We start from the raw sequence: 230,686 nt of genomic DNA, 5'->3' as shown, positions 1-230,686 counted from the left end.
ACCTTCGAGCCGGGTCACCCTTGGCGCGGCAAGCCGAGTTTCGAAATCAAGTATGATCTGAAGGCAGCGCAAGCGCTGATGAAGGAAGCAGGTTACGGCCCCACCAAGAAGCTCGAAGTGAAGACGCAGACCTCGGCATCCGGCTCCGGCCAGATGCTGCCGCTGCCGATGAACGAATATCTGCAGCAGGCGCTGGCGGAGTGCTATTTCGACGTCAAGCTCGACGTCATCGAATGGAACACGCTGTTCACCAACTGGCGCCGTGGCGTCAAGGATCCGACCGCCAACGGTTCCAACGCAACGAACGTTACCTATGCAGCGATGGACCCGTTCTTCGCACTGGTTCGCTTCCTGCAGTCGTCGATGGCGCCGCCGGTCTCGAACAACTGGGGCTTCATCAACAATCCGAAGTTCGATGAACTCGTGACCAAGGCACGCACCACCTTCGATGCGACGGCCCGTGACGCGGCGCTGGCCGAACTTCACGCGGCTTCGGTCGACGACGCAGCCTTCCTCTACGTGGCCCATGACGTCGGTCCGCGTGCGCTGAGCCCGAAGATCAAGGGCTTCGTGCAGCCGAAGAGCTGGTTCGTCGACTTCTCGCCGGTGTCGATCACGCAGTAAAGGCTTTCTTCCCCTCTCCCCCGGCCGAAGCGTAGCTTCGGCTGGCGGGAGAGGGTGGATCAATCGCGCGAAGCGAGATTGAGCCGGGAGAGGGGGCGCCAAGTGCACGGCCCTCTCCCGCCTTCGCTTCGCCATAGCCGATGCGACGCATCGGCGTCTGTTTAGGAACGGCGGCCAAAGGCCGCCTATGCACCCTCTCCCGCTGTGCGCGGCCTTGCCGCGCTGGGGGAGAGGGGAAGAAAAATCAAGGGTGCACCCAGTGTTCGTCTACATCGCGCGACGTGTCGTCTACGTCATCCCCATCGTCGCCAGCGTCGCGCTGGTGTGTTTTCTGCTGGTGCACATCACGCCTGGTGATCCGCTCGTCGCAGTATTGCCCGCCGATGCCTCGCAGGAACTGGCTCAACAGTTGCGCGTCGCTTATGGCTTCGACAAGCCGTTGCCGGTCCAGTTTGGTCTCTGGGTGTGGCGCGCGCTGCATGGAGATCTTGGCAGCTCCATCGCCACCGGACGTCCCGTTCTGTCGGAAGTGATGAAGGCTGTCGGCAACACCGTGACGCTGGCCATCGCGGCTGCCGCCATCGGCTTCACGCTCGGTCTGTTCTTCGGCCTGATCGCCGGCTATTTCCGCGATACCTGGGTCGACAAGGTCGCGACCTCGATCGCCATCGCCGGCGTATCCGTGCCGCATTACTGGCTCGGCATGGTGATGGTCATCATCTTCTCGGTGCAGCTCAACTGGCTGCCCGCTGTTGGCGCCGGCCCGGGCGGCTCCGGCGCTTGGGCCTGGGACTGGGAGCACATCAAGTATCTCGTGCTGCCGGCGATCACGACCTCGGTCATTCCGATGGGCATCGTAACGCGCACCGTGCGCGCGCTGACCGGCGATATCCTGTCGCAGGATTTCGTCGAGGCGCTGCGTGCCAAGGGCCTGCAGGAAACCAAGGTGTTCCGTCACGTCATCAAGAACGCTGCGCCGACGGCGCTGGCGGTGATGGGCCTCCAGCTCGGCTATATGCTCGGCGGCTCGATCCTGATCGAGACGGTGTTCTCATGGCCCGGTTCGGGGCTGCTCCTGAACTCCGCGATCTTCCAGCGCGACCTGCCGCTGCTGCAGGGCACGATCCTGGTGTTGGCGCTGTTCTTCGTCTTCCTCAATCTTCTGGTCGATATCGCGCAGGCGTCGATCGATCCGCGTATCAAGCGAAGCTGACCATGCTGGATATCCTCTCATGACCGTGATGACAGACACCGCATTGCAGGCGGCGCCTGCCACCAAGGCCCGCGGCTATTGGGCCACGGTGGGCCGACGTATCGTGCGCGACAAGGTCAGCATGGCCTGCGCATTCATTCTGCTGCTGATCTTCCTGGCGGCGATCTTTGCGCCCTATCTGCATCTCGCAGATCCCTATCAGGGCTCGATGATCCGTCGCCTGCGCGCGATCGGTACGCCCAACTATCCGCTCGGCACCGACGAACTCGGTCGTGACATGCTGGCGCGCCTGATCTATGGCGGCCGTCTGTCGCTGCTGATCGGCATCCTGCCGGTGATCCTGGCCTTCATCATCGGGACGGGCCTTGGCGTCGTGGCCGGCTATGTCGGCGGCAAGCTCAACACTGCGATCATGCGCACTGTCGACGTGTTCTACGCATTCCCGTCGGTGCTGCTGGCCATCGCGATCTCCGGCGCGCTGGGCGCCGGCATCGTCAATTCGATTGTCTCGCTGACGATCGTCTTCGTGCCGCAGATCACGCGCGTCGCCGAGAGTGTCACTACGGGCGTACGCAACATGGACTATGTGGAAGCCGCGCGTGCTTCTGGCGCGAACGCCTTCACTATCATGCGGGTCCACATGCTGGGCAACGTGCTGGGTTCGATCTTCGTCTACGCGACCGGCCTGATCTCGGTGTCGATGATCCTCGCCGCGGGCCTGTCGTTCCTCGGCCTCGGCACCAAGCCGCCGGAGCCGGAATGGGGCCTGATGCTGAACACGCTGCGTACCGCGATCTATGTCAATCCCTGGGTGGCAGCCTTGCCTGGCGTGATGATTTTCGCGGTGTCGATCTGTTTCAATCTGCTGAGCGACGGCATGCGCAGCGCCATGGATATCCGGAACTGACGGCATGAACGATATTGTAGAACCGATCGACAAGCTGGAGCCGCTGAAAGACATCGGTGGTGTTGCACAGCCGCTGCTGCAGGTGGTGAGCCTGACCAAGCACTTCCCGGTGCGTGGCGGGCTGTTTGCGCCCAGCAAGACTGTGCGCGCGGTGGACGACGTGTCGTTCGCTATCTCGAAGGGCGAGACCGTTGGCATCGTCGGCGAGTCCGGTTGCGGCAAGTCGACGACGGCGCGGTTGCTGATGCATCTGATGCCGCGCAATTCCGGCGACATCATCTATGACGGCCGCACTGTCGGGCGCGAACTCTCGCTGCGTGAATTGCGTCGTGGCATGCAGATGGTGTTTCAGGACAGCTATGCCTCGCTCAATCCGCGCCTGACCATCGAAGAGTCGATCGCCTTCGGCCCGAAAGTGCACGGCATGGCCGACAAGGCCGCGCGCAGCCTCGCCCGCGAGTTACTTGGAAAGGTCGGTCTGCGGCCTGAAACCTTCGCCAACCGTTACCCGCATGAAGTCTCCGGCGGTCAGCGTCAGCGCGTCAACATCGCGCGTGCGCTGGCGCTGTCGCCGCGTCTCGTCATTCTGGATGAAGCCGTTTCGGCACTCGACAAGTCCGTCGAGGCGCAGGTGCTCAACCTGCTGGTCGATTTGAAGCGCGAGTTCGGCCTGACATATCTCTTTATCAGCCACGATCTCAACGTCGTGCGCTACATCTCCGACCGCGTGCTGGTGATGTATCTCGGCGAGGTCGTCGAACTCGGTCCGGTGGACGAGGTCTGGGATGGGCCGGCGCATCCCTATACGCGCGCGCTGCTTGCCGCGATGCCGTCGTCCGATCCCGGCAAGCGCACCGAGACGCCGCCGATCACTGGAGATCCGCCGAACCCGATCGATCCGCCGTCCGGTTGCCGCTTCCACACGCGTTGTCCCTTTGCGGAGGCGATGTGCGGCGAGGCGACGCCGAAACTGACTGAAATCACTGTGACCGGTCATCAGGCTGCCTGCTACATGGCGATCCCGGGTTCAGGCCACAGCAAAGCACCTGCCGCGGGAGCGCACTGACATGACCAAACCGACTGCCAGGCAGATCAAGGCGCTGACCGAAGTCAGCGGCCTTCCTGCATCCGACGAGGTTGCCGAGCGCATCGCCAATTCGATCGGTCCGGCTTTCGAAGGCTTCGCTGCTGTAGCGGGCACGCTGCCGTTTGATCTTGAGCCCGCGACCTTCCTCGCCGTTCAGAATACGAAGGCTGCCAAATGAGCGTCACCGAACCCGCATTGCTGTCGCTGACGGAAGTCGCCGACGCTATCGCCACGAAGAAGATTTCGTCGCGCGAAGCCACGCAATCCTGTCTCGACCGCGCTGTGAAATCGCAGCCGAACCTCAACGCCTATATGTCGATCGAGGCCGATAGCGCGTTGGCAGCAGCCGATGCGGCCGATACCTCGCTTGCCAAGGGGCAGAGCCGCGGAGTGCTCCACGGCGTGCCGCTGGCGCATAAGGACATGTATTACGACGAAGGACACGTCGTGACCTGCGGCTCGCATATCCGCCGCGACTGGGTTGCGACCACGACGGCGACGTCGCTGCAGCGTCTGAAAGATGCCGGCACGGTGCGGCTGGGTTCATTGCAGATGGTCGAATTCGCTTACGGCCCGCTCGGCCACAACGTGCATTACGGTGCCGTGCATAACCCGTGGCATGTCGATCACGTCACCGGCGGTTCATCGTCGGGTTCGGGCTCGGCCGTCGCCGCGCGTCTCACATTTGCGGCGCTAGGCTCCGACACCGGCGGATCGATCCGTCTGCCGGCGCATTTCTGCGGTGTTTCCGGTTTGAAGACGACGGTGGGGCTGGTCAGCCGCGCTGGGGCGATGCCGCTGTCGCAATCGCTCGATACGGTCGGCCCGCTGGCGCGTACCGTCGAGGATTGCGCGCTGCTGACAGGCCTGATGGCCGGTGCCGATCCGCTCGATCCAACGACGAGCACGCGCCCTGTGCCGGACTATATGGCGGCGACGCGTGCATCCGCCAAAGGTATGACCGTCGGCATTCCCAAGGCGTTCTATGTCGATGATCTCGACGCCGATACCGCGGCCATTCTGCAGAACACCATCGCGGCGCTGAAGGACGAGGGCATCAAGATCGTCGAGGTCGATCTGCCCAATCAGGGGCAGCTCACGGCAGCCTGCCAGTTTGTGCTCGCGACGGAAGCTGCGGCGATGCACAAGCGCTGGATGATCGAGCGTCCGCAGGATTACGGCGCGCAGGTGCTGATGAGGTTGCAGAACGGTCTGGCGATCACCGGCGTCTCCTATATCGAGGCGCTGCGCTGGCGCGGTCCGGCACTTGCTGCCTATTTGGCCGCGGTGACCGGTACTGACGCCGTCCTCGCACCAGTCTCGCCCGGGGCAGCACCGACCATTGCCGAGACCGACGTCGGCAACAGCTCAGGCGCCGAAGCCATGATCCAGCGGCTGACGCGCTTCACACGTCCGATCAACTATCTCGGTTTGCCCGGTCTCTCGATTCCGGCCGGTTTTACCAAGTCGAAGTTGCCGGTCGGCATGCAACTGATCGGCCGACCGTTCGATGAAACGACGCTGCTAACCGTTGGTGCCGCCTTCCAGCGCGCCACGGACTTCCACAAACAGTGTCCGGAGCTTGCATGAGCAATCTTGTCGACGTTCGCAATCTCAACGTCCGGTTCGGCGGCGAACGCACCGTCTATGCGGTGAACGATCTCAATCTCACCCTCGGCGAGGGCGAGGTGCTCGGTCTGCTCGGCGAGTCCGGTTCGGGCAAGAGTGTGACCTTGCGCGCGCTGATGCGGCTGCTGCCGAAGAAACGCACGCAGATCACCGGCACAGTGAATGTGCTCGGGAAGGATGTGCTGGCGCTCGACGATGACGAGCTTTCGGCATTTCGCGGCCAGACGGTGTCGATGATCTTCCAGGAGCCGGCGTTGGCGCTGGACCCCGTCTATACGATCGGTCAGCAGATTGCCGAAAGCGTGATGCGTCATGAGGGCAAGACCCAGGCCGAAGGCGTGAAGCGTGCCCTCGAAATGCTTGAGGTCGTACGCATTCCATCGGCCAAGCGTCGCCTCGATGCCTATCCGCACGAGATGTCCGGCGGCATGCGGCAGCGTGCGATGATCGCGCTGGCATTGGCTTGTAAGCCAAAGATCCTGCTCGCTGACGAGCCGACCACCGCGCTCGATGCCACCGTGCAGATCCAGATCCTGTTGCTGCTGCGCGAGCTGCAGCGCGAATTCGGCATGTCGATCATCTTCGTCACGCACGATATCGGCGTGGCCATCGAAATCTGCGACCGTGTCGCGGTGATGTATGCCGGCCAGATCGTCGAACAGGGCACGCTGAGCCAGATCGTGCGCTCGGCCGTGCATCCCTATCCGCAGGGGCTGTTGGCTTCCACCGTGCACGGCGCCAAGCGCGGGGCGCGGCTGGAGACCATTCCAGGTACGCCGCCGTCGCTGGATAAGCCGCCGGTGAATTGCTCCTTCGCGCCGCGCTGCAAATTCGCCCAGCCGCGTTGCATGGAAGCACCGCCGCCGAATGTCGAACTCGCGGATAACCGCGTGGTGCGGTGTATTCTGGCGGAAGCAGTGCCGGCGTAGCGACGCTCCCCTTCACCTCTCCCCACCGGGGAGAGGTCGGCGCGTAGCGCCGGGTGAGGGGGGCTTTCACTGTAGATTGAGTTTGCCCCCTCACCCCGAAACCTGCGCTGCGCTCCGGTTTCGAGCTCTCCCCGGTGGGGAGAGGTGATCGGCGCGTCGTTGCGCTCGGCATGACGACGCGATCTATCCCGCCAGATTCTTCAGCAGGAATGTCAGTGCCGTCTGCGCGAAATTGTGCATGTTGCCGGAGCGGTCGCTGCTGCCCGTCTCTAGCGTCATGACCTCGTTTCGCGGGCCGGCAACGGCCATGCAGCTATGGCCGGCGGCGTCGCCATAGCGATTGCCGGAGGGGCCGGTTGCGCCGGTCTCCGACAGGCCCCAGTCGCATCCGAGCCGCTCGCGGATCTGCGTCGCCAGCAGTTGTGCGTAGGGCTCGGAAGACGAGCGCATGCCCGGTACCTGAAATGCATCATCGGAAATGTCCATCAGCACGCGCCGCGCATCCCGCGTATAGATCACGCCGCCGCCGATGAAATAGGCGGAGGCGCCGGGCACCGCGAGCAGTGCAGCGGAAATCAAACCGCCGGTGGAGGATTCAGCTATGCCGATGGTCTGCTTGCGTGCGATCAGCTCAATGGCGATCTTCTCGGCGAGGGGAATGAGATCTCTCATGACTTCTTCCCCCAAGATTTAGACCAAGGCCTGATCCACGGCTTCTTCGCCATTGATCCATAGACAGCGCGAATGAAATTCTTGCTGGCGGTTTCGTTCGGCGCCCACTTGGCGTCGAGATCGGCGAATGGCTTGGCTGCCAGGACCTCGTCCTCGGTCTTGCCCTCCTTGATCAGTGTGGCCATGCGATCTCGCGCTGTGACCAGCATGGTGCGATAGTCAACCAGCGCAGCCTTGTTGGCGAGCGGACCGTGGCCGGGAACGATCTTGGTGTTGTCGTTCGCCAGTTTCAGACAGGCGTCGGTTGCCGCGATCATGCCCTTGATATTACCGCCGTTGAGAAGATCGATATTGGGATAGCGACCATTCGTGAATGTATCGCCGGTCGCAATGACATTGGCGCTCTTGAAATAGACATAGGTATCGCCGTCGGTATGCGCATTGTCGGGATGACGCAGTTCGGCGATGCGGCCGCGCAGGCTGAGCTTGAGCTGATGCGTGTAGGTGTTGGTCGGCAGCGCCGCCTTCGGCGCCGGCGGATTTTGTGCGCCGGTCAGGAAATTCGTGGTGCCTTTTTTAAGGCGGGTTCTGACCTTGACGTTGGCGACGATGGTCGCGCCTTCATTGGCAAAGGCCTCGTTGCCGCCGGTATGGTCGCCGTGGAAATGCGTGTTGACGAGATACTTGACCGGCTGGGGTGTCACCGCGGCTATGGCCGCCTTGATCTTGTCATGCAGCGGGGCAAACTGGCTGTCGACGAGGATGGCGCCTGATTTGGCCGTGGCCAGCGTCATGTTGCCGCCCTGGCCTTCGAGCATGTAGACGCCATCACCGAGGTCCGTGGTCTTGATCTCGACCTTTGAGAAGTCGGGCGGGGGCGATGCTGCCGGCGGTGTGGACGCCTGCTGCGCGAGCGCGGGCGCCAGCGCCAGAAGGGTGAAGACCGCAGCCAGTGTCGTCCGATTCATTTGCAAGCTCCATTCCGAAACAGGCCAGACTCCTAGCATGTTTCGGATGACGATCTGCTCGCGAACACGTGATGTCGGCAAATGCGGATCAGCGGCCAGGACGGTCACGTTCCGGCGGGACCTGCGAGCGTAGCCACTCGCGAAAGGCCTTCAGCTTCCGCGAGTCGGAAGAGGCTTCGGGGGACACCAGATAGAAACCGGCGTCGGCGGGGAGGCTGATGTTGAACGGCACCACCAGCCGGCCCTTGGCGAGGTCGCCCTCCACATAGGTGGTGCGGCCGATTGCGACGCCGAGGCCATCAATGGCGGCCTGAAGCGTCATGAAGATCATGTCGAACGTCAGGTCCGGTTGCTTCGAAATATCGGCCGGCAGTCCGGCAGCGGTGAGCCAGAGCCGCCAGTCATCGTCGTAGCCGCCGCTCGAATGCAGCAGCGTATGGCCGGCAAGGTCCTGCGGCTGTCGCAGCGCCTTCTTGCCGGTCAGGAGCGCGGGGCTGCAAACCGGAAACAGATGATCGGCGGTGAGCCAGTCAGCGCGCAAGCCCGGCCATTGGCCGCGGCCGTAGCGGATCGCAGCATCGACGTCACCGTCTTTGAAATCGACCATGCTGGTCGACGTCGTGATGCGCACATCGATATCGGGATGGGCCTTCTGGAACATCGAGATGCGCGGCAGGAGCCATTTCGATGCCATCGACGCCAGCGTGCTCACGGTCAGCACGTGGTCGTTATCGCGGCGCTTGAGCCGGTCCGTGGCAAGACGCAGATCGTTGAAGGCCGCGCGTACGCCTGGCAGATAGTCGTGTCCTTGCGGGGTGAGTGCGAGTGCGCGGTTCTGCCGAATGAACAGTTTGAGACCAAGTTCTTCTTCCAGCCGCTTGATCTGATGACTGATCGCCGTCTGCGTGACGTTCAGCTCGCTTGCCGCATTGGTGAAGCTCAGATGGCGTGCGGCGGCTTCGAAGGCGCGCAATCCGTTGAGTGACGGCAACCGGGTGCTCATCCGCGCTCTCTCCCTGGCGCTTCACTGCTCTTCCCATCCATGAATTTGTGTCATGTGACGCGGTGCACAATGTCGTTTGTGGAATGTGAGAATGAAGCTGATATTTCCGGCGTAAATTTAGCTTCAGGAGAGCAAAATGTCTACTTGCACCCATGAATCGATGACAAATCATCATCCTTCGCTCAGCCTGGCGACAATCACCGAGACGTTCCAAACCTGGCGCGAGCGTGCAAAGCAGCGGCGTGAACTGGCGCAGTGGAGCGAGCGCGACATCCATGATGCGGGTTTCTCGGTGAACGACGTGATGGCCGAGGCCAGCAAGCCATTCTGGCAGGCGTAACGCCTGAGAGGCGCTAGGGAGCGATTCCAATGAAACATCTCAACCTCGATGATCTCGGCCAGTATTCCGACGTGCTGTTGCTGCGTAGCGGAACAGCCGTCACGGTGCGTTTTGTCGAGGTTGCAGATGCCGAAGCGTTGCAGGGCTATTTTCGCGGCCTGTCGACGCGTTCGCGCTACAATCGCTTCATGGGTGCCGCCAGCGAATTGCCGGCCGGACAGCTCGAGAAGTTCATTCATGTCGGCGAAGCTGACAGCTTTTCGGTCGTTGCGACGATCTTGCGCGATGGTGCGGAGACGATTGTCGGTGAAGCCCGCTATGCGTTCGATGAACTGACATCCCGTTTCGAGATGGGACTGTCTGTTGCCGACTCCATGCAAGGGCAGGGTATCGGTGCGGCGCTCCTGTCCAATCTGGAGTGTCGCGCTGCGGCGCTAGGCTCCGATTTTCTGTTTGGCGACACATTGCGCTCCAATGAGGCGATGCTCGCGCTAGCCCACAAGGCCGGCTTCACGTTCGCGCCGACGCCAGGCGACTGGAAGCAGATGCGGTTCGAGAAGCAGATCGGTGCGTCGCCGGCCCGAACGTCCTGCGCAACCTGGCGCCTTGCAGCGCAGTGGTTGCAGCCAACACTTGCCTGAGTGCGACGAGATTAGTCACGCTAAGGCAAGAGCGACGCGACGAAGCAATCCAATTCCCTCTTTAGCTCCGGATTGCTTCGTCGCGAATGCTCGTCCCGAAGACGGCGAATTATGCTGTCTATTTTGTAAAGTCGGTTGACGTAGCGACCTCACGCCACGCAGCCAGTTCTTTCTCAACAAAAGCGTGCTTGCTCTCGATCCGCGCAACCGTGTCGCTGCCGAGCGGCAACCGGACCGGAGGATTCTTGGCAGCCGCGAGCCGCATGAAGGCTTTTGCCAGCTTGCTGGGGTCGCCGGGTTGCGCATGATTGGCGTCGGCGGCATGGCCGCGGGTCTTGCCGACAGTTGCGTGATAGTCGCCGATCTCCAGTGCGGTCCGTACCAGCGAATTGTCGTCCAGAAAGTCGGTACGGAAGAAGCCGGGTTCGACCACGGTCACATGGATGCCGAGCGGGGCGACCTCGGCGGCTAATGCCTCGCTGATGCCCTCCACGGCGAATTTGGTCGAACCATAGACGCCCCAGCCGGGGAAGCCGGCATATCCGCCGACGGATGAAATGTTCATGATGTGACCCGAGCCCTGCCGGCGCATATGCGGCAGCACGGCACGGGTGACGCCGAGCAGGCCGAACACGTTAGTGGCATAGAGACGTTCGACTTCCTTGGCGCTGGCTTCCTCGATTGCGCCGAGCAGGCCATAGCCGGCATTGTTGACCAGCACATCGATGCGGCCGAATTTTTTGACGGCTTCACCCGCAGCTTCATGGGCCTCGGTCTCGCTGGTCACATCGAGCCGTGTCGCCAGCAGGCGCTCATGGGTGCCGAGGCGTGCGGTGACGGCGTTGGGGTCGCGAGCCGTTGCAACGACGGCATCGCCCTGGGCCAAAGCTTCTGCCGCGATGAGGGCGCCGAAACCGCGGGATGCTCCTGTGATGAACCAGACACGCATGATGGTCTCCCTTTCGTAATGGCCCTGCGTCAGTGCCGGGCCGATGGGAGGAAACTAGCGGCTCGCCAGAACTGAAATAATCCTCTATTTATTCCATGTGTTCATGAGCTGGATTCAACAATGAGCCTGATTGGCCCGGCCGACCTAGCTACCTTTCTGGCGATTGCCCGGCATCGCAGTTTTCGCAATGCCGCCGTCGAACTTGGCGTATCTGCTTCGGCATTGAGCCACGCCTTGCGCGGCATCGAGGAGCGGCTCGATATCCGGCTGGTTAATCGTACCACCCGCAGTGTCGCGCTGACCGAGGCCGGGGAGCGGCTGTTTGCGCGCGTCAGTCCGGCGTTTCAGGACGTCAACGATGCGCTGGAGGACCTCAATCATTTCCGGGGCAAGCCGGCTGGCACATTGCGCTTCAACGCGGCCCGGCAATCCGCTCAGCTCGTACTGCTGCCGATCGTCACGCGATTCCTGAAGGCCTATCCCGAGATCAATGTCGAGATTTCCGTCAATGATGGTCTGGTCGATATGGTCTCTGCCGGCTTCGATGCAGGTATTCGCTTCGGCGAAACCGTCGCGGCGGACATGATCGCCGTGTCGATCGGCCCACGGCAGCGGTCGGCCGTCGTGGCGTCGCCCGGCTTCTTCGAGCAACACAAGCCACCGCAGACGCCGCACGAGCTGAAGGATCTGCCCTGCATACGCTATCGCTTCTGGGGCGGCGCACTCTATCGCTGGGAGTTCGAGCGCGGCGGCATCGAGGTCGAGATCGACGTCGCGGGTGCGCTCACCTTGAACGATCAGGACCTGATGGTGGACGCAGCGCTGGACGGAGCCGGACTGGCTTACGTGTTCGAAGGGCAGGTCGAGGAGTTGATCGCCAGGCGAAAGCTTGTGCGAGTCCTCGCTGACTGGTGCCCGGCCTATCCCGGGTTCTTCATGTATTATCCCAGCCGCCGCCAATTGCCCGCGGCATTGCGGGCGTTTGTCGATTTCGCCAAAGCGCCCGCTCCTGCAAAATCGAAAACCTAGATGTGGCTCAGCTGCCCTTGAAGTTCGGCTTGCGCTTCTCGATGAAGGCCCGCACCGCTTCACGATGATCCGCCGTCATGGTGCCGCGGATCAGGCGCTCGGCCTCGTGATCTCGTGCGGTGGCGAAATCGAAGGCCAGGGCCTCGTCGAGATTGTCCTTCATGTAGCGCAGCGCCAGCGTTGGGCCCTGCGCCATGTCGCGGGCGAGCGCGAAAGCGGTATCGCGCAGTTCGGCATCCGGCACCACGCGATTGAACAGGCCGATGCGTTCTGCACGGTCGGCTTCGACCTTCTCAGCGGTGAACATCAATTCGCGCGCGCGGGCCGTCCCGATGAGACGCGTCAGCAGCCAGGCGATGCCATAGTCGCCGCTGAGACCGACGCGCAGATAGCCTGTCGAGACAAATGCCGATTGTGCAGCGATGCGGATATCGCAGGCCATCGCGATGGCAAGGCCGGCGCCTGCAGCGGGTCCAGGCAGGGCGGCAATCGTTGGCTTGCGTACGGCGACCAGCGCACCGGTCAGCAGGCGCTGGCGTTCCTGCAAATCGGCAACGCGTTCGTCGAACGACATCTCCAGCACCGCCTGCTTGCGATGCGCGCCCATACCCTTCACGTCGCCGCCGGAACAAAAGGCGGCGCCGGCGCCGGTGATCAGTAGCGCGCCGACGTCAGGGTTCTCGCCGCAGACGCGGATCATCGTGCGCAATGCGGGCGTGAGATGATCCGACAGCGAGTTGCGCGCCTCTGGACGGTTCAAGGTGATGACGGCCACGCGTTCACGAATCTCGCACAACAGCTCGCTGGTGCCAGTATCGACCTTGACGGCTTCAGTCATATGTCTCGCCCCGCTCTCGCGTCAGAATTTCTCAACCCATGGCCTGATTTCGAGCTCTGAACTCCAGGCGCTGCGTGGCTGCTGTAGCACGTTCCAGTAATTTGCGGCGATGGCATCGGGGTCGAGCATTGAATCCGGTCGATCGGCAGGCTCGACGCGCACGGAGCTGCGAATGCCGCCATCAATGACAAAGTGGGCGATGTGAATGCCCTGCGGCGCGAATTCGCGTGCGAGGGATTGCGCCATGCCGCGCAACGCGAACTTGCCCATGGCGAAGGGCGCCGATTGCGCGAAGCCTTTGATACTCGCGGAGGCGCCAGTGAACAGGATGGCGCCGTGCTTGTTAGGCAGCATGCGCTGTAATGCCTGTTGTGCGACCAGAAATCCGCCGAAGGCGCTGACGGCGATGGCTTGTGCAACGTCGGGAGGGGCGAGCTCAATGAAAGGCCCGCGGGCGCGTTGGCTCGCATTGTAGACCACGATATCGGGTGCGCCGATCTGGCCTTCGACATCCCTGAACAGCTTTGCGACATCATCAGCTTGGGTCGCATCGCAGGCAAATGCCTTGGCTCCCGTCTCCTTGCACAAGGCATCGAGCTTGCCGGGATTGCGGGCGGCAAGTGCGACACGGATGCCCTGTTTGGACAGCAATCGTGCCAGCGATGCGCTGATGCCCTCACCGACGCCGACAATCAGAGCGGTTTCGTAGTGCGGAATTTCCATGGATCAAATCTCCGGTTGGGGCACTTTATTCGTTGGCGCGGCAGGCGCATGATGAAGATGGAAACGCAACTGCCAAACACAAGAGGCCGTCATGAACGCCCATGCCCAGATTTCCGCGAATCTGATCGCGCCCGATACGTCCGGTATGAATTTCTACCGGGCCGATCCGGCGCTGACCGATCTGTTGCGGATTCATTTGCCCGAGGATCTGTTCAACCATATCGAACCGCATCTCGATCGTCTGGGTGCTCTCGTCGGTGGTCCGCTCGACGAAGCCGGGCGCATGGCTGACCGACATGGGCCCGTACTGCATCAGCGCGACAAGTTCGGTCAGGACGTGCAGTGGGTCGAATATCACCCGGCTTATCGCGAGTTGGAAAACGCCGCTTTCGGCACCTTCGGCATTCATGCGCTGTCGCATCGCAAGGGAATCATGGGCTGGCCATCGACCTATCCGGTGACCGCGAAACATGCCTTCACATTCCTGTTCAATCAGGCCGAGTTCGGCATGGGGTGTCCCATCAATGTCACCGATGGAGCGGCCAAGTTGCTGTCGAACTACGGCGATGACGCGCTGAAAGCGAAATATCTCGATGGGTTGACGCAGACGGACATGAGCAAGCTGACCCAGGGCGGCCAGTTCATGACGGAAAAGGAAGGCGGCTCCGATGTCGGCAAGCTGACGACATCGGCGGTGCAGGAGGGCGACCACTGGCGTCTCACTGGCGAGAAGTGGTTCTGCTCCAATGCTGATGCGAAAGTCGTGATGCTGCTGGCGCGGCCGGAGGGCGCTGTTGGTGGAACCAAAGGCGTCGGCCTGTTCCTGATGCCGCGTTATCTCGATGACGGTAGTCAGAACCACTATCGGATCGTGCGGTTGAAAGACAAACTCGGTACGCGCTCGATGGCGTCAGGTGAGATCAAGCTCGAGGGCGCCATTGCTTATGCCGTTGGCAAGCTCGATCGCGGTTTCGTGCAGATGGCCGAGATGGTGAATTCGTCGCGTTTGTCGAACGGCGTGAAGTCGACCTCGCTGATGCGCCGCGCCTGGCACGATGCCATGGCAGTCGCGCGTGGCCGCGTGGTGTTCGGGCAGCGCATCATCGATATGCCTTTGGCGCGTCGGCAACTGATGAAGATCATGCTGGCGACCGAACAGGCGCTGTCGATGAGCTTTCTCACCGCGGATGCGCTGGATCGCGCTGAAGCCGGCAGTCAGGATGCTGCAGCGCTGCTGCGTATCCTGACGCCCACGCTGAAATTCCGTGCCACCCGCGATGCGCGAAAGGTCTGTGGCGACGCCATGGAGATGCGTGGTGGCGTCGGCTATATCGAGGAATTCGCCACGGCGCGGCTGCTGCGCGACGCGCATCTCGGCTCGATCTGGGAGGGCACAGGCAATATCGTCGCGCTGGATGCGCTGACGCGTGCGGTAGGCCGGCATGGCGCGGAAGCGGCGCTCGCGGCGGATCTGCATGCGCGGCTCGATGACTCTCCAGGCGTGCCGCAGGCATGGCGCGACCGGCTGCGCGGCCTCGCCGACCGCGCGATCGGCTTTGCACGTGAAGTCGCTGCACGTTCGGACAACGAAGGCGATGCCCGCCGCGCGACGAGTTCGCTGTATCATGTGGCCAGTGCCGTGGCGCTCATATGGGAAGCGCACCGCATTCATGCCCGGCGCGGCGATGCGCGGCGTTTGCTGTTGTCGCGCCTCGTTATCGATCATCGCCTGATGGCGCCCGATCCGTTCGCGCTGGTGGAAACCGAGGCGCAGAAGCAGATCGTTGCGCATCTGCTCGGCGAACGCGATGTCAGTATGGAGGAGGCCGGCCGGTTGATGCTGGCCTGACCTGATCGCAGGGACTAGGGGCGTGGATCGTTGTCTTTCAGGAATTGAAGTAACAATCGGCTGACCTCGTCCGGCTGTTCCTGCTGCACCCAATGGCCCGCGCCGTCGATCAGGTGAACCGCGCGCATGTCCGTGCAGGCGCTCTTCTGCATGGCCTCGATGGCGCCGGGACGCTGATAGATGCCCCAGTCCTGCTTGCCCGAGATGAAAGCTGAGGGCACGTCGATGGTGCGGCCGGCAAAGGTCTCGTAATCGGGATTGAACGCGCCCGTCGTGTTACAGCGATACCACTGCAATCCGCCCTGGAATCCGGTGCGCGCGTATTCGCCGGCATAAAAGGCCAATTCGTTGTCCGGCAGCCATTTGCAGGATGCAATCTGTTTCGGCGTCGGCATCTCTGCGGCGACGGTCTCGGCCATGGTCTGGTCGCGGTCCATCACATAATAAGTCGGGAGCTTCGCTAGCTCACTCGCGGTCCAGCCCTGTAATGGAGTGGGCGCATTGCCTGGCCAGTCCGCACTCTTGTGATGATAATAGGCGCGCAGGAAATCATGCACGCCTTGTGGCGCGTGCTGCATGTGGGTGTTGGCATCGCGTGTCGCGTAGTACCACTGATAGTGGACGCGCGGTCGCGGCAATGCAGCGAGCTCGCGATGCACGGGATCTTCGGCCTTTGGCGGTGCCGGCTGATCGGCGGTGCCGAACGGCAGCGACGGAGGCCCGGCGAAGGGCGCGCTCATCAGTACGACGGATCGAAAGACATCCGGTCGCACCAGCGCGCACCATGCTGCGACCGAGCTGCCATAGTCATGTCCGACGACCGCATCGACATGGCGATAGCCGAAGGCGGCGACCAGCCCGACCGCATCGCGCACGAGGTTGAGCAGATTGAACGGACGCAGATCGCCGTCATAGTCTGCGCTCCAGCCGGTGGTGCGGCCATAGCCGCGCTGATCGGGCGCAATCACGTGATAGCCGGCAGCGGCGAGCTGCGGCATCACCTTGCGCCAGCTGAATGCCAGTTCGGGAAAGCCGTGCACCAGCAGGATGCAGGGCCGGCCTTTGGTCTCAAACCCGGCCTCCAGCACATGGACGCGCAGACCGTTGATGCCCTCGACGAAGCGCGAGCGAATTCCAGTTGGCAGAATGTTGGGATCGATGGGTGTCACGTCGCCTCCATGCTGCACTTGCACGGCAGCGTGCGCGCACTCCAACGCAAGCAACGCGAAAAGACAACTAGCGTTTGAAGCGGGCCACCAATTCGATATGCGGCGTATGGCGGAACTGGTCCACAGGCGTGACGCTGTCGATCTTGTAACCGCCATCGATCAGGATTTTGGCGTCGCGCGCGAACGTCTGGACGTTGCACGACACGGCAACGATGACGGGAATCTTGCTGGCCGCAAGCCGTTCGACCTGCGCCTGCGCGCCCTGACGCGGTGGATCGAACACAACGGCGTCGAAATCGCGCAGTTCCTGCGGCACCAGCGGACGGCGAAACAGGTCGCGCATCTCCGCTTTGATTGGCTTCAGGCCTTTCGTGTCCTTGATCGCTTGCTGCAGTGACATGATCGCGCTGCTGTCGCTGTCGAGCGCGGTGACCTTGGATTTGGCAGCCAACCTGAGCGCGAAGGGACCGATGCCGCAGAACAGATCGGCAATGTTTTTCGCACCCTTGCAGAGCTGCAGCACCAGCGCCGCCAGGGCCTCTTCGCCGGCCGCGGTGGCCTGCAGAAACGAGCCGGGTGGCAATGTGACCTGCGCGCTGCCCATCGTCACAACAGGCGGTACGCGCATCAGCACGAGTTCGCCATGCCGCGTGAGGCGCGCCAGTTTGTGCGCTTCGGCGATGCGCGAGAGTGATGTGATGATGGCCGTCGGTAGCGGGCCGGTGCCGCGGACGTCGATATCGAGACCGTTGCTTGCGGCCGTCACCTGAATGTCGAGCGGCTTGCTGACGGGCTTCAGCACCTCGGCGAGCGCACGTGCCGCATCGAGCGCGCCATCCAGTGCTGGATCAAGAATCGGGCACGCGTCGATGGCGATGATGGCGTGGCTCGCCGATGCGGCAAAGCCGGTGCGCAGCTCGCCATCGCTACCGCGGCGGGCATGCAGCGTGACGCGGCGACGGCCCGCGCCATGGGCGTCGATGATTGGGCCGACCGGGCAGGTGATCTTCGCTTGTGCCAGTGTGTCGATGACGATCTGACGCTTCCAGGCCTGATAGGGATCGGGTTGCCAGTGCTGGATCGCGCAGCCGCCGCAGCGTGTGAAATAGGTGCAGAACGGGTCGATGCGCTCCGGGCTTGCGGAGTCGACCCGCAGCAAGCGCCGGCGTTCGGGATGGCCCTCGTCCTGTTCCGTCTCGACGATCTCCTGAGCCAGCGTATAGGGCACGAACAGCGGCGCTCCGCCTGTGAGGCTGACGCCATCGCCACGCTGGCCGACATGATCGATGGTCAGGCGTTCAGCCACGCCGTGCACCCATGAAAAACTCGATATTGCCGTCGCCGCCGGTAATCGACGACGGGAAGACCTCGATGTCGGTGCAGCCAAGTGTCCTGGCAAAATCCGTGATGTCGTCGCAGATAGCCTGATGCACGGCGGCGTTCTTGATGATGCCGCGCTTGGATTGCTTCCGGTCGGCCTCGAATTGCGGCTTGATCAGCGCGAGCAGGCTCATCGGCGCTGCAGCGAGCGAGAGCGCGACAGGCAGTACCGCCTTCAGCGAAATGAAACTGACATCGATCACAACGACGTCCGGACGGGCCGGAAGGCGCTTGTTCTCGAAGGCGCGAATGTCGGTCTCTTCCATCGAGATGATTTTCGGATGGCCGTGCAGCGATGGATGTAGCTGGCTATGCCCGACATCGATGGAAAACACCATGCTGGCGCCGTTGGCGAGCAGCACTTCCGTGAAGCCGCCGGTTGATGCGCCGACGTCGAGACAGACGTGGTCCTCGATCTCGATCGGATAATGTTCGAGTGCGCCAGCCAGCTTGACGCCGCCGCGCGACACCCAGGGATGCGCCGGCTCAGCCTCGATCGCGGCATCGAGCGGCAGCGGCTCGGAGACTTTGGCAACGGCCTTGCCATTGGCCTTCACAAGACCGGCTTCAATGGCGGCTTGTGCACGTGCGCGACTTTCAAAAATGCCGCGTTCGACGAGAAGCGTATCGGCGCGTTTACGCGGCGCAGTCGCGGTGTTCAGAGATTTCGTCATGGTCAGTACGATGCAGCAAGTTTCAAACAGGCCTCGAAGCTCGTCAGATTCTGCCAGAGATCTTCGGGTGCTTCGCGGGGAAAGATCATGGGCGCGCCGTAGAGATCGAGCGCATGAATCATCATCAGATTGTCGGCGAGGCCGAAGTTTTCAACGGTGTTTCCGTTGGTATCGACGAGGTGGCCGTTATGATCGGTAACCTCTGTCATGCGGCGCACACGATCGAGATAGAGCGTTGGATCGTTGCAATAGCCGAAGCAGAGCTTGCCGTGGCCGGCCATATAGCCGAGCTCGAACACCGTGCCGGCATCGGCGCTGGGACCACGAAACGGCGTAAGATTGGCGATGATGATATCGCAATGATTCATCATCGTTTCGTTGCCGTGGAAGATCTGGCGCGAGGCATCGCTGGCGCTGACGTCGATGGCGTTATCGAGCGGGAAGAATCCACGTGCGCCGTAGCGCTTGCAGAGCGCGACCTTCTGCCGGCCGATCTCGGCGGCATTGGGCAGAAACACATCGGGGCCTGCGAGATAGATATTCATGTAGTCCCCGTCTCATGGTGAGCCGCGCCGACATTGACGAGCCAATTCAGACGAGAACGAGGCAATCCGGCGGTTCCTGCCGAATTGCCTCGTCGTATTCTCTTCGCAATTGCAAACGCGGTGTCGCGTTTAACGACAGATCAGGCGAGTTTGACGGTCTCGGCCTTGAAGTCCTTGCCGAGGGTCTCGAACACCTTCTTGACGATGCCCTTGGAGTCCAGACCCGCCTGGGCATACATCGCGGCTGGCGTGTCGTGATCCTGGAAGATGTCGGGCAGGACCAGGGAGCGCATGCGCAGGCCGCCGTCGAGCATGCCGTGCTCTGCCAGCGTGTGCATGACATGCGAGCCGAAGCCACCGATCGAACCTTCCTCGACGGTGAGCAGGATCTCGTGCTCGCGCGCGAGCTTGAGCAGCAATTCGATGTCGAGCGGCTTCATGAAACGTGCATCGGCGATCGTTGCCGAGAGGCCGTGTGCCGCCAGCTCATCAGCGGCCTTCTCGCATTCGGCGAGACGGGTGCCGAACGAGAACAGCGCGACCTGCTTGCCCTGACGGATGATGCGGCCCTTACCGATCTCGAGTGGGATACCGACCTCAGGCATTTCGACACCGCGGCCTTCGCCGCGCGGATAGCGCAGGGCGCTGGGCTGGTCGTTGATGGCGACCTGGGTGGCAACCATGTGCACCAGTTCGGCCTCATCCGATGCCGCCATGATCACCATGTTCGGCAGACAGCCGAGATAGGCGTTGTCGAATGAGCCCGCATGGGTCGCACCATCCGCGCCGACCAGTCCGGCACGATCAATCGCGAAACGCACAGGCAGGTTCTGGATCGCCACGTCGTGGACGATCTGGTCGTAGCCGCGCTGCAGGAAGGTCGAGTAGATGGCGCAGAACGGCTTGTAGCCTTCGGTGGCGAGACCGGCGGCGAAGGTCACCGCGTGCTGTTCCGCGATACCGACGTCGAAGGTGCGGGCCGGGAAGGCCTTGTTGAAGATGTCGACGCCGGTACCCGACGGCATGGCCGCGGTGATGGCGACGATCTTGTCGTCCTTCTCGGCTTCCTTGACGAGGCTCTGGCCGAACACGTTCTGATAGGCCGGGGCGTTCGGTTTGGCCTTCGACTGGGTGCCGGTGGCAACGTCGAATTTGACGACCGCATGATATTTGTCGGCGGCGGCTTCGGCCGGACCGTAACCCTTGCCCTTCTGGGTCACGACGTGAAGCAGGATCGGGCCGGTCTCCATGTCGCGCACGTTCTGCAGCACGGGCAGCAGGTGATCGAGGTTGTGGCCGTCGATCGGGCCGACATAATAGAAGCCGAGTTCTTCGAACAGGGTGCCGCCATTGACCATGAAGCCGCGCGAATATTCTTCAACGCGTTCGGCACGATCGGCAATCAGCTTCGGCAGATGTTTGCCGAGCTGCTTGGCTGCGTCGCGCAGCCCGCGATAGGTCTTGCCCGAATACATGCGCGACAAATAGGCCGACATGGCGCCGACCGGCGGGGCGATCGACATGTCGTTGTCATTGAGGATGACAATCAGGCGGGAATTCATCGCGCCGGCATTGTTCATGGCTTCATAAGCCATGCCTGCCGACATCGAACCGTCACCGATCACGGCGATAACGTTATTCTTTCCACCCGAGAGGTCGCGCGCGACGGCCATGCCGAGACCGGCCGAGATGGAGGTCGAGGAATGCGCGGCGCCGAACGGATCGTATTCGCTCTCGGTACGCTTGGTGAAGCCCGACAGGCCACCGGCGGTACGGAGCGTGCGGATACGGTCACGGCGACCCGTGAGGATCTTGTGCGGATAAGCCTGATGGCCGACGTCCCAGATGATGCGGTCGCGCGGCGTATCGAAGACGTAGTGGAGGGCGGTGGTCAGTTCGACAACGCCAAGACCGGCGCCGAAGTGACCGCCGGTGGTGGACACCGCATCGATGGTTTCCTGACGAAGCTCGTCGGCAACCTGACGAACCCGCTCGATCTTCAGCTTCCGGAGATCTTCCGGAGTCTTGATGGTATCGAGCAACGGTGTCTTACTAAAATCGGTCACGGCACTATTCCAATTTTACATGTCCGGGACTGCGTCTGGCTTCGGGGCTGTCGCGTTTCCGCGCGCCCACCGGACAACCGCAGCCTCCAGAACCGGGAAGCCTGTTTCGAGGCCTTATAATGGGCTTCGATTTTTCAGTGTGATATCTAGCATGCTTGGCAACGACTTCATCTGCTCATTTTTGCCAGATGAATGAAGCGCTTATCTACGTTAACGGCCGGCGTTTCAGCCTGCTCGTCAGCGCATAGTCCTAGTCCCTTTACACCAAAGCGATGGCCAAAGCCAACCGCCGCGCCTGCGGGGGAGGCAGCACAATGGCGCTATGGACATTCGCGCAGGCTGCCTAGCCGATGCGCCGGGCGACCGGTTCCGTTTCATGGGAACCCGTTTGAGCGAGGCTTTTCGCGCCCAAATCCAGCTTTTTCCATGCATTTTCGCGGGTTGCGGGATCGCCCTCGACCAGCGCCAAAGTTGTGGCCGGCTGGTTGACACGTTCCCGAAGTGGCACGGGGCCGCAGACGATCATGAAGAAATCGTAGGCATGTGGCCGCTCATTGGCCATGACGAACTGGAAGTGCACCCGGAAGAATTTCCAGCGGAACCGGTTGTAATGTTCCGGGCGGATGATTTCGCGGAACCGGACCGGGACGATAGTGGGATTCCGCCGCGCCGCGCCAGCGTCGATCCCGTGACCGGCGATGGGATCGAACGGAAAGAAATTCATCACGTCCTTGCGGGACTGGCAGTCGATCCAGTCGATCGAAGGCTCCACGGCCAGCAGCCGCAAATTGTCGCGAAAACCTTGCGCGACCTTATGGAAGCCGACGATCGGCATATTGCCGCCGAGCGTCAGCAGCACGACGCGGGGACCATGGTTGCCGAGTTCCGGATCGAGCTTCAGGGCACGGGCGAGGATTTCGGAGCCGAGGAAAGATCCGGAGCTGTGGCCGACAAGGACGATTTCCTGCGCTTTGGTAGACTTGGCGACCTGGACCAGATGCTGCGCGAAGCGGTCGATCCGGGCGTCCCAGTCCGGCCGGTTGCCGTGGGAGAACTGCCAAGTGAAGATCGTATCGGCCATCAGATAGAGCAGATAGGTGTGCTTTTCGGAGTATTTCAGCAGTGTGCCGAGCACGGCCACGAACACTGCCGCAGCACCGCAGCCCACCAGAAATCCGTGTATTCCAAGCGCGTGCAGCCCCAGCGCGAACAGCCAGGCGATGCCCGCCGACCAGATCGCTCCGTTGAGCAGCAGGAAGTGGGGCCAGCTGATGAAGGTGGCGAAGCGCCAATGCGCCTTCCAGAACCGGCCCATCGTGCCGGAGAAGACGAGGCCCCAATAGATCGCGATGGCGTGGATCAGCGTGCGCCAGATCGGCACGGCCAGATCGCGCTGGATCATGTCTTCCCAGCGCAGGAAATCGTAATCGGTCGTGGTCTGCCAGCCGTCGCCGGAGGTTTCGATGCGCCAGGAGGCGGATTCATGCGCGAATTCGCCGTCCGTATGGCCTTTCGGCCGGCTGACAGAGGTGGTCAGCCCATAAAGGCGGCCGAACTTGCGCAGTTCGGTTCGAAACATGCGGTAATACTGCGAGAGGCCCCGCGGATCGTATCCCTGCACATAGATGACATGACGGTGCTGGACGCGCACGCTGGTTCCCCGGACTGACGGCGGACTATAAACAGGCCGCGCCATGCGCCAAGCGCTAATTCGGCTGCGGGGTGGTGCGAGGTCTCAGCCCGGCGCGATTTCCTACTGGACGTCCAGCGGTTCGGTGCCGACCGCCTTGCCAGTCGAATCCGTGGTGATCTTGTCCACGCGCGCCTCGGCCTGACGCAACAGCTCGTCGCAGCGCCGCTTCAGCGCCTCGCCGCGCTCATAGATGGCGACCGACTCTTCCAGCGGCACCTTGCCGTCTTCGAGGCGCTTCACGATCGATTCCAGTTCTTCGATCGCGGTTTCAAACGTCAGTTTCTTGACGTCAGCGTGGTTGTTCTCGGCCATTCGGTTTCCCGTGTGCGCATTTTGGAAGCGCAGAGTCAAAGATATGTTTGAGGGCGTATTGTGGCGGGTAGGTTTTGCGACCTGCGCGCCTTTCAGCGCGATGCCCCCATCAGCGCAGAGACATGGGCCGCCGCCGATTCTTTCAAGCCCTGCAGATCATAACCACCCTCGAGTACCGAGACAATGCGGCCACCGGCGGTGCTGTCGGCGAGATCCATCAGCTTGCGCGTCACCCAGCCGAAATCCTCGGCGTCGAGATTGAGCGACGCGAGCGGATCGCGGCGATGCGCATCGAAGCCGGCGGAGATGATCAGCAGTTCCGGTGCGAATTTCTGCAGTTGCGGCAGGATGAGATTGTCGAAGGCGGAGCGGAATTTCACACTGCCGTCGCCATCATGCAGCGGTGCATTGACGACGGTGTCGTGCTCGCCGCGCTCCTGGGATGCACCGGTACCGGGGAACAACGGCATCTGATGTGTCGAGCAATACATCACCGTGGGGTCGGCCCAGAAAATGTCCTGCGTGCCATTGCCATGATGGACGTCGAAATCCACGATGGCCGCGCGGGCAATGCCGTAGGTGCGCTGCGCATACCGCGCTGCAATCGCGGCCTGATCGAAGAAGCAGAAGCCCATCGGCTTGTTGTGCTCGGCGTGATGGCCGGGCGGGCGGGTCGCGACGAAGGCATTGGTGTGCTCGCCTTTCATGACCGCGTCGGTCGCAGCCACGGCGCCGCCGACACCCCGCATCACGGCTTCCCAGGTGCCGGGGGACATCGACGTGTCGCCGTCGAGATAGACGAGCCCGCTGCTCGGGGCGACATGACGCAATTCGTCGATGTAATGATTGTCGTGGCACAGACTGACCACGTTGAGATCGCCTTCCGGCGCGTCACCTCGTACCAGCGCATTGAAGCGGTCTTCGCTGAGCGCCTGCGCCACCGCGCGCATACGGTCGGGACGCTCGGGATGGCCGGGCGGTGTGAGGTGATCGAGCGATGCCGGATGGCTCAGAAGAAGTGTCGTCATGCAAATGATCCGCAAGCACGGGGGCGCTGGTATGATGGGACGATAACCTAGCTGGTCGGGTCGGGTTCCGATAGGGGGACGCCTGCGAAACTCGGGCATTGCTGCGTCTGGCGGAAGCATCCCGGCGCTGAAGGTCGTTGGGATCGCGTCAACCGCCGCGGAAGAAGCTACCAATCAAATTCGCCGATCGCTTTCTTCACGGCCGATTCACAGCGTTTCATCGATACTTCATGACCGTGCGGAATTGAAACGGGCATTAAGCGGCGGCTGCTATCAATATGGGAAGCGGCATTCTGCGGAGGCGGTTCGCGTATCAAGATGGTTCGAACTCCGCGGTTGCGCTCGCGTCTGTGCCGGGTTCGTGAGCGATGAGCGAGATGAGACATCCAAGGGGCGTGCCCCATCTCCTGCGTTCGGTCTGGCCGTTCGTCGCTATCGTCTTGCTGCAGGCGTTTCTCGCTGGCACCAGCATCAATATCCTGTCGTCTGTTCGTGCCTATGTCACCGGCGAGAGCCTGTGGTCGAAGGGGCAGATGGAGGCGGTGCATTCGCTCAGCCTCTATGCCGAGACGGGGGACGACAAATACTATCAGCGTTATCAGGCGAGCATTGCCGTGCCGCTCGGGGATCTCATCGCGCGTCGCGCGCTCGAACAGCCGGTGCCGGATCTGCAGGCCGCCCATGACGGATTCCTGCAAGGCGGCAACGATGCCGCCGACATCCCCGGCATGATCTCGCTGTTTCGCAATTTCAGCGAGGTCGTCTATCTCGCCCGCGCCATCGAGAGCTGGCGCGCGACCGATCCCGTGATCCGGCAATTGGTGGAGACGGCCGACGCCATCCATGCAAGCGTCAGCGAAGGCAAGATCGGCTCGACGCGACTCGCGACCCTGAAGGCGCAGATCGATCAGATCAATGAACAGACAACGCCGCTTGCCGTCGCATTTTCACAGCATCTTGGCATCGGTTCGCGCGCCATTCAAAGCATTCTGCTCATTGCCAATGTGCTGACCGCGGCGTTGTTGATCCTGCTTGGCATCTGGCGCACCCGCAATCTCCTGATCCAGCGCCAGCGTTTCGAGACGGCTCTGAAGAGCGAGAAGGAGCGCGCGCAGATCACGCTGTCCTCGATCGGCGAGGCCGTCATCAGCACCGATGCCAGCGGCTGTGTGGAGTATATGAACCCGACCGCCGAACGTCTGGTTGCAAGGCCCGCCTGCGACGCGCAGGGCCAGCAGCTCGCATCGCTGTTTCGCCTGGTCGACCGCGAAAGCGGCAGCGATGGCGAAGCGCTGATCTCGAAGGTCATGGCTGGCGAAACGGTCAATGTCGGCATGCATCCGCAATTGCTGATCCGCGACGATGCGAGTGCGGTCGCCGTGTCGCTGGTGGCAACGCCGCTACGGCGCGAGTCCGAGCTGGACGGAGCCGTCCTCGTCCTGCGCGACATGACGCAGGAGCAGGAATATATCTCCCGTCTCGCCCATCAGGCGTCGCATGATGCGCTCACGGGATTGGCCAACCGCCGTGAATTCGAACGTCGCATCGAGGAAGCGCTGCCCCGTATCGATATCGACTCGCGGCCACATGCGCTGATGTTCCTTGATCTCGATCAGTTCAAGATCGTCAACGACACCTGTGGCCATGCCGCCGGCGATCATTTGCTGCGGCAGGTCTCCGGCATGCTGCTGAAGTACTTGCGTACGGACGATCTGCTTGCGCGTCTTGGCGGCGATGAATTCGCCGTGCTGCTGGAACGCTGCGAGCCGGATCGCGCGGCTGCGACCGCCGAACGATTGCGACAGACGATCGAAGAGTTGAACTTCGTCTGGAACGGGCGCAGCTTCAATATCACCGTCAGTATCGGCCTTGTCTGTATCGCGCAGCCCGAGGTGACGCTGGAGGAAGCCCTGCGCGCAGCCGATGTGGCCTGCTACATGGCCAAGGAGAAAGGCCGCAATCGCGTTCAGCTGCATCAGGCCAGCGATTCCGAATTGCTGCAGCGGTTCGGCGAGATGACCTGGGTCCAGCGCATTCACGAGGCGCTCGAACAGGATCGCTTCCGTCTCTATGCCCAGAAGATCATTCCGCTCGGCGAACGCGACGATGGCAGCCTCCATGTCGAACTGCTGTTGCGGCTGCGCGACGAGGCCGGGCAACTGGTGGCGCCCGGCCATTTCATTCCCGCGGCCGAACGCTATGGGTTGATGACGCTGATCGATCGCTGGGTGGTCAGGAATGCCTTTGCCATTCTCGCCGCGCGATTGACCGAATGTGCCACTCCGGTCTCGACCTGCGCCATCAACCTGTCTGGTGCGACATTCAAGGATGATAGTTTTCTGGACTATGTCCGTGAGCAATTCCGGATCTATCGGATACCGCCGACCATCATCTGTTTCGAGATCACCGAGACCAGCGCCATCGCCAATCTCGCCGCCGCCAACAATTTCATTCAGGCGCTGCAGGAGATCGGTTGCCGGTTCTCGCTGGACGATTTCGGTAGCGGCATGTCGTCTTTCGCCTATCTCAAGCACCTGCCCGTGGACTATCTCAAGATCGATGGCTCCTTCGTCAAGGACATGCTCACCGATCCGATCGACCGTGCCATGGTCGAGATGATCAGCCATATCGGCAAGATGATGGGCAAGCGCACAGTGGCCGAATTCGTGGAGAGCGACGAGATTATCGCAACGCTTGGCGAGATCGGTGTCGATTACGCGCAGGGCTATGCGGTAGGCAGGCCGGAGCCGTTCGATATCTATGGCGAGATCGACCGGAGGAACGTGGCGTAGAAGGGGAAGGTCGCCTGCGCTCACCCCATCCTGCACTCAACTCCATCAGTCGTCATGGCCGGGCTTGTCCCGGCCATCCACGTCTTTCGCCGCGGCCAAGACGTGGATACCCGGCATGCGCCGGGCATGACGGCGTTTAATTTCAGCGTGCGCGCGTCACGTTAGTTTAGATCAAACTGTCAAACAGCCACTGTCCTCCAGATATGCGTCATCGCCCCCCCATTATTTGCGGCGCGGGGGCGCCGTCGTGTTGCGCATTCCCGCCCCCTTGCGAGAGGGCGTGCGGAACGCCGGGTGCCCGTTGCACCCTTGGTGCCTGATGCGAATGCGGTCTTCCGCAATGTAGAGTGCATCAGGACTTTCGGAGGCGCCGAGCAAGTGCCCGACGTTCCGCCTGCGGTGTTTTTTCAGCCTGCTTGCGCGTTGCCATGGCGAACGATCCGATCACCAAAATTAGTGTCCCAGGGCGGAGGGACAGGGTGCCTCAAGCGAGTAAGCCGGACGCGTTTCGATTTGGTCGTCGGTCACACTGTCCAGGGCTGTTTCGATCTCAAGACCGGCCGTGTCCTTGCCAGTGGCAGTGCTGGCGCAGATCCGTCCTGCCCGAAGACAGACGTCACCCATGAACCGCGTAACGCCGCATCTCCGGCGTCCACCGCACCCTGCCCCGCGAACGTGACGATCGCGATCGCCCCTCTCGGTGGGGCAGGACGGAGGGGATAATAATCCTTAAGGGTATATTGTCAATGGTGGATAGGAAAAAATGTTTGAGGCATTCTCAACTGTCGTCCCCGCGCAGGCGGGGACCCATACACGCCGGAGAGTAACTCTGCCGCTTCAATTACGCTGACCGTGGTTATGGGTCCCCGCCCCGCGCACGCCTTCGGCGTGCTAGGCGGGGACGACGTGGAGAGGTCAGCGCGGCCCACATTGTCGTTCCCCTAATCCACCCGCGCAATTCGCCCCAGCGGCATCGGCGACACTGGGCTGTTGGCTTTCATGTAAGCGTTCAGCGCGTCGACGTCGTAGACGCCGACCAGCGGCTCCTTGCCTTCCTTCAGCACCGTGAAGCCATCGCCGCCGACGGCGAGAAAGCCGTTTACGGTGACGCGATAGTTGGCCGCGAGATCAATCACCTTGCCGTCCAGCATCATGCGCCCGGGTGGAACGCGCTGGCCTGCTGCTGCAGTGCTGTCCCAGGCGTAGCTGAAGCCCTTCGACACCTGCAGGATGCGCGGCCGGCTCGGTGTGTTCCATTGCTGCTCGAGCATCGCCTTGATCTGCGCACCTGTGAGCGTCAGCGTCACAAGCTGGTTGCGGAACGGCTGCGCCGCGAAGACGTCGCCATAGGTGACGGTGCCGTCCGACGATTTCACGATATCAGCACGGATGCCGCCGGGATTGGTGAAAGCGATCACGGCGCCGCCGAGAGCGCTCGCAGATGTCGCCGCGAGATGCGCATTGGCGATGATATTGCCCAGCGGGCTTTCGCCGGTCGTCATATCGGGCATGCGCGACAGTGTTGCGGTGATCGATCCCGCAGGGCGGCTGGCGATCGGCGCGGCCACCTTGTCATAGGCGGCAAGCAAGGCCGTCTGGGCGGGATCGGCGGGATAGGTCGCGGTGCGCACGATAACGTTGTCGGCTTTCGCGCTGATGACGTCGCGCGTCGTGCGATCGAGCTTGAGGTCGATGGTGGTGACCAGCGTGCCGTATTTGTCACCCGACGTGACGAGGCGCCCGTCGATCTGGCAGGTATAGGCGCGGTGGGTGTGGCCGCTGACCACGACGTCGACGGCTCTGTCGAATTTTTTGACGATGTCGACGATCGGTCCGGAGATGCCCGGACATTCGTTATAGTCGCCGGTGGGGAAGCCGCCTTCATGGATCAGCACCACGATGGCCTCGACACCTTTGGCCTTCAGTTCGGGCACCAGCGCGTTGACGGTGTCTGCCTCGTCCCGGAATTCCAGACCGGCAATGCCCGGCGGCGCGACGAGACCCGGCGTACCTTTCAACGTCAGGCCGATGAAGGCGACGGGAATGCCGTCGAATGTCTTGATCTGATAGGGCGGCAGTAGCGGCTGGCCGGTCTTGGTGTCGATGGTCGAGGCGGCGAGATAATTGAACGTCGCGCCGGCAAAGGGATGCGGGCCCTGGCAGCCATCGACGGGATGGCAGCCGCCGTTCTGCATGCGCAGCAGCTCCTCGCGACCTTCGTCGAATTCGTGATTGCCGACCGAGGCGATCTCAAGGCCCATCATCGACAGCGCCTCGATGGTCGGCTCGTCGTGAAACAGCGCGGAGAGAAACGGGCTGGCGCCGATCAGGTCGCCTGTAGCCACGAACACGCTGTTCGTCTTGCCGGCGCGGAGCTGCTTCACCAGCGTCGCCATATGTTCGGCGCCGCCGGCGGGGACGGTGATCTTCTTCGTCCTGTCGGCGGGATCGTCGATGCTGATGCCGCCGGGGGCAGGGCGCAGATTGCCGTGGAAGTCGTTGATGGCAAGGACGGTGACGTCGACGGGGGAGGGTGAGGTCTGGGCGTGGGCGGTTGCGCCACACGCAAGTGAGATCAGGAGAGCGAGAGATGCGATGCGCGCAGTCTTAACCTCTCCCCGTCCTTTACGGGGAGAGGTCGACCGGCGAAGCGCAGCGAAGCCGGTCGGGTGAGGGGCGGGGCACGATGTCAGCAAAGCGGAAGGTCTCTCAGGTCGGATATTCGCAGCTTTGGTTGCGATGGATAGCTATTAGTGACGCCGTCGTTTGACGCGAAAGCGACACGAGGCGTCACGATTGCGTTGACGACGGTGCCATGCCCCTCACCCGCCGCTAAGACGCGGCGACCTCTCCCCGTAAAGGACGGGGAGAGGTTAGATCACCCCTTCTTGCGCGCGAAGAACGCCTTGAACGCCGCAATCGCCTCCTGCGACTTCATGCGTTCGCCGAACAGATGGCTTTCCTGATCGATGCGGCGGGTAAGGTCCTCGGGCGGCAGCTTCAGCAGCTTGCGCGAGATGGCCACGGCTTCGGCGGGCAGGGCGCAAATCTCGCGCGCCACCTTGCGCGCCTCGACTTCGGTATGGCCGGGCGCAACGATTTCATTGACGAAGCCGGCAGCCTTGCCGTCCTCCGCATCCATGGCGCGGCCCATCACCAGCGCCGCGAAGGCGCGCTGATGGCCCATGGTGCGCGGAAACAGCAGGCTGGATGCACCTTCCGGCACGAGGCCTAGATGGATGAAGGGCGTTCTGAAACTCGCCGTGGTCGAGGCCAGCACATAGTCGCAGTGAAACAGCATGGTGGTGCCGATTCCGATGGCGACGCCGTCCACCGCGGCGATGAGCGGCTTGGTGTTCTGCGCTAACGAATACAGAAATTTGACGGCGTTCGATGCCCTGGGCGCTTCAGCCTTTGCGGCGCTGTCCTTGAGGAAATCCTCGAGGTCGTTGCCGGCGGTGAAGGCGCCGGAACCGCCGGTGATGATCATGCAGCGGATCGCCGGATTGTTCTGCGCGGTGTCGATCGCGTCCGACATGGCGCGATACATGTCCTGCGTGATCGCGTTTTTCTTTTCCGGCCGGCGCAGCGTGATCACGCGCGTGGCGTCTTCGTCGGTCACGATGAGATGTTCAGTCATGTCTTTTCCCTGCAGCACCCCGCAAAAGCACGGCTGGCGCGTTTCCCCTGCCGGATATTACATCAATCCGCTGCGGCCGATATGGTGGGCGACGGTTTATGCCAGCAAAACGGCATCGGCCGACATCACGGATTCACTGGAGTCCATCACGGTGCGTTCAAGCGAGCCCGCCTGCACCGCAACATTCTCGGCGAAGAACCGCGCCAGCGTGACATAACGCGTCGCATCGCTGCCGCCGTCGATGTCGCGCGCTGCAAGCGCCTCGTTGGCCAGCATGCAGCCGCCGAGCGCCGAGCCGAACAGCCGCAGATAGGGCGTGGCGCCGGAGAGTGCGTCGTTCGGCGCCGAGGCCAGCTTCTCCAGCAGCCACTTGCTCGAACGCTCCAGCGAGCCGAGCGCGTCGCGGAGTTTTGCGCCGGTGGTGCCGAAACCGGGATCGTTGGAGGCCTCGACGCGCGACACGATGCCGCTGAGTTCATCGAGCAGCGCCCAGACGGATTCGCCGCCTGACGCCGCGAGTTTTCGCGTGACGAGATCGATCGACTGGATACCGTTGGTGCCTTCATAGATCGCGGTGATGCGCGCATCGCGATAATGCTGCGCGGCGCCGGTTTCCTCGATGAAGCCCATACCGCCATGGATCTGCACGCCGAGCGAGGTTACTTCATTGCCGATATCCGTCGAGAAGGCCTTGGCGATCGGCGTCAGCAGGGCGCCGCGCGCGGCGGCTTCGGTGCGCACCTTGGCATCGGGCGAGCGCGCGGCGACGTCGAGCGCCACGGCGGTGGCGTAGCAGATGGTGCGCGCCGCGGCGGTGAGCGAGCGCATCTGCATCAGCATGCGCTTGACGTCGGGATGCACGATGATCGGATCCATGCCGGCGGTCTTGCTGCCGATGCTGCGGCCTTGTTTACGCTCCTGCGCGAAGGCCAGCGCCTGCTGATAGGCGCGGTCGGCAATGCCGACGCCTTCGAGGCCGACGCCGAGCCGGGCCTGGTTCATCATCGTGAACATGCACAGCATGCCGCGATTTTCCTCGCCGATGAGGTAGCCGACTGCGCCGCCCTTGTCGCCCATGGTCATGGTGCAGGTGGGGGAGGCATGCATGCCGAGCTTGTGCTCGACGCCCGATGCATGGATGTCGTTGCGCTCACCGAGCGATCCGTCGGCATTGACCAGGAATTTCGGAATCAGGAACAGCGAGATACCCTTGGTGCCGGCGGGCGCATCGGGCAATCGCGCAAGCACGAAATGCACGATGTTGTCGGTCATGTCGTGATCGCCATAGGTGATGAAGATCTTGGTGCCGGAGATGCGATAGCTGCCGTCGGCCTGGCGCTCGGCGCGCGAGCGCAGCGCGCCCACATCGGAGCCGGCCTGCGGCTCGGTGAGCTGCATGGTGCCGGTCCATTCGCCGGTGACCAGCTTTTCCAGATAGATCTTTTTCAGTTCGTCGCTGCCATGGGCGTCGAGCGCCTCGATGGCCGACAGCGTCAGCAGCGGGCAAAGGCCGAAGGCGATGTTCGACGCGCTCCAGATCTCGGTGCAGGCGGCATTGACGGCCAGCGGCAGGCCCTGGCCGCCGAAGGCCTCGGGACCGGAGACGCCGTTCCAGCCGGCGGCGGTCCAGCGCTGATAGGCATCGGGCCAGCCGGGAGCGGTGGTGACCTTGTTGTCGGCAAGCTTGATGCCGTTCTTGTCGCCCACGGTATTGAGCGGCGCCAGAACGTCGCTGGCAAAGCGGCCGGCCTCTTCGAGCACGGCAGCGGTCATATCGGCGTCGAAATCGCCATAATGCCCGGCTTTCAGGGCCGCCTGCAGGCCGGCGCCGTGATTCAGGGCCAGCAGCATGTCGTTGATCGGTGCTCGGTAGGTCATGGCATCTTGCTCCCGGAAATTCTTTCAGCTTTCCGCCGTCTTCCCACGAAACGGGCGGCCCCTCAACACGCCAAAGGGCGCATCCGGGGCGGGCTGTGGCTGGGGCGAGAGCGCTGTTCGCTCCTGTCCTCGTGCCAATTCCTTGCAAGCGGGGAATTTTACAGGGAATTCTCCTGTTTCAGACTCCGGCAACAGTGTTGAAACGGGTGTTTCCCGGTGGGAGGCGAAGCGCCGCCCGCCGGCTCTGCCGGACAATCGACCGGTTCGTCCTGCGTTCGGCGCGCGTTGGCGCCAATTTACAGCGCGATCCGCTCAATCGCGCCATGCGCCCTCGAACACATGAGCGCATGAGGGTGTATGGTTCCGCCGCTGCATCGATGTCGCGCAGCACTGCCGGACTCACTTTCCTCCGGGCGCGTAGCAGGGGTGTTGCAGGCGGCCGGCTTCGGTCCGGCCGCCTCATGGATCATTTCGTCGTGTAGCCGCCGTTGACGAGGATGGTCTGGCCGGTCATCCACCAGCCCTCCGAGACAAGGAAGCGAATGAACGGGACGACATCTTCGATGTCGGTCAGCCCGGTCCTGGAGAAGGTCGACAGCGCTGCTGCGGTCTTGTGATAGGCGACCGCATCCGCACCTTCGGCCGGATAGAAGAAGGGTGTGTCCATCGGGCCGGGACCGATCGCCGTCACTGAGATGCCGCGTTCGCCGAACTCCTTGGAGGCCGCGCGGGTGAAGTGCTCGACCGGGGCCTTGGTGCCGGCATAGGCCGCATAGAACGGCGTGTAGGCGCCGAGCAACGAGGTGACGAGCGTGCAAATCTTGCCGTTGTCGCTGACATGCTTGCCGGCCTCCTTGAGGAAGAAGAAAGCGGACTTTGAGTTGACGGCGCTCATCTCGTCATACTCGGCCTCGTTGATCTCAATCATCGGCTTCTTCAACACCTTGCCAACCGTATTGATGGCGATATCGATACCACCTGTCGCCGCCTTGACCTCGGCGAACAGCCTCTCGACCGCGCCTGCCGTGGTCAGATCGGCCTGGAAGGCAAAGCCTTTCCCGCCGGCGGCCTCGATCGCAGCGACCGTCTCGTTTGCTGCTGCCTTGGTTGCGCTCGTGTTGTAGTGGACCGCCACCGCCCGTGCGCCTTGTTCCGCGAGGTCGCGAGCCAGGAGCCCGCCAAGGTTTTTCGCGCCGCCGGCGATGAGAGCGGTTTTCCCTTTGATGCTGTGGTCGGTCATGGCGTCAGCCTCCTATCGCGAAGCCGCTCCATACGGCTGCTTTGCGATGCGGAGGCTATCGTCTAGAATATCTCGATAAAGCCGGTTATTCTGACATCACTTGTTAGATATGGCGAACAATCGATAGAGTTTGCACCGTTGGACCGTATCGATCTCTTCCGCACCTTCGTCCGTGTCGTCGAATGCGCAAGCTTTACCCGTGCGGCCGATACGCTTGGGCTTCCGCGCTCGTCGGTATCGGCCGCCGTGATCGACCTCGAAGCAAGGGTTGGCGCCCGCCTTCTGCATCGCACGACCCGACAGGTCTCGCCGACTCAGGATGGCGCGGCCTTTTATGAGCGTTGCCTGCGGCTGATCGCCGATGTCGAGGAGACGGAGGGCCTCTTCCGGCAAACCTCGGTCGGGCTCAGCGGGAGGCTCCGTATCGACGTGCCGGGCCGGATCGGCCGGTTGATCATCGTGCCCGCTTTGCCGGAGTTTCTCGCCCGGCACCCTCAACTCGATATCGATCTGCGGGTCACCGATCGGGCGGTCAACCTGATCGAGGAGAGCGTCGACTGCGTGCTGCGTGTCGGTGCGCTTGGCGACTCGGGTTTGATTGCCCGCAAGATCGGCGACCTCGCGCTGATCAACGTCGCCAGTCCCGGCTATCTCGTTGCGCATGGCACGCCTGGTACCCCAGACGATCTGGGCGTACATCTCGCCGTCAACTATGCTTCGCCGTCGACAGGTCGTGTCGAGGAATGGGAATGGATCGAACGCGATGAGATACGCACAATTCCCATGCGCAGCCGGGTTACCGTCAATAGCGCCGAAGCTTATATCGCCTGCTGCCTTGCCAGCCTCGGCCTGATCCAGATCCCGGCCTACGATGTGAAGCGCCATCTCGATGCGGGCGAACTCATCGAGGTGATGCCCCATCATCGCGCCGCGCCGATGCCGATGGCACTGCTCTATCCGCACCGTCAGCATCTCTCCCGGAGGCTTCAGGTCTTCGCCGACTGGCTGGATGAACTGTTGAAACGCGAAATGATGTGATGGCGATTGGGCGGGGCGTGTGCCGGATCACGTGACATATTGTCGATACGAGGCATTCATGCTGACGCGGATCAAAAGCTGGGCACGACAGATCAAGACGGACACGCATGCCGTCTATCTCGCCGCGCGCGATCCGCGGGTGCCATGGTTTGCGAAAGTTCTCGCGATCGCTGTCGCCGCCTATGCGCTGTCGCCAATCGATCTCATTCCGGACTTCGTGCCGGTCCTTGGCTATCTCGACGACCTGATCATCGTGCCGCTGGGTATCTGGCTCGTGGTGGCGCTGGTCCCAAGCGAGGTGATGGCCGAGTACCGGATCAAGGCGCGGGAAGCTGCAGAACGCCCGACCAGCAGGTCGGGCATGATCGCCATCATCATACTGTGGCTCGCGAGCGCACTTCTGATCGGCTGGCTCGGCTATCGCTACTGGACGCGGGCCTGATCGCCCGCATCCGTCAGAACCTGACTTTCACACCCGCATAGAAAGCACGCGGCCGCGCCGGGCTGACCGAACGTGCGTCTGTGAACTGAGCGCCGCCATTGGCAAAATTCGGCACCGAGTCGGTCTCGAAGAAAGTCCCGTAGGTCGAATAGCGTCGGTCGAGAATGTTGTCGACGCGGGCGAAGACCTGCACGGACTTGTCGATCTGATACGACGCATGGGCATTGAACACGGTATAGGCTTCGAGTTTCGGCGCCTGGTTGGAATCGTCACCGACGAAATACTGGCTGCTGACGAACAGCGCATCGGCCCCGACCTTGAAAGCGTCAGTCACCGCATAGTCGAACCCGGCCTTGACGCGATGACGCGGGATCGCCGGGATCTGGTTGCCGGGCAGGATCTGGACGTTGCCGTCGTCATCCTTGAACGGGCTGTTCGATCCGATGGCGAGCGCATCAAGGAAACGCGCATCGACGAAGGCATAGCTGGCATAGAGCTGCAGGGTCGGCGCGCGCAGCGTGACTTCCGCTTCGATGCCCTGCCGGCGCGTCGAGCCAACATTCTGGAAATAGCCGTAGCCTTGCAGCACCGGGCTCGGGATCGCGAGAATGTCGTCGTTGTTGGTGGCGCGGAACGCGCCGAGCTTCCAGCCCAGCGTGCCGGCATTCAGCTCCTTGGTGCCACGCAGACCGGCTTCGATCGTATGCGAAACCACCTGCTTGAGCGGCGGATCGGAGATCAGGAAGGCGCCGACGATGCAGGGATTGGCGGGATCGGCGCAGCCGAGTTCGAGCGGGGTCGGCGCGCGGTTGGCTTCCGAATAGCCGGCATAGGCGGTCAGCTCAGGCGTGATCTTGTAGGTGCCACCGATGATCGGATTGAAACGATTGAAAGTGTGGTCACCGTTGAGCGCGGTGCCGATCTGATCCTCGAGCACGATCTGCGCCGTGTTGAAGCGACCGCCGCCGGTGATCGAAAAGGCATTGGTCACATCGAACGTGTCGAGCGCGTAAATGCCGCCATAGCGATTGGTGGTGCGCAACGACACCGGGCCGATCGCGATCGGGTCGCCGGACTGACCGAGGGAAATCCCGCTGCCGGTGACGACGTAATCCGGGCCGATCGTGCCGAGTTCGGCGCTGGCCGTGAACTGGCTGACGCTGGACGAATAGCTGGCGCCGACGACAAAGCGGTTGTCATGGCCGAAGAGCTGATCGGTATTGGTGGCCTGCAGGGAGCCGCCCACCGTGGTCGAACGCGTCGAGGTGCGATCATTCTCGCCAAGAACCGCGCCGGGCGCGAAGGGATTGGCAATTTGCGCGCCGTTGAGGCCGTTGGCCGGCGTGTCGTCATCGCCGAAACACAAGAGGGTCGGATCTTCACAGGGCTGGGTGCCGGTCGGATTGCCATCCTGGGTCTTGTTCCGGAAGAAGCGAAGATGCGCCGCCGCCTCCACCGTCCAGGTCGGCGTCGCCTCGACCTTTCCAGTGAAATTGAGATAGCCGACGCGGTTGTTCGCGGTCTGCGGCGTCGTATAGGTCGCGCCGTAATTCTGCTGCAGCAGTTCGACGGGAACGGTCGCCGACGCCCCAAACTTGTTGTTGGCGACGCCCATATTGAGGTGAAGCTCGCTGCTGTCGCTGCGATAGCCGACATCGCCGTAAAAGCGTCGGACGTCCGATGTCGCGAAGTTGCGGAAGCCCTTTTCATGCAGGCCTTCGAGCGCGCCATAGACGGCGAATCCCTCGACCTGCTTGCCCCATTGCGCCGAGCCCTGGATGCGGCCGAACGAGCCGCCCATCGTGCTGAGCTCGGCTCCCTGATAGTTGAAGCCGTCCTTCATCTGGATGTTGACCGCGCCGCCGAGCGCGTTGAGGCCGAAGGCAGGATTGTTGGTGACCACGCTGACAGAGCGGATCGCCGCGGTCGGGATCAGGTCCCAATTGACGGTGTCGCCGAAGGCTTCGTTGATGCGCACGCCATTCTGATACACCGCGAGCCCCTGCGGCGTACCAGCCACCGGCGAGGCCACGAAACCGCGAAATTGCAGATCGGGCTGGAAGGGATTGCCCGCGACTTCGTTGATCAGAATGCCTGGCACTTGCTGCTGCAGCGCATCCGTGACGTTCAGGGAATTGGCGCGTTCGATCGCGCGGGCATCGACATAATTGATACTTGCCGTGACCTTGTCGACGTCGATGCCGGACCGCGATGTCGGCGTGGTCGGATAGACGTAGACCGTACGGGGCCGCTCGGTGGTGACCCGCTGGGTCGTCTGACGCCGGGGGGCGCGTTTGCTGGCGACGGCAGGGGCGGACACCACCACCGGCGGCAGCACTTGCGGTTCTCCAGGAGGACTTTGCGCAAAAACCGTTTCGGAAACCGGTAGAAGACCCGTCGACAGCGAAGCAACGACCAGCACTCTTACGCGCATCTGTTCCACCCCATTCCCATTCCGCGTCGGCGCTCTGATGGCACCGTCCGGTAGCGTGATACTAGCGAGTGAGGAGGACTGCGCTATCTGCAAAGTGTCGAAATCCGGTTCAGTTATTTTCCCGATAAAGTCGGGACAAATTCCCGATCTCGCGTCACAGGCGCATTTGGCAGTGAATCAGTCACGGGAATGATAGCTTCGACAGTCACGCCGTCCACATCAGATCTGACTATGAGCGTCCCGCCGAGGGCCCAGACCCGCTCTCTCATGCCAATGAGGCCAAAGCCGCCATTGTGATCGGGATCGAGGCCGAGGCCATTGTCGCGCACGCGGACCAGTACGTTGTCACGCTCAGGCGTCGCCGCCGTTCCCGTCACCGGTTCGATGACCACGCTCACGGCAGAGGCGTGCGCGTGGCGGAACACATTGGTGAGTGCCTCCTGAACCACACGATAGGCGGTCAGTTCGGCGACTTCGCCAAGGGGAGCAAGCGCTGGCGATACCCGGCTCTCGATCACGACTTCCGGATGGGATTCGCGCCAGAGACGCAGCAAGACCGCGATAGCACCGGACAGGCCGAGATCCGTCAGCCCGACCGGCCGCAACCGCTCGAGAATGCGGCGATTGAACTGCTGCAAGACATCGACCTGCGCCAGAATGGCAGTGCCATGCCGCGACAAGGCGCCTGTGCCCGATGGATCGTGATCGGCGAGACGCATGACTGCGCCTGCATGGGCGCGCAGGGCAAAGAGATATGGCCCGAACTCATCATGCAGTTCGCGTGCGATATCCTTGCGCTCTATGTCCTGCAGCGAGACGGCCCGTTGGGCCAGACGCCGCCGGTCTTCCAGCACATCGCCCAATGTGGCAGCGAGATGATTGAGCCGGATGCAGAGTGCAGCGAGTTCCGGTGCGCCCGCGGGAGTGACGCGCGCCTGATAGTTTCCCGCTTCGATATCGACCATGGCCTGCGACAATGCGTCGAGCGGCGCCAGCGCCCGCCTGACCACCAGACTCGTGACGACGAACAGTACCATTGCAACGATCAGGCTGACTGCGAGCTGGGTGATGATGCCGTCCCATATCTCCCGCATCTCGTCATCGGGATGGGACGTGATCAGCAGCGTCTGCTGTTTGTCGCCAACCATCACCGACACTGACTCCGATATCCGTTCGGGATGGATCAAGGACACGAACCACGATGGCGGAGAACCTGCACCGTCGCTCCGGTCATGCCCGTCACTCTTCGGGGACGGCATGTTTCCATCGCCTTGCCTGACAATGCTGACATGTCGCAATCGATTCAGATCGGCGACAATTTTATCAAGCCGCGCATTTGGATCCGGCGCTTCGTTCAGACTGGTTCCGATACTTTCGATGACTTCACGTGTCAGCCGGATGACGCTCTGGTCCTCGGCCTGCACGCGCGGGCCAGCTTCCAGCGCGAGCCGCACGACATTGGCGACCAGGCCAAGAGCGAGCACGAGCGCCACCAGAAGATTGATCCGCGCGCGCAGCGAAAGATTCTGCCACATGACCATGCTTTCACTCGCATCTCGCCTGCATGCCGCGACTATGAACTTGACAGCGAAATTCGACGGCGATCATATCGGATCGAGGCGACCTTCGATTGTCAATCATGTCACTCCGAAGGCGTATGATTGCTGTACCGCTGATGCAGCGCAGCAATCGAGGAGCAGGCCTGGACCTGCTGACAGAGTTTACGGGGTTGACCCATGCGCGTCCTGATCGTCGATGATCACCCCATCGTCACATCGGGCTGCCGCGCGGTGTTCGCGGACGATCCGGAGATCGAACTGCTGGAAGCGTCCGATGCGGCCAGTGGCGAGCAGGTTTTCCTGACCGGAGACCCCGATATCTGCATCATCGATATCAATCTGCCGACAGTTTCCGGATATGAACTGGCGCGGCGCATCCTGCTGCGCGACGACACGATGCGCATCATCATGTTCAGCATGAATGATGATCCGATCTTTGCAGCCCGCGCGATCGAGAGTGGCGCCAAGGGCTATGTCTCCAAGACCGGCGACCCGCACGATCTGCTGGAGGCCGTCTATGAGGTTGCGCGCGGCGGCGTGTATCTCCCGCCGGCGATGGCGCGAAGCCTTGCTTTTGCCGGGCCTGCGCTGACGCAAAGTCCGCTGTCGAAGCTGAACTCGCGCGAGATGGAGATCCTGCGACTGCTCGGTGCCGGCAAGAGCCTCGCCGAGATTGCGTGGATGGTTCACGCCTCCTACAAGACGGTGGCCAATACATCGTCACTCATGCGGCAAAAGCTCGGAGTCCGCAGCTCGGTCGAACTCGTGCGCTTCGCCATCGAGCGCGGCATCGCCTGACCGGGCGTCCCTGACCAGACATCACCCGTCTCGGCGGTGTCGCATCGCTGCCGCATCCAACCTGTAGAGTCATGACCATGCAGACAGTTTCACTTAATCGATCATATGGCGGCACACAGGGTGTCTACAAACACGCCAGTCGTGCGACCGGAACTGACATGACATTCTCGGTCTATGTGCCGCCGCATCAGGACGGCGCCAGGCTGCCTGTGGTCTGGTATCTCTCGGGCCTCACCTGCACCCATGCTAATGTCACGGAAAAAGGCGAGTTTCGCGCCGCATGCGCCGAACTGGGGCTGATCTTCATTGCACCAGACACCAGCCCGCGCGGTGCCGATGTTCCCGGTGACGCCAACAATGCCTATGACTTCGGCCTGGGTGCCGGCTTCTATGTCGATGCCACCCAGCAGCCCTATGCGCGCAACTATCGCATGTGGAGTTATGTGACCGAGGAGCTGCCGCAGCTCGTGGCCGACCAATTCCCCATCGATAGCAGTCGTCAGTCGATTCTCGGCCATTCCATGGGCGGGCATGGTGCGCTGACCATTGCGCTCCGTCATCCCGATCGCTACCGCGCGGCCAGCGCTTTCGCTCCGATCGTGGCGCCGTCGCTGGTGCCATGGGGGATCAAGGCGCTGGGCGGCTATCTCGGCGACGACAAAGCGGCATGGCGAAAACACGATGCGGTTGCCCTGATCGAGGACGGGGCGCGATTCCCCGAATTGCTGGTCGATCAGGGCGAGGCCGACAATTTTCTGACCGAACAATTGCGGCCTGAACTGCTGCAGAACGCCTGCAAAAAGGCAGGCATTGCGCTGACGCTGCGCCGCCAGCCGGGCTACGATCACAGCTACTATTTCATCTCGACCTTCATGTCCGATCATCTGCGCTGGCACGCGGCGCGGCTCAAAAAGTGAGTTTCGGCTCGCACTACTGCGGCTGCGGGGCACCGTAATTCGGCGCGAGCAGGCGGTTGCGCACCAGATAGCTCATCGCCCGCGACCAGCTTTCATCGGTGTTGCCGCGCAGGTCTGCGCTCATGGTGGCGACCAGCCGTCCGGTGTGAACATTTCGCAGGGTGATGTTCATATTGAGAATGAGGTTCGAGACCTTCTGTACGAGCCCCGTAATGACGAGGTCGGCGCCGATCTGCTGTGCGAGTTGGACGTCGCAGCCGCCGCATGCCTGCAGGTTCCGGCCTTGCGCCGCAACATTGAGGGACGACATATCCAGCAGCTCGAAACGGCCGGATTGCTTCATCTCCTCGCGAAGCTGGTCGGCAGCATGGAGCAGTCTTGCCTGCTCGTCACTGCGGCGTCCCTTCATCTCGCCTTCGAGGCTCGTATCCAGCCAGTCGAAATTGAACACCGCCACTTTGGGCGCTGCGGCGTGAGCCGTCGCCGTCATCATCAGTAACAGCACGGTGATCGATAGTGCTCTCATCGCGGACCTCGCATCATTAAAATGCAACGCGCCGGCAGAATCCGAGGTTGCAAGCTACGATAATTGGTTCATGTTTCAAGCCACGAGACCCTTCACCGGCGCCAAGCCGGGAAGGAGTAGCCGGAGGGAACATGATACGGTGGTTGATCGGCGCGATCAGTCTCTGCGCCGTGACGTCGTCTGCGTTCGCGGCCGAACCGCTGACGATCAGCATCGGCTATCTCGGTCAGGCCGGCATCAAGGCAACTCTGTCGCTGGTCGAATTGCCATCCGAGAATGATGGCATTGCCGGCGCGCGGCTCGCCATCGAGGACAACAACACAACCGGCAGGTTTCTGAAGCAGCAGTTCGGACTGGACGAGGTCCGTGTAAAGGACGGTGACGATGTCGCCGGAGCCGCGCGCACGCTCGCTGGCCGCAATAGTTTCATCATTGCCGACCTGCCGCCTGATGCATTGCTGCAGGCGGCCGATGCGGTGCGTGACCGCGGCGGCGTGCTGTTCAATGTGGGGGCTGCCGACGACCGGCTGCGCGAGGCGGATTGCCGTGCCAATGTGATCCATATTGCGCCGACGCGGTCGATGCTGGCGGATGCACTGGCGCAGTATCTGGTGTGGAAGCAGTGGAAACGCTGGTTTCTCGTGGTCGGCTCGCATGACGGTGATCGGCTCGAAGCCGACGCCTATCGCCGAGCGGCCGCGCGGTTCGGCGCAAAGATCGTGCAGGAACGCGTCTTCGAGGACACTGGCGGCGCGCGGCGCACCGATAGCGGCGTCACATTGATCCAGCGCCAGATCCCGGTCTTCACGCAACAGGCACCGGCCTATGACGTCCTGATCGCCGCGGACGAGAGCGAAGTCTTCGCCTCCTATTTGCCGTATCGCACCTGGGATCCGCGACCGGTCGCGGGATCGGCGGGGCTGGTGCCAACCAGTTGGCATGCGGCACAGGATCAATGGGGCGCCGTGCAGATCCAGAACCGCTTCACCAAACTGAACGCACGCCGCATGACAGCGCGCGACATGCAGGCCTGGCTCGCGACCCGCATGATCGGCGAAGCCGCGTCCCGAACGAATTCGGGCGATGGCAAGGCCATGCTGGCTTTTCTGAAGTCGCCCGATTTCTCCATCGCCGGCTTCAAGGGGCAACGGCTCACGATCCGCGACTGGAACCTGCAGCTGCGCCAGCCGATCCTGCTGGTGGACGGGCGCATGGTGGTTTCGGTCTCGCCGCAGGACGGCTTCCTGCATCAGGTCTCGGAGCTCGACACGCTCGGTATAGATCGTCCGGAAAGCAAATGCAGGCTGCAATGATGATGAACAGATCGAAGATGCTGTGTCGTGTCTGGCTGTGTGGAGCGGCGATGTGGCTTGCAGCAGCGGCGCCTGCATCGGCCTTTCTCGCTTATATTTCGAACGAGAAGAGCAACACCGTCTCGGTGATCGACACCGACAGCTGGACCGTCACCGCGACCATCAAGGTCGGTCAGCGTCCGCGCGGTATCGAACTGACGCGCGATGGCAAATCTGTCCTTGTCGCGGTCGGCGACGACGACACCATCCAGATCATCGACGTCGCCAGCCAGAAGGTGGTCGATTCGCTGCCATCCGGTCCGGACCCCGAGCTTTTCACCCAGGATGCCGCCGGCAAGGTTCTCTATGTCGCCAACGAGAACGACAACACGGTGACCGTGATCGATCTCGAAAAGCGCGTGCGCATTGGCGACGTGCAGGTCGGTGTCGAACCCGAAGGCATGGCGATCAGCCCTGACGGCAAGATCCTGATCAACACGTCGGAAACCACCAATATGGCGCATTTCATTGACACCGCGACGCGCGAGATCGTGGCCAATGTCCTGGTCGACGCGCGCCCGCGCTTTGCCGAATTCAAGCGCGACGGTTCGGAATTGTGGGTGTCCTCGGAGATCGGCGGCACCGTGTCCGTGATCGACCCCGCCAAACAGGTCGTGACCGACAAGATCGAATTCAATATTCCCGGTCTGCGGCGCGAAGCCATTCAGCCGGTCGGCATCGGCATGACCCGGGATGCCAAAATCGCTTTCATCGCGCTTGGCCCTGCCAACCGGATCGCGATCGTCGATGCGGCGACCCACAAAGTGATCAAGTATCTGCTGGTGGGCCAGCGGGTCTGGCACATGGCGTTTACTCCTGATGAGAAATATCTACTGGTCACCAATGGCGTCTCCAACGACGTCTCGGTCATCGACGTCGCGGCACAGAAAGTCATCAAGACCATTCAGGTTGGCGAATTGCCCTGGGGCGTCGCCATGGCACGGCCATGACCACGATCGATACATCGCGCCCTGAACAGATCGCGCATGACGCGCCGGAGCCAATGGACGTGCCGGCCGTCACGCCCGCTCTGTCGGTCGCAGGCATCAGCCATTGTTATGGTCGTCGGCAAGCGCTGTCGGATGTCTCCTTCAATGTCGCGCCGGCAAGTTTCACGGCGCTGCTTGGTCTGAATGGCGCGGGCAAGAGCACGCTGATTGCATTGATTACCCGGCTGTTCGGCATTCAGGCTGGACGGATCAGCGTCTTCGGCCACGACATCAGCGACAGGCCGGGTGACGCGTTGCAGTTGCTGGGTGTCGTATTTCAGCCGCGTACGCTCGATCTCGATCTCTCCGTGATGCAGAACCTGCTCTATCATGCCGCGCTGCAGGGCATTGCACGACGCGAGGCCCGCCTGCGCGGCGAAGAGGTGATCGCGCGCATCGGCCTTGCCGATCGCGTCAACAGCCGCGTGCGCGATCTGTCCGGCGGACAGATGCGACGCCTCGAAATCGCCCGCGCATTGCTGCACCGGCCGCGGCTGCTGTTGCTGGATGAAGCCACCGTTGGTCTCGACGTGCAGGCGCGTGCCGATATTCTTGCGCATGTCCGGACGCTGGTCGCGGAACAAGGCATCGGCGTGCTGTGGGCAACACATCTGTTTGACGAGATCACCGCCGGTGACGATCTCGTCGTGCTGCATGGAGGCCATGTGCTCGCACGCGGTTCGGTGACGCAGATCCTCAGCGAAACGGGCGCTTCGAATTTAGACATGGCTTTCCGGAGCATCACCGAGGCAGCCGACCGGGGCGGGAGGTCATCGTGAGTACGACATTTCTCACGGATGAGCGTCGCAAGCTGGGCTTTGGCAACTATGTCACCTGCCTCAACGGCATCCTGTGGCGGGAGGCGCTGCGCTTCCTGCATCAGCGCGAACGTTTCGTCTCCGCGCTGGTGCGTCCGCTGGTCTGGCTGTTTATTTTCGCCGCCGGCTTTCGGCAGGTGCTGGGTATCTCGATCATCCCGCCTTACGAGACCTATATTCTCTATGAGGTCTATATCGCGCCTGGTCTGATCGCGATGATCCAGCTGTTCAATGGCATGCAGTCATCGCTGTCGATGGTCTATGACCGCGAGATGGGGAATATGCGCACGCTTCTGGTCAGCCCGCTGCCGCGCTGGTTTCTGCTGGTGTGCAAACTGCTGGCTGGGACGGTCGTCTCCCTGCTGCAGGTCTATGCATTTCTCCTGATCGCGTGGTTCTGGGACATCGCTCCGCCGCTCATCGGCTATCTCACGGTTCTGCCGGCACTGATCCTGTCCGGATTGATGCTGGGATCGCTGGGCATGCTGATCTCGTCGCGCATCAAGCAACTGGAGAATTTTGCGGGGGTCATGAACTTCGTGATCTTCCCGATGTTCTTTGCGTCGTCCGCGCTCTATCCTTTGTGGCGCGTGCAGGAGGGCAGCCCGATGCTCTATTATCTCTGCCTGTTTAATCCCTTCACCCATGCGGTCGAACTGATCCGCTTCGCGCTCTATGACAAGGTCAACTGGGTTTCCCTTGCCGTTGTCGCGGGCTGCACCGCCGTCTTCATGATCGGTGCAATCATTGCTTACGATCCCGGCCGCGGCTTTGCCCGCCGGGCACCAGCCGGGGGCGAGACATGAACGGACGGATCGGCGTCGTCACAGCACTGCTGTTGATCTGGTCGGGCGCGGCGCAGGCCGCCGATCCGCGCTATCCCGACTGGCCGTGCGTTCAGGCCAAGGTGCCGGAAATCTCGCTGGCTGCCGTCTGGGCCGGGCCGCCGATCGACGATGTGGCCAGCGCCTGGAAGGACGACGCGCAGGTCAGCGCGCTTGTCGAACGTCTGGCGACACGGCGTGTGCCCCTCGAGGAAGCGCAGAAGGCGGTTACCGACTTTCTCACGCAATCGCCGGACAAGACCAGGGCAGGAAAACTGATTTTCGCCGGGCTGTTCGACAGTCTGAATGCGCAGCGGGCGACGGTGCTGGCGGGTCTCGAACGCGTCACGCGTAAACAGCGCGAAGCGGCCGATCGCGTCCGCGCCGACACGGTCACGCTGCAGACCCTGCAGAACGCGTCGCCGCCCGATCAGGCGAAGATCGATGAACTCAACAACAAGCTGCTATGGGAAGCCCGCATCTTCGACGACCGCCGCCGCGTCGTCACTTTCGTCTGCGAGGTGCCGACGCTGATCGACCAGCGGCTGTTCGCGCTCAGCCGCACCATCCAGCAGGAGATGGAATAATATCGCGAGCCAGGGCGGGTACCTATAAACCCGGCGGCGTCATGTGACTGGTGACTACGTCCGCTTTGCTCTCATAGCGACCAAGTTCGTGCGGCAGCGTAGTATGTCGCGATGGGCCAACATCGGACATTGCTGTTCATCATAGTTATTGAACTTGTATCCACCTCAACGTTTCCTGCACAACCTGCTCGCCGAATGGTCCCGCAAACTCATGAGCAACGCTTTCCTTCAGTGACTCATGCAAAGCGAAGCCATGGTCCAACCTCGGAAGCAGCTGCCAGGTTCCCTTGCCCGGGTGACGGGCGTTTACGATGGCGGCAATATATTCGTGGTCCAGCGGAAGTGTCCGGATGTCAAATTCCCCGATCAGAGCGAGCACAGGAATATCCAGCGACGCCCAGACTCGCGCGACATTTTGGTCGTTTAGCTCGCGAAAGTGTTGCAACGACCTCAGATCAAGGAGGTGTTCTTCATCCCGGGGAAACAGCCTCTTCGCGATAGCCGTGAGCTCGGGATGCCTGGCGGTAGCCTCGCGCACGGAACTCTTTTCCACCAGAAGGTAGTGGAGAAGCTGGGCGATCAGGCGTTGCCCGTCCTCGAGGTCCGCCAGGTCGGGTTGCGATCTGAGTCGCCGATTGCGTCGCCAATTTTCGACGAAGTACTCCGCGTAAGGTCGGACCACTGTGCCATACACCACGATGCCCTTGACCGGCTCCGCCGCCGCTACCAGCGGGGCGACCCAACCGCCAGCGCTATGTCCAAAAAGAAAGACATTCTCGCTATCCACGAAACCGTAAGCCTTGAGTTTTCGCAATGCGCTCGTGAAGAGAGAGACTTCGTCGCGAAAACCAACGTCGCGACACGGCGTGCCGGTGCTGTCGCCGACTCCACTCTTTTCGCTCCGCATGACAACAAAACCCGCTCGGGTCAGCTGGTAAATGAGTTCGCGGGTGAGATTTGGTTCAGGCAGCGGCCAATCGACCGAAGAGCAGTCAAACCCTTGCAGAAACAGGATTGCTGGCAGCTTGCGCGTATTGCCGTTTGGTATTGTCACAAGGCTTCGCAATGTGGCGCCGGGCGCGTCAACGGCGTCGTAGAGGACTTGAATGTCTCCTGGCTGCTCCCGAGGCCAATCACCCAGGGTCACCTCGATATCGATCTCCTTCTGACCTCGCTGCACGCGGCAGATGAGGCGATCCCCGGATTTGAAGGATCTCATTCCGGCCAGGAACGCGGCAACAGACTCGACGGGGGAGCCGTTGAGAGCAAGCAGAGTGTCCCCAACCGTTAGTTCGGATCGCGCGGCAGAGCTGCCGGGAGCAATCTTGGCGATCCGGACGTGGTTTCCCGGCGCAGGTTCGGCGGTCACTCCGAGAAACGGGCGTCGAGGCAAGAAGTCCGAAGAGAGCGACGCCTTCGCGGCGGCTGCCGAGGGGGAACACAGAGAAAGAACGACGAAAAAGCAGCCCGCTATAATCGCAGAGACAATGATCAGCCCTCGGCGGCCCATGGCGCTTCCTCCAAAAGATTTCTCTCTGGCAGTGCTGGTGGACACTATGCCCGTGAGGATGGATTGAAACCTCGGGCGCAGCAAGTCCTTGACTATCCTCATGTCCGCTTTGGGACATGTTCGACGGTTTCAGTGGAGATTGTCGGCTGGCTGATATCCGCTTCTACCCCGTAAGCCAATGATCTAGCCTTCGTTCAACTCGCTTCAATCAGGTTACGGCTACGACTTAATGAGGCCACGCTCTAGTTCGCCGGCGGCCGCGGTTCAGGCTGCGCATCCACCAGCGGCAGATCCTCCCACTCCCAGCCATCGGTGCCTTCCGAATACCAGATGACATTACTGTAGCCATAGGACAGCGCGCGCTTCGCTGCATTCCAGGACATCCAGCAATTGGCCTGACAGTAGATCACCAGAAGCGCGGCACGGTTGCCGGCCGATGCGCGCGCGAGGCCGTCCTGCAGATAGGTCTCGGTTTCGGCGGCAAGCCTGCCATAGCCCGTGTCGGGCAGCCACAGGCTGCCCGGAATGTTGCGCCGGGGCTTGTCGCGCCAGACTGTCTCCGGTGGCAAATTGGCCGGCTTCGGCGGACGCGGCATGACATCTATGAAAGCGCCGCGCTTGTCGCGCCAGATTGCCTCGGCCTCTTTTGTTGCAATGACCTGCGCGCCTTTCAGCGTTGCCGGCACCGGCGCGCGATAATTGTCGGTGCGATAGTCATCGGGCTCGGGCACGGCGTCCTGGGCCCGGGCCGATGTGACCATCACCAGTGCCATCGCGAGAAGGATGGCGTAACGCATGGTCATGGCGATTTCGCCGCTGCCTCCGGCCCGATCGGACGATTGTTCTCATCGAGAAGGGGAACACCGAAATCGAGCAGGACCTTGTTGATGGCCGGCTGGTTTTCCTGAATCAGCCGGTTGAGCTGCCGCTTCCAGTTCTGATCCGCGGAGCGCACGCCCATGCCGATGCGATAGACGAGGCGCGGCCCGGTGGTTTCCTTGACCAGCGGCGTGACATGAAGCGGAGGATTGGCGTTCTTGGCATAGAAGCCCGCCATCGGCCCCCACAGGATCGCAGCGTCGATATCGCCAGATGTGAGGTCCTTGATCATGGCCTGTGCCGATGAGTCGACGCGGGTATCGATCACCAGCGGATAGGGCTTCGCATTCACCATCAGGCCGTTGACCGCCATATTGGTGGCCGGCGGCGTCCCCGCCACGATGCCGATATGCTTGCTCTTCAACCTCGCGTCATCCAGCGTCGTAACGTCATCGAGACCGGCGCCGGTCTTCGACACCAGCGCATAGGCTGTCCGGTAATAGGGATTGGTCCCCTGGACGAGGTCGTCGCCCTGCGGGAAGCCCATGATGACATCGCAACGATGCGCGCCGAGAGTCATGCGAACGAAACCCGTCGCCTGCGGGAAATAGACGTAATCGAGCTTCTTGTGCAGTTTGTCCGCGAACAGCTCGGCGAGCTTGTTCTCCAGACCCTCGCCCTTCTCATTCGAGAACGGCATGTTACGCGGATCGGCGCAAACACGCAGCAGCTGCGGATCGACCAGTTCGATCGAAAGATCGTCGGTCGCAGCAGTCTGGGCAAATGCGCTGCATGTGCCCTCGAGCAACAGCGCACTCGCAAAGAGCGACGCCAGCAGCGCGCGATATGTTCCGGATCGTTCCGTTCTGTAGTGCATGCGCGACCTGCCGTTCACATTTGATGGGCGAGACGACAAAAAACTAGGCCTCCCGGTTTAAGCGTGCAAGATGCAAAGGGGCGCTTCCGATGTTGCGCCGCACTTTGCGGGTGATTGCAGGGGCGCTGCTTTCCCCGGGGCGACATGGAGATGCAAATGACATCTCGCTTTGCGATACATGCAGCGCTCATCATGCTGGCACTGCTCGCATCTGCTCACGCGCAACAGCAGACTTTGGCGATCAGCGAAATCGCACCAGGCGTCTTCATGCATCAGGGACGCATTGCCTTGATGTCGTCGGACAATGATGGCGCCATCGCCAATATCGGTGTCGTGATCGGGGATCGGGCGGTCGCCGTGATCGACACCGGCGGCAGCGTGCGGGAAGGGCGGCAATTGCTGGCCGCCATTCGGGCACATACGGACAAGCCCATCCGTTATGTGATCAACACCCATGGCCATCCCGACCATGTGTTCGGCAATGCCGCCTTTGTGGCCGAGGGAACCGAATTCATCGGTCACGCCAGGCTGCCGCAGGCACTGGCGACGCGCGGGCAGTATTATCTCGACGCATTCAGGCGCAGCATGGGCGACGCGCTGATCGATGAGGTCCGTATCGTACCGCCAACCCGGCTCGTCGATGGAGAGCTCATCCTCGACCTCGGCGGGCGCACACTTGTCGTGAAAGCCTGGCCTACCGCCCATAGCGATAGCGATGTCACGGTCTTCGATACGGCGACGAAGACATTGTTTGCTGGAGATCTGGTCTTTCTCCGCCATATTCCCGTGCTCGACGGCAGTATTCAGGCTTGGCTCAAGCTGCTGGACGATCTCGCGGTGCTGCCGGCCGAGCGAGTCGTTCCCGGCCATGGTCCGGTGAGCGATTGGCCGCAGGCCCTCGCTGGCGAACGCCGGTATCTCGAAACACTGGCGTCCGGTATCCGCAAGGATGTCGTCGACGGCAAACCGATCGCGGTCGCCACGCAACATGCGGCAGAAACCGAACGCGGCAAATGGGAGCTTTTTGACGACTATAACGCCCGCAACGCAACTGCAGCATACTCACAATTTGAATGGGAATGACGGCCGGTTGGGGTAGTATCAGACACGTCGCTTCTTCCCTTGCGAGGCCGTACCATGCCGGAATTTGCAATCCGCAGCGTCTGTGCCGCCATCCTGCTGAGCGCCGTGCTCAGTCCGCATTCCGTTTTCGCGGCCGCTCCGGAACCTTACGATCCATGGCCGGGACTGGTGCAGGATATTTTCGACAGTCGGCCGATGGACGACGGCAGCAACCTGATTGCTCTCGAGATGCCGACGCGCGCAGAGGATGCGGCCATCGTGCCGGTGACGTTGCGCCTCAAGCCGGCGTCGGACGCAAGTTCGCGGGTGGTGACGATTACGCTGGTAATCGACCAGAACCCGGCGCCCATGGCCGCGAAGTTCAAGCTCGGGACCGACGCAAATGTCTCGGAGATTTCAACGCGTGTCCGGATCAACAATTACACCAACGTCCATGCAGTGGCTGAGACCAGTGATGGCAAGCTCCATATGGTGCAAACCTATGTGAAGGCGTCCGGTGGCTGCTCTGCGCCAGCGGCGAAGAATGCCGAAGAGGCGAAAAACCGGTTGGGCCAGATGCGCTACAGGGAGTTTGCCGGATCGCAAAACGAGGAAAAAAGCGGTACGCGCGAGGCCCAGGTCATGATCGGCCACCCCAATAATTCCGGCCTGCAGATGGATCAGGTCACGCAACTCTATATTCCGGCCCTCTATGTCGACCGGCTCCAGCTATGGCAGGACGACAGCCCGGTCCTGTCGGTGGAGGGCGGCATCTCGATCTCGGAAGACCCGAATATTCGATTCACTTATGTCTCGAATGGCGCAAAGACGTTCCGCGCCGAGGCCAAGGACACCGATGGCCATCAATTCAGGCATGAGTGGAAGGTCAATGGCTCCGGCATGTAACGCGGAGCGTCATGCAGACGATAGCCGCTAGAAGCAGCGCACCTCAGCCTCGGCCTGGGCGCGCCTGACGTCATTGATGGCGCTGGTGGCCTGCTCCGAGGTTCGGAACTGGGCGCTCAGATTGCCGCGCACCTGCGACATGCTCAGCGCCGTTTCCGCCGTGATATAGCGGGTATAGGGCACCAGCGACGCCACGACATCGATCGAGCACGAACATTGCTCGATCGATTGCCGGGTCTCGCCATTCGCCTTCATGCAGCCGAAGACATATTCGGCGCGCGCGGAGGTCGGATAGTCATTGATCTCCGCTGCCCTTGCTGACCCTGACAAGACGGCGATGATTGCAAATGGGGCGAGATATCTTGTCATTCGATCGGGTCCCACGAGAGTCTCGCAAAGCTGGCGAAGACGACCGGCAAACTATACTAGTAAAACGAACCGGCTCAACAAGCCGAACAGACAGGGAGGGGACATGTCACGCACGTCTATATCGACGGGTGTCATACTGTTGCTCATCGCAAGCCATGCTCACGCCCAAGGCAAAGCCGGGAAGGGCATCCGGCTCTGGAACCTGACGACATCGACCATTACCGGGTTCCAGCTCTCCCCGGCCGGAAAGCAGCAATGGAGCGCCAATCTGACGCTGGCGGACAAGGACAAGGAAGTCGATCACGACGAGCGGCTGCGCATCACGGGGATAGAGCCCGGCACTTACGACGCCAAGGTCAGCTATGCCGAGGCGCGCCAGTGCATGGTCAGGAATATCGAGATCAAGGCTGACGCCGTATTCTCGATTGCGGACAAGGACCTGCAGGACTGCAACAAATAGGCTTGGTCGCTTTGGCTAGCCGGCCTTTGTTCCCTGCGCCGCGTCAGCCTTGTCATGGCCATGGGGATATTCGCAGCGCCACTTCACCGCGGTCCATTTCGGATGTTCGCCGATCCACTGGGCGATGTATGGGGGCGCTGCCATGGCGCATTGATGCAGCGAGAAGTCCGCCGTGAACGACAGGTTTCGTTCTTCGCAGGTGTTCGGTGACATGACTGCGCAGACTGTCAGGACCAGATTGATCATATTCATGTCGGACATCCCTGATCGTTCACCGGACGATAACATCTCAGCTACGCGCCCGTCAGCGCGAAGTTTCGGCTAGCATTTTTCTTCATTGGAGCATGATCTCTCGACAAACGAACTCGTTTGTCGGCGAAAACCGGCATCCACTTTTCGGGATCATGCTCTAAAAATTGACCCCGTACACCAGACGGGCCTGGTGACGTTCAAAGTTGACCAGATCCAGCGTCGATCCTGGCACTTCCGAGCGGCCCCATAATTGCGTGCTCCAGCTCGCCGTCAGCCGCGATCGGTCCGAAAGCTGGAAATAGGCGGTTGGCCCGACGAACAGCGCCTGACCGGCCAGTTCGCCAAGGCCGATCCCTTCATAGCGGCGCATATAGCGCGCCTCGCCTCCGAGAAGGATGCCGGGGCGCAATTGCATCATGACGCCGAGCGCTGCTCCGATGCTCGCCTCGCGTTCCTGCGTTCCGGTATCGACATAGCGCGTCCATTCCGGCTGATAGATCAGATTGATCGCTGCAATAGCATCGGGGAAGATTTCGCGATCGAAGGCCAGCGTCAGCCCTGTGCCGTAGCTCCTGACCCGCGCTGCGCTCGTTTCGTCGATCCCATTGAACTGCGCATCGATCGCGAGCGTCATGCCGACGGGGGCGGTCTCGCGATCGAGAAACCTGTAGCGAAAGTCCACCGATGCGCCCTGCCAGCCGAGCGCGCGCTGATCGGCAAAGCCGGGGACACCAGCGATCCGATGGGCCGAGAAACTGCTTCCGATCTCGATGCGGATGTCCCTGGCGGGAACGAATTCCAGTTCAAATTCCTGCTCGCCCGCGCGATAGCGACCGCCGGATTTCCCGAACCGCCCGGTCGTCTCGCTCTGGAATTCACGCTCGCCTACCCGGCCGATGTCGCTGCCGATCATGAAACCGAAAATATGCTCGGTATCGATGTCGCCTGCCTGTGCGCGCGGCACGGCCAGCATGCTGAGTGCAAGAGCCGCCGCGTAGACTATCCTGACGCCGCGCTGCACCTGCATCCAGTCCTGTCATCGAAGAGAGACGTATATATAGAGATAACGCACGGTGCGAGGCTAGTCGAAATTGGCCCAGCCGCGAAGACGTCCTGCGATTGACTTGAACATCGGATCAGGATCGGTTGCTATACCCCACGCGGCGCGCCGTTCGTGCCAATAGTCAGGGAAGGATACGTCTATGGCGAGACTCCTGGTCCTCTACAAAACACCGAAGAAGCCCGCAGCCTTCGACAAATACTATCAATCCGTACATATCCCGCTGGCGAAGAAGATTCCGGGGCTGAAGCACTATGGTGTCAGCACAGGGACCGTCTCAACACCAACAGGAGGCAGTGACATTCATCTGGTCGCCGCGCTGGATTTCGAAACGGTTGCGGCACTCAAGCTTGGTCTTGCCTCGCCGGAAGGGCAGGCCGCAGCGGGCGATCTCGCGAATTTTGCAGATGGTGGCGCAGATCTCCTGATCTTCGACACGAAGGACGCCTGACCGCGGCGCCTGACTGCCACAACGCGCGTTCAGCGGCCTCTGCCCGGCTCACAAACCGTAGTCTGTGAGCCGGGAGAGATCGATCAAGACGATCAATCTGTCACTTACGGGCCGCGCAGGCGTACATGTTGATTTCCATGCCGACCTGCACTTCCACGATCTTCGGAGTTTTCCAACTCATCCTGGTCTCCTCAGAGTTTGCGCGATGATTGCGCCGCCAGACGATAAGCAGTGAGGCGACGTCTTTCAACTTAACTCCTCAGGTTGCGGCGCGAAATGTGAGCGGCAACCGAAGTGCGACTACACTTCCTCGGTGAGGGCCGGCCGCTGATGGCCGTGATGCGCTCTGTGAATCGCGGACGGAGCCACGCCAAAATATTTCCGGAACACGCGACTGAAGTGCGAGGAACTCGAGAAGCCCCAGGAAAACGCGACGTCCGTGATCGTCTTTCCGTTCTGCGCTTCCAGTTCCTGTCGGCAATTCTGCAGCCGCGCCTGCCAGATATAATCGCTGACAGTTATTCCGCGGTCGCTGAATAGCATATGCAGATAACGTTTGGTGCAATGCAACGCAGCCGAAATCTGATCGATGCTGAGCTCGGGGTCGCGCAAATGTTCCCGAATGAAACCCTGCGCGCGCACATACATGGCTTCCGGCCCGACGCGATCGAGCGTCATGTCGACTTCGCGCAGCGGCAACAGCAGCAAATCAATCAGTGAATCCGCGACACCGATGGCACTGTTGGGCGATAGCCTGCTCGCTTCGTGGAAGGCGGCCTGGACAAAATCATGCGCGATGCGCCCGGTGCCGGCGCGGGCCGACAGCTTGCAGGCGGCCAGATTTCCCGCGCCGAGGCCGCGCTCATGCAGCAACTCCTTGGGCACGATGACGACGTCATGGCGTGTAAAGGCCGGGCTGACGATGGTATGCGGGCACGACACGTCATAGACGAGGCAATCGCCGGGCCCGATATCGATCCGCCGGCTGTCCTGTTCAAAATGCGAGACGCCATAAGTTTGAAACACAATCTTCACATATGGATGATCGCTTTGCCGAATTCGCGGGGCAGCGTGGCCGATTCGATGCTGACTCGCCTCGATGTGGCACAGTTTCAGCCGCGAAACCGATGTGCAATTGATCAGCCCATCAAATGTGGATGCTTCCAGCGGATCAATATCAAATCGCCCGCACAGATCGGTCAGGGCATCTGACCAGACCTGGATCTGCCTTGTCGGCGTCAATCCGGATGTGCTGAGAGAACTAAGCGTATCGGACATGAACAATTCACCGATCAAAGACCATCACGTAACAATAGGTCGCGCGACGGAACTATACTTACAGAACGAAGCACATATCGAACGAAACGCCTAAGGAATAACGTGCGTCACAATATGTAAAGGCACAGCCCGCAGCTCGTGAATCGTAGTCAGAGTAACTCACTTCTCCTTGTCGATCCTCTGACTCGATACCAGCCCCGTCAAGTGAAACATCACCTTTTAGCTCGCAGTGCGGCGATCTGTGTGCAGTGCGAAAAGGCGCTGGCTTTCCAGATACCGCTCAGCTTTCTCGTCCCAGAACGAGAAAATTATCTTGCACAGGTTCTCTGTCGAGCAAGCCTGTTTCGCTCTTGGGCAAGTATGTGTCAGCGGATCTTGCTACTTACAGACACCAAAATGAAGCTGGGCCGCTCGACGAGACCCGGCATTATGTCTGGGAGGACATCACGATGCGAAAGGTGTTGCTTGCGACCTGTCTTGGCACAATGGCGGCATCTGCCGCGAGCGTTGCCATCGCCAATGATGAACTGACAAAGATGGCGCAGAACCCGAAAGACTGGGTGATGCCAGCGGGCGACTACGCCAATACGCGCTATTCGAAGCTGAACCAGATCAATGCCGGCAATGTCGGAAAAATGCAGGTGGCTTGGACTTTCTCCACCGGTGTTCTGCGCGGCCACGAAGGCGGTCCGCTGATCATCGGCAACATGATGTATGTGCATACGCCGTTCCCGAACAAGGTCTATGCAATGGACCTGTCACAGGACAACAAGATCGTCTGGAAGTATGAACCGAAGCAGGATCCGAACGTCATTCCGGTGATGTGCTGCGACACCGTCAATCGCGGCGTTGCCTATGCGGACGGCAAAATCTTCCTGCATCAGGCCGACACCACGCTGGTCGCGCTCGATGCCAAGACCGGCAAGGAAATCTGGACGGTGAAGAACGGCGACGCCACCAAGGGCGCTACCGGCACGTCAGCTCCTCTCGTCGTCAAGGACAAGGTTCTGATCGGCATTTCCGGCGGCGAATTCGGCGTTCAGTGCCACATGACCGCCTATGACCTGAAGACGGGCAAGCTGGCATGGCGCGCCTATTCGGAAGGCCCGGACGATCAGATCATGGTCGACCCCGAGAAGACCATGGCGCTAGGCAAGCCGGTCGGCAAGGATTCCAGCATCAAGACCTGGCAAGGCGACCAATGGAAGATCGGTGGCGGCTGCACCTGGGGCTGGACCTCCTACGATCCTGAATTGAATCTCGTTTATTACGGCTCGGGCAATCCTTCGACCTGGAATCCGAAGCAGCGGCCAGGCGACAACAAGTGGTCGATGACCATCTTCGCGCGCGATGCCGACACGGGCATGGCCAAGTGGGTCTACCAGATGACGCCGCATGACGAGTGGGACTATGACGGCGTCAACGAAATGATCCTCAGCGATCAGCAGGTCAACGGCCAGAACCGCAAACTTCTGACGCATTTTGATCGCAACGGCCTCGCTTACACCATGGATCGCGTCAGCGGCGAATTGCTGGTGGCAGAGAAATACGATCCGAAGGTGAACTGGACGACCGGTGTCGACATGAACAAGTCGTCGCCGACCTATGGTCGCCCGAAAGTGGTCGATCAGTACTCCACCGAGAAGCAGGGCGAAGACGTCAACACCAAGGGCGTCTGTCCGGCGGCACTCGGTACGAAGGACCAGCAGCCGGCGGCATATTCGCCGGATACCCAGCTGTTCTATGTGCCGACCAACCATGTCTGCATGGACTATGAGCCGTTCAAGGTGAACTACACTGCCGGTCAGCCTTATGTGGGCGCAACGCTGTCGATGTACCCACCTCCGGGCGAAACCCATATGGGCAACTTCATTGCCTGGGACAACAAGACCGGCAAGATCGTCTGGTCGAACAAGGAGCAGTTCTCGGTCTGGTCAGGCGCTCTCGCCACTGCCGGCGGCGTCGTGTTCTACGGGACGCTGGAAGGCTATCTGAAGGCGGTCGATGCCAAGACGGGTAAGGAACTCTACAAGTTCAAGACTCCGTCCGGCATCATCGGCAACGTCACCACCTACGAAAATAATGGCCGGCAGTATATCGCTGTCCTGTCAGGCGTCGGCGGCTGGGCCGGCATCGGTCTCGCAGCGGGTCTGACGGATCCGACTGCCGGTCTCGGTGCCGTCGGTGGCTACGCGGCCCTGACCAACTATACCGCACTCGGCGGCGCGCTGACGGTCTTTGCACTCCCACAGTGAACTGACGCATCAGTCACCGGCGCATGGCTTCGTTCATGCGCCGGTCTTTTCTGAAATCGCATGTCGAGGACAAGCTCTTGCGTCACATCTGGTCTGTTATTGCCGCGATTGTTGTCGTGGCCTCTGGGAATACGAGCTTCGCCGAGAATGCCGGCGATCCGAAAGCCGTTAAATCCGAAGACGGCAAGTATCTGGACAAGGAGGGCAATCCGACCTTCAACGTTTCCGCCGATGGCACCATCGACTGGTACACATATTCCGGTTACCGGCGCTATCACTCGGAATGCCACGTTTGTCATGGCCCCGATGGGATGGGATCGACCTACGCACCGGCACTGAAGGACTCGCTGAAAACGATGAGCTATGGCGACTTCCTCGGCGTTGTCGCCAGCGGCCGCAAGAATGTCAGCACCTCGCAGGAAAGCGTCATGCCGGCCTTTGGCGATAACACCAATGTCGCCTGCTACATGGATGATCTCTACGTCTATCTGCGTGCGCGCGCCAATGATGCAGTCGGCCGCGTCCGTCCGGGCAAGCGCGAGGAAAAGCCCGCAGCCTATACCGAAGCCGAGAGCGCCTGCATGGGCAAACCGAACTGATGCGGATCACGAGCGAGCCGCTGACCTGCAATCCCGAATGACGCTGGCTCGGACGGCACAGGACTGGATGACGCAAGATCAAATGACCGAGGGAGTTGAGAATGAAGACCCGCGCCGCAGTCGCCTTCGAAGCAAAGAAGCCGCTTGAAATCGTCGAAGTCGATCTCGAAGGGCCGAAGGCTGGCGAAGTCCTGGTCGAGATCAAGGCGACCGGCATTTGCCACACCGATGCCTATACGCTCGATGGTTTCGACAGCGAAGGCATCTTTCCGTCCATCCTTGGCCATGAGGGCGCAGGTATCGTGCGTGAGGTCGGTCCCGGCGTCACTTCGGTCAAGCCCGGCGACCACGTCATTCCGCTCTACACGCCGGAATGCCGGCAATGCAAAAGCTGCCTGAGCCAGAAGACCAATCTCTGCACGGCGATTCGCGCCACCCAGGGCAAGGGCGTGATGCCCGATGGCACGTCGCGCTTCAGCTATAAGGGCAAGCCGATCTACCACTATATGGGCTGCTCGACCTTTTCGAACTTCACAGTGCTGCCGGAGATCGCGGTGGCGAAGATCCGCGACGACGCGCCGTTCGACAAGAGCTGCTATATCGGCTGCGGTGTCACCACCGGCGTCGGTGCGGTGGTCAATACGGCGAAGGTCACGCCGGGCTCCAATGTCGTCGTGTTCGGCCTCGGTGGCATCGGCCTCAACGTCATTCAGGGCGCACGGATGGTCGGAGCCGACAGGATCGTCGGCGTCGACATCAATGACGACAAGGAAGAATGGGGCCGCCGCTTCGGCATGACCCATTTCGTCAATCCGAAGAAGGTCGATGGCGACATTGTTCAGCATCTCGTGGGGCTGACCGATGGCGGCGCCGATTACACCTTCGACTGCACCGGCAACACCACGGTCATGCGACAGGCGCTCGAAGCCTGCCATCGCGGCTGGGGCGTTTCCGTTGTCATTGGCGTCGCGGAGTCCGGGAAAGAGATCGCGACCCGGCCATTTCAGCTTGTCACAGGTCGCGTCTGGAAGGGCACGGCCTTTGGCGGCGCGCGCGGTCGTACCGACGTGCCCAAGATCGTCGACTGGTACATGAACGGAAAGATCGAGATCGATCCGATGATCACGCATGTGCTCAAGCTGGACGAGATCAACAAGGGATTCGATCTGATGCACGAAGGAAAATCGATCCGATCGGTGGTCGTGTTCTGAATGCAGGCCGCAACACCAGAGTGCCAATACAATTATGCTTCACACAAGTGACGCATCATAGCAGGAGGATAGACTGATGACTGTTCATATCCACCCGTCCGTCGACGGCGGCGTCAAACAAGGTTCCGGTCATTTTGCCGGCGGAACGCTCGTCTGCAAATGCAGCGACAAGCCGGTCAAGGTCGCCGTCAAAGGCGACGTCGCTCATAATCACGCCTGCGGCTGCACCAAGTGCTGGAAGCCAGATGGGGCAACCTTTGCCGTGATCGCAGTGGTCCCGCGCGAAAATGTCACCGTGCTGCAGAACGGCGACAAGCTGCGCATCGTCGATCAGGCCGCAACCATCCAGCGCCATGCCTGCACCGGATGCGGGACCCACATGTTTGGCCGTATCGAGAACAAGGGACATGCGTTTTACGGCCTCGACTTTATTCATCCCGAATTGTTCGAGGAATCCGGCTCGGCCGCACCGGGCTTCGCCGCCTTCGTCTCGTCGGTGATTGAATCCGGCGTGAAGCCGAGCGATATGGCCGGAATACGGGCGCGCCTCAAGGAACTCGGGCTCGAGCCCTATGATTGCCTTTCGCCCGCGCTGATGGATGTCCTCGCCAATCACGTGGCTACGGCCAAAGCGGCCTGAGTCAACGCAAGCACATAAGCATCCGCCGGTGGGGACTTGTCGCCACCGGCGTTGCTATCGGGAGATTTGCTCCTGCAAGGAGCTTCGATTTAGCGGTTCACCCGAACAATCGCATTCGGCCTCGCTCCGATCGGTCCGCTGCGTATCGCCACAACAGCATTGACCGCGCGAAGATAGCCCACAGCACTCGTTATGCCCTTCGCTTTCGTGGGGGCATAGCGGGCGGACATCCGTCCGGTCTGAATATCACGTCCAAGCCCGGCTCACGCCTGAACGAAAGTCAGCAGTCGTTGTCGGCGGTCTTGCCCGGTGCAGTCGTTGCTCCCCCGGCCTGCTGCGCCGCAGTGGGCTGTCCCTGCATCTGCTTCTGAGCATCTTCGGACGACGCTGGCGTATTGCCGGCCTGCTGGTTCATGGCGCTTGTCGGTGGGTGCTGGCCAGTGTTGGAACTTGCGCTGCCGACCGTAGTGCCGGTGTTTCCCGGCGTCGGGCCGGAGCCCGCGTCCCGCATTTCTGCCGATTTTCCGGTGGTGCATGGCCCCGCATACGCCGCGCCGCTAAGCCCCAGCGCGATGGCGCACGCGAGAATCAGTTGAGCCGTCTTCATCTGCCTCTCCTTGGGTAACGCAAGCAAGCTACGCATCTGCGTGCATGCGGTGCTGCCAATAAAATCACCGGGAGACGCTTAGGTTCCGAGCGACGGCGGTAAAGCAGCTCCTCCACGTATTTTACGACGTGATCCCTGTCCGTAGATGCTCACCTCCTTTTCAGAGGAACGCTTTCAACAATCGCAGGTTTCCCCGTTCGTCATGAGGAGAGGCCGATGTCCGAATATTCAGAAGAGCAGATCCGGAAGTATGCCCATCAACTCTGGGGGAGGGAGGGTAAGCCCGAAGGCAAGGCTGAGGATTTCTGGCATCGGGCCAAGCGTGAATTGGAAAAACCGAATCCGGACGATCCGAAACCGATGCATGAGCAGGTGCAGGTAACGTGTCCAGCCGGCTGATCTGATGGCGCCAAAATGCAGTACCGGGCCGAGTATCACATTGATGCAGAGCCGGTGCAGCAGGGGCTACTTCGAGAACAGTCCGATGGGGTTGTTAGCGGCACCGCCCCGAGCTGTCTCAAGTGCATTGCTCAGCTCATGAAGCTCATAGGGTTTGCGCAGCAGCGAAAATTCCGAACCGGACTTCCGTGAGGCATCGCTATAGCCCGACGCGAGAACCACGGGGATGTGTGGGTGACTCTGTTTGAGCTGGCGAGCGAGGCCAAGACCATCCATTTTTCCCGGCATCACAATATCACTGAATACGATGTCGATGCCGTTGTGCTCCACCTCGCGCAAGGCGGAATCTGCGTCCGCGACCCACTTCACGCGGTATCCCAGCTCCTCCAGAAGGAGGGTGCTGGAGGTTGCAACATCGGGATTGTCTTCAACAAGAAGGACAGTGCCGGCGCCTTCGGCCAGGACCTCTGCTTCATGCACCCCAGCATGGCCTTCGCCGCGCGGAAGGCGAATGACGATTTCGGTGCCGGCGCCGAGGCGGCTCTTGATCGCGACATTGCCGCCGGCCTGATTGGCAAAGCCATGAACTTGCGAGAGCCCCAATCCCGTTCCCTTGCCGACAGGTTTTGTCGTGAAGAACGGGTCAAATACCCGCGCAATGACATCGTCGGGAATACCAGTGCCGGTATCGATCACCTTGATGTTCACATATTCGCCTCTGTCATCTCCGTCAGCGACACAGAAGTTCTCGGCCGCGATCGTCAAGGTGCCGCCGTCGGGCATGGCATCACGCGCGTTTATACCGAGATTGATGAGTGCGGTCTCAAGTTCGGTTTGATCCGCAAACACCGGCCAGAGGCCGGCGGGAACAGAGATTTCGAGCTGTATCGATCTCCCCAGAACGGTTGTCAAAACCTCGCTTACAGCGCGCACTGTCTCTTCAACGTCAAGCAATACCGGATCGACCTGTTGGCGACGCGCAAATGTCAGCAGCTGGCGCGTAAGTGCTGCGCCGCGACGAACGCTCGCCTCGATCGCTTCTGCTGCCTGGACCACGCGAGGATTGATGGCGTGGCGCTTGATGAGCCGGGTGTTGCCGGTCACCGCCATAAGCAAGTTGTTAAAGTCATGGGCAACTCCGCCGGTCAGCTGTCCGAGCGCATCCATCTTCTGCGATTCCGCCAGTTGCTTTTGCATGCGTTCAAGCTGTTGCGCCGCCTGACGTCGTTCTGTGATGTCGCGCGTGATCTTGGCAAAGCCGATCAATTCGCCTGCGTCGTTGCGAACGGGATCAATGACCACGCTCGCCCAGAAAAACGTGCCATCCTTACGAACGCGTAAGCCCTCCTCCTCGTAACGGCCCTTCTCACGCGCAATCTCCAACGCACGCGCGGGCTTTCCCGCGTCACGGTCGCCGGGTGTGTAAAAGCGCGAAAAGTGCTGGCCGATAATTTCGTCGGGAAGATAGCCCTTGATCCGCTGGCCGCCCAGGTTCCAGCTGGTGACCCGTCCGTCCGGATCAAGCATGTACAGAGCGTAGTCTGTGACATTCTCCACCAGCAGCCGAAAGTGATTTTCGCTTTCGCTTAATGCGGAGCGTGCCTGCATCCGCTCAGTGATGTCGCGTGTGATTTTCGCGAAGCCGACAAGCACATCATTCTCATAGATGGCATCAATGACGACAGAAGCGAAAAATCGCGTGCCGTCTTTGCGCATCCGCCAACCTTCCGCTTCGAAACGCTTATTCCGACGCGCGGCCTCTAATGCGGCGGCAGGAAGCCCGGCCTCGCGGTCTTCCGGGGGATAGAAAATAGAAAAGTGCTGGCCTACGATTTCATCCGCGCCATATCCTTTGATCGTCTCGGCGCCCGCATTCCAGTTCGATACGATGCCGTTCAGGTCCAGCAGATAGATGGCGTAATCCGTTACGCCCTGTACGAGGAGCCGAAACGCACGCTCACTTTCGAAGAGGTTGCGCTCGGCGTTATTATTCTCGGTCATCAGTCACGTCCCTCGAAGCTCAATTAACGCGCGCCTGGGCTCTCGGATCAACCCTTACAAATGTCGCCGACGGATCGCTCCGCTCCGCGGCCAGGTCTTCATGATCTTCAGTAACGCCTAAACCGTCCACGCACTCGAATATTCGCAGGGGATTGCCCGCGAGGAGATGTTCGCATCCACGTCAGCGGTCCGAAGAAAAGGCAGCCCGGAGATCAAGCACACGGACGGCGGCTTTCATCTCCCGTGTGCCCGCCAGCGAAATGCCGTGAAGCCTGGCCATTCTGGCTACCGATGTGGTTCGGCGATTCAGGGCGGCGGCAGCCCGAACAATCGACGCGCCCTCAAGGGAGAGTTGTCTTAGCCGAGCAATGTCGTTCTCTGTCCAGCTTCGACTGGTGGAATGGGGCATGCACTTACCTTTCAGGAGGCCGTAGACGGCCCAAATGTGAAGGCTGGCGCGGACCTCGTTGTCGCTGGCTTGCTTGAGCAGCCGATCCCGCTCCACGCCGGCGGGCATTCGCGCCGCCCGGGCGCGTAGCCTGATCAACCAGGATCTGCCGGAGATTGCTGTCTCTGAAAAAGTGACGCGGTTTCATACACGCCTCTCTTCCATTGGAGGGCGGGAGCGCGAATGGCGTTCTCATCACCGATAAAAGCCACGAGCCACGCGGTGATGACAATCAATGATCTGGGTTCGCATTGGTTCCATCCGGGGGGCGCCGTGGCGAGGCGTCGTCAAAACCGTTCATGCTGAAAAGCAGATACCGGCGCGCGGGGTGTTTGGCGGACAATCTCCCGAAACGCGAATTTCTGTACAGTTCGATGCGGAAGAGCGGTGAACAGGTGAGCGAAAAGCGGTCGGCGTCAAATGACGTGGTGCGCGTCGTTCCAGTTGCGGGGGTCGTCGCGTTTTGCTGTCTCGACGTGGATATACGTGCAGATCCTGCACAGGTAGACTCTCACCTCGATCCCGTCGTCGTATTGGCAGGATCGATCCAGCGACATCTGGAAACGGCATCTCAGGCAATGGGTCTTGTCTGCCATCTGCGCTTACTGAAATACGGGTGGACGCTTTTCGACGAACGCCCTGACGGCTTCACGGTGCTCCTCGGTCTGCGTAGAGCGGACCATCCGCTCGGCCTCCTTGTCCAAAGATGCGGCGAAGCCGAGCTGTTGCACCTCGTCCAGGTTATCTTTCATGGCGCTGTAGGCTTCCACGGGTCCATTGGCCAATCTCAACGCGATCGTGAATGCCTCTTCGGCAAGCCTGTCGGCCGGTACGATCCGATTGAATAATCCTATAGCTTCGCAGCGTTGCGCATCGACTCTGTCGGACAACAACATCAGCTCTCTTGCGCGGGCGGCTCCCACGGTACGCGTGAGCAGCCAGGCGACGCCGTAGTCGCCGCTCAGTCCGATCCTGGCATAGGCCGTACTGACGAATGCCTGCTCCGCCGCGATACGGATATCGCAGGCCAATGCGAGCGAGAGGCCTGCGCCTGCAGCCGCACCGGGAAGGGCTGCGATTGTCGGCTTCCGCATCTCGAACAGCGCGCCGGTCAAAGTGCGCTGACGTTCGATCAGACGTGTGACCTTCTGGCCAAAGGTGAGTTCGCCTGCGCTGCTGCGATCGCCCATGCCTTTCACATCGCCGCCTGCGCAGAAGGCCTCGCCGGCGCCGGTGATCAGCACTGCACGTACGCCATTGTTGGTCGCGCAGGTTGCGATCATCCGGCGCAGCGCGGGCGTGAGTTTGTCCGACAGTGCATTGCGGGCCGCCGGGCGATTGAGCGTGATCACGGCGACCCGACGGTCGATATGACAAAGCAATTCGTCCGTTCCCGTCTCGACCGTCACCGGCGTCACAATCGTCATGAGGCGTCTCCCTGTCGTGCACTGTTTGAAAATTGACAGTTCTAAATTGGAACTATAGTCTTCGCGCAAGAGGCTGCAAGGCAGGATCTTCTCCGCTTGAGCCGATTATCAAAGACGGTCAGCTGAATGACCGTCGGGAGGAAACAGATGCGCGGTCTGTCCGCGAAGTCCGAAGGACTTCCGACGGAGCGATGCTGTGCCCGATCGCGCGGAAGCAGCATCCTCATTGCGAGCCGCCCAGGCGCTGCGGCTGCCGAACGCGTTGCGCATCGACGCGCAGGGGAGACAGTCGCATGGGCAGTGTAGCCGGGAACGGCGAATTCATCAGGATCGTCGGCGGTCGCGTGCTGTCCAACACTGTCGTCCGCACGCCGGTGATCCGGATTGAAAGCTTCCGCAGGGACGTATCGAAGCGGGTTCAATGGCACTTCAAGCAACCGGAACTGGCGCTCTTCTTCTATAGGAGGGGCGCGCGGAAGCTGCGTGGCAAGATGGATGGCCGATCGTTCGACCAGCAGCTCGCCGGCAACCTGGCCGTTTATCCGGCTGGCCTGGAGATCGATGGCGAATTCACCGTCACATCGGCCAGGTCGGAATATACGGTCGTGTTCTTCGACCAGACGTTCATATCGGACCGACTTCCATGCTTTTCTGCAGCGCCGAGATTAGGTTTTGACAATCCCGCAATCACTTTCGGACTGGAAGAACTATGCGGCGAGCCGCATCATGACGACGTCTATGCGATGATGGCAGAGGGGTGGGCAATCCAGACACTTGCCTTTCTGCAGAGGATGAGCGGCACTGACGCACCGCTTGGCAACCGGGGCGGCCTCACCCAACGCAATCTCAAAAGGATCTCCGAGTTCGTCGAGGAAAACATCGGACGGTCGATCGGATTGACGGAAATGGCTTCGCTGGTCGGATTGAGTACTCGACATTTCATTCGGGCGTTCTCCGAAAGTACCGGCGATACTCCGCATCAATACGTCATCGGGCGGCGCATCGAGAGAGCCAAGTGCCTCCTTGTCAGCGAGAAGTATTCGCTGACGGAAATCGGACTGGCGGTCGGCTTCAGCCATTCGCAGCATTTCACGACGAAGTTCAAGAAACATACAGGGGTTTGTCCCTCGCACTTCCGTGCTGCGACGCGAGGATAACAGCGCAGGGAAGACGATGTCGCTTTCACGTTGATCCGGCACTTTCTGGCAAGTCACTCCGTCAGCTCTCCTCTAACACATCCGCTCAAAGGCGCGCCTTGCGCCGAAAGCAGCGGGAATGGAGCGCATGCCGGGACCTCTTTCGGGAGTTCGAGTACTCGATCTGACCAGCGTCGTATCGGGTCCATTTGCAACGATGTTCCTGGCGGACCAAGGCGCCGAGGTCATCAAGATCGAGCCGCTTGGCGGCGACATTACGCGCCGCAGTCGGGCTGCGATCGACAAGGCCGGGCAATTCTCGGCACTCTTTATCTCGTCGAACCGCGGCAAGCGCTCCATTTCACTTGATATGAAGAGCGAAGCCGGTGTGCAGATCGTCAGGAAGCTTGTCGCCGAATCCGATGTTCTCGTTCAGAACTTCCGTCCGGGCACGATGGAGCGTCTTGGGCTCGGGGCTGACGAGCTCCGGAACCAGTATCCGCGCCTCATCTATGTATCGATCAGTGGCGTCGGTGAAACCGGACCTTACGCGAAGAAGCGCGTCTACGATCCGATCGTGCAGGGGTTGTCGGGCTTCGCGGACATCCAGTCGCAAGCCGGCACCAACCGGCCCCAGATGATCCGGACGATCGTCGCCGACAAGACGACGGCCGTACTCACCGCGCAGGCGGTCTCCTCCGCGCTATATGCGCGTGAGAAAACCGGGCGCGGCGACCACATTCGCGTTGCGATGCTCGACGCCATGCTGTCATTTCTGTGGCCCGAAGGCATGATGCAACACACTGTTGTCGGTGCGGAAGCCACGTCCCCGGACCCGAACGATCGCCCCGACCTCATCTTCAAGACCAAAGACGGCTACATAACCGCCGGTACGATCTCGGATTCCGAGTGGCAAGGCTTTTGTCGGGCGACCGACGACCCTGAGCTCGTCAAGGACGAGAGGTTTGCGACGCCGGCGGGGCGATCGGTCAATGCCACCGCGCGCATCAACAAGATGCAGGAATACATCGCCAATCGGACCACGGTCGAATGGCTGGCCAGGCTGGACGCGGAGGACGTTCCGTGCGCGCCGGTGCTGCGGCGAAGCGAAATCGTTGCAAACGAGCAGGTCGTCGCGCGGGGGATCATCGAAGAGCTGGACCAGCCGTCAGTTGGCCGCGTACGTCAGCCGAAACCCGCGGCCCGGTTCGAAGAGCGTCCGGCGACCATAACAGGACCGGCGCCCCGCATCGGCGAACATAGTCGGGAGATCCTGCGTGATCTCGGATTCGACGATGAAGCGATCACCGCGATGAACGTGTCGAAGGTCGTTCGAATTGAAGGCGAGGGACGTTAACATGACCGATAAGAAACAGGTGGCGCTCCTGGTGGGGGCGGGAGACGCGATTGGTGCGGCTGTGGCGCGACGATTTGCGCAAGGAGGATACACAGTCTGCATTGCGCGTCGTGAAGCCGAAAAGTCGGCGGCCCTGGTCGACGAACTGCGCGCGCAAGGCCACGATGTCCACGCAAAGTCAACCGACGCCCGGAACGAGGAGGAGGTCCAGCGACTGTTCCGGACGGTCGAGGAAGAGATCGGCCCGATCGCGGTGTGTCTGTTCAATGCCGGATCCAATGTGCAGAAGCCGCTGCTGGAGACGACGGAGAAGCTTTTCTTCAAGGCCTGGGAATTGGCCTGCTGCGCGGGCTTTCTGGTCGGACGCGAAGCGGCGAGGTACATGGTCCCGCGCGGCGCCGGCACGATGCTGTTCACCGGCGCGACCGCCAGTGTTCGTGGCGGCAGCGGGTTCGCCGCCTTCTCGGCGGCCAAATTCGGTCTCCGGGCTGTTGCGCAGTCCATGGCGCGCGAGCTTGGGCCGAAGAATATCCACGTCGTGCACCTGCTGATCGATGCGGGTGTCGACAGCGAGGCGATCCATGAGCGGATGCGTATGCGGGGTCTGGATCCTGCGGCCCGCCAACCCGACAGTCTTACGACGACCGCGTCGATCGCGGAGGCGTACTGGTTCGCGCACGCGCAGAAGCGGGATGGATGGACGCATGAGCTGGATCTTCGGCCGGCTGCGGAGAAATGGTGATGAGCCCGGAACTCGTATTGTGGGGCGTTGGTACCAGCCGCACCATCCGGCCTCATTGGGCGCTTCACGAATTGAAGTTGCCTTACACCCGAAAGCCGATCCTTCCGCGGACCGGGGAAACCGAGACGCCGGAATATACGGCGCTCAATCCACGGCAAAAGGTGCCGCTTCTCCAGGACCGCGACCTCATCATCGGAGAGAGTGCCGCGATCATCGCCTATCTGGCGAGAACCTACCCTGACCAGACCGTATCTCTGGTCCCTCAAGATCAGGACGCCTATGCGAAGTGGCTCGAATGGTGCTTCTTCATCGTGACGGAGCTCGACTCGACGAGCCTGTATGTGATGAGGCGACACGGTAACATCAAAGGGCTGTCTCATATCTATGGTGACGCGCCGGAAGTCGTCGCGCAGGCTGCGGAATACTTCAGAAAGCAACTGAAACATGTCGACGCCGCTCTGTCGGACGGGCGCCACTACCTCCTGGGCGATCAATTCACGACGGCAGACATCCTGCTGACAACCTGTCTCACTTGGGCGATCGACTATCAGGTGCCGATCTGCGACAGCACGGCGCCGTATCTCGACCGTGTCCTGCAGAGGCCAGCCTATCAGGAAGCTTCAGCAGCGAATAAGCCGGGCTCGTAATCAAAGCCGGGTCCGCGCGCAGCGGCGGTCGTACATCGGGGCTCGCCGGTCCGCGATCGTTGCCGGCCGTTACATGTGACCAGGCTCACGCCAATCAAAAATCGATAACGAGCATGCAGGGGAGGACAACCAGAATGACTCTATCTCGCCGATCTTTGCTGGGCGCAGCGGCGTCCGCCGTTGCCTTTCCGTCCATAGCGCGCTCGGCGAGCGACGCATGGCCGCAGCGTCCGATCAAGATCGTCGTTGGATTTGCTCCTGGCGGACAGACCGACGTCTATGCCCGATTGTACGGCGAATTCATCGGGAGCCAGACCGGTGTGCCGGTTGTCGTCGAAAACAAGACGGGAGCACTTGGTTCGATCGCCGGGGCCGAAGTGAAGCGCGCAGCCCCGGACGGATACACGATCCTCTTCAATACGTCCGGAGCGATGACGGTGAACCGCGTTCTGGTCAAGGATCTAACTTACGATACGGACAGGGACTTCCAGCTGGTTTCGGCGATGCCGACGGGCGGATTACCGCTCATCGTAAGCAAGAAATTGGGCGTGTCCGATCTCGATGGTTTCCTGCGCCACGCACGCGCAACGGGACGGGTCACCCTGGGAACCTTCGGCGTTGGCTCGCCTGCGCATCTCACGATCCTCGCGCTCAACAGACAGTATGGTTTGAACATCGAGCCCATTCACTACCGCGGCGAGGCGCCCATGTTTACGGACGTCGTGGCGCAGACTGTAGACGGCGGTGTCGGAACGATCGTCGGTGCACAGCCCGTTCTGCAGTCCGGGAGCGGTCAGGTGATTGCTGTCCCGCGGAAGCGATTGACGACCTTTCCCGACGTCAAGACGTTTGCCGAGCAAGGGGCAGAGTCTCCGCTCTTCGGTCTGATGACCTATCAATGCTGCGCGGTGCCGGTTGGTACGCCGACGGCGATCGTCGAACGCCTGTCGGACCTCATCATGCGGGCGGCGCAGACCGAGAAGGTCAAAACGATGTTCCAGACGTTTGGAATCGATGAAGGACCAATGCCGATAGCAGCAACGCGCGAATTATATACGCGCGAGGCGCCAGTCTGGATCGAGCTTGCAAGGCAAGCGATTGCGGATCGGAAGACGTAAGGCTGCATTGCTCTGGCCGACGTTTCAGGGGGCGGGGGCGTAACGCAAATTAGCCGCGCCCGGCGAACGGATTTTGCGATTGACAGTTCTATAAAAGAACGCACTAATCAGGATCAACGAATATAGCGATCGAGTGATCGCACGCCGCTCAGGCGCGGTCGAAAACGGGAGAATCATGCGGCGTTGAGGTTCGACGGCGTTAGCTGTCGCGTCTTCGCTGAAGACACCATCAGGCATCACAGCCCAATCCGGCCGGCTTCCCGTGAGCCGAGCACGCGCTGACGAGGAAAATCGTCACTCATGAATATGAAAAAGGTGAGCGAAAGAGCTTGCCGTATTGGAGGGAGCGAATAATGGCGAGCAAGGTGTTTGTGGGGCTTTCGTTTGCGGCGGCGGTCTTCGGCATGCAGGCGCAGGCCGAGACTGTCGGAGTAACCGATACCGAAATCAAAATTGGAGCAACCTTCCCATATAGTGGTCCGGCATCGCCGCTGAGCAACACGGGCAAGGGGCTCATTGCTTACGTCAACTCAATCAACGATCGCGGTGGCATTGGCGGCAAGAAGATCAATCTGATCACTTATGATGATGCGTATAGCCCGCCGAAAACGGTTGAGCAGACACGCAAGCTGGTTGAAAGTGACGAAGTTGCCTTCATGTTTAGTCCGCTGGGTACTCCGGGAATCGCGGCCACCATCAAATACGTGAACTTGAAGAAAGTCCCCCACTTGTTTGTGGTGAGCGGTGTCAACAAGTTCACGAACTTCAAAGAATTCCCGATGACGACGACCGGCCTGCCGAGCTACGACACCGAGGGCAAGATTTACGCGAAATATATCACGAAGACGCTGCCGGATGCGAAGATCGCGCTACTTTACCAGAATGACGATTTGGGGAAGGACTTCCTCGCCGCGTTTAAGGAATACTTGAAGGACAGCTTTGACAAGAAAGTCGTGGCGTCCGCCTACGAACTGAGCGAGCCGACCGTCGATACGCATGTCGTGAATCTGAAAGCATCGGGCGCTGGAGCATTCCTTGTTGCCGGCACACCGAAATTCGCTGCGCAGGCTATCAAGAAAGCGTTCGACATTGGCTGGAAGCCGCTGTTCCTGATCAATTATGTTTCAAGCTCGGTCGCTTCAACAATCGTGCCGGCGGGGCCCGAAAAGGCAATCGGCATTGTAGCGGCGACCATCGCAAAGGATCCAAGCGACAAGAAGTGGGTGGATGATGCCGGCATCCAATGGTACAAGTCTCACTTCGCGAAATATCTGCCCGGTGCCGACATCGGTGATGCGAATTATGTGTTTGGAACGGAGCAGGGCCAGATCCTGGAGCAGATTCTGAAACAGTGCGCTGGCGATTATTCCCGCGAGAATATTGTAAAGCAGGCGCGCAATATTCGAGGTCTATCCCTGCCGACCTTGATGCCGGGAATTACCATCAATACCGGACCACAGAACAGCATGGCATATACCCAGCTTCAGTTGCAGCGCTGGAGTGGAACTTCCTGGGAGCAGTTCGGTGGTCTTCTTGATGCGACTTCGGAATGATGAGGTCGTCGCCAGGTCCGCGCCGATTTCGATGCGGACCTGGTATCTTACGCGCGGCTGACCTTGGTCGTGCGAGCTTTTGAAATGTTGGCCTTGGGGGCAACAGCCTCGCGGGCGCCGGGGCCCGGATGGACGTGGACCTCCTTGGCAAACACTGGCTCGCCGCATTCCGAGCAGATCATGAGCGGATCGAAGTGCTTGCCGCATAACTTGTGCTCGTGAAGCATCGGCCGGCCGCGGGAGTCGACCATGTGCACATTGCCCCAATGAACGACCGACATGATGATCGGATAGAGGTCCAGTCCCTTTTGCGTCAGGATGTACTCGTATCGCTTGGGTGAATCCATGTAGGGAATACGCCGGAGCACGCCAAAGCGTACGAGTTTCTTGAGCCTGTCGGCCAGAAGGTGTCGTGTAATTCCTAGCGAAGTCTGGAAGGCGTCAAACCGGCGCTTGCGCAGGAAGCATTCGCGCAAAATCATCAAGGTCCAGCGGTCGCCAATCACCGCGACAGTGCGGGCCAGCGAGCACGGCTCCTCCTCAAGTGCATCCCATTTCATTCAGCGTCTCCGGACCCGGGTATTCGTCACATTCTATTTTGGTACGTACCTCAAAACAATACGCATCTCCGGATTCCGGTTCCGAGGCCTGCTTTTGCGTTGACAGTTCTAAAATAGAACTTTAGCGTCCACGTCGCGGCGGAGGTTTGATCCCGCCCGCCAAGATTAAAGAGGAGGCGCCGTTGACCGATCGACCACAGCCGGAATTCCATTTCGATTTCGGCAGCCCGAACGCCTATCTCGCGGAAGCTGCCCTTTCGGGAATTGAGCAGCGCACCGGCGTCAAATTTGAATATATCCCGGTGCTGCTGGGCGGGATCTACAAGGCCACCGGCAACATGTCGCCGGCCGAGTCGTTGCGCGGGATCAAGAACAAACCTGAATATCAGAGGCTCGAGTCCGAGCGCTTCATCCGGCGGCACGGCATTACGAAGTTCAGGAATAATCCGTTCTTCCCGGTCAACACGCTCATGCTCATGCGCGGTGCTGTCGCGGCAAAGTTCGAAGGTCTGTTCGATCCGTATTTCAGGGCTGCCTATCACCACATGTGGGAAGAGCCGAAGAAGATGGACGATCCGGCGGTATTCGTGGCGGCTTTCAAGGAGTCGGGCATCGACATCGACAGGCTGATCGCCCGCGCCCAGCAGGACGACGTCAAGCAGAAGCTGATCAAGGACACGAATGACGCGGTGGCCCGCGGATCGTTCGGGTCGCCGACCTTCTTCGTCGGTAACGAGATGTTCTTTGGCAAGGACAGTCTCAGGGATGTGGAAGAGGCGATCGTAGAGCAGGCGTCTGTCCTGAAAACGAGGACGGCCTAGGTTACCCGACCATACGATCCAGAGGCTGCGATGAAGCAGCTCGTTTTCCGGGAGGACGAAGATGTTGAAGACGGTGGAAGCCGATCAGGCAACGCGCATACTGTCCGCGCTGCCACGCCGCATAGATCAGGTCATCGACCGCCATGCTGTCGAAACGCCCGATCGGATCGCGCTGATCGACGATGAAGGCAGCATGACCTATGGTCAGTTGCATGAGGCCGTCGCGGATATTGCCCGTGATCTCACCAAGCTCGGCATCAGGCCCGGCGACCGGCTGATGATCGTCAGCGAGAACAGCATTCCGCTCGCAGGTCTTCTGCTCGCGGCAAGTCGCCTCGATGTCTGGGCGATCGTCGTCAATCCGCGGCTGTCCGCTCGTGAGCTGGATCAGATCAGGGATCACAGCGGCGCGCGCCGTGTGTTTCTGACGGCCGGTGTGTCCAGGGAAGCGGCGGGCCATGCCGCGCGGTATGAAGCCCAAACGCATCAGATCGGTCCGCTACCGGAGGTGGCCGTTACCGCTCTCAACGAGGCTACGTCACCCGAGCCAGTGGAGGACAGCCCGAAAGATCAGGTGGCTGTTCTCATTTATACGTCGGGCACGACCGGCACGCCCAAAGGCGTGATGCTGACGCACGAGAATCTGCTCTTCAGCGCCAAGACCACGGCCGAGATCCGCCGCATGACGCCATCTGACAAGCAGTACATTGTCCTCCCGATCTCGCACATCGTCGGCATTTCGTTGCTGGTGATGACCTTGATGACGGGCGCGCCCGTCCGGTTGGCGAGCAAGTATGATCCGGCCGCGCTGGCCAAGGCGATCTCGGACGAAGGCATTACGATCCTGAATGGCGTGCCGGCGACCTATCAGCGATTGCTGGAATACAAATCGATTACCGGCTTGAGCAAACTTGATCGGGGCTCTCTGCGTCTTATTGCGGTCGCAGGCGCGCCGCTCGACCTGGATTTGAAGTCGCGCGTGGAGCGCGAACTCGGGCTCTCGCTGTTGAACGGCTATGGCATCACCGAATGCTCACCCGGATTGTCCGGCGTGCGGATCGATGCGCCGCGCGACGATCAGGCGGTTGGTCCGCTGCTGCCGGGTGTCGAGGCGAAGATTTTGGGCCTCGACGGATCGCTCAAGACTGCCGGCGAGGTCGGGGAGCTTCATGTCCGCGGGCGGAATGTGATGCGCGGCTATTATCGGGCGCCGGATCTGACTGCGAAGGCGATCGATCCGGACGGCTGGTTCAACACTGGCGATCTGGCACGCTTCGAGGGGGATTGTCTCTTCATCGTCGGCCGTACCAAGGAAATGATCATCCGCTCGGGTTTCAACGTCTATCCCGCCGAGATCGAGGCGGTGTTGAGTACGCATGCCTCGGTCGTGCAGTGCGCGGTCGTGGGGCGTCCGGTGGACGGTAACGAGGAGGTCGTTGCCTTTGTGCAGCTTCTTCAGGGGACCGAGACAACGGTCTCCGATCTGATGGCGCATGTCAGTCCTCAGCTCACATCCTACAAGCGCCCGTCGGAGATCATCGTGCTGCCGGCACTGCCGGCCACATCCACGGGCAAGATTCTGAAGCACAAGCTGGCGGAATCGCTGCGCAGCTAAGCAGATTGCGGCGGCATTCGTCGCCGCATACTCGCATCCGGGAGAACTCAGTTGAAAAAACGCAATGCAACGGTAGCCGTCGTTGGCGCAGGTGACTTCATCGGCGGCGAGATCGCCAAGAAATTCGCTGCGGAAGGTTTCACGGTCTTCGTGGGGCGCCGCCAGGGCGAAAAGCTCGAGCCGCTGATCAAGGAGATCGAGGCTGCGGGGGGCACCGTGTTTGGGCGTGCTCTCGATGCGCGCAAGGAAGAGGAGATGGTGAAATTCATCGCCGACGCCGACGCCCATGCGCCGCTGGAGATCTGTGTTTTCAACATCGGTGCCAACGTCAACTTCCCGATCGTCGAGACGACGGAACGCGTGTTTCGCAAGGTCTGGGAGATGGCGTGTTACTCCGGATTCCTGGCCGGCCGCGAGGCGGCGCGGGCGATGCTCGCGCACGGAAAGGGCAATATCTTCTTCACGGGCGCGACGGCAAGTCTGCGGGGCGGCAACGGCTTTGCTGCCTTCGCCAGCGCGAAGTTCGGTCTGCGCGCCGTCGCCCAGTCGATGGCGCGGGAGCTCGGCCCCAAGAACATCCATGTCGCACATCTCGTCATCGACTCCAGCGTCGATACGGAATGGGTGCGGCAGCTGATCACCAGTCGCGAAGGGCCTCAGGCAATGGAAAACCTCGATCCGAACCGTTTGATGCGGCCGGCTGCTGTCGCCGAGGCTTACTGGGCACTTTACCAGCAGCCGCGTGACGCATGGACGTTCGAGCACGAGATCCGCCCATTCGGCGAGAAGTGGTAGGCATCGCCATGGAGCTCAAGCTCTCCAGCGAAGATGCCGCCTTTCGCGATGAGGTCCGGTCGTTCATCGCGGAAAACTACCCGCAGGAAATGCGGGTTCTCAACCCGGAGACGGATCTGAGCAAGGAGCAATCGCTGCTTTGGCATCGGATCCTTCACAGGAAGGGATGGATTGCTCCGCTATGGCCGAAGGAATATGGCGGCCCGGGCTGGTCACTCACGCAGCGCTTTATATGGGAGCAGGAAACGTCGCGGGCGGGAACCTTGCCGCCTCTCGCCTTCAGCGTGACCATGGTCGGGCCGGTGATCTACACATTCGGCACTGATGCCCAGAAGCAGAGGTTCCTGCCGCGGATATTGTCGGGCGAGGACTGGTGGTGCCAGGGATATTCAGAGCCGGGATCGGGATCTGATCTTGCTTCGGTACGCACCAAGGCCGTGCGCGACGGCGATCACTACATCGTCAATGGTCACAAGACCTGGACGACCCTCGCGCAGCATGCCGACTGGATCTTCTGCCTTGTCCGCACTGATCCGGCGGCAAAGCCGCAGGCCGGAATCTCGTTCCTGCTGATCGACATGAAAACGCCGGGTGTGACGGTTCGGCCGATCATCACGATCGACGGCTCGCACGAGGTCAACGATGTTTTCCTCGAAAATGTCCGCGTCCCCGTCGGGAATCTGATCGGCGAGGAAAACAAGGGGTGGACCTATGCCAAATTCCTGCTCGGCAACGAGCGGACCAGCATGGCTGGCATCGGTCGCTCGACGCGGTATCTTCGCCGCTTGAAGGATATCGTCAGAACCGAAGTGCCGGAGGATGATCCCGCATCGGGTGAGTTCGAGCGGGATATCGCGCGGGTTGAACTCGACATTCTGGCGCTCGAGGCGACTGAATTGCGGGTCGTTGCGCAAATGGCGCGCGGGATTGATCCCGGTGCGGCGGCTTCCCTGTTCAAGATCAGGGGCACCGAGATCTTTCAGCGCATTACCGATCTCACCCATCGTGCGATGGGATATGACGGCCTGGCGCTGCGCGAGCCGGCCGGCGGCGATAACATATTCATGCCGGGTCCCGCTTATGGACATACCGCAACCGAGAAGTATCTGAATTCCCGCAAGTTGAGCATCTACGGCGGTTCAAACGAAATCCAGCGCAACATCATCGCAAAGGCGGTGCTCGGTCTCTGAGCCGGGCCACAGGGAGCACGCGTTCATGGACATCCAGTTGACCGAAGAGCAGGAGCTCCTGCGCAACAGCGTTCAGAGGCTTCTCAAGGACGAATACAGCTTCGACATTCGACGCGACATCGTTGCCAGTAACGAAGGATGGAGCCGCGATCACTGGAGGAAGTTCGCTGACCTTGGTCTTCTTGCGGCGCCTTTTTCCGAGGAGTTCGGTGGCTTCGGTGATGGCCCGCTGGCAACGATGATTGTCATGCAGGAGTTCGGCCGCAGTCTCGTCGTCGAGCCATTCATGGAGACGGTCGTGCTGGCTGGCGGCTTGATTGAGGCCGAAGGGTCTGACGCGCAGCGTCACGCATATCTACCAATCATCGCTGGCGGTGGTGAGATCTGGGCGCTGGCATGGGCTGAGCAGGGCTCTCGCTACGACCTCGGCAATGTGTCCACGAGCGCCCGCAGGCGTGGGGACGATTTCATCTTATCGGGTACAAAGACGGCGGTCATTGGCGCGCCATGGGCAGACAAGTTAATCGTCTCCGCGCGTATGAGCGGCGACCGCCGCGATCACGACGGTGTCAGCCTCTTCATTGTCGACCGCCAGTCGGCTGGGCTGCATTTGCAAAGCTTCAAGACGGTCGATGGCCGTCGGGCGGCGGAGATAACGCTGAAGGATGTTTGCGTGCCGGCCAGCGGTCTTCTTGGCGCCGAAGGACAAGGCACCGCAATTCTGGAGCGATGTCGTGACCGCGCCATCGGGGCGCTATGCGCAGAGGCCGTCGGCGCGATGACCGAACTCAATGCATCGACGCTCGACTACAGCAAGACGCGTAAACAGTTCGGCGTCGCACTCGGAACATTCCAGGTTCTGCAGCATCGCATGGTCGACATGTTCGTCGCTCTTCAGGAGGCGCTCTCGCTGACGCAGCATCTCGTGCTCAGCCTGAGCGATGGCGAGACCGGCGTCTCGAAGCTGGCATCCGGCGCAAAAGCGAAGGTCGGTTATGCAGCGCGCTTCGTCGGCGAACAGGCCATCCAGTTGCACGGCGGCATGGGCATGAGTGACGAACTCAATGTGGGCCATTATTTCAAGCGGATCGGCGCCATCGATATCCTGTTCGGAGATCCCGCATTCCACCTCATGCGCTTCGCTCGCACGTCGTGGAACCTCACTCGGAAGGAGCCTGAAGGGCGCCTTTCAAAGCCGAAGTCTTGACGACGACAATCCAGACGCTCTCAAGCGCAGCGAACGCCGTGTTACATCGGCGTAAGTTTGCGAGTTCCTCATCGAAAATCAGTTAACTGAAACAGCACAAGCCGGAGACGATCATGAGAACTGCCATCACCGACCTGTTCGGCATCGAGCATCCGATCATCCAGGGTGGTATGCATTATGTGGGATTCGCCGAACTGGCTGCCGCGGTCTCGAATGCCGGCGGCCTCGGCATCATCACCGGACTGACGCAGCGCACTCCCGAGAATCTCGCGAAGGAAATTGCGCGCTGCCACGACATGACCGACAAGCCGTTCGGCGTGAATCTCACTTTCTTGCCGACTTTCGATGCGCCGCCCTATCCGGAATACATCGCGGCCATCAAGGAAGGTGGGATCAAGGCCGTTGAAACCGCCGGCCGAAGCCCGGAGCAATATATGCCGGCTCTGAAAGAAGCAGGGATCAAGGTCATCCACAAATGCACCTCCGTCCGCCATTCTCTCAAGGCGGAGAAAATCGGCTGTGACGCCGTGAGCGTCGATGGTTTCGAATGCGGCGGTCATCCCGGCGAAGACGATATGCCCAACATGATCCTGCTGCCGCGTGCTGCGGAGGAGTTGAAGATCCCGTTCGTTGCGTCAGGTGGCATGGCGGATGCGCGCAGTCTCGTCGCAGCTCTTGCGATGGGCGCCGCGGGCATGAACATGGGAACGCGGTTTGTCGCGACCAAGGAAGCTCCGGTCCATCAGAACGTCAAGGATGCGATCGTGAAGGCGTCGGAGCTCGATACGCGGCTTGTGATGCGCTCGCTGAAAAACACGGAGCGCGTCCTCAACAATGCCGGTGTCGAGCGGTTGATCGCTACGGAACGTGAGAAAGGTGATTCGTTGGTCATCGGCGACATCATCAATGAAGTCGCGGGCGTCTATCCGAAGGTCATGGTGAATGGTGAGATGGACGCCGGTGCCTGGAGCTGCGGCATGGTGGCCGGACTCATCAATGATATCCCGACCGTCAAGGAGTTGATCGACCGCATCATGGCGGATGCGGAGAAGATCATTCGCCAGCGCCTGACCGGATTTCTCGATGCATCGTCAGGGAAGCCGCTGCGTGCCGCAGCCCAGGGAATGGTGGTCGCCTAACCAATATCTTGAGGTCGTAGTCACCAAACGCTGTTAAATGGCACAACCGGGGCGCACCTGACGGGCAGGGCGCCTTTTGCGGCGTGAATGGCCGCTTTGTGCCGAAGATAACGGCGGCGTTTCCGAAACCCTGCGAAAAATCTGGTAGAACCTGAGGCAATACTTCTATGCTGCGCCGCGAGATATGGTTTCCAAGCAGGTGCAATGGTGAGCCGAGAGATATTCTTCGGACCGTTCCGCTTTGACGCAGCTACCCGTACACTATGGGACGGAGGCGTCCCGGTTCGGCTTGGCGCTCGCGCGTTAGCCATTCTGCAAGTCCTCCTTGAAGCGCCCGGCGCAACCGTCAGTCGGAGCGCCTTGATCAAGAGCGCATGGCCAGGCTTGCACGTTGATCAAAGTAATTTGCGGGTCCAGATCTCAGGGCTGAGAAAAGCTCTGCGTGATTACGGCGCCGCAATTCAAGCTGATCCATCTCAGGGCTATCGTTTCGACGCCAATGCTGTGAAAGAGCCGGTCATCCGTCGCTCTGAAAACCAGCCCCGGTTCGGCATTCCTGGAATTGTTGTCAAGCCAATCGGGCGTGAGGCGGCAGCGGATGGGATTCATGAGCTTCTCAATAGTCGGCGACTTGTGACGATCCTTGGATCGGGTGGCATCGGGAAGACAACGATTGCATTGCAGGTCGCGAACGACCGGGCCGCAAACTACGCCGATGGCGCCTACTTTGTCGATCTTGGTCGAGTATCCTCAATTGACCTTGTCTACACCGCATTGGCGAATGCGATCGGGTTGAGAGTAACGGACTGGCCGGGCATCGAACAAATCGTGTTAGCGCTCCGCGACAGGCGAATGCTTCTGATCCTGGACTGTTGTGAGCATGTGCTGGGTCCGGTGGCCAGACTCGTTGCCAGCTTCCTCGCTAAAACGGCGTATGTGGATATTCTCATTACGACGCGAGAGCCGCTGCAGCTTGATGATGAAGCCATCTGGCGACTCGCCCCCCTTACAGTTCCCCCGAAGGCTGCCGAAGCGCATACGGATAACGTCAAGACCTATTCGTCAGTCCAACTATTCTTGAAGTGCCTGCATCAGCGGGCGGCGAAGCTGCATTTCGATGATCGCCAAGCTGCTGCTGTCGCGGAGATTTGCCGGCGCCTCGATGGGATCCCACTGGCAATTGAAATTGCCGCTTCGATTGCCGCTGTGCTTGGCTTCGAGGAAACATTACGCAGCCTGAACGAAAAATCGTCAGTGATCAATGTCGACCGAAGAAGCACTGTTCCCCGTCAACGGTCGTTGTTCTCGACGATTGACTGGAGCTATAATCTTCTGTCCGAGGCAGAACAATCCGCTCTGCGACACATCGCTTGCTTTGCTGGGACCTTCTCGCTTGACGCCGGTATCGCCGTGGCAAGCAGCGACCAACTCTGCGCGTCCGCTGCGCGCGACGCCATTATTGGACTGTCTCACCGCTCACTTCTCTCCTCCGACCCGGACTCGATACACGCGGAGTATCGTCTGCTGGATACGACGAGAGCATATGTAGCTCAGTTGTATTTCCCTAGCAGAGACATGGCGCAAAGACGCCACGCGGAATACTTCCTCCGACTGCTCGACGGCATCGACTGGGACCTTTACGACGAGACATCTGAGAATACCAAAATGCTGGGATACCTGGACGAGGTCCGGGTGGCTCTTGACTGGGCGTTTTCGTCAGATCCTGAACTCGGCGTAAAACTTGTTATCGCAGCGGAGCGGCTTTGGCTTGCGCTCACCTCGCTGGTTCAAGGGGTCCCTTATCTAACCAAGGCGTTTCATCTCGTCGATGATAGTTCAGCGTTTGATGCCGCCGTGCGGCCGCGCTTGCTGGTGTCACTTGCATCCGCGCAGGTATACCTGCCGGGATTCGAGGGAGCGAGCTTGTATGAGCGTGCCTGGCACGCGGCGCAAGCCGCAGAAGATGACTTCCTGGAGCTACGGGCCCTCTACGGTATTATCCAGAATATGCTTCTCACTCGCCGCCAGGCGACACGTCATCTCGATGCCTTTGCCAAGGCGGCGGAGCGATCCAATGCTCCTGATGTGCACTATCTTCTTCAACGAATAACCGCATTCAACGATTTTGAAACCTCTGCCATACGATCGGCCCATGAGAGGTTCGAGATGTTCCTGCAGGACTGCCCGTCGATTTCTAGAAGCGCCTACTTGTATTTCGGAGGAATCGACTCGTTCATCTCCTGCAAAATCGGGTTGGCGCTTGCCAAACACTATATGGGGTATTGCGAACAGGCATTGTCGCTTGCGAACACAGCGGTTGATGAGGCCGAGGCAAAAGGACATCTGACAACCACCTATTTTGCTCTTGCTCAAGGTGCAACATGGGTCAACATATCCTCGGGGGAATTTCACCGTGCACGCAGCTGCCTGCAAAAATTGGAGGAAGTGTCGCGGCACTACCGGCCCTGGCATGCGGTTGCCGAGGCATTTCGAGCACTTCTTCTCAGATATGCTGACGGGGACGCTGAATCCTCCGAACGCATCCTGACTTCCTGTTTGGCAGATGAGTTTATAATTAAGACCGGTTCTCTTCATCCAATCTTGTGGATCGAACTCGCGGACGCGCGACGAATTGTTGGCGATCTGGACGGTGCAGAATCTGCCCTCATGACGGCAATGAGCCAGTGCCTGGGTCCGTCCGATGTTCGTCTCATCGGTAAGCACCACCCAATCCTCGCCAAGGTGCTCATTGCTCGTAACCGGCCCGGGGATGTGGATACGGCACGCGAACTGTTCAGACAAGCAATCGGGCTAAGCAAGTTGCACGATTTCTATCTCTATGAGTGCGAAGCTGCTGTCGGCCTCGCCGAGCTTGAGTTGAACATGAGACGACCGTGGGCGGCTCGCAATGCACTTATCGATCTCCTGTCGAATTTACAGGACAGATCACGCGTGCCGTTTCTCTCTCGCGCTCAATCTATCCTCGCCGGGATTAACGTGCCCTGATGCTCGCGAACTGCGACCACTCGGAGAAACGGATGCTCAAGAGCTTCCAGATCATCCACGGTTAGGCCTACAGTCTCAAACAAAGCGGAGAAGGCGGTACTCCGGCGGGCTGATCTCATGATTCACGATCAAGAAGGACTTGTTGGCGAGCGCGACAACCGCCTCGCGAACGATGGACGCATCTCTGACGTCATCAGCCGCGGCCGCAACCGCATCATCGAGGGTGAAAGCACCTGCAAAAAGCGCCAAATGACGTAGCACCGCTCGTTCGTTGACTGGAAGGAGATTGCTGCTCCAGTGTAAAGTTGAGGACAGAGAATGCTGTATAGGGTTGGTGGCTTGGCGATCGGACTCCAAAACGGACAAACGTTGATCCAGATTGCGGAGGATCTCGCCAATGTCGAGGGTGCCGACCATGGAGGCCGTCATTTCGATGGCTAATGGAATTCCGTCCAGACGTCGGCAGACCTCGACGACGGCCGATGCGGTGTCGTCGTCGAACCTAAAGTCGTCCGAAACTTCGGTCGCGATTCTTATAAAGAGCTGAACTGCAGAGTATCGTGCAGCATTCACCGCGGTATTACTCGGAGAGGGCGGCGGCACGTCGAGCGGTTCGAGCTGCCAGACGAATTCAGCTCCAACTCTCAAGGTCTCTCGGGACGTTGCCAGGATCCAGACTTCATTGGAGAAGCTCAGAACCTGCTCGACCAGCAACGCTACCGCATCGATAGAGTGTTCGCAGGAGTCAATGACCAGTAGTAGGCGTCTATCCTGCAGCGCGACCTTTATTTGCTCAAGGGCAGGCGCCTCCCGGGCGGAAAGGTCGAGCGCGCGCGCCAGGGCTTCGCAAATCTGATCGCCGCGCGCAATCCTGTTAAGATCGACGAAGCAGGTTTCATCCGCAAATGTATCGGCTAGTCGACGTGCAATCGCGAGCGCGACCGTTGTCTTTCCGATGCCGCCAGGGCCAAGGATCGTTACCAGACGGCATTCTTTGAGAAGGCTAACTATATCCGAAACCACATCGTCGCGACCAACAGGCTCGGTGAGAAGCCCTGGCGCCAAGAAGCATCGCTGCTGGGTGCTGCGATACGGATCATTCGGCACCGTTTCTCCGAGAAAGCGATAGCCCAACGAAGATTCGGTCCTGATCAATCCCTCGCAGCCGCGCAGTGCTTTTCGCAAAGTGGAAATTTGTACTTTGAGATTTGCGTCGTCTACACGGCCATCAGGCCACACCCGCTCTAGCAGTTCACGTTTCCCTACAAGACGTCCGGGGGTCTCGGTGAGCACGCTCAGAATTGCCAGCGCCCGGGCTCCAACTTGTAATAAGATATCCCCTTCCCACAACATTCGCCGATCTCGATCGAACCGGTATGGTCCGAATGAAATTCTCACGTCGGGCCTATGTGCAGGACGCTGGTCGGTGTTTTTACCGCTCGTTGAGCTCGTTGGAGCGATTGATCGAGACGCCACCTTCACCGGGATAACCCGGTTTGCATCAGAGGCGAAGCGCCGGAGGGGGCGCTCTGCAGATTTGGCTTATCAGCCAGTGCCTCTGAACGACGACATCGCATAGTTCGACCAATCCATGGATCAAAATCGGCAAGAGCTATTCGAGCAAGACTTTAACCAGGAGTCTACACGCCGAAGGGCTAAAGTGCACGGGCCCCGACTACAACAGACATTTCGCCGCAGCACTGCCCCGGGTGAAATTTCCCGCGGACAGTGAGCGGCGGTTTGGCTATCTGCAAGCTGCGGATTATTTCTCGGCGATTTCGGCTATTTTTTGGGCATACTGTGGATCGCCATGCGCATCACCTCGACGCCACCTTCGGCAAGCTCTGGAAGCTTGGCGAACCAGTCCTGCACATAGGGCATGGCGTTATGTGCGTCGAAATCGGCTTGACTGGCAAAAATCTCGTAAAAGATGAAATGCCCCGGTTTGGTGCGATCTTCCTGGAGAAAATAGACCAGGTTCTTGGGATCGGCGCGAACCAGGTCGATGAGAGGCAAGGTAGCTGCCCGCAGAGCATCTTCCTTTCCAGGCTTGGCTCGCACCTGGGCGACTACTGAATAGGCGCCTTCGCGAATATCCTGGTAGCGCACATGTGGGGCCTGCTGAGCGACTGCCGCCGACGCCGGAAGGGACAGCGGCAGGGCCAACAGCGCCGTGGCGAGCGAATTGCGACGGATCGTTTGCATCATGGGTGCCTTCACATCGTTGTCACGAACATCTGGCCAGTGCGACAAGCGGCCGTTCATCCGCCGGATCTTGTCCATCAGCGTGTGATAGTCTGCTGCCGTTTCGCCAAGGCTTGGGCAAAACGTTGCTTGACGGGACCCAGCGCTTTTACAAATTCGAGCTGCTCGCCTTCCGGACCCTTGCAATAGATCAGTTCCCAGCCGTCCGACGGCGCCTCGGTGACCCGGTTCGTGTTGGCGCTGCGGGGAGCTGCCTTGCGGTCTGCCTCGGTCATGACCCGGACGGTGCGGTTCGCTCTCACCTGCGTCATGCCCCGGCGCGCGGATTCTGCCTCGAGGTCGGCGATGAACTTGTTGAAGTCGACGTCGTCGCGAACATAGAAGCAGATGTGCATCATACGCGGAAAAGCGGGGCTCATGTGCTGCACTGGCTCAGCAAAGCTCCTGGAGCTACCCATGGGCTGATCCGCGTCTCGATACTGGAGTAACTCGATCACCACATTGTCGAACTGGATGAAGCGAACATCGAGCCGCTGCGCTCCACCGCGCAGGTCGGGAACACCGATCGTCCGGGGATTGACCCCGCGTGCGTTCGCCTCGATTTCCTGGTCGGCCAGCAGCGTGTTCTGCACCCCATCGCCCTGGAAGTCGCCATGGCGGAAAACTTCGGTACCGCCCAGCACCTCGGTGTAGAACTGATAGGCCCGCTCCATATTCTGGACGGTCAGCCCGAAATGCTGAACGCCCTGGAGCCGCGCGCCGAGCGGTGCCTCGTTGCGCTCGGCCGCGGACATTCCGCCGGTGTCCGGTGCAGCGGCCGGTGCGGCCGTCGGTGTGCCGCCGATCGCCAGCCCTGCGATCATGGCTACGCCGGCTGTTCGAAGCGCGGCCCGGCGGCCTATTTCAGGGGCGTTCTGTGGTTCATCTGTCATTTCTGTCTCCTTGGTCGTTCGGTTGAATTTGCCTGCCCATCCAGCATTGGGAACGACGCCCGACTAGAATGAACTTGCTGCGATTTCGGGCAGCTCAATCGACCCCGATAAGAGGGGCCGCGGGGCTGACGAGGCCAGCCGAACGGAGTTCGCGCCAGAAATCGGCGGGTATGGATTCCTCGAGCGCGGCGCGATCCTCTGCGATACGGCTCGGACGGCTCGCACCCGGAATGACGGCCGCAACTACCGGATTTGCGAGCGCAAACTGCAGGCCTGCGGCCTTCATGCTGACGCCATAGCGGTCGGCAATCGCCTTGATCCGCGCTACCTTGTCGATGATCTCCGGAGGCGCCGGTGCATACTCGAAGTTCGGACCGCCGACGAGCGCTCCGGAGCTGTAGGGGCCGCCGACAACGATGGCGAGCTCATGCTCGGCGACCATCGGCATCACCCGCTGGAGCGCACGGGCATGGTCGAGAAGTGTGTAACGGCCCGCGAGCAGGAAGCCGTCGGGGCGCGGATCGTCGAGCGCAAGCAGGAGTTCAATGGGTTCGATCCGGTTGACACCAAGTCCCCAAGCCTTGATCACGCCCTCGTCGCGTAGCTGGTCAAGCGCCTTGAATGCGCCCTTGCGCGCACTTTCGAACACCGCCAGCCACTCGTCGCCATAAAAATCCTGCGCGACGTCGTGCACGAAGGCGATATCGATGCGGTCGGTGCCCAGCCGCCTCAGGCTGTCCTCGATAGAGCGCAACGTCGCATCTTTCGAATAGTCGTTGACGATCTTGTTCGGGCGCCCATGTTTGAACACGTCGCCTTTCTCGCCGAGATCACGGGCATCGACATCCTCGATCTCATCTAGGATCACGCGTCCGACTTTGGTGCTGATGACATAATCGCCACGCGGCCTGCCAGCGAGGGCGGCGCCCATACGGATCTCCGCGAGCCCCGCGCCGTAGAACGGTGCGTTGTCGAAGTACCGAATGCCGTCGTCCCACGCTGCATTCACCGTCGCGAGCGCTTCCTGCTCCGGGATGTCGCGAAACATGTTCCCGAGTGGCGCCGCACCGAAACCCAGCTTGCCGGGCAGTATGTCCTTGAGTGCCATATGGCATGTCCTCTGTTTCGGGCTGACCAGGTCATCCGTCGAGGGATAACCGTGAGAACATCGACCTCGGCCATCGACGCTCTGCCGCGTCAACTTCAGTCAGAAGCGGATGTGTCTGCGCTCTTTATGAACGCTGCGACCTCGCGCGGATGCGACAGCATCACAGCGTGGCTGCTTTTCAGCTCAGCCACTTTCGCGCCCGAGCGCCGGGCCATATTGCGTTGCGCGGTCGGGGGGATCATATGATCCTCACTTGTCACCATGTAGTAAGTCGGCTTCGCCTTCCAGGCCACACGACCGACTTTGGTCTGCACCGCCTGCAATCCCCACGGGAGTTGCGCAGCACTCATGAAGCGGGTTGTGGCGGCATCAACATCGGCCGCAAATGACGAGGGGAATTTATCGGCCTCGACGAAGAGGTAATTCCCTTCAGCGACGATCGGAGCCTTGTGTTCGCCGGCTGGCGCAGGCGCTTCTGCGAGTGTACTCACCGACTCCCCGGCCTCGGGAGCAAATGCCGCGAGATAGACGAGGCTTCGGACCTTTGGATTGTCGCCTGCTTCGGTGATGACCATTCCTCCGTATGAGTGCCCGACGAGAACAACCGGGTGCCGGGCCTTGGCGATCACACGTTCGGTTTCGGCGACATCGTCGCGAAGCGAGATCGTTGGCTGCTGGACGACGAGTACCTCATAGCCGGCACTTGAAAGTATGTCGTAGGTGCTCTTCCAGCCCGACCCGTCGACGAAGGCGCCATGGACAAGGACAATGGAAACGGTTCTCTCGGCCGAGGCCGCAGGGACGACTTGAGCGGCGACGATCGATATTGCGGCAAGCGCGGAGATAATCGGCTTCATAACAGGCTCCACTCCTCGATGGGCGGCAATTTCTGTTCGATGAGCGCCATCACTAGATCACGCGTACATTCCGGTATTTCCGATTCCTGCGCGATGAGGGTCGAATCCTGCTCATCCCGGGCGAAGTCACCCTGCTTGCGATGTGCAATCAGGCCGTGTGATCAAGCTCTTGCTTTGCCTGCCTTTTACTTCTTTTAACCGCTCCACCCCTCGACTTGGCAGTAAGCTTATCCAGCAACTTCGGATGGATCGGCACAGCGCTCCGGTGCGGCGCGCTGTGAGATTTTTCCGTGGCCGACAGTGTTCATGATTCCAGTCGCACACAGGGACGGGGATCAGTGCTCGCTTGCGATACGGGGCCGGGACTCGCTGCAGCTAAGGGGAGTCACAATGACGCTCGTCACGCATGGAGATCAAAAATATAAGAACAGCGAGAAGCTCGCGGAGACCGCGGATTGGCCAGCACTGAGCATCGAACATCGAAGGTTCGAGGCGGGGCGGCAGGCTACGCCCGTTCCGATTTGCACGGAGATCATGATGCTGCTGTCAGGCGGCGGAATGGTCTATCGGGCCGGCAACGGCGAAGTTCAGAAGAGCCTTGCCCGGCCGGGAATGAGCTATCTCGTACCCGCGGGAACGCAGGAGAGTCATCTCGAGCTTTCGGACCGGATGGAATGTCTTCACCTCTATCTCCCTCCGACGCTGCTGGACGAAGGTACCCTCGCAGGTTTTGATGTGGATCCCGCAGAGGTGCAGATCGCCTATGCCCACGGTCTGGCGGACCAGGTGCTCTTCCACATCTGCTCGCCGCTTCGTGACCTGCTTCATCGTCCTCGCCAACCGACCGACGCGCTGTTCGTGGAGGGCATCCAGATCGCGCTCGCAGCGCATCTTCTGGGGCACTATACGATTGACCGCTGGCGTCCGCCCGAAAAGTCACCGTCGCTCGATCCGCGAAGGCTCCAGCGCGTGTTGGACTATATCGACGCTTCCCTTAATCGCGAGATCAGGCTCGAGGAACTCGCGGCCCAGGCCTGCCTCAGCCCGTTTCATTTCTCCCGCCTTTTTCGCGAAGCAACCGGATTGTCACCGCACCGCTATGTGATCGATCGCCGCGTCCAGGCCGCACGGCAAGAACTGGCGCGCAGAAACCTATCCCTGGCGGAAATTGCCCTGGAACTCGGCTTCGGCTCTCAAGCCAATTTCACGCGGGTGTTTCGAAAGGCCGCGAGACTTACTCCGGGGCAGTATCGCGAGTTGTGCTGTGGCCAGATCGACGTGAAGGCTGATCGTGACGGTAAGCATTCCGCAGGGATTGCACATGATCCCGCAGGATTCGGAAATACTGCTTAGCTCCCGTGAGGCAGTGCTGGTGCGCCAGTCAAATCCGCCAGGGACATATCGACATGATCGAACTCACGGTCAACGGGATTAAGCGGCAGGTCGACGTCGTTCCCGAGATGCCTTTGCTTTGGGTATTGCGCGACGAGCTCGGTATCACAAGTCCCAAATACGGCTGCGGGGTTGCGCAATGTGGCGCCTGCACCGTCCAGATCAATGGAAAGGCTGTCCGATCCTGTCAGTCACATATAGGCGAGGTCGCGGGTAAGTCGGTCGTCACGATCGAAGGGGTGGGCAACAGGGATGACCATCCGGTCCTGCAGGCCTGGATCGAACATCAGGTTCCGCAATGCGGCTACTGCCAGACTGGCCAGATCATGCAGGCCATCTCGCTTCTCGAATTGATCCCCCGGCCGACAGACGAGGACATCAACGAGGTCATGTCCGGCAATCTCTGCCGTTGCGGAACCTATCCGCGCATTCGCGCTGCGATCCATACGGCTGCTGCAAAAAAGACGGCGGGGAAGTGAGATGGGCCATATGCAGAGACTTTCCCGTCGGGCTTTCGTTTTCGGCTCCGCAGCCGTGGCTGGCGGCATCGCTTTCGGCTCCTATGACAATGCCGCACAGGCCGCCGCGACCGCCAATGGCAATCCTTTGGCCGCCGGCCTTGGACCCAGCTCCGTGAGCTTCAATCCGTGGGTGGAGATCAGCCCGGAAAAAATCACGCTCATCGCACAACACGCTGATATCGGCCAAGGCGTCGGCTCCGTGCAGCCGATCATGATTGCCGAAGAGATGGACCTCGATCCCGGCCAATTCGAAATTCGGTTCGCGGGGCCAAGTCCCGCTTATTTCAATACCGGGTTCGCAGATGAGCTGGCCCCGTTCCTGGCGGCGGATCAAAGCCCAGCCGCTGAAGCGGCACGTGCCGCGGCGCTCGAAAGCCTCAGGACGTCAGGCCTGCAGATGACAGGCGGGTCAAGTACAATTCCCGACACCTACGAAAAGTTGCGTGTTGCCGGCGCGGTCGCACGCGAAACGCTCAAAGCCGCGGCGGCCAAGCGTTCAGGCATCCCTGTTGCCGACATCCGCACCCAATCCGGCCATGTGATCCTGCCAGACGGAAGGAAAATTCCCTACGTTGAACTCGCCGCGGAAGCCGCAAAAATTCCGCCCGTGCTCGATGCGAAGCCGCGCGACCCCTCAAAATGGCGAATGCTGGGCAAGCCGATGATGCGCCTCGACGTTCGCTCGAAGGTCATGGGCGAGTTGAAGTTCGGCATCGATCTGAAGATCGATGGCATGCTGTACGCTGCCGTCAAGCTGAATCCCAACAAGGGTCAGCCACTGAAATCATATGACGCGAGCAAGGCCCGGTCGATGCCGGGGGTCAAAAAGATCCTCGAAATAAAAAATGGCGTCGCGGTGATCGCGACAAACAGCTGGTACGCGATGAAGGCGGTCGACACGATCGATTGCGCGTGGGCACCTTCGATATATCCTGCAGAGCAAGCCGACCATTGGAAGGTTCTGGAGGCGTCATTCAAGCCGGAATTCCTCGGCATGGAGTGGCGGAAAATCGGCGATGTCGAGACCGGGTTGAAGGGCGGAACGCTGGTCCAGGCAGAGTATCGCGCGCCTTATGTCGCCCATCAACCGCTTGAGCCTCTCAATGGGATCGCGGTTGTCTCTGACGCAGGGATGGAGATTTGGGTCGGCCATCAGAGTCCTCAGGCCGTGCAGTCCATCGCGGCGACATCGATCGGCCTCAAGCCGGAACAAGTTATCTTCCACAATCAATGGACAGGCGGAAGTTTCGGGCACCGCCTTGAATTCGAGAACGTCCGTGTCCTGGCCGAGATTGCAAATCAGATGCGCGGAACGCCGATCAAGCTCGTGTTCTCGCGCGAAGAGGATTTTCTCCAGGATATTCCACGACAGATTTCGATCGCCCGACACAGAGGGAGCGTCGACAAAGGGAAGATCGTCGCGGCCGACCTGCAACTGGCAGCGACCGCTCCGTTCAAGGGGCTGCTCGAGCGTATGGGCGCGCCGTCGAAGGACCCCGATCCCCAATTGGCGGCCGGCATGTGGAATGTCTATTACGACATTCCACATTTCAGGGCCACGAGCTTTGAGGCGCAGGGACTATCGCCGTGCACCACATGGCGGTCGGTGGGAGCCTCTACAGCCGGCTTCTTCACCGAAAGCTTCATCGACGAACTGATCCATGCGGCCGGCCTCGATCCATTGAAGGCGCGCATCGAAATGTGCGCCGTGCCGACCTACCGTAAGGTTCTTGAAACGGTCGCAGAGATGTCGAATTGGAAGGGACCACTCGGTAACGGCAAGGGGCGTGGCGTCGCGTTCGTCGAGTCGTTCGGGACCCCAACGGCTGAAGTCGTCGAAGTAAGCATGACTGACAGAGGCATCAGGATCGACAAGGTCTGGGTTGCGGTCGATGTCGGCAAGGTTGTCGATCCCGTCAATTTCGAGAACCAGGTACAGGGCGGAGTCGTCTGGGGACTCGGCCACGCCATCAACTGCGAACTCACTTACGCAAAGGGCGGGGCGCAGCAGACGAACTACAATCACCACGAAGCCATGCGGATTTACCAATGTCCGGTGATCGAAGTTCGCGGGCTCGAGAATGATCCCAAAGTAAGAGGGGTCGGAGAGCCGCCTGTTCCTCCTGCCGCCCCCGCGCTCGCCAATGCGATATTCGCGGCGACCGGAAAGCGGATCCGCGAAATGCCCTTCGACAAGTTCATTGATTTCGTGTGAGGGCGATACATGAAGACATCTCTGATTGCGGTCGTCTTTGCGGTCTCAGTAATTTCGGCCTTCACGGGAATTGTCGCGGCCAAGGACGAGGCTGCCAAGGACGTGTTGCCGCCTGGCAGCGTGAGTCGCACCGAGGGGCTGGAGGCGTGGAAGCGGATTGAGGCCGTGGTGACGCATCCGCGTTGCGCCAACTGCCATGTCGATGCCAAGGCGATTCCGATATGGACGCCGGCAGGCGAAAGCAAACCCCGCGTGCATGGGATGAATATCCATGGCGGAGAGAGCCGCATCGGGACTGAGAAACTCGCCTGCTCGACCTGTCACATGACCTCCACCCAGCCGAATGAGCCGGCACCCTCGCCACCGCGCGCCGGCATCGACTGGCAGCTTGCCCCGGTGGCCTTCATCTGGTTCGGCAAGAGCGGCGCCGAGATTTGTGCGCAACTGAAAGATCCCAAACGCAATGGTGGCCGCGACGCCGCTGGCCTCGTTGGACACCTGCGGCACGACGCATCGTTAAACGGCTTTATCCCTCGCGGGTGGGCACCCGGAGCAGGCCGCTCGATCCCTCCGGGAACGTTCGAGGATCACGTCAAAGACATGGCCCTGTGGGGAGCTGCCGGGCAACCGTGTCCGAACTGACGGCTTCCGCCAAAGCGCGAGCAGCTACCAGGTTGATGCATGCCGCCAAGTCCTGGGCCCGTCTTGGGCCAGGATTATCCACGAAAGGAAGAGCGTTATGGCAATCGGTACGATCGTTCTTGTCCATGGGGCCTTTGCGGACGGCTCCTGCTGGGCGAAGGTTATCCCTCTGCTCACGAAGCGAGGCCTGAAAGCTATCGCAGTTCAAAATCCTCTTAGTTCGCTGGCCGACGATGTTACGGCCACACATCGGGTTGTAAACATGCAGGACGGTCCGGTTCTCATGGTTGGACATTCCTGGGGTGGGGCCGTCATCACCGAGGCCGGCAACCATCCGCAGGTTAAAGGCCTTGTTTATGTCGCTGCCGGCGCGCCGGACAGCGGGCAGTCATTCGATGATTGGTGGAAGTCGTATCCGCCAGCGCCTGGCGCTTCCGAAATCAAACCCTATGGTGAAGGCTACGTCGCCTTAACCCTCAAGGGTGTTCGCAAGCACTTCGTGCAGGACATCCCCGCGGATGAAGCCGACATCGTCTTCGCCACGCAAGGGCCGCTGGCAGTAAAATGCTTCGGCGACAAGATTACCGAGGCAGCTTGGCGTTCCAGGCCATCATGGTATGTCGTCGCAGCTCACGATGAAACCATTCCTCCCGACGTTGAGCGCGATTCTGCGAAGCGGATGGGTGCCAAGACTCTGGTGCTTGAAAGCTCGCATGTGCCGATGCTTTCTCAGCCCGATGCGATCGCGGAGTTTATCGCCGGCGCGGCGGCTTCTCTGCAGGGTTGACGTACATCGGGGCGCGCGCTGGGCAGCACCTACCGGCGGTGGGGATAATTAACCGCCAAAAGCAACTCGAGTTCCGCGATGAACATCCTGACCTTGGGAAGCACAAGTCGCGCGGTGGGATAGACAGCCCAGATTGTATGATCATCTGTTTCGGCGTCTTGTAGTTCGATGCGTAAAAGCCTGCCGTCCAGAAGATCCTCACGAACGTTCCAGTGAGACAGAAGCGTGATGCCTGCGCCGTGGACGCAGGCATCGTGAAGAGCGTCGGCACTGCTTGCCGAGAAGCGCGCGTTGATAGGCACCTGCCGCTCGCGTCCGCCGATGCGGAACGGCCAACGGCTTGTTCCCGAGAGTGACAGGCAGGCGTGTTCCTTGAGATCGGCAGCGGTAGAAGGTCGACCATGCGCTTCGATGTAACTTGGCGCTGCGACCAGGATGCGCGGGCTGATGCCAAGTGATCGCGCAACCAGACTATTTTCGCGAGGCTCCGCGAAGCGGATTGCCAGATCTGTTCCCGTGCCCGTTATGTCGACCACGCTATCGTTGAGTTCAAGGTCGATCCGCAATGCGGGGTGGCTCGTCAGCAAGCGCGGAATGATCGGCGCAATCAGCTTTCGTCCGAAGGCTGTCGAGGTGTTGACCCGAAGCGTGCCGGAAACGCCCTCTTTGGCGGCGCGAAGATTTGCCCTTGCTGCAAGCTCTCCCTCAACCAGCGCCTGGGCGTAGGGCAAAAACGCTTCGCCCTCCGGTGTCAGTGACATCGAACGTGTCGTCCGATGAAACAAGCGCACGCCGAGGTCCTGCTCCAGGGCCGCTAGACGACGCGTTGCGACCATCGGTGAGATGCCAAGTCTGCGTGCCGCTCCTGCGAGGCTTCCGACCAAAGCAGCATCAACCAAGACGGCAACGGTGGCAGTATCCATTATATCGAATTCCGATATGGCGGCTTATCTTTTGGCGACACTACATCAAAAATAGATGCAGAGCTAGATATCGACCTCGTTCCATTTGCGAGGTTTTCGATGTCTGAGCTTGCAAGCCCATCCGTACAAACGGTTTCAAAGCCCTTCGGTCGTTCTTTGACATTCGTAATGGCAGCGGCGACCGGCGTCGCGGTTGCCAACATCTACTACAACCAGCCAATGCTCGGGGTGATCCAGGCTGAATTCCCGGGACAGTCTGCGACGGGACTGATTCCGACGGCGACCCAGATCGGCTACGCGGCGGGGCTCTTTCTCCTCGTGCCCTTGGGCGACATGATGGATCGGCGGCGACTTATCGTCGGGCAGTTCGCTTTGTTGGCGGCCGCCCTCGTTCTCGCTGCACTGGCGCCGACCGGATGGGCGCTGGTCGCTGCATCCTTGCTTGTCGGAGCGACGTCGACCGTTGCTCAGCAGATCATCCCGTTTGCAGCGTTGTTGGCGTCACCGGAGCGGCGCGGTCAGACGGTCGGAACGATCATGTCGGGATTGCTGTGCGGTCTGCTGTTCAGTCGGACACTGGCCGGGTTCGTCGCAACCCATGCCGGATGGCGCGAAATGTTCTGGATGGGCTCGCCCGTGGCCATCGTCGCCGGTCTGACCATGGCAATCGCACTTCCGCGCAGCCATCCCTACGTCGCCATGCCATACAGCAGCGCGCTCAGATCCATGATTCATCTGTGGCGCAATGAGCCGTCACTGCGTTCGGCAACCGTCGTGCAGGCCGCGCTGTTCGCATCCTTTACGGTGTTCTGGACGATCCTCGCCCTTCATCTGCAGGAGCCGCGTTTCGCGCTCGGAGCAGACATCGCAGGACTCTTCGGGATCGTTGGCGCCGTCGGCATTTTCGCAGCTCCGCTTGCAGGCAGGCTTGCAGATCAACGCGGGCCGGCCCGCGTGGCTTTGATCGGCGCAGCGATAACCTGCGCATCGTGGATCATATTCGGGTTCTGGGGAAGTGTGATCGGACTGGTTGTCGGTGTCGTCATTCTTGATGTCGGCGTGACGAGCGCGCTGATCTCCAATCAACACGTTGTATTTGGACTCCATCCAGAAGCACGCGGACGACTGAACACGATCTTCATGACTGGCATGTTCCTGGGTGGCTCGGTTGGGTCGGCAGGTGCGACGTTCTTTTGGAGTCAGGGTGGTTGGGGTGCGGTAAGCATCTTCGGAGCGGGACTCTCGGTTGTCGCCGCTGTCCTTCAGGGATTTTCCTACCGTCGAGCTATCGGCTCCGACCTGGGTGGTTGATCTCCTGCACGACTGTATGCCTTCGGCAGAGTGGTGACGCTGCTGTCGATTGCGAGGGAGGCAGCTCTATCCATCACCAACCCCAAGAAGCTCGCAAACAACGCGCGGGTTGCCTCTCAAATATCGAGGAATGAACCTCATTCGACGTCATGCCGGCCAGAGCTGGCCGCCGCCGTCCACGCGAATAACCTGCCCCGATACGAAGGCTCCCATAGGCCCGGCAAATAACTCAATGACGCGCGCAACCTCATCTATGGTGGCAATCCGGTCGAGCGATCCTTCCTGAATCAGCCGCGCAGGATCGACTGTACGTGTCGCCATAAACCGCTCCGTGCGTGTGTCGCCGGGGGCGATCGTGTTGACGGTGACGTCATAGGTTCGCATCTGGTCGGCGAGACACCGCGTAAAATGCATCGCGCCGGCTTTTGCCGTCGCGTAGATCGATGCATTTGTGCGCCCTTTGAATGCGGCAACTGAACCGATGTTGATAATGCGCCCGCGGCGTCGGTCCATCATGCCTCGTGCCACCTGTTGGCAGACGAAGATTGTGCTGAGAAGATTGCGGTCGATAACGGCCCGCACATCTTCGGCCTTGATATTCACGACATCATTCGGGTTTGGCTTTCCGCCTGCAGCCGCGATGTCGCCGCCGGCATTATGCACGAGGATATCGATAGGGCCGAGATCGGTCTCTGTGACCTGAATGACCCGCGCGATGTCTTCTGATTGCGTAAGATCGCCGAGAACCTTGAAAGTGCGAACGCCATGCTTGTCGGCTATCGATCGAGCGACATCCGTAAGCGTTTCAGTACCACCAAATTCGGAAGGGCCATGCTCGCGCATGCCGTGAATCGCGATATGGCAACCGAGGGCCGCGAGCCGTTCGGCAAAAGCGCGGCCAAGCCCGCGACCTGCACCTGTGACGAGTGCGACCTGGCCTTCCAGCATACGAGCGGACATGACTTCATCCTGTCAGTTAATGAGGGTTATCTTCAGTCAAGTGTAAGCGTGAGGCCGACGGCCAGTGTCTGGGCGAGACACATGGGAGCAACCATCGTGCGGAGCGCGGCTTCCGGCATATCAGGAATTTCGAAGACGACGCTGGCACCTTCGACAATCGGGCTGAGCAAGCTGTCCGTGATCGAAATGGCAGGCAGGCGGCGGGCTACGAGCTCTGGAAACAGTCGTGCTGTGTCGGGATTGTAGACCCTGAAGCTGATGGCAACGAGCGCATCGGCGGGTGTCGCCGAAGCGGCCTGATCGCCAAGCGCGCTGCCAAGTCCGTCGAGGATCACGACGCGGCGCCCCAGTTTGCGCAAAACATAGGTCAGATGAGCTGCGACCGGGAAAGAGCCGCCGAGGCCCAGGACGTAGATCGTCTCTGCGGCGCCGAGCAGTTCAATCGCGCGCGCAAGATCTGCCTGCCTTACGCGGTCCTGCAGGCTTTCAAGGGAGACCATGCCTTCTGACGCGAAGCGGGTCAGAACCGCCTGCGGATTGTTGGCGTCCTGAAAGCGGCCATCGCGCCGCAGTCCGGTGATGCGCTCCTTGTAGCTCGGCGGCACGCTGGCAACTAGCCTTGAGCGGAATACCTGTTGCAATTCCGTGAAGCCGCCATAGCCCAGTGCGCGCGCAAATCTCACAATGGCGGAGGGCTGCACCTTCGCACGCTGCGCGACTTCCGCCACGGTCCCGAGCGCCATCTCGGTGGGATGCTCCAGTGCAAACTCAGCGATCACGCGGAGGCGATCCGAAAAATCCGGATGTTGGCGCGCGATCTCATGGCGCAGGTTTTCATAAGTGCCGTGCTGGAGGGCTTTGGCTTTAGTGGGCATGCGGTTGGCTCGTATTTGCGGGCATCGATTTCTCTGACTTGTATATTCTACTTTACATAGTTCGTGGAATGTTTATTCTAAGACCATAGAACGCGCGGACATCATAAAAGAGCCGCCGAATCCCAGGAGGAAACAATGAAGCGACGTAGCGATACGTCCGGGTTGTCCCGGCGTGCCCTCGTGAAGGGCGGCTTGCTGTCTGCCACAGCGACATTTTTCGGTCCATGGCAGCACACACGTGTTCTGGCGCAGGGAGAAAAGAAGCCAATCAAGTTGGGCCTCACCTGTGATGCCAGCGGCCAATACGGCAATAGCGGGCAGGACGATATGCGCGGCATCCGCCTCGCAATTGATGAATTCAACGCGAAGGGCGGCGTGCTCGGTCGCAAGATCGAATGGACGACGGCCGATACTGAAACCAACGCGGCGACAGGCACGCGTATCGCGGAGCGTTTCATCACGCAGGAGCAGTGTGGCTTCCTGATCGGCGCCGTGCATTCGGGCGTCGCCAATGCCATCACGCAAGTCGCGAATAAATACGGCACCATCTATTTCAACACCAACTCGTCGGCGCCAAGTGAAGCAGGCGAGAACTGCTCGCGCATCAAATTCGTCTGGGATGGGAACGGTACCAATTTTTCCAAGGCCGCTGTCCAGAATGCGGTTCAGAAGATCGGCAAGAAGTGGCTGCTGCTGACAAACGACTATGTGTGGGGGCACACGACATCGGCCGCGACCAAAGCCGAGGTCGAGAAGGCCGGTGGACAGATCATCGATAATCTGCTGATCCCGCAGAACACCCGCGATTTCACCTCCTATCTCCTCAAGGTGCAGCAGGCCAAGCCTGATGTGGTCGCGATGGCGGTTGGCGGCGACGATATGAAGGCGCTACGTCAGCAGATCAGCGCGCTGAAGCTGGAAGAGAAAACAGCCTGGGTTAACAATCAGCAGGACTGGCCCGATATCTGGGGCGCGGAGGATACGCTGTTCGGTGTCTTCGGCACCAACTGGTATCATCTTTTGCCGCTCCCCGGTGTTGCCGAATTCGTCAAGCGCTGGCAGACGACCTATCCGCAGTCGCCCATTCCGGTGCCGGGGAATGTCTCCTACAACGGTTACATCGCGACACGCGAATTGCTGCGCGCCATCGAGCGCGCCGGAACGACCAGCAATCATGCTGTGATCAAGCAGTTGGAAGGGCACAAGATGCTCGCTGCCGACCGCATGCAGCATTTCGATGCCTATATCGATCCGGTGACGCATCAAGTGCAGCAGACGATTTATCTTGCCCGCCGCAATGCAAAGCCTGTCGACAAGACGGATCTGTACGAGGTCATCAGCTGGACCAGGCCGGAAACGGCGGTGGACGATGCCTCGCTGGAAAAATGCAAGATGAAGGCGCTCGCCGACGTTCCGGTCTTCGACACATAAAGCTTACGCCTGGGCGCCCGGAACATTCTCCCGGCGCGCGTGCTCGCTCATTGGAATAGATGAACGCTTATGTCGCTGCTCAATCTCCTTCCGCATTTGCTGAACGGTATAGCGCTCGGCCTGCTTTTTTCCCTGATTGCACTTGGCTTCATGCTGATCCTCGGATTGATGGAGCAGATCAACCTTGCCCATGGCTCGTTGTTCGCTCTCGGGGCGTACTTCGCCTACGCCATTTGCGGGGCGAAACTGCCGTTGCCGCCAGATGTTCTGATCGCGTGGGCGGGTGTACCGCTTGGCTTGCGGTTTGCCACAGCAGTTGTCGTAGCCCCGATCCTGGTTGCGCCCTTTGGCCTTGTACTCGAGCGGCTGATGCGCCGCACCTATGGGCGCGATCCGCTCTATGGGCTTCTGCTCACCTTTGGTGTTGCGATGGTGTTGGAGGAGTTGATCCGCGTGGTGTGGGGCACGCGCGACTACATGATGCCGGTACCGCGCGACATGTCCGGCGGCTTTATCATGCTCGATCTGATCTGGTCGACCTATCGCTTCTGGGCTGCCGGCATGGCGATCGTGGCCATGGCAGCCGTCTGGTTCATCGTCGAACGCACGCGCTTCGGTGCCATGGTCAAGGCAGGCGCCCATGATAGCGAAATCGTCCAGGCGCTCGGCATCGATCTGACGCGACTGCGGGTTTGGGTATTCGTCCTTGGCACGATGCTCGCGGCGTTCGCCGGTGTGATCATGGCGCCGCTGTGGGGAATCCGGCCGCATATGGGAGTCGATGCCGTTGTGCCGGCATTTCTCATTATCGTGCTCGGTGGCGTCGGAAGTTTCTGGGGGGCCGCGTTGGGCGGCCTCCTGGTCGGTATGGTGGTCGGGCTGTCCGGTGCCTATGCCTCCGAATGGTCGATGCTGTCCATGTATCTGTTGTTAATTGCCGTCGTGACATTCCGTGCAAGGGGTCTGTTCGGCAAGAAAAGCGTGTTGGAGGCTTGATATGGCAGCAGCCCGTACGGTCCCCAGCTTCACGCCCGCGATGCTCGTGACATGGATCCTGTTTGCAACCGTTCCGTTCTGGATCGAGCGGGTCGGTCTCTATCAATATCTCGGAGTGGAGATATTGATCTTTGCGCTCTATGCGCTGGCCTACAATCTGGTCCTGGGTCATGCGGGATTGCCGTCGTTCGGACATGGCGCATTTTTCGGGATCGGTGCCTATGCATTCGGGCTGGCGCAATCCAACATCGCGCCGAACCTCTGGGTCTGTCTTGCGGTTGCGGCAGGTGCAGCCGCGCTGGCGGGCGCTTTCGTGGCGCTCTTCATCTCGCACCGGCGAGGCATCTATTACGCATTGATGACCATCGCTTTCGGGCAAGTCTTCTGGTTCATCGCGATCAAGGCACACCGGATCACCGGCGGCGAAGATGGCTTGCTGAAAATCGAGAGGCTGCCCGCCTCGCTTGGCATCACCACGTTCAACCTCGGCGGCAACATTGCGCTATATTACTTCGTGCTTGCAGTCTTCGCTGTCGTCTCGTTCCTGCTGTGGCGGCTGGTGCATTCCCCGTTTGGGCGGGTGGTGAAGGCCATCAAGCAGAACGAAACACGTGCTCGTTTCGTCGGCTACGACGTCTGGCGCTACAAGGCGGCGGTCCTTGTCGTATCCACGACCCTATCCGGGCTCGCGGGCGGACTGTTCGCGATGGCGCAGACTTCCGCCTTCCCGGACGTGATGAGCCTGCACTATTCCGGCTACGTCGTCATGATGACACTGGTGGGCGGCGGGCTTGTCTCGTTCTGGGGCCCCGTCATCGGTGCGGTGGCCTTCTTCCTTGCACGCGACGTCATCGGATCATTTACCACAGGGTGGATGCTGTGGTTCGGCCTGTCATTTGTTGTCCTGGTGCTTTTCAAGCCGGAAGGAATCGCCGGCATATTCGCTGGCGTCATGAACGGACGCGACAAGATCGTTCCGCGCCCTGCCGCCGCTCCGCAATCGCAGGCGAGGTGAGCCATGCCACTGTTTGAAGCCAAGGAACTGCATCTGCGATTTGGCGATCGCGTCGTGCTCGAGAACGTCTCGCTTGCTTTTGAAGCCGGCCAGTTGTCCGGCATCATGGGGCCGAACGGTGCCGGCAAGACGACCTGTTTCAACGTGCTGACTGGCCGCTACAAGCCCAGTCGCGGGCAGGTCTTGTGGCAGGGAGACGACATCACCGGGAAAAGCCCGCAGGATATCGCGCGGCTCGGCATCGCACGGTCGTTCCAACTGATGAATCTGTTCGACGAGTTCACGGTATTCGAGAACATAGCCATTGCGCTTCCGGGCACGCGCCGGCGCGGGCATGACATGATTGCCCAGGCCTATGCTGACACCGCTCTGGTCGACGAAGCTCACAGCATTCTCGAAAAGGTGGGTCTGGCGGGGCGCGCCGACGATGAAGCCAAATCGCTCTCCTATGGCGCACGCCGCGCGCTCGAAATCGGCGTCGCGCTGGCCTGTCGTCCCAAGTTGCTTTTTCTCGATGAGCCGACTGCGGGTCTCGGGAGCGATGGGCGCGCCCGGCTGGCTGATCTTATCCTTCAGCTCAAAGGCGACCTGACCATCGTCATCATCGAACATGACATGGAATTCCTGTTCTCGCTGGCCGATGAGATATCCGTCATTCATTGGGGGCAGGTGATCGCGCGCGGCGCGCCGGCCGCACTCAAGACGAACCCATGGGTCGAGGCTTCCAACCTGGGGCGGCTCAACTGATGCTCGATGTATCCGGTATCGATTCTTTCTACGGTGAGACGCAGGCGCTGTTTTCGGTCTCGTTGTCCGTGCGCGCAGGCGAGGTGCTTGCGTTGCTTGGCGCTAACGGAGCGGGCAAAACCACGGTGCTGCGCTCCATCCTCGGTCTCACGCGCGCGCGCCGGGGCGACATTCGCTTTCAGGGCAAGTCGATCGCAGCCAGCGCGACGCATCAGATCGCATGTGCGGGCATTGGCTGGGTGCCGGACGACCGTCGCCTCTGTCCGACACTCACCGTGGCGAAAAATCTGTCGTTAGGCGAAAAGCGCACGAGTTTTCGAGCATGGTCTCTCGGAGAAGTCACCGAGATTTTCACACCGCTCAAATACCTGATGGCGCGCGAGGCTGAGACTTTGTCCGGCGGCGAGATGCAGATGGTGGCCATTGCCCGCGCGTTGCTCGGTTCGCCCGGTCTCGTGCTGTTCGATGAGCCAAGCCAGGGGCTTGCACCGAAAATTGTCGACGACGTGATGGCCGTCATCCGGCGCCTCAGGCAGGCCGGCATTGCGAGTATCGTTGTTGAACAGAATGCCGATGTCGCATTGAGCGTTGCCGATCGGGTTGTTGTGCTGTCGCAGGGGCATGTTGCCTGGGCGGGGGACGCGGCGGCACTGACTGCAGATCCCGGACTCAAGCGCAAGCTGCTGGGAGGGCTGTCATGAGCGATTCGCCGCTACTTGCGCTGGAGGGTGTGAACAAGGTCTATCGCCGCAGTTTCCTGGACCGGGAGCCCGCATTTCAACTGCGTGTGGATCGCGCTTTCATGCAGCCCGAGATCGTGGGCGTCATGGGGCCAAACGGCGCCGGCAAGACGACGCTATTCGAGATGATCGCGGGATCGAACGTGCCGTCGGAAGGGCGCGTGATGGTCGCCGGTCAGGACATGCAGAGGGTTCGCTATCGTCAGCGCGATCGGCTGGCGATTCATTACCATCAATCCTATCAGGTCCGTCAGTTCAAGAAGACGAGACCGTCCTTCACGATGGAGCAGGCTGCAAGCGCCTATCCGCTCGTTCATCTGTTCGACGAGCCGCAGTTCAATACCCAGGATGGCTATATCGGATTCATGCTGGATTTCTTCCGCAAGCTGCGCAGCGAGAAGCGGCTCGTTTTCATCTGCCTGCATCCGACGGCAGCATTTCAGCTCACGATCCTCAAGGAGATCTGCGAGCGTTTCCTGTTCGTCAGCGGAGGAACGGTCACCAACTATGTTCATTTTGATGATCTCACGAGCCAGCCTGATGTCCGCCAGTACCTCGGTGTGTTGGCTCCCTGAATAGTTTCGCATCTTAATTCACGACAAACGGAAATCTGGAACAGGATTCAGTCCATGCACCCACAATATCTCGATACGCTCCCGCACTACATCAATGGTGTATGGGTTCAGCCAACGTCGGGCGATTACCAGGACGTGATGAATCCATCCACGAATATGCCAATCGCCAAACTCGGGCATGCTTCAACGGCCGACCTCGACAAGGCTCTCGCGGCAGCTCAAGCCGGCTTCAACAACTGGCGACGCGTCTCCGCCTTCGAGCGCAGCAAGATCCTGCGCAAGGCTGCCGATCTGGTGCGCATGCGGGTCGAGCAGATTGCCACCATTCTCACCTTTGAGCAGGGCAAGCTTCTGGCCGAGGCGAAGCTGGAAGTCATGGGATCCGCCGACGTCATCGAATGGTTTGCCGAGGAAGGCCGCCGCGCCTATGGCCGCATCATTCCAGCGCGCGCCGACGGCGTCCGTAACATGGTGATGATGGAGCCTGTCGGTCCGGTGGCGGGCTTCTCGCCCTGGAATTTCCCGGTGTTGCAGGCTGCCCGGAAAATCTCCGGTGCACTTGCCGCCGGTTGCTCGATCATCATCAAATGCCCCGAGGAAACACCGGGGTCGCCAATCGAGTTCGTGAAATGCTTTGAAGAGGCCGGTGTGCCCGCCGGCGTGATCAATCTGATTTACGGCGTTCCGGCCGTGATCTCGGAGTATCTCATCAGCTCACCGGCGATCCGCAAGATATCGTTCACGGGCTCTGTCCCGGTCGGCAAGCATCTGGCCTCGCTCGCCGGTCAGCACATGAAGCGTACGACCATGGAGCTTGGCGGCCATGCGCCCGTGCTGGTCTTTGACGATGTCGAGACCGATGGCGTTGCCACGCTGTTGGCCGGCATGAAATATCGCAACGCGGGCCAAGTCTGCGTTTCGCCGACGCGGTTCTTTGTTCAGGAGAAGTCCTACGACAAGTTCGTTGCCAAATTCACGGATCTTGCGCGCGGTATCGCAGTCGGAGACGGGTTTGATCCCAACAGCAAAATGGGACCGCTTGCCAATCCACGACGAGTTAATGCGATGGAAACCACCGTGCTCGATGCCCAGGAGAAGGGGGCTAATATCGAAACGGGCGGCAAGCGCATCGGCAATGCCGGCAATTTCTTCGAACCGACTGTACTGACAAATGTCCCCGCCAATGCGCGGATCATGCACGAAGAGCCGTTTGGCCCGATCGCGGTGATGTTACGCTTCAAGGATGCCGATGACGTGCTGGAACGCGCTAACAGTCTGCCGTTCGGTCTTGCGAGCTATGCCTTCACCAAGGATACGAAGACCGCAACCAAAGTGTCCGATGGACTCGACCACGGAATGGTGTCGATCAATCATTTTGGTATCGCCCTTCCGGAAACGCCATTCGGCGGCGTAAAAGATTCAGGTTACGGGCACGAGGGAGGTATCGAGGGGCTCAATGCTTACTTGAGTACAAAATTCGTGAGCCATCTCGGTTGAATTTCACAACCAGATTTCCCACGACATTGGACGCGTACAGTGGTCAGTCCGTCGGCTAAATTTCCCAATGGCGGACGAACCTCATCGGAGATCGGCGAGAAGCCGACTCCTCCCAAAACGGGAATATTTGCGGTAACTGCCGGAGACTTCCGGGAATTGAACCGTCCCAGGGGGGGGGCAACTTCGCCACCCGGAGACTTTGCCTGTTTTGGGAAAAGCTGGCGAATACGGTTTTTCTCAACACATTGAGGAAATTGGCGTTTTAGCGAGCTGCCTGGCTGGGGTGGGAGTGCTGTTTGCACCTGTCTCCGTGCCAATTCCCTGCAAACAGGGAATTTTACAGGGAATTTGCGATTTTCGACGCCGACACTCGTCTTCGACACGTCCTATTCTGCGGATTAAAGGAGAAAAATCGTCGAATTCCCTGTGCTATCGAGCAGGGAATTCATTGCGAATTGCAGGCAATGATAGAAATGGATCAGGGAAGACAAAAGCAGTTCTTCATCCAAGAGCTAGTGCAGTACTTACTGGAACGTTGTGTTGGGAATACTCGGACCAAGCCTGTCGAAGTATCTGTATGGATGAAGTGAGAGAGATGAAGGCTATTACGGCGGCCACGGCAGCCAGATCGGGCCACGCGCTTGTCGAACCCAGACCTCCAGGCGACGAACACGACGATCACATTGCATCGTTGCGGGAGCAGAGCCAAACCGACCGAACGTTGGCGTCGCCGTTCTAGAGAGCCGGCCTATTGCGTTTAGCGCATGCGAACCTAGGACATAATGGTGCCGGAACAGCCAAATGGCAGCTTATGGCGCAAAGCCATTTTCCCGCTCGGACGACGTGTCACAAGGAAGCAAAATCCGGTGGGTTGATCTCGCCGGTCCGGTGGCACGCGACGAAGTGCTCGTCGGCCTGGATATTCAGGACCGGTAACTCGTCGCGGCAGCGCGTGATGGCGAAGGGACAGCGCTGGACGAAGCGGCAGCCAGGCGGTGGATCCACCGGGCTCGGCGGATCGCCCTTGACCAGATAGTCCTTCTTCAGCCGGTCGCGCAGCGGGCCGGGCGGCGCGGCGGCTGATATCAGCGACCAGCTATAGGGATGCGAGGGTGCCGAGAAGAACACCTGCGCCGGCGCCTGTTCGACGATGCGGCCGAGATACATCACCGCAATCTCGTCGCAGAAATGCTGGATCACGCCGAGATCGTGCGAGATGAAGATATAGGTCAGGCCGCGCTCGCGCTGCAGCTTCTTCAGCAGGTTCAGGATCTGCGCCTGGATAGCGACGTCGAGTGCCGAGACGGCTTCGTCGCAGACGATCAGGTCCGGTTCGGGCGCCATCGCGCGCGCGATGCAGAGGCGTTGGCGCTGGCCGCCGGAGAACTGATGCGGGAAGAGGTCAGCCGCCTGCGGCGGCAGGCCGACTTCCTCCAGAAGCTGTTTGACCCGGACCTCGCGCTCGCGTGGCGAGCCGATACCGAGCAGGTCGAGCGGTTCGCGGATCAGATCACCGGCGCGGCGACGGGGATCGAGCGCTGAAAAAGGATCCTGAAACACAATCTGAAATTTGCTTCGCGCCAGCCGCAGTTTCTCGCCGCGGAACTCTGCGATGTTCTCGCCGCCGAATACGATCTGGCCGGAGGTCATCGGGATCAGCCGCATCACCGCCTGCGCGGTGGTCGATTTGCCGGAGCCGCTTTCGCCGACGATGCCGAAGGTGGTGCCGCGGCGGACGCGAAAACTCACGCCATCGACTGCGTGGACCTTCGACGGTGGACCGAACATGCCGCGGCGTCCGGCCGGGAAGTGCACCACAAGATCGTTGACGTCGAGCAGGACGTCTGCGGAGGCGGATATATTCAAGCCATCGCTCACGGTGCGATCTCCTGATGACGCCAGCATGAGACGGCGGCACCGGCATTGATGCGATCGAGTGGTGGCTGCGGCTGTGCGCGACAGGTTTCGCTGGCAAAGGCACAGCGCGGCAGGAAAGCGCAGTCCGGCCCGCGTGCGCCGAGCGGCGGCACCATGCCCGGGATTTCGTCGAGCACGGCAGCGAGATGATCGTTGGCGCGGCCGAGCTGCAGATGTGGCACGCAGGCCATCAGGCCGCGCGTATAGGGATGGCGCGCATGGGCGATGATCTCGTCCGCTGCGCCCTGTTCGATGCAGCGGCCGGCATAGAGCACGGCGACGTCGTCGGCGAGTTCGGCGACGGCGCCGAGATCATGGGTGATCAGTACAATGGCCGTGTCGGTGTCGTCCTGCAATTCGCTGAGCAGGTCGAAGATCTGCGCCTGTACCGTGACGTCGAGCGCGGTGGTCGGCTCGTCGGCGATCAGAAGCTTCGGTTTGCAGGCCAATGCCATGGCGATCATCACACGTTGCCGCATGCCGCCCGACAATTGATGCGGATAAGCATCGACGCGTTTGTCGGCCGCGGGGATCTGCACCGCCTTGAGAAACTGGATCGCCTGCGCATGGGCATCACGGCGGCTGAGGCCGCGATGCTGGCGAAGCACCTCGCCGATCTGGTTGCCGACGGTGTAGAGCGGATTGAGCGCCGTCATCGGTTCCTGGAAAATCATCGACATCTTGTTGCCGCGCAGGCTGCGCAGCTCCTTCGGCGATGCAGATAGAACCTCGACGCCGTCAAGAAGGATGCTGCCGGAGGTGACGCGAAAGTCTTCCGGCAACAGCTGCATGATCGCCAGCGCGGTCATGCTTTTGCCGCAGCCGGATTCGCCGACCAGTGCCATGGTCTTACCTTGCGCGACATCGAAGGACAGATGCTCAAGCACCGGCACCATGCCCTTGGTGCCGTTCATCGAGACGCTGAGATCCTTGACGGAGAGAACGGGGGGCATCGTTCAGCCTCGCTTCCGCAGGCGTGGATTGATCGCATCATTGATGCCGTCGCCGATCAGGCTGATGGCGAGCACGGCGATGAAGATCGCAGCGCCGGGGAAGGTGACGGTCCACCAGGCGTCGAGCACATAATTGCGGTTCTGGCCGAGCATCAGCCCCCAGCTCATGGTGTTGGGATCTCCGAGGCCGAGGAAACTCAATCCACCCTCGAACAGGATGGCGACGCCGATGGCGAGGGTCGCCGAGACGATGATGGGCGGCAGCGCATTGGGCAGCACCACGCGCAGGATGAGGTGGCCGTTGCCGCCTCCGGCGGCGCGGGACGCCTTGACGAAATCGAGATTGCGTAGCCGCAGGAATTCGGCGCGGGTGAGCCGCGCCGCCGACGGCCAGCTCACCACGCCGATGGCGAGGGTGACGACCACCAGCGACTGGCCGAACAAAGTGACCAGCACCATGGCGAACAGCAGCGGCGGCAGAATCTGGAAGAATTCGGTGACCTTCACCAGCGCCGTATCAATCGGCCCGCCGAAGAAACCGGCCAGCGACCCCATGGTGACGCCGATGACGATTGTGATCAGCGCGGCGACGCCGCCCACTGCCAGCGTGGCGCGGCCGCCCTGCAGCAGGCCGGACAGGATATCGCGGCCGAGATAGTCGGTGCCGAGCCAGGCATCCGCATCCGGCGGCGTCAGCGGCGCGCCCGCGATATCCAGCGGATCGACACCGTAGAGATGCGGGCCGAACAAGGTCGCGAGGATGATGATCAGCAGCACGACGGCGCCGGCAACGCCGGCCGGGCTGCGGGCAAACTGGCGCAAGGCCGCGGCCATGGGCGAGGTCGCGGCGCGTGCCGGCAGCATCGTGGTGTCGGGTTTGACGGCGGTGGATTCGATCGTGGTCATCGGCCCCCCGAACGGATACGCGGATCGACCAGGCGATAGACCAGATCGGTGACGATGTTGGCGGCCATCACCAGCACTGCGGAAAAGAACAGTACGGCGAGCAAGGTGGGATAGTCGCGGCGCAGGATGGATTCGAAGACGAGGCGGCCCATACCGGGCCAGGAAAATACGGTCTCCACCAGCACGGCGCCGGCGAACAGGTGGCCGAATTGCAGGCCGGCCACGGTGACGATGGGGATCAGCGTGTTGCGCAGCGCGTGCTTGCCGATGACGATGATTTCCGGCAGGCCTTTCGCACGGGCGGTGCGGACATAATCGGCGGTCAGCGCATCGATCATGTTGACGCGGGCGAGGCGGCTGTATTGCGCGACATAGACGAGTGCGAGCGTCGTTGCCGGCAGTACGAGATGTTGCATGACATCGAGCACATAGGCCAGGCCCGCTTTCGGCCGCGCCACATCGGTCATGCCGGTGACCGGCAGGATCGGCCACACCGAGCCGAACAGCAGAAGCAGCATCAGCCCGGTCCAGAACACCGGCGCGGCATAGCCGGCGAGCGAGATCACCGTGACCCCCTGGCTGAACAGTCCGTTGGGCTTGCGCGCGCTGATGACGCCGAGCAGCGTGCCGATGACCACCGAGATCGCCAGCGCCGACAGGACGAGATAGAGCGTCGCCGGAATGCGCTGGCCGATCAGGCCGAGCACCGGCTCATTGAAATAATAGGAATAGCCGAAATCGCCGGTGGCGACCTTGCCGAGATACGTGAAGAGCTGCTCCAGCATGCTCTTGTCGAGGCCGTATTTCACCCGCAGCGCGGCGATCACCTCGGCCGAAGCGCCGCCCATCTCGCCGGCGATCACCAGAGCGGGATCGCCGGGCGCGGCATGGATCAGGAAGAAATTGAGGACCAGCACGGCAAGCAGCAAGCCGAAAGCATTGGCCAGCTGCCTGAGGAGATGGAGAACGAGATTCATGGTGCCGGTCTGTGTGTTGCGTCGACTACGATCAGGTCATTCCGCCGTCATTGCGAGGAGCGCTTGCGACGAAGCAATCCAGTCTTCGTTTGTGGCTTTCTGGATTGCTTCGCCCTGACGGAGAACTCACGTCTTCGGCTTCTCTTTCCAATAGATGTCGTCGAGCGGCGACATCACGCCCCAGATCGTCGTCGGCAGATTGTCGAGTCCCTTGGCGAATGCGTTGCGATAGGGCGCGCTGTTGATGAAATAGATCGGCACATCGTTGACGACGATCTTCTGGAACTCGGCATACAGCGCCTTGCGTTTCTCGGGCGACGGCTCCTGCGCGCCGGCGGCGAGCAGCTCGTCCACCTTCGGATTGCTGTATTGCTGGGTGTTCGACCAGATGATGCCCTTGCGGATGTTGCTCGAAAGGTAGGTGCGGTTGACGCCGATTACCGGGTCGCCCCAGTTGAAGACGTTATCCATGGTGAGGTCGAAGTCGTAATTCGCGATGCGCTGGGCCCAGGTCGGGAAGTCCGGCGCGGCGCGTACTTCCAGATTGATGCCGGCACGCTTGAGCTGGGAGCGCAGATATTCGGCGACATTGCGCTGCTGTTCCTCGTCACCGGGGATGAAATCGATGGTGAGGTTCATGCGCGAGCCGTCGGCAGCCTTGGGATAGCCGGCATCGTCCAGCAGCTTCGCCGACTTGGCGAGGTCGAGCTTGTACATTTCGACATCGGGCGCGAGCAGCGGCGAGCCCGGGGCGATCGGGCTGGTCGCCATCTTCGGCTTGCCGTTCATCAGCTTGGAAACGATAAACTCACGGTTGGCTGCATAGGCGATGGCCTGACGCACGCGGGCGTCATCCAGCGGCTTCTTCTTGGTGTTGAAGGCGAGCCAGTTGACTGGGCCGACGCCGGCAAAACCCTTGTCGGTGATCTGGACGTTTTGCATCTTCTCGATGCGGTCGATGTCGCGGGTATTCGAGATGAAGGGCAGGACATTGACGTCGCCGCGCTCCAGCGACACCACGGCGGCGTTGCTGTCAGAAACCAGCTTGACGACGATCTTGTCGAGCTTCGGCCTGCCGGGGATGAAGAACTTGTCGAATTTCTCCAGCGTGTAGAATTCGCCCTGCTTGTATTCGGTGAGGCGATAGGGGCCAGAGCCGACCGGCTTCAGGTTTGCCGGATGCGCCTTGACGTCCTGGCCATCGCCATAGACGTGTTTCGGAATGATCGGCATCAGCGCCGGCGACATCGCCAAGAGCAGCGCGGGATGCGGGTGCTTGAGGCGGATGATGGCAGTGAGCGGATCCGGCGTATCGACCTTGTCCACCGCGGCCAGCATGCTCTGGAACGGATGGTTGGCCTTGATGGTCATGATCGAGAAGGCGACGTCTTCGGAGGTTACCGGCTTGCCGTCATGGAATAGCGCGTTGTCGACGAGCTTCAGCGTGACGGACAGGCCGTCCGGCGAAACTTCCCAGGATTTTGCGAGATAGGGCTGCGGATTCCAGTTGTCGTCGTAGCGCAGCGGGCTGGCGAAAATCTGCGTCGACGGCATCGCGGTGGCGAGGCCGGACTGCACGGCGCCGTTGAAATGGCGCGGCACCTGCGTCGAGGCGATCACCAGCGTGCCGCCATCGGCGGCAAAGGCCGGCTTGACGCTCGGCACGATGGCAGTTGCCACGAGGACAAGGCCGAGCGCGGCAGACAGAAGAGAGGCTTTCAGCGATCGGGGTCGTCCAGACCAGGTCGGAGACATGGAAGGTGTCCTTCTCTCAGAGGGTGAATGCGGTTTGCCGGCGGTTGAGGTCCGCCGTTGTCACGGGTGTTGGCGAAATGAGCGCGGCGTCGAGAATGGCGTCGAGCGCGCTTGTGTCCTGCAGCGCATCGGTGCCGACGCCGACCAGCAGGATGTCGTGTTCTGCTGCCATGTTGTCTGGCATTGCCGTCAGCGCCCAGTCTTGCCCAACCATTTGCAGTAGTAACGGCATCGCTTCGTCGGCAATACGGCATGCGCCCTTGAGGCGCAGCAGTTGTGGTGGCAACGCCTTTAAAGCATCAGCGAGCGCATCGAGATCGAAAGCGCCGCTGCGGGAATAGGACCAGCGGCGGAAGTCGTGTTCGTGATCAGTGAGATCGGCGTCCGTCGCGGCAAACCGCGAGGCCGGCCTGAAGGCGCCGTCCGGCAGGCCGGGCAAAGTGTGTTCAGTGGTTTCGACGATCGCGGCGCCGGGGCGCAGGGCGCTCACCGTGCTTCGTGCGCCATCCACGGCGGCGCGGTCGAGCAGATCGACCTTGGTGAGCAGAACGAGACCCGCGCGCTCGAACTGGCCGCGTACGGTGTCGCCGACGCGGCTGTCGTCGAGCAGGTTGGCGATGCGCGATGCATCGGCGAGCACGATCACCGCATTGAGACGCAGGCTCGGCTCCACCAGTGCGATCTCGGCGATGCGCCAGGGATCGCCGACGCCGGAGGCCTCGATGATGATGTGATCGAATGTCGTCCCGTTATCGAGGATGCGGCCTAGCGTATCGAGGAAGCCGCTACCGATGCTGCAGCAGACGCAGCCATTGGCCAGCGTCATGGTCTCGCCGTCATGTGCCGCGATCAGCGCGGCGTCGATATTCACCGCACCGAAATCATTTACCAGCACGGCATAGCGACCGCTGTCGCTGCGCAGAAGGTGGTTCAGATAGGTCGTCTTGCCGGCGCCGAGAAATCCGCCGATCACCGTTACGGGTGTTTTTACCGACGACGAAACCATCATGCCTGCGGCGCCTCCCGCACATGGCCGCCGACAACCGTGCCCCAGATGTTGATGTCCTTGATCGTCTCCGGCGCAACCTCGAGCGGATCGGCGTCGAGCACGACGAAGTCGGCATATTTGCCGGTTTCGATACTGCCGACCACGTGATCGAGCTTCAGCGTATAGGCGGCATCGATGGTGATGGCGTTGAGTGCTTGCTGCACCGTCAGCGCTTCGGTCCCTTTGCCGAGCAAGCGGCCCGAGGATGTCACGCGATTGACCGCGCACCAGGCGGTGAACAGCGGGCTGAGCGGCGTCACCGGCGCGTCGGAGTGGATCGCTAAGGGGACGCCGATACGCAGCGCGGTGCCGGTGGCATCCAGGCGGTTGGCGCGCTCCGGGCCCATGGTCAGGTCGTAATGCGAGTCACCCCAATAATAGACGTGGTTGGCGAACAGGTTGACGCACATGCCGAGCGTCTTCATGCGCTTGAATTGCGCAGCATCCGCCATCTGGCAATGCTGCAGCGTGTGGCGATGATCGGGCCACGGCGTTGCGATCTGTGCGGCTTCGACGGCATCGAGCGCGACTTCGGTAGCCTCATCGCCATTGGTGTGGATGTGGAGCTGGATGCCGGCCTCGTGATAGGCGGCGACGATGCCCGGCAGTTCCTCCGGCGCGATGTACCAGAGACCGTTCGGAGCACCGTTGTGATAGCCAGGCCAGCGCAGCCGTGCAGTAAAGCCCTGGATAGAACCATCGACCACGAGCTTGACGATGCCGTAATGCAGTTTGTCGTTATTAGAGGCGCGCAGCGCCTTGATCTTGGCAACGCCCTGTTCCGGGCTGTGCGACACCGAGGCCATGGCCGGTACGAGGCGCACGGAGAAATCGTCGCGGCGGCTGGCGGCGCGATAGACCTCGACGGTCAGATCGGCGAGATCGTTATGCAGGTCGGTGACGGTGGTGACGCCCTGTACGCAGCAGGATGAGGCGTAACGGTTGACGTCGTCGGCGGTGAGATTGCCTGACAGCGGATTGGTGCCGAGCACGCGGAACACGCGAAAACGTGCGGCAATGCCCTGCACTTCGCCGGACGGCTCGCCGTCCGTGCCCATCACCACACCGGAAATGTTGGTGGTGCGATCGAGTTCGGCGCGCTGCAGCACGAGCGTGTTGACATTGCTGATGTGGAAGCTGGCGTGAACCACCATGATCGGCCGCGTGGTGGACACGCGGTCGAGATCCTGCCGGGTCAGCGAGACGCTGCCGATATGCAGGGGATCAAACCCCCAGGCGAACAGCGGCGCGCCGGGATCGGTCATCGCCTTCTCGGCTTCCTGCAACCGTTCGACGATAGCATCGATGGTCGGAACGCCTTTGACGACTTTGCCTTCAGGCGAGCGGCGATCGAAGGCGCCGACATAAGGCAGCGACCACATCATCCCTTCCATGATGTGGCTGTGGCCTTCAACGAAGCCGGGCAGCAGCACCTTGTCCTTGAAGCGGCCGTCGACCCTGCCACCGGCGAACGCGGCAATCTCGTCGAAGCTGCCAACGGCGACGATCCGGCCTTCGCGCACCGCAACATGCGTCGCGACGGGGCGCGACGGGTTCATGGTCACAATCTTGCGGGCAGAAAAAACAACCGTATCCTGACTCACTTGACCATCCTCAAATTCCGTCACGGAAGCGTGAGGCCAGTTACTGCTACGGGCCAGCGCCAGATCGGATGCACGAATGGGGCCAGTCATGCATGTAGGCAAGACCAGTTTGGCGCGGCTCTTGCTTCGCGTCGAGTTGGTTCTGAGAACAGGTTTGGAGTGAGGAATGGCAAATCCCGGCAGATCGACGAAGGCGACGCTGGCCGAAGGCCGGCCGGCATCGTCGGGGATCGGCGATGCGCTGTTCTGGGGCTCGCTGTTCCAGGGGCTGGACCGACGCGGGCCGTTCCTGCAATTGCAGATTCGCCAGCTCATCTGCACGGCTATCGAGGAAGGCCGGCTCGCGCTCGGCGTCCGGATGCCATCGAGCCGCGAACTGGCGACCCTGCTGGAGGTGTCCCGCAATACCGTCGTGATCGCCTATGAGCAGCTCGTCGATCAGAACTTTCTGGTCTCGCGCGAACGCAGCGGTTTCTATGTCGCCGGCCTCCCCAAGCATCTGGGCACCCAGCACGATCTGCGCTCGGCGCCTAATGTGGCAGGCGCCGAGCGCTGGGCCGAGCGTTTTGCGGTGCGCCCCTCGGCCAATCGCAACATCGTCAAGCCGCTCAATTGGCAGGACTATCCGTATCCCTTCATCTTCGGACAGTTCGATCCGAGCCTGTTTCCCACCAATGACTGGCGCGAAAGCGCCCGCGCCGCGCTCAGCGTGCCCGAGATCAACAACTGGGCGCGCGACCTGATCGACGCGGACGATCCGGCGCTTATCGAGCAGCTCCGGCTGCAGGTGCTGCCGCGGCGCGGCATTCGCGTACGGCCGGACGAGATCATGATGACCATGGGAGCGCAACATGCGCTCTATCTGATCGCTCGGCTGTTCACCAAGCCGGGCACGCGGGTCGGCATGGAAGATCCCGGCTATCCCGATGCCCGCAACATTTTCGGCATGCTCACCGACAATATGGTGCCGCTTGCGGTCGACGGCGACGGCATGGTTCCGGATACGAGTTTCGAGAGCTGCGATCTCGCTTATGTCACCGCCGGTCATCAGTGCCCGACCACCGTGGTCATGCCCGAGGCGCGCCGACTCGAACTGCTGCGCAAGGCGCAGGAGCGCGACATCGTGCTGATCGAGGACGACTACGAAAGCGAGCTGATCCAGGAAGGGCCAGCGTTGCCGCCGCTCATGAGCCTCGATCGCAATGACCACGTGCTTTATGTCGGCAGCCTGTCCAAGGCGCTCGCGCCCGGCCTGCGGCTCGGCTACGTGGCGGCGCCGGCGCCGGTGATCCGCGAATTGCGAGCGCTGCGGCGGCTGATGTTGCGGCATCCGCCGCTCAACAACCAGCGGGTGGCCGCGCTGTTCATCGGCCTCGGTCATTATCGCTCGCATCTGCAGCGTGTTTCGCGAGTGTTGCTGGAACGTGCACGCATTCTCGACCATTTGCTGCCGAAGCATCTTGGCAATTGCAGCTTCGTACGCGGCATCGGCAGCACAAGCTACTGGGTCATGTGTCCGTCCGGCGTCGATGCAACCGAGCTGGCCAGGGCAGCGCTGGCCGAGGGCGTGGTGATCGAGCCGGGCGATGTCTTTGCCATGACCAAGGGCAGTCGTGCCAACAGCTTCCGGCTCGGCTTCTCGTCCATCCGCAATGACCGCATCGAGCCCGGCATCGAACGTCTCGGTCGCATCATCGCCCGCATGGGTTGAGGCGGTTCACGTCAGTTCGCCGATGCCTCTCACGGCGCTGACGAGGGCGATGACGCCAAGGCTGGCGATCGACACCTGCCGGTGCATCGTGTCGCTGCCGCGGCGGAACGCCAGTTCGCCGAGCTTGGTGCCGAGCCACATCACCGGCAGGCCGAGCAGCGACAGCCCGATGGTGTGCAGATTCATCAGCCCGACGCCGACGAAACTCACCGTCGCGGTGATCGAGGTCATCAGGAAAAACACCATCAGCGAGGCGCGCGCAGCCCGGCGCGGCATCGGCAGCGACATGTAATAGGCGACCACCGGCGGGCCGGGCATGGCCGCGAGCCCGTTAAACAGGCCGGCGAAGAAGCCGGTGAACGATGTCAGCGGACGGAGCGGCGTCTCGGGTAGTGCGAAGCCGCGCTGCAGGGCGAATACCGCCAGCAGTGTGATCGCACTGATAGCCAGCCGCGCCGTCGGCGCAGAGATGGCGCTGAGGATCAGCGTACCCAGCGGCGAGCCGATCACCGCACCGAGCATCAGCCAGCGCAGCGAGGGCCAGTCGCAGGCCCGCGATGCCTTGGGGAAATCGAGCAGGCTGCCGGCGAATTGCAGTCCAATCGCCACCGGCACCGCTTCGGTGGGATTCATGAACAGGCTCAGCAACGGCACGGCGGCGAGCGCAAAGCCGAAGCCGGTATAGCCGCGCAGAACGGCAGCAATGAAGATCGAGGCGACGGACAGGAGGGCCAGCTTCGGCGTCAGCGCCGCGCCAAGATCGCGCATCGCGATCAGGAGTTCATGCATGTCCGTCCAGTCCCGTCATGCCGCCACCATGGCGGCATCTGCCGAGACGGGCAGGGCCAAAGTGCATCAATGCTTGGTCCAGATCGCTTGGCCGGCTCTGGCCGGTTGGTTCGGTGCAACTGGCCCTAATCGCACGGCATGGCGGCTGGCAACCTCAAAGCCATGGTCGGCCCGCCGTGCCGGCGCTTGCTTCAACGATCAAGAGAGCCTTGCAATGTCCGAGCCGTCCGCGCGTCACCAGCTTCTCGTCACGCTGTTCGAGGCGTTCAATCGCCACGATGCCGATGGTGTGATGGCGTGCATGACCGAGGACGTGGTGTTCGACACTGCGGTCGGTGCGGAGATATATGGCAACCGCATCACGGGAACGGCCGACGTGAAGGCGGCATTTGAGAAAGTGTGGGGCGGCATGCCCGATGTGAGCTGGACCTGCACGTCGCACAGCGTGTTCGGCGATCGCGGGCTCTCCGAATGGATTTTTCGCGGCACCGCCGCCAATGGCACGCGCATCGAGGCCGAGGGCTGCGACCTCTTCACCTTCAAGGACGACAGGATTTCGCGAAAGAGCGCCTTCCGCAAGGATCGCCCGCCGCTGCCGGCCAAGGCTGCGTCGTAAAGGAAGCCATCATGTCGATTGCGCCTTACGATCAGCATTACGATCCGCTCGTCTCGCCGGGCCCCGGCACCAATCGCGATTATGCGCCGACTTACTGGACCGCAACCGCTGGCAGGCCGCCCGAAGATGATGGCCCGATCACTGGCGACATCGATACCGATGTCGCGATCATCGGCTCGGGCTATACGGGACTGGCCTGCGCGATCTTCCTCGCTCGTGAATTCGGTATCAAGGCCGTGGTGCTGGAAGCCAACCGCGCTGCCTGGGGATGCAGCACGCGCAACGGTGGGCAGGGGCAGAATGCAGCGGGACGCTTGTCGCGCTCGCAATGGATCGAACGCTGGGGCCGCGACGTTGCGCTGCGGCTGCATGCCGAAGTGCAGGACGGCTTCGAGACCTTCGAGGACCTGATCAAGACCGGCAATATCGACTGCGAGCCGCAGCGCGGCGGCCATCTTTATCTCGCCCATCGCCAGCGCATGTTCGACAAGATTGCGGCTGAGTCGAAAGTGCAGAACGAGGTATTCGGCTACAAGACGCGCGTGCTGTCGGCGGATGAAGTGCGTCGCGATTATGTGAACGAGGCCGAATGTGTCGGTGCTGTACATGAGCCGCTGGGCACTGGCGTTCATCCTGCCAAGCTCGCTTTCGGCTATCTGCGCATAGCGCGCGAACTCGGCGTCAAAGTGCATCCCGGCAGCCCAGTGCTGGAGATCTCAACGCGTGGCGGCGTGCATCATCTGCGCACGCCGGGCGGCACCGTGCGTGCGCGTGCCGTCGGTATCGCCACCGGCGCCTATACGTCGCTTGGCCTGACGCCGTTCCTGCGTGGTCGCTGCATGCCGATCATGTCGAACTCCATTGTGACGCGTCCGCTCACCGAAGCCGAACTGGAGGCCATGGATTTCAAGACGACACAGGTGATCACCGATACGCGCACGCTGCGCTTCTATTATCGCCGTCTGCCGGACAATCGAGTGCAGATCGGCAGCCGCAGCGCTATTACCGGTGCCGATGCCGCCAATCAGCGCCATTTGCAGCTTCTGATCGATGGATTGCATCGCAAGTTCCCGGTGCTGAAGGGAATCCAGATCGATTACTCATGGTGGGGCTGGGTCGATGTCAGCCATGACATGATGCCGCGCATCTTCAGGCCCGATCCGTCGCAATCGCTGTTCTACGCACTCGGCTATGGCGGCAACGGAGTTTCCTACTCGGCGCAAGCCGGCCGCCGCATGGCCGAGATGATCGCGGGCAGGAACTTCAAGGGGCAGGATCTACCGATCTTCACGTCGCCGCTGCCGACGCATCCGTTCACGGCATTCCGACGTATAGGTCAGCGCATGCTGTATCGGCTTTATCAATCGCGCGACGAAGCAGCGTAAGCCTTTCTTGCGGTCGCCAGACGTTGATTACGGAGCCCATAGATCACGGGACACGCAGGAATAATCGATGTCTGCTTTTGGCGCAAAGCGGACATTCATTCGTAAAAGCGGGTCCCTTGCGGAGGGGCTGCCATTGGTGCGACCGTGGTTGCAGATCACTGACACGCTCGATACCTCCAGGCGCCGGATCTCTTCGAAGGATTTGAGGCGGAGGTCCGGATTTCGCGTATTTCGAGGGCCGGCATTGCGGTCGAGATTCTAACGCTGGAAGCGTCCTGACTCTGATCTCAAGCCGTGTGCATGGCGCCTGGCGAGTTCGGCCATTTGGGTTGTACGGTGCAATGTGGACGTCCAGCCTTCCGTGCTGCTACTTGTTCGGCCGCATTCATTTCGATCGTTTGTCCGGACCCCGTTTCACATGCAGAATTCCACTGGCCAGAGAAGACGGATGTCGCTGGCAGGCATACGGCTTGACCGGGCTTCGTCAGTGGCATTGCCCCAGCAAATTGCAGCGCAGATGCGCGATGGGATTCTACAAGGGACGCTGCCGGCGGGCACCCAGTTTCTCGGTTCGCGGGAGATCGCGCGCGAACTCGGCTGCTCGCGCATGGTGGTGCTGAGCGCCTGGGACATCCTCTACGCCGAAGGCTATCTGGAATCGACACCGCGCGGCGGTGTCTCGGTTGCCGTAGTCAGCCGTACTGCCGTAGCGCCGGCGAGCGAGCCTGCGGATGCCTCGCGTATCGCCGGTCCCATCTCCCGGCGCTGGCAGTCGCTGATCGGCTTCACCTACGAGACCAATTGGGCGTCCGATTTCAGTCCCGGTGCGCCCGATATCTCGGCCTTTCCGTTCGGCGACTGGGCCCGGTTGCTGCGTCAGACATCGCAGCGACCCGACAAGGAGGAATGCCTCGATTTGCCCCCCGCCGGGCTTCCCGAGCTGCGGCGCGAGATTGCGGATTTCCTCGGCGCAGTCCGCGGTCTGGTCTGCACGCCCGAGCAGATCGTCGTGACCTCGGGCACTTCCAGCGCTCTCGACTTGTGCAGCCGCATGATCCTCGATCATGGCGACGAAGTCTGGGTGGAGGAACCGGGCTTCGTCGAGGCGCAGTGGTCGCTGACGGCGGCGGGCGCGAAACTGGTGCCGATACCGGTGGACGACAAAGGGCTGTGCGTCACCGAGGGCATTCGCCGCGCGCCGAATGCGAAGCTGATCGTGGTGACACCGTCGCATCAATATCCGCTCGGCGTCAGCATGAGGCTGGAGCGGAGGCTGGAATTACTCGACTGGGCCAATCGCAACGATGTCTGGATCGTCGAGGACGACTACAATTCCGAGTTCCGACATCAGGACAGCATGATCGCGTCGCTGAGATCTCTCGACCGGGAACAACGCGTGATCTATCTCGGTACCTTTTCCAAGATCATGATGCCGAGCTTGCGCCTGGGCTACATCGTCGCGCCGGAGCGCTTCGTCGAGATATTCACCAAGGGCCGCGCGCGCATCGATGTGCACAGCTCCGGCATCGGCCAGCGCGCGCTCGCCGAATTCATGCGCGAGGGCCATCTGCTGCGTCATCTCCGCCGCATGCGAAAAGTCTATGCGGAGCGGCAGAAGGCCCTGATGGATGCGATCCGTCAGCATCTGCCGGATGATCTCACCGTCGCTCCCTGTGCAACCGGTCTGCATCTCGTCGCGCTGTTCACCGAGCGCCTGAAGGCGCGGATGAGCGACGTGGAGGCGGCGCGGCTGTTGAAGCAAGGGGGGCTTCATGTGCAGCCGCTATCGCAGAATCATCTGGAGACGCCGATATATGCCGGCCTGGTATTGGGCTATGGCCGCCTCAAACCCACCGATGCGCCGCGCCTGATCGCGAAAATGGCGCAAATTCTCGGCGTGGAGCCATCTGCAGCAAAAAAATAATCCGAGCCGCCAGATGCGTTCCCGGAAATCGCCGCGCGCCTGCGAATTGCTCAATCTTCGGCGGGGGGCGCCGTTGCTGCCGCATCGTTGCGATCTCGTCGACCCGTCGATGGCGCGATAACTGCCGCACATGCAGCATCTGAATGGATCGGCGCGCCCTTGGGATCGTTGCTGCATTCGCGTGCAGCATCTGCACTGTAACAAAGCACCTTGGGGTCTCGCTCGTACGTTACCTTGCGTCCGGCAATCTGGCCTAGTCGTTTCCAGCAAGTCTGGCTCTATCCGGATGCGCGCGATGCGCCAAGATTTTGCAGAACGAGGTTCGACAGGGGACGGTGGCAGATGATGGCTGATCGCAGGCGTTTGTTGAGATTGACGGGCGGCGTGCTGCTGATGGCGCTCATGCCGGCGGCAGTACAGGCGCAGACGCGGGCCGAGACCCTGCGCCAGGTGACCGGCAACAATATCCCCACGCTGGACCCGACCACCCCGGGCGCGACGCGCGAGGCCTTCGGCGTCTCGACCAGCATCTATGATCGCCTTGTGGCCTTCGATCGCAAGCGCGATGAAAACGGCGTCTGGGTGTTCGACCGCAGCAAGATCCGTGGCGAACTGGCCGAGAGCTATGAGGTCAGCCCGGACGGGTTGAAGATCACCTTTAAGCTCCGCGATGCCAAGTGGCACGATGGCACGCCCGTCACCGCAGAAGACGTGAAATGGTCGCTCGATCGTGCGGTCACTGCCAAGTCCATTGCGGCAGGGCAAATGGGCACGGGATCGCTGACCAAGGCCGAGCAGTTCGCGATTGTCGATGATCGCACGATCACTGTCACTCTGCCGAAGGCGGATCGTCTGGCTCTGGCCAATCTCGCCACGCCGCTGGCGCCGATCTTCAACAGCAAGCTCGCCAAACAGCACGCGACTGTCGAAGATCCCTGGGCGCAGGAATGGCTGAAGACCAATACCGCTGGCTCGGGCGCCTATACGGTCGAGATGTTCAAGCCGGGTGAGCAGTTGATCCTGAAGCGCAATGACAGCTGGAAGAGCGGTCGTGAGGGCAAGCTGCCCTACTTCAAGCGCGTCATAGAGCAGACTATCGGTGATCCTGCCACCCGCGCGAACCTGATCGAGAAGGGCGATGCCGACATCGCCATCGACCTGCAGGCCAGCGACGTGCCATCGCTGCAGCAACGCAGCAAGGTCAAGGTGGAATCGACGCCGCAGACCAACGGCTTCACGATGATCGCCTTCAACACGCAGATGGCGCCGTTCGACAATCTCAAGGTCCGTCAGGCCATCGCCATGGCGCTGCCCTATAACGACATGTTCAGCGCGGCGATCTTCAAGCGCGGTTTCCCGCTGTTTGGTGCATCGTGGACGTCGCCGCCATCCGGCGATTTCCCGCAGCCGATGCCGGCGAAGACCGATATAGCCAAGGCCAAGCAACTTCTGACTGAAGCCGGTTTCGAGAAGGGCTTCAAGACCACTTTCAGCATCAATGTCGGCTCCGCCGCCGTCACCGAACCGATGGCGGCGCTGCTGAAGGAGGCGCTGGCGAAGCTCAACATTGAAGTCGACGTGCAGAAGCTGCCGGACTCGCAGATGTCGACGCAGATCACCGAGAAGAAGCTGCCGTTCTTCACCGAAGGCTCCACCGCCTGGTTGCCGACCGCCGATTACTTCTTCCGTAATTTCTTTACCGGTAACCAGCGCTGGAATTACAGCTCCTGGAATGACGAGCTGGTGGTGAAACTGGCCAATCAAGCCCGGTTCGAGCAGGATCAGGCCAAGTATGACGAGATGGGCAAGGAGATGATCGCGGAATACGTCAAGGAAGTTCCGCTGGTGCTCTTGTGGCAAGCCAACCAGGATGCCGTGATGATCCCGCAGCTTGATGGCTACACCTACTGGTTCCATCGCCAGGTCGATTTCCGCGATCTCGCCCGCAAGTAAGCGAAGACGAACGACCCGGCGATGGTGCTGCTGCCCAATTGCCGGCCCTGAACGAAAGCGAGACCAAGGCGCGTGACGAATATCTGGGAAATCGGAACCGACATCGGCGGCACCTTTACCGATATCATCGCTATCCGGCGCGACACGTCAGAGACGCGCATCGCGAAAGTGCCGTCACGTCCCCACGCGCCGGTGCAGGCGATGCTGGAAGCGATCGAGGCCGTGGGTCTGCGCAAGAGCGACGTCAAGCGCTTCATTCACGGCACCACCCGGATCACCAATGCCATCGTCGAGGAGCGCTTGCCGAAAGTGGCGCTCATCGCCACCAAAGGCTTCGAGGACGTGCTGGAGATCGGCCGCTATCGCCGGCGCGATCTCTATCGTCTCGACATAGTTCCCAAGGCGACATCGCTGGTGCCGCGCGAGATGTGTTTTGCGCTGAATGAGCGGATGACACACGATGGCCAGGTGCTGCAGGGGCTGGATAAGACCGAAATCGAGCGGTTGATCGTCTGGCTCAAGGACACCGGCGCGCAGAGCGTCGCGGTGTCGCTGCTCCACGCCTATGCGAATCCAGCGCATGAGAAGATGCTGGCGGAGCGGCTGAAGGACGTCGTGCCTTATGTCTCATTATCCCATGAGGTGAATGCCGAGGCGCGCGAATATGAGCGGACGTCGTCGACGGTGTTCAACGCCGCGGCGATGCCCATTGCCGTCGAATATCTCAGCGAGCTCGAGGAGCGGCTACCACTCGGCGCGGGTCTGCAGGTGTTTCACTCCGCCGGCGCGATGATCCCGATCGCGGCAGTGAAACGCCGTCCATTGGTGATGGCGATGTCCGGTCCCGCGGCGGGCGTCTCTGCCTCTGTCAGTATCGCACGCCAGCTCGACAAATCCCGCGTGCTCACTTTTGACATGGGCGGCACCACCACTGACGTGTGTCTGATCGTCGATGGCCAGGCCGAAATGACCGATGGCAAGCTGCTCGCTGATCGGCCGTTGCGCCAGCCGATGCTGGCGGTGCATTCGATCGGCGCCGGCGGCGGCTCCATCGTGCGCGCCGGTGCCGGCGGTCTAACGGTCGGCCCGGAAAGCGCCGGCTCCGAACCCGGTCCGGCCTGCTACGGCCGCGGTGGCAACGAGCCGACCATCACTGACGCCAATGCGCTGCTCGGCTATCTCAATCCGGCCACCAAGCTCGGCGATCGCATTGGTATCGATCTCGATGCCGCCGCCCGCGCGGTTCAGCCGATCGCCGACCGGCTCGGCCTCAGCCTGATGGAAACCGCGCTCGGCATCATCAAGGTCGCCAACGCGACCATGGCGCGCGCGCTGCGCCGCGTCACCGTGGAGCGTGGCATCGACGGCCGCGACTGCACGCTCCTGGCTTTCGGCGGCGGCGGCCCGATGCATGCGGCGGGTCTCGCCGATCTCTACGGGATCACCGAGATCGTGGTGCCGGCGGCATCGAGCGCGTTCTCGGCGCTGGGCTGCCTCACCGCCGATTTCAGCTTCCTGCAGCAGCAGACGCTCCGCGCACCGCTGGCCGGCATCGATCTCGCCAAAGTCTCCGAGCGGATCGACGCCATGGTCGAACTGACGCTGGAGCCGCTGCTCGCCAACGGCATTGCCAAGTCCTCCGTCGAAATCGATCTCGTCGCGCTGATGCGCTATGCCGCCCAGGCTGACGCCATTCCGGTGCCGTTCACGCTGCCGCTCGATCCGGACTTCCTGCGTGAGCAGTTCCTGAAGAAACACCGCGAACTGTTCGGCTATGCCACGACCGAGCCCTGCGTCATCGAATCCGTGCGCGCGCAGGCTCGCCAGCCGTCGACCACCCAGGTCGGCCGACCGGGCATCGACACAAGGCGCACCGAATTCATGCCGCGCAAATGTTCGTTCGACAATGCCCATGACATCATGACCGATGTGATCGACCGCGGCACCACGTCCACTGTGGTCGCCGGCCCAGCGATCATCGAGGACGCCTGGTCGACGGTGGTGGTGCCGCCGGGTTGGCAGGCCGCGCCCGACGCCGACGGTAATCTCTATATGACCAGGGTGGCAGCATGAAACTCGATCCGTTTGCCGTCGAAGTGATCCGCCATGGCCTGTCGGCAGCGGCCGAAGAGATGAGTCTGGTGATGACCCGCTCGGCGCGCTCGCCGCTGCTGCGCGAGGCGGGCGACCTGTCGTCGGCGATCACCGATGCGCAGGGCGAACTGGTCGGACAGGGGCGCGACATTCCGGTTCATCTCGGCGCCATGGCCTATACGGTCAGCGAGACGCTGAAGCGCGTGCCCGCGTCGACGCTCAAGGAAGGCGACGTACTCATCTACAATGTCGCCGAACTCGGCGGCAATCATCTCAACGACGTCAAGGTTGTACGCCCGGTGTTCTTCGAAGGCGAGATCATTGCCTTCGCCGTGAGTCTCGCGCATTGGCCGGATATCGGCGGCTTCTGGCCCGGCAGCTATTACGCCAAGGCGATCGATACCTTCCAGGAAGCGCTGCGCATCCCGCCGATCCGCGTCGCCACCGCGGCAGGGATCAGCGATGCGGTGGTCCAGTTTCTCAAGGCCAATGTGCGTGATCCCGAATCCTGCGAGGGCGACTTGCTCGGCCAGATCGCCTGCACGCTGGCCGGTGAGAAGCGCATCATCGAGCTGTGCAAGGTGCACGGCAAGGATATGTTCGTGGCGACGCTGTCGCGCCTGCATGATCTCTCCGAAGCCGAAATGCGCGAGGCCATTCTGGCATTGCCCGATGGTGTCTATGAGGGTGAGGACTTCATGGACGATGGCGGCCCCGGCAATGAGCCGGCGCGCATCCGCGTCAAGATCATCATCAAGGGCGACGAAGCGACCTTCGACCTGTCTGGCAGTTGCGACCGCGTCTCGAATTTCTGCAACACCACGTCTTTTATCGCGCGCTCTGCGGTGGCCTATAGCGCCCGCATCATGAGCGGCCGCGACATGCAGCAGAACGGCGGCGCGCTGCGTCCACTCAACATCATCACCAGGCCCGGTTCGATCCTCGATCCCGGCGCCACTGCGCCTGTGGCAGCGGGCAATCACGAGACCTCGCTGCGCATCGTCGACGCGATCTTCCTGGCGATGAAGGACGTCATCCCGGAACGGCTGTCGTCGGGGGGCGCCACCACTTCGGGCATGATCTCCTTCGCCGAGCCACGCGCTGATGGCTCCTGGAAGATGCTGTACGAAGTCCATGCCGGCGGCGAGGGCGCCCGCCACAACCGCATCGGCTGTTCGGCAACGCGCGTGCACCTCACCAACACCTCGAACACACCGGTCGAGATGATCGAGGCCAACTATAATGTCCGCGTCGAGCGCCAGGCGATCCGCTGGGGATCCGGCGGCGGCGGCCAGTATCGCGGCGGCGACGGCGTCGTGCGCAGCTATCGCGTGCTCGCACCGAGCATGCATCTCACCAGCAGCGTCGAGCGTAAGGTCATTCCGCCGTTTGGCCTGCATGGCGGCGAGCCCGGCAAGACCGCGCGGCTGACGCTGTCGCGCGGCGGGGAGACCACGGAGATCGAGGGCAAGTCGAACCTCGTTCTGCAGCAGGACGACCTGGTGACCATCGAAATGTGCGGCGGCGGCGGCTTCGGCCCGGCTACGTGAAGAAAGACATACAATGAGCAGACTTTTGCGGACCGGCCTCAATGCGGGCGACAGCGCACCCCTGACCGTGGTCGGCGGCGAGGGCGTCTATTTCCATTTGCAGGACGGCCGTCGTCTGATCGACGGCAGTAATACTGGCGGCGGCCTCGGCCATCGTCACCCGAAAATGGTGGAAGCCATTCGCGCCGCGGCGGATACGCCGGTGGTCAATGAAGGCTGGACCTGGATCGGTCGCGAGAAAGCTGCCGACGACCTGATGAGCACGGCTTTCGCCGGCGAGGAAGATTGGGTCGGCGGCGTGCGTTTCTGCATCAGCGGCTCCGAGGCCAACGACATGGCGTTGTCGCTGTGCCAGGCGCTGTCGCAGAAATCCGCACTGGCGACGCGCGAGCGCGCCTATCACGGCCTCGTCGGTCTGTCGCGCAGCATGACCGTGCAGCCGCACTGGCATGGTGGCCTTGCGGTGCAGGCTGGCGGTTCACGTCTGCCGGCGCCAATGGCACCGGTCAAGATCCTGCCTGCACCTGACGGGGCGATCTATGGCGGCCTTCCGGACAATCGCCCAACTGTTGAGCGTCTTGCCGATGCCGGCGCGACACTCGCCGATACGGCCGCGACCATCATCGACTACACCCAGGGTGGCAATTATTACGACGGCGAATATCAGGACGAGGTGGCGCGGCACGCGGCAGAGGCCAAGTCGATCTGGATCGCCGACGAAGTCGTCACCGGCGCCGGCCGCGCCGGGCGATGGTTTGCCTTCCAGGGTGCATCGAGCCGCCCGGATATCGTGACCTTGGGCAAGTCGCTCGGCGGCGGCGCCGCAGCGGTGGCGGCGGTCGTCGTGTCGAAAAAGATCGTCGAACAGCTCAAGGGATCGAGCTGGCAGAACTACGGCACGCTGCGCGGCCACCCGATCAGCATGGCCGCCGTCAGCGCCTATCTGAAAGTGGTCACCGAAGAAGATATCCTGGCGCGCGTGCTCACCATGGAGGCGCATTTCAAGAAGCGCCTGCTCGAAATCGCACGCAATCATCCGAGCGTCAGTCGTATCGCGGGACAAGGCCTGCACTGGACCGTCGAACTGCACGGGCCCGATTGGCGCAACTGGGCGGCGGACACGGTCGAAAATCCGATCGCCTCTCGGGTCGCCGCACGGGCGATGGAGGTTGGCGCCGTGATCGGCACATCAGGCGAGCAGACCTCGCTGTTCCTAGCGCCGCCGCTGATCATCAGTGAAGCGGACGCCGAGCGATTGCTCGAAGCGCTAGATCACGGGCTCGAACTCGCCGACCAGGAACACGCGCGTTCCAGCGGTCTCAACTAAAACATCACGGCAGAGAACTGAAGATGCAAGTTTCGCAAGTGCAGGACGAACAGGACATCCGTGCCGTCATCGCCGGCTATTTCGATGCGCTCTATCACGGCGATGTCGCCGGCTTCCGTCGGGTGTTGCATCCGCAGGTGCGGCTGTTCTCGGCCACCGATGGCACACTCGTGAATCTCGACCTCGAAACCTACATGACCATGGTTGCTGCGCGCCCGTCATCGGCGTCACGAAACGATCCGCGCGGCGACGAGATCGTCAGCGTCTCGGTCGCGTCCCCCACCACGGCCCATGCCCGCGTCAAGGACATGTATCTGCCGAAGCGCTTCATCAACGAACTGTCCTTCATCAAGATCGACGGCCGCTGGCAGATCATCGCCAAGGTCTGGCACTTCTTCGCCTGAAGCTCAGCACAATGACCACGCCCGGAGGCTCCAAGTGAGTGATGTCTCGCCATTCTGGCCGCCGGGCGAGCCGCACACATTGCCGCTGCCCGAGGGTGTCCTCTATGACGCACTGGTGCGCGCAGCGACGGCGCGGCCAGATCATCCGGCGACGCTGTTCTATGGCGGGGTTGTGACTTACGCGGAGTTGCTGCGGCAGGTCGACGCGCTGGCCGGCTATCTGCAGAATGTCTGCGGCGTCAGGCGCGGCGACCGCGTCATGATCGCGCTGCAGAATTCGCCGCAATATGTGATCGCCTATTACGCTGTCATGCGGGCTGACGCGGTCGTTGTGCCAATCAATCCGATGAACAAGACCACCGAGCTCGACTACATTGCGTCTGACAGCGGCGCCAAAGTGGCGATCATCGGCAGCGATCTCGTGGAGGTCTTCGCGCCTCTCGTGGGACACGCCATCAATAGTATCATCGTCGCGCATTATCGCGACTATGTCCCGGCGGTCACGCCGTACATGCTGCCGCCCTGCGTGACACAGAACGGATCCTGTCCCACCGCACCAGGCTGGCGCGCCTGGGATTATGTCATCGCGCGCAACGAGACGCCGGCGCCGATGGGCGCCACATCAGCCGATCTCTGCCTGTTTCCCTACACGTCCGGCACCACGGGCAAGCCGAAGGCCTGCATGCATCTGCACAGCAGTGTCCTGTTCACGGCGGTGCTGCAGGCGCGCTGGTACAGGCTCGACGCCGACGACGTGCTGACTGGCGTGCAGCCGTTCTTTCATGTGGCGGGCATGCAGGGATCGATGAATGCGGCAATCTCGATCGGCGCGACGCTGATGCTGATGGCACGCTGGGACAAGGACTTGATCCCGCCACTCTTCGAGGCTCATGGTGTTACCTTCTGGAACGCAGCGCCGACCATGATCGTCGACGTGTTGTCCAGCCCGACATTCCGCGAAGAATGTTTTGCAAAACTCAAGGTCATCACCGGAGGTGGCGCGGCGATGCCAGTCGCGGTGGCCGAGCGGCTGAAGACCCGCTTCAGCCTCGAATTCGTCGAGGGCTACGGCATGACCGAAACCATGTCGCCGACCCACATCAATCCGATGGAAGCGCCAAGGCGCCAGTGCCTCGGCATCGCCGTGCACCAGACAGATGCGCGGATCATTGATCCTGACACGCTGACCGAGCTTGGCAATGACGAGATCGGCGAGATCGTCGTCAATGGCCCGCAGGTGCTGCAGAACTACTGGAACAAACCGGAGGCAAACGACACGTCCTTTGTCAGGCTCGACGGCAAGCGCTTTCTGCGTACCGGTGATCTCGGCTATCGCGATGGCGACGGCTATTTCTTCGCGGTCGACCGGCTGAAACGGATGATCAACGTGTCGGGCTTCAAGGTGTGGCCGGCGGAAGTTGAGTCCATCATGTACGGCCATCCTGCCATCAAGGAGTGCTGCATCATCTCCACACCGGACAGCTATCGCGGCGAGTCGGTGAAGGCGCTGGTGGTGTTGCACGATGCGGTCAGGGCTGAGACGACGCCGGATGACATTCTTGGCTGGGCGCGCAGCGTCATGGCCAATTACAAGACACCGCGCTCGGTGGTGCTGGTCGACAGCCTGCCACGGTCGGAAAGCAACAAGATCAGCTGGCGGTCGCTGCAGGACGCGGAGTGGAAGCAGTGATGCAGGACAACTCGATGGAAGGCCTTGGGCCGGAAGGCCAGTTCTTGGCACATCTGCGTGCCGGCAGGCTGATGATCCAGCGCTCACGCTCTACCGGCGAGTATGTGTTCTATCCGCGCCTGATCGCGCCGCGATCAGGCGCGGCCGATCTCGTCTTCGTCGGGGCCAGCGGCTTCGGCACGATTTATTCTACCACCACCATGCGCCGTCCCGCCAAACATGGCGGCGACTACAATACTTGTGTCGTCGAGCTCGACGAGGGCGTGCGCATGCTCAGCCGTATCATTGATTGCGCGCCCGACGAAGTGCACATCGGCATGCGCGTGCAGGCCGTGATCGTGCCGGTCGATTTCGGCACATATGCCAATAGCGAACAGCCCGTCGTGCTGTTTCGTCCCGCGGGAGCCGCGTCATGAGCATATCATCGCTGCGCGGCAAGAGCGCCATCGTCGGTCTCGGCACCTGCGGGCTCGGCCGCGCGCCCGGCTTTTCCGCGATGGACCTGATGGCTGGCGCGACCGCACGCGCCGTCGCCGATGCCGGGCTGCAGTTGAAGGATATCGACGGCATCTGCGGCGGCACATTATATCACATGTTTCCGACCCTCTCGATGGGCGAGTATCTCGGCATCCGCCCGAAATGGGCGTGTTCGGATATGACCGGTGGCTCGTCCTTCCTATCGCATCTCCTGCAGGCCACGATGGCGATCGAGGCCGGGCTCTGCACCACGGTGCTGATCGCCTATGGCTCCAACCTCAAGCAGGCCGGCACATTCGGCATTCACGAACTGCCGATATTCGAGAGGGTCTACGGCCTGACGTCGCCACTACCGGGCTATGCCATGTGCGCTGCGCGGCACATGTACGAATACGGCACCACGCGCGCGCAGATGGCGGAAGTTGCCGTAGCCGCTCGGCAGTGGGCGCAGTTCAATCCGGACGCGACGATGAAGGCGCCGCTGACCATCGAGGAGGTGCTGGCTTCGCCGCTGGTCGCCGATCCGCTGTCGCGGCTGGATTGCTGCCTGATGAGCGACGGTGGTGCGGCTGTCGTCGTGACCTGTCCCGATCGTGCGAAGGCGATGAAGCACAAGCCCGTCTATTTCCTCGGCGGCGCAGGCGCAAGCTGGAGCCGTGAGGTCTCGCAGATTCCAGATTTCTGTACGACGCCGACTGCCGAGTGCGCGCCACGGGCATTCGAGATGGCGGGCATCACCACGACCGATGTCGATGTGTTGCAGCTCTATGACGCCTTCACGATCAACGTCATCATGTTTCTTGAGGACATGGGATTCTGCAAGAAAGGCGAGGGCGGCGCCTTCGTCTCCGGCGGCCGCATCGCGCCGGGTGGTGCTCTGCCGGTCAATACCAATGGCGGCGGATTGTCGTTCGCGCATCCCGGCATGTATGGGCTGTTCACGCTGATCGAAGCGACGGAGCAATTGCGCGGCAATGCTGGGGCGCGGCAGATCGCGGATGCCGAGATTGCCATCGCGCACGGTAATGGCTGCACCTTCTCGCATGAATTTACGGCCGTGCTTGGCAACGCCGGCACGCTGTAATGACAGGTCTGTTGATGTCCATGCCTCAGCCCAGATCACAAGCCGGCGAACACGACGATGACATTGCATCGTTGCGGGACCACAGCCAGACCGACCGAATGCGGCATCGCCGTCCTGGATTGCCGGAGCCTGTTGCGTTTCGTGCACGTGAACCTAGGACATAATTGTGCCGGAATAGCCTAATGGGAGCTTCTGGCGCAAACCCGCCATCTAAGCCCTTGCTAAACCCTGAGCCAAAAGCACTGTTCGTGCGCATCCAAATTGTGTGTGCAGCAGCGGAAATCTGCATAGAACTTCGCCTTGATAATTGAGCGAGTTTAGGGCGTCCTGAACTTGCGCGTCCTTGGGAGACCACCGGGCAACCACCTGCCGTCTCGCCATCCACGTTGCTCAGACGCAGTCGGTATCACAGCCGGCTGCGTTTTTATCTGATTGAGCGACAGTAAGCCCGTCTGGCAACCTTTTGGGCAAGATTGAGGGCGGCAGCCATGTCATCAGCGACGACTATGATTCTAGGGTCATTATCAAGTGGGTGCTGGCCGGCAGGCTGAAAGTGTTTGCACGAAGTCCATGCGCCCGCGATTTCATCTGGGCTCTTCGCCGCAAGATCGCGTGACAGGAGCGGTACACCTCGCGGCTCATCAGGTTGGCACGTCAGAGGCCAACAGGCACGCGAACGCGCCCGATGGGGTTGAGGCCGCCGTCAGTCCGACTTGGCTCGCGGCTCTAGTCGTTCTCCCGATGCGAAAGGGAAGCGGCCGATCCATTCGCGGGCGGCCAAATCGCTTGATACGTATTCCGCGCGCCGCCTTCGGCCTGAGGATGGCTCGCGTCATATTCGGCTGCGATAAGGTCGCCGTAGGACCATTCAAGAACGCGTGAAAAACTGAGCCTCCACGATGACCAGTTTGGCGAGCGCATGTTGCGTTTCATTCGGTTGGGGTTGAAGCTCTCAACCAGCACAAGCAAAGGGTATGCCACTCTTTCTTGGTGCTGCTCCGAGTGTCAGATCATATGAAAGGTGCCGTCTCTTGGGAGGCGGCCTGCTTCGCCGCTGCTGGGCGCGATAGGCGCCAGCGTTCCCGCTCTGAACTGCGTAGCGCCGGTCCAGTTTAACCGCTGCTCGCGCAGCGACTACGGCATGCGTTGACAAGGAACAGACGACAGAGTGTGCGGATTACAGATAGCCTGCTCGATAGAGACGCAAGCTTGCCGGAGATTCCACCGAGGCATCTTAAGAAGTAGCGGGCAACCCATCTCGGCTTTGGTTTAAAAGAGCGCTTGGACCGACGCACGCAATACGCCGCCGGCGCTCGCGGCCGTTTAGCGGCTCATTTGAATATCCTTCACGACTACATCGCCATCGATCACGACGGGCTCGTCGTCGAGCAGAAGTGAGCAATTGCGCATCGGGATGTCCAGGTGGCAGGCGGTGTCGTTGGGGCCGCCCAGTTCGCTATTCGGGCCCGTCGAGAACATGACGTTCCCGTAGAAGCTGCGCGGCTCCATTCCCATTCCGCCGGTAAATTCCCCCGGTACGAAGTTGTGCCATCTGGCCTGCGGGTTCATGCCCCAGCCGACGTGGCTCATGCCGAAACCGCGTTTGTCGTTGAACGAGGCCATGTAGGCCTTGACAATTTCGGCCTCGAGCCCGCCGCGGATGTCGGTGATCCAGCCATTCTCGATCGTGTAAGTGATCGGTTCCCGAACCATGATATTCTGCGGCAGCAGGATATCGCCAGTCGCCACGACGATCTGGCCGTCGACGCCATCGTCGTCTCCGCCGGTGAAGACGAAGCCTGATGGCCAATGGTCCCAGCGACCGGGTGTGTCATTGCAGGCATATTCTGCAATCGTATCGTAGGTGTTGAGCTTGTAGGTCACGTCGGTGCCGTGTGGTGACGTGATGCGCATGACCTTTGCCTTGTCGAGAAGGTCGGCGGCGATTTCGACTTTCTCGCGTAGCTCCGGATAAGGCAGCATCCGGGCAAGCAAGTCTGGTGGCTCGACCGCGGTGAGGATGCGGGTGCCGGCAGCCTGGATCGCAAACTGCTCCGGCGAGAACAGCAGGAAGATGCAGTCGATCAGCATGTCGCAGTTCTTCAGCGCCTCGACTGCATCGGGCAGAGCGGCAAGACCGGTCACGCCGACGTTCCAACCGGCGGTCGGCATCGGCGCAGGGAGGCGCATGTGATACATCCTGGCGCCGAGGCGCTGGCCCGCGGCCATGAAAGCGTCGGCATAGGACAGGCGATCGCTACCCTGAGTCAGAACGACGAGGCGCTCGCCTTCGCGAACCCCGGACATCTTGAGCTGATGTAGGCAGATTTCAGTGAAGCTGGCGTGATCCATCATTCTTCCTCTCGAAAGCTTATTGCGAAAGCTCGGCTCCTTTGTGGAGCGTCGCCGCATGATCTGTCGTGTACGCTCGCGAGCGCCGGGGGCGCCAGCCGCGTCTTCAGCATGCGTGTTGGCGTCACGCGAAATAATTAAACGCACGATTAGTTTTCTTGCAAGCCGTTTTGATCGGCAGTGCGCCGGCAGAACAAGCAAGCTCCGGCAGCGCTCAGCCTTTGAAGCCCGAAGCCGTGAACCGAACGATTTCGTCAATCAGTTTGGCGGCAGACGGCCGGCGTCGTATCCCGCTGATCTCTTCGATCCGATGGGCGTCTGACAGGATGTAAATGTAGATGCCGATGAATTGCGCAAAACGGAGATAGAGGTGCTCATCTGTTAGACGCGGTAACAGGTTGGCCAGAATTTTTACATAAGCCCGCACCGGCTGGTCGTAAACCTCGCGGCGCAATGCGTAGGCCGTCTCATCCGGCTCGGCGTGAAGCCGCGCCTGCAGACGCAGGAACGCGCGCCCCTGAGCGGACTCGCGCAGCTGAAATGGCGGCGTGATGTAAGCGCGAAGAATGTCTTCGAGGGCGTAACGCTTCTTGGCGGTCACCTCGTCGAGCAGTTCCATGCGGCACGTCGCCAGCCACGCACCGCGCCGAAGATAGACCTGTCGAAACAGCTCCTGCTTTGTTCCGAACCAGTAGTTGGCCATGGCTTGGGTGACATTGGCGTCTTCAGCGATTTCGCGTAGATTTGCTGCTGCATAGCCACGCTCGGCGAAGTAGCGCTCGGCGGCATCGAGGAGGGCCTCGCGGCTCTCGGTGCGTCCTTCCGGCCGCCCCAGGCTTCCCCGTTTCTTGGTCGCGCGAGCAGTTTTCGTTACCGCCATTTCAACCTCGGTTAGTGCCATCCCCGCGCCGGCAGATCCAATATGGTGACGGCGAAGTCTTGTCAGGCATAGCAATCGTGAGCTTGAGAGGCCAGAGTCGGGGAGCGATCATGGATATAGTGACTGGCCGTCATCGTCCCGATCCAGATCGGGGACAACGGCACTTTCACGATGTTTTTCGCGGACGCTTGGCTTTCGCTGGCGTTGCGGCACGGGGCGCGGTTGTTTCCCGGCACATGCCGCCGACGATGAAGGCGACGGTCTCCGTCATCAGTCTCGAGGCATCCTTTGGATCATAGGCGTCGGGCACCATGTCCTCCATGCGGTTGGTGTCGGAGAGCGCATAGAGATAAGTGCCGATCATGAGTGTCATACGCCAATGCACGTCGAAGCGTGAGAGATGCGGCAACGCCTTGTGCAGCGCATCGATATAGAGATGCGTGGACTCGTCATAAGCCGTCTTGCGCAGCTCGTAAGAGAGATTGGGCGGCTCGGTATGCAGGCGGGCATGGAGTCGCAGGAAGGCGGGGCCATGCTCGGTTGAGCGCAGTAGCAGGACAGGTTGCAGGAAGGCCTCGACGATAGCGACGACGTCCCCAGCTTTGCCTTCGGCTTGCAATCTCGCCAAGCTTTCGACGCGGGCGTCGCCGATCGCCATTGCGCGCCGAAGAAAGGTCTCGCTGAAGAGATCGAATTTGGAGCCGAAATAGTAGCTAATGAGCGCCTGGGTTACGCCGGCCAGTTCGGAGATCTCGCGCAGCGTCGTTCCCGCATAGCCTTGATTGGCAAACACAACCTCAGCGGCATCCATGATGCCGGCGCGCATCGTCCCGTTGCCGCCTTCCGGCCGGCCGGGACGCTTGGTCGGCGGTTCGGCAGAAGGAACGCCTCGGCGGCCTGAAATGCGGTTCATGCAGACCTCATCTGGAATCCAGTACCATGGCAGTAATTCGAGCAGGCCGGCGCATAAAATCGATGCAAGCGACGTCGCGGAAATCGCGAAGACGGCATTGCGGAACCGTGAGTCGGTGTTGCGGAAGCCATTTCCTGCCTTTTCTCAGGCTGGCACGGGGATTGCAAACTGAAATTATATAGCTGGCCAACAAAATAATTATATGGCCAGCCAATTAATGTCAGGCTGCGGCCAGTGTTTGAGGAGCCACGAATGTCCGTCACGACTTTATCGGCCCAGCGGCCGATCACCGCGCAGGATGGCTGTCAGGATCCGGTTTTGCTCAACGACTGGCATGTCGTCGGCTATTCCTCCGATTTCGCCTCCGACAAAATCCATCCCGTTCGCTTGCTTGAGCGCGACTTAATCGTCTGGCGCTCGGCAAACGGCGACATCCATGTCTGGGAAGACCTCTGCATTCATCGCGGCGCCCGGCTGTCGAGAGGCTGGATCAAGAACGATCGCGTCGTTTGCCCCTATCACGGCTGGGAGTATGACGGCGGCGGTCGCTGCACCCTCATGCCTGCTGCTCCCGACGAGACGCCGATGAAAAAGGCGCGCGCCTTCCCCTATCAGGCAGTCGAGCGCTATGGCTTCGTGTGGGTGTGTCTCGGCGAGCCGACGGCCGATATACCGGTGTTCCCGCAATGGGATGATCCGAGCTTTCTGAAGGTCCATAGCGGCCCCTATATGTATTCGGCCAATGGCTTTCGCTCGATCGAAAACTTCATCGATGCCAGCCACTTCCCGTTCGTTCATGCCGGCCTGAACGGCGTCATGGACAATCCGGATCGGCTTGAGCCCTATGACGTGTATGAAGTCGATACCGGCCTCTGCTCGTCGGAAATAAAGGTGTTTCAGCCGTGGGGCGACGCGCGCGGCATTCCGCTGATGGCGTTCTACACCTATCACACGTTCCGTCCGCTGGTGGCTTACTTCTCGAAGCGAACCCAGCAGGCGGACAAGTCCGGCAATATCGTTTCCGACAAGTCCGATATCTTCGCCACCTTCTTTGTCTGCCAGCCGGTCGATGAGAAGACGACTATCGCGCGCGTTTGCGCAGCGATGAACGTGAATCCGCATCCCGATCCGGAAGTCGTGCGTGATCGGGCGGACGTGGTCTTCAATCAGGATCGCGAGATCGTCGAGTCGCAGCGACCGGAGCGCATTCCAACGGAGCTGCGCTACGAGTTGCATCACCGAACGGATCTGATGGGGCAACGCTACCGGAGCTGGCTGCGCGCCAAGGGTATCACCTATGGCGTCATCTGACCTCGGTTTGAGGTTGCGGCTGGTCGAAGTGCGATACGGAGCGCCGGGGATCAATCTCTACCGGCTCGCTTCGTCCGACGGCGCGACGCTGCCGGCTTTCGAGCCCGGCGCTCACCTCGATCTCGAGGTGGCGCCCGGACTGATGCGGCAATACTCGCTGCTTTGGCCGCAGCCAGCTTCGGACTGCTACGAGATCGCGGTGCAGGAGGCGTTCGACGGAAGAGGGGGCTCGCGTGCCTGGCACCGGCAGTCGGTCGCAGGGGAGATCTATCAGAGTTCGATCCCGCGCAATCATTTCCCGCTCGGCGCTACCAATGAGACGACACATTACCTGTTCGCTGGCGGAATCGGCATCACGCCGATCGTCTCGATGTATCGCAAGCTTGTCGCCGATGGTCAGCCGGTACAGCTGCACTATTGGACGCGCAGCCCTGAAGCGACTTTGTTTCATACCGAGCTTGCCGCCGTCGCCGACGGCAGCGTGCGGATCCATCACACCAGCGGGCCGGCGCCACGTCTCGCCGATGTCCTTGCGGATACGCCGATGGAAGCGCCGCTCTATTGTTGCGGGCCGACGCGCATGATCGACGCCTTCGACGAATTGACCGCGCGGCGTTCACTCGACCTCGTGCATCGCGAGCGCTTTGCTGTGGCCCCCATGGATACGGGTCCCACCGGCAGCTTCACCATTCGTTTGGCGCGCTCGGGGCGCAGCCTGGATGTCGGGGCGGAGGAGACCGTGCTCAGCGCCTGTCTCGCGGCGGGTATCGATCTTTCCTACTCCTGCGAGGAGGGGGTCTGCGGCGCCTGCGAGGTGCGCATCCTTTCCGGACAGGTCGATCATCGCGACCAGATGATCCCGCCCGCTGCGCGGGCCACGTCCACCGTCATGATGGCCTGCTGCTCGCGCGGGCTGACCACACTCGAACTCGATCTCTAAGCCACGCGGCATCAAGTCATCGGAGAAATTATGAATAGCGATTTCCAGGTAGCCATCATTGGCGGCGGCATCGGCGGCGCGGCACTGGCCCGCAGTCTGGATCTGCTCGGCATCGACTATCACATGTTCGAACGAGCTTCGGCCCTGAGCGAGGTAGGAGCCGGCGTGCAGATGACGCCCAACGCCGTGAAGGTGCTCGAAGCGCTCGGGTTGGGACCGGATCTGGCGGCGGCGGGCTTCCTGCCGGAGGCCATGGTGGGATGGAATTGGCAGAGCGGAGAGGAGTTGTTCCGTACGCCGCTGCGCGAAGTGTGCCCGCGTGTGTTCGGGGCCGAGTTCTATCACGTTCATCGCGCCGACCTGCACACCATGCTCGCAAAAGATATTGCGCCCGAGCGCATCACGTTCGGTGTTGCCTGCACGGGGTTGCGTCAACAGGCAGGAAAAACGATCGCCTGTTTCGACGACGGCAGCGAATACGCAGCCGATCTGGTGGTCGGCGCCGATGGCGTTCGTTCGGCTGTCCGTGCCGCGCTCTGGGGCCAGGAACCGGCCAGCTACACCGGGCATATGTGCTGGCGTGCGCTTGTTCTGGTCGACCAGTTTCCTCTGCCTTTTGTCACGCCGACGTCTGCCTTCTGGATGGGACCGAAGGGGCACGTGGTGACCTATTACGTCAAGGGTGGCGCAATGGTGAACATCGTTGCCGTTAATGAGAATCACGATTGGGTCGAGGAGTCCTGGACCATCAAGAGCAGCCGGCAGGAACTGCTCGATGGGTTTGCGGGCTGGAACGACAACCTGATCCGTCTGTTCGAGCTCACCAATCCCGACCAGATCTACAAGTGGGGGCTGTTCGATCGCGATCCGATGCAACGCTGGTCGCGCGGCAATGCCACGCTGCTCGGCGATGCCGCACATCCGATGCTGCCTTTCCTGTCGCAGGGCGCAGCCATGGCAGTCGAAGACGGCTATGTTCTCGCACAGGCACTGAGCCATTTCGGCCCGGGCGATCTCGGCACGGCGCTCGATGCCTATGAGGCCGAGCGCCGTCCGCGCACCACCCGTGTTCAGCTCGAGGCACGTGAGCGTGGCCGCACATATCATTTGTCTTCGCCCGAAGAATCGAAAGCGCGTGACCTCGCATTCAAGCTCGAGCAGGCGAAGAACCCCAACGCAGTCGGGATCAAGGCTGAATGGGTCTACCAATACGACGCCCGCACCTGCCGTGATCGCTTCGGTAAATCCCCGGCTCTAAGCGCTGCTTCCTGAGAAGCATCCACTCACATGGCATGCTTCGGGTCGACATTTGCTCGTTCGGCACGGTCGATCGTCTGGAGCTGCTGTCTCGTTGTTCCAAGCACCCACCCATGTTCCACAATTGTATCATCCACCGGAGAAGGTAAGTCATGATCAAGCAGTTGAGTTTTAGACACGTCCTACTGTCTGGCCTGGCGACGATTGCCATTGGAACCTCGGTTCCGGCCAGGGCCGAAGACACCATCAAGATTGGCGAGATCAACAGTTACAAGTCCCAGCCGGTCTTCACTGATGGCTACAAGAAGGGGATGATGCTCGCCATCGATCAGATCAACGCCAAGGGCGGTGTGGCCGGGCGCAAGCTCGAGCTCATCACCCGCGATGACAATGCCAATCCGGGCGAAGCGATCCGCCAGGCAGAAGATCTGGTCACCCGCGAAAAGGTCGACATCCTTGCCGGCGCCTTCTACGCGCATATCGGTACGGCATTGACCGACTATGCGAAGCAGAAGAAGCGCTTCATGCTGATCACCGAGGCGCTGAGCGATAATATCGTCTGGGCCGTCGGCAACAAGTACACATTCCGCCTCGACTCCTCGACCTATATGCTGGTTTCTTCGCTGGTCGACGAAGCGGTGAAATTGAAGAAGAAGCGCTGGGCACTGATCTATCCGAACTATGAATTCGGGACGTCGGCCGCATCGGCCTTCAAGAGATTGATGAAGGAGAAGCAGCCGGACGTCGAGTTCGTCGCCGAACAAGCGCCGCCGTTCAACAAGATCGATGCTGGAAGCGTGATCCAGGCGCTCTCCGACGCCAAGCCCGATGCCACGTTCAACGCATTGTTCGGCTCCGATCTCGCTCAGTTCATCCGCGAGGGCAACACGCGTGGATATCTCGGTGACCAGATGCCGGTGTTCAGCATCATCACCGGTCAGCCTGAATATCTCGAACCGCTGCGCGATGAGATCCCCAAGAACTGGATGGTGACCGGTTATCCCTGGTACAGCATCAAGACGCCAGCCCATCAGGAATTCCTGACCGAGTATCAGAAGAAGTACGGCAAGGAGAATCTGCGGTTCGGTTCGATCATTGGCTATTCCACGATCAAGGCCATCGAGGCGGGTGTCGCGGCATCCGGCGGAAAGACCGACAGCGAGTCGCTCGTCGCAGCGTTCGAAGGGCTCAATTTCGACACGCCGGACGGCAAGACCAGCTTTCGCAAGATCGATCACCAGGCAACATGGGGACTCTATGTCGGCAAGCTCGCCGTCGAGGACGGCAAGGGCGTGATGGTCGACTATCACTATGCACCGGGCGAAAAACTGCTGCCGTCGGACGACGAGGTGCGCAAGCTGCGTCCAGCCGACTAACCCAATGCCGGGCGCCCTCCGATCGAGGGCGCTCGGTCGCGTTTGAGCACCACATCTGTTTCGAGCGAGACTTCCATGGATCTGTCTGCCTTCTTGGCTCAATTGTTGAACGGCTTGGCCGGGGCGTCATCCCTGTTTCTGGTGGCGACCGGCTTGTCGCTGATTTTCGGCGTCACCCGGATCGTCAATTTCGCCCATGGCTCGTTCTTCATGCTCGGCATGTATGTGAGCTATTCACTGGTCGAGCGGATCGGCGTGGGGCCGTGGCGAGCCGTTGGCTTCTGGGGCGCGCTCGTGCTCGCAGCATTGGCTGTCGGGCTGCTCGGTGCGCTGGTGGAAATTCTGCTGCTGCGCCGTATCTACAAGGCGCCCGAGTTGTTTCAGCTGCTGGCGACATTCGCGCTGGTTCTCGTCTTCAACGATGCCGCACTGTGGATCTGGGGACCGGAGGATCTGCTCGGCCGCCGTGCGCCGGGACTGGAGGGCGCGATCCAGCTCTTCGGCCGTGCCTATCCGAGCTACAATCTGTTCCTGATCGTGATCGGTCCCGCGATTTTCGGGCTTCTCTGGATGCTGCTCACCAAGACCCGTTGGGGCGTCATGGTGCGGGCGGCGACCCATGACCGCGAGATGCTGGGCGCCCTCGGCGTCAATCAGGCGTGGCTGTTCACCGGCGTGTTCGCAATCGGCTGCATGCTGGCCGGACTCGGCGGAGCGGTGCAGCTGCCGCGCCAGCCGGCGAGTCTCGCCGTCGATATCTCGACGATCGGCGACGCCTTTGTCGTTGTGGTGGTGGGCGGCATGGGCTCCATTCCCGGCGCGTTTCTGGCTTCGCTGCTGATCGCCGAAGTGAAGGCGATCTGCATCGGCATCGGCACGGTTCATCTGGCCGGGATCGAGATCTCCTTCTCCAAGCTTACGCTGGTGGTCGAATTCCTGATCATGGCGATCGTCCTCGTGATCAGGCCGTGGGGATTGATGGGCCGGCCGCAGGCAACCAGTCGCAATTCTGCGCCCGTCGAGGCGCCGCTGAAGCCGGGCTCGAGTTGGTTTCGCATGGCGGTCATTGGCGTCTTCCTGGTGATGGCGGTGCTGCCGTTGCTCGATAAATCGCTGCCCTATGCCGCGGTGCTCGGTCAGGACATTCTGGTCGCGGCGCTGTTTGCGGTCAGCCTGCATTTCATAATGGGGCCGGGCGGGATGCACTCCTTCGGACATTCCGCCTATTACGGCCTCGGCGCCTATGGCGCGGCGATTCTGGTCAAGCTGGCATTTATGCCGATGCCGCTCGCCATGCTGGCGGCGCCCTTGATCGCAGGTCTCGGGGCTCTGGTGTTCGGCTGGTTCTGCGTGCGGCTGTCGGGCGTCTATTTGGCGATGCTGACGCTGGCCTTCTCGCAGATCGTCTGGTCGGTCGTGTTCCAGTGGGATGCGGTCACCGGCGGCTCCAACGGCATGGTGGGCATCTGGCCGGCGGACTGGCTGACCGGAACGCGCTACTACTATCTCACGCTCGTATTGGTTGGGCTTTCCGCTTACGCGCTGCGGCGGTTCGTGTTCGCGCCGTTCGGTTATGCGCTGCGGGCCGGGCGCGACTCGTCGCTGCGTGCCGAGGCGATCGGCATCGACGTCAAACTCGTGCAATGGCTGGCCTTCACCATCGCCGGCGTGTTCGGCGGATTGGCCGGCACGCTCTATATCTTCTCCAAAGGCAGCGTTTCGCCGGATGTGATCTCAGTCAGCAAATCGGTCGACGGGCTGGTTATGGTTCTGCTGGGCGGCATTCAGTCGCTCACAGGGCCTGTGAGCGGCGCGGCGGTGTTCGGTGTGTTGCAGGACTGGGTCATGCGCGCCACGGATTACTGGCGGGCCCTGTTCGGCGGAATCATCCTGTTTCTGGTGCTCGCCTTCCCCGAAGGGCTGGCTGGCATCTCGCGCCAGATCGAAAGCCTGTGGCAGCAATATCGACCGGCGGTGGGCGTTGTCCGGCGGGAGAAGCTGACATGAGTGGCGCGCTGCTCGAGGTCCGCGATCTCCATATGGCCTTTGGCGGCGTCCGTGCCGTCGATGGAATCACCTTCGACCTTCGTCCCGGCGAGTTGCTAGCGCTGATCGGCCCGAACGGTGCGGGAAAATCCACCACCTTCAACATGGTCAATGGCCAGTTGCGTGCCTCGGGCGGATCCGTGCGTCTGGCCGGGCAGGAGCTGGTTGGAATGAAATCGCGTGCGATCTGGCGTCTCGGCGTCGGGCGCACATTCCAGATCGCAGCGACCTTTGCATCTTTCACGGTCCTCGAGAATGTGCAGATGGCGGTGATGTCCCATCACAAACAGACGCTGTCGCTGTGGCGTCCCGCGGCAAGCCGCTATCGCGCTGAGGCGATCTCGCTGCTTGAGCAGGTCGGCATGGACGCACAGGCTGACCGGGCTTGCAGCGAGTTGGCCTATGGCGACGTCAAGCGCGTCGAACTTGCCATGGCCTTGGCGAACAATCCGCGGCTGCTGCTGATGGACGAGCCGACCGCAGGGATGGCGCCCCGCGAGCGCAACGAATTGATGGCTCTGACCAAGCGGCTGGTGGTCGAGCGCGGCATGGCCGTGCTGTTCACCGAGCACAGCATGGATGTCGTCTTCGCCCATGCCGACCGCATCATCGTGCTCGCCCGCGGCAAGCTGATCGCGGAAGGGGACGCAGAGACCATCCGCAATCACCCCAAGGTCAAGGAAGTCTATTTCGGCAATGGCCTGACCTTCGAACATCCGCCGGAACCGGCCACCGCGACAAGGATACCCGCATGATCGCATCAGTGAATCCGATCCTGCTCGATGTCGCTGGTCTGAACGCATGGTATGGCGCAGCTCACATCCTGTACGACGTCGCGCTCAATGTGCGCCGTGGCGAAGTCATTTCGCTAATGGGACGCAATGGCGCCGGAAAATCCACCACGCTCAAGGCCATCATGGGCTTGCTTTCACGGTGCGAGGGGCAGATCAATTTTCTGGGCCAGGGCATCGGCGGCAAGGCGCCGTTCCAGGTTGCGCGCATGGGGCTCGGCTTCGTGCCCGAAGATCGTCGTATATTCCCGGATTTGACCGTGACCGAGAATCTCGAAACCGGCAGGCAAGCGCCGCGTCAGTGGTCGGATGGAAGTCCCGCGCTCAACTGGACGTCCGATGCCCTTTATGAGCTCTTCCCGAATCTCGGTCGCATGAAGGATCGGCGAGGTGGCCAGATGAGTGGCGGTGAACAGCAGATGCTCACGGTGGCCCGCACGCTCATGGGGAATCCGTTGCTGGTTCTGCTCGATGAGCCCTCAGAAGGTGTTGCCCCGGTGATCGTCGAGCAGATGGCGCATATGATTCTGGCGCTCAAGGCGCGCGGCGCAAGTATTCTGCTGTCCGAGCAAAATTTTCATTTTGCGCACTTGGTATCGGACCGGGCTTACGTGCTCGAAAAAGGCCAGATCGTATACGAAGGGTCGATGCAGGATCTGGCGCACAACGACGACATCCAGCGATCTTACCTTGGCGTTTAGCTTTTCCTGTAACCGAAGAAAAGCTGGGCTTGAAGATCGCCGATCGCTAAGCACAATCTGCGACTCGACCAAATCTACTCTAGGCCTAAATTACAGAAAGCCGCGTAGGTGCAAGTATATTTTCTTTGACGCCTGTCTATAGGCGTCCGTTTCTGGCGCAAAGGAGACGTTGTCGAGAAATGCGGGTATCCGGCGGTTTTTCCGGCCATTAGCAACGTCTCTAGGTAACCCGCGTGCTAGACGGTCGTCATCCCCATCAGAATCAGGCGAGATGAGGCACCGTGTACTCATCGAGAAGTTTCAAAAATTGTCTGGCCAGCACGCTGAGCTCCCCGACATTCGGCTTCAGCAGGCCCACCTCGTAGAAGACGGTCGGCGATAATGGCCGAACCACCAGTTTGCTGGTATTGCCGGTTCGTCGCAGCGTGTCGGAGATGCTCAATGCATCCACCAGGCAGATGCCGGCGCCGTCGATGACGAGATTGAGCGCGATGACAAAGAACTCGCATTCGATCGCGGGATGAAATGGTGTCCCGCTGGCCTCGAACGCGCGTGAGATCGCCGCATAGGATGTGCGCCTCCCCGGCGTGATGATGAGATCGCTTCCCTCGAGGAGGTCTGGCGTGAGCGTTTCATGGGCAGCCAATGCGTGACACGCGGACAATACGCATTGCAGTTGGAACCGATAGCGCTTCAACACCGCGTTCGTGCGGTCGAAGGGCGGTTCGGCAATGCCGATGTCGAATGCCCTTGATGACACCAGACTGCGCACTTTGTTGGAGCTGCGCGTCAGCAGCCTGATCTGGGTGGCGGGCCGGTCTCGTCGGAAACGGCTGACGATCTCCGGGAGTCAGGCGATGCCGGGACCGGGGCTGGCGCGACCTCGATGCGCTCGGCACCGGGAAAGCCGCCGAAGTAAACCACGTCGCCCACATTCGGCGGCGCAGGCCACCGGCCATCCGTGCCGCGAACCACTTGCTTGCCGACGGCGGCAATTTCATCGGGCGTAATCCTGAAGGTCGCGAGGTCAATCTTCCGTTTATTCCCCCAATCAATCAGCCGCTCCTCCAGATCGAACCCGATATTGCCAAGCTGATATCCTCGCACACGACGCTCAGCACGATCCTTGACGAACTGCTCGAAGACGTGGCCCGCCGTAACGGCAAACGGTCCGCGCCCACAATCAAGGAAGAACATCGAACCTTGCCGGTATTCGAGCGGCGTCGGCTTGGCCTTCTCCTGCGTACTCCACAGAAGCCAAGCCACATGCTCGCCGCCGCTGTTATGCATAGACCGCGAGAAATCGGTCATCGCAACGGATTGCTTTTCGGCATCCGATAGCGCGTTCAGCCATTCGGGGCTATACGGCACAGAGTCGATTGAAAAAGTCGGTTCCAAGGATTCGGCCGTGCCGTCAAGAAACTCTGGCAACTCGGCCTAAGCAAGCAGCACATCCGCTTTGGATCGCGCTGAACGGTAGACTTCATCCAGCGGAATCCTGGTAGGCGTTCTATTGCGCGACCCAGCAGATTGGCACTGCTTCCGCCCCCAGTGGCGATCGAACCCAGTCTCCAACCGCAATCTCTCCAAAACGGGAATTTTGAAACTGTCTGCCGGAGACTTTCGGGAATTCGGGGGCGCCCAAGGTCGATTTCGCCACCCAGGAACTTTCCCGAATGCATGAAAGCCCGCAAAAAGCCGGCCTTTCTCGGCTAATTGGGTGGTTTGGCCGAATATCCGGACTGCCTGGCTGGGGCGGGAGGGATCGAACCTCCGAATGGGGGAATCAAAATCCCCTGCCTTACCGCTTGGCTACGCCCCAACGGCCGAGGCGATAACAGGCGGGGCGGGCCCGCGGATCGCTTTGGCTCCGTGGGTCTATAGAGAGAGCTCCGCAATTTCAACCACCTGACAGCGGTGTTCCCCGCTTCTGGATGAGACTGACTTTTGTGTAATTGGGGGTGTTGGCTCTTGCCGGCGCTCGTAAGCCTCTGACGGCCGGAATTTTCCGATTTTCCCGGTCGCGTAAGGACGATAGGGCCTGCGAGCTGGCCCAAGGCGAGGTTCCTGACACCTGTCCGGGCTCAGGCTCGCCTCACGCGCCAGACAGATGGTCGGAACGACCGTCTAGAGTTGTATATGCGGAACGTGCTTGAGCGAGACCTCGTCGATGGCCTCGGCATACCCGGCATCCGCATAGCGGATCACGCCGAGACCGGTGTCGTTGTCGAGGCTCATGGCGAGGCGTTCTGCCGCGGTGGCTGTGCCGTCGGCGATCAGGGTGACTCCGGCGCTGGTCATATAGCCGGCATAGCCGCCGCCGCCGGAGTGGACGGCGACGAGATCGGCCTGGGACGAACACAAGGCCATGGCGTCGAGCAGCGGCCAGTCGGCGATGGCATCGGAGCCGTCGCGCATGTTCTCGGTCATGATGTTCGGATGCGCCATTCCGGCGGCGTCGAGATGATCGCGCGAGAAGGCGACCGGTCCCTTGAGCGTACCATTGGCAACGAGTTCATTTACGCCCAGTGCCAATTCGCTGCGCTCGCCATGACCGAGCCAGGCGATGCGTGCCGGCAAGCCTTCGAAAGGCACGTATTGGCGAGCAAGCTTGATCCAGTTCGAAACGATCTGGTTGTCGCCGAATAGGCGCAGGACGAGATCGTCGATGGCACGGATATCGTCGGGATCGCCCGACAGCGCCATCCACCGGAACGGGCCGATGGCGCGTGCAAATAGCGGGCGCAGATAGGCTTCGGTGAAGATCGGGATATCGAAGGCGTCGACAACCCCGCCGTCTCTTGCGTGCGTGCGGATCAGATTGCCGTTATCGAATACTTCTGCGCCGCGCGCCTGGAACGTCAGCATGGCGCGGACATGATCGACAATCGACGCGCGGCTCTCCACCATCAATTGTTCCGGCGTCGTCTTGCGCATGATGCGTGCTTCCTCGAGTGATCGGGTCCGAGGGACATAGCCGAACACAAGATCGTGGGCTGCGGTTTGATCAGTGACGACATCGGGGATGACGCCGCGCCGGGCGATTTCCGGATAGACATCGGCGGCATTGCCGACGAGGCCGACAGACAACGCGCGACACTCGGTCTTCGCGGCGGCAATCATCTCCAGCGCAGAATCAAGATCGGGGGCGATCACTTCGAGATAACCGATCTCCTTGCGCTTGCGCGCACGCTCCGGATCGATGTCGACGGTGAGGATCGCCGCGCCGGCCATGCGTCCGGCAAGCGGCTGCGAGCCGCCCATACCGCCGAGTCCGGCGGTGAGGATGAAGCGCCCGGCCAGCGTGCCGCCAAAACGGCGCTCGGCGATGCGCATGAAGATCTCATAGGTTCCCTGGATGACGCCCTGCGAGCCGATATATTGCCAGGCGCCGGCGGTGAGGCCGCCCCAGCAGATCAGGCCCTTGCGTTCGAGCTCATAGAAAATCTCGGCCTTCGCCCATTGCCCGACAATGTTGCAATTTGCCATGATCACCAGCGGCGCCTTGGCGTGGGTGCGGAGCAGGCCGACGGGCTTGCCGGACTGGATAACCAGCGTCTGGTCTTCTTCCATCGTTGTCAGCGCTTGCACGATGGCCTTGTGCGCCGGCCAGTTGCGGGCGGCGCGGCCCAGCGCCGCATAGACGACGAGGCTCGACGGATCCTCACCGACCGCCAGCACATTTTCCAGAAGCCGCAACAGACCTTCCTGCCGCCAGCCCCTGGCGCGCAATTGCGGGCCACCGGGAATCGGAAAGTCGGGATGCCGTGGATTCGCTGATGTCATGGCGGACTCCTGTCGTGCCTCAGGCCAGTGCGTAGCGCGCGATCTCGATGCCCATGGCGCGCTCGACGGACGGATAGACCGCCGGATCCTTGACGCTGGAGGCGAGCGGAATGATCGTCTTCGGCACGTGGAACAGATGCACGTTCATGCCGACTTCGAGATGGCCGACGCTCATCGGCTCGGCCTCGTCCGACAGTGTGGCGATGATGTCTGGGAACGTCGCGAGGCGCTTACCAGTTGCGTCGACGATGGCCATGTATTCGTTCATCACATGCAGTGTGATGGCCTTGTCGCCGCTGCCGATGGTGAGCGTGCCGATATCGAAGGCCTCCGGTGTATAGACCACTTTCTTCGCAGTGATCTTGCCGCTGCCAAGGATGGAGCCGCCGGTGTCCTTGCAGATCGCATCGATCACGGCAGACGGACCTTTAGGTTCGGCAGCGAGGATCGCTTCGCCGAGGCGCAGCGCCAAGGAGATGCCGCCGAGCGCAGCGTTGTCGCGCACATAGGAGGCGCGGACCGGATTGCGGCAGGATGCGATGAAGCCGCCGGACATGTCGCCGGCCGTGCGCAGGATCGGCGAGATCTTGGCGGTGGCACCGCGCACGGTGAGTTCAATGTAACGGTTCTCGGCGCGGTTGCCGCCGGCCGCGGTCTGGATCATCGGCTCGGGCGACCCGGCAAGGCCGATCGAGCCCATATCGCCGGTCGGATGCGCGCGCATGTCGCCCACGGCATCGACCACCTTGGTGCCGAGCAGCGCCGATGGCAGCCACGCATTCATGGTAGAGGACTTGCCGTTCTGGCCGATGATCAGGCCCTTCACCGGCTCACCGAGCGCGTCCTGCAGCAGCTGCACCGCGCGAACGTAATCCTTGCCCTGCATCTCCCAGGCGGTGGTCGATGCCGGTGCGCCGATGGCAGCGGCCGTGGCCACCCAGTCGTCATCATCGAGTTCGTCGATCGACACGAGTTCGGGCTTGCCGACAAGAATGGCGGCGCGGCCGAGCATGCGGCCGTGATCGGCCCAGCCACCACCACCGGCAGCGTAGACACCGCCGCCGCGCACGGCCGCTTCAATATCGCGTTCGGTCAGAATGCGTCCCATCGGAATGTCTCCTCGGCAGATGTTCTTGTGTTCGATGCGTGTTCGGTGATCGGAACGGCTGGCGTCACGCCACCGGCAGTCGCTCCGAGAGAAGCAGCGGCGGCCGCACGAATTGTCCGCTGCCGGGTTCGGCGAGAACCTTGCTGCCATCGAAAACAAGCTTGCCGCGCACATAGGTCGCGGCCACGGTCCATGGCAGCGTGATGCCGTTATAGGGTGACCAGCCGACGACATTGTTGCCGCTCGCTGCGGCGTCATAGACAGTGGGCTTGTCGATCAGCACGGTGATATCGGCATCGAGGCCGGGCGCCAGCGCGCCCTTGCGATCGTCGATGCGGAAGTGCCGCGCCGGATTGAAAGACATCAGCTTTGCGGCATGGGTTAACGGCAGTTTGCGTTCGATCAGCCCCTTCACCAGCAGCGGCACCATGGCTTCGAGGCCCGGCACGCCGGACGCATTGGCCAGCATGTCCGGATTGACCTTGCGGTCTTCCGACCAACTGACGTGATCGGTCGAGACCAGTGAGACGTGTCCGGCTGCAAGCTCTGCCCACAGCGCCTCGACGTCCGCACGCGGGCGCACCGGCGGGTTGATCTTGGCCTTGCCGCCCAATCGGGAGACGTCGTTCTCCTCGTCGAGCACGAGATAGTGGATGCAGCATTCCACCGTGGCGTGATGACCCTCGGAACGATACCAGGCCGCAATGTCGTAACCGCGCGCGACAGAACAATGCACCACATGGGCGGGACAACCGGTCTCCGCGCCGGTCTCATAGATCTGTAGCATCGCCAGGATTTCGGCGAGCGGCGGGCGCGACATGGCGTGGGCACGCCAGTCGGTGACGCCCTTGGCCTTCACCTTGGCGACGGCATCACGGATGAATTCGTCGTCCTCGTTATGGACGCCAGCGGCGAGGCCGGTTGGCGCAATGGCGGCGAAGCAATCGGCCAGCAGAGGCGCGGGGATGCGCGGAAAGCGCTTCGGGTCAGTGCCGAAGGTGGAGAACTTGAATGCGGCGACGCCGGCCTTGGCCTGTTCGGCGATGCGCGCCGGGCCTTCCTCGGGATCGATGGTGCCGTAGAGCGCGAAATCCACGCGGGCCTGCTGGCTCGCATGGGCGATCTTGCGCTCGACCGCAGCGGCCGAGCAAACGAGATCGCCTTCGTCATAGGGCATGTCGACGATGGTGGTTACACCGCCGGCTGCAGCGGAGCGCGTTGACCAGATGAAATCTTCCTGATTGCGCTGCGACAGCGAATGGACCTGCGCATCTATGGCGCCGGGCAGGATCATCCCGGACTTGAAATCCTGCCGTTCCCGCGCGGCAGGCGGCGTGCCTTCGCCGACGGCACCGACACGCCCGTCGCGGACCGCGACCCAGCCGTTCTCAAGGATGCTGTCGTGACCGATCACCTTGCCGGTGAGAACCAGATCGAAATCCATGTGCAACTCCACATTCGCCGCCGATGCGCCGGCTTGTCGTGATGGTCCCGCGGAACCGTATGTCCTAGAGCCTGTGTTCCAACCGCGCGATCAGGCGTACGACCGGCAACAGCAGGAGCAGATAGATGATGGCCGCGAGGATCAGCGGCGATGAGTTGTAGGTGAGCGAGCGCGCCAGATTGGCGGAATGCAGCAGCTCCGGCACCGAGATGACGCTGGCCAGCGTCGTGAGCTTCACCAGCTCGACCGTGTTGGACAACAGATCCGGCAAAACGTTGCGGATCGCCTGCGGCAGCGTCACGTAAAGCAATGTCTGCGTCGCGGAGAGGCCGGTCGACCGCGCGGCCTCGCGCTGGCCCTTGGGCACGCTGACCATGCCGGCGCGGTAGATCTCGCCGTAGTAACTTGCCGAATTGATCAGAAAGGCGACGGCCACTGCCACCAGCGCCGGCACGCGCAGTCCGATGAAGGGCAGGCCTGCATAGACAAAGACCAGCAGTACCAGCGGCGGAAAGGCGCGGAAGAAGTCGACGGCGGCGATAGCCGGCCAGCGCAGCAGGCGATAGGGGCTGGTGGTCAGCAGCATCACGAGGATGCCGCTGACGAGGCCGATCGGGATCAGGAACGAGCACAGCAGCAGCGTCTGCAGCAATCCCTGCAAGAGGAACGGTGCGACCTTCGCCATGACGTCGAGATTGAAGAATTCCTGTGTGAACTGCTCCATCAGTGCTCACCCCACCGATAGTTGCGTTCGAGCGTGCGGGAGGCGATCACCAGCGGGATGAACACCAGCACATAGAGCAGCGCGCCCATGGTGAGCGGCGTCGCATTGGCGGACATCGACAGCGCGGAATTGGCCCGGCCGAGAATCTCGTTGACGCCGATGGCGCTGCCGAGCGCGAGGTTCTTGGTGATGGAGATAGCGCGGTTGGTCAGTGGCGGTATGCCGAGGCGGACGGCCTGCGGCAGGATCACATAACGCAGGGTTTGCGCGAAAGTGAGGCCCGTGGAGCGCGCAGCCAGCCATTGGCCCTTGGGTACCGAGGTGATGCCGGCCCAGAAAATCTCCTCCGCGAATGCGGCGAGCACAGCGCCTAGCGACATCCACAGCACGACCAGACTGGGGAGCACGATGCCGATACTGGGAAATCCGAAGAACAGGACCAGGATGATCGCCAATGGCGGCAGTGAGCGGAAGATATCGACGAACACGATGATGAAGAAGTTGACGGGCTTCCAGCCGATCGCCCTGAGCGCCGCGAGGCCGAAGCCTGCACCGATGCCGGTGATGACCACCGCGAGGCCGGCAAGAATGGTAACGCCGGCGCCCTGCAGGATCTCCCAGCCATACTTCATCGCGATATCCGCGTTGAAGAAGGTGAAGACGAAGCGGTCCCAGTTGCTCATCGCGTCGGCGGCGGTCATGGCCTAGTGCCTGATCTGCGCGAGAAAACGTTTGGTACGTTCTTCCTGCGGACGCAGGAAAATGTCTTCGGCGCTGCCTTCCTCGATGACGAGGCCGCCATCGAGGAAGACGACCTTGTCGGCGGCTTCGCGGGCGAAATTCATTTCATGGCTGGCGATGACCATGGTGATGCCGCGGTCGCGCAAGTCCTTCACGACGGCGAGCACGCTGCCGACCAGTTCCGGATCGAGCGCCGAGGTCGGCTCGTCCATCAGGATGATCTTGGGATTGAGCGCAAGCGAACGCGCGATGCCAATGCGTTGCTGCTGGCCGCCGGAGAGTTGCGCGGGATAGGCAGCCGCCTTGTCGGGCAGGCCCACTAGCGCCAGCATCTCCGCGGCACGGGCATTGGCGTCGGCGGTGCTCATACCGGCGACCTTGCGCAGGGCCAGCGTGATGTTCTTCTGCACCGTGAGGTGCGGATAGAGATTGAAGCTCTGGAACACCATGCCGATCTGTCGCCGCGCCGCGTTGATATCGGTGCGCGGCGACAAGAGATCGACATTGTCCATGATGATGGAGCCGCCATCCGGCTCCTCCAGACGATTGCAGCAGCGCAGCAAGGTACTCTTGCCCGAGCCGGATGGGCCGATCAGAAAGACCAGCTTGCCCGGCTCGACCAGGAGATCGACGCCCTTCAGAACTTCGGTTGGGCCGAAGCTCTTCCGGACGCCGCGTGCTTCGAGCAAATAGCGCGACATGGGCGAAAAAGACTTGGGCGCTGCTGCAGCCGAACTCATGAACAGGTCGGCTTCTGCTCGGTCGCGTCATAGCCGGCGACGCCTGGTGCGCCATAGCCCGGATAGATGGTGGTAGTCGCCGAACCGGCCTCCGGCTCGACACCGAACCACTTCACGTAGAGTTTCTTCAGCGTGCCGTCCTGCTTCATGCAGACCAGCGCGTCTTCGAGCTTGTTGCGCAATTCGGTATTGCCGTTGCGCAGGGGCATGCTCCAGACGAGGCCGGTCTTATAGAGATAGGCATTCTTCAGTCGCGGATTGTTCTTCACGATCCAGGCGACGACGGTGGCAGCCGAGATGTTGGCGTCGGCACGGCCGGCGAGCACGGCTTGCGCCGCGTCGGTGCTGGTCGCGAAGGATTCCGACTTCCAGCCATATTTGGCAGCATTGTCGTTGACCCATTTCTCGTAGATCGCGCCTTTCTGCACGGCGATGGTCTTGCCGGAGAGATCTTCGAGCTTGGTGATCGGCGGTGCCGAAGCCAGCGTCATGAAGCGATAGTCGGCATCGACGAAGCCTTCCATGAACAGCAATTGCTGCGCGCGCTCGGGCGTGACGGTGACTACAGCGGCGAGAAAGTCGTAGGTGCCGGCCTGAAGCGCCGGAAGGAGGCCGGCGAATTGCGCGCCTTCCACTGTGATCGGGCGCTTGATGCGCTTCGACATCTCATCAACGACGTCGATATTGAAGCCTTCGAGCCCGCCCGACAGTTTGGGCATCGCATGCGGCGCGAAGGTCGAGTCGATCGCCGACTTCAGCGGCTCCTGGGTTTGAGCGAATGCGGGACTGGCCAAAGCCAGGAGCCCGGCGGCAACGATCATTGCTTTCATCAACACCTCCATTGGCGCGGACAAACCAGCTCGGCGTCTGGCTCCGCGATCCCTGTCATGAAGGCTAGCGCAATTGTGCAATGGGGGGATATCCCATTTCATGGACATCCTATACGCTCTCGCTGCAGCGCAGAAAAATTCGACTACAGACCCGGACAATAATGGAATGGACATCGCAACTCTGGTGATGACAGCGGCGGTGCTTCGCTGCGGCAATGTGCGCGAAGCCGCGCGCCAACTTGGACGCGCACCCAGTACGCTCTCGGCAGCGGTGAAGCGGTTCGAGCGCTCCATTGCGGCACCGCTGTTGAATCGCGTGGGTGCCGCGAGCTTTCTCACGCTCGAGGCGCGGCGCATGCTGGATGAGATTGAAGCGGCAGCGGATATCGCGATGCGGATGATCGCGCCCGACAAGGCAGGCGATGCAGCACGGGCTTTCTGCGCCGAGTGTGATGTCAGTCTCACGGCCTTGCAGCGTGTCGCATTGGTTGCGGAAACCGGCAGCGTTCGTCGTGCCGCACGCATCATCCGTCTCGGTCAGCCGCAACTCGCGCGACAGATCGCACGCGTTGAAGATGAACTTCGCAGCGTGTTGTTTCATCGCTCCCGTATCGGTGTCACGCCGACACCGGCATGCCAGTTGTTGGTCACGTCGCTGGCCGAACTTGAAAAAACCATGCAGCGACTGTCACGGCGTGCGCGCGAACGTTTCCGTTCGACCAATGCCACCATCAGGCTGGGGGCGGTGATGCCGCTCGGTCATGAAAGCAATGTCGCGCGGCTGCTGGCCTTTCTCGTCGCTGCCTGGCAACGGGATCGGCCGACGCAGCCGCTATTTGTCACCAATGGCACGGCAGAGGATCTGCTCACCGGCCTGAAGGACAAGCGCTGCGATGTGGCGCTGATCGACAGCGATACGATCCCTGCCGATGTGTCGTCGCGTGCCCTGGTGCGTTCGAAGCTTGTGGTCGTCGGCGCGCGCGAGGTGCTCGGTGACCAGCCTGATGTTACGCGGGTGCTTCGGCAGCAACCGCTTGCGCTACCCAGTCGACGTACCGGCCTCGGGCAAGCCGCCCACAGACTGCTCGCGCAATTGCTGCCGCAGGCAGAGATCGATGCGCTGACAATCACAGAAATCGACTCGATTCCGATCATCGCCAATCTGATGCTGGATTTCGGCTTCGTGTCAGTACTCCCCGAAAGCGCGCTCGTCTCGTTCGATGCACGCCTCGTGGCGCTGCCGGTTGATCCCGGGCTTGAACTTATCCTGTCGCTGATCTGGGTGCAGACCGAAGGCGCGCGGCGCGGAGCCCGTTCCATTCTTGCGGCCCTGCGCAACTATGCGCCGGCAACGCCGGCGGCCTCCATGCTGGTCAACAGCGACTGATTTGAATGAGCGTGGCTACTGGCTACCAATTATGAATTATAATTCTTGATCTTCCTCAATTTCGTGCATTATGCTGCAGGGACGATAACGCGAGCGGAGGGCAATGCTCCCGCCGGGCGTTAGTCTGCATTGTTAGGCCGGGCCAACCGGCCATCAATTATTCCGAGGGGAGGCGAGTTGATGATCACCAAGGGATTTCTGCGTCCGCTGACGCGGCGCGCCATGCTGTCCGGGACCGCCGGCGCTGCAACGTTCATTGTTACGTCGCCGCTTCATAGCCCGGCCATCGCGCAAAACGCGCCGTTGAAGGTGGGGATGATGCTTCCCTACACGGGGACCTATGCGAAGCTCGGCCAGTTCATCGATGACGGCTTCCGCCTCTATGTCGAACAAAAGGGCGGCAAGCTCGGCGGGCGCGACATTGCGTTCGTGCAGGTGGACGATGAATCGAAGCCGGAGGCAGCCACCGACAACATGAACCGGCTGGTCGGCCGCGAGAAGGCTGACGTGGTTGTCGGCACGGTCCACTCGGGTGTGGCCATGGCCATGGTCAAGGTTGCGCGCGATACCAAGACGCTGCTGATCATTCCGAATGCCGGCGCCAATGACGCGACTGGTCCCGCCTGCGCGCCGAACATCTTCCGCACCTCGTTCTCGAACTGGCAGAGCACCTACCCGATGGGCAAGGTGATGGCCGATGCCGGTATCAAGAACGTGGTCACTATCACATGGCGTTATACGGCTGGTGCCGAGATGATCGGGGCCTTCGCTGAAAACTTCACCAAGAACGGCGGCAAGATCGTCGCGGACCTGACGGTGCCATTTCCAGAGGTGGAATTTCAGGCACTGATCACGCAGATCGCGCAGTTGAAGCCGGATGCCGTGTTCAGCTTCTTTGCAGGCGGTGGCGCGGTGAAGTTCGTCAAGGACTATGCGGCGGCGGGTCTGAACAAGACCATCCCGCTTTATGGCGCAGGCTTTCTCACCGACGGTACCATCGAAGCGCAGGGCGAAGCCGCCAAGGGCATCAGGACGACGCTGCATTACGCGGACAATCTCGACAATCCCGCCAATCTCGCCTTCCTCAAGGCTTTCAAGGCCAAGACAGGCAAGGACGGCGATATCTACGCCGTACAGGGCTATGATGGCGCGGCGCTGCTGGATATCGGGCTGACAGCTGTCGGCGGCGACTTCAATGCGCGCGACAAGATGATCGCGGCGATGGGGGCTGCGAAGATCGACAGCCCTCGCGGGCCATTGTCTTTCAACAAGGCGCATAACCCGATCCAGAACATCTATCTGCGCGAGGTTCGCAACGGGCGGAACGAGATGATCTCGATCGCCCAAGCCAATGTCGACGACCCCGCGCGGGGCTGCAAGTTGACCTGAAGCATCGTTGCGCGGTCAGTCGATGGAGATCGGGTCGTCGAAGCCTGTTGCGCGTGACGCCTTCGGTGACGGAAATGCCGCGGCGCAGTCAGACGTGGCCTCATGCCTAACTGTGCCGATGACCGAATGTGGCCCGACATGGTTGGATTGATCTGATGGACTTCATCACACTAGGCGTTCAGTTGCTGAATGCGGTTCAGTACGGCGCGGTTCTGTTCCTTGTCGCGAGCGGTCTGACACTGGTGTTCGGCATCCTGGGAGTCATCAATCTCGCCCATGGCGCCTTCTATATGCTCGGCGCTTATCTGGCTTACTGGATCACGTTGATGACCGGCAGTTTTGTCGTCGCCCTGCTTGGCGGCGTGCTGGTTGCTTTTGTCGTCGGCATTCTGCTTGAGACCGTTTTCGTTCGTCTTCTCTATGGCCGGGATCATCTGGCACAGGTGCTGCTCAGCTTCGGCCTCATCCTGGTCATCGATGAAATCAGGCAGGTGTTGTTCGGCAAGGACGTGCACGCGGTCGCTCCACCGGCGTGGTTGTCGGGATCGATCCAGTTGACCGATAACCTGTCCTATCCGGTTTACCGGCTGGCGATCTGTGTATTCTGCCTGATGGCGGCGCTCGTCATCTTCTTCGTGATCGCGCGCACCAAAATCGGCATGATCGTGCGGGCGGGTTCGGAAAATCGCGAGATGGCGCGCGTGCTCGGCATCAAGTTCGACCGGGTCAATCGTTACGTCTTCGCTGCCGGCATCGCGCTGGCGGCGCTCGGCGGCATCCTGATCGCGCCGATCTCGACAGTGTTTCCCGGCATGGGGGACGGCATGCTGATCCTGTCCTTTGTCGTGGTCGTGCTCGGCGGCATCGGTTCGGTCGCTGGTGCAGCCGTCGGTGCACTGCTGATCGGCCTCACAGATACGTTCGGAAAGGTGTTCTTTCCCAGCGTGTCCAGCATTCTGATCTATGTGTTGATGGCAGTTGTGTTGCTGTGGCGGCCGAGTGGAATTCTCGGACGCCAGGATGCTTGATATGAGCATGCCCAATCTGCGGGTCCGATTGTTCGGTGTCGCCTGTCTGGCAATGGCGATTGCGCTGCCATTCTATGTATCGACCTATTACACGCAATTCTTTGCCAAGGCGCTCATCATGGGCATGCTGGCCATGTCACTGAATCTCGTGGTCGGCCATGGCGGTCTGGTGAGCCTTTGCCATGCTGCCTTTTTCGGCCTTGCCGGATACGTACTTGCGCTGTTGTCGCCTCGTTATGATGCGGCGTCGCTGTTAACGACGCTTCCGGTTGCGATCCTGTGCTCCGGCACCGCGGCCCTGCTGATTGGCGGGCTGGTGCTGCGTACCCGCGGCGTCTATTTCATCATGGTGACGCTTGCCTTTGGCGAGATGCTGTTCTTCTTCTTCCACGATACCAAATTCGCGGGCGGATCGGATGGCATCTCCATCAACATCCGGCCCGAGATCGCCATTGCCGGCCGCCAATTGCTCGATCTCGACAAGCCCATGACTTTCTACTTTGTCGTGCTGGGTTTCCTGGTTGGCGTGATCGCTCTGCTTACGATAGTGGTTCGCTCACCTTTCGGGCGGGCGCTGGCGGCAGCCCGGGACAATGAGCGGCGGGCGCGGTCGCTCGGCTTTCCGATCTTTCGCCTCCGCCTGACGGCATTCACCCTATCCGGCGCGCTGGCCGGCCTTGCCGGTTATCTGGCCGCGGCCCAGTTCGGCTTCGTCGCGCCGCAGATGCTGGGATGGCACCAGTCGGCGACAATCCTGGTCATGGTGCTGATCGGTGGCCTGCGCTCGGTCACCGGGCCGCTGGTCGGTGCGCTGGTTTTGATCGGCATGGAAGAAGTGTTGAAGGCGCATCTCGACAACTGGAAGCTTGTCGAAGGCTTGATCATCATTGGCATCGTCATCCTGCTGCCCAATGGTGTCCGGCAGATCTGGTCGATGGTGTTCGGGGTGTCGCCGCAACGCGCGGCCGAGATCAAGCCTGCAGCTGCGGAGGCTCGTCATGCATGACGTTGCGCTGCGTGCTGCTGGATTGCAGAAGCGCTTCGGAGGACTGCTGGCTGTCTCCGATGTGTCGATCGACATTCGCGCGGGCGAGATCCATGCTGTGATCGGCCCGAACGGCGCCGGAAAATCCACACTGATCAATCTGCTGGCCGGCGAACTTCTGCCAACCTCGGGTGAGGTCCTGCTGAATGGTGCGGATATCACGTTGTTGTCGCCGGACCGCCGCGCGCGTGCTGGCCTCGGCCGCGCCTATCAGAAGACGACGTTGTTTGCACAATTCAGCGTGCACGAGAATGTTCGTCTTGCAGCGCAGGCTCGTTCAACTACGCCGCTCCGGATGTTTGGCGGCACGCGATGCGACCGGCCATATCTCCAGCTGGTCACCGATGCGATCGACCGGGTCGGGTTATCTGCACGGTCGCAGATCATTGCCGACAAACTGAGTCACGGCGAACAGCGCCAGCTCGAAATCGCGATGGTGCTGGCGACCAATCCGCGGGTCATTTTGCTCGACGAGCCACTGGCCGGCATGGGGCCATCGGAAGCGCGGGGTATCATCGGATTGATTGCGTCGCTGAAGACCGACCGTACGGTGCTGGTGGTGGAACACGACATGGACGCCGTGTTCGAGCTTGCAGACCGGTTGACGGTGATGCAGGACGGCCGTGTCATCGCCACAGGCTTGCCGCAGGACGTGCGCGTGGATCCCGGCGTGCGCGCCGCCTATCTCGGTGCTGACGGAGGCATCGCATGACGGCGTTGCTCGAGATGGAGAAGCTCGATGCCTTTTACGGGGCCAGCCAGATTCTGCATGGCGTCGATCTGGTCTTCGCACCGGGAGAGCAGGTGGCGTTGATCGGTCGCAACGGCATGGGCAAGACCACGCTGCTGCGTTCGCTGATGGGATTGATGCCCCTTTGCCGTGGCGATCTGCGCTTCCACGGCCGCGATATCCGCAATGCAGCGCCCGAAACGATCGCGCGATGCGGCATGGCGCTGGTGCCGGAGGGCCGAGGTATTTTCGGATCGCTGTCGGTGACCGAAAATCTGGTGATGGCTGCGCGACCAGGCAATCACGGGCGTCAATCCTGGACCCTGTCGAAAATCTTCGAGCTGTTTCCGCGTCTGCATGAACGCCGCAATAATGGTGGGCATCAACTGTCGGGCGGCGAACAGCAGATGCTTACCATTGGTCGCGCGCTGATGACCAATCCCGATATGATCATGATCGATGAGGCCACCGAAGGTTTGGCGCCGCTGGTGGCGCAGTCGATCTGGCGAACACTGGCGATCGTTCGGGGCGAGGGCATCGCGACCATCGTCGTCGACAAGGATTTTCGGAGTCTCGCGAAAGTCGCCGACCGAATGGTGATCCTGTCGAAGGGGTGCGTGGTGTTCGACGGAACGCCAGCGGCATTAGCCGCGCAGCCGGACGTGCTGGAACGCCATCTCGGCGTTTGAGTGATCAGGCCACGACGACGGTCAATGCATCATCATTGGCCGCAAGAATATTGTCGGACAACGGCTCCGGCCATTGCACCACGAGGCGGCCGAACAGATCGTTGAGCTCTTCCCGCTCAATGGCGTCGTAAAAACAGGGCGTCGTGGCGCGTGCTATGAAACTGTGGAGCAGGTGCGCGGCGTCGTAATCATAGACAATGTCGCCGGGAACACTTCCCGGTTTGCGCAGCAGGAAGGTTCGCAGGCTTGTCAGGCGCGCCTGTCCGCCGTCGGTTGCGGCAAAGGAGAGCACGGCGGCCTGATGCGCGATGCGCGGTCCGTCCTGCATCCGGTCATACATCGGCAGCGCATTGGCGCTGATGACATCGGCGAGATCGCGAAAATCGTTCGAGACGTCCTCGGAATGCAGGGTATTGCGGATCGCCATTGCACCGACGGGATCGAAGCCGCGCGCCTGCAGAAGCTCGCCCAGTGTCACGACGCAGCGCTTCTCAGTCCGAAGGCCTGGGCATTGGTGTTCAAGACGCGCGATACCGCGCCGACCAGCTGCGCGGCAGCCTTGTCCTTGCTGAGGCCGGCCGTATCGACAATGGCGGAGGCGCGGGCATAGAGCGGTTCACGGCTCAGCAGGATCGTGCGCAATTCCTGCATGGCGGAGCGGTCGTCCGCCATCGGGCGCAAGTCACCCTGGCGACGGACGCGCGCCATATGCTCCTCGGGCTTGGCCTTAAGCCAGATCGTGTAGAACGATGACAATACGCGATCGAAAGTCACCGGTTCCGAGACAATGCCGCCGCCGGTCGCAAGGACGATGGGCTCCTTGCGTCCCAGCAGGCCGTTCAGCGCGGCCTGTTCCATGCGGCGAAAGCCTTCCTGTCCATAGAGCGCGATGATCTCGGCGACCGATAGTCCGTTGTGCTGCTCGATCTCCTTGTTGAGCTCGACGAAGTTCCAGCCGATCTTGTCCGCCAGCAATTTCCCAAGCGTCGATTTTCCGGCGCCGCGCAGCCCGATCAGGGCGATGCCGCTGAATGACATATAATTCTGGAACGGGCTGTGCTCGCGGCCGGCGAGAACATCCTTGGCCTCGGCGATCTGGTTCGGTGTCGCGTTGCGCACGAGGTCGCGAATGACTGGCCACTCCGTGGTCGGTTCGTCCGCCGGAATGAGATCCTCAAGATGGGCACCCATGGCGCCGGACACCCGGCGCAGTAGCACGATAGATACGTTGCCCTTGCCGCTTTCTAGTTGCGCGATGTAGCGCTCCGAAATCCCCGACACTTTCGCCAGCACCTTTCGCGACATGCCGCGCAGGCCGCGCATAGTGCGGACGCGCTGGCCGAGCTGTTCAAGAAAGGCGGTTTCGGGATCGGCCTGGTCGGTCATGGGGCGCGTGTGCTCGTCGAGGATTTCAGGAAAGATAATTCCGGATGCGATTGACAGCAACCGGAGTTGGTGACTTTATATGAATTATAATTCAAAAAAGACGACAGGGAGAGCACCGTGAACAACGGTTGTGGAATCGCCCAAGGTGCAGACGCATCATGAGTGGGCCGTCCAATTCTTACAATGCGGTGACCTGGCTTCTCGACCGCAACATCGATGAGGGCCGCGGCAGCAAGCTTGCCTTCACCGATACCGTGACCGAACTGACCTATGGCGACCTGCAGGCAAAAAGCTGCCAACTGGCCAATCTACTGAAGCGGCTCGGCGTCCGGCGCGAGGAACGCGTCGCGATGATCATGCTCGACACCGTCGACTTTCCGGTGGTGTTCCTTGGCGCGATCCGGGCCGGCATCGTCCCGGTGCCGCTCAATACGCTGCTGACCTCAGAACAATACGCCTATGTGCTGGCCGATTGCCGGGCGCGCGTGCTGTTCATTTCCGCGGCGCTGTTGCCTGTGGTCGATGACATGCTTGGTCGTTTGCCAGATCTTGAACACGTCATCGTCGTCAATGGCGATGCCAAAGGTCACAAGAGTTTCGCAGATCAAATCAGCGACGAGAGCAAGACTTTCACGACGGTCGCGACCCATGCGGACGAACCGGCCTTCTGGTTGTACTCATCCGGATCCACGGGCATGCCGAAAGGCGTTCGCCATCTGCACGCCAGTCTGGAAGCGACAGCGTCGACCTATGGAAAGCAGGTTCTCGGCATCCGCGAGGATGATGTCGGGCTGTCTGCGGCCAAATTGTATTTCGCTTACGGTCTCGGCAACGCCATGACATTTCCCATGTCGGTCGGCGCCACGACGGTGCTCAATTCGGAGCGCCCGACGCCGGCCACCATGTTCGGCCTGATGCGCCGTTATCAGCCGAGTATATTTTTCGGGGTGCCGACATTGTTCGCGGCGATGCTGAATGATGAGGCGTTCAAAACGGAAGTTCGCCTCCCGCGCCTGCGCATTTGCACCTCGGCTGGCGAGGCGCTGCCGGAACCGGTGGGGAATGGATGGAAGAGCCGTTTCGGCGTCGATATTCTCGATGGCGTCGGCTCAACAGAACTGCTGCATATCTTTCTGTCGAATGCTCCCGGCGATATCAAATACGGTACGTCCGGCCGGCCGGTGCCAGGCTATCGCGTGCGGCTCGTCGATGAGGCGGGCCTCGATATCGCCGATGGAGAAATCGGCGAGATGCTCGTTGATGCGCCTTCCGCCGGTGAGGGATACTGGAATCAGCGCAGCAAGAGTCGTCGCACCTTTGAAGGTCATTGGACGCGCACCGGCGACAAATATGTGCGCGATGCCGACGGGCGCTATACGTTCTGCGGGCGTGCCGACGACATGTTCAAGGTGTCCGGCATCTGGGTCTCCCCGTTCGAGGTGGAGAGCGCGCTGATTGCGCATCCCGCCGTATCCGAAGCGGCGGTCGTGCCGGCCGCCGACGCCGAGGGGCTGCTGAAGCCAAAGGCCTTCGTGGTCCTGAAGCCGAATGCTGTACAGGAAGGCCTGCGCGACTCGCTCAAGGATCACGTCAAGCAACGGATCGGTCCGTGGAAGTATCCACGCTGGATCGAGGTGGTCGATTCCCTTCCCAAGACCGCGACCGGAAAAATCCAGCGCTTCAAACTGCGCGATGGAGCGGCAGCCTGAAACCGGGGATGACAAGATGAGCGCATTGAAATCTGCGGGACGGCTGACCATCGGTGCGTCCGAACTCGAATACCGCATGATCGGTCCGCAACCGGATGTGGCGCCGACCATTGTGCTGCTGCATGAAGGTCTGGGCTCGGTCGCGCTGTGGGGCGACTTTCCCGACAAGCTGCAGGCGGCGACCGGGGCCGGCGTTTTCGTCTATTCGCGCGCTGGTTACGGCGCATCGACGCCGGTCGCGCTGCCGCGGCCACTGGACTACATGCATGTCGAAGCGCTCGACGTGCTGCCGCAGCTGCTCGATGCCATCGGCTTTCGCCGCGGCTTGCTGGTCGGTCATTCCGATGGCGGATCCATCGCGACGATCTATGCCGGCGGCATTCAGGACCATCGCATCCGCGGCGTCTCGATGATCGCGCCGCATTTCGTCGTCGAGGATATTTCCGTAACGTCGATCGCCGACATCAAGACGGCCTACGAACAGGGTGATCTGAAAGCAAAGCTGGCGCGCTGGCATGATGACGTCGACAACGCGTTCTATGGCTGGAATGGTGCATGGCTCGATCCGCAGTTCCGCGACTGGGATATTTCCGACTATCTCGCTTATCTGCGTGTGCCCGTGCAGATTTTGCAGGGCGCGGACGATCACTACGGCACCATGAAGCAGATCGAGATCGCCGAGACGGAGTGCTATTGCCCGGTGGACGTGACGATCGTTCCGCACGCTGCGCATTCACCACATCGCGAAGCCCCTGAGGTCACGCTGAACGCCGTGGCGGAATTCGCCAATCGTCTGTTGCAGTTTCACGGCGAGGGCGAATTGCGCGCAGCCTGAGCAGCAAGGTCTTGGTCAGGGCTCCGGATCTCGCGATGCCGCGCTGGCCCCATCGGCTCGACAGAAAGACAGAGGCCGATCACGACACGCTCGCGCAGGCCAAGGCACTGGTCCCGATGCGTTATGCAGGGGTCGTTCCGGCGGACGATCCGGCGTTGCGTTATGGGCTCGCGCTCAACGATGCCGGATTCTTCTGGGAGGCTCACGAAATTCTCGAGGCCGTCTGGAAGGTCGCGCCGCAAAGAGGGCGCGACCGGATTCTGCTTCGCGCCTGTATTCAGGTTGCCAATGCCAATCTGAAACTCAGTCTGCAACGGCCGCGCGCGGCACATCGATTGTTGCAGGACGCATTGTCCGAACTCGATGAACTCGCCCTACGCCCGCCAGCGGGTATTGCCGGAAGCTTTTCCGAGCACTTTCCCATCGCGGCGCTGGCGTCTGCGATCGCGCATCAACTGGTGATCGACGAGGCCGAGCGGGGTCTGATCAATATCATCCGAATATGAAATAAAATGCATGATTTTGTCCGATTTTCCTAGGCGCTCCCGATTTTATGAATTATTGTGCGTATAGCCAAGGCGCACGGCGCATATAAATCAAGACTGTCAAAGGGTGGAGCATGGCCGCAGAGCAACGCGTTCTCTCGAACGGCGCCAAGTTTATCGACTTCCAAACCGATCCGTCGCGCTACCGCCACTGGAAGCTCAGTGTCGATGGCGACGTGGCAACGCTCACCATGGATGTCGATGAGAATGGCGGTCTGTTCGAGGGTTATCAGCTCAAACTGAATTCCTACGATCTTGGCGTCGATATCGAACTGGCGGATGCCGTGCAGCGGCTTCGCTTCGAATATCCCGAGGTCAAGGTCGTGCTGCTGCGCTCCGGCAAGAACCGTGTGTTCTGCGCTGGCGCCAATATCCGCATGCTGGCCGGCGCGACCCACGCCCACAAGGTCAATTTCTGCAAATTCACCAATGAGACCCGCAACGGCTTTGAAGACTCGAGCGAAAATTCCGGTCAGCATTTCATTTCGGTGATCAACGGCACCGCTGCGGGCGGTGGTTACGAACTCGCGCTGGCTACCGATCACATCATCATGGCGGACGATGGCTCGGCGGCGGTGGCGCTGCCGGAAGTGCCGTTGCTTGCGGTGCTGCCAGGCACCGGCGGCCTGACGCGTGTCGTCGACAAGCGCAAGGTGCGCCGCGATCATGCAGATTATTTCTGCACCATCGAGGAAGGCATCAAAGGCAAGCGCGCAGTGGCGTGGCGGCTGATCGATGACATCATTCCGAACAGCAAGCTCGAAGCCAAGGTCGCGGAGCGGGCCAAGGAATTCCTGACGACGTCAAAGCGCAATGGGACTGGCGAAGGCCTCAAGCTGGCGCCGTTGAAACGCCGCTTCGACGATGGCGGCATTCGTTACGGTCTGGTCAATGTTGATATCAATCGCGCCGAGCGGATTGCTTCCATCTCCATCAAGGCTCCAGAAGGCCCGGCACCGTCGGATATCGGTGGACTGATCGCGCAGGGCGCCGCCTTCTGGCCGCTGCAGGTGGCGCGCGAGCTGGACGATGCCATTCTGCATCTGCGGATCAATGAACTTGAGACAGCCATGCTGGTGTTCAAGTCGCATGGCGACGGCGCCAATGTACTGGCTCATGACGCCTTCCTCGAGACTCACAAGGCGCACTGGCTGGTCAACGAGATCCGGCAATACTGGAAGCGCGTGCTGAAGCGCATCGATGTGACTTCGCGCACGCTGGTGACGCTGGTCGAGCCGGGGTCGTGTTTTGTCGGCACGCTGGCCGAACTGGTCTTCGCCGCGGACCGCTCCTACATGCTGGTCGGCCAGAAGCAGGGTGACAACCGCGCACCTCCGGCGATCGTATTGAGTGCAATGAATTTCGGGCCTTACCCGATGAGCCACGGGCTGACGCGGCTGCAGTCGCGCTTCCAGGCCGATCCGGATGATGTCACGCGCGCCGAGGCGAAGATCGGTGAGCCGCTCGATGCGGAAACCGCCGAGCAGCTCGGGCTCGTCACCTTCGCGCTTGATGACATTGACTGGGACGATGAGGTGCGCGTGTTCTTCGAAGAACGCTGCAGCTTCTCACCCGACAGCCTCACGGGGATGGAAGCCAATCTGCGCTTTGTCGGGCCGGAGACGATGGAATCGAAGATCTTCTCGCGGCTGACGGCGTGGCAGAACTGGATCTTCCAGCGACCCAATGCGGTCGGCGAGAACGGGGCGCTTGGTCGCTACGGCACCGGTCAGAAGGCGCAGTTCGATATGACACGCGTCTAGCGCCCGCAACCGGAACGGCGCGCAATGTGTCACGCAACAGACAAATGCAAGTCGGTGGCTTGCCCAATTCGAACGATCAGAAATACAGCGGGAGATCCCAGTCATGAACATCATGAACGTCGATTACAGCACGAAGATCCCGAACAACGTGAATCTCGCCGAGGATCGGCAGGTGCTGAAGGCACTCGAGGGCTGGCATCCCGGCTATCTTGATTGGTGGAACGACATGGGCCCCGAGGGCTTTCAGGAATCCCTCGTTTATCTGCGCACCGCAATTTCAGTCGATCCCAAAGGCTGGGCGAAGTTCGACTATGTGAAGATGCCCGAATACCGCTGGGGCGTGTTGCTGGCGCCGCAGGATACCGAGCGCAAGGTGAATTTCGGGCGACATATGGGCGAACCTGCCTGGCAGGAAGTCCCTGGCGAATATCGTGCGATGCTCCGCCGCCTCGTTGTGATCCAGGGCGATACCGAGCCGGCTTCGGTCGAGCAGCAGCGTCATCTTGGCCAGACCGCGCCGTCGCTCTACGACTTGCGCAACCTGTTCCAGGTCAATGTGGAAGAGGGGCGCCATCTCTGGGCGATGGTCTATCTGCTGCAGAAATATTTCGGCCGCGACGGACGCGAGGAGGCCGACGATCTTCTCCGTCGCCGCTCGGGCGATGCCGATGCGCCGCGCATGCTCGGTGCATTCAATGAGGCCACACCAGACTGGCTATCCTTCTTCATGTTCACCTTCTTCACCGATCGTGACGGCAAGATGCAGTTGGAGAGTCTCGCCCAATCCGGCTTCGATCCGCTGTCGCGCACCTGCCGCTTCATGTTGACGGAAGAAGCGCATCACATGTTCGTCGGTGAGACCGGTGTCGGCCGCGTGTTGCAGCGAACCTGCGAAGCGATGAAGGCGGCGGGGATTGAGGATCCCAATGCTATCGAGAGAATCCGCGCGCTTGGCGTGATCGATCTGCCGACCATGCAGAAGAAGATGAACCTGCATTATTCGCTGTCGCTCGACCTGTTCGGTTCGGAAGTCTCGACCAATGCCGCGAATTTCTACAATTCCGGGCTGAAGGGAAGATTCCAGGAGACCAAGATCGAGGACGATCACCAGCTCACCAACGACATCTATCAGGTCCTGAAATTCGTCGATGGTGAAATCAAGCTGGTGGACGAGCCAGCGCTCACCGCCCTCAATATGCGCCTGCGTGACGACTACACGGCGGATTGCGCCAAGGGCGTCGAGCGCTGGAACAAGATCATCGAGAAGGCTGGCGTTAATTTCCGCTTCGATCTACCTCACACCGCGTTCCATCGCCAGATCGGCGAATTCCGCGATGTGAACGCCTCCCCGAAGGGGATCATCATGAGCGATGCCGCCTGGGCGAAAGCGAAGAACGAGTATCTGCCGTCAGATGAGGACGGTGATTTCATCGCCTCGCTGATGACGCCGGTAAGTGAGCCGGGCAAGTTCGCCAGCTGGATTTCGGCGCCGAAGGTCGGCATCGACAACAAGCCCGGCGATTTCGAATACGTGAAGATTGCGGCCTAGCACCGTTTGCATGCGGCGAGTGGGCTGTCGTCAAGGCCACTTCGCCGCTTGCCGGTCTCGATGGCACGCGCGGGATTTGTCATGAATGCGCCTCTCAAACAGCACCTGATCGATCCGGAAATCTGCATCAGGTGCAATACCTGCGAGGAGAGCTGCCCGGTCGATGCGGTGACGCATGACGACAACAATTATGTCGTCAATGCCGAAATCTGCAATTACTGCATGGACTGCATTTCGCCGTGCCCGACCGGCGCGATCGACAATTGGCGCGTCGTTGCGACGCCGTATTCGCTCGACGAGCAGTTCTCCTGGAGCGATTTGCCGGCGCAGGAGGAGATCGCCGACAACAACGCCGGCGCAGGCGCCATCGAGGCGCTGGAAGATGAAATCGGTGCACTGCTCGAAGAAGCTCGTAAGGGGCTAGGCGGAAAGCCCGTCGCGCCGCCGTCATCGAGCAAGGCGTCGGTCAATCTCTACAATCGCGGCAAGCCTGCGCTGGCCACGGTGACCGGCAATTTCCGGCTCACGCATGCGACGGCCGACTCCGATGTGCGCCACATTATCCTGGATTTTGGCGAGCAGCCGTTTCCCATCCTCGAGGGCCAGAGCATCGGCATCGTTACGCCGGGTCTAGACGCCGACGGCAAGCCGCATCAGGTGCGGCTCTATTCCATCGCGAGCTCACGCGACGGTGAGAAGCCGAACACCAACAATCTTGCGCTAACGGTAAAGCGCGAGCCCGACGGGGTGTGTTCGAATTACCTGTGCGATCTGCCGCGCGGCGCCAAGGTTGAGGTCACTGGACCGTTCGGGGCCACCTTTCTGCTGCCGAACGATCCCGCCGCAAATGTGCTGATGGTCTGTACCGGCACCGGATCAGCGCCATTTCGTGGTTTCACCGAGCGTCGTCGTCGTGCGATGCCCGACGCGCCGGGGCGGCTTTTGCTCTTCTTTGGTGCGCGCCGTCCCGAGGAGCTTCCTTATTTCGGCCCGCTGCAGAAAGTCCCGGATGCCTTGCTGGGCAAACATTTCTGTTATTCGCGCGTCCCCGGCGAACCGCGAGTCTATGTGCAGGATCGAATCCGGAGTGAGGCTGCGGCGATCACGTCCCTCCTTCAGAGCGGGCATACTCACGTTTATATCTGCGGGTTGAAAGGTATGGAGAGCGGCGTCGAAGAGGCGTTCGCGGATATCTGCCGCGCCGCTTCGATGGATTGGTCGGATCTGAAAACAGTGATGCGCGGCAGTGGGCGCTATCATGTCGAGACGTACTGATGTCGTGTCCGATCCGGGCCGTAAATGGCGGGACCAATTGAATAGCCCGAATAAAAACAAAAGCGGGCGTGTCACGGGGGAGAGAAATGATGGCTTCGAGCGGCAGCGATGGATCTGACACGCACGGTGTATTCTTCCTGACACCATCCGTAATCGCCGAGCCGCATGCCGACGGAACGGTCGTGCTGCGGTCCGATACAGCGCTGCGTCCCTATGCGCGTTGTGTCGGGGACTGGCTCGAACACTGGGCACAAGAAGCACCGGAGCGGACCTTTCTGGCGGAGCGGTCCAGTCCAGATTTGCCCTGGGTGACGCTGAGTTATGCCGAGACGCTTCGGCGGGTGCGCAGCGCGGGTAGCTGGATTCTTGCACAAGAGATGAGTGCGCAGCGGCCTCTCGCGGTCCTATCGGACAACGGCATCGAACATGCGGTCCTAGCCCTGGCAGCGATGCATGTCGGTGTGCCCGTTGCTGCGATTTCGCCAGCATATTCGCTGATGTCGCAGGACTTCGAAAAGCTGCGTGGCGCAATTCTACTTCTCGATCCCGGTGCCATCTACGTCTCGGATTTGCAGCGGTTCGGTCCGGCCCTCGCTGCGATCGCCCCGTTTCACGCCGCCACCGTCATCGGCGGTGGCGCGGCCGGCGGAGCGGGATGGTCATATGGCGATGTGGTCGCGACGCCGGTCAGCGCGGCCATCTATCGTGCTTTCGAAGAGATCAATGCCGATACGATCGCCAAATTTCTGTTCACGTCGGGATCGACCGGCGCGCCGAAGGCGGTCATCAATACCCAGCGCATGTTGACTTCGAGCCAGCAGGCCAAGGCGCAGACCTGGCCGTTTCTCGAAGCGCCGCAGAGCGAGCTCGTCCTTCTCGACTGGTTGCCATGGAGCCATACCTTTGGAGGAAATCACAATTTCAATATGGTGCTTCGCAGCGGCGGAACGCTTTACATCGATAGCGGCAAGCCCGCGCCCGGATTGTTCGCGACATCCCTCGCCAATCTGTGGAGCGTCATGCCGACGGTCTATTTCAACGTGCCGCGCGGCTTCGACATGCTTATCGCAGCCCTGCGGAAAGACGATGGATTACGACAGCGCTTCTTCAACGAGGTCAAGTTCGTCTTTTATGCCGGTGCGGCCTTGCCGCAGAGCACATGGTTGGCGCTGGAGACACTCTCCATCGAGACAATCGGACGCCCGTTGCCGATGGTTTCCGCCTGGGGATCGACGGAAACATCGCCACTCGCAACCGATTGTCATTTTCAGGCACCACGATCGGGCAATATAGGCGTACCGGTTCCCGGTACGGAGCTAAAGCTCGTGCCATCGGACGGCAAGTTCGAGGTGCGGGTGCGCGGGCCCAATGTGACGCCGGGCTATTGGAAGGCGCCGGACCTCACTGCGAAAGCTTTCGATGCAGACGGCTTCTATCTGATCGGTGATGCCGTTGCATTTGCAGACTCGACCCATCCGGAGCAGGGCCTACTGTTCGACGGGCGCATCGCCGAGGATTTCAAGCTGACATCGGGCACATGGGTCAATGTCGGAACGTTGCGCGTGGCGGGAATCTCCGCGTTAGCGCCACTGGTTCAGGACATTGTCGTGGCCGGGCATGGCGGCGAGGATGTGCGCTTCCTTCTTGTTCCCAACCTGGCTGCCTGCCGCGCGGTGTCCGGTCTGCCGGAAACAGCGAGCATCGATGCCGTGCTCGGTTGCGAAAATGTGCGTTCGTCCATCGAGAAGGGGCTGGCAAAATTGAAGTTGGCAGGCGGAGGGTCTTCCACCTATGCGACTTGCGCGCTCTTGCTGGCAGAGCCGTTATCTGTCGATGGCGGCGAGATTACTGACAAGGGCTATGTCAACCAGCGCGCCGTTCTCGCGCGCCGCGTAGCCGACGTGGAAGATCTGAACAGAGGCGTCTCAGGCCGCGTGATAGTCTGCGCGAACGTCGAGCAATACGCTCGCCAAGCCTAGGCAGAACATTCAGCAACCGCACCGTGTGCTGCGATCAAAAACATATTCACGGTGAAGGAGGCAGGTCGAGCGACCACAAGTGATACACCGTCGATGCGATCAACTGTCACATGCCGTGTCATGTCGTCGTCACACACCAAAGCGGGCGGCATGATCAAATAGGGTGCTCTTCCCCAGAGCACATGGACCGGCGCGAGGGCATTCGCGCGCTCCACGAGGTCGCCTTTCCCTCCAGGAGGCGGCCTCGTTTGTTTCTGAGCAAGACAATCGCCAATCCGCATACGTGTCGAGTTGCACTGAGTTCTACTGCTGGTTCAGGTCGACCTCCGTATTTTCTCGGGCAGTGAGATTTCGTGCGACGCGCAGCAAATCCCGATGCCTTCACGTCGCTGCATCATTCTGGTCTGTCAGGACTGAGTGAAGAAACGTTGATGCGGCGGAATGAAAAATTTGAAATCCTATTCCGCCGATCGATCGAACTATGAAGTTTCTTCTCAGGTAAACTGAGTATGATGACCGAGATCCGCAATCGGGTTGCGCGGTCCCAATGCTATCGTTCCCGTCAAGCACATCGACTGGACAGAACGAGCAATGGCAATGCGCACGATTGGTTTGATTGGCGGAATGAGCTGGGAAAGTACTGCGGTTTACTACCGTCGGCTGAATGAGCAGGTGCGAGCCGAATTCGGCGGGCTTCACTCCGCGGATATTCTGATGCGCTCGATCAATTTCGACGCGATTGTGAGCTTGCAGAAGCAAGGCGTTGGGACGAGGCCTGCCAGGTTCTTGCTGACATCGCCCGCGATCTGGAAGGAGGCGGTGCTGGCTGCATTCTGATCTGCACCAACACGATGCACAAACTTGCCGACGAAGTACAGCAAGCAGTGTCAATCCCGCTGCTTCATATTGCCGACGTGACGGGCGCTGCGGTGAAGGCCGCAGGGCTGCAGCGGCCCTTGCTTCTGGCAACGCGCTACACCATGGAGCAGGATTTCTACGTGACGCGATTGCGCGAAGGTTTCGGGCTCGATCCCGTCATTCCCGCCGCAGACGATCGCGCGTTTATTCACGACATCATCTTCGATGAACTATGCCAAGGCGTTGTTCGCGATGAATCGCGCCGCCTTTATCTTGATGCGATCGCACGCGGAAAAGCGCGTGGCGCCGATAGCGTGATCCTTGGATGCACGGAGATCTGCCTGCTGGTCGGCCCCGAGCACATCGATCTTCCGGTATTCGATTCAACGATTCTGCATGCGGATGCGGCGCTCGCCTTTTCAACGTCGAAAGAAGAGCCGCGACCACGTGCTGCATGACGCTGTTGTGATGGATGTCCGGATTGGCACCAATCTTGCTGAATTCACGAATTTGGGACGGAATGAGGTTTCTGTATGAGTGATACGCGTGCTGTCCAGCGTAAGATATCGCCTGTCCTCGATCACGTCGTCATCAACGTGATGGGCCAGCTCGATGAGGCTGCTGCACAATATGCTCGCCTCGGCTTTCAGCTGACGGAGCGCGGTCACCATACGCTCGGCTCCAGTAACAACCTTGCAATCTTTGGTACGAACTATCTCGAATTGCTCGGCTACCTGCCGGGGCGGGAGACGATGCGTGCCGATCTCTGGGCGCATCCGCCGGGATTGAGCGGGCTCGTTTTCAAATCTGTCGATGCCGATCTGGTTTATGCGACGCTGAAAGACAATGCGGTTCCCGTCCTGGAGCCAATGAGCTTTGCGCGGCCGGTCGAATTGCCGGGCGGCGCCCAAGATGCGCGTTTCAAGGTCATCCGCGTGGCGGGCGAGGAAGTGCAGAATGGGCGTACTTTCTTCTGCCATCACGATACGCCGGAACTGGTGTGGCGTCCCGAATGGCAGGCACATGCCAATGGTGCCACTGAAATTGTCGAATTTGTCATCGCCTCGCAGCAGCCGGCGCGAACTGCAGCGCTGTATGAGCGCATGTTTGGTGCGCCGCTGTTAACGCCGATAGCTGGCGGATTTTCGTTCAGTGCTGGTGGCGCGACGATTCTTGTGCTCGATCCTGCAGCCGTCGCGGATTGCTATGCCGGTGCGGCGTTGGTCAGCGAGGACGGCACAGACCGTATGGTCGCTCTGGTGTTCAAGGTGGCGTCGCTCGATACGCCGCGCGCCGTATTGGATGCGGCCGGCATTTCCTTCAAGCCCTATGTCGGCGGCATCATCGTGTCGCATGCCGACGCCGCCAATGTCGCTCTGGGGTTCACGGCGTGATGGCGATACTGCCCAACGATTTTACCAGAAGCTTCGCAATCGACTATGACGGCGCGCGCGCGAAGTTCCGCAGCACTGCGGATGACATCGGCGCCGCGTTGGCCACCTACACCCATCCGGCGCTGAAGGGCCCGAACGGCCAGGATCTATGCATCGACGTGGCGCGGCTTGGCGATCCGCGCGCAGCTTCGCAACTGGTGATCCTCAGCGGCACTCACGGCCTCGAAGGCCTCAGCGGTTCGGCGGCGCAGATCGGTTGGATGCAGAGCGATTTTGCGCGCGCCCTTCCGCGCGGCGTGTCGGTTCTTTTCGTCCACGCGATCAACCCCTACGGTTTTGCTTGGGGTACGCGGACTACGGAGAATAATGTCGATCTCAATCGCAACTTCATCGATTTCGCTGCTCCCCGCCCTGCCAATCCGGGTTATGCGAAGCTATATCCGCATCTCCTTCCGGAGGACTGGACGCCGGCAGCCCTGCAGATCTACGCCGACGCCGTGGAAGCCTTCAAGGACGCGCATGGCGACGACGGCCTGTTCGACACGCTGGCGCGCGGGCAGTACGATTATCCGAACGGTTCCAATTACGGCGGCGCCGGGCGCGAGTGGTCCAATCTGACTCTGGAGGGCATCGTTGCCGATCATCTCGGTGCGGCCGAGCGGGTCGGATTCATCGATTGGCATACAGGCATTGGTGATTTCGGCGAGTCCTTCTTCCTGTGCTTCAACACTGAAGGTGGCGCGCTTCATGCGGAAGCCGTGCGCTGGTGGGGCGAAGATCGGATCGTCGGTCAAAAGCCCAACAACTTTGCGCGGCCCAATTATCAGGGCCTTGTGTTTCACGGCATGACCAGATTTCTCGGCGCGCGGCCGATGGTCGGTGCTGTGATCGAATTCGGCACGCGCGGTACCAAGGTTCGTCGCGCCCTGCAGCTCGATCTCTGGCTGAAGTTCAAGGCCGAGAAAGACAGTGAGCGCGTTCGCATGCTGCGCGCAGACCTGCATGATTGTTTCGTCCCGGTGTCGTCGCACTGGCGTGAAGAGACCACAGAACAAGCCATTTCCATCACTCAACAGGCGGTAGAGGGGCTGGCAAGCTGGTCCCTCTCTGCCGCAGCCTGAACCAACGGAGCGAGATAGATCATGCGAGCAGTTGTCCTTCACGAACACGGCGATAACGATAAGCTGCAATTCACGGCGGATTATCCGACGCCGAAGGCCGGCGAGGGCGACGTTGTCATCCGCGTGCGGGCATCGTCGATCAACTATCACGATGTTTTCACCCGCCGTGGTATGCCCGGCATCAAGGTGCCGCTGCCTGTCATCATTGGGCTCGATGTGGTCGGTGAGATCACCGAACTTGGCGCTGGCGTCACCGGCTGGAACATTGGCGACCGCGTGTTGATCGATCCGGTCAACCGCGTCGAAGGCGGTCTGATGGGTGAGACCCAGGACGGCGGCCTCGCCGAATTCTGCCGCGCCAAGGCGCATCAGCTCGTCAAAATTCCGGAAGGCGTCAGCTTCGAGCAGGCTGCAGCTCTGCCGGTCGCCTATGGCACCGCAATTCGCATGATGAACACCATCGGACAGATCAAGGCCGGCGAGAAAGTCCTGATTCTTGGCGCCAGCGGCGGCGTCGGCGTGTGCTGTGTCCAGCTCGCCAAGCTGGCGGGCGCCTATGTGATCGCCTGTGCCGGCAACGAGGAGAAGGGCAAGCGCCTAACCGAACTCGGGGCGGATGAAATCATCCTCTACACCCAGTCCGACTTCATGAGGACGATCTATGAGCGTCACGGCAAGCCACATCGCCGGCGCTTTGTTGAAGGTGGCGGTGTCGATGTAGTCGTCAACTTCACCGGCGGCGATACCTGGGTGAAATCGCTGCGTTGCCTGAAGCTCGGAGGCCGCATTCTGACTTGCGGTGCGACTGCCGGCTACTCGCCCACTGAAGATCTTCGCTTTATCTGGACCTTCGAACTGGAGATCAAGGGCTCCAACGGCTGGGAACGTGACGACATCACCAAGCTGTTCGATCTCGTCGCAGCCAAGAAGCTGCAGGTGCTGATCGACAAGACCTATCCGCTGGAAGAAGCGAAGGAAGCGGTGCGCGTTATCGAGGATCGCGCGGTGTTCGGCAAAGTCGTGGTGACGCCATGAGCAAGCCCGACGTTAAGACGCTGACGGCTGCCGAGATCCAGCAGATGCTGGATGTTTCGCCGTTCAACCTGTTTCTCGGCCTCGAAGTCATCAAGGCCGATCCGGAAACCCAGGAAGTGACGATGCGCTCGCCGATGAAGCCGGAATTCGAGCGCAGGCCAGGCTCCAAGCAATGGCATGGCGGCGTCATTGCGTCGGTTATCGACACCGTCGGTGACTTTGCTGTCGGCATGATGGTCGGGCGCGGCCTTCCGACCGTGAACTTCCGGGTCGACTACCTGAAGCCGGCTGTCGATACCGCCCTGGTCGCGGTGTCGCGGGTGCGCCGAGCCGGCAAGAGCGTCGGCGTCGCCGACGTCGATGTATTTGACGAGAAGGGGGCGCTGCTCGCCATCGGCCGCGGCACCTATTCGACGCTTTAAGAAAGAATAATAGCAGGAGCGGGCGACGGGGCAGGCTCCTGTTTGCAACAAAGGAAGAACAATGAGCGGTTTTAGCAGACGTGATTTTCTGATGACGACAGCCGGCGCCGTTTTCGCGTCCGGCTTCGCCGGCTCTTCCAGTGCTGCAACGACCACGCCGAAGCGCGGTGGCACGCTGATCGGGACATGGGGTGGATTTGAGCCGCAATCGCTGTTCGTTCCAGCGGGCGGCGGCTCCAGTCCGTATTTCACGTCGACCAAAGTGTTCGAGCGGCTGATCCGCCTGACGGCTGATCTCAAATTCGAACCGGTGCTGGCTCTCGGAATCGAACCGGCAGAGGATTTCCGCAGCTACACGATCAAGCTACGTCCGAATGTCACCTGGCATGATGGCAAGCCGCTGACCGCGGACGACCTGGTCTTCAATGCGATCCAATACTGGAAGCCGATCTCCGCGGGCGTCACGCTCGATGCGCTGCTGACCGCGGAGGCCGTGGATCCGCTGACCGTGGTGCTGAAATTCAAGGTGCCGGTGCCGGAGTTCTTCCTGAAGTCGGTGCTGGCTGGCAAGGCCGGCCTCGTCATTCCCAAGCACATCTATGACGGGTCGAACATCATTACCAACCCGATCAACAACACGCCGATCGGCACCGGTCCTTTCAAGGTCAAGGAATGGGTGCGCGGCAGCCATGTCGAATATGTCCGCAATGACAGCTATTGGAATGCCGGCAAGCCCTATCTCGACAAGCTGGTGATCCGCTGGTGGCGAGATCCGGCGTCGCGGTCGGCCGCGTTCGAGGCCGGCCAACTCGATATCGGTACCTTCAATCCGATCCCTGCGCCGGACATCGCGCGTCTGACCGCCACCAAGAAGTTCGTGGCCGAGACCAAGGGTTATTCGAACTCGGCCTGGATCACGAGTGTCGAGTTCAATCAGCGTCGCGAGATCTTCAAGAAGCGCGAGGTGCGTCAGGCCTTGCTTCATGCGATCGACCGCAGCTTCATCGCGGATACGGTTTTCTTCGGTCGCGCACGTCCCTCGCTTGGCGCGCTCCACTTCTCGAATTCGATCTTCTTCACCAAGGACGTCCAGGATTATCCGTTCGACATCAAAAAGGCCGCGGCATTGCTCGATGCAGCCGGCTATCCGGTGAAATCCGGTTCGCGCTTCAAGATGAGCCTGGTGTCGGCCGGATGGTTCGAGGAAAACGTCAAGATCGGTCAGTATCTGAAGCAGGCCTTCGAGGATGTCGACATCACCGTCGATCTGGCGATCCCCGATCGTGCGACTTCGCTGAAACGCATCTACACCGATTATGACTACGACGTCGCGGTGTCGAACAATTCAGCCAGTATCGAGCCGATCCCGCAGACAACGCAATACTACACCACCGACGGCATCGTGAAGGGGGCCGCCTTCCGCAACGCCACCGGCTATTCCAATCCGAAGATGGACGAGACCGTCAGCAAGATGGCGATCGAAACCGATGAGAAGAAGCGCGTGTCTCTGGTGCATGAGTTCGACAAACTCGCGGCGAGCGACGCGCCCGTCCTGCCGATGGTCGACCTTGAACCCGTGACGATCGCTCGTTCAGATGTTCGCGATCATTCGTTGACGGCGGACTTCATGGGCGAAAGCTGGGCCGAGGTCTGGCTGGATCGCTGAGGCCGGAGGCGAACATGCGTCGCATCATCATCCGCAGACTGGCGCAGATCATCCCGTTGATCTTTGCGGTCATCGTGATGAACTTCGTGCTGATCCATCTTGCGCCGGGGAGTCTGTTCGACGTCATGACGTCCGAACAGCAGATCACCGACCCGAAGATGCTGGATCAGCTACGACACACCTACGGCGTTGATCAGCCGGTGTCAGTGCAGCTTGCCAAATATATCTGGTCGGTGATGCGGCTTGATCTCGGTTACTCCTACCGGCAGAACGCACCAGTGTTCGACGTCATCATGCAGCAGTTGCCGGCGACACTGATCCTGATGCTGGCGGCGATCGGGATCGCGCTGCTCGTCGGCGTGACAGCCGGTGTACTGGCATCGATCAAGGTCAATACGATCTGGGACAATTTGATCTCGCTCGGCGCGGTGTTCTTTTTTGCCGCGCCGAGCTTCTGGCTCGGCATCATGATGACGGTGATGTTCGCGGTGAAACTCGGCTGGTTTCCGGTCGGCGGCATGCGCACTATTGGTGTCGACGAAAGTGCCCTCGGCGCCGTGCTGGACGTCATGCATCACCTCGTCCTTCCCGCAACGGCACTCGGGCTGTTCTATGCCGCGACCTTCGCGCGCGTGATGCGAGCCTCAATGTTGGAGGTGGCCCGGCTGGATTTCGTGCGAACGGCGCGTGCCAAGGGCTTGTCGGGCGGCCGCGTGGTGCTGGCGCATGTGATGCGCAACGCGATGTTGCCGATCGTCACGCTGCTCGGATTGCAGCTTGGCACCATGCTTGGCGGCAGCGTCGTCATCGAAGCCGTCTTTAGCTGGCCTGGCATCGGCAGCCTGCTGTTCGACAGTGTGATGAGTCGCAATTTTCCGATGGTGCTTGGCGTGCTCGTCCTCGGTTCACTACTGGTCGCCGTCTGCAACGCCAGCGTCGATCTGCTGTACTTGCGGCTCGATCCCCGGATCAAGGCGAGGTAGGCCATGATGATATTGTTCTTCGACTTTGCCCGGCGTTTCGCCCGCAACCGCGCGGCGCTCGTCGGTCTGTTTCTCGTTCTGGTCGTCGTCGGTGTTGCTATTGCCACGCCATGGTGGTTCCCGCGTAACCCGCTTCGTATTGTCGGGCGGCCGGAGATCTGGCCCTTCATGTCGTCGCGTTATCCGCTCGGCACTGATTCTCTGGGCCGCGACATTGCAGCGATGATTGCCCACGGCGCCCGCACCACGCTCCTGATCGGTCTTTGCGCCAGCCTGACCGCCACAATCATCGGCATCACCGTTGGCGCCACTGCAGCCTATGTCGGCGGGTGGGTTGACGAGCTGCTGATGCGTCTGACTGAATTGTTCCAGACCATCCCGAACCTGATCTTTGTGCTGACCATCGTTTCGATCCTCGGGCAGAAGATCGAATATGTCACCATCGCTGTGGGTGTGGTGACCTGGACACCAATCGCGCGCATGACGCGCGCCGAATTCATGTCGCTGCGCGATCGTGAATTCGTGCAAGCGTGTCGCTCGATGGGCATGGGCAGTCTGCGCATCATGTTCGGGGAGATCCTGCCGAATGCATTGCCGCCGGTCATCGTGCTGTCGTCGCTGGTGATCGCCGGTGCCGTGTTGTTCGAGTCGGCAGTGGCGTTTCTCGGTCTTGGCGATCCCAACGTCACGAGCTGGGGCCAATTGATTGGTGACGGTCGCACCCTCATTCGCACCTCCTGGTACATCTGCGCAGTGCCTGGGTTGGCAATCATGTTGACAGTGCTTGCGCTCAATCTGGTGGGCGACGGGCTGAACGATGCGCTCAACCCCAAGCTTCGGGATCGCTGACATGGCCAATCCAGTCGTTGCGGATCAGATGCCGATTTTGTCGCTTCAGGATCTCTCGGTCTCGCTGTTCACGCGGCGCGGCGTCCTGCCTGCCGTGGATAAGCTGTCGCTGACGGTGTCGGCCGGCGAGACCCTGGCGATCGTCGGCGAGTCCGGCTGCGGCAAGTCGCTGACCGCACTGGCCATCATGCGGCTCTTGCCGTGGCCACCAGCCAAGATCGTCAGCGGTCAGGTGCGTTTCATGGGTCGTGATCTTGCGTCCCTGTCCGAGCGCGAGATGCAGCGCATTCGCGGCAAGGACATCTCGATGATCTTCCAGGATCCGATGACTTCACTTAATCCTGTTGTCACGGTGGGGGATCAGCTCGTCGAGGCAATCCGGCGGCATACTGATGTATCGCGCGCCGAAGCCCATAACCGTGCCATCGAGCTACTGCGCCGCGTCCGTATTCCCGATGCCGAACGCCGCCTCAACGACTATCCCCACCAGATGTCCGGCGGCATGAGCCAGCGCGTCATGATCGCCATGGCGATTGCCTGCGGGCCGAAACTCCTGATCGCCGATGAGCCGACTACAGCGCTCGACGTTACCATTCAGGCGCAGATCATCGAGCTGATGAAGGAGTTGCAGTCCAGTTCCGACATGGGGCTCATCATCATCACCCATGACCTCGGTGTCGTTGCCGAGATCGCTGACCGGGTGGCTGTGATGTATGCCGGTCGCAAGGTCGAGGATGCGCCAGTTGAAGCGCTGTTCGAGCGGCCGCTGCATCGCTACACGCGCGGACTGCTCGGCGCGACGCCAGCGGCGCAGCGCCGTCGTGGCAGCCGCCTGGTCGAAATCACCGGCAACGTGCCGGCTCTGTCCGATCTGCCGAAAGGCTGCGCCTTCCAGAACCGCTGTCCCGATGTATTCGACCGCTGCCGCGCCGAGCGACCGCAGTTGGCGCCGTTGTTGCCGCACCGTTCCGCCGCCTGTTTTGCTGCCGAGAAGGAGTTATCGCGCGATGCCGCTGCTATCGGTGCTTAGTCTCTGCGTCCAATATCAGAGCGCACAGGGCGTTGTGCGGGCGGTCGACGACGTGAGTTTCGACCTGGAGCCCGGCGAGACCGTGGGTCTGGTCGGGGAATCCGGTTGCGGCAAGTCCACGCTCGGCAAGGCGATCATGCGCCTGGTGCCGACGTCCGATGGACGCGTTTTCCTCGATGGTGACGATGTCACGCGGATGCAGGCAGGTGCGTTGAAGGCCTCGCGGAAATCGATGCAGATGATCTTCCAGGACCCCTATGGGTCTCTCAATCCGCGCCACGACGTTGGCACCATCGTAGGTCAGCCGCTCAGCGTGGCCGGTTGGTCGCGCCGCGACATCAAGGATCGTGTCATTGAATTGTTGGGGCAGGTGGGTCTGCCGGCCGACGCGGTGCGGCGCTACCCGCACGAGTTCTCTGGTGGCCAGCGTCAGCGTCTCGGTATTGCCCGAGCGCTTGCGCTTAAACCGAAGGTTATCATCTGTGATGAGCCGGTCTCGGCGCTGGACGTTTCGGTGCGCGCGCAGGTCATCAATCTGCTTGAGGACCTGCAGCAGGCGACGGGCGTGTCGTATCTGTTCATCTCGCACGACCTTTCGGTCGTCGAACATATTTCGGACCGGCTGATCGTGATGTATCTCGGTCGTATCGTCGAAACAGGGCGCAGCGAGGACGTCTGGGATAGGCCTGCGCATCCTTATACGGAGGCCTTGCTCGCCGCCGCGCCGATCGCCGATCCGCGTGCCGCGCGGAGCCATGCCCGCAGCGTGCTGCAGGGTGAGTTGCCAAGTCCGCTCAATCCGCCGCCGGGCTGTAGCTTCAGCACGCGCTGCCCCTATGCACAGGCGCTTTGCCGCGAAGAGCGACCGATGCTGCGCGATATCTCGGGTGGCCGCAGGGTGGCTTGTCACTACGATCTGCTCGAACAACCCGGGGCGCTGCCGCGTGTCGCACGAGTGGCCAATTGAGTTCTCAGAAGTGGAGCATTGCCAATGCGGTGGAATAATCTCGGCGACCTGATCGATCGCAGCGGTGACCTCGATCGGGAGGCGGTCATCGATCTGATCGATCCCGCGCATCCCAGGCACTATACGCACCGTCAGATCGACGAGATGGCAAATGGGGTTGCCAGGTATCTGGTCGATAACGGTTACAAGCGCGGCACACATGTCGCGATTCTGTCGTTTAACCGGGCCGAATACATCATGTGCTATTTCGGCATCATGCGCGCGGGATGCATCGCTGTTCCGGTCAATATCAAGGCTGCGCGCGACACGGTCGATTTTGTGATGGATGACGCGAAGATCGCGCTGGCCTTCGTCGACAATACCAACCGGCCGATGGTGCGCGACGGCATTCCGGTCATCAATTTCGACGACAACGGCCCTGAGGGCTTTTTCGCGACGATCAAACCCGCCTCGTTCACAGCGGTCGAAACCACGCGGGAGGAGGTCGGGCAGATGCTCTATACGTCCGGCTCCACCGGCCGGCCCAAAGGCGTACCGCTATCGCATTACGGCCAACTCTGGGCGATCTCGACACGGACCAGCGGCGCTCTTAACCAGGATGATCGCTATATCATCGCGCAGCCCCTGTTTCACATGAATGGCCTGTTCGCCATCAAGACGATCTTCGCTCAGAATGCGTCTGTGGTGGTGCTGCCGTCGTTCGAGACCCGCAGCTATATTGAGGCCATTGCCAAGTACAAAGTGACCGCCGCCACGGCCGTTCCCACCATGTGGGCCCGTGTCGTCAAGGAAACGGAATTGCTGGCGAAAAATGATATCACCTCGGTTCGTCGCCTGATGCTTGGATCGGCGCCCATGACCATGGGTCTGTGGGACAGGATCACGCAGGCGCTGCCCAACGTCGTGATGACAATGGGCTATGGTACCACGGAAGCAGGGCCGGCTGTATTCGGTCCGCATCCCGACAAGATTCCGACGCCGCCATTGGGGTTGGGGTATCCGATCCGTCTGGAAGACGTCCGGCTCGTCAACGGTACCGAGAATGAAGGCGTGCTGTTGATGCGCAATCCCGCGGTGCTGGATCATTATCACAATCTGCCGCAACAGACCGCCAAGGTGCTGACCGACGGCTGGTACTATAGCGGCGATGTGATGCGCCGCGATGCCAACGGCTTCTATTTCTTTGTCGGCCGTGCCGATGACATGTTCGTCTGCTCCGGCGAGAACATCTATCCGGGCGAAGTCGAGAAGCTGCTGGAACGTCACCCACAGGTCCAGCAGGCCGCGGTGGTGCCGTTGCCCGATGAAGAGCGTAGTCAGGTGCCGGTCGCCTTTATCGTCATGCGCCAGCAGCCCACGCCGAGTTTCGACGACATTCGTCAGTTTGCTATCGCCAACGGTCCAGCATACCAGCACCCGCGGCGGGTTGAGTTTGTCCACGAACTGCCCTGGGCGGGCACCAACAAGATCGATCGCAAGGCGCTGATCGATCGGGCGCGCAGCCTGGAAGCCAGTCACGGCTGGTCCGCATGAGCGGGCTCAAGGGAAAGATTGCGCTGGTCACTGGCGCAAGTCGGGGGATTGGACAGGCGATCGCACTTCGCCTGGCGAAGGACGGCGCAACCGTTGCGGTTCATTACAACGCGTCGTTTGATGCCGCGAATGCGACGTTGGCGGCCATCACCGCCGCTGGCGGCAATGCCTTTGCCATCAAGGCTGATCTCTCGGAACGCGGTGGCGCAGCTGCCTTGGCCGCGGATCTTGGTGCCGAACTGACCGAGCGTTATGGCAGTCCTGCATTCGACATTCTCGTCAACAATGCGGGCGTCGGAAAACGTGCTGTTATCGAGGATATTTCCGAGGACGACTTCGACCTTCTGCTGCAGACCAATCTGAAATCTCCGTTCTTTCTGATCAAGGCGTTGATGCCGCATCTGCGCAATGGCGGTCGTATCATCAATATATCGTCGATGGGAACGCGTTCGGCCTATCCGACCATGGCCGCTTACGCGCCGGCCAAAGCTGGTCTGGAAGCGCTGAGTCGGTTGCTGGCCGTTCATCTCGGCGGCCGGCAGATCACGGTGAATTCCGTGATGCCTGGTGCGACCGCGACCGACATGAACATCGTCGCGCGCGATCCGGTGGCTAGCCGCGCAGTGGCTGAGACAATCGCGCTCGGCCGGGTCGGGCAACCCGACGATATCGCAAGGGTCGTCGCCTTTCTCGCGTCGGACGAAGCGGGATGGGTCACTGGCCAGCAGATCGATGCCAGTGGTGGCCAGCGATTGTAAGAGGCCACGCGTTCAATCAACGAACTAATATCACGACACGCGGCGGCGAGTTCATCGCGTTGCGTTAGCGGGGGCGTCGCTTTTGACGCCAGCCTGCCGCTCGAATGCGCAGCGGTGACAATTGTTTATGCTCGCGAACTTTCAAATCTCGCAATAGCATTGCGCCACGATGGCAATGAACGGCAGAAATATTCTGCGTACACCTTTCATCGGAGGCCACTATGCTCGACGAGCTCGACCGCAAAATTCTCGCGGCACTCCAGGTAGACAGCAGCCTTTCAATGCAGGACCTGGCTGATCGCGTTGGCCTGAGCTCCACGCCGTGTTGGCGTCGCATCCAGAAGCTCGAAAGCTCTGGCTACATCAAGCGACGCGTTGCACTTCTCGATGCAGACAAACTGAATTTGGGTGTCAGCGTTTTCATCGCCGTGCGAACGAACCAGCATAATGCGGAGTGGGTTCAACGTTTCCGGAAAATCGTCGTCGGCTTCCCCGAGGTGGTCGATTTCTATCGCCTGAGCGGGGACGTGGATTATCTGATCCGGGCTGTGGTCTCGGATATCCGGGCCTATGACGATCTTTATCAGCGGCTGATCGCCAAGATTGATCTGCATGATGTGTCGTCGATGTTCACGATGGAGCAGATCAAGTCGACGACCGAGTTACCCCTCGTGAATGCTTTGGTGAAGCAAGGCAGGGGCGATACATCTTCGGCGGCGCATTCCCTGTCTCATTGAAATGCCGCGGCTGGATAGATCGTGGCTGCTACGCGTTTCGCTTCCTTGCGTTTCGCGCTGAAGCAGAGCGGTCGAGGTCACAGTCGCACCGGCCTCACATCTCGCATGCGGAATGGAAGCTCGAAGCACGGCCCGGTTGAGGGGCCCCATCTTCGTCGTTATGCCGTAGGCGGTAAAAAGTGACAGCTAGTCCCGGCTGGCACCCGGGTTCCGTTGCTAGAGCCGCATGGGTGGAGGCGGATTTTTCACTCATCGTGGTCACCCGCTGGTTTGCCGCTACGGGACGCATCCCACATCCGGGTTACGCTGGCCGTATATTCGCGGTTTGTTCTGCCGTCTGGCAGCAGACGCGAGCGCGGCGGCGACGTTGCGAAAGTCGCCCTCGAGGCTTGAATTGATGAGCAATTACAAGGGGATTTGGCCAAAAAAGGCTGGTGCTGCCAGACAGGATTGAACTGTCGACCTCTCCATTACCAATGGAGTGCTCTACCACTGAGCTACGGCAGCATGCTGGGTGCAGGAATCAGCCTCAAGGGCGCCTACCAAGCGGGGCGATCCTTGCCACAAGGTCACGGGCGGCGCAAGCGCGGGTGACACTTCGAATGCATCATTATAATGGGCTGTGGTCAGCCTGTTGCGGTTGCAGCCGTTTTGAGCTTCGCCAGTTGCGGGCCGATCCGGTTCCCCATGGCCTGACCAACTGCCTGCAGGGCCGTTGCCGGCTGAATCATCCTCACGAAGTCGATATCTCGCCTGATCCGATGAAGGTGGTTATGTATAGGGTACAGGATCCAATCTGGCGCATCTCTGCACGCCATGCGATCGACCATAACAGCCCATGACCGATACGCCGAGCAAACCCGCCAAGGAAAGTGCAACTGCCCGTCAGGACAGGCTGCGCCAGGCGCTGCGCGAAAATCTCAAGCGCCGAAAGGTGCAAATGCGCGGGCGTGCCAGTCAGGCGGGTGATGCCATCGCAGTCGAAGCGTCATCGGATGCCGATAAGATACAGGACTTCTGTTCAAGACCCGCTGATCCCGATCGGGATTGATGGCACCTGTCCGCCGCGTGAGCATGCGAGTTTAAATGTCATCAGAATCCCAGGCCCCCTCCAGCGCCGAACTGCCGGTCTACGCGCCGCGGGCGGCACTGCCGCGTCACGATCAGACTTTTCCCGTGCTGACGGCGGCGGAGATCGAGCGGATGCGCCGCTTCGGTGAGATCCGGCACTACAAGGATGGCGATTGCCTGTTCGAGACCGGCAAGCCCGGTCCCGGCATGTTCGTGGTGTTGTCCGGACATGTGGCGATTACCCAGCGCGATGGTTTCGGTCGCATCACGCCGGTGGCCGATCAGTGCACCGGACAGTTCGTCGCCGAGATCGCGCAACTGTCGGGCCGTGTCGCGCTGGTTGACGGTCATGCTGAAGGCGACATCGAAACACTGCTGATTCCGCCGGAGCGGCTGCGCGCGCTGCTGATCGCGGAAGCAGATCTGGGCGAGCGCATCATGCGTGCGCTGATTCTGCGTCGGGTGAACCTCCTGCAGGGCAGCGCTGGCGGTCCGGCTTTCATCGGCGCGGCCAATTCCAGCGATGTCATCCGCCTGCAGGGCTTTCTCAGCCGCAACGGCTATCCGCATCATCTGCTCGATCCCGCAACGGACAAGGACGCTGCCGATCTGATCGCGCGCTATACGCCGTCGCCGGAGGATCTGCCGCTGGTGGTGGTGGCCGACGGCACGGTGCTGCGCAATCCGTCATTCTCCGAACTCGCCCGCGCGATGGGCATGATCAGCCATATTGCCAAGGGCAAGACCTATGACGTCGCCATCGTCGGCAGCGGACCTGCGGGACTGTCCACCGCGGTGTATGGCGCATCGGAAGGCCTCTCGATCGCGGTGTGCGATGCCAAGTCATTCGGAGGACAGGCCGGTGCCAGCGCGCGGATCGAGAACTATCTCGGTTTCCCGACCGGCATCTCCGGCATGGCGCTGACGGCACGGGCTTTCAATCAGGCACAGAAATTCGGCGCCGATATCATGATCCCGGCGGCTGTGAAGTCGCTGGACTGTTCACGCAAGGACGGATTGTTCGCGCTGGAGTTGGACGATGGCGACGTCATGCGCGCCAAGGCCATCGTGGTGGCATCGGGCGCACGCTATCGCCGGCCGGATATCGAGCGGCTCGCCGATTTCGAAGGTCGCGGCGTCTGGTACTGGGCATCTCCGATAGAGGCTCGGCTCTGCAGGGAGCAGGAAATCTACCTGGTCGGCGGTGGCAATTCGGCGGGTCAGGCGGCGGTGTTTCTCGCGAGCCAGGCCAACAAGGTGCATATGGTGATCCGCGGCGGCGGCCTCGGTGCCAGCATGTCGCGCTATCTGATCGAGCGCATCGAGGCGACACCGAATATCGAGCTGGTCTTCAATACCGAAGTCGTGGCGCTGGAGGGGACGCAGGAGGCGGGGCTCGAACGGATCTGTACCCGCAGCCGGCTGTCCGGCGAGGAGTCCTGCGCGGATATCCGTAATCTGTTCCTGTTCGTTGGCGCAGATCCCGCCACCGAATGGCTGGCGGATTGCGGCGTCACCCTCGATCGTCATGGCTTCATCATCACCGGCATTCCCACCAATGGCCGCAGCGTGCAAGCGCTGGAGACGTCGGTGTCGGGCGTCTTTGCGGTCGGTGATGTGCGCTCGGGGTCGGTAAAGCGTGTCGGCGGCGCGATCGGCGAGGGCGCCCAGGTGGTGGCGGCGCTGCATGGTTTTCTCGGCGATACGGCCACACCGACCCTTTGAGCTCACAACGGGAGATCATCATGCCCAAAGGCTGCACACATATTTCCGGCATTCGCGATGTGACGCCCAGCGCACTCGGTTGCGAGGAATGCCTGAAGACGGGCAGTATGTGGGTGCATTTGCGGATCTGCCGGACCTGCGGCCATGTCGGTTGCTGCGACGATTCCCCGAATAAGCATGCGACCAAGCATTTCCACGCGACGAAGCATCCGATTATCGAAGGCTACGATCCGCCCGAAGGTTGGGGGTGGTGCTATGTCGACGAAGTCATGTTCGATTTGTCGGATCGAAAGACTCCGCACAACGGGCCGATTCCGCGCTACTACTGAGGCGATCGCCCGACTCGGGCGACGTTTCAGCGGGGATATCATGTACATTTTCACGATCGGACGTCGGGCTCTGCTCGGCATGCTGCTGGCCGTCCTGGCGTCGTCGTTTCTTCCCGTATCCGCATCAGCGCAAGCTCCGCAAAGCCGCTTCGCCACCATCAACGGCGTCAAGCTGCATTATCTCATTGCGGGCAAGGGCGATCCGATCGTGCTGCTGCATGGCTATGCCGAGACCAGCCATATGTGGCGCCCGCTGATCGCGAAACTTGCGGCCAGTCATACGGTGATCGCACCAGATCTGCGTGGCTTCGGCGATTCCGATGCGCCGGCTGATGGCTACACCAAGGCGGCGATGGCGCGCGATATCCATGCGCTGGTGGTCGGCCTGAAATATCCCAAGGTGAAAATTGTCGGGCACGATATCGGCCTGATGGTCGCCTATGCCTATGCTGCGCAATATCCGAGCGAAGTCGATCGCATCGCGCTGATGGATGCGTTCCTGCCCGGCGTTGGGGACTGGACCCATGTCTGGCTGCTGCGCGATCTCTGGCATTTCCATTTCTACGGCAAGACGCCGCTGGCGCTCGTGACTGGCCGTGAACGGATCTATCTCGAACATTTCTGGAACGACTTCGCGGCCGATCCCAAGAAGTCAGTGCCGGAGAACGATCGCGTCTTTTATGCCAAGGCCTATGCCAAACCGGGCCACATGGCGGCCGGATTCGAGGTCTTCCGAGCATTCGAAAAGGACGCTGCCGACTTCGCCGAACTCGCCAAGACGAAATTGACGATGCCGATGCTGGTTCTCTCCGGTGAGAAGGCCGGTGGGTCCTTCCTGATCGAGCAAGGGCGCCTCGTCGCCAGCAATGTGGACGGCGTTATCGTCAAAGGCTCAGGCCACTGGCTGATGGAAGAAGCCCCCGATCAGGTCATCCCCAAGCTGGTCGAGTTTCTCAACAAGTAGATTGCGCGGCTCCATTGATCGAACGCGAATGTCTTGAACAAAACGGCGCCCTGCGCGCAAATCTATATGATGAGTATCAGCCAAAAACCATTGGCAAGTTTCCGCAGTGCACGCTAGTTTTTGAAAAGTTCTAAAGCAGGGGTGCATCATGGTCCTAGGAATGAGCTTGGCAACGTTCACGTTGCTTCACGTGGTGGTTAGCCTGATCGGCATCGTCACGGGCCTTGTCGCTATGGTCGGGTTGCTGAAGTCAAAGCCGATGCCCGGCTGGACCGGTCTGTTTCTGCTGACGACGATCCTGACCAGCGTAACCGGCTTCTTCTTCCCGGTCGAAAAACTGCTGCCGTCGCATGTCATCGGCATCATTTCGCTGGTGCTGTTGGCGGTCGCCTGTCTGGCGCTGTACGGTCAGAAACTGGCGGGCCCCTGGCGCTGGATTTACGTGCTGACTGCGATGATCTCGCTTTATCTCAATGTGTTCGTGCTGGTGATCCAGAGCTTCCTGAAGATTCCGCCGCTTCATGCGCTGGCACCGAGCGTGCCGCCGAGTGAGCCGCCTTTTGCGATCGTTCAGGGCATTGTGCTGATGTTCTTCGTCGTCACGACCTTCCTCGCGATCAAGAAGTTTCGCCCATTGTCGGGCGGCTTCGCCTGATCGCAGGCGGCGATCTTCCGCCGATAGTCGCTAGGCTTTGCCTTTCCGGGCGGGCGATTCTCCGAGGATCGCCCGTATCTCGCTGAACGTACGCTTCACAAGCGCCTCGGGTCTTTCGCCTGCGCCCTGCGCCAGCCAGATTTCGCCACCGATCCGCATCGCGCCCGTTGTGATCATGGCGACCAGGCGCGCCTGTAATTGCCCCGATTTGTCTTTGGCGCGGTTGCCGAGCGCGGCGGCAATGGCACGCTCCATCTTCTCGTATTTCCCGTGGTCGCGCGCGCGCAGCGCCGGATTGCCGTGCTTCAATCGCGCAATGGCGATTGCCTCGGAGCTCTCGAGCTGCTGTGCCATCGAGAGCAAGGCATTTTCCGCTGCCAGCAGCATCGGCTCGTCCGCGGGCCGTGCGGCGATCGCGGCCACAAGGAAATCCGTGCTGGCATCCTGCCACGCGAGAACGAGGTCTTCCTTCGACGCGAAATAATGGAAGAAGCTACGGCGCGAGATCTCTGCGGCGGCCGCAATGTCGTCCAGCGTCGTTTCCTCGAAACCGCGCTTGAGAAACAGCTCCATCGCGACCTTGGTCAGCCGCTCTCGCGTCTGCTGGCGCTTCCGTTCGCGCAGGCCGGTCGGTGGCGCAGCAGGTGCCGCAATCGATTCCGCGTCTGTTTTCATCGGCTTAGCCGGCATCCTGGGGGTCACAACAATCCTCGACCTGCACCTATTGCAAGTTTGCACCGAGTGCACATTTATGTCCGGCGGCCGCGCCGCGCAACGATTCTCGATCCTGGGGAGATATAAGCATGACGGACTGGAGCATCGACCATATTCCGCCCATGACCGGCAAACTGGCCGTGGTGACAGGGGCGACAGGCGGCCTCGGCTTCGAGACGGCAATGGCGCTTGCAGGGGCCGGCGCCGAAGTGGTGCTGACCGGCCGTAACGACGCCAAGGGGAGCGCTGCGATCGAGCGCATCTGCGAGCGACATCCCGATGCGATCATCAGCTATGAGCACCTCGATCTCGCCAGTCTGGACTCTGTCGCCGCTTTCGCGCGCCGTTTCGATGCGATGTATACGTCGCTCGATCTCCTGATTAACAATGCCGGCGTGATGGCGCTGCCGACGCGTCAGACCACTGCCGACGGCTTCGAGATGCAGTTCGGTACCAACTATCTCGGTCACTACGCGCTCACGGCGCGTCTGCTCCCGGTACTTCGCCGCAACAAGGCGCCGCGTGTGGTCAATCTCAGCAGTATGGCGCACCGTTCCGGTCTGATCGATTTCGACGATCTTCAGGGCGCGACGTTCTACAAGCCCTGGAAGGCCTATCAGCAGTCGAAGCTGGCGATGCTGATCTTCGCCATCGAACTGCAGCGGCGCAGCGATGCGGCGGGCTGGGGCCTGATGAGCAATGCCGCGCATCCCGGTTATGCGCGGACCGATCTCATTCCGAATGGGCCTGGGGGTGGCGGCTGGATGGGAATGGCGAGCCAGCTACTGCGTCCGCTCAGTCAATCGGCGGCTGCCGGCGCATTGCCCACACTGTTTGCGGCTACCTCACCCGGTGCGAAGCCGGCTGGCTATTACGGTCCGAACGGCGTCTACGAAATGAAGGGGCCGCCGGCTTCCGCGAAGATCATGCCGCGAGCTCAGGATGCTGCCGTCGGCGCGCGGCTGTGGGAGGTCTCTGCTGCGCTGACTGGCGCGTCGTTCGATCAGGTCGCGATCGCTGCCTGATTGCGTCGCGTGATCGATTGTCAGTCATCCAAAGGAAGTCTCATGAAAGTCATTCTGTTCGGTGCGACCGGTATGGTCGGGCAAGGCGCGCTGCGCGAGTGCCTGCTCGATCCCGACGTCGAGGCGGTCCTTGTGATAGGCCGCAGCCCTACCGGGCAACGCGATGCCAAACTGCGCGAGATCGCGCATACCGATTTTTTCGATCTGTCGGCCATCGCGTCCGACCTAACGGGCTATGACGCCTGCCTGTTTTGCCTCGGGGTCTCTTCGCTGGGCATGAGTGAGCCGGACTATCGCCGGATCACCTATGACATCACCCTCGCGGTGGCGAATACGCTGGTGCGGCTCAATCCGGCGATGACCTTCGTTTATGTCACCGGCCAGAGCACTGACAGTAGCGAGCAGGGCAGCGTGATGTGGGCGCGGGTCAAGGGCAAAACCGAGAACGACCTGCTCAAGCTGCCGTTCAAGGCGGCCTATATGTTTCGCCCCGGCGGCATCCAGCCGTTGCATGGCGTGCGCTCGAAGACGGCATGGATTCAGGCCATCTACACGGCTACGGCCCCGCTCTGGGCGCTGCTGAACCGGATCGCCCCCAAATATGTCACCACGTCCGAAAATGTCGGCCGCGCCATGCTCCGGGTGGTTCGCAACGGCTATCCGAAGCCCATTCTGGAGACGCTGGATATCAACCTGGTCGGAGCATAAACGGGCCGATTCGGCCCTATTAGGGTTTTGCTGTGGGCCTCATCGAAAAACCGCAAATTTCAACGCTTTTGCTTTAAAGAGGCCATCCGCCCTATAGTCGGGGCACAGCAATCAGCGGGAATCGGTATGGATCGCATTCGCATCGTCGGCGGCAGCAAACTCAATGGCACGATCCCGATTTCGGGCGCCAAGAACGCGGCACTGCCATTGATGATCGCCGGTCTGCTGACCGACGAGACGCTGATTCTCGACAACGTGCCGCGTCTGGCCGACGTCGCGCAGCTGCAGCGTATTCTCGGCAATCACGGTGTGGACATCATGTCGGCCGGCAAGCGTCCCGGCGATCATGAATATCAGGGCCAGACCCTGCATATCTCCGCCGCCAATATCATCGACACCACGGCGCCTTATGAACTGGTGTCGAAGATGCGCGCCTCCTTCTGGGTGATCGCGCCGTTGCTGGCGCGCATGCATGAAGCCAAGGTCTCGCTGCCAGGCGGTTGCGCCATCGGCACCCGTCCGGTGGATCTTCTCATTATGGCGCTGGAGAAGCTCGGCGCCGAGCTGACCATCGATGGCGGCTATGTCATCGCCAAGGCGCCGGGCGGCCTCAAGGGCGCCGAGATCGACTTTGCCAAAGTCACCGTGTCGGGCACCCATGTGGCGCTGATGGCCGCGACATTGGCGAAGGGCACGACCGTTATCACCAATGCAGCCTGCGAGCCGGAGATCGTCGACGTCGCCGATTGTCTGAACAAGATGGGCGCACGCATCACCGGCGCAGGCACCACGACGATCACTGTCGAGGGCGTGGCCAAGCTACATGGCACGCGCCACACAGTGCTGCCGGATCGCATCGAGACCGGCACCTATGCCATGGCGGTCGCCATGACCGGCGGCGATGTGCAGCTCTCCGGCGCACGGCCTGAACTGCTGCAGGCAGCGCTCGACGTGCTGGTCGAAGCAGGCGCAACGGTGACGCCGAACAACGACGGAATCCGCGTCGCCCGCAATGGCGCCGGCATCAAGCCGGTGAACGTGTCGACGGCACCGTTCCCGGGTTTCCCGACAGACCTTCAGGCGCAGTTAATGGCGCTGATGACCACGGCGAAGGGGTCGTCGAATATCACCGAGACGATCTTCGAAAACCGCTTCATGCACGTGCAGGAGCTGGCGCGCTTCGGCGCGCGGATTCACCTCGACGGCGAGACTGCGACTATCGACGGTACGGCCAAGCTGCGTGGCGCGCCGGTGATGGCGACCGACTTGCGCGCCTCGGTGTCGCTAGTGATTGCTGGCCTCGTCGCTGAAGGCGAGACCATGGTCAACCGCATCTATCATCTCGATCGCGGCTTCGAGCGGCTCGAGGAAAAGCTGTCCGCCTGCGGCGCCACTATCGAGCGCATCAGCGGATAGGGTTCTCTCAAAGGGGGCGTCGTGACGGGTCAACGCAAGCTGATTGCACTGGATGCCGACGACCTCGCGGTGATTTCCGCGCATGTGCAGGATGCCGCCGTCAATGTCGGCGACATCCTCTGGCGGCAGGGCGAGAAGCGGCTCGTGATTGGCATGAGCCGGCTCGACTGGGATCAGACGATTTCAGGGGAGGTCACGCCGCGCCGGCTGGTTTCGGCGCTGCGTTTCGATCGCGTGCTGGCCTGCAAGTCCCGGGATATCGATCTCGACACGCGTGACATCGCGCTGGATTTGCTCGGCATCGAATTCCATCCCGCCGAGCCTCCTGGCGGCAGCGTCGTCCTGATTTTTGCCGGTGGGGGCGCGCTCCGGCTGGACGTCGAGTGTCTGGAATGCGAACTGGCCGACCTGGGTCCTGACGACCTTACCAGCGAAACCGAGGCCGGCACCGAGGCCTCCGGCCTGGACGCCTGATCCGCCATTCATCTTTTCCATTGCAGCACAGGGTTGACGGCCCTTTGCCGCCGCGCCATTGAGCAGGGGGCCTTGGCCGGCAAGGCCCCGCCGGAACACCAGAATGCCAATTCGTATCGATACCGCCAGCGCCGATTTCACCCAGCGCTTCAATGCCTTCCTGACCATGAAGCGCGAAGTCGCGGCCGACATCGAGGCCGCCACCCGCGCGATCGTCGATGACGTCGCCGGTCGTGGCGATGCAGCGCTGCTGGAGGCGACCCGAAAGTTCGACCGGCTTGACCTCCAGGCCTCGGCTCTGCGCGTGACCCCGGCCGAAGTCGATGCCGCTGTTGCCGCCTGCGACGCCGAGACCGTCGAGGCCCTGACATTCGCCCGCGACCGCATCGAGCTGTTCCACAAGCGCCAGCTTCCCAAGGATGATCGCTTCACCGATGCGCTGGGTGTCGAGCTCGGCTGGCGCTGGAGCGCCATCGAAGCCGTTGGGCTTTATGTGCCCGGTGGGACTGCTGCCTACCCGTCGTCGGTCTTGATGAATGCTGTGCCGGCCAAGGTCGCCGGTGTGGAGCGCGTGGTGATGGTGGTGCCATCGCCGGACGGCAAGCTCAATCCGCTGGTGCTGGCCGCCGCAAAGCTCGGTGGCGTTTCCGAAATCTACCGCGTCGGCGGCGCGCAGGCCGTGGCCGCCTTGGCCTATGGCACTGCGACCATTGCGCCAGTGGCCAAGATCGTCGGCCCTGGTAATGCCTACGTAGCCGCCGCCAAGCGTCAGGTGTTCGGCAAGGTCGGCATCGACATGATTGCTGGACCTTCCGAAGTGCTGATCGTTGCAGACGATAGCGCCAATGCCGACTGGATTGCCGCAGATCTGCTGGCGCAGGCCGAGCACGACGCCAATGCGCAGTCGATCCTGATCACCGACAGTGAGCGCCTTGCGGACGATGTTATCCTTGCCGTCGAGGCCCAGCTCACCACACTGCCGCGCGCCGAGATCGCGCGTGCGTCGTGGGAGGATTTCGGCGCGGTCATTCTGGTCGAGACGCTCGATGAGGCCGTGCCGCTCGCCAACGCCATCGCGGCCGAGCATCTGGAGATCATGACGGCCGATGCCGAAGCTTTCTCCCTGAAGATTCGCAACGCGGGCGCCATCTTCCTTGGCGGCCATACGCCGGAAGCGATCGGCGACTATGTCGGTGGCTCCAACCACGTATTGCCGACGGCGCGCTCGGCGCGGTTCTCGTCAGGTCTTGGCGTACTTGACTTCATGAAGCGAACATCGATTCTGAAGTGCGGGCCAGATCAGCTGCGGGCGCTGGGACCGGCTGCGATGACGCTGGGCAAGGCCGAAGGCCTCGATGCCCACGCACGTTCAGTCGGACTGCGCCTCAATTTGCGATGAGTAACGCCCCTCCACCAGAGGATGATAGCAACAATCGCATCGTGGCGGTGACGCTCGATGAGGAATCGATCGGCCGTTCCGGGCCGGATATCGAGCATGAGCGCGCGATCGCGATCTATGACCTGATCGAGCAGAATCTGTTTGCGCCGGAAGGCGCGCATGTCGGCCCGTTTACGCTGCATATCGGCATCACCGGCAGCCGGCTGATGTTCGACATCCGCCGCGAGGACGGCACGCCTGTCGTCGCGCACCTTTTGTCGCTCGGGCCGTTCCGCCGCATCGTGAAGGACTACTTCATGATCTGTGACAGCTACTATCAAGCGATCCGTACCGCCACGCCCGACAAGATCGAGGCCATCGACATGGGCCGCCGCGGCATCCATGACGAAGGCTCGCGGACGCTGCAGGAACGATTGGCCGGCAAGGTGCGCGTCGATTTCGAAACGTCGCGGCGGCTGTTTACGTTGATCTCCGTCCTTCATTGGAAAGGCTAAGCATGGCCCGGAAAAGTGGCGGCCGGTTTTCCGACGAGGCCATGCTCCTTCATAAAGGAGCTTAACGCGCATGGCCGCGCCGCCACGCGCGCGCACGCCGCAGGCGGTGTTGTTTGCCTGTGGCCAGAACAGCGTGCGCTCGCCGATGGCCGCCAGCCTGTTGCAGCAAATGTTCCCGCAGGCGCTGTATGTGAAATCCGCCGGGGTGAAGAAGGGCGAGCTCGATCCCTTCGCGGTGGCCGTGATGGCCGAACTGGGCCAGGACATTTCCAGACACAGGCCCATGACCTTCGAGGAACTCGACGACTGGGAAGGGCTCAATTTCGATCTCATCATCACCTTGTCGCCGGAGGCGCATCACAAGGCGTTGGACCTGACACGCACCGATGCCGCCGAGGTCGAATACTGGCCGACGGTGGATCCCACGGGAACTGAAGGTAATCGCGACCAGAAGCTGGCGGCCTATCGCGAGGTCTGTGATGGGCTTTTGCTGCGGATCCGCAAACGTTTCGCCAAAGGTAGCGCCGCCAGCGGCTAAATACTGCGTGTGCGGTTGTCGAAGCAGGGGGCTTCCGATAGGTTCCGCGCGCATTTCCAGGATCACAGACCCCGCATGCTCGGCCGTCCCAAATTCGTTCTTGCCTCCGGTTCGCCCCGCCGCCTCAGCCTGCTGAATCAGGCCGGGATCGAGCCCGATGCGCTGCGCCCTGCCGATGTCGACGAAACCCCGAAGCGGGGCGAACTGCCGCGCGCCTGCGCCAATCGGCTGGCCCGCGCGAAGGCCGAAGCCGCGCTCAAGTCGGTCCAGCTCGACGACGAGCTCCGCGGCTCGTTCATTCTCGCTGCCGATACCGTGGTCGCCGTCGGCCGCCGCATCCTGCCCAAGGCGGAACTGGTTGATGAAGCTTCGCAGTGCCTACGGTTGCTGTCAGGCCGCAACCACCGTGTCTATACGGCGATCTGTATCGTCACCCCCAAGGAAAGCTTCCGGCAGCGCCTGATCGAGACCAAGGTGCGCTTCAAGCGCCTCAACGAAGAAGACATCTCGACTTATATCGGCTCCGGCGAGTGGCGCGGCAAAGCCGGTGGCTATGCCGTGCAGGGCATTGCCGGCTCCTTCGTGGTCAAGATGGTCGGCTCCTACACCAATATCGTGGGCCTGCCGCTCTACGAGACCGTCTCCCTGCTCGGCGGCGAGGGCTTCCCGATCCGTTTCGGCTGGTTGAATGCAAGCTAAGGCGTTCAAATCCGGCGAAAAGCCGTGCCCGATCTGCGGCAGGCCCGTGGTGGAGGCCTCCAAGCCGTTCTGTTCCGAACGCTGCCGCGACGTCGATCTCAACCGCTGGCTGTCGGGCTCCTATGCGATTCCCGGCAAACCGACGGATGACGAGGACGCCGAATAGGCGCGCTGGGCATTCGCGTCGTCCAAGCCAGTCCGAAGCGGCCATTTCCCATTGTTTTGACGGCAAAATCTTCGTTCACAGAAATGCCATCGGGCGGGTGGACAGGGCCGATTTGCCTGACTATAAACCGGCGCTCCCTGGACATGATCCGGGGCGGCGCCCAGGTAGCTCAGTTGGTAGAGCATGCGACTGAAAATCGCAGTGTCGGTGGTTCGATCCCGCCCCTGGGCACCATTTGTCCTTCAAGCCTCTATTTTCCAAGACAAATAAGCCAGATCAAAGGCCTGGCATTACCCGATTGGTGCACACGGGTGGTGCAGCATGACGCTTGTTACGGGGCGTCCTGAAAGCATCCCAAGAGCGGCACGTACCGGCTGCGCAAACACGTTCCAGACGATTTACAATTGCTTGTAGGCAAAGGTCGTTGGAGTGTTGCATGCCTATCAGGTCGATTGTCTAAGCCAGACTGAACACACGCCGGCCTTCACCGACGTCCGGTTCTTGGGGTTGTCCGATCACCTTGCGGCGTTCTTCGGACGGGTTGGTTCCGAATGCAGCCTTGAAGGCCTTGCTGAGATGCGAGCCGTCGACGAAGCCGGTTTCGGCGGCGATCGCGGCCAGCGACAGGTCGCTCTTCAGCATCCAGCGCGCATGCTTCAGGCGCAGTCGCAGATATGTCGCCTGCGGCGACTGTCCGGTTTCCTCTTTGAAAAGGCGCTCCAGCTGCCGCGTGCTCAGATTGACCTTGCCGGCCAGTCGCGCGACGGAGAGCGGTGCTGACAGGTTCTGTTCCATCATCAGTAGAGCGCGCGAGATCCGTCCGTCGGTCTCGGCAAATTCAGTTGGCGGCGCCGATTGAGCGGACGATCCGGGTTTCATGCGGTCGATCAGCATGATGTGGAGCGCCTTCTGCGCGCTCGACAGGCCCATGCGTTGTTCCACGATATGGGCGGCGAGATAGGCAACGCCCATGCCGCCCGAACAGGTGATGCGGTTGCCGTCGATGACGAAGAGCTGGTCGGCCACGGGCAGCGTCTCGCCGAACTCCTCCAGGAAATCGCGATAGTGGTACCAGCTGATGCAGCACTTTTTCTGGTTGAGAAGGCCGAGACGCCACAGCACGAAACTGCCGGTGCAGACGCCGATCAGGTCGACCTTGGTGTTCGCTGCCTCCAGCAGATAGCGCTTGATCTTCTCATCGATCTGCGGGCCCTGATGCAGCAGGCCGCCCACCACGACGACATAATCGAGCTCGCGCGGATCGAGGAACCGGGAATTCGGATACATCAGGAGACCGCAACTCGAACGGATCGGCTCGTCGGTGTCGGCCATGATGTGCCACTGGCAGCGGATCGGCCGACTGTTGTCGCCCTCGTCGGCGGCGAGACGCAGCACGTCCACGAAGCTGGCCAACGCAGTCAGCGTGAAATTCTTGGTCAGAATGAAGCCAACGCGGAGCGGACGGACCTTTGGTTGCATCACCCCTGCCTCCGCATTCACCATATGGTCGAATGGCTCTCCGTGTGATTGCCGCGAAACGACCTCCAAAACGGAGCCATGTCGCATCATTACATGCCTCTAATCCACTGGGGCAGGTATTTTTGACAATCTGATCCTAAAAATACATTGCCGCACGCGCAAGAGCGCCGAAGCGTCTCGCTTGGGGCGCGACGTTCGGGGCGTCTGCTGGGAATCGGCAAGTGGCCAGATCAGGTTGGCCGGTGTAGCGCAGGAGGGTCAGTCGGCGGAGGGCGGCTCTTCTGGTGTCGCGAACTGCGCTTCGCGGCCGATCGCAGCAAGAAATGCGTCGAGCGCGTCGACCGACAGCGATGTCGTGCGGCTGTTGATGACGGGGTGGCAATTGATACGCTCCGCCGACCGCAGGCGCGCATCGATGACGGGAGTGACGGCCTGATTGGCATCGTTATAGAGCGCCAGAATCGACACCGATCCCGGTTCGATCCCAAGCAATTCCTTCAGGGCTTCCGCGCTTCCGAATGACAGCCCGCCCCTGGCGCCGATAGTCTTTGCCAGCGACTTCAGGTGAATGGTCGCGGCTTCGTCGGTGACGAACAGAAAGAACCGCTTCTTGCCGTCGCGGAGGAACAGGTTCTTGGTGTGAATGCCGGGAATGTCGCCGCGCAGCGCACGCGACTCTTCCACCGTATGCACGGGCGGGTGTTCGAACGTCTCCACCACGATCGATTTGTCTTTGAGGTACTGAAGAATCTCGTCGCTGCGTTCGATGCTCATTCTGCGTGTCCTTGATCGTCGGTGGCGGGACTGCGCGCGCCTGGCGCATGCCGTCCCGTCTCCATGGCAGCGATCCGTGTCGCATGGATACGCCGCGAATTCGAGACCCCAGCGAGCGAAGCCGGGTGGCTTGTCGCAAATCTACGTGTTTCGTGTCGGGACCTTGCAAACCTGCAACGTCCTGATGTCGCCCTGATCCAACATGATTGGCGGGCTGATGCTGGCCGCGAAGCGGCGGCGAGTTGTAGGCTCCGTCCAATCACAACGTGGACAGCCATGCAGAAATTTTCAGCGCTTTCATTACTACGGGCAGGGCTGACCGGTCATGCCGGCTGGCAGCGACAGTGGCGTTCGCCTGAACCGAAGCCGGGCTATGACGTCATCATCGTCGGTGGTGGTGGCCACGGGCTTGCAACAGCCTACTATCTGGCCAGCCGCTACGGCGTCAAAAACGTCGCTGTCCTCGAAAAGGGCTGGATCGGCGGCGGCAATACCGGCCGCAATACCACGATCATTCGCTCGAACTATCTGTTCGATGAAAGCGCCGGGATCTACGAACACGCCGTGAAACTGTGGGAAGGGCTCTCGCAGGAATTGAACTACAACGTCATGTATTCGCCGCGCGGCGTCTTGATGCTGGCGCACAACATTCATGATGTGCAGAGCTTCAAGCGACATGTTCATGCCAATCGCCTTAACGGTATCGACAATGAATGGCTGTCGCCTGAGGAATGCAAAGAATTCTGTCCGCCGCTGAATGTCGGTGGATCCATGCGCTATCCGATCCTCGGTGGCGCGCTGCAGCGCCGCGGCGGCACCGCGCGCCACGACGCTGTGGCTTGGGGCTATGCCCGCGCTGCCGACGCGCTCGGCGTGGACATCATCGAGAATTGCGAAGTTACCGGCATCCGCCGTGCACCCACCGGTGAGGTAGTAGGCGTCGATACGACACGCGGCAGCATAAATGCGAAGCGCATCGGCGTCGTCGCGGCCGGCAATACTAGCACGGTGATGAACATGGCTGGCGTGCGTCTGCCGTTGGAGAGCTTCCCGCTGCAGGCGTTGGTCAGCGAACCGGTTAAGCCGATCTTCCCCTGCGTGGTGATGTCGAACACGATCCACGCCTATATCTCGCAGTCGGACAAAGGCGAGATGGTGATCGGCGCGGGAACGGACGTCTACACGTCCTATACGCAGCGGGGCGGCCTGCACATCGTCAATCATACGCTGGATGCGATTTGCGAACTTGTGCCGACGTTCCGGCGCCTGCGCATGCTGCGCAACTGGGGCGGCATTGTCGATGTTACGCCGGATCGCTCGCCGATCGTGGCGAAGACGCCGGTGTCCGGCCTCTACGTCAATTGCGGCTGGGGTACCGGCGGCTTCAAGGCGACGCCGGGATCGGGCGAGGTGTTCGCCAGCACGATCGCCAAGGACGAGCCGAACAAGATCAATGCGCCGTTCACCATCGAGCGTTTCCGCGATGGCGCCGTGATCGACGAAGCGGCCGCGGCCGCCGTGGCGCATTGATAGCGGGGAAAACAAGATGCTGTTGATCAATTGCCCCTATTGCGGGCTGCGCCCGGAAGCCGAATTCGCCAATGGCGGGCAGGCGCATATCGCCCGCCCGGCCGACCCGATGAGCCTCAATGACGAGGAGTGGGCCGCCTATCTCTATATGCGCGACAACACCAAGGGCTTGCATCACGAGCGCTGGCGGCACGCCAATGGTTGCGGCCGTTTCTTCAATGCCAGCCGCGACACGACCACGGACGTCATCAAGCGCACCTATCGCATGGGCGAACGCCCCGAAGCCGAACATCAGGGTGCCAGGCCATGACGGATACGTATCGCGTGCGGCGCGGCGATGGCGTTGAAAGCCGCAACGCAGTTCATTTCACGTTTGATGGAAAGTCGTATCAGGGCCTGGCCGGCGACACGCTGGCTTCCGCGCTGATCGCCAATGGCGTGCATCTGGTCGGCCGTTCGTTCAAGTATCACCGGCCGCGCGGTTTCGTCTCCGCCGGCTCGGAAGAGCCGAATGCGCTGGTCGGTGTGGGGGCGACCCAGTCGCGCTATACGCCGAACCTGCTCGCGACCCAGGTCGAGATCTATGAAGGGTTGGTGGCCGAAAGCCAGAATCGCTGGCCGTCGCTCGAGACCGATGCCGGTTTCCTCAACGAATATTTCTCGGCTTTTCTGCCTGCGGGGTTCTACTACAAGACCTTCATGTGGCCGCGCACGGCCTGGAAGAAGCTCTATGAGCCGGTGATCCGGCGAATGGCCGGCCTCGGCAAGGCGCCGGCCGAGCCGGATGCCGATCGCTATACGCAGGTGTTTGCGCATTGCGACGTGCTGATCGTCGGTGCCGGGCCTGCGGGGCTGGCCGCGGCGCTCGAAGCCAGCAACAGCGATGCCACCGTGATACTGTGCGACGAGCAGGCGGAGATGGGCGGCTCGCTGCTGTCCGATCGTTCGGCATCGATCGACGGCATGCAGGCCGCCGACTGGGCGCGCGCGACGCTCGATGAATTACGCAAGAGCCCCAATGTGAAGCTGATGTCGCGCACGACGGCGTTTGGCTGGTATCCGCACAATTTCGTCGGTCTCAACGAGCGCGTCACCGACCACCTCAGCAATCCTGCGGTAAACCAGCCGCGTGAGCGGCTCTGGCAGGTCAGGGCCAAGGAAGTCGTGCTGGCGGCCGGCGCGATCGAGCGGCCGCTCGTTTTCACCGACAATGACCGGCCCGGCATCATGCTGGCGGGGGCGGCGCAGACCTATGTCAATCGTTACGGCGTCGTGCCGGGCAGACAGGTGGTCGTATTTACCGCCTGCGACAGCGCCTATCGCGCGGCGCTGGATCTCAAGGCAGCCGGCGGCAGGATCCAGGTGATCGTGGATCTGCGCAAGAGCGTGGCGGGCTATTGGGTCGACAAGGCGCGCGCCGAAGGCATCAAGGTGCGCTCCGACAGCATCGTGCGCGGCACATCGGGCCGGTTGCGGGTGAAGTCGGCGCAGATCTCCAATGCACAGGGCGGCGACGCCGAGACGGTGGACTGCGATCTCGTCCTGATGTCCGGCGGGTTCACCCCGTCGGTGCATCTGTTCTCGCAGAGCCGCGGTAAGCTCAGTTACAGCGAAGAGCTGCGTGCCTATGTGCCCGGCGAGTCGGTCGAGCGCGAACGTTCGGTCGGGGCGTGCAAGGGACTGTTCGCGCTCGAAAGCGTCATCGAAAGCGGCGCAAAGGGTGGCCGCGACGCTGCGGCCAAGGCCGGCTTCTCCCCGCGCGGCGAGCACAGCTATACGGTCTCCGCGCAGTCGGTGGGCGCCGATGCGTTCATCGGCTCCGTGATGTCCAATCATCAGGCTGAAAAGCGAGCCTGGGTCGATTTCCAGAACGACGTGACGGCCAAGGACGTCCGGCTCGCGACCCGTGAAGGGTTCCGGTCGATCGAGCACGTCAAGCGCTATACGACCACCGGCATGGCCACCGACCAGGGCAAGCTGTCCAACATGAACGCCCTCGGTGTCGTGTCGAAGCAGATCGATGTCGCGGTGCCGAAGGTCGGCCTGACCACGTTCCGCCCGCCTTATTCGCCGACAACCTTCGGATCCTTTGCCGGCCAATCGCGTGGAGATCTGTTCGATCCCGTGCGCAAGACCAACATTCATCCATGGGCCGAAGCCCAGGGCGCACGGTTCGAGGATGTCGGCGTCTGGAAGCGCGCCTGGTATTTCCCGAAGGCGGGCGAGGACATGCATGCTGCCGTCGCGCGCGAATGCAAGGCGACGCGCGAGTCGGTCGGGATCTTCGATGCTTCAACGCTCGGCAAGATCGAGATCGTCGGCAAGGACGCCGCCGAATTCATGAATCGCATGTACACCAATGCCTGGACCAAGCTGGAGCCCGGTCGGCTGCGCTATGGCGTGATGCTGCGCGAAGACGGCTTCATCATGGATGACGGCGTCGTCGGCCGCATGGCAATGGATCGTTTCCACGTCACGACGACGACCGGCGGCGCGGCCCGCGTGCTGTCCATGATGGAGGACTATCTCCAGACCGAATGGCCGGACCTCGAAGTGTGGCTCACCTCGACCACCGAGCAGTGGTCAGTCGTTGCCTTGCAGGGACCGAATGCGCGCAAGGTGCTGGAGCCGCTGGTCGAGGGCATCGATCTGTCGGCCGATGCCATGCCGCATATGAGCGTCCGCGAAGGACGTATCTGCGGCGTGCCGACGCGGCTGTTCCGCGTGTCGTTCACTGGCGAACTGGGCTTCGAGGTCAACGTCCCCGCCGGCTATGGCCGGGCCATCTGGGAAGCGATTTTCGCGGCGGGCAAACCCTACGGGATCACGCCCTACGGTACCGAGACCATGCATGTGCTGCGCGCCGAGAAAGGCTACATTATTGTCGGTCAGGAAACCGACGGCACGGTGACGCCCGATGACGCCGGCCTCGGCTGGGCTGTCGGCAAGGCAAAGCGGGATTTCGTCGGCAAGCGCTCGCTGTCGCGGCCGGCGCTGGTCAGGGAAGACCGCAAGCAATTGGTCGGGTTGCTGACGACGGATCCCAAGGTGGTTCTCGAAGAGGGCGCCCAGATCGTGCTCGATCCGACCCATCCGATTCCGGTGCCGATGATCGGTCATGTGACCTCATCTTACTGGAGCGCGACGCTGAACCGTTCCATCGCGCTGGCACTCGTTCGCAGCGGTCGCTCGCGGATGGGTGAGGAGCTCTCGATCCCGATGCCCGACGGCGTGATCAAGGCGAAAGTCGTCGACTCGATATTGTTCGATCCGAAGGGAGAACGTTTGAATGCTTAGTCCCACGGTCATGCGTTCGAACGTGTTGTCCCCGATGCTGTCGTCCGGCACGACTGCTGCATCCGCCACGACGCTCTCGATTCTTCCCGATGCAGCGAAGCTGGTATTTCGCGGCAAGACTGCGGCGATCGAGGCAGCTGGGGCGTATTTTGGCGTCAACCCGAGCCTTGACGCCTGCCGCTTCGCGGCGGTCGGCGGCCGGTCGGTCTATTGGCTGGGGCCGGACGAATGGCTGTTTCAGGCGGTGAACGAGGATCCGCTCAAGGTCTTTGGCGGGATGTCGGCAGCGCTGCAGGCGCAGGCATGCTCGCTGGTGGACGTCAGCCATCGCTCGGACGGCATCGCAGTTGCGGGGGTGACGGCGGCGCTAGTGCTGAACCATGGCTGCCCGCTGGATCTGTCCCTCAAGGCGTTCCCGGTCGGAATGTGTACGCGCACGGTGCTGGGGAAGGCATCAGTTTTGTTGTCACGTTCTGAAGAGTACGTGTTCCATGTGGATGTATGGCGGTCGTTTGCGCCCTATGTTTGGCAGTTCCTCGACGAAGCGCGAAGCCTGTCCTAGCAGCCCGGCTGCGCCCTGGAGACCGCGCGATGATTGGAACGTTCGATCTCTTCAAGATAGGCATTGGGCCGTCGTCATCGCATACGATGGGACCAATGAAGGCCGCGGCGCTGTTTGCCAGCCAGCTTGCGGAGCGCGGTCTGTTGAAGGATCTCGCCCGTGTGAAGGTCGAGCTGTTCGGCTCGCTGGCCTGGACCGGTCGCGGCCATGGCACCGACAAGGCGGTCGTTCTCGGGCTTGCCGGCAAGTTTCCGGAAACGATCGATCCGGAAGAGGCGGAGACGCTGGTCGATGGTGCCCGCACGGCAGGCATGCTGCGGATCGCCGAACGGCGCAATGTCCCGTTCGATTTCGCCAATGACGTCGTTTTCGACGGTGTGACCGATCCGCCAAACCATCCGAACACGCTGGCGCTTTCCGCCTTCGATGTGGCCGGTCATGTCCTTCACGGCGAGCGCTGGTGCTCCGTCGGCGGCGGCTTTGTCGTTCCGGAAGCACAGGTCGGCGTCGTCGGGATCGTCGAGGACGTCCCTGTCCCGCATCCTTTCAGGTCGGGCAAGCAGTTGCTCGAGATCGGTGCAAAAACCGGTCTGTCGATTGCGCGGATCGTCATGGCCAACGAGATGTCGTCGCTCCCGGCGGAGGAGATCGAGCAGCGGCTCGATCGCATCATTCAGGTGATGATGGATTGCATCGATCGCGGCATGACCAAAGAAGGGCAGCTGCCGGGCGGGCTGAACGTCAAGCGCCGCGCGCCCTCGCTGCATCGACGTCTGGTCGCCGCCGCAAGTTCGAACAGCCGCGCCCAGCATGAGGTGATGGACTGGGTCAGCCTGTATGCGATCGCGGTCAACGAGGAGAACGCGGCAGGCAGCAAGGTCGTGACGGCGCCGACGAATGGCGCGGCCGGCATCATTCCCGCCACACTTCGCTATTTCCGCGACCATTGCCGCGAGGCGTCGCCTGAAAACATGCGCGTGTTCCTGCTGACGGCCGCCGCGATCGGCGCGCTGTTCAAGATGAATGCATCGATTTCCGGCGCGGAAGTCGGCTGCCAGGGCGAGGTCGGATCGGCCTGCTCGATGGCGGCCGCGGGGCTTGCGGCCGTGCTCGGCGGCACCAATGAGCAGATCGAGAACGCCGCCGAGATCGGCATGGAGCATCACCTCGGCATGACCTGCGATCCGATCGGTGGGCTAGTGCAGGTGCCATGCATCGAGCGCAACGCCTTCGGCGCCGTGAAGGCGATCAATGCGGCGTCGCTCGCATTGCAGGGCGACGGCACCCATGTGGTGCCGCTCGACAAGGTGATCGCGACGATGCGCGAGACCGGACGCGACATGCAATCGAAATACAAGGAGACCTCGCTGGGAGGTCTCGCTGTCAATCTGGCAGAGTGTTGAGGGAAGACCATGACCCAAGCTGAACTCGAGGCATTCTTCACGACCGATCTCGCCCAAGCGGACCCGACCATCTCATCGTCGCTTGCGGGAGAACTCGGCAGGCAGCGTGACGAGATCGAACTGATCGCATCCGAGAACATCGTCTCGCGTGCAGTGCTGCAGGCGCAGGGCTCCGTGCTGACCAACAAATATGCCGAAGGCTATCCGGGCCGGCGTTATTACGGTGGCTGCCACTTCGCCGACGAGGTCGAGGAAGTGGCGATCCAGCGTGCCAAGACGCTGTTCGGCTGCAGCTATGCCAATGTGCAGCCGAATTCCGGCAGCCAGGCCAACCAGGCTGTGTTCATGGCGCTGATGAAACCCGGCGACACGTTCATGGGCCTCGATCTTGCGGCAGGCGGTCATCTTACCCATGGCGCCAAGCCGAACATGTCAGGCAAGTGGTTCAATGTCGTCAGCTACGGCGTTCGCCGCGACGATTGCACCATCGACATGGAGCAGCTCGAGAAGTTGACTGTGGAGCACAAGCCGAAGGTGATCGTGGCCGGCGGTTCTGCCTATTCGCAGTTCTGGGATTTTGCCGCTTTCCGCCGCATCGCGGACGCGGTCGGTGCCTACCTGTTCGTCGACATGGCGCATTTCGCTGGCCTCGTGGCCGGCGGCGCCCATCCGTCGCCGTTCCCACATGCGCATGTCGTGACCTCGACCACCCACAAGACGCTGCGGGGTCCACGCGGCGGCTTGATCCTGACCAATGACGAGGACATCGCCAAGAAGATCAATTCGGCGATCTTCCCGGGCTTGCAGGGCGGGCCGCTGATGCATGTCATCGCCGCCAAGGCGGTGTCGTTCGGCGAGGCCCTGCAGCCCTCGTTCCGTCAATATGCGGCCGATGTCGTTGCCAATGCACGCGCGTTGGCAGGCACTCTCTCAAGAGCCGGCTATCCGATCGTCACCGGTGGCACCGACAATCACCTGATGCTGATCGATGTCCGGCCGAAGAACCTGAACGGCAAGCTCGCTGAAGCGGCGCTCGGGCGGGCGAACATCACCTGCAACAAGAACGGTATCCCGTTCGATCCGGAGAAGCCGACCATCACCTCGGGCATCCGGCTCGGCTCGCCGGCCGCGACGTCGCGCGGCTTTGGCATCGGTGAATTCGAAGAAGTCGGCAAGCTCATTGCCACCGTCCTGGATGCGAATTCCAGGGCGCCGGACCAGGGAGCGCCGGAGGTCGAGGCTAGGGCACGTGGCCGCGTTGCCGAGCTGGTTGCGTCGTTCCCGATCTATCGGTCCTGATCAGGCAGCTTGATGGAGCGTTTCGGAGAGGGGTGGGCCGAGGGGATATTCATCCAAGGGCTGAATGTTCACGCGCGCCACGGCTTGCTGGATCACGAGGCGCAACTGGGGCAGCGCTTCGTGATCGATATCGATCTGCAGGTCGACCTTTCTGACGCAGCCAGTTCGGACGACATCGGACAGACGATCGACTATGCGTCGGTTGTCGCCGCCGCGACTGAGGCATTTCTGACGTCGCGCCATGTGCTGTTGGAGCGAGCCGCTGCAGCCGTTGCCGACGGCATTCTCGATGTCCATGCGCGTGCCAGCGTCGTGCGCGTTACCGTCCATAAGCCGCAGGCGCCAATCACGGCGATCTTCGAAGACGTCGGGATCAGGTTAACGCGATACCGTGCCGACGGGCATCGTCGGACCGCGTGATGCAGGCATCCGCGGATTCCGCTGCCGGCATCCACACCAACATGTTTTACCTCATAGCGATCGCAGCCACGCGATCGATTCCACCACCGAGACAAGCAAAATGACGAAGAAGAACTGGATCCTGACCTTCTATTGCCAGGATCGCCCGCGCATCGTGTCGACCGTCACGACGGTGATTTCCGATGTCGATAGCAACATCCTGGAAAGCGCGCAGTTCTGGGACAGGACGACCAACCGCTTGTTCATGCGCATTGCTTTCGAGACGCCGGATTCGATCAGCCGGAAGACTCTGGAATCGGTGCTCAACCCTGTGCTGTCTCGATTCGAGATGAACGCGGTTCTGGTCGGTGCCGAGTCGCGTCCCCGGGTGATCATCATGGTCTCCAAGTCGGACCATTGTCTCGAGCAGCTGCTGTATCAGGTCAAAGTCGGCTGGCTGAAAGCCGAGGTGGTGGCGATTGTGTCGAACCATCGCGACTGCGAACCGATCGCTGCGAAAGCGGGGATCCCGTACTATCACTGGCCCGTCAGCAATGAGACCAAGCCAGAGCAAGAGCGGCAACTCTACGAACTGTATTTGAAGGAAAGCGCCGATCTCGTCGTCCTTGCGCGTTACATGCAGATCCTGTCGGACGACCTGTCGAGCAAGCTCTATGGTCACGTCATCAACATTCACCATTCCTTTCTGCCGAGCTTCAAGGGCGCGCGGCCCTATCACCAGGCTCACGACAGGGGCGTCAAGATTATCGGCGCCACCGCGCACTACGCGACGCCGGATCTCGACGAGGGCCCGATCATCGAACAGGAGACCGAACGGGTGACGCATGCGTCGTCCGCCGACGATCTCGTCGCAGTCGGGCGTGACATCGAGTCGCGCGTTCTGGCGCGCGCGGTGCGGCTTCATCTCGAGCGTCGTGTCCTTTTGAATGGACGCAAGACGGTGGTGTTCTAGCGCTCGCGATGCGACGACGAATGGCACTGCGAGTGCTCGTTTGAAAAGCATGGACAGGCCAAGATTTAATCTTCGCGATGAATTTTGCAGCGCAGCGGAAATCATTGTGTTTGCTACGCGAAATCGTCTGGACTAGCGATCGGCGCGCCAATCAAGAACAGGCAGTCGATATTCGGTAGATATGACGCAATTCTACAAGCAACAGCGCGCGTGCATCCTATCTGCCGTATCCGCGGACCACTAGCGTCGCAGGCTGGATCAACCTGGGAGGATCAGCGATGGGGACGATTACCAAGCGTGGTTTGGCCGCATTGGCCGTTGCGAGCGTGTTGCCACTGGCCTTTGGCAGCTTCAGCGCGGCCTTTGCCAAGGACAAGGTGAAGATCGCTTTCGTCGGTCCGCTGACCGGCGCTATTTCGCCTCACGGGATTGGCGGACGCAACTCGGCCGAGTTGGCCGTGAAGCTGATGAATGCCGAACCCAAGACCAAATATGAATACGAACTCGTCGTGCTTGACGACGAATGCAAACCCAACGTTGGCGTGCAGGTCGTCACGAAGATCGCGTCCGACCGTTCGATCATCGCGGCGATCCCGCATTACTGTTCAGCCACCGCGATTGCTACCGTCGATATCTTCAATCGCTTCAAGCTTCCGATGGTCGTCTGGGCCGCGGTGCTGCCGGAAATTACCTACGCCAAAAAGTACCCCGAAGTGCACCGCGTCAGCGGCATCTTGATCGGCCAGAACCGCATCGGCGCGCAGTTCATGAAATCGCGCGGCTACAAGAAATTCGTGTCGTTCGCCGACTCCACCGACTATGGCAAGTCGATGAACAAGTACTTCACCCAGTTCACACTCGAGAACGGCAATGAGATTCTGGGCAGCTTTTCGGTCCCGCCGGATCAGCAGGATCTGTCGGCCGAGCTGACCAAAATCAAGGAGCTCAATCCGGAGGTCATCTATTTCGGCGGCCTGACGCCGCTCGGTGCACGCCTCCGCACACAGATGGCCAAGTTTGGAATCAACGCGCAGTTCGAGGGCAACTCCGGCATCATGGGCGACGCCTTCGTCAATGCGGCTGGTCCGGAGCTCGCCGAAGGCACGCTGACCTTCTTCGACAGTCCGCCGATGTCCAAGATGCCGGGCGGCAAGATGTTTTCGGATGCCTACAAGGCGGCCGGCTATTCCGAACCGCCGGAAGCTTACGGACCGTTCGCCTATGTCGCCACCCGTCTGATCATGGAGACCATCGAGAAGGTCGGGCCGGATCGCGCCAAAGTCACCGCCGATCTTGGCGATGTGAAGGATCGTCCGTCCATCGTAGGTCCGGTCACTTTCGACGACCATGGCCAGAACATCACGCCGCTGACCACGAGCTATGTCGTGCAGGACGGCAAGTGGGTGGTATGGGAAGAAAGCGAATACGCGTCCGGCAAGCGCAAGCTCAAGAACCTGCCGTAAACACGGATCGTCGGGACATCCCATGGGTATGATCGGTCAACACCTGCTGAACGGCTTGATGCAAGGAACGATCTATGGCCTTGTCGCCATGGGGTTCACCATCTTCTTCGGCGTCATGAACGTGATCAAGTTCTCGCACGGGGACGTGCTTACGCTCGGCGCCTTCGGAGGCCTCGTCGCCGTCTGGGCGGCGAACGCGCTGGGACTGTCGGTGCCGCTGCAGTTCATTATCGCGCTGTGCGTGGCAATGGCACTGACCGCGGTGGTCGGCGCGGGCATTTCGCATTTTCTCATCATGCCTCTGCGGAACGCGCCGCCGCTGAACATGCTGCTGATGACGATGATGGTCGGCACCGCGATCCGTGAAGCCATCCGGCTGTTCTTTCCGAACGGCACCAATCCGCAGCGCTTTCCGGAGCTGCTGCCGGCCGGTGGCTTCCATATCGGTCCGTCATTCTTCCGCACCGACGCCATCATCCTAATCATTGCCGGTGCCGCCTCGATCGGCGCCGTCTACTGGATCATCAATCACTCCAAATTCGGCCTCGCGATGCGCGCGGTCGCGGAAGACACCGAAACGGCACGTGTGATGGGGATCAATTTCGGTCGCATCATCCCGCTGACCTTTGCATTGGGCTCTATCACCGCGGGCTTCGCGGGCATGATCTATGCGCTGTATTACAGCGAGATCAATTACAGCATGGGCCTGCTGCTGGCGGTGATCGGCTTCACGGCTGCGATCGTCGGCGGTCTCGGCAATATCTGGGGCGCGATTATCGGCGGTTATCTGTTCGCGGGCCTGCAGACCTTCGTCGTCGCCGCGATACCATCGATGAGCGACTACAAGAACGTGTTTGCTTTCGTGCTTATCATCGTCCTCATCACCTGGCGGCCGACCGGGCTTCTCGCCGAACGCGGGAGCGAGCGGGTATGACGCCGACATATCGGAAGCTTGCACGGGTGCCGGTGTGGCCGCTGTTCGTCGCCGTGGCCTTCGCCGCAGTGGCACTCACGGCGCTGGTCCTGATCGAAAACCAGAAACTGCTTGGCGCCGCACTGGCGATCACCGCTGCACTCTGCTTCTGCGCCGCCCGGTTCGGGGGCATCGCCGCGACGGAAGTTGCGGCTTCGGAAAACCCTTGGTTGCTGCGCGGCCTGATCACGGTCGCGTCGCTCGCCGTCATCTTCGTGCTGCGCGACGATAATTTCGGCCTGCTGATGCTGGCAACGGTGCTGATCTACGCCGCCATCTGCCTCGGTCTCACCGTGCAGATGGGCTATGCCGGCCTGACCAACTTTGCAGCTGCAGCTTTCGCTGGCACCGGTGGTTATACGGCGGCGATGCTGGGACAGCAGAGCGGTCTGCCCGATGCGCTGGTTCTAGTCTGCGGCGGCCTAGTCGCGGTCTTTATCGGCTCGCTACTCATCCTGCCGGTGCTGCGCACCCGAGGACACTATGGCGCGCTGACGACCATGGCGTTCGGCGTGATGTTCAACGTCTTTCTCGATGCCAATGACTTTTTCGGTGGTCCGCAGGGTCTAAAGCTTCCCGGCATTAATCTGTTTGGCTGGGACTTCACCAATGACATCCACATTTTCGGCCTCGTGCTGTCATCTTATGCGAATTACGTCATCCTGACCGGTATTCTGACGGCGCTGGCGATGGTCTTTGTCGGACTGCTGGACCGCTCATGGGTTGGCGTCTGGTTCGATGTGGTGCGCCTCGACGAGACCGCGGCATCTGTTTTCGGACTGAAGATCGCTTACTGGAAAGTGCTGGCATTCACGCTCGGTAACTTTCTGGCCGGCCTGATGGGGGCGGTCTATGCGAAAATGACGGGCTTCATCGCGCCCGCGAATTTCACATTCGGCGACTCGCTGGTGATGGTGTCCATCGTGATCCTCGGCGGCATTGGTAATCGCTGGGGCGTGCTGCCGGCGGCGCTGATCGTCGTCCTGCTGCCCGAAAAGCTTCAGTTCATCCAGGAATACCGGCTGATCTTCTATGCCGTCCTGGTCATCGCGATCCTGACCATGCGCCCGGACGGTCTGGTGGCGCGCCGGGTCCGAAAACTGCATACGGAGGCAAGCGCATGACGAGCTTGTCCAACGATGTGCTGCTCGAAAGCCGCGGCCTGACGGTCCGGTTCGGCGGCCTGTTCGCGCTCAATGAGTTGAATATCGAAGTTCGCAATGGCGAAGTGCTCGGACTGATCGGGCCGAACGGCTCGGGCAAAACCACGTTCCTCAATGTGATCAGCGGCGTCTATTCCGCAAGCGCGGGCAACATCCTGCTGGATGGCATCGACATCACCCGCGAGAAGGCGCACAACATCTCGTCCTATGGCCTGTCGCGTACGTTCCAGCGATCACGCCTGTGCCTGTCACTGTCCGTGTTCGACAATATTGCGCTGGGTGCGCAACGGACGCTGAACAATGGCCTCTGGCACAATATCGTGCAGCGGACATCATTCGCCGCGGATGTGCGGAGGATTGCAGATGAAGCCCGCGAATTGCTGCATGTCTTCAATCCCGCGCTGCCGGACAGGCTGTTCGATCCGGCGATATCGCTCGGCATGATCGATCGTCGCAGGGTCGAGATCTGCCGCGCCTTGATCGGCAAGCCAAAGCTCGTGTTGCTCGATGAGCCGTCCGCCGGCATGACGCATGACGAGACGGATCAAGTGGTGGATGAAATTCTCGGCATCCGTAAATCGCTTGGCGGCCTCACGATCATCATTGTCGAGCACGAAATGGGGCTGATCGAACGTGTCACCGATCGCTGCGTCGTGCTGAACTACGGCAAGAAGATCTGCGAAGGCAAATTCCGTGACATCGCGGCCGACCCTGTGGTCCGCGAAGCCTATTTGGGGCAAGCATGAGCGGGCATCTCATAGTCGAGAACATCTTCACCGCCTACGACCGGGCCGACGTGCTGTCCGGCATTTCGATCGATGTCCAGCCGGGCAAGATCACCTGTATTCTCGGCTCCAATGGCGCCGGAAAATCGACGCTGATCCGCTCGATTCTGCGACTGACGCCGCCGCGCGCCGGCTCCATCGCGTTCGAAGGCAAGACGCTCGATCAGATGGCCACGCATGAGATCGTAAGTCTCGGGATTGCGTGCATTCCCGAAGGGCGCCGGATCTTCGCGAAGATGACGGTCGAAGAGAATCTTCGGGTCGGCGCCTATCTCGTCAATGCGGAGAAGACGGTCAAAGCGCGGCTGAGCAAGGTGTATGAGGTGTTTCCGCGCCTGAAAGAGCGCGCCAAGCAGCTTGCCGGCACCATGTCCGGCGGCGAGCAGGCGATGGTGTCGATCGGGCGCGGCATGATGACAGATCCAAAGCTTTTGATCATCGACGAGCCGTCGCTTGGCCTGTCTCCGCTGTTCGTGCAGGAGAACTTCAACATCGTGCGCCGGCTCAACGAAACTGGCGTGACGGTTCTCCTGGTCGAGCAGAACGTCAACCAGACCCTCGCGATCGCCCATTACGGCTATGTGCTGTCGCAAGGCAAAATCATCGTCCAGGGTGACTCCGAGATGCTGGCAAGGAACGAGGAAGTCCAAAGCGCCTACTTCGGTGGGGCGCACTAATCAGAAAGAACGTCGCGCCAGCTGATATGGCTGCCGCATCACAACGAAAAGTCAGGCTATCATCTGAAAGGAAACGTCATGTCCTCCACCATCCATGAAAACGCAATCGTCGTCGATGGATTGATCATCTCGGACTTCGGGCGTCCGGTCTTCGAGGACATGCGCAAGGGCGGGCTGACCGCTGCGAACTGCACCTGTTGCGTCTGGGAGGGTTTCGAAGCCACCATGCGCAACGTGGTGAAGTGGAAGCGCTGGTTCGCCGAGAACAGCGACATCCTCAAGCAGGTCTACACCACCGCTGACATCCTCAAGGCCAAGGAAGAAGGCAAGACCGGCATCATCCTGGGCTGGCAGAACGTCACCGGTATCGAAGACCAGATCGGCTATCTCGGTCTGTTCAAGGAGCTCGGCGTCGGCATCATTCAGATGGCCTATAACACGCAGAACCTGGTTGGCACCGGCTGTTACGAGTCGAAGGACGGTGGCTTGTCTGACTTCGGTCGCGAGGTCGTTGCCGAGATGAACCGCCTTGGCATCCTCTGCGACCTGTCGCATGTCGGATCGAAGACCAGCGAAGACGTCATCCTCGCCTCCAAGCAGCCGGTTGCCTATTCGCACTGCCTGCCGGCCGGCATGAAGGAGCACCCGCGCAACAAGTCCGACGAGCAGCTGCGCTTCATCGTCGATCGCGGCGGCTTTGTCGGCGTCACCATGTTCCCGCCTTTCCTGAAGCGCGGTCCGGCATCGACGGTGGACGATTATGTCGAAGCGATCGAATATGTCATCGATATCTGCGGCGAGAACAGCGTCGGCATTGGCACGGACTTCACCCAGGGCTATGGCCAGGAATTCTTCGACTGGATCACCCATGACAAAGGCTATGGCCGCCGTCTCACAAATTTCGGTGACGTCATCAATCCCGAAGGTATCAAGACCATCGGCGAGTGGCCGAACCTCACCGCCGCCATGGAAAAGCGCGGCTGGAAAGCATCGCGCATCGAGGCCGTCATTGGCAAGAACTGGGTCGATCTCCTGAAGACCGTCTGGGGGGCCTGAGATGGGGAAGCCGCAGGTTGACATCAATGTCGATGACCAGACCGGGCGCTGGTCGGTCGATGCGACCAATATGATTCTGGTGCCGCAGCATTTTTATATGAACAATCACTTCGCCATCGAGGCGGCAGTGGGTGCTGAGGAACTGGAGCGCATTCTGCGGCCGGCCGGTCATCGCTCGGCCTATTACTGGTGCGAGAAGGAAGCCGAATTCCACGGCATGTCTGGCGTCGATGTGTTCCGTCACTATATGCGCCGCATCACGCAGCGCGGATGGGGACAGTTCGACGTGCTCGACGTATCTCCGGATGAGGGGACAGCGACGGTACGTCTGGGCAATTCGGCGATGGTCGATGACGAGCGTCGCAATAGCGGCCGCAAGGTGTGCTACATGTTCGCATCCTGGCTCGAAGGCTCACTCGAATATGTCGCCGCAAGTGCTGGTCGCAAACTGAACCTTCGCGCGCAGGAAGTCTATTGCGAAGCAGAAGGCAAGCACGATCATTGCCTGTTCAAGATCGAGCCCGCATAATTTACGCAAGCGAGATCCGTCGGCAAGGGTCCTAGGACGCGGATACACTGGCTGTGGCAACCGGAGCGGCCGAGCGTTAACAGAGCAGAGTCGCTATGAACGAAGACAAGATCGTCGGGATCACGACGGTCCGGCCTTAGCTGGAGACGCCGACCCCGTCACCGCGACATTGCAGAAATCCTCGACGGCGTCGGCGATGCTGCGTCGATAGTCCCATCGTGCGTCTGATCGCTGCGACCAGTCTTTGTATAGCCCAAACGAACGCTGTTGATACAGTCGCATTCGATATTTCGTCCCAATCGCTCAATGCAGCCCTCGGTCGCCATAGCGATGCGACCGATCGCAAGGCGCTGTACGTCGCCGCCCGACGGGAGGTCGAACTCGGCGAGGCGCACCCTGCGACTGGGGGGGGGCTGAGGATAAAGTCCTTTTATTGCACTAGCACGCAGGGGGGGCACCCCTGCCAAGAGCTCGGCGGCGAGCGAACCCGACCTCCTTTGATCATTCTCGCTCTGACCGTCCATTTCGGATATTTGATAAAAGCGAGTAGTGGGATGTCCGCCCCGCGGTACAACGTCTCGCTGTTGTGCTGGGAAATTCCTCATGGGAAAGACTATGGCGCTCGATCGACGAAGTATTCTGGCGTTCGCTGCGATCCTGGCCCTGCCGCGCCTGGCTGTCGCGCAGGTGGCGCCCGAGCGGCGGCGCGTCTCATTCCTGCTGAGTACCGCATATAATGAGCCTATGACCGTTGCGCGGCTGGCAGCGATGAAGGCCCGACTTGGCGAGCTTGGATGGGTCGATGGGCGTGTGATCGAGTATGAAGCGCTGTCGTGTCTGAACGATCCGGTCCAACGAAAGGCGATGGCCAAGCAGATTGTGGCGGGGACGCCGGATCTCATCGTCACGGGTGGTGTGCTCGATGCGCAGGCCATTTTGAGCGAGACCCAGACCATTCCGCTCGTCTTCTCGACGGCCGCGGATCCGGTCAGCAGCGGATTTGTGCAGAGCCTGGTGCGCCCGGGGGGAAATGCCACGGGCTTCACGACCAGCCATCCATCGATGGGCAGCAAATGGCTGGAGATCCTTTTGGAGCTTGCACCTCGCGTCAAGCGCGTCGGTGTGATCTTCAATCCGCTCTCCGCGCCGCGTAATGGCGACTACTATCTCGATCCGTTGAGGGAGATGGCGTCATCTTTCGGCGTTGACATCATCCCGCTTCCGATTTCGGATTCGGACAACATATCTGCACAGATTGCCCGGCTCGGGGGGGCGCCTGCCGGCGGACTTGTCGTGACGCCGGATGCGTTCACTGTCCTCAACCGCAAGGCGATCGTATCCGCTGTAGCGGAAAACGCGGTCCCGGCAGTCTATTCCTATCATTTCTTCATGACCGAAGGTGGCCTCGTCTCCTACGGGTTCAAGTATGAATCGGCGGCGTCGGAGCGCTCGGAGCTGGTGGAGGCTATGGTCGAATATATCGACCTGATCTTGCGCGGCGCCAAGCCCGCGGAGCTGCCGGTGCGATCGCCGCGCACCTATCAGCTGATCATCAATCTCAAGACCGCGAAGTCACTGAACCTGACAGTGCCGCCGGTGTTGCTGGCCCGCGCGGACAAGATCATCGAATGAGTGCGATCGGCGCCGATCGCGATGCACGACCGCCGGTCCGCGGCGGTTTGTTCCGCAAGTATCTCGTCTCCTTTCTGGTGGTCGTTTCGGCGGCGCTGATCGCCAACAATGTGATCGATGCGATATTCTCCTATCGCGAGCAGCAACGTCTGCTGATCGCTGTGCAGCGCGAGCAGGCCGGTGCCGCGGCGGACAAGATCGATCAGTTCCTCAAGGAGATCGAGCGGCAGCTCGTCTGGTTGTCCCAGCTCTCGCTGCAGCTGCTTCCGCCGGAGGAAATGCGCATCACCGGCATCCGCCTGCTGCGCCTGACACCGGCAATCTCCGAAATCGCCCAGCTCGATCCGCAAGGTCGCGAGCAATTGCGCGTGTCGCGCTATGTGCGTGACATGGTCCGCAGCAATACGGATCTTTCGCGGTCCCCCGCATTCGTCGATGCGAAAGCGCGCGGCATCTATTATGGGCCAATCTTCTTCTTCCGCGAGACCGAGCCCTATATCACGGTTTCCGTGCGCGGCGCGGATGGCGGCGTGATCATCGCCGATGTCAATCTGCGCTTCATGTGGGATCTCGTCTCGCAGATCAAGGTCGGCAATGAGGGGAATGCCTTCGTCGTCGATACGAGGGGGCGTCTGATTGCCCATCCCGATCTCCGTCTCGTGCTTAAGAACACCGATCTGTCGGGGCTTCCACAGGTTGCGTCCGCGCTCGCGGGAAGCGCAGGCAGCGATGCGGATTCCGTCGTTACCGATCTGGCGGGGAAACGCGTTCTTTCAGTTCACACATCCATCGCGCCGATCGGCTGGAAGGTGTTCGTTGAGCTGCCAACTCACGAAGCCTATGCGTCGCTTTATGCGTCGATGTTCAATTCGGCCCTGCTGCTGCTTGTCTCACTGTTCTGTGCGTTTCTCGCGGCGCTGTTGCTCAGCCGCCGTATGGCTGATCCCATCCGCGCGCTGACGGAAGGCGCGGAACGTATCGGAGGTGGCGATCTCGATCAGAGACTCGTCATTCGGACGGGGGATGAGCTACAGACTTTGGGCGAGCAGTTCAACCGGATGGCAGAGCGCTTGCGGGAGTCATATCTGACCCTCGAAGGACGGGTGGTGGCGCGGACGACCGAGCTCGCCCAGGCGCGCGATCAAGCGATCGAGGAACGGGCAGAAGCGCATCATGCGCGACAGGCGGCCGAACTGGCCAATGAAACCAAGTCGCGCTTCCTCGCGGTCGTCAGTCATGAACTGCGGACCCCACTCAACGGCGTGATGGGCGTGCTGCAACTGCTCGATAACAGCCGCCTGGACGAGCGTCAGATCCGGTTGCTTACGGCCGCCAAGGTCTCGGGCGATACATTGCTCGCACTGATCGAATCGATTCTCGACTACGCCCGCCTCGAAGCGGGTGCCGACAAGCTCGAATTTCGCAATTTTCGCCTGGATCAGCTGATCGAAGCAGACCTGGATCTGTTGAGGCAGGAGGCGGAGGCGAAGGGATTGACGCTGGGCCTGTCGATGCGCGGCGATGTGGCCGCAGATGTCGCCGGCGACCCGATCAAGCTCAATCGGCTGGTGCTCAATTTACTCGGCAATGCCGTCAAATTCACCGCGCGGGGTGGCATCCAGGTCGATCTCGCATTCGATACGCCGGATGCTCCCGGCATGCTCCATTTGTCCGTCACGGATACGGGTATCGGAATCGCGCCGGACATTCAGGAGCGCATCTTCGAAGACTTCGTGCAGGCCGACAGCGATATCGAGCGTCGGTTCGGCGGTACGGGGCTTGGTCTCGCCATTTCCCGTCGGCTGGCGCGGCTGATGGCCGGTGATCTCTCGGTCCGCAGTGAACTCGGCAAGGGAAGCACATTTACCCTGTCCATTCCCCTCGATCGGGCGCAACCGTTGCCGGCTGTTGTCGAGGCAAGACCTCCGGTAACGAAGCTGTCCGTGCTGCTCGTCGATGACGATCCGGTCAATCGCGAAGTGGGGTATGCCCTCCTGGTTCGTCTCGGTCACGAGCCTGTCGTGGCATCGAGTGGCGCTATGGCCCTGGAGCTTATTCGCTCGGACGCCTTCGACGTCGTACTCATGGATGTGCATATGCCGGAGATGGATGGCATTGCCACGGCCAGGCTGATCCGGAAACTGCAGCTCGATCGATCGCCACGAATAATCGCACTGACAGCCGACTTATCAGATCGTACACAAGGGCGGCTCACTGCCAATGGCATCCACACGCGCGTCAGCAAGCCGATCACGCTACAAGCGCTGCAATCAGCCTTGCAGGTGGGTGTCGACGATCAGCGGGTCATTCCAATTGGTGCGCCCGAGCTCGCTGCTGGCGGTTCTCTCATCGATGACGACTTCTTTAACGATCAGGAAGAATTGTTAGGGGTGCCCCGGTTGCGTGGTCTGCGCACCATCTTCCTTGACACCTGCCTGCCATTGACGCGGAGCATGGTGGAAGCGGCCAAGATGGGCGATCGGCATCAAATGCAACGCCTGGCGCATCGGATCGGCAGTGCGGCCAGTGCGCTCGGTCTGGAACGCCTGTTCTTCCAATGCAATGGGATCGAGGCCGATGGGGCGCGATTGCCGACAGATGCGCTTCAAGTTGCTGCCGTGCGGTTGGAGGCAACCTGCCGCGAATCCATCGCTGCGCTTAACGAACGGTTGCGAGAGCCCGAACGAGCCTAGCGCTTTGATTCGGTCGTGAGTTTGTAACCTATCCCCGTCACGGTCGTGATCAGGGGCTGGTTGCTGCCGCTGGCGAGTTTGCGTCGGAGCCTGGCAACGAGGGCGTCAACGGTCCGTATATCGACATCGGTCTGCCGATTGCTGACGACTTCGATCAGATACTCCCGGCTGAGCGGCCTGCCGTCGGCACCGACCAACGCTGCGAGCAGATCGAATTCGGCGCGCGTGAGATGCACCAACTCGCCGCCGAGCGTGGCCAGTTCGCGTCGCACGAGATCGATGATCCAGCGCCCGAATACAATCGTGGTGCCGGCGATCGCAGCATCACGCTCGATCGCGCGTCGTCTGAGGACTGAGCGCGCGCGCGCGAGCAGATCGCGCAGGTTAATCGGCTTTGTGACGTAGTGATCGCCAGCCACCTCGAGGCCAAGGATCCGATCAACTTCGGTATCGCGGCGTGTGACGAATATGATGCCAGCCTGGCTCACGCTCTGGATTTCTCTCGCGAGTTCGAACCCGTCGCCGTCCGGAAGCTGAACGTCGATGAAAACGAGCTCAGCGCCATTCTTTCTGATCTTCTGACGGCACTCAGCGCAATTTGCCGCTTCGGCGACGTCAAAGTTGTGATCGGTGAAGTAGCCGGCCAGCATGGCCCGCGTCACGGGGTCGTCCTCGACGATCAAGAGCCGGTCGCGGCGCTGCGAGTCTCGGTTAAATGAAGTGGCCGGCGCCGACATCTTGTGCTCCTGCCGTATCAATGGAATGGCGTCTGACCGAAAGCAAGTGATCTGTTCGTTGTTGCCGTTTCGGAATCTAGTAGCGGAGTGAGCCACCTGCGAACACCATCCAGCCGTCGAGGCTGGAAGCATTGGCACGTCGTTCGCTGAGCTCCACGAAGCCGGATAGCGACGGGGCGTCGGGCGCCTGCGGTGCGAGCTGAAAGCGCATACCGCCGCCATAGTTGTTCGCGCGGATAACCGGGATTTCCAATACGGTGGGCATTTCATAGCGGCGCTCGCCGGTCGCTGCAAAGACGTAAGGCACGATTGCATGCGGTTCGGCGAGGAACGGAAGCTGGGTGCTCCAGCCGAATTCTCCGCGTCCCACCCAGCCGGTATCGCCGGCGAGCGTGCCGGCGGCAAAGCCGGACAGCATGTTGGCGCCAATGATCGGAAACTGCTCGGACGTGAGCATCGGGCGACCGAACGATGTCTGGCCTGCAAGTCCTGCCGAGAGAAACAGGTTTTCGGGAAGCGTTTGCATGACATCGATGCGACCGTCGAGCTTGCTGAATTCTGCGTCGGCGCCTTGCCGCGAGAGTGGGAGCAACGGCGTCGCATCGGCTATGGAGCGGGCTCCAAGCGCGTTGATGCCGTGAGAATAAGTTGCCGTGTAGGTGAGGGTGGTTCCACTTTCGCGTAGTCGCAGTATGCCATCGAGGCCGACGCGTGGCACGCGTGTCCGGTCAAGCGATAGCGGTGTGGCCGGCGTCGTGATCAGCGTGCTGACCTGTTCTTCCGTGAGATCGAAGCGCGCATTGAAGCTCAGTTCGGCGTCGCGGCGTTTGACGATATCGTAGGCGAGTTTTGCGCGACCCTGCCGGAAAATCCCCTGTGAAGCGAATATCGCATCGACTCGCGGGGTCGTGCGACCATCGGTAACACCGAGTTCGAACCGCCAGCCGTCGATGCCGAGCGGGACGGCGAGGTTTGCACCGAGATAGCGGCGCGTCGGATAGGGCGTCACAAAATCATTGTCGGGCAGGCCGGCGATGGAGATCGAGAGCTGTTCGCCAAATCCCGTCAGATTGTTGAGCGAGAAATACGTTGCCGCCTGCCACTCGCCGAAGGATTTGGGCATGCCATTGTCGAGATAGAGGCTCGCCGAGACTGGCCTGTACCGGCCGCTGAGCACCAGAACGGAGCCTCCAACGGCCGAGCCGGCGGCAAAAGTGGCATTGAGAACGAGACCTGGTGTGTCGCCCGCGATCAGCAATTGCCGTTCAAGTTCGTTTTGTGTGAGGCGTCGCTTGTTGAGCAATGGCGCCAGCACGGCTGCAACGCGAGCAGCCGATGTTCCGGGCAGCGTGCTAGTATCGAATTTCTCGACATAGCCGTCAATGACGCGAAGCTTTACACGTGCGCGCCGGTCAAGCTCCTGGGGCAGGATGACGATACGCACGAGCGGGTAGCCTACGCGCACATAGGCTTGCTGCAGCTTGTCGGCAAGGCCGAACAGATCTGCGACCGTAACGGACTTTCCCAGCAACGCCGCCGCAGCTTCCTTCCTCGCGATGGCGATCTCGTCAAATTCGCCTTCGATGTCGATTCCGGTCAGGATAAATGTCAGCTTTTTGGCGGCATCCGGCACGGTTGAGCCGGCGGCGATCTGCGGCAAGGTGATACGCGTCGATGCGGGCGGCGTAGCAATCGTGGGCGGTTGTACGAGGCTTGGCGCGGGCGCGGGGGATTGAGCGAGCACGCCACTGCATGACCATCCCAAGGCGATTGCGATCAATGCCAAGGATTTCCTTGTCGAACGAATACACATCAAAACAGCCCCAGAACTTCCCACGTGCAGTGCGCGTGCGTCCGCCGATCATGCGCAATCCAACGACCGGCACCGTCAGGCCGCAGTGACGCGGCGCATATATGCATGGATAGTTTGAGCGTGCATCAACCATAACGGTCGTTGAGTGCCGATGTGAACGAGCGTTCACACGGTGTTCGAAACTGATTGCATCCAGCCCCTAATAAGACGCTGGTATCATGGGCATCGGCTGCGTGCGCGCAACCCGGAGCGATTCTGCGCTCAAACCGATGCAATTGATCGCTTAGGAGTTGAGCAGGTGAAAGATCGTTTCGGCACTTCCATTCGTCGTGATTCCGCGTCGCATGTGCTCAAGCGCGTGATGGCACGGTTGATCCTCGTCGCCGCGATTGTCGCGGGCGTGACCGATGTCTTGCCGGTTCGAGCGCAGCAGGAAGCGCCGAAGTATGAGGTTACGGGGTTCCGCGACGCCCGTTTCGGCATGACGGAGGCGGAGGTGCGCGCCGTCGTGACGAAGGCATTCAATGTCAAAGCGGCCGACATCGCGAGCAGCGTGAACAGCATCGAGGGTACGAATGTCCTGACCGTCGCTGTGCCGTCGCTCGATCCTGGTCCGGGTGCTGCGCGGGTCGCCTACATCTTCGGCAACAAGTCGAAGAAACTCATTCAGGTCAATGTCGTCTGGGGCGAGGTCGCCTCCACGCCGCCGGTCGATCCCAATGCGATGATCACCGCCGGCACGCGCCTTGAGCGCTATCTTGCAGGCTTTGTCTGGAAGAAGGACACGCTCCGCTCCGGCATTCCCGTCGGCGATAATGCGATTGTGCTGTTCGCCGGCGAGGACGAGAAAAAGGGGGCGGTCCGGCTAATCGCCGATGGTGTCAAATACCAGATGCAGCGCGAAGGCAATCAGACCACGTCGCCGGACCCGAAGGGACCGCCAAAGCTGATCATCAATTACATCGCCGAACGCGATGATCCCGACATTGCGCGGATCGAGCGCGGCAAATTCTGAACAGGGCAGACAAGACGACCTCGGGAGCGCCGGTCAACGGTGCCCGTGTAGGTGACAGGAGCTGGGCATGACACAGACATATGACGTGACGCCGATCCGCGGCAGCGTGAGAGCGGCTTTCGCACCGCTGGTGTTCGGCTGCGTGGTGTTCAGTGGCAGCATTGCACTGGCGCAGACGCTGCCAGGCGGCGGCACCGTGACACACGGCGCCGCGAGCATCGCCGCGCCGTCGAACGGAACGCTGAATGTCAACCAGTCCTCGAACAGCGCCATCATCAACTGGAATTCGTTCTCGATCGGCGCCGGCGGCACCGTCAACTTTAACCAGCCGAGCGCGGCGGCTGCCACTCTTAACCGTGTCACGGGCAATACGCCTTCCAGTATCGCAGGCACGATCAACGCGCCCGGCACCGTGCTGCTGGTCAATCCGAACGGCATTGGGATCACCAATACGGGCGTCGTCAATGCCGGCTCCTTTGCGGCCTCGACCCTGGATATCCGGAACGAGGACTTCCTGTCGGGCAAATACAAGTTCACCGGCAACGGCTCCTCGGCTGTCGTCACCAATGCCGGCCGCATCAATGTGTCCGATGGCGGCTTCGCGGCATTGCTCGGCGGGCGTGTCGCCAATGACGGCGTGATTTCGGCGCGGCTCGGCAAGGTCGGTCTCGGCTCCGGCGAGATGATTACGCTCGATCTGTCCGGCGACGGCTTCCTGTCGGTCGCCGTACCGTCCAACCAGCTTGGCAATCTGGTCGATGGTACCGGCAAGGCGCTGGTGACCAATAGCGGAAAGATCCGTGCCGATGGCGGACAGGTGTTCCTCAGCGCCGCCACGGCGAACAACATCCTGCGCGATGCGGTGAACGTCCCGGGGACGATCCGCGCCAATTCGGTCGGCACCCGCGCCGGGCGCATTGTACTCGGTGGCGGCGAGGGTGGCCGCGTCAACGTGTCCGGCCGTGTCACGGCGACCGGCAAGTCGCGCAGTCAGGTGGCTGCCGACAACAAGAAGGGTGGCCAGATCGACATCAGCGGTGCTGAGATCGCATTGGCCGGCGCACGCATTGATGCGTCGGGTGCGGCCGGCGGCGGCAGCGTTCGCATCGGTGGCGATGCCTATGGTCGCGGCGACTTTCAGCATGCCGTGAAGGTTGCGGCGGATTCGGCGACGGTGATCCGCGCTGACGCGCTGGACAGCGGCAAAGGCGGCAAGATCGTGCTGTGGTCGGACGGTCTCACCAGCGTGCGCGGCACGCTGTCGGCGCGCGGTGGTGTCAATGGCGGCGACGGCGGCCTCATTGAGACCTCGGGCAAGGAGCTTGATTTCGCCGGCATTCGCGTCGATGCGTCAGCGCCGAAGGGACGCACCGGCGACTGGCTGCTCGATCCGGTCACGCTCACCATCGATTCCGCGGCGGCGGCGACCATCGGCGCGAATCTCGGCTCGGCCAATGTCACGCTGATCACCACGGCGTCGTCCGCCAGCGGCCCGGGCAACCAGTCCCAGGGCGCCGGCGATATCATCATCAACGCGCCGATCTCCTGGACATCAGCCAACACGCTGCGTCTGAACGCCTATCACGACATCCAGATCAACGGCACGATCTCCGGCAGCAACGGGACGCTGTGGCTGACGGCGCCCGGCAGCGTCACGCAGACCGCGCCAATCATGGTGTCGAACCTCCTGCTACCGCTCACCTTCACCTCGGTGTCGCTGACCAGCGCCGGCAATGTTGTCGGCCGGTTGTCGACCGATACATCGAGCGTGGACTGGGAAAGCGATACGCCCCAGCCGTACAGCCCGGGGTCGCTGGCTTTCACCAATAACGGTAATCTCATCACCGGCGATATTTATGGGCGCGATGTGTCGCTCGTGATCGGCGGCTCGCTCACCTACGAAAGCAGAATTTTCGCGAACGGAACGTCGCCATCGACGTCGTTATCGATCGTCGCGGCCAGCGACGTCACCGCCGGCAGAAACGGTGGGATCGTTGGCGGCAATATATCGATCACGTCGGGTGGTGCGATCACCACCAACTCGCTGGGCTCGTTCGGCACGATCAATCTGCGGTCGGCCGGAAATATCCAGATCAACGATCACATTTCCAACTTCAACAGCGCGCTGACTTCGGTGACGCTCCGCTCCGACAACGGCCTCGTCAACTTCGCGTCCAATGCGCGGGTGAATACGGCCACGCCCGTCGAAATCTTTTACAATCCCTATGCGGCGACCGGCAGTTACGCCAATACGATCAATTATTCCAGCATCACGCTCGGCGGCTACGGCGCGAGCGTGTCGGCCTATATGCTGGTCAATGATGTCTACCAATTGAAGGGGGTCGAATCCAATCTCGGCGGTACCTACGCGCTGGGCCGGGACATCGATGCCAGCGTGACGTCGACCTGGACCTGTCTGAGCGGCATCTGCCGCGGCTTCGATCCGATCGGTGCGTTTGGAGATGGTCGCCCCTATCAGGGCTTCACCGGTACGCTCGATGGCCGCGGCTATGCGATCCTGAACATGTACCAACGCCGCGGCGAAGGGCAGGTCGGCGGCGGCGATGTCGGCGTGTTCTACCAGAACAATGGCACGATCCGGAATGTCGGTATCATCGGCGGTTCGTTCAGTGGCAATGCCAGCTATGTCGGTTCGATCGCCGCAGAGAACAATGGCACGCTGACGAATGTTTATTCGACGGCGAGCGTGACCAACATCGCCAGTTCGCTGGGCGCGGGCGGTCTGGTGGCACGCAATAATGGCATCATCAATGGCGGCTCCTATTCGACCGGTGCCATCCGCGGCTATGTTGTCGGCGGCATCGCCGGCTACAATTACGGTACCATCCAGGATTCTTATTCGGCCGGCTCGGTCACCGGCGCGACGGCAGGTGGCATTGCCGGCATCAATGGCGAAGGCGCCATGGTCCGCTGGACTTATTCGCTTGCCAGCGTGAACGGCACGAGCTGGACCGGCGGTCTTGTTGGCGAAAATCAATGGAGCGTGATGGGCTTCGCGTCGCTTCAAGATTCGTATTTCGCGGGCGCGGTGTCCGGCACCAATGTGGGTGGCATCGTCGGGCGCAACCAGTTCCGCGACTGGGACACGATGGAAAGCTTCAATTCCCAGCACAGCCAGTCAGCACGCATCTGGCACGTTTACTGGGATCAGGCCACGTCCGGCACCAGCCGCGCCTTCGGTCGCTCCTATCACGACATGCCGGGTGGCTGGACATCGGAGCAGATCCAGTATGTTTCAGCGCTGAATACCAATTCCGGCAATAGTCCGTATTCGCTCAGCTCCTACAGCTCCTTCAACGATCCGAACTATCTGAACGGCTATCAGGAAGGCAACTTCCATGACCACTGGTACATGGTGGATGGCTATACGCGTCCATTCCTGAAGGCCGAATATTCGACCAACATCCAGAACCTGCACCAGTTGCAACTGGTGAATATGAACGGTGCTGCCAGTTACAAGCTTGCGCGCGACATCAACGCGTCGGCAGAATTGTCCACCGGGATGTGGAAGGGCAACGCCTTCTCGCCGATCTCGCCGATCAGCTATAGCGGTTACACGACGAAGTACTTCATGCGCCTGCAATTTGGCGAGAATCGACCGTCCGATTCGTATGAGGTCTGGAACAATGGGGTGCGCGAGGTCTACACGACCGTTTATACGCTGGGCGAGACAGGATATTCGCAGTCGGGACAGTACGCCGACTACGCGAAAACGGCATCCTCGTTCACCGGAACATTGGACGGCCAGGGTCACGCGATCAGAAACCTCTTCGTGAATATGACCGACGGCAATCATGCGGGCGTGTTTGCCTATCTGGCATCCGGCAGCGTGGTGAAGAATCTCGGCGTCGTCGACAGCAGGATCATCGCCGACTGGGGATCGGCCGGCTCGATCGCGGGCCTGAGCGATGGCACGATCTTCCGTTCATGGGCGTCGCGCAGCGATGACGCGAGCGGGGTTTACTCGAACTGGGCCGCCGGCGGTCTGGTCGGCTACAATCGCGGCACGATCGAAGAGTCCTACAGCACGGTGGCGGTCGAGGCGGTCGGCCAGCAGGCCGACTATGTCACCTTCGTCGGCCAGGCCGGCGGCCTCGCCGGCGTCAACGTGAACGAAAACGGCGGTGCCGGACGGATCATCAATTCCTATGCGACCGGACTGGTGCGCGGCAACGGCACATTCGGCGGTCTCGTCGGCACCAACGCGACCAATGACGGCGTCGGCACCATTATCAATTCCTATACGACCGGACGGCTCGATCGGGCCTGGAACTATGGGGTTCACTTCGTCGGTTCTGTCGTCGGGCGCAATGTCAGCGATAACGGGCGGACGGGAACGGTCACGAATACCTATTACGATTCCAGCATCTCGGATCCGTCCTGGCTCGCTCCCAATCGTGGCCAGACCTTCGTCGGCACCGGCCTCACCACGGCGCAGATGCAGGATCTCAATACGTTCCGCACCGTCTATGCCGGATGGGACTATCGCAATGTCTGGATTCCGTCGAACAGCGCGAGCCAGTCTGACGGCGTTGCGCGCTATCCGGAATTCTACTGGGCCAATCACGTCGCCGTCGTCGAGACGTCGAATGCGACGCGCATGTATGGCGACGCCAATACGACGCTGGCGGCGATGATCTACGGCCTCAAGAATTACGATACGCCGAATGCGATCCCGATCACCCTGAACACGACCGCCAATCAGTCCTCCGGCGTCGGCACCTATGCCGTGTCGGCAGGGTTGACCGTGTTGCCGCCGCAGGCCGTTGGCAGTGGTGCTCCTGGTTCTGTTGGCGTGTACCAGCAGTATGTGGGCATGCGGATCAATGGTGGGTCCGACATTATCTGGGATCGGAATTCGACGGCTCAGCAGATCACGGATCGGATCAATCAGTTCACTGGGCAGAATGGCGTGACCGCGACGGTCAACGGGAATGGCGCAATCGTTCTCACCGGCACCGGCACTTTCTCGCTGGTTCCGATGGGCGTGACAATCGGCGACGGCGTCGCCTGGCTACATCTGACGCCATATGTGCAGGTCACATCGACCCAGCTTCAGCCTGTCAGTAACGATGGCGCGCGCTATCGCATCATCAACCTGCCGAGCGGGCAACTGACGGTGACGCAGCGTGCGATCACGGTGGCGGCCGATGCCGGGCAGGGCAAGATCTATGGCGACGCCGGCACGGCACTTACCTGGCAAGTGACCGGTGGATCGCTGGTGAATGGCGATAGCCTGACCGGCTCGCTCGGCCGCGCCGCGGGCGAGAATGCTGGCAATTATGCCATCAATCGCGGCTCGCTCAGCGCGTCGTCGAACTATGCCGTGACCTTTGTCGGGACCGACTACAGCATCGCCAAACGCAATGTGACGCTGTCGCTCACCGGCACGGTGGAGAAGCAGTATGACGGCACTAACAGTGCCATTCTCGGCGCCGGCAACTTCGCGCTGAGCAATATGGCTGCGGGTGATTCCGGCCTGCTGTCGGTGGCGAATCTGCCGATCTCGGGCACCTTTGACAATGCCAATGCCGGAAGCGGCAAGACCGTCTCCTTCAATCTCGGCTCGGGCGGCCTGACTGGCAGCGCGGCTGGCAACTACACGCTGGTCGTCAATAACAGTCGCAATATCGGCAACGTCACCAAGGCGGCGCTGACCATCACGGCGAACGACCAGTCCAAGACCTATGGCGATACGCTCGCTCTCGGCAGCAGCGGTTTCAGCATCGGCGGCACGCTTTATGGTACGGACCGTGTGACCGGCGTGACGCTGGCGAGCCTTGGCGCCGATGCATTGGCGAATGTGACCGGTGCGCCTTACGGGATCACGGTCAGCAATGCACTCGGCAATGGCCTCGGAAACTACACCATCACCTATGTCGGCGGTTCGCTGTCGGTGGCGGCGGCTGACATCATCGTGTCGGCAAATGGCGGCAGCTCGGTCTATGGCCAGTCGCCCGCCAATCCGGGCCTTTCGGCGAGCGGTTTGAGGAACGGCCAGGATGTCGATGTCCTGACCGGCCTGAGTAACTCGTTTGGCATCCTGCCGACGACGGGCGTGGCCGGCGGTCCGTATACGCTCAGCGTGGCGGGAACACTGACCAACGCGAATTATCGCGTGACGGCGCGCAACGATGCCTCCTGGACGGTGACGCCGGCCTCCGTCGTCGTTACCGCCAATGGCGGCACATCGGTCTATGGCAGCTCGCCGCTCAATCCGGGTCTGTCGGCCACCGGCTTGCAGAATAACGAGGGCATCGATGTTCTTGCGGGCCTTCGCAACTCGTTCGGCATTACAGCGACCAGCGGAGTGGCGCACGGGCCATATGCGCTCACTACGCTCGGCACACTGACCAATCCAAACTATCAGGTCTCCGCGTTCAATCCGGGCAGCTGGACCGTCACGCCAGCCTCCATTGTTGTCACGGCTAATGGCGGCACATCTGTCTATGGCAGTTCGCCGCTCAATCCCGGCCTGTCGGCCACCGGTCTGCAGAACGGTCAGGGGATCGATGTTCTGACCGGGCTCGTTAATTCGTTCGGCATCACCGGCCGGACCGGTGTCGCGGGCAATCCCTATCTGCTTGATGTAGCCGGAACGCTGACCAATCCGAACTATGCGATCTCGGCCCGCAACAGTGGCGCCTGGATCGTGACGACCGCGCCGCTGACAGTCACCGCAGACCCGCAGAGCAAGATGTTCGCGGAGCTCGATCCGGCGTTGACCTATCGTCTCACCGGCGGCACGCTGTTCAACGGCGACCGCTTCTCCGGCTCGCTGGAGCGCGCGCTGGGTGATGTGGTGGGCGACTATGCCATTCGGCTAGGTTCGCTCGGCGTTTCGCCGAACTATGCGCTAAGCTATGTCGGGGCGGTTTTCACGATCAAGTCGTTCAACGTCTCGCTCGCGCCGGCCGCCGGCCAGATCGGAGTGGTCAATTCGGCCGCACCGACGGCCAACGCGATGTCGCCGTCTCCTGTCGGCCCTGCGAAGTCCTCCTTCGATAACCTCTTCCAGCCGCCGCCGAGCTCGCCGGCTCCGACCGGAATCGTTGCCAGCAACCCTGGCGGGACATCCAGCCCCAATGGATCGCGCGATGGTGACGTGACGAACTCCATCGGTGGTGAGACACGCGACGACAGAAAGCGGAGGAACGGTCGGTGAAACGACTCTCGCCGGCAGTTCCGCGTCCTCTGAATAGCTTTTAAATCAACGGGTAGTTGTGGTGAGAGATGTCCGTAGAAAGAAAGGATCGGAACTCTTGGCGCCGCGCGATCGCTGTTAGCTTACGCACAAATGTTGGTGGTCGTGTCGTCCTTGGTCAGCCGATAAAGCCGGTTGAGCTTGTCGTCGGCGTACGTGCCACGCGCTGAAAAGGGATCACGCGGCAGTCAGCAAGGGACGAGCGCCGAGCGTCTTCGACGGATGCTCCCCGAAAAGCGTGTGGTAGTAGTAGGCGAAACGCCCCAATTCGATAAATCCATGTTCGATTGCGACTTTGGCCACTGTGGTTTGCGTCGGATCGCTTTCTCGCAGGATGGAATGAATATCGCACAAGCGCTTGTGGCGCAGGAACGTCACCGGTCCCATACCCAGAACCTCATCAAATGCGCGATGAAGGGTTCGACGAGATACAGCGAACTCGGTGCAGATCTCCGAGATATGTACTGGCCTCGTACCCACCGTATCGATGTAGTTTTCAACGTTCCGGACCAGCGCGGCGGCGGACATGTGTAGCCTTGCGCTGTCAGACGGCAGTGAATGCAGGATAGTTGCCAACATGGCATCCGTGATTGACCGTCTCCAGAAATCGGCCGACTGATCAGGCAAGTTGTCAGTTGAATCTGCGAGGAGCGAGGCGATCTTGCGCAATCTATAAATCGCAATCGCGCCGAGGCGCGGATCGGTCTTATAGTGGTTCTTTACACTCCATGTCGCGGGATCGGACAAATCTGTTGCACGGCCGAAGATACTGGTGACGTCCGCCAAATCCAGACGAATGGCGGCGTAGGAGGAGGCGCCAAAAAACCTGCCGTCATGGTCGATGCTCGGCGGAATAACCAGAACGTCGCCGGGCTGCATGTCGTACGACCAGTGCGTTACACGATTGCTGGATCCCAGTAGCATTCCGATGATGAGCTTTTGCTCCTTCGACGTCCGCTGTGTTCGAATTCCGGCTGAGAATGATCCAACGCTGAGAGAGAAACTCCCGATTCCCACGTGGGTCAGAGAGCCTCGCAGCTTGCCGCGCTCAAGTTGCATCACGTCCACGTGGGAGCCGTGAACTGCTTCGCGAAAACCCTCGAAGTCAGTCACGCGGGTAGTTGTCACCGAAAGCTCACTCATCGTGTCGTCCCTTTCAATAGGGCAACAACAGGGTGAGGCACCAAAGACTCACCTAGAACTTTGCCTTGATCGCTGACGGCATCGGCTTCACTGATGAATCGACGCTGATGGGAAGCGAGACGGTGAAATAGCCTGCGGTTCCCTCCATGCGATTTTGCACATCGAACTCTCGATAGACCTTGATACGCGTCGAGATCGGCAGCTTCTCGACTTCAAAGGTGTAACCGACTGTTCCGCCAAGTGCGATGACACGGCCTTCAAATGCCCCGAGGCTCGCGCCCGTGCCGCTATCGGCAGTCAATTGCTGATAGTAGTAGCCAACGAGACCGATGGTGAACTCCTTGGTGATGTACTTCGACGCGGCCCATTCGAGGTGGAATTCGTCGCCAGTCTTGTAATCCGTTGCGGTGTTAGCCTGGTTGAACGTGACGCCCATGGCCATGGATAGATCAACACCGATTTTCGGGTCGAGCCACGTCAGCGTCCCGAAGACATCCACCGCCGGCCGGTTCAACGACGCATTGGACAATTGCCCCAAGGCATAGCTACCGGAGGGAATGATGCCACTGACGCCGAGTTGCCAGTGAAAATTTCCCGAATGCCATCCCAGGAATGAACCGATCTGGAAGTCGCTCAGGTTGGTCCTGTCATCGGTTACGTTGAGGCCAATAGGCCCGAAGCGGGGAGAATTCACCAGCAGGCTGGCATTGACGCGGGGTGCGCCAAAGGTCGGAATGGTCGCCGAGAAGGCGAGATCGCCACCCAGAATCTTTGCGGGCGTTACCCACAATGTCGTTGGAAGATTGAACCAGCTTTGGGCACTTACATTTGCAACGAGCAAACCGCCGGTTGGAAGCGAGCGGCCGCCACCGATCTTTCCGGAGTAAAAATACGTGTCGTCCTGGAAATAGACGCCGGGTGGCGGAGTGAAGCCGGCGCCGGGACCGCGCGCGCCGAGTAGATAAACACCGAAACCGCCTTCCGCTGCATCTGCTGTCCCGCTCGTAACACCGAGAAAAAGCGTCGCTGCGACACCGATGAAGCGAGAACCGTATCGCATCGCTACCTCCGCCCAAGGGAATCGACGTGCGACCGAAAGCATGGCCGCTTGCAATCTAAAAGGAATTTTTGCGAGACAACAACCTCAAACGTCCGGTGTGGAGAATCGCGCTGACTTTTACGCAAATTGCGAGTCGTGACGAGTGTTCCCTTAATCCTGACGGCGCAATCGAGAACTTTGGCACAAACTGCACATCCCAATTTCAGATCCTGCGCATAGTCTGCTCGGCGCTGCCATCAAGTGAGCAGCGTTATCGCTCGACGCGACCACAGTTTTCTTTTGCCAAAATTTTTTGCGTTGAAACAAGAGGGGACAGATAGCGTGACCTTCGGCGATTCAAGGCTTCTTGGCCGCAATGCTGCAACTCTCACTGTGGCGCCACTCCTCGTGCCAGATGCACCCGTACCCGGTCATGGTGCATTGCGGGGGCTGCAAGTTAGCAACACGTCAGCGATTGTCCCGGTCGCGGTGGTGCGCAGAGGCAGAGTCATTATTGGTCCGCGTGGCGGTACTGT

203 protein-coding genes, 3 tRNA genes and 2 pseudogenes (1 of these 208 cut by a window edge) are annotated in these 230,686 nt (G+C 61.0%); 135 read left to right on the top strand and 73 right to left on the bottom strand.

Annotated elements, in window-relative coordinates; translation table 11 throughout:
* From AB8A27_RS20200 to AB8A27_RS20170, 7 genes are all read left to right on the top strand, one after another.
* Nucleotides 1–624, top strand: partial view of an ABC transporter substrate-binding protein gene (locus AB8A27_RS20200; RefSeq protein ID WP_441244967.1) — the 3' portion only. It extends 996 nt beyond the left edge of the window; only the last 624 of its 1,620 coding nucleotides appear in the window; the start codon falls outside the window, past its left edge; it ends in the stop codon at nt 622–624.
* 259 nt (nt 625–883) lie between these two features.
* Nucleotides 884–1,837, top strand: coding sequence for an ABC transporter permease (locus AB8A27_RS20195; protein ID WP_092145574.1), 954 nt, complete (start codon nt 884–886; stop codon nt 1,835–1,837).
* 28 nt (nt 1,838–1,865) lie between these two features.
* The gene (locus tag AB8A27_RS20190; RefSeq protein ID WP_441244966.1) at nt 1,866–2,744 is read left to right on the top strand and encodes an ABC transporter permease; all 879 of its coding nucleotides are present in this window, start codon (nt 1,866–1,868) and stop codon (nt 2,742–2,744) included.
* Between the two features lie 4 nt (nt 2,745–2,748).
* A complete protein-coding gene (locus AB8A27_RS20185; RefSeq protein ID WP_441243455.1) occupies nt 2,749–3,810 on the top strand; it encodes an ABC transporter ATP-binding protein in 1,062 nt (353 codons plus the stop codon).
* Between the two features lies 1 nt (nt 3,811).
* The gene (locus AB8A27_RS20180) at nt 3,812–4,009 is read left to right on the top strand and encodes a hypothetical protein (RefSeq protein ID WP_175365628.1); all 198 of its coding nucleotides are present in this window, start codon (nt 3,812–3,814) and stop codon (nt 4,007–4,009) included.
* Nucleotides 4,006–5,421: an amidase gene (locus tag AB8A27_RS20175; RefSeq protein WP_441243454.1), complete on the top strand. Its 1,416-nt coding sequence runs from the start codon at nt 4,006–4,008 to the stop codon at nt 5,419–5,421. The genes AB8A27_RS20180 and AB8A27_RS20175 overlap by 4 nt, the downstream gene beginning before the upstream one ends.
* The gene (locus tag AB8A27_RS20170; protein WP_441243453.1) at nt 5,418–6,389 is read left to right on the top strand and encodes an ABC transporter ATP-binding protein; all 972 of its coding nucleotides are present in this window, start codon (nt 5,418–5,420) and stop codon (nt 6,387–6,389) included. Before AB8A27_RS20175 ends, AB8A27_RS20170 begins: the two co-directional genes overlap by 4 nt.
* Before the next feature lie 183 nt (nt 6,390–6,572).
* On the opposite strand, the gene AB8A27_RS20165 is transcribed toward AB8A27_RS20170, so the two are convergent.
* From AB8A27_RS20165 to AB8A27_RS20155, 3 genes are all read right to left on the bottom strand, one after another.
* A complete protein-coding gene (locus AB8A27_RS20165) occupies nt 6,573–7,061 on the bottom strand; it encodes a CinA family protein (protein WP_441243452.1) in 489 nt (162 codons plus the stop codon).
* Complete coding sequence (locus AB8A27_RS20160; protein ID WP_441243451.1) at nt 7,058–8,029, bottom strand: MBL fold metallo-hydrolase; 972 nt, start codon at nt 8,027–8,029, stop codon at nt 7,058–7,060. Before AB8A27_RS20160 ends, AB8A27_RS20165 begins: the two co-directional genes overlap by 4 nt.
* Nucleotides 8,030–8,117: 88 nt before the next feature.
* A complete protein-coding gene (locus AB8A27_RS20155; RefSeq protein ID WP_441243450.1) occupies nt 8,118–9,032 on the bottom strand; it encodes a transcriptional regulator GcvA in 915 nt (304 codons plus the stop codon).
* Nucleotides 9,033–9,168: 136 nt separating this feature from the next.
* On the opposite strand from AB8A27_RS20155, the gene AB8A27_RS20150 reads away from it, so the two are divergent.
* Both AB8A27_RS20150 and AB8A27_RS20145 read left to right on the top strand, forming a co-directional pair.
* The gene (locus AB8A27_RS20150) at nt 9,169–9,372 is read left to right on the top strand and encodes a DUF1127 domain-containing protein (protein ID WP_441243449.1); all 204 of its coding nucleotides are present in this window, start codon (nt 9,169–9,171) and stop codon (nt 9,370–9,372) included.
* Between the two features lie 29 nt (nt 9,373–9,401).
* Entirely contained in the window at nt 9,402–10,013 is a 612-nt protein-coding gene (locus AB8A27_RS20145) for an N-acetyltransferase family protein (protein ID WP_441243448.1), read from the top strand.
* Nucleotides 10,014–10,131: 118 nt separating this feature from the next.
* Here AB8A27_RS20145 and AB8A27_RS20140 read toward each other — a convergent pair whose 3' ends face one another.
* Nucleotides 10,132–10,962 carry an oxidoreductase gene (locus AB8A27_RS20140; RefSeq protein WP_441243447.1) on the bottom strand — a complete coding sequence of 277 codons (831 nt, stop codon included), beginning with the start codon at nt 10,960–10,962 and terminating at the stop codon, nt 10,132–10,134.
* Nucleotides 10,963–11,082: 120 nt separating this feature from the next.
* Here AB8A27_RS20140 and AB8A27_RS20135 point away from each other — a divergent pair, with 120 nt between their 5' ends.
* Nucleotides 11,083–11,991, top strand: coding sequence for a LysR family transcriptional regulator (locus AB8A27_RS20135; RefSeq protein WP_441243446.1), 909 nt, complete (start codon nt 11,083–11,085; stop codon nt 11,989–11,991).
* 7 nt (nt 11,992–11,998) lie between these two features.
* Here AB8A27_RS20135 and AB8A27_RS20130 read toward each other — a convergent pair whose 3' ends face one another.
* Nucleotides 11,999–12,829 carry an enoyl-CoA hydratase gene (locus AB8A27_RS20130; protein ID WP_441243445.1) on the bottom strand — a complete coding sequence of 277 codons (831 nt, stop codon included), beginning with the start codon at nt 12,827–12,829 and terminating at the stop codon, nt 11,999–12,001.
* Between the two features lie 21 nt (nt 12,830–12,850).
* On the bottom strand, nt 12,851–13,552 hold the full coding sequence (locus tag AB8A27_RS20125) for an SDR family NAD(P)-dependent oxidoreductase (protein ID WP_441243444.1): 702 nt from the start codon (nt 13,550–13,552) through the stop codon (nt 12,851–12,853).
* A 91-nt stretch (nt 13,553–13,643) separates the two neighbouring features.
* Between AB8A27_RS20125 and AB8A27_RS20120 the strand changes: the two genes are divergently transcribed.
* On the top strand, nt 13,644–15,401 hold the full coding sequence (locus tag AB8A27_RS20120; protein WP_441243443.1) for an acyl-CoA dehydrogenase family protein: 1,758 nt from the start codon (nt 13,644–13,646) through the stop codon (nt 15,399–15,401).
* 14 nt (nt 15,402–15,415) lie between these two features.
* Here AB8A27_RS20120 and AB8A27_RS20115 read toward each other — a convergent pair whose 3' ends face one another.
* The 8 genes from AB8A27_RS20115 to AB8A27_RS20080 all read right to left on the bottom strand — a co-directional run bounded on the left by AB8A27_RS20115 (nt 15,416) and on the right by AB8A27_RS20080 (nt 24,268).
* A complete protein-coding gene (locus AB8A27_RS20115; RefSeq protein ID WP_441244965.1) occupies nt 15,416–16,561 on the bottom strand; it encodes an alpha/beta fold hydrolase in 1,146 nt (381 codons plus the stop codon).
* A 76-nt stretch (nt 16,562–16,637) separates the two neighbouring features.
* Nucleotides 16,638–17,876 (bottom strand): class I SAM-dependent RNA methyltransferase, encoded by a 1,239-nt coding sequence (locus AB8A27_RS20110; RefSeq protein WP_441243442.1) that lies wholly within the window; start codon nt 17,874–17,876, stop codon nt 16,638–16,640.
* On the bottom strand, nt 17,869–18,624 hold the full coding sequence (locus tag AB8A27_RS20105; protein ID WP_441243441.1) for a TlyA family RNA methyltransferase: 756 nt from the start codon (nt 18,622–18,624) through the stop codon (nt 17,869–17,871). Before AB8A27_RS20105 ends, AB8A27_RS20110 begins: the two co-directional genes overlap by 8 nt.
* 2 nt (nt 18,625–18,626) lie before the next feature.
* Complete coding sequence (locus AB8A27_RS20100; RefSeq protein ID WP_441243440.1) at nt 18,627–19,169, bottom strand: nucleoside 2-deoxyribosyltransferase; 543 nt, start codon at nt 19,167–19,169, stop codon at nt 18,627–18,629.
* 140 nt (nt 19,170–19,309) lie between these two features.
* On the bottom strand, nt 19,310–21,235 hold the full coding sequence (gene dxs / locus AB8A27_RS20095) for a 1-deoxy-D-xylulose-5-phosphate synthase (RefSeq protein ID WP_441243439.1): 1,926 nt from the start codon (nt 21,233–21,235) through the stop codon (nt 19,310–19,312).
* A 343-nt stretch (nt 21,236–21,578) separates the two neighbouring features.
* Nucleotides 21,579–22,886 carry a hypothetical protein gene (locus tag AB8A27_RS20090; RefSeq protein ID WP_441243438.1) on the bottom strand — a complete coding sequence of 436 codons (1,308 nt, stop codon included), beginning with the start codon at nt 22,884–22,886 and terminating at the stop codon, nt 21,579–21,581.
* Between the two features lie 102 nt (nt 22,887–22,988).
* Nucleotides 22,989–23,240 carry an exodeoxyribonuclease VII small subunit gene (locus AB8A27_RS20085; RefSeq protein ID WP_092145532.1) on the bottom strand — a complete coding sequence of 84 codons (252 nt, stop codon included), beginning with the start codon at nt 23,238–23,240 and terminating at the stop codon, nt 22,989–22,991.
* Between the two features lie 92 nt (nt 23,241–23,332).
* Complete coding sequence (locus tag AB8A27_RS20080) at nt 23,333–24,268, bottom strand: histone deacetylase family protein (RefSeq protein ID WP_441243437.1); 936 nt, start codon at nt 24,266–24,268, stop codon at nt 23,333–23,335.
* Between the two features lie 377 nt (nt 24,269–24,645).
* On the opposite strand from AB8A27_RS20080, the gene AB8A27_RS20075 reads away from it, so the two are divergent.
* Complete coding sequence (locus AB8A27_RS20075) at nt 24,646–27,060, top strand: EAL domain-containing protein (RefSeq protein ID WP_441243436.1); 2,415 nt, start codon at nt 24,646–24,648, stop codon at nt 27,058–27,060.
* A gap of 941 nt (nt 27,061–28,001) precedes the next feature.
* On the opposite strand, the gene AB8A27_RS20070 is transcribed toward AB8A27_RS20075, so the two are convergent.
* From AB8A27_RS20070 to AB8A27_RS20055, 4 genes are all read right to left on the bottom strand, one after another.
* Complete coding sequence (locus tag AB8A27_RS20070) at nt 28,002–29,639, bottom strand: bifunctional metallophosphatase/5'-nucleotidase (RefSeq protein ID WP_441244964.1); 1,638 nt, start codon at nt 29,637–29,639, stop codon at nt 28,002–28,004.
* Nucleotides 29,640–29,938: 299 nt separating this feature from the next.
* Nucleotides 29,939–30,700, bottom strand: a complete 762-nt coding sequence (locus AB8A27_RS20065) for a crotonase/enoyl-CoA hydratase family protein (RefSeq protein WP_441243435.1) — start codon at nt 30,698–30,700, stop codon at nt 29,939–29,941.
* A 96-nt stretch (nt 30,701–30,796) separates the two neighbouring features.
* Nucleotides 30,797–32,578, bottom strand: a complete 1,782-nt coding sequence (locus tag AB8A27_RS20060) for an acyl-CoA dehydrogenase (protein WP_441243434.1) — start codon at nt 32,576–32,578, stop codon at nt 30,797–30,799.
* A 466-nt stretch (nt 32,579–33,044) separates the two neighbouring features.
* Nucleotides 33,045–33,818, bottom strand: coding sequence for an SDR family oxidoreductase (locus AB8A27_RS20055; protein WP_441243433.1), 774 nt, complete (start codon nt 33,816–33,818; stop codon nt 33,045–33,047).
* A 138-nt stretch (nt 33,819–33,956) separates the two neighbouring features.
* On the opposite strand from AB8A27_RS20055, the gene AB8A27_RS20050 reads away from it, so the two are divergent.
* Both AB8A27_RS20050 and AB8A27_RS20045 read left to right on the top strand, forming a co-directional pair.
* Nucleotides 33,957–34,856: a LysR family transcriptional regulator gene (locus AB8A27_RS20050; RefSeq protein WP_441243432.1), complete on the top strand. Its 900-nt coding sequence runs from the start codon at nt 33,957–33,959 to the stop codon at nt 34,854–34,856.
* 58 nt (nt 34,857–34,914) lie between these two features.
* Nucleotides 34,915–35,298: a YkvA family protein gene (locus tag AB8A27_RS20045; protein ID WP_441243431.1), complete on the top strand. Its 384-nt coding sequence runs from the start codon at nt 34,915–34,917 to the stop codon at nt 35,296–35,298.
* Between the two features lie 13 nt (nt 35,299–35,311).
* Here the strand turns inward: AB8A27_RS20045 and AB8A27_RS20040 are convergent, their stop codons facing one another.
* Together AB8A27_RS20040 and AB8A27_RS20035 are read right to left on the bottom strand one after the other, a co-directional pair.
* Nucleotides 35,312–37,732 (bottom strand): TonB-dependent receptor, encoded by a 2,421-nt coding sequence (locus AB8A27_RS20040; RefSeq protein ID WP_441243430.1) that lies wholly within the window; start codon nt 37,730–37,732, stop codon nt 35,312–35,314.
* Nucleotides 37,733–37,845: 113 nt separating this feature from the next.
* Nucleotides 37,846–39,267: a histidine kinase gene (locus AB8A27_RS20035; protein ID WP_441243429.1), complete on the bottom strand. Its 1,422-nt coding sequence runs from the start codon at nt 39,265–39,267 to the stop codon at nt 37,846–37,848.
* Between the two features lie 201 nt (nt 39,268–39,468).
* Between AB8A27_RS20035 and AB8A27_RS20030 the strand changes: the two genes are divergently transcribed.
* Entirely contained in the window at nt 39,469–40,089 is a 621-nt protein-coding gene (locus AB8A27_RS20030) for a response regulator transcription factor (RefSeq protein ID WP_068734560.1), read from the top strand.
* Nucleotides 40,090–40,160: 71 nt separating this feature from the next.
* Complete coding sequence (gene fghA, locus AB8A27_RS20025) at nt 40,161–41,006, top strand: S-formylglutathione hydrolase (RefSeq protein WP_441243428.1); 846 nt, start codon at nt 40,161–40,163, stop codon at nt 41,004–41,006.
* 13 nt (nt 41,007–41,019) lie between these two features.
* Here the strand turns inward: fghA and AB8A27_RS20020 are convergent, their stop codons facing one another.
* Complete coding sequence (locus AB8A27_RS20020; RefSeq protein WP_441243427.1) at nt 41,020–41,532, bottom strand: DUF3280 domain-containing protein; 513 nt, start codon at nt 41,530–41,532, stop codon at nt 41,020–41,022.
* Nucleotides 41,533–41,663: 131 nt separating this feature from the next.
* On the opposite strand from AB8A27_RS20020, the gene AB8A27_RS20015 reads away from it, so the two are divergent.
* From AB8A27_RS20015 to AB8A27_RS19995, 5 genes are read left to right on the top strand one after another with little or no spacing between them, the layout of a single operon-like run.
* Nucleotides 41,664–42,845, top strand: a complete 1,182-nt coding sequence (locus AB8A27_RS20015; protein WP_441243426.1) for an ABC transporter substrate-binding protein — start codon at nt 41,664–41,666, stop codon at nt 42,843–42,845.
* On the top strand, nt 42,842–43,834 hold the full coding sequence (locus tag AB8A27_RS20010; protein WP_441243425.1) for a YVTN family beta-propeller repeat protein: 993 nt from the start codon (nt 42,842–42,844) through the stop codon (nt 43,832–43,834). Before AB8A27_RS20015 ends, AB8A27_RS20010 begins: the two co-directional genes overlap by 4 nt.
* 53 nt (nt 43,835–43,887) lie before the next feature.
* Nucleotides 43,888–44,652, top strand: a complete 765-nt coding sequence (locus AB8A27_RS20005) for an ATP-binding cassette domain-containing protein (RefSeq protein WP_441244963.1) — start codon at nt 43,888–43,890, stop codon at nt 44,650–44,652.
* Nucleotides 44,649–45,497 (top strand): ABC transporter permease, encoded by an 849-nt coding sequence (locus tag AB8A27_RS20000; protein WP_441243424.1) that lies wholly within the window; start codon nt 44,649–44,651, stop codon nt 45,495–45,497. The genes AB8A27_RS20005 and AB8A27_RS20000 overlap by 4 nt, the downstream gene beginning before the upstream one ends.
* Nucleotides 45,494–46,102 (top strand): hypothetical protein, encoded by a 609-nt coding sequence (locus AB8A27_RS19995; protein ID WP_441243423.1) that lies wholly within the window; start codon nt 45,494–45,496, stop codon nt 46,100–46,102. Before AB8A27_RS20000 ends, AB8A27_RS19995 begins: the two co-directional genes overlap by 4 nt.
* A gap of 145 nt (nt 46,103–46,247) precedes the next feature.
* On the opposite strand, the gene AB8A27_RS19990 is transcribed toward AB8A27_RS19995, so the two are convergent.
* The 3 genes from AB8A27_RS19990 to AB8A27_RS19980 form a co-directional block, all read right to left on the bottom strand.
* Nucleotides 46,248–47,714: an alpha/beta fold hydrolase gene (locus AB8A27_RS19990; protein ID WP_441243422.1), complete on the bottom strand. Its 1,467-nt coding sequence runs from the start codon at nt 47,712–47,714 to the stop codon at nt 46,248–46,250.
* 140 nt (nt 47,715–47,854) lie between these two features.
* Entirely contained in the window at nt 47,855–48,385 is a 531-nt protein-coding gene (locus tag AB8A27_RS19985; protein WP_441244962.1) for a PQQ-dependent catabolism-associated CXXCW motif protein, read from the bottom strand.
* A gap of 26 nt (nt 48,386–48,411) precedes the next feature.
* The gene (locus AB8A27_RS19980; protein WP_441243421.1) at nt 48,412–49,308 is read right to left on the bottom strand and encodes a substrate-binding domain-containing protein; all 897 of its coding nucleotides are present in this window, start codon (nt 49,306–49,308) and stop codon (nt 48,412–48,414) included.
* 156 nt (nt 49,309–49,464) lie between these two features.
* Between AB8A27_RS19980 and AB8A27_RS19975 the strand changes: the two genes are divergently transcribed.
* Together AB8A27_RS19975 and AB8A27_RS19970 are read left to right on the top strand one after the other, a co-directional pair.
* On the top strand, nt 49,465–50,391 hold the full coding sequence (locus tag AB8A27_RS19975) for a quinoprotein relay system zinc metallohydrolase 2 (RefSeq protein ID WP_441243420.1): 927 nt from the start codon (nt 49,465–49,467) through the stop codon (nt 50,389–50,391).
* 54 nt (nt 50,392–50,445) lie between these two features.
* On the top strand, nt 50,446–51,276 hold the full coding sequence (locus AB8A27_RS19970) for a quinoprotein dehydrogenase-associated SoxYZ-like carrier (protein WP_441243419.1): 831 nt from the start codon (nt 50,446–50,448) through the stop codon (nt 51,274–51,276).
* 27 nt (nt 51,277–51,303) lie between these two features.
* Here the strand turns inward: AB8A27_RS19970 and AB8A27_RS19965 are convergent, their stop codons facing one another.
* Nucleotides 51,304–51,645, bottom strand: a complete 342-nt coding sequence (locus AB8A27_RS19965; protein ID WP_441243418.1) for a hypothetical protein — start codon at nt 51,643–51,645, stop codon at nt 51,304–51,306.
* A 103-nt stretch (nt 51,646–51,748) separates the two neighbouring features.
* On the opposite strand from AB8A27_RS19965, the gene AB8A27_RS19960 reads away from it, so the two are divergent.
* The gene (locus AB8A27_RS19960; RefSeq protein WP_441243417.1) at nt 51,749–52,105 is read left to right on the top strand and encodes a hypothetical protein; all 357 of its coding nucleotides are present in this window, start codon (nt 51,749–51,751) and stop codon (nt 52,103–52,105) included.
* Between the two features lie 15 nt (nt 52,106–52,120).
* Here the strand turns inward: AB8A27_RS19960 and AB8A27_RS19955 are convergent, their stop codons facing one another.
* Both AB8A27_RS19955 and AB8A27_RS19950 read right to left on the bottom strand, forming a co-directional pair.
* A complete protein-coding gene (locus AB8A27_RS19955; protein ID WP_441243416.1) occupies nt 52,121–52,357 on the bottom strand; it encodes a hypothetical protein in 237 nt (78 codons plus the stop codon).
* Nucleotides 52,358–52,514: 157 nt separating this feature from the next.
* On the bottom strand, nt 52,515–53,384 hold the full coding sequence (locus tag AB8A27_RS19950) for a hypothetical protein (protein ID WP_441243415.1): 870 nt from the start codon (nt 53,382–53,384) through the stop codon (nt 52,515–52,517).
* 175 nt (nt 53,385–53,559) lie between these two features.
* Here AB8A27_RS19950 and AB8A27_RS19945 point away from each other — a divergent pair, with 175 nt between their 5' ends.
* Entirely contained in the window at nt 53,560–53,868 is a 309-nt protein-coding gene (locus AB8A27_RS19945; protein ID WP_092145495.1) for an EthD family reductase, read from the top strand.
* 100 nt (nt 53,869–53,968) lie between these two features.
* Here AB8A27_RS19945 and pqqA read toward each other — a convergent pair whose 3' ends face one another.
* Together pqqA and AB8A27_RS19935 are read right to left on the bottom strand one after the other, a co-directional pair.
* Entirely contained in the window at nt 53,969–54,049 is an 81-nt protein-coding gene (gene pqqA / locus AB8A27_RS19940) for a pyrroloquinoline quinone precursor peptide PqqA (protein ID WP_081421972.1), read from the bottom strand.
* A gap of 119 nt (nt 54,050–54,168) precedes the next feature.
* Nucleotides 54,169–55,146 carry a helix-turn-helix domain-containing protein gene (locus tag AB8A27_RS19935; RefSeq protein WP_441243414.1) on the bottom strand — a complete coding sequence of 326 codons (978 nt, stop codon included), beginning with the start codon at nt 55,144–55,146 and terminating at the stop codon, nt 54,169–54,171.
* Between the two features lie 449 nt (nt 55,147–55,595).
* On the opposite strand from AB8A27_RS19935, the gene xoxF5 reads away from it, so the two are divergent.
* The 4 genes from xoxF5 to gfa all read left to right on the top strand — a co-directional run bounded on the left by xoxF5 (nt 55,596) and on the right by gfa (nt 59,851).
* Nucleotides 55,596–57,401 carry a lanthanide-dependent methanol dehydrogenase XoxF5 gene (gene xoxF5, locus AB8A27_RS19930; protein WP_441243413.1) on the top strand — a complete coding sequence of 602 codons (1,806 nt, stop codon included), beginning with the start codon at nt 55,596–55,598 and terminating at the stop codon, nt 57,399–57,401.
* A 107-nt stretch (nt 57,402–57,508) separates the two neighbouring features.
* Nucleotides 57,509–58,000, top strand: a complete 492-nt coding sequence (locus tag AB8A27_RS19925; RefSeq protein WP_441244961.1) for a c-type cytochrome, methanol metabolism-related — start codon at nt 57,509–57,511, stop codon at nt 57,998–58,000.
* Nucleotides 58,001–58,101: 101 nt separating this feature from the next.
* Nucleotides 58,102–59,211 carry an S-(hydroxymethyl)glutathione dehydrogenase/class III alcohol dehydrogenase gene (locus AB8A27_RS19920; protein ID WP_092145491.1) on the top strand — a complete coding sequence of 370 codons (1,110 nt, stop codon included), beginning with the start codon at nt 58,102–58,104 and terminating at the stop codon, nt 59,209–59,211.
* Between the two features lie 76 nt (nt 59,212–59,287).
* Nucleotides 59,288–59,851 (top strand): S-(hydroxymethyl)glutathione synthase, encoded by a 564-nt coding sequence (gfa, locus tag AB8A27_RS19915; protein WP_441243412.1) that lies wholly within the window; start codon nt 59,288–59,290, stop codon nt 59,849–59,851.
* 280 nt (nt 59,852–60,131) lie between these two features.
* Here the strand turns inward: gfa and AB8A27_RS19910 are convergent, their stop codons facing one another.
* Nucleotides 60,132–60,458, bottom strand: a complete 327-nt coding sequence (locus tag AB8A27_RS19910) for a hypothetical protein (protein WP_441243411.1) — start codon at nt 60,456–60,458, stop codon at nt 60,132–60,134.
* A gap of 216 nt (nt 60,459–60,674) precedes the next feature.
* Here AB8A27_RS19910 and AB8A27_RS19905 point away from each other — a divergent pair, with 216 nt between their 5' ends.
* On the top strand, nt 60,675–60,857 hold the full coding sequence (locus AB8A27_RS19905) for a DUF2934 domain-containing protein (RefSeq protein ID WP_441243410.1): 183 nt from the start codon (nt 60,675–60,677) through the stop codon (nt 60,855–60,857).
* A gap of 66 nt (nt 60,858–60,923) precedes the next feature.
* On the opposite strand, the gene AB8A27_RS19900 is transcribed toward AB8A27_RS19905, so the two are convergent.
* The gene (locus AB8A27_RS19900; protein ID WP_441243409.1) at nt 60,924–62,858 is read right to left on the bottom strand and encodes a PAS domain S-box protein; all 1,935 of its coding nucleotides are present in this window, start codon (nt 62,856–62,858) and stop codon (nt 60,924–60,926) included.
* Nucleotides 62,859–63,908: 1,050 nt separating this feature from the next.
* Nucleotides 63,909–64,727, bottom strand: a complete 819-nt coding sequence (locus tag AB8A27_RS19895; protein ID WP_441244960.1) for an enoyl-CoA hydratase-related protein — start codon at nt 64,725–64,727, stop codon at nt 63,909–63,911.
* Nucleotides 64,728–65,077: 350 nt separating this feature from the next.
* Here AB8A27_RS19895 and AB8A27_RS19890 point away from each other — a divergent pair, with 350 nt between their 5' ends.
* The 6 genes from AB8A27_RS19890 (at nt 65,078) to AB8A27_RS19865 (ending at nt 71,286) form a co-directional block, all read left to right on the top strand.
* Nucleotides 65,078–65,890, top strand: coding sequence for a helix-turn-helix domain-containing protein (locus AB8A27_RS19890; RefSeq protein ID WP_441243408.1), 813 nt, complete (start codon nt 65,078–65,080; stop codon nt 65,888–65,890).
* Between the two features lie 127 nt (nt 65,891–66,017).
* Nucleotides 66,018–67,226: a CaiB/BaiF CoA transferase family protein gene (locus tag AB8A27_RS19885; protein ID WP_441243407.1), complete on the top strand. Its 1,209-nt coding sequence runs from the start codon at nt 66,018–66,020 to the stop codon at nt 67,224–67,226.
* A gap of 1 nt (nt 67,227) precedes the next feature.
* Nucleotides 67,228–67,968: an SDR family NAD(P)-dependent oxidoreductase gene (locus AB8A27_RS19880; RefSeq protein ID WP_441243406.1), complete on the top strand. Its 741-nt coding sequence runs from the start codon at nt 67,228–67,230 to the stop codon at nt 67,966–67,968.
* Nucleotides 67,968–68,615: a glutathione S-transferase family protein gene (locus tag AB8A27_RS19875; RefSeq protein ID WP_175500412.1), complete on the top strand. Its 648-nt coding sequence runs from the start codon at nt 67,968–67,970 to the stop codon at nt 68,613–68,615. The genes AB8A27_RS19880 and AB8A27_RS19875 overlap by 1 nt, the downstream gene beginning before the upstream one ends.
* A 59-nt stretch (nt 68,616–68,674) precedes the next feature.
* On the top strand, nt 68,675–69,733 hold the full coding sequence (locus AB8A27_RS19870) for a Bug family tripartite tricarboxylate transporter substrate binding protein (protein WP_441243405.1): 1,059 nt from the start codon (nt 68,675–68,677) through the stop codon (nt 69,731–69,733).
* Nucleotides 69,734–70,086: 353 nt separating this feature from the next.
* A complete protein-coding gene (locus AB8A27_RS19865; protein ID WP_441243404.1) occupies nt 70,087–71,286 on the top strand; it encodes an ABC transporter substrate-binding protein in 1,200 nt (399 codons plus the stop codon).
* A gap of 47 nt (nt 71,287–71,333) precedes the next feature.
* On the opposite strand, the gene AB8A27_RS19860 is transcribed toward AB8A27_RS19865, so the two are convergent.
* The gene (locus tag AB8A27_RS19860; protein WP_441243403.1) at nt 71,334–71,846 is read right to left on the bottom strand and encodes a winged helix-turn-helix transcriptional regulator; all 513 of its coding nucleotides are present in this window, start codon (nt 71,844–71,846) and stop codon (nt 71,334–71,336) included.
* 182 nt (nt 71,847–72,028) lie between these two features.
* Between AB8A27_RS19860 and AB8A27_RS19855 the strand changes: the two genes are divergently transcribed.
* From AB8A27_RS19855 to AB8A27_RS19825, 7 genes are all read left to right on the top strand, one after another.
* Complete coding sequence (locus AB8A27_RS19855; RefSeq protein WP_441243402.1) at nt 72,029–72,667, top strand: 2-hydroxychromene-2-carboxylate isomerase; 639 nt, start codon at nt 72,029–72,031, stop codon at nt 72,665–72,667.
* A 61-nt stretch (nt 72,668–72,728) separates the two neighbouring features.
* Entirely contained in the window at nt 72,729–74,282 is a 1,554-nt protein-coding gene (locus tag AB8A27_RS19850; RefSeq protein WP_441243401.1) for a class I adenylate-forming enzyme family protein, read from the top strand.
* Nucleotides 74,283–74,333: 51 nt separating this feature from the next.
* On the top strand, nt 74,334–75,077 hold the full coding sequence (locus AB8A27_RS19845; RefSeq protein WP_441243400.1) for an SDR family NAD(P)-dependent oxidoreductase: 744 nt from the start codon (nt 74,334–74,336) through the stop codon (nt 75,075–75,077).
* 8 nt (nt 75,078–75,085) lie between these two features.
* Complete coding sequence (locus AB8A27_RS19840; protein WP_441243399.1) at nt 75,086–76,267, top strand: acyl-CoA dehydrogenase family protein; 1,182 nt, start codon at nt 75,086–75,088, stop codon at nt 76,265–76,267.
* A 25-nt stretch (nt 76,268–76,292) separates the two neighbouring features.
* Entirely contained in the window at nt 76,293–77,474 is a 1,182-nt protein-coding gene (locus AB8A27_RS19835; RefSeq protein ID WP_441243398.1) for an acyl-CoA dehydrogenase family protein, read from the top strand.
* Nucleotides 77,475–77,587: 113 nt separating this feature from the next.
* Nucleotides 77,588–78,613, top strand: coding sequence for an NAD(P)H-dependent flavin oxidoreductase (locus AB8A27_RS19830; protein WP_441243397.1), 1,026 nt, complete (start codon nt 77,588–77,590; stop codon nt 78,611–78,613).
* Nucleotides 78,614–78,817: 204 nt separating this feature from the next.
* The gene (locus AB8A27_RS19825) at nt 78,818–81,619 is read left to right on the top strand and encodes an ATP-binding protein (protein WP_441243396.1); all 2,802 of its coding nucleotides are present in this window, start codon (nt 78,818–78,820) and stop codon (nt 81,617–81,619) included.
* A gap of 75 nt (nt 81,620–81,694) precedes the next feature.
* Here AB8A27_RS19825 and AB8A27_RS19820 read toward each other — a convergent pair whose 3' ends face one another.
* The 5 genes from AB8A27_RS19820 to AB8A27_RS19800 form a co-directional block, all read right to left on the bottom strand.
* The gene (locus AB8A27_RS19820; RefSeq protein WP_441243395.1) at nt 81,695–82,972 is read right to left on the bottom strand and encodes an ATP-binding protein; all 1,278 of its coding nucleotides are present in this window, start codon (nt 82,970–82,972) and stop codon (nt 81,695–81,697) included.
* Nucleotides 82,973–83,401: 429 nt separating this feature from the next.
* Nucleotides 83,402–83,902 carry a putative quinol monooxygenase gene (locus tag AB8A27_RS19815; protein WP_441243394.1) on the bottom strand — a complete coding sequence of 167 codons (501 nt, stop codon included), beginning with the start codon at nt 83,900–83,902 and terminating at the stop codon, nt 83,402–83,404.
* Nucleotides 83,902–84,756: a VOC family protein gene (locus tag AB8A27_RS19810; RefSeq protein WP_441243393.1), complete on the bottom strand. Its 855-nt coding sequence runs from the start codon at nt 84,754–84,756 to the stop codon at nt 83,902–83,904. Before AB8A27_RS19810 ends, AB8A27_RS19815 begins: the two co-directional genes overlap by 1 nt.
* 94 nt (nt 84,757–84,850) lie before the next feature.
* Nucleotides 84,851–85,864 (bottom strand): aldo/keto reductase, encoded by a 1,014-nt coding sequence (locus AB8A27_RS19805; protein WP_441243392.1) that lies wholly within the window; start codon nt 85,862–85,864, stop codon nt 84,851–84,853.
* A gap of 95 nt (nt 85,865–85,959) precedes the next feature.
* Complete coding sequence (locus AB8A27_RS19800) at nt 85,960–86,721, bottom strand: alpha/beta hydrolase (protein ID WP_441243391.1); 762 nt, start codon at nt 86,719–86,721, stop codon at nt 85,960–85,962.
* A gap of 390 nt (nt 86,722–87,111) precedes the next feature.
* On the opposite strand from AB8A27_RS19800, the gene AB8A27_RS19795 reads away from it, so the two are divergent.
* The 5 genes from AB8A27_RS19795 to AB8A27_RS19775 all read left to right on the top strand — a co-directional run bounded on the left by AB8A27_RS19795 (nt 87,112) and on the right by AB8A27_RS19775 (nt 92,278).
* Nucleotides 87,112–88,074: a helix-turn-helix domain-containing protein gene (locus AB8A27_RS19795; RefSeq protein WP_441243390.1), complete on the top strand. Its 963-nt coding sequence runs from the start codon at nt 87,112–87,114 to the stop codon at nt 88,072–88,074.
* A 53-nt stretch (nt 88,075–88,127) separates the two neighbouring features.
* Entirely contained in the window at nt 88,128–88,592 is a 465-nt protein-coding gene (locus tag AB8A27_RS19790) for a (2Fe-2S)-binding protein (protein ID WP_441243389.1), read from the top strand.
* Between the two features lie 55 nt (nt 88,593–88,647).
* Nucleotides 88,648–90,849 carry a molybdopterin cofactor-binding domain-containing protein gene (locus tag AB8A27_RS19785; RefSeq protein ID WP_441243388.1) on the top strand — a complete coding sequence of 734 codons (2,202 nt, stop codon included), beginning with the start codon at nt 88,648–88,650 and terminating at the stop codon, nt 90,847–90,849.
* A gap of 9 nt (nt 90,850–90,858) precedes the next feature.
* Entirely contained in the window at nt 90,859–91,491 is a 633-nt protein-coding gene (locus AB8A27_RS19780; RefSeq protein ID WP_441243387.1) for a hypothetical protein, read from the top strand.
* A 97-nt stretch (nt 91,492–91,588) separates the two neighbouring features.
* Nucleotides 91,589–92,278 carry an alpha/beta fold hydrolase gene (locus tag AB8A27_RS19775; RefSeq protein ID WP_441243386.1) on the top strand — a complete coding sequence of 230 codons (690 nt, stop codon included), beginning with the start codon at nt 91,589–91,591 and terminating at the stop codon, nt 92,276–92,278.
* Nucleotides 92,279–92,307: 29 nt separating this feature from the next.
* Here AB8A27_RS19775 and AB8A27_RS19770 read toward each other — a convergent pair whose 3' ends face one another.
* Nucleotides 92,308–93,201 carry a LysR family transcriptional regulator gene (locus tag AB8A27_RS19770; RefSeq protein WP_441243385.1) on the bottom strand — a complete coding sequence of 298 codons (894 nt, stop codon included), beginning with the start codon at nt 93,199–93,201 and terminating at the stop codon, nt 92,308–92,310.
* Nucleotides 93,202–93,300: 99 nt separating this feature from the next.
* Here AB8A27_RS19770 and AB8A27_RS19765 point away from each other — a divergent pair, with 99 nt between their 5' ends.
* On the top strand, nt 93,301–94,512 hold the full coding sequence (locus AB8A27_RS19765; RefSeq protein WP_441243384.1) for an MFS transporter: 1,212 nt from the start codon (nt 93,301–93,303) through the stop codon (nt 94,510–94,512).
* 147 nt (nt 94,513–94,659) lie between these two features.
* Here the strand turns inward: AB8A27_RS19765 and AB8A27_RS19760 are convergent, their stop codons facing one another.
* Nucleotides 94,660–95,472 carry an SDR family NAD(P)-dependent oxidoreductase gene (locus tag AB8A27_RS19760; protein ID WP_441243383.1) on the bottom strand — a complete coding sequence of 271 codons (813 nt, stop codon included), beginning with the start codon at nt 95,470–95,472 and terminating at the stop codon, nt 94,660–94,662.
* Nucleotides 95,473–95,504: 32 nt separating this feature from the next.
* On the bottom strand, nt 95,505–96,347 hold the full coding sequence (locus tag AB8A27_RS19755; protein WP_441243382.1) for a MurR/RpiR family transcriptional regulator: 843 nt from the start codon (nt 96,345–96,347) through the stop codon (nt 95,505–95,507).
* Nucleotides 96,348–96,482: 135 nt separating this feature from the next.
* Between AB8A27_RS19755 and AB8A27_RS19750 the strand changes: the two genes are divergently transcribed.
* The 7 genes from AB8A27_RS19750 to AB8A27_RS19720 all read left to right on the top strand — a co-directional run bounded on the left by AB8A27_RS19750 (nt 96,483) and on the right by AB8A27_RS19720 (nt 103,348).
* The gene (locus AB8A27_RS19750; protein WP_441243381.1) at nt 96,483–97,778 is read left to right on the top strand and encodes an ABC transporter substrate-binding protein; all 1,296 of its coding nucleotides are present in this window, start codon (nt 96,483–96,485) and stop codon (nt 97,776–97,778) included.
* A 69-nt stretch (nt 97,779–97,847) separates the two neighbouring features.
* Nucleotides 97,848–98,774: a branched-chain amino acid ABC transporter permease gene (locus tag AB8A27_RS19745; protein WP_441243380.1), complete on the top strand. Its 927-nt coding sequence runs from the start codon at nt 97,848–97,850 to the stop codon at nt 98,772–98,774.
* Between the two features lies 1 nt (nt 98,775).
* Entirely contained in the window at nt 98,776–99,789 is a 1,014-nt protein-coding gene (locus AB8A27_RS19740; RefSeq protein WP_441243379.1) for a branched-chain amino acid ABC transporter permease, read from the top strand.
* Nucleotides 99,790–99,792: 3 nt separating this feature from the next.
* The gene (locus tag AB8A27_RS19735) at nt 99,793–100,536 is read left to right on the top strand and encodes an ABC transporter ATP-binding protein (RefSeq protein ID WP_441243378.1); all 744 of its coding nucleotides are present in this window, start codon (nt 99,793–99,795) and stop codon (nt 100,534–100,536) included.
* Entirely contained in the window at nt 100,536–101,237 is a 702-nt protein-coding gene (locus AB8A27_RS19730) for an ABC transporter ATP-binding protein (protein ID WP_441243377.1), read from the top strand. Before AB8A27_RS19735 ends, AB8A27_RS19730 begins: the two co-directional genes overlap by 1 nt.
* Entirely contained in the window at nt 101,234–101,851 is a 618-nt protein-coding gene (locus tag AB8A27_RS19725; RefSeq protein WP_441243376.1) for an ATP-binding cassette domain-containing protein, read from the top strand. Before AB8A27_RS19730 ends, AB8A27_RS19725 begins: the two co-directional genes overlap by 4 nt.
* 54 nt (nt 101,852–101,905) lie before the next feature.
* Nucleotides 101,906–103,348 carry an NAD-dependent succinate-semialdehyde dehydrogenase gene (locus tag AB8A27_RS19720; protein WP_441243375.1) on the top strand — a complete coding sequence of 481 codons (1,443 nt, stop codon included), beginning with the start codon at nt 101,906–101,908 and terminating at the stop codon, nt 103,346–103,348.
* Between the two features lie 501 nt (nt 103,349–103,849).
* On the opposite strand, the pseudogene AB8A27_RS19715 reads toward AB8A27_RS19720, so the two are convergent.
* The 8 genes and pseudogenes from AB8A27_RS19715 to AB8A27_RS19680 all read right to left on the bottom strand — a co-directional run.
* A pseudogene (locus AB8A27_RS19715) lies at nt 103,850–104,083 on the bottom strand (cation transporter); the annotation flags it as partial.
* 111 nt (nt 104,084–104,194) lie between these two features.
* On the bottom strand, nt 104,195–105,253 hold the full coding sequence (locus tag AB8A27_RS19710) for an ABC transporter ATP-binding protein (protein WP_441243374.1): 1,059 nt from the start codon (nt 105,251–105,253) through the stop codon (nt 104,195–104,197).
* The gene (locus AB8A27_RS19705; protein ID WP_441243373.1) at nt 105,223–106,218 is read right to left on the bottom strand and encodes an ABC transporter ATP-binding protein; all 996 of its coding nucleotides are present in this window, start codon (nt 106,216–106,218) and stop codon (nt 105,223–105,225) included. The genes AB8A27_RS19710 and AB8A27_RS19705 overlap by 31 nt, the downstream gene beginning before the upstream one ends.
* Before the next feature lie 3 nt (nt 106,219–106,221).
* Nucleotides 106,222–107,124 carry an ABC transporter permease gene (locus AB8A27_RS19700; RefSeq protein ID WP_441243372.1) on the bottom strand — a complete coding sequence of 301 codons (903 nt, stop codon included), beginning with the start codon at nt 107,122–107,124 and terminating at the stop codon, nt 106,222–106,224.
* The gene (locus tag AB8A27_RS19695; protein WP_441243371.1) at nt 107,121–108,101 is read right to left on the bottom strand and encodes an ABC transporter permease; all 981 of its coding nucleotides are present in this window, start codon (nt 108,099–108,101) and stop codon (nt 107,121–107,123) included. Before AB8A27_RS19695 ends, AB8A27_RS19700 begins: the two co-directional genes overlap by 4 nt.
* A gap of 126 nt (nt 108,102–108,227) precedes the next feature.
* Nucleotides 108,228–109,856 (bottom strand): ABC transporter substrate-binding protein, encoded by a 1,629-nt coding sequence (locus tag AB8A27_RS19690; protein ID WP_441243370.1) that lies wholly within the window; start codon nt 109,854–109,856, stop codon nt 108,228–108,230.
* 16 nt (nt 109,857–109,872) lie between these two features.
* A complete protein-coding gene (locus AB8A27_RS19685; RefSeq protein ID WP_441243369.1) occupies nt 109,873–110,865 on the bottom strand; it encodes a CobW family GTP-binding protein in 993 nt (330 codons plus the stop codon).
* Nucleotides 110,862–112,508 carry an amidohydrolase gene (locus AB8A27_RS19680; protein WP_441243368.1) on the bottom strand — a complete coding sequence of 549 codons (1,647 nt, stop codon included), beginning with the start codon at nt 112,506–112,508 and terminating at the stop codon, nt 110,862–110,864. Before AB8A27_RS19680 ends, AB8A27_RS19685 begins: the two co-directional genes overlap by 4 nt.
* A 166-nt stretch (nt 112,509–112,674) precedes the next feature.
* Between AB8A27_RS19680 and pdxR (AB8A27_RS19675) the strand changes: the two genes are divergently transcribed.
* Nucleotides 112,675–114,219, top strand: coding sequence for a MocR-like pyridoxine biosynthesis transcription factor PdxR (pdxR, locus tag AB8A27_RS19675; protein ID WP_441243367.1), 1,545 nt, complete (start codon nt 112,675–112,677; stop codon nt 114,217–114,219).
* 6 nt (nt 114,220–114,225) lie between these two features.
* Here the strand turns inward: pdxR (AB8A27_RS19675) and AB8A27_RS19670 are convergent, their stop codons facing one another.
* Complete coding sequence (locus AB8A27_RS19670; protein WP_441243366.1) at nt 114,226–115,008, bottom strand: sulfite exporter TauE/SafE family protein; 783 nt, start codon at nt 115,006–115,008, stop codon at nt 114,226–114,228.
* A gap of 214 nt (nt 115,009–115,222) precedes the next feature.
* On the opposite strand from AB8A27_RS19670, the gene AB8A27_RS19665 reads away from it, so the two are divergent.
* The 11 genes from AB8A27_RS19665 to AB8A27_RS19615 all read left to right on the top strand — a co-directional run bounded on the left by AB8A27_RS19665 (nt 115,223) and on the right by AB8A27_RS19615 (nt 129,512).
* Complete coding sequence (locus tag AB8A27_RS19665; RefSeq protein ID WP_441243365.1) at nt 115,223–115,624, top strand: nuclear transport factor 2 family protein; 402 nt, start codon at nt 115,223–115,225, stop codon at nt 115,622–115,624.
* An 11-nt stretch (nt 115,625–115,635) separates the two neighbouring features.
* Nucleotides 115,636–117,009 (top strand): NAD(P)/FAD-dependent oxidoreductase, encoded by a 1,374-nt coding sequence (locus AB8A27_RS19660; RefSeq protein ID WP_441243364.1) that lies wholly within the window; start codon nt 115,636–115,638, stop codon nt 117,007–117,009.
* Nucleotides 117,010–117,427: 418 nt separating this feature from the next.
* A complete protein-coding gene (pdxR, locus tag AB8A27_RS19655) occupies nt 117,428–118,933 on the top strand; it encodes a MocR-like pyridoxine biosynthesis transcription factor PdxR (protein WP_441243363.1) in 1,506 nt (501 codons plus the stop codon).
* Between the two features lie 342 nt (nt 118,934–119,275).
* Nucleotides 119,276–120,886, top strand: coding sequence for an ABC transporter substrate-binding protein (locus AB8A27_RS19650; RefSeq protein WP_441243362.1), 1,611 nt, complete (start codon nt 119,276–119,278; stop codon nt 120,884–120,886).
* A gap of 72 nt (nt 120,887–120,958) precedes the next feature.
* Nucleotides 120,959–122,959, top strand: a complete 2,001-nt coding sequence (locus AB8A27_RS19645) for a hydantoinase/oxoprolinase family protein (protein ID WP_441243361.1) — start codon at nt 120,959–120,961, stop codon at nt 122,957–122,959.
* Nucleotides 122,956–124,530, top strand: coding sequence for a hydantoinase B/oxoprolinase family protein (locus tag AB8A27_RS19640; protein WP_441243360.1), 1,575 nt, complete (start codon nt 122,956–122,958; stop codon nt 124,528–124,530). Before AB8A27_RS19645 ends, AB8A27_RS19640 begins: the two co-directional genes overlap by 4 nt.
* Nucleotides 124,531–124,543: 13 nt before the next feature.
* Nucleotides 124,544–125,857: an aminotransferase class III-fold pyridoxal phosphate-dependent enzyme gene (locus AB8A27_RS19635; protein WP_441243359.1), complete on the top strand. Its 1,314-nt coding sequence runs from the start codon at nt 124,544–124,546 to the stop codon at nt 125,855–125,857.
* 23 nt (nt 125,858–125,880) lie between these two features.
* Nucleotides 125,881–126,261, top strand: a complete 381-nt coding sequence (locus tag AB8A27_RS19630; RefSeq protein ID WP_441243358.1) for a nuclear transport factor 2 family protein — start codon at nt 125,881–125,883, stop codon at nt 126,259–126,261.
* A gap of 34 nt (nt 126,262–126,295) precedes the next feature.
* A complete protein-coding gene (locus tag AB8A27_RS19625) occupies nt 126,296–127,951 on the top strand; it encodes a long-chain-fatty-acid--CoA ligase (protein WP_441243357.1) in 1,656 nt (551 codons plus the stop codon).
* Nucleotides 127,951–128,367: a Zn-ribbon domain-containing OB-fold protein gene (locus AB8A27_RS19620; protein WP_441243356.1), complete on the top strand. Its 417-nt coding sequence runs from the start codon at nt 127,951–127,953 to the stop codon at nt 128,365–128,367. Before AB8A27_RS19625 ends, AB8A27_RS19620 begins: the two co-directional genes overlap by 1 nt.
* A complete protein-coding gene (locus AB8A27_RS19615) occupies nt 128,364–129,512 on the top strand; it encodes an acetyl-CoA acetyltransferase (protein WP_441243355.1) in 1,149 nt (382 codons plus the stop codon). Before AB8A27_RS19620 ends, AB8A27_RS19615 begins: the two co-directional genes overlap by 4 nt.
* 1,323 nt (nt 129,513–130,835) lie before the next feature.
* Here AB8A27_RS19615 and AB8A27_RS19610 read toward each other — a convergent pair.
* From AB8A27_RS19610 to AB8A27_RS19600, 3 genes are all read right to left on the bottom strand, one after another.
* The gene (locus tag AB8A27_RS19610; protein WP_441244959.1) at nt 130,836–131,864 is read right to left on the bottom strand and encodes a leucyl aminopeptidase; all 1,029 of its coding nucleotides are present in this window, start codon (nt 131,862–131,864) and stop codon (nt 130,836–130,838) included.
* A 214-nt stretch (nt 131,865–132,078) separates the two neighbouring features.
* Nucleotides 132,079–132,744 (bottom strand): TetR/AcrR family transcriptional regulator, encoded by a 666-nt coding sequence (locus AB8A27_RS19605; RefSeq protein WP_441243354.1) that lies wholly within the window; start codon nt 132,742–132,744, stop codon nt 132,079–132,081.
* A gap of 166 nt (nt 132,745–132,910) precedes the next feature.
* Nucleotides 132,911–133,657, bottom strand: coding sequence for a TetR/AcrR family transcriptional regulator (locus AB8A27_RS19600; protein WP_441243353.1), 747 nt, complete (start codon nt 133,655–133,657; stop codon nt 132,911–132,913).
* 252 nt (nt 133,658–133,909) lie between these two features.
* Between AB8A27_RS19600 and AB8A27_RS19595 the strand changes: the two genes are divergently transcribed.
* The 7 genes from AB8A27_RS19595 (at nt 133,910) to AB8A27_RS19565 (ending at nt 142,079) form a co-directional block, all read left to right on the top strand.
* Nucleotides 133,910–134,968, top strand: coding sequence for a Rieske 2Fe-2S domain-containing protein (locus AB8A27_RS19595; protein ID WP_441243352.1), 1,059 nt, complete (start codon nt 133,910–133,912; stop codon nt 134,966–134,968).
* Nucleotides 134,955–135,908 carry a PDR/VanB family oxidoreductase gene (locus AB8A27_RS19590; protein WP_441243351.1) on the top strand — a complete coding sequence of 318 codons (954 nt, stop codon included), beginning with the start codon at nt 134,955–134,957 and terminating at the stop codon, nt 135,906–135,908. The genes AB8A27_RS19595 and AB8A27_RS19590 overlap by 14 nt, the downstream gene beginning before the upstream one ends.
* 30 nt (nt 135,909–135,938) lie before the next feature.
* Entirely contained in the window at nt 135,939–137,180 is a 1,242-nt protein-coding gene (locus AB8A27_RS19585; protein ID WP_441243350.1) for an FAD-dependent monooxygenase, read from the top strand.
* A 137-nt stretch (nt 137,181–137,317) separates the two neighbouring features.
* A complete protein-coding gene (locus tag AB8A27_RS19580) occupies nt 137,318–138,541 on the top strand; it encodes an ABC transporter substrate-binding protein (RefSeq protein ID WP_441243349.1) in 1,224 nt (407 codons plus the stop codon).
* A 75-nt stretch (nt 138,542–138,616) separates the two neighbouring features.
* Nucleotides 138,617–140,548, top strand: a complete 1,932-nt coding sequence (locus tag AB8A27_RS19575) for an ABC transporter permease (RefSeq protein ID WP_441243348.1) — start codon at nt 138,617–138,619, stop codon at nt 140,546–140,548.
* Nucleotides 140,545–141,342 carry an ABC transporter ATP-binding protein gene (locus AB8A27_RS19570; protein ID WP_441243347.1) on the top strand — a complete coding sequence of 266 codons (798 nt, stop codon included), beginning with the start codon at nt 140,545–140,547 and terminating at the stop codon, nt 141,340–141,342. The genes AB8A27_RS19575 and AB8A27_RS19570 overlap by 4 nt, the downstream gene beginning before the upstream one ends.
* A 17-nt stretch (nt 141,343–141,359) precedes the next feature.
* Nucleotides 141,360–142,079 (top strand): ABC transporter ATP-binding protein, encoded by a 720-nt coding sequence (locus AB8A27_RS19565; RefSeq protein WP_441244958.1) that lies wholly within the window; start codon nt 141,360–141,362, stop codon nt 142,077–142,079.
* Between the two features lie 262 nt (nt 142,080–142,341).
* On the opposite strand, the gene AB8A27_RS19560 is transcribed toward AB8A27_RS19565, so the two are convergent.
* From AB8A27_RS19560 to AB8A27_RS19515, 10 genes are all read right to left on the bottom strand, one after another.
* Complete coding sequence (locus tag AB8A27_RS19560) at nt 142,342–142,872, bottom strand: LysR substrate-binding domain-containing protein (RefSeq protein ID WP_441244957.1); 531 nt, start codon at nt 142,870–142,872, stop codon at nt 142,342–142,344.
* Entirely contained in the window at nt 142,869–143,510 is a 642-nt protein-coding gene (locus AB8A27_RS19555) for a hypothetical protein (protein WP_441243346.1), read from the bottom strand. Before AB8A27_RS19555 ends, AB8A27_RS19560 begins: the two co-directional genes overlap by 4 nt.
* A 316-nt stretch (nt 143,511–143,826) precedes the next feature.
* Nucleotides 143,827–143,901: transfer RNA gene (locus AB8A27_RS19550), tRNA-Gln, on the bottom strand.
* A gap of 305 nt (nt 143,902–144,206) precedes the next feature.
* Nucleotides 144,207–145,865: a urocanate hydratase gene (locus tag AB8A27_RS19545; protein ID WP_441243345.1), complete on the bottom strand. Its 1,659-nt coding sequence runs from the start codon at nt 145,863–145,865 to the stop codon at nt 144,207–144,209.
* A 19-nt stretch (nt 145,866–145,884) separates the two neighbouring features.
* Nucleotides 145,885–146,973: a DUF917 domain-containing protein gene (locus tag AB8A27_RS19540; RefSeq protein ID WP_441243344.1), complete on the bottom strand. Its 1,089-nt coding sequence runs from the start codon at nt 146,971–146,973 to the stop codon at nt 145,885–145,887.
* A 64-nt stretch (nt 146,974–147,037) separates the two neighbouring features.
* Nucleotides 147,038–148,417: a dihydroorotase gene (locus AB8A27_RS19535; RefSeq protein WP_441243343.1), complete on the bottom strand. Its 1,380-nt coding sequence runs from the start codon at nt 148,415–148,417 to the stop codon at nt 147,038–147,040.
* Nucleotides 148,418–148,481: 64 nt separating this feature from the next.
* On the bottom strand, nt 148,482–149,141 hold the full coding sequence (locus AB8A27_RS19530) for an amino acid ABC transporter permease (protein WP_089266064.1): 660 nt from the start codon (nt 149,139–149,141) through the stop codon (nt 148,482–148,484).
* Nucleotides 149,141–149,842 carry an amino acid ABC transporter permease gene (locus tag AB8A27_RS19525; RefSeq protein ID WP_441243342.1) on the bottom strand — a complete coding sequence of 234 codons (702 nt, stop codon included), beginning with the start codon at nt 149,840–149,842 and terminating at the stop codon, nt 149,141–149,143. The genes AB8A27_RS19530 and AB8A27_RS19525 overlap by 1 nt, the downstream gene beginning before the upstream one ends.
* Nucleotides 149,843–149,845: 3 nt before the next feature.
* Nucleotides 149,846–150,622 (bottom strand): amino acid ABC transporter ATP-binding protein, encoded by a 777-nt coding sequence (locus AB8A27_RS19520; protein WP_441243341.1) that lies wholly within the window; start codon nt 150,620–150,622, stop codon nt 149,846–149,848.
* Nucleotides 150,619–151,452: a transporter substrate-binding domain-containing protein gene (locus AB8A27_RS19515; RefSeq protein WP_439091578.1), complete on the bottom strand. Its 834-nt coding sequence runs from the start codon at nt 151,450–151,452 to the stop codon at nt 150,619–150,621. The genes AB8A27_RS19520 and AB8A27_RS19515 overlap by 4 nt, the downstream gene beginning before the upstream one ends.
* 166 nt (nt 151,453–151,618) lie before the next feature.
* Here AB8A27_RS19515 and AB8A27_RS19510 point away from each other — a divergent pair, with 166 nt between their 5' ends.
* From AB8A27_RS19510 to AB8A27_RS19485, 6 genes are all read left to right on the top strand, one after another.
* Nucleotides 151,619–152,839 (top strand): LysR family transcriptional regulator, encoded by a 1,221-nt coding sequence (locus AB8A27_RS19510; protein WP_441243340.1) that lies wholly within the window; start codon nt 151,619–151,621, stop codon nt 152,837–152,839.
* A gap of 180 nt (nt 152,840–153,019) precedes the next feature.
* On the top strand, nt 153,020–154,228 hold the full coding sequence (locus AB8A27_RS19505) for an ABC transporter substrate-binding protein (RefSeq protein WP_441243339.1): 1,209 nt from the start codon (nt 153,020–153,022) through the stop codon (nt 154,226–154,228).
* Nucleotides 154,229–154,383: 155 nt separating this feature from the next.
* Nucleotides 154,384–155,256 (top strand): branched-chain amino acid ABC transporter permease, encoded by an 873-nt coding sequence (locus tag AB8A27_RS19500; RefSeq protein ID WP_441243338.1) that lies wholly within the window; start codon nt 154,384–154,386, stop codon nt 155,254–155,256.
* A gap of 1 nt (nt 155,257) precedes the next feature.
* Entirely contained in the window at nt 155,258–156,262 is a 1,005-nt protein-coding gene (locus AB8A27_RS19495) for a branched-chain amino acid ABC transporter permease (RefSeq protein WP_441243337.1), read from the top strand.
* A complete protein-coding gene (locus AB8A27_RS19490) occupies nt 156,255–157,013 on the top strand; it encodes an ABC transporter ATP-binding protein (RefSeq protein ID WP_441243336.1) in 759 nt (252 codons plus the stop codon). The genes AB8A27_RS19495 and AB8A27_RS19490 overlap by 8 nt, the downstream gene beginning before the upstream one ends.
* Nucleotides 157,010–157,720 carry an ABC transporter ATP-binding protein gene (locus tag AB8A27_RS19485; RefSeq protein ID WP_441243335.1) on the top strand — a complete coding sequence of 237 codons (711 nt, stop codon included), beginning with the start codon at nt 157,010–157,012 and terminating at the stop codon, nt 157,718–157,720. The genes AB8A27_RS19490 and AB8A27_RS19485 overlap by 4 nt, the downstream gene beginning before the upstream one ends.
* 4 nt (nt 157,721–157,724) lie before the next feature.
* Here the strand turns inward: AB8A27_RS19485 and AB8A27_RS19480 are convergent, their stop codons facing one another.
* On the bottom strand, nt 157,725–158,198 hold the full coding sequence (locus AB8A27_RS19480; RefSeq protein WP_441243334.1) for a hypothetical protein: 474 nt from the start codon (nt 158,196–158,198) through the stop codon (nt 157,725–157,727).
* On the bottom strand, nt 158,195–159,106 hold the full coding sequence (locus AB8A27_RS19475) for a helix-turn-helix transcriptional regulator (RefSeq protein ID WP_441243333.1): 912 nt from the start codon (nt 159,104–159,106) through the stop codon (nt 158,195–158,197). Before AB8A27_RS19475 ends, AB8A27_RS19480 begins: the two co-directional genes overlap by 4 nt.
* Nucleotides 159,107–159,264: 158 nt before the next feature.
* On the opposite strand from AB8A27_RS19475, the gene AB8A27_RS19470 reads away from it, so the two are divergent.
* From AB8A27_RS19470 to AB8A27_RS19375, 20 genes and pseudogenes are all read left to right on the top strand, one after another.
* Nucleotides 159,265–160,815, top strand: a complete 1,551-nt coding sequence (locus AB8A27_RS19470) for a benzoate-CoA ligase family protein (protein ID WP_441243332.1) — start codon at nt 159,265–159,267, stop codon at nt 160,813–160,815.
* 16 nt (nt 160,816–160,831) lie between these two features.
* On the top strand, nt 160,832–161,650 hold the full coding sequence (locus AB8A27_RS19465) for an alpha/beta fold hydrolase (RefSeq protein ID WP_441243331.1): 819 nt from the start codon (nt 160,832–160,834) through the stop codon (nt 161,648–161,650).
* A gap of 35 nt (nt 161,651–161,685) precedes the next feature.
* Nucleotides 161,686–162,156 (top strand): DUF309 domain-containing protein, encoded by a 471-nt coding sequence (locus AB8A27_RS19460; RefSeq protein WP_441243330.1) that lies wholly within the window; start codon nt 161,686–161,688, stop codon nt 162,154–162,156.
* 113 nt (nt 162,157–162,269) lie between these two features.
* Nucleotides 162,270–163,958, top strand: a complete 1,689-nt coding sequence (gene boxC, locus AB8A27_RS19455; protein ID WP_441243329.1) for a 2,3-epoxybenzoyl-CoA dihydrolase — start codon at nt 162,270–162,272, stop codon at nt 163,956–163,958.
* A gap of 103 nt (nt 163,959–164,061) precedes the next feature.
* Nucleotides 164,062–165,507, top strand: a complete 1,446-nt coding sequence (gene boxB, locus AB8A27_RS19450) for a benzoyl-CoA 2,3-epoxidase subunit BoxB (protein WP_441243328.1) — start codon at nt 164,062–164,064, stop codon at nt 165,505–165,507.
* An 81-nt stretch (nt 165,508–165,588) separates the two neighbouring features.
* Nucleotides 165,589–166,782: a benzoyl-CoA 2,3-epoxidase subunit BoxA gene (boxA, locus tag AB8A27_RS19445; protein ID WP_441243327.1), complete on the top strand. Its 1,194-nt coding sequence runs from the start codon at nt 165,589–165,591 to the stop codon at nt 166,780–166,782.
* An 86-nt stretch (nt 166,783–166,868) separates the two neighbouring features.
* Nucleotides 166,869–168,761 carry a feruloyl-CoA synthase gene (locus AB8A27_RS19440; RefSeq protein ID WP_441243326.1) on the top strand — a complete coding sequence of 631 codons (1,893 nt, stop codon included), beginning with the start codon at nt 166,869–166,871 and terminating at the stop codon, nt 168,759–168,761.
* Nucleotides 168,762–169,352: 591 nt separating this feature from the next.
* Nucleotides 169,353–170,077 (top strand): annotated as a pseudogene (locus AB8A27_RS19435) (aspartate/glutamate racemase family protein).
* A gap of 75 nt (nt 170,078–170,152) precedes the next feature.
* Nucleotides 170,153–171,013, top strand: a complete 861-nt coding sequence (locus AB8A27_RS19430; protein ID WP_441243325.1) for a VOC family protein — start codon at nt 170,153–170,155, stop codon at nt 171,011–171,013.
* Nucleotides 171,013–172,134, top strand: coding sequence for a M14 family metallopeptidase (locus AB8A27_RS19425; protein WP_441243324.1), 1,122 nt, complete (start codon nt 171,013–171,015; stop codon nt 172,132–172,134). The genes AB8A27_RS19430 and AB8A27_RS19425 overlap by 1 nt, the downstream gene beginning before the upstream one ends.
* Before the next feature lie 21 nt (nt 172,135–172,155).
* Nucleotides 172,156–173,169, top strand: coding sequence for a quinone oxidoreductase family protein (locus AB8A27_RS19420; RefSeq protein WP_441243323.1), 1,014 nt, complete (start codon nt 172,156–172,158; stop codon nt 173,167–173,169).
* On the top strand, nt 173,166–173,591 hold the full coding sequence (locus AB8A27_RS19415; protein WP_115030436.1) for a PaaI family thioesterase: 426 nt from the start codon (nt 173,166–173,168) through the stop codon (nt 173,589–173,591). The genes AB8A27_RS19420 and AB8A27_RS19415 overlap by 4 nt, the downstream gene beginning before the upstream one ends.
* Nucleotides 173,592–173,682: 91 nt before the next feature.
* The gene (locus tag AB8A27_RS19410; RefSeq protein ID WP_441243322.1) at nt 173,683–175,257 is read left to right on the top strand and encodes an ABC transporter substrate-binding protein; all 1,575 of its coding nucleotides are present in this window, start codon (nt 173,683–173,685) and stop codon (nt 175,255–175,257) included.
* Between the two features lie 14 nt (nt 175,258–175,271).
* Nucleotides 175,272–176,240 carry an ABC transporter permease gene (locus AB8A27_RS19405; RefSeq protein ID WP_441243321.1) on the top strand — a complete coding sequence of 323 codons (969 nt, stop codon included), beginning with the start codon at nt 175,272–175,274 and terminating at the stop codon, nt 176,238–176,240.
* Between the two features lie 3 nt (nt 176,241–176,243).
* Complete coding sequence (locus AB8A27_RS19400) at nt 176,244–177,089, top strand: ABC transporter permease (RefSeq protein WP_441243320.1); 846 nt, start codon at nt 176,244–176,246, stop codon at nt 177,087–177,089.
* A 1-nt stretch (nt 177,090) separates the two neighbouring features.
* Nucleotides 177,091–178,119, top strand: coding sequence for an ABC transporter ATP-binding protein (locus tag AB8A27_RS19395; RefSeq protein ID WP_441243319.1), 1,029 nt, complete (start codon nt 177,091–177,093; stop codon nt 178,117–178,119).
* The gene (locus tag AB8A27_RS19390; RefSeq protein WP_441243318.1) at nt 178,097–179,086 is read left to right on the top strand and encodes an ABC transporter ATP-binding protein; all 990 of its coding nucleotides are present in this window, start codon (nt 178,097–178,099) and stop codon (nt 179,084–179,086) included. The genes AB8A27_RS19395 and AB8A27_RS19390 overlap by 23 nt, the downstream gene beginning before the upstream one ends.
* 24 nt (nt 179,087–179,110) lie before the next feature.
* Nucleotides 179,111–180,619, top strand: coding sequence for a class I adenylate-forming enzyme family protein (locus tag AB8A27_RS19385; RefSeq protein WP_441243317.1), 1,509 nt, complete (start codon nt 179,111–179,113; stop codon nt 180,617–180,619).
* Nucleotides 180,616–181,377 carry an SDR family NAD(P)-dependent oxidoreductase gene (locus AB8A27_RS19380; RefSeq protein WP_441243316.1) on the top strand — a complete coding sequence of 254 codons (762 nt, stop codon included), beginning with the start codon at nt 180,616–180,618 and terminating at the stop codon, nt 181,375–181,377. The genes AB8A27_RS19385 and AB8A27_RS19380 overlap by 4 nt, the downstream gene beginning before the upstream one ends.
* A 221-nt stretch (nt 181,378–181,598) precedes the next feature.
* Nucleotides 181,599–182,114, top strand: coding sequence for an Lrp/AsnC family transcriptional regulator (locus tag AB8A27_RS19375; RefSeq protein WP_441243315.1), 516 nt, complete (start codon nt 181,599–181,601; stop codon nt 182,112–182,114).
* A 432-nt stretch (nt 182,115–182,546) separates the two neighbouring features.
* Here the strand turns inward: AB8A27_RS19375 and AB8A27_RS19370 are convergent.
* A tRNA-Thr gene (locus AB8A27_RS19370) sits at nt 182,547–182,621 on the bottom strand.
* Between the two features lie 331 nt (nt 182,622–182,952).
* Here AB8A27_RS19370 and AB8A27_RS19365 point away from each other — a divergent pair.
* From AB8A27_RS19365 to AB8A27_RS19345, 5 genes are all read left to right on the top strand, one after another.
* On the top strand, nt 182,953–183,165 hold the full coding sequence (locus tag AB8A27_RS19365; RefSeq protein ID WP_441243314.1) for a hypothetical protein: 213 nt from the start codon (nt 182,953–182,955) through the stop codon (nt 183,163–183,165).
* A gap of 35 nt (nt 183,166–183,200) precedes the next feature.
* A complete protein-coding gene (locus AB8A27_RS19360) occupies nt 183,201–184,910 on the top strand; it encodes an FAD-dependent oxidoreductase (protein ID WP_441243313.1) in 1,710 nt (569 codons plus the stop codon).
* A 20-nt stretch (nt 184,911–184,930) separates the two neighbouring features.
* A complete protein-coding gene (locus AB8A27_RS19355; protein WP_092145281.1) occupies nt 184,931–185,239 on the top strand; it encodes a UBP-type zinc finger domain-containing protein in 309 nt (102 codons plus the stop codon).
* Nucleotides 185,240–185,279: 40 nt separating this feature from the next.
* Complete coding sequence (locus AB8A27_RS19350; protein ID WP_441243312.1) at nt 185,280–186,203, top strand: alpha/beta fold hydrolase; 924 nt, start codon at nt 185,280–185,282, stop codon at nt 186,201–186,203.
* Between the two features lie 148 nt (nt 186,204–186,351).
* Nucleotides 186,352–186,858, top strand: coding sequence for a hypothetical protein (locus AB8A27_RS19345; RefSeq protein ID WP_441243311.1), 507 nt, complete (start codon nt 186,352–186,354; stop codon nt 186,856–186,858).
* 30 nt (nt 186,859–186,888) lie between these two features.
* Here AB8A27_RS19345 and AB8A27_RS19340 read toward each other — a convergent pair whose 3' ends face one another.
* Nucleotides 186,889–187,605, bottom strand: coding sequence for a TetR/AcrR family transcriptional regulator (locus AB8A27_RS19340; protein ID WP_441243310.1), 717 nt, complete (start codon nt 187,603–187,605; stop codon nt 186,889–186,891).
* 56 nt (nt 187,606–187,661) lie between these two features.
* Between AB8A27_RS19340 and AB8A27_RS19335 the strand changes: the two genes are divergently transcribed.
* The 10 genes from AB8A27_RS19335 to AB8A27_RS19290 all read left to right on the top strand — a co-directional run bounded on the left by AB8A27_RS19335 (nt 187,662) and on the right by AB8A27_RS19290 (nt 194,725).
* Entirely contained in the window at nt 187,662–188,597 is a 936-nt protein-coding gene (locus AB8A27_RS19335; protein ID WP_441243309.1) for an SDR family oxidoreductase, read from the top strand.
* A 42-nt stretch (nt 188,598–188,639) separates the two neighbouring features.
* Entirely contained in the window at nt 188,640–189,305 is a 666-nt protein-coding gene (locus AB8A27_RS19330; RefSeq protein WP_441243308.1) for an epimerase, read from the top strand.
* Nucleotides 189,306–189,431: 126 nt separating this feature from the next.
* A complete protein-coding gene (murA, locus tag AB8A27_RS19325) occupies nt 189,432–190,721 on the top strand; it encodes a UDP-N-acetylglucosamine 1-carboxyvinyltransferase (protein WP_441243307.1) in 1,290 nt (429 codons plus the stop codon).
* A 21-nt stretch (nt 190,722–190,742) separates the two neighbouring features.
* Nucleotides 190,743–191,195 carry a DUF2948 family protein gene (locus AB8A27_RS19320; RefSeq protein WP_441243306.1) on the top strand — a complete coding sequence of 151 codons (453 nt, stop codon included), beginning with the start codon at nt 190,743–190,745 and terminating at the stop codon, nt 191,193–191,195.
* Between the two features lie 103 nt (nt 191,196–191,298).
* Entirely contained in the window at nt 191,299–192,594 is a 1,296-nt protein-coding gene (hisD, locus tag AB8A27_RS19315; protein WP_441243305.1) for a histidinol dehydrogenase, read from the top strand.
* Entirely contained in the window at nt 192,591–193,088 is a 498-nt protein-coding gene (locus AB8A27_RS19310) for a UPF0262 family protein (RefSeq protein WP_089266102.1), read from the top strand. Before hisD ends, AB8A27_RS19310 begins: the two co-directional genes overlap by 4 nt.
* 70 nt (nt 193,089–193,158) lie before the next feature.
* Nucleotides 193,159–193,626: an arsenate-mycothiol transferase ArsC gene (locus tag AB8A27_RS19305; RefSeq protein ID WP_441243304.1), complete on the top strand. Its 468-nt coding sequence runs from the start codon at nt 193,159–193,161 to the stop codon at nt 193,624–193,626.
* A gap of 75 nt (nt 193,627–193,701) precedes the next feature.
* Nucleotides 193,702–194,325 carry a Maf-like protein gene (locus AB8A27_RS19300; RefSeq protein ID WP_092145261.1) on the top strand — a complete coding sequence of 208 codons (624 nt, stop codon included), beginning with the start codon at nt 193,702–193,704 and terminating at the stop codon, nt 194,323–194,325.
* Nucleotides 194,315–194,491: a DNA gyrase inhibitor YacG gene (gene yacG / locus AB8A27_RS19295; protein ID WP_441243303.1), complete on the top strand. Its 177-nt coding sequence runs from the start codon at nt 194,315–194,317 to the stop codon at nt 194,489–194,491. The genes AB8A27_RS19300 and yacG overlap by 11 nt, the downstream gene beginning before the upstream one ends.
* A 158-nt stretch (nt 194,492–194,649) precedes the next feature.
* Nucleotides 194,650–194,725 (top strand) — tRNA-Phe (locus tag AB8A27_RS19290).
* Nucleotides 194,726–194,947: 222 nt separating this feature from the next.
* Here AB8A27_RS19290 and AB8A27_RS19285 read toward each other — a convergent pair.
* The gene (locus tag AB8A27_RS19285) at nt 194,948–195,970 is read right to left on the bottom strand and encodes a GlxA family transcriptional regulator (RefSeq protein WP_441243302.1); all 1,023 of its coding nucleotides are present in this window, start codon (nt 195,968–195,970) and stop codon (nt 194,948–194,950) included.
* Between the two features lie 258 nt (nt 195,971–196,228).
* The gene (locus AB8A27_RS19280) at nt 196,229–196,744 is read right to left on the bottom strand and encodes a prolyl-tRNA synthetase associated domain-containing protein (protein ID WP_441243301.1); all 516 of its coding nucleotides are present in this window, start codon (nt 196,742–196,744) and stop codon (nt 196,229–196,231) included.
* A 276-nt stretch (nt 196,745–197,020) separates the two neighbouring features.
* Between AB8A27_RS19280 and AB8A27_RS19275 the strand changes: the two genes are divergently transcribed.
* The 17 genes from AB8A27_RS19275 to AB8A27_RS19195 all read left to right on the top strand — a co-directional run bounded on the left by AB8A27_RS19275 (nt 197,021) and on the right by AB8A27_RS19195 (nt 217,178).
* Nucleotides 197,021–198,274, top strand: coding sequence for a sarcosine oxidase subunit beta family protein (locus AB8A27_RS19275; RefSeq protein WP_441243300.1), 1,254 nt, complete (start codon nt 197,021–197,023; stop codon nt 198,272–198,274).
* A gap of 16 nt (nt 198,275–198,290) precedes the next feature.
* Entirely contained in the window at nt 198,291–198,584 is a 294-nt protein-coding gene (locus tag AB8A27_RS19270; RefSeq protein WP_441243299.1) for a sarcosine oxidase subunit delta, read from the top strand.
* Nucleotides 198,581–201,571, top strand: coding sequence for a sarcosine oxidase subunit alpha (locus AB8A27_RS19265; RefSeq protein ID WP_441243298.1), 2,991 nt, complete (start codon nt 198,581–198,583; stop codon nt 201,569–201,571). The genes AB8A27_RS19270 and AB8A27_RS19265 overlap by 4 nt, the downstream gene beginning before the upstream one ends.
* Entirely contained in the window at nt 201,564–202,133 is a 570-nt protein-coding gene (locus AB8A27_RS19260; protein ID WP_441243297.1) for a sarcosine oxidase subunit gamma, read from the top strand. The genes AB8A27_RS19265 and AB8A27_RS19260 overlap by 8 nt, the downstream gene beginning before the upstream one ends.
* A gap of 29 nt (nt 202,134–202,162) precedes the next feature.
* A complete protein-coding gene (locus tag AB8A27_RS19255; protein ID WP_441243296.1) occupies nt 202,163–203,536 on the top strand; it encodes an L-serine ammonia-lyase in 1,374 nt (457 codons plus the stop codon).
* A 9-nt stretch (nt 203,537–203,545) separates the two neighbouring features.
* The gene (glyA, locus tag AB8A27_RS19250; RefSeq protein WP_441243295.1) at nt 203,546–204,835 is read left to right on the top strand and encodes a serine hydroxymethyltransferase; all 1,290 of its coding nucleotides are present in this window, start codon (nt 203,546–203,548) and stop codon (nt 204,833–204,835) included.
* Between the two features lie 12 nt (nt 204,836–204,847).
* On the top strand, nt 204,848–205,255 hold the full coding sequence (gene folB / locus AB8A27_RS19245) for a dihydroneopterin aldolase (protein ID WP_441243294.1): 408 nt from the start codon (nt 204,848–204,850) through the stop codon (nt 205,253–205,255).
* A 100-nt stretch (nt 205,256–205,355) separates the two neighbouring features.
* Entirely contained in the window at nt 205,356–206,207 is an 852-nt protein-coding gene (gene purU, locus AB8A27_RS19240; protein WP_441243293.1) for a formyltetrahydrofolate deformylase, read from the top strand.
* Nucleotides 206,208–206,485: 278 nt separating this feature from the next.
* On the top strand, nt 206,486–207,670 hold the full coding sequence (locus tag AB8A27_RS19235; protein WP_441243292.1) for a branched-chain amino acid ABC transporter substrate-binding protein: 1,185 nt from the start codon (nt 206,486–206,488) through the stop codon (nt 207,668–207,670).
* Between the two features lie 22 nt (nt 207,671–207,692).
* Nucleotides 207,693–208,604 (top strand): branched-chain amino acid ABC transporter permease, encoded by a 912-nt coding sequence (locus AB8A27_RS19230; RefSeq protein WP_441243291.1) that lies wholly within the window; start codon nt 207,693–207,695, stop codon nt 208,602–208,604.
* Complete coding sequence (locus tag AB8A27_RS19225) at nt 208,601–209,767, top strand: branched-chain amino acid ABC transporter permease (RefSeq protein WP_441243290.1); 1,167 nt, start codon at nt 208,601–208,603, stop codon at nt 209,765–209,767. Before AB8A27_RS19230 ends, AB8A27_RS19225 begins: the two co-directional genes overlap by 4 nt.
* On the top strand, nt 209,764–210,552 hold the full coding sequence (locus tag AB8A27_RS19220; RefSeq protein ID WP_441243289.1) for an ABC transporter ATP-binding protein: 789 nt from the start codon (nt 209,764–209,766) through the stop codon (nt 210,550–210,552). Before AB8A27_RS19225 ends, AB8A27_RS19220 begins: the two co-directional genes overlap by 4 nt.
* Nucleotides 210,549–211,268: an ABC transporter ATP-binding protein gene (locus AB8A27_RS19215; protein ID WP_441243288.1), complete on the top strand. Its 720-nt coding sequence runs from the start codon at nt 210,549–210,551 to the stop codon at nt 211,266–211,268. The genes AB8A27_RS19220 and AB8A27_RS19215 overlap by 4 nt, the downstream gene beginning before the upstream one ends.
* A gap of 78 nt (nt 211,269–211,346) precedes the next feature.
* Nucleotides 211,347–212,324 carry a dipeptidase gene (locus AB8A27_RS19210; RefSeq protein WP_441243287.1) on the top strand — a complete coding sequence of 326 codons (978 nt, stop codon included), beginning with the start codon at nt 211,347–211,349 and terminating at the stop codon, nt 212,322–212,324.
* A 1-nt stretch (nt 212,325) separates the two neighbouring features.
* Complete coding sequence (locus AB8A27_RS19205; protein ID WP_441243286.1) at nt 212,326–212,853, top strand: DUF5943 domain-containing protein; 528 nt, start codon at nt 212,326–212,328, stop codon at nt 212,851–212,853.
* Between the two features lie 603 nt (nt 212,854–213,456).
* Nucleotides 213,457–214,485, top strand: a complete 1,029-nt coding sequence (locus AB8A27_RS19200) for an ABC transporter substrate-binding protein (RefSeq protein WP_441243285.1) — start codon at nt 213,457–213,459, stop codon at nt 214,483–214,485.
* On the top strand, nt 214,482–217,178 hold the full coding sequence (locus tag AB8A27_RS19195; RefSeq protein WP_441243284.1) for an ATP-binding protein: 2,697 nt from the start codon (nt 214,482–214,484) through the stop codon (nt 217,176–217,178). Before AB8A27_RS19200 ends, AB8A27_RS19195 begins: the two co-directional genes overlap by 4 nt.
* On the opposite strand, the gene AB8A27_RS19190 is transcribed toward AB8A27_RS19195, so the two are convergent.
* Entirely contained in the window at nt 217,175–217,915 is a 741-nt protein-coding gene (locus tag AB8A27_RS19190) for a response regulator (protein ID WP_441243283.1), read from the bottom strand. The two genes, AB8A27_RS19195 and AB8A27_RS19190, sit on opposite strands and share 4 nt — an antisense overlap.
* 76 nt (nt 217,916–217,991) lie before the next feature.
* Complete coding sequence (locus AB8A27_RS19185) at nt 217,992–219,701, bottom strand: ShlB/FhaC/HecB family hemolysin secretion/activation protein (protein WP_441243282.1); 1,710 nt, start codon at nt 219,699–219,701, stop codon at nt 217,992–217,994.
* A gap of 325 nt (nt 219,702–220,026) precedes the next feature.
* Here AB8A27_RS19185 and AB8A27_RS19180 point away from each other — a divergent pair, with 325 nt between their 5' ends.
* Together AB8A27_RS19180 and AB8A27_RS19175 are read left to right on the top strand one after the other, a co-directional pair.
* Nucleotides 220,027–220,743 (top strand): hypothetical protein, encoded by a 717-nt coding sequence (locus tag AB8A27_RS19180; RefSeq protein WP_441243281.1) that lies wholly within the window; start codon nt 220,027–220,029, stop codon nt 220,741–220,743.
* A 67-nt stretch (nt 220,744–220,810) separates the two neighbouring features.
* The gene (locus tag AB8A27_RS19175; RefSeq protein WP_441243280.1) at nt 220,811–227,929 is read left to right on the top strand and encodes an MBG domain-containing protein; all 7,119 of its coding nucleotides are present in this window, start codon (nt 220,811–220,813) and stop codon (nt 227,927–227,929) included.
* A 216-nt stretch (nt 227,930–228,145) separates the two neighbouring features.
* Here AB8A27_RS19175 and AB8A27_RS19170 read toward each other — a convergent pair whose 3' ends face one another.
* Together AB8A27_RS19170 and AB8A27_RS19165 are read right to left on the bottom strand one after the other, a co-directional pair.
* Nucleotides 228,146–229,111 (bottom strand): helix-turn-helix domain-containing protein, encoded by a 966-nt coding sequence (locus AB8A27_RS19170; RefSeq protein WP_441243279.1) that lies wholly within the window; start codon nt 229,109–229,111, stop codon nt 228,146–228,148.
* 52 nt (nt 229,112–229,163) lie between these two features.
* The gene (locus AB8A27_RS19165; protein WP_441243278.1) at nt 229,164–230,171 is read right to left on the bottom strand and encodes a SphA family protein; all 1,008 of its coding nucleotides are present in this window, start codon (nt 230,169–230,171) and stop codon (nt 229,164–229,166) included.
* Nucleotides 230,172–230,686 lie beyond the last annotated feature (515 nt).

It is taken from the genome of Tardiphaga sp. 768_D3_N2_1, assembly GCF_052076105.1.
Taxonomy (GTDB): domain Bacteria; phylum Pseudomonadota; class Alphaproteobacteria; order Rhizobiales; family Xanthobacteraceae; genus Tardiphaga.
This window is presented reverse-complemented; position numbering and strand designations above follow the sequence as displayed.

What these genes read in the sequence shown, in the direction of transcription:
- AB8A27_RS19885 (WP_441243407.1), top strand. Translation starts at nt 66,018, where the DNA reads ATGCCGGGACCTCTTTCGGGAGTTCGAGTACTCGATCTGACCAGCGTC.
- AB8A27_RS19475 (WP_441243333.1), bottom strand. Translation starts at nt 159,106, where the DNA reads ATGACCGACCAGGCCGATCCCGAAACCGCCTTTCTTGAACAGCTCGGC.
- AB8A27_RS19570 (WP_441243347.1), top strand. Translation starts at nt 140,545, where the DNA reads ATGAGTGGCGCGCTGCTCGAGGTCCGCGATCTCCATATGGCCTTTGGC.
- AB8A27_RS19865 (WP_441243404.1), top strand. Translation starts at nt 70,087, where the DNA reads ATGGCGAGCAAGGTGTTTGTGGGGCTTTCGTTTGCGGCGGCGGTCTTC.
- AB8A27_RS19920 (WP_092145491.1), top strand. Translation starts at nt 58,102, where the DNA reads ATGAAGACCCGCGCCGCAGTCGCCTTCGAAGCAAAGAAGCCGCTTGAA.
- AB8A27_RS20125 (WP_441243444.1), bottom strand. Translation starts at nt 13,552, where the DNA reads ATGGAAATTCCGCACTACGAAACCGCTCTGATTGTCGGCGTCGGTGAG.
- AB8A27_RS19990 (WP_441243422.1), bottom strand. Translation starts at nt 47,714, where the DNA reads ATGAGGATAGTCAAGGACTTGCTGCGCCCGAGGTTTCAATCCATCCTC.
- AB8A27_RS19600 (WP_441243353.1), bottom strand. Translation starts at nt 133,657, where the DNA reads ATGAACCGCATTTCAGGCCGCCGAGGCGTTCCTTCTGCCGAACCGCCG.
- AB8A27_RS19495 (WP_441243337.1), top strand. Translation starts at nt 155,258, where the DNA reads ATGAGCATGCCCAATCTGCGGGTCCGATTGTTCGGTGTCGCCTGTCTG.
- boxC (WP_441243329.1), top strand. Translation starts at nt 162,270, where the DNA reads ATGGCCGCAGAGCAACGCGTTCTCTCGAACGGCGCCAAGTTTATCGAC.
- AB8A27_RS19610 (WP_441244959.1), bottom strand. Translation starts at nt 131,864, where the DNA reads ATGGATCACGCCAGCTTCACTGAAATCTGCCTACATCAGCTCAAGATG.
- AB8A27_RS19375 (WP_441243315.1), top strand. Translation starts at nt 181,599, where the DNA reads ATGCTCGACGAGCTCGACCGCAAAATTCTCGCGGCACTCCAGGTAGAC.
- AB8A27_RS19725 (WP_441243376.1), top strand. Translation starts at nt 101,234, where the DNA reads ATGAGCGATTCGCCGCTACTTGCGCTGGAGGGTGTGAACAAGGTCTAT.
- AB8A27_RS19905 (WP_441243410.1), top strand. Translation starts at nt 60,675, where the DNA reads ATGTCCGAATATTCAGAAGAGCAGATCCGGAAGTATGCCCATCAACTC.
- gfa (WP_441243412.1), top strand. Translation starts at nt 59,288, where the DNA reads ATGACTGTTCATATCCACCCGTCCGTCGACGGCGGCGTCAAACAAGGT.
- AB8A27_RS19575 (WP_441243348.1), top strand. Translation starts at nt 138,617, where the DNA reads ATGGATCTGTCTGCCTTCTTGGCTCAATTGTTGAACGGCTTGGCCGGG.
- AB8A27_RS19910 (WP_441243411.1), bottom strand. Translation starts at nt 60,458, where the DNA reads ATGAAGACGGCTCAACTGATTCTCGCGTGCGCCATCGCGCTGGGGCTT.
- AB8A27_RS19205 (WP_441243286.1), top strand. Translation starts at nt 212,326, where the DNA reads ATGGGGAAGCCGCAGGTTGACATCAATGTCGATGACCAGACCGGGCGC.
- AB8A27_RS19310 (WP_089266102.1), top strand. Translation starts at nt 192,591, where the DNA reads ATGAGTAACGCCCCTCCACCAGAGGATGATAGCAACAATCGCATCGTG.
- AB8A27_RS19805 (WP_441243392.1), bottom strand. Translation starts at nt 85,864, where the DNA reads ATGGCACTCAAGGACATACTGCCCGGCAAGCTGGGTTTCGGTGCGGCG.
- glyA (WP_441243295.1), top strand. Translation starts at nt 203,546, where the DNA reads ATGACCCAAGCTGAACTCGAGGCATTCTTCACGACCGATCTCGCCCAA.
- AB8A27_RS20170 (WP_441243453.1), top strand. Translation starts at nt 5,418, where the DNA reads ATGAGCAATCTTGTCGACGTTCGCAATCTCAACGTCCGGTTCGGCGGC.
- AB8A27_RS20175 (WP_441243454.1), top strand. Translation starts at nt 4,006, where the DNA reads ATGAGCGTCACCGAACCCGCATTGCTGTCGCTGACGGAAGTCGCCGAC.
- AB8A27_RS19995 (WP_441243423.1), top strand. Translation starts at nt 45,494, where the DNA reads ATGAACGGACGGATCGGCGTCGTCACAGCACTGCTGTTGATCTGGTCG.
- AB8A27_RS19690 (WP_441243370.1), bottom strand. Translation starts at nt 109,856, where the DNA reads ATGTCTCCGACCTGGTCTGGACGACCCCGATCGCTGAAAGCCTCTCTT.
- AB8A27_RS19740 (WP_441243379.1), top strand. Translation starts at nt 98,776, where the DNA reads ATGGCAGCAGCCCGTACGGTCCCCAGCTTCACGCCCGCGATGCTCGTG.
- AB8A27_RS20030 (WP_068734560.1), top strand. Translation starts at nt 39,469, where the DNA reads ATGCGCGTCCTGATCGTCGATGATCACCCCATCGTCACATCGGGCTGC.
- AB8A27_RS19505 (WP_441243339.1), top strand. Translation starts at nt 153,020, where the DNA reads ATGATCACCAAGGGATTTCTGCGTCCGCTGACGCGGCGCGCCATGCTG.
- xoxF5 (WP_441243413.1), top strand. Translation starts at nt 55,596, where the DNA reads ATGCGAAAGGTGTTGCTTGCGACCTGTCTTGGCACAATGGCGGCATCT.
- AB8A27_RS19820 (WP_441243395.1), bottom strand. Translation starts at nt 82,972, where the DNA reads ATGTTGTGGGAAGGGGATATCTTATTACAAGTTGGAGCCCGGGCGCTG.
- AB8A27_RS19525 (WP_441243342.1), bottom strand. Translation starts at nt 149,842, where the DNA reads ATGACCGCCGCCGACGCGATGAGCAACTGGGACCGCTTCGTCTTCACC.
- AB8A27_RS19380 (WP_441243316.1), top strand. Translation starts at nt 180,616, where the DNA reads ATGAGCGGGCTCAAGGGAAAGATTGCGCTGGTCACTGGCGCAAGTCGG.
- AB8A27_RS20065 (WP_441243435.1), bottom strand. Translation starts at nt 30,700, where the DNA reads ATGACTGAACATCTCATCGTGACCGACGAAGACGCCACGCGCGTGATC.
- AB8A27_RS20185 (WP_441243455.1), top strand. Translation starts at nt 2,749, where the DNA reads ATGAACGATATTGTAGAACCGATCGACAAGCTGGAGCCGCTGAAAGAC.
- AB8A27_RS19760 (WP_441243383.1), bottom strand. Translation starts at nt 95,472, where the DNA reads ATGTCCGCTCGTATGCTGGAAGGCCAGGTCGCACTCGTCACAGGTGCA.
- AB8A27_RS20160 (WP_441243451.1), bottom strand. Translation starts at nt 8,029, where the DNA reads ATGAATCGGACGACACTGGCTGCGGTCTTCACCCTTCTGGCGCTGGCG.
- AB8A27_RS19415 (WP_115030436.1), top strand. Translation starts at nt 173,166, where the DNA reads ATGAGCAAGCCCGACGTTAAGACGCTGACGGCTGCCGAGATCCAGCAG.
- boxA (WP_441243327.1), top strand. Translation starts at nt 165,589, where the DNA reads ATGAATGCGCCTCTCAAACAGCACCTGATCGATCCGGAAATCTGCATC.
- AB8A27_RS19765 (WP_441243384.1), top strand. Translation starts at nt 93,301, where the DNA reads ATGTCTGAGCTTGCAAGCCCATCCGTACAAACGGTTTCAAAGCCCTTC.
- AB8A27_RS19745 (WP_441243380.1), top strand. Translation starts at nt 97,848, where the DNA reads ATGTCGCTGCTCAATCTCCTTCCGCATTTGCTGAACGGTATAGCGCTC.
- AB8A27_RS19810 (WP_441243393.1), bottom strand. Translation starts at nt 84,756, where the DNA reads ATGACAGATGAACCACAGAACGCCCCTGAAATAGGCCGCCGGGCCGCG.
- AB8A27_RS19390 (WP_441243318.1), top strand. Translation starts at nt 178,097, where the DNA reads ATGCCGCTGCTATCGGTGCTTAGTCTCTGCGTCCAATATCAGAGCGCA.
- AB8A27_RS19440 (WP_441243326.1), top strand. Translation starts at nt 166,869, where the DNA reads ATGATGGCTTCGAGCGGCAGCGATGGATCTGACACGCACGGTGTATTC.
- AB8A27_RS19515 (WP_439091578.1), bottom strand. Translation starts at nt 151,452, where the DNA reads ATGAAAGCAATGATCGTTGCCGCCGGGCTCCTGGCTTTGGCCAGTCCC.
- AB8A27_RS19170 (WP_441243279.1), bottom strand. Translation starts at nt 229,111, where the DNA reads ATGAGTGAGCTTTCGGTGACAACTACCCGCGTGACTGACTTCGAGGGT.
- AB8A27_RS20165 (WP_441243452.1), bottom strand. Translation starts at nt 7,061, where the DNA reads ATGAGAGATCTCATTCCCCTCGCCGAGAAGATCGCCATTGAGCTGATC.
- AB8A27_RS19880 (WP_441243406.1), top strand. Translation starts at nt 67,228, where the DNA reads ATGACCGATAAGAAACAGGTGGCGCTCCTGGTGGGGGCGGGAGACGCG.
- AB8A27_RS19280 (WP_441243301.1), bottom strand. Translation starts at nt 196,744, where the DNA reads ATGAGCATCGAACGCAGCGACGAGATTCTTCAGTACCTCAAAGACAAA.
- AB8A27_RS19620 (WP_441243356.1), top strand. Translation starts at nt 127,951, where the DNA reads ATGCAGGACAACTCGATGGAAGGCCTTGGGCCGGAAGGCCAGTTCTTG.
- AB8A27_RS19585 (WP_441243350.1), top strand. Translation starts at nt 135,939, where the DNA reads ATGAATAGCGATTTCCAGGTAGCCATCATTGGCGGCGGCATCGGCGGC.
- AB8A27_RS19630 (WP_441243358.1), top strand. Translation starts at nt 125,881, where the DNA reads ATGCAAGTTTCGCAAGTGCAGGACGAACAGGACATCCGTGCCGTCATC.
- AB8A27_RS19710 (WP_441243374.1), bottom strand. Translation starts at nt 105,253, where the DNA reads ATGCTGGCGTCATCAGGAGATCGCACCGTGAGCGATGGCTTGAATATA.
- AB8A27_RS20010 (WP_441243425.1), top strand. Translation starts at nt 42,842, where the DNA reads ATGATGATGAACAGATCGAAGATGCTGTGTCGTGTCTGGCTGTGTGGA.
- AB8A27_RS20120 (WP_441243443.1), top strand. Translation starts at nt 13,644, where the DNA reads ATGAACGCCCATGCCCAGATTTCCGCGAATCTGATCGCGCCCGATACG.
- AB8A27_RS19275 (WP_441243300.1), top strand. Translation starts at nt 197,021, where the DNA reads ATGCAGAAATTTTCAGCGCTTTCATTACTACGGGCAGGGCTGACCGGT.
- AB8A27_RS19215 (WP_441243288.1), top strand. Translation starts at nt 210,549, where the DNA reads ATGAGCGGGCATCTCATAGTCGAGAACATCTTCACCGCCTACGACCGG.
- AB8A27_RS19840 (WP_441243399.1), top strand. Translation starts at nt 75,086, where the DNA reads ATGGAGCTCAAGCTCTCCAGCGAAGATGCCGCCTTTCGCGATGAGGTC.
- AB8A27_RS20015 (WP_441243426.1), top strand. Translation starts at nt 41,664, where the DNA reads ATGATACGGTGGTTGATCGGCGCGATCAGTCTCTGCGCCGTGACGTCG.
- AB8A27_RS19520 (WP_441243341.1), bottom strand. Translation starts at nt 150,622, where the DNA reads ATGAGTTCGGCTGCAGCAGCGCCCAAGTCTTTTTCGCCCATGTCGCGC.
- AB8A27_RS19235 (WP_441243292.1), top strand. Translation starts at nt 206,486, where the DNA reads ATGGGGACGATTACCAAGCGTGGTTTGGCCGCATTGGCCGTTGCGAGC.
- AB8A27_RS19545 (WP_441243345.1), bottom strand. Translation starts at nt 145,865, where the DNA reads ATGACATCAGCGAATCCACGGCATCCCGACTTTCCGATTCCCGGTGGC.
- AB8A27_RS19795 (WP_441243390.1), top strand. Translation starts at nt 87,112, where the DNA reads ATGACGCTCGTCACGCATGGAGATCAAAAATATAAGAACAGCGAGAAG.
- AB8A27_RS19210 (WP_441243287.1), top strand. Translation starts at nt 211,347, where the DNA reads ATGTCCTCCACCATCCATGAAAACGCAATCGTCGTCGATGGATTGATC.
- AB8A27_RS19395 (WP_441243319.1), top strand. Translation starts at nt 177,091, where the DNA reads ATGGCCAATCCAGTCGTTGCGGATCAGATGCCGATTTTGTCGCTTCAG.
- AB8A27_RS19530 (WP_089266064.1), bottom strand. Translation starts at nt 149,141, where the DNA reads ATGGAGCAGTTCACACAGGAATTCTTCAATCTCGACGTCATGGCGAAG.
- AB8A27_RS20130 (WP_441243445.1), bottom strand. Translation starts at nt 12,829, where the DNA reads ATGACTGAAGCCGTCAAGGTCGATACTGGCACCAGCGAGCTGTTGTGC.
- pdxR (WP_441243367.1), top strand. Translation starts at nt 112,675, where the DNA reads ATGGCAAATCCCGGCAGATCGACGAAGGCGACGCTGGCCGAAGGCCGG.
- AB8A27_RS19790 (WP_441243389.1), top strand. Translation starts at nt 88,128, where the DNA reads ATGATCGAACTCACGGTCAACGGGATTAAGCGGCAGGTCGACGTCGTT.
- AB8A27_RS19225 (WP_441243290.1), top strand. Translation starts at nt 208,601, where the DNA reads ATGACGCCGACATATCGGAAGCTTGCACGGGTGCCGGTGTGGCCGCTG.
- AB8A27_RS19230 (WP_441243291.1), top strand. Translation starts at nt 207,693, where the DNA reads ATGGGTATGATCGGTCAACACCTGCTGAACGGCTTGATGCAAGGAACG.
- AB8A27_RS19490 (WP_441243336.1), top strand. Translation starts at nt 156,255, where the DNA reads ATGCATGACGTTGCGCTGCGTGCTGCTGGATTGCAGAAGCGCTTCGGA.
- AB8A27_RS19830 (WP_441243397.1), top strand. Translation starts at nt 77,588, where the DNA reads ATGAGAACTGCCATCACCGACCTGTTCGGCATCGAGCATCCGATCATC.
- AB8A27_RS19500 (WP_441243338.1), top strand. Translation starts at nt 154,384, where the DNA reads ATGGACTTCATCACACTAGGCGTTCAGTTGCTGAATGCGGTTCAGTAC.
- AB8A27_RS19385 (WP_441243317.1), top strand. Translation starts at nt 179,111, where the DNA reads ATGCGGTGGAATAATCTCGGCGACCTGATCGATCGCAGCGGTGACCTC.
- AB8A27_RS19950 (WP_441243415.1), bottom strand. Translation starts at nt 53,384, where the DNA reads ATGCAGGTGCAGCGCGGCGTCAGGATAGTCTACGCGGCGGCTCTTGCA.
- AB8A27_RS19850 (WP_441243401.1), top strand. Translation starts at nt 72,729, where the DNA reads ATGTTGAAGACGGTGGAAGCCGATCAGGCAACGCGCATACTGTCCGCG.
- AB8A27_RS19175 (WP_441243280.1), top strand. Translation starts at nt 220,811, where the DNA reads ATGACACAGACATATGACGTGACGCCGATCCGCGGCAGCGTGAGAGCG.
- AB8A27_RS20080 (WP_441243437.1), bottom strand. Translation starts at nt 24,268, where the DNA reads ATGACGACACTTCTTCTGAGCCATCCGGCATCGCTCGATCACCTCACA.
- fghA (WP_441243428.1), top strand. Translation starts at nt 40,161, where the DNA reads ATGACCATGCAGACAGTTTCACTTAATCGATCATATGGCGGCACACAG.
- AB8A27_RS19510 (WP_441243340.1), top strand. Translation starts at nt 151,619, where the DNA reads ATGGACATCGCAACTCTGGTGATGACAGCGGCGGTGCTTCGCTGCGGC.
- AB8A27_RS19615 (WP_441243355.1), top strand. Translation starts at nt 128,364, where the DNA reads ATGAGCATATCATCGCTGCGCGGCAAGAGCGCCATCGTCGGTCTCGGC.
- folB (WP_441243294.1), top strand. Translation starts at nt 204,848, where the DNA reads ATGGAGCGTTTCGGAGAGGGGTGGGCCGAGGGGATATTCATCCAAGGG.
- pdxR (WP_441243363.1), top strand. Translation starts at nt 117,428, where the DNA reads ATGCAGAATTCCACTGGCCAGAGAAGACGGATGTCGCTGGCAGGCATA.
- AB8A27_RS19985 (WP_441244962.1), bottom strand. Translation starts at nt 48,385, where the DNA reads ATGGCACTGGTGATGGTCACATCGGCCCGGGCCCAGGACGCCGTGCCC.
- AB8A27_RS19685 (WP_441243369.1), bottom strand. Translation starts at nt 110,865, where the DNA reads ATGATGGTTTCGTCGTCGGTAAAAACACCCGTAACGGTGATCGGCGGA.
- AB8A27_RS19640 (WP_441243360.1), top strand. Translation starts at nt 122,956, where the DNA reads ATGAAACTCGATCCGTTTGCCGTCGAAGTGATCCGCCATGGCCTGTCG.
- AB8A27_RS19255 (WP_441243296.1), top strand. Translation starts at nt 202,163, where the DNA reads ATGATTGGAACGTTCGATCTCTTCAAGATAGGCATTGGGCCGTCGTCA.
- AB8A27_RS20140 (WP_441243447.1), bottom strand. Translation starts at nt 10,962, where the DNA reads ATGCGTGTCTGGTTCATCACAGGAGCATCCCGCGGTTTCGGCGCCCTC.
- AB8A27_RS19465 (WP_441243331.1), top strand. Translation starts at nt 160,832, where the DNA reads ATGAGCGCATTGAAATCTGCGGGACGGCTGACCATCGGTGCGTCCGAA.
- AB8A27_RS19335 (WP_441243309.1), top strand. Translation starts at nt 187,662, where the DNA reads ATGACGGACTGGAGCATCGACCATATTCCGCCCATGACCGGCAAACTG.
- AB8A27_RS19410 (WP_441243322.1), top strand. Translation starts at nt 173,683, where the DNA reads ATGACGACAGCCGGCGCCGTTTTCGCGTCCGGCTTCGCCGGCTCTTCC.
- AB8A27_RS19755 (WP_441243382.1), bottom strand. Translation starts at nt 96,347, where the DNA reads ATGCCCACTAAAGCCAAAGCCCTCCAGCACGGCACTTATGAAAACCTG.
- AB8A27_RS19460 (WP_441243330.1), top strand. Translation starts at nt 161,686, where the DNA reads ATGCCGCGCTGGCCCCATCGGCTCGACAGAAAGACAGAGGCCGATCAC.
- AB8A27_RS19975 (WP_441243420.1), top strand. Translation starts at nt 49,465, where the DNA reads ATGACATCTCGCTTTGCGATACATGCAGCGCTCATCATGCTGGCACTG.
- AB8A27_RS20045 (WP_441243431.1), top strand. Translation starts at nt 34,915, where the DNA reads ATGCTGACGCGGATCAAAAGCTGGGCACGACAGATCAAGACGGACACG.
- AB8A27_RS20040 (WP_441243430.1), bottom strand. Translation starts at nt 37,732, where the DNA reads ATGCGCGTAAGAGTGCTGGTCGTTGCTTCGCTGTCGACGGGTCTTCTA.
- AB8A27_RS19860 (WP_441243403.1), bottom strand. Translation starts at nt 71,846, where the DNA reads ATGAAATGGGATGCACTTGAGGAGGAGCCGTGCTCGCTGGCCCGCACT.
- AB8A27_RS20005 (WP_441244963.1), top strand. Translation starts at nt 43,888, where the DNA reads ATGGACGTGCCGGCCGTCACGCCCGCTCTGTCGGTCGCAGGCATCAGC.
- AB8A27_RS19580 (WP_441243349.1), top strand. Translation starts at nt 137,318, where the DNA reads ATGATCAAGCAGTTGAGTTTTAGACACGTCCTACTGTCTGGCCTGGCG.
- AB8A27_RS19485 (WP_441243335.1), top strand. Translation starts at nt 157,010, where the DNA reads ATGACGGCGTTGCTCGAGATGGAGAAGCTCGATGCCTTTTACGGGGCC.
- AB8A27_RS19300 (WP_092145261.1), top strand. Translation starts at nt 193,702, where the DNA reads ATGCTCGGCCGTCCCAAATTCGTTCTTGCCTCCGGTTCGCCCCGCCGC.
- AB8A27_RS19265 (WP_441243298.1), top strand. Translation starts at nt 198,581, where the DNA reads ATGACGGATACGTATCGCGTGCGGCGCGGCGATGGCGTTGAAAGCCGC.
- AB8A27_RS19190 (WP_441243283.1), bottom strand. Translation starts at nt 217,915, where the DNA reads ATGTCGGCGCCGGCCACTTCATTTAACCGAGACTCGCAGCGCCGCGAC.
- AB8A27_RS19605 (WP_441243354.1), bottom strand. Translation starts at nt 132,744, where the DNA reads ATGGCGGTAACGAAAACTGCTCGCGCGACCAAGAAACGGGGAAGCCTG.
- AB8A27_RS19195 (WP_441243284.1), top strand. Translation starts at nt 214,482, where the DNA reads ATGAGTGCGATCGGCGCCGATCGCGATGCACGACCGCCGGTCCGCGGC.
- AB8A27_RS20055 (WP_441243433.1), bottom strand. Translation starts at nt 33,818, where the DNA reads ATGACCGACCACAGCATCAAAGGGAAAACCGCTCTCATCGCCGGCGGC.
- AB8A27_RS19980 (WP_441243421.1), bottom strand. Translation starts at nt 49,308, where the DNA reads ATGCACTACAGAACGGAACGATCCGGAACATATCGCGCGCTGCTGGCG.
- AB8A27_RS19665 (WP_441243365.1), top strand. Translation starts at nt 115,223, where the DNA reads ATGTCCGAGCCGTCCGCGCGTCACCAGCTTCTCGTCACGCTGTTCGAG.
- AB8A27_RS19420 (WP_441243323.1), top strand. Translation starts at nt 172,156, where the DNA reads ATGCGAGCAGTTGTCCTTCACGAACACGGCGATAACGATAAGCTGCAA.
- AB8A27_RS19590 (WP_441243351.1), top strand. Translation starts at nt 134,955, where the DNA reads ATGGCGTCATCTGACCTCGGTTTGAGGTTGCGGCTGGTCGAAGTGCGA.
- AB8A27_RS19720 (WP_441243375.1), top strand. Translation starts at nt 101,906, where the DNA reads ATGCACCCACAATATCTCGATACGCTCCCGCACTACATCAATGGTGTA.
- AB8A27_RS19695 (WP_441243371.1), bottom strand. Translation starts at nt 108,101, where the DNA reads ATGAATCTCGTTCTCCATCTCCTCAGGCAGCTGGCCAATGCTTTCGGC.
- AB8A27_RS20150 (WP_441243449.1), top strand. Translation starts at nt 9,169, where the DNA reads ATGTCTACTTGCACCCATGAATCGATGACAAATCATCATCCTTCGCTC.
- AB8A27_RS19470 (WP_441243332.1), top strand. Translation starts at nt 159,265, where the DNA reads ATGAGTGGGCCGTCCAATTCTTACAATGCGGTGACCTGGCTTCTCGAC.
- AB8A27_RS19815 (WP_441243394.1), bottom strand. Translation starts at nt 83,902, where the DNA reads ATGGACAAGATCCGGCGGATGAACGGCCGCTTGTCGCACTGGCCAGAT.
- AB8A27_RS19350 (WP_441243312.1), top strand. Translation starts at nt 185,280, where the DNA reads ATGTACATTTTCACGATCGGACGTCGGGCTCTGCTCGGCATGCTGCTG.
- AB8A27_RS19945 (WP_092145495.1), top strand. Translation starts at nt 53,560, where the DNA reads ATGGCGAGACTCCTGGTCCTCTACAAAACACCGAAGAAGCCCGCAGCC.
- AB8A27_RS19935 (WP_441243414.1), bottom strand. Translation starts at nt 55,146, where the DNA reads ATGTCCGATACGCTTAGTTCTCTCAGCACATCCGGATTGACGCCGACA.
- AB8A27_RS19750 (WP_441243381.1), top strand. Translation starts at nt 96,483, where the DNA reads ATGAAGCGACGTAGCGATACGTCCGGGTTGTCCCGGCGTGCCCTCGTG.
- AB8A27_RS19355 (WP_092145281.1), top strand. Translation starts at nt 184,931, where the DNA reads ATGCCCAAAGGCTGCACACATATTTCCGGCATTCGCGATGTGACGCCC.
- AB8A27_RS20085 (WP_092145532.1), bottom strand. Translation starts at nt 23,240, where the DNA reads ATGGCCGAGAACAACCACGCTGACGTCAAGAAACTGACGTTTGAAACC.
- AB8A27_RS19875 (WP_175500412.1), top strand. Translation starts at nt 67,968, where the DNA reads ATGAGCCCGGAACTCGTATTGTGGGGCGTTGGTACCAGCCGCACCATC.
- purU (WP_441243293.1), top strand. Translation starts at nt 205,356, where the DNA reads ATGACGAAGAAGAACTGGATCCTGACCTTCTATTGCCAGGATCGCCCG.
- AB8A27_RS19540 (WP_441243344.1), bottom strand. Translation starts at nt 146,973, where the DNA reads ATGGGACGCATTCTGACCGAACGCGATATTGAAGCGGCCGTGCGCGGC.
- AB8A27_RS20105 (WP_441243441.1), bottom strand. Translation starts at nt 18,624, where the DNA reads ATGACGAAATCTCTGAACACCGCGACTGCGCCGCGTAAACGCGCCGAT.
- AB8A27_RS19775 (WP_441243386.1), top strand. Translation starts at nt 91,589, where the DNA reads ATGGCAATCGGTACGATCGTTCTTGTCCATGGGGCCTTTGCGGACGGC.
- AB8A27_RS19200 (WP_441243285.1), top strand. Translation starts at nt 213,457, where the DNA reads ATGGGAAAGACTATGGCGCTCGATCGACGAAGTATTCTGGCGTTCGCT.
- AB8A27_RS19430 (WP_441243325.1), top strand. Translation starts at nt 170,153, where the DNA reads ATGAGTGATACGCGTGCTGTCCAGCGTAAGATATCGCCTGTCCTCGAT.
- AB8A27_RS19960 (WP_441243417.1), top strand. Translation starts at nt 51,749, where the DNA reads ATGTCACGCACGTCTATATCGACGGGTGTCATACTGTTGCTCATCGCA.
- AB8A27_RS19165 (WP_441243278.1), bottom strand. Translation starts at nt 230,171, where the DNA reads ATGCGATACGGTTCTCGCTTCATCGGTGTCGCAGCGACGCTTTTTCTC.
- AB8A27_RS19970 (WP_441243419.1), top strand. Translation starts at nt 50,446, where the DNA reads ATGCCGGAATTTGCAATCCGCAGCGTCTGTGCCGCCATCCTGCTGAGC.
- AB8A27_RS20145 (WP_441243448.1), top strand. Translation starts at nt 9,402, where the DNA reads ATGAAACATCTCAACCTCGATGATCTCGGCCAGTATTCCGACGTGCTG.
- AB8A27_RS19365 (WP_441243314.1), top strand. Translation starts at nt 182,953, where the DNA reads ATGACCGATACGCCGAGCAAACCCGCCAAGGAAAGTGCAACTGCCCGT.
- hisD (WP_441243305.1), top strand. Translation starts at nt 191,299, where the DNA reads ATGCCAATTCGTATCGATACCGCCAGCGCCGATTTCACCCAGCGCTTC.
- AB8A27_RS20035 (WP_441243429.1), bottom strand. Translation starts at nt 39,267, where the DNA reads ATGTGGCAGAATCTTTCGCTGCGCGCGCGGATCAATCTTCTGGTGGCG.
- AB8A27_RS19220 (WP_441243289.1), top strand. Translation starts at nt 209,764, where the DNA reads ATGACGAGCTTGTCCAACGATGTGCTGCTCGAAAGCCGCGGCCTGACG.
- AB8A27_RS20155 (WP_441243450.1), bottom strand. Translation starts at nt 9,032, where the DNA reads ATGAGCACCCGGTTGCCGTCACTCAACGGATTGCGCGCCTTCGAAGCC.
- AB8A27_RS20100 (WP_441243440.1), bottom strand. Translation starts at nt 19,169, where the DNA reads ATGAATATCTATCTCGCAGGCCCCGATGTGTTTCTGCCCAATGCCGCC.
- AB8A27_RS19345 (WP_441243311.1), top strand. Translation starts at nt 186,352, where the DNA reads ATGGTCCTAGGAATGAGCTTGGCAACGTTCACGTTGCTTCACGTGGTG.
- AB8A27_RS20180 (WP_175365628.1), top strand. Translation starts at nt 3,812, where the DNA reads ATGACCAAACCGACTGCCAGGCAGATCAAGGCGCTGACCGAAGTCAGC.
- AB8A27_RS19660 (WP_441243364.1), top strand. Translation starts at nt 115,636, where the DNA reads ATGTCGATTGCGCCTTACGATCAGCATTACGATCCGCTCGTCTCGCCG.
- AB8A27_RS19700 (WP_441243372.1), bottom strand. Translation starts at nt 107,124, where the DNA reads ATGACCACGATCGAATCCACCGCCGTCAAACCCGACACCACGATGCTG.
- AB8A27_RS19360 (WP_441243313.1), top strand. Translation starts at nt 183,201, where the DNA reads ATGTCATCAGAATCCCAGGCCCCCTCCAGCGCCGAACTGCCGGTCTAC.
- AB8A27_RS19900 (WP_441243409.1), bottom strand. Translation starts at nt 62,858, where the DNA reads ATGACCGAGAATAATAACGCCGAGCGCAACCTCTTCGAAAGTGAGCGT.
- AB8A27_RS19260 (WP_441243297.1), top strand. Translation starts at nt 201,564, where the DNA reads ATGCTTAGTCCCACGGTCATGCGTTCGAACGTGTTGTCCCCGATGCTG.
- AB8A27_RS19650 (WP_441243362.1), top strand. Translation starts at nt 119,276, where the DNA reads ATGATGGCTGATCGCAGGCGTTTGTTGAGATTGACGGGCGGCGTGCTG.
- AB8A27_RS20135 (WP_441243446.1), top strand. Translation starts at nt 11,083, where the DNA reads ATGAGCCTGATTGGCCCGGCCGACCTAGCTACCTTTCTGGCGATTGCC.
- AB8A27_RS19735 (WP_441243378.1), top strand. Translation starts at nt 99,793, where the DNA reads ATGCCACTGTTTGAAGCCAAGGAACTGCATCTGCGATTTGGCGATCGC.
- AB8A27_RS19305 (WP_441243304.1), top strand. Translation starts at nt 193,159, where the DNA reads ATGGCCGCGCCGCCACGCGCGCGCACGCCGCAGGCGGTGTTGTTTGCC.
- AB8A27_RS20060 (WP_441243434.1), bottom strand. Translation starts at nt 32,578, where the DNA reads ATGACCTACCGAGCACCGATCAACGACATGCTGCTGGCCCTGAATCAC.
- AB8A27_RS19535 (WP_441243343.1), bottom strand. Translation starts at nt 148,417, where the DNA reads ATGGATTTCGATCTGGTTCTCACCGGCAAGGTGATCGGTCACGACAGC.
- murA (WP_441243307.1), top strand. Translation starts at nt 189,432, where the DNA reads ATGGATCGCATTCGCATCGTCGGCGGCAGCAAACTCAATGGCACGATC.
- AB8A27_RS19825 (WP_441243396.1), top strand. Translation starts at nt 78,818, where the DNA reads ATGGTGAGCCGAGAGATATTCTTCGGACCGTTCCGCTTTGACGCAGCT.
- AB8A27_RS19965 (WP_441243418.1), bottom strand. Translation starts at nt 51,645, where the DNA reads ATGACAAGATATCTCGCCCCATTTGCAATCATCGCCGTCTTGTCAGGG.
- AB8A27_RS19955 (WP_441243416.1), bottom strand. Translation starts at nt 52,357, where the DNA reads ATGAATATGATCAATCTGGTCCTGACAGTCTGCGCAGTCATGTCACCG.
- AB8A27_RS19405 (WP_441243321.1), top strand. Translation starts at nt 175,272, where the DNA reads ATGCGTCGCATCATCATCCGCAGACTGGCGCAGATCATCCCGTTGATC.
- AB8A27_RS19270 (WP_441243299.1), top strand. Translation starts at nt 198,291, where the DNA reads ATGCTGTTGATCAATTGCCCCTATTGCGGGCTGCGCCCGGAAGCCGAA.
- AB8A27_RS19670 (WP_441243366.1), bottom strand. Translation starts at nt 115,008, where the DNA reads ATGCATGAACTCCTGATCGCGATGCGCGATCTTGGCGCGGCGCTGACG.
- AB8A27_RS19595 (WP_441243352.1), top strand. Translation starts at nt 133,910, where the DNA reads ATGTCCGTCACGACTTTATCGGCCCAGCGGCCGATCACCGCGCAGGAT.
- AB8A27_RS20020 (WP_441243427.1), bottom strand. Translation starts at nt 41,532, where the DNA reads ATGAGAGCACTATCGATCACCGTGCTGTTACTGATGATGACGGCGACG.
- AB8A27_RS19835 (WP_441243398.1), top strand. Translation starts at nt 76,293, where the DNA reads ATGGACATCCAGTTGACCGAAGAGCAGGAGCTCCTGCGCAACAGCGTT.
- AB8A27_RS19705 (WP_441243373.1), bottom strand. Translation starts at nt 106,218, where the DNA reads ATGCCCCCCGTTCTCTCCGTCAAGGATCTCAGCGTCTCGATGAACGGC.
- AB8A27_RS19425 (WP_441243324.1), top strand. Translation starts at nt 171,013, where the DNA reads ATGGCGATACTGCCCAACGATTTTACCAGAAGCTTCGCAATCGACTAT.
- AB8A27_RS19400 (WP_441243320.1), top strand. Translation starts at nt 176,244, where the DNA reads ATGATGATATTGTTCTTCGACTTTGCCCGGCGTTTCGCCCGCAACCGC.
- AB8A27_RS19285 (WP_441243302.1), bottom strand. Translation starts at nt 195,970, where the DNA reads ATGCAACCAAAGGTCCGTCCGCTCCGCGTTGGCTTCATTCTGACCAAG.
- AB8A27_RS19780 (WP_441243387.1), top strand. Translation starts at nt 90,859, where the DNA reads ATGAAGACATCTCTGATTGCGGTCGTCTTTGCGGTCTCAGTAATTTCG.
- AB8A27_RS19770 (WP_441243385.1), bottom strand. Translation starts at nt 93,201, where the DNA reads ATGGATACTGCCACCGTTGCCGTCTTGGTTGATGCTGCTTTGGTCGGA.
- AB8A27_RS19800 (WP_441243391.1), bottom strand. Translation starts at nt 86,721, where the DNA reads ATGAAGCCGATTATCTCCGCGCTTGCCGCAATATCGATCGTCGCCGCT.
- AB8A27_RS19730 (WP_441243377.1), top strand. Translation starts at nt 100,536, where the DNA reads ATGCTCGATGTATCCGGTATCGATTCTTTCTACGGTGAGACGCAGGCG.
- AB8A27_RS20190 (WP_441244966.1), top strand. Translation starts at nt 1,866, where the DNA reads ATGACAGACACCGCATTGCAGGCGGCGCCTGCCACCAAGGCCCGCGGC.
- AB8A27_RS19635 (WP_441243359.1), top strand. Translation starts at nt 124,544, where the DNA reads ATGAGCAGACTTTTGCGGACCGGCCTCAATGCGGGCGACAGCGCACCC.
- boxB (WP_441243328.1), top strand. Translation starts at nt 164,062, where the DNA reads ATGAACATCATGAACGTCGATTACAGCACGAAGATCCCGAACAACGTG.
- AB8A27_RS20075 (WP_441243436.1), top strand. Translation starts at nt 24,646, where the DNA reads ATGAGACATCCAAGGGGCGTGCCCCATCTCCTGCGTTCGGTCTGGCCG.
- AB8A27_RS19330 (WP_441243308.1), top strand. Translation starts at nt 188,640, where the DNA reads ATGAAAGTCATTCTGTTCGGTGCGACCGGTATGGTCGGGCAAGGCGCG.
- yacG (WP_441243303.1), top strand. Translation starts at nt 194,315, where the DNA reads ATGCAAGCTAAGGCGTTCAAATCCGGCGAAAAGCCGTGCCCGATCTGC.
- pqqA (WP_081421972.1), bottom strand. Translation starts at nt 54,049, where the DNA reads ATGAGTTGGAAAACTCCGAAGATCGTGGAAGTGCAGGTCGGCATGGAA.